The sequence below is a fragment of the Nostoc sp. UHCC 0870 genome (assembly GCF_022063185.1).
In the GTDB taxonomy this organism is placed as follows: domain Bacteria; phylum Cyanobacteriota; class Cyanobacteriia; order Cyanobacteriales; family Nostocaceae; genus Trichormus.
Window position 1 is genome coordinate 4,938,771 of the sequence record NZ_CP091913.1, and the last position, 230,686, is coordinate 5,169,456.

Annotated in this window: 198 protein-coding genes, 1 tRNA gene and 3 pseudogenes (2 of these 202 only partly in view); 100 read left to right on the top strand and 102 right to left on the bottom strand. The window is 41.2% G+C overall.

Annotation, left to right across the window (positions count from 1 at the left end):
* Positions 1–247: the 3' portion of a Txe/YoeB family addiction module toxin gene (locus L6494_RS20850; RefSeq protein WP_237989676.1), read on the top strand. Its footprint begins 20 nt before the window's first position; 247 of the gene's 267 nt are visible here — the last part of the coding sequence; its start codon lies beyond the left edge, outside the window; its stop codon occupies positions 245–247.
* A gap of 184 nt (positions 248–431) precedes the next feature.
* The gene (locus L6494_RS20855) at positions 432–1,046 is read left to right on the top strand and encodes a hypothetical protein (RefSeq protein WP_237989677.1); all 615 of its coding nucleotides are present in this window, start codon (positions 432–434) and stop codon (positions 1,044–1,046) included.
* Positions 1,047–1,379: 333 nt separating this feature from the next.
* Here L6494_RS20855 and L6494_RS20860 read toward each other — a convergent pair whose 3' ends face one another.
* From L6494_RS20860 to L6494_RS20915, 12 genes are all read right to left on the bottom strand, one after another.
* Complete coding sequence (locus L6494_RS20860; RefSeq protein WP_237989678.1) at positions 1,380–1,493, bottom strand: F0F1 ATP synthase subunit gamma; 114 nt, start codon at positions 1,491–1,493, stop codon at positions 1,380–1,382.
* Between the two features lie 8 nt (positions 1,494–1,501).
* On the bottom strand, positions 1,502–1,738 hold the full coding sequence (locus tag L6494_RS20865) for a hypothetical protein (RefSeq protein WP_237989679.1): 237 nt from the start codon (positions 1,736–1,738) through the stop codon (positions 1,502–1,504).
* Entirely contained in the window at positions 1,726–2,118 is a 393-nt protein-coding gene (locus L6494_RS20870; protein ID WP_237989680.1) for a hypothetical protein, read from the bottom strand. Before L6494_RS20870 ends, L6494_RS20865 begins: the two co-directional genes overlap by 13 nt.
* A 41-nt stretch (positions 2,119–2,159) precedes the next feature.
* The gene (locus L6494_RS20875; protein ID WP_190702096.1) at positions 2,160–3,107 is read right to left on the bottom strand and encodes a F0F1 ATP synthase subunit gamma; all 948 of its coding nucleotides are present in this window, start codon (positions 3,105–3,107) and stop codon (positions 2,160–2,162) included.
* Between the two features lie 137 nt (positions 3,108–3,244).
* Complete coding sequence (atpA, locus tag L6494_RS20880; protein ID WP_190702099.1) at positions 3,245–4,765, bottom strand: F0F1 ATP synthase subunit alpha; 1,521 nt, start codon at positions 4,763–4,765, stop codon at positions 3,245–3,247.
* 137 nt (positions 4,766–4,902) lie between these two features.
* A complete protein-coding gene (gene atpH, locus L6494_RS20885) occupies positions 4,903–5,454 on the bottom strand; it encodes an ATP synthase F1 subunit delta (protein WP_237989681.1) in 552 nt (183 codons plus the stop codon).
* Positions 5,454–6,023: a F0F1 ATP synthase subunit B gene (locus tag L6494_RS20890; protein ID WP_237989682.1), complete on the bottom strand. Its 570-nt coding sequence runs from the start codon at positions 6,021–6,023 to the stop codon at positions 5,454–5,456. The genes atpH and L6494_RS20890 overlap by 1 nt, the downstream gene beginning before the upstream one ends.
* A gap of 194 nt (positions 6,024–6,217) precedes the next feature.
* Positions 6,218–6,646 carry a F0F1 ATP synthase subunit B' gene (locus L6494_RS20895; RefSeq protein WP_237989683.1) on the bottom strand — a complete coding sequence of 143 codons (429 nt, stop codon included), beginning with the start codon at positions 6,644–6,646 and terminating at the stop codon, positions 6,218–6,220.
* A gap of 175 nt (positions 6,647–6,821) precedes the next feature.
* On the bottom strand, positions 6,822–7,067 hold the full coding sequence (gene atpE / locus L6494_RS20900) for an ATP synthase F0 subunit C (protein ID WP_015112744.1): 246 nt from the start codon (positions 7,065–7,067) through the stop codon (positions 6,822–6,824).
* Positions 7,068–7,218: 151 nt separating this feature from the next.
* Positions 7,219–7,980 carry a F0F1 ATP synthase subunit A gene (atpB, locus tag L6494_RS20905; protein ID WP_190702112.1) on the bottom strand — a complete coding sequence of 254 codons (762 nt, stop codon included), beginning with the start codon at positions 7,978–7,980 and terminating at the stop codon, positions 7,219–7,221.
* Between the two features lie 60 nt (positions 7,981–8,040).
* Complete coding sequence (locus tag L6494_RS20910; protein ID WP_237989684.1) at positions 8,041–8,526, bottom strand: ATP synthase subunit I; 486 nt, start codon at positions 8,524–8,526, stop codon at positions 8,041–8,043.
* 545 nt (positions 8,527–9,071) lie between these two features.
* Positions 9,072–10,253, bottom strand: a complete 1,182-nt coding sequence (locus L6494_RS20915; RefSeq protein WP_237989685.1) for a class I SAM-dependent methyltransferase — start codon at positions 10,251–10,253, stop codon at positions 9,072–9,074.
* Between the two features lie 232 nt (positions 10,254–10,485).
* On the opposite strand from L6494_RS20915, the gene L6494_RS20920 reads away from it, so the two are divergent.
* Together L6494_RS20920 and L6494_RS20925 are read left to right on the top strand one after the other, a co-directional pair.
* Entirely contained in the window at positions 10,486–10,776 is a 291-nt protein-coding gene (locus tag L6494_RS20920; protein ID WP_237989686.1) for a hypothetical protein, read from the top strand.
* On the top strand, positions 10,773–11,228 hold the full coding sequence (locus tag L6494_RS20925) for an Imm30 family immunity protein (protein ID WP_237989687.1): 456 nt from the start codon (positions 10,773–10,775) through the stop codon (positions 11,226–11,228). Before L6494_RS20920 ends, L6494_RS20925 begins: the two co-directional genes overlap by 4 nt.
* 296 nt (positions 11,229–11,524) lie before the next feature.
* Here the strand turns inward: L6494_RS20925 and L6494_RS20930 are convergent, their stop codons facing one another.
* Entirely contained in the window at positions 11,525–11,968 is a 444-nt protein-coding gene (locus L6494_RS20930) for a type II toxin-antitoxin system VapC family toxin (RefSeq protein ID WP_237989688.1), read from the bottom strand.
* Positions 11,968–12,453, bottom strand: coding sequence for a type II toxin-antitoxin system HicB family antitoxin (locus tag L6494_RS20935; RefSeq protein WP_237989689.1), 486 nt, complete (start codon positions 12,451–12,453; stop codon positions 11,968–11,970). Before L6494_RS20935 ends, L6494_RS20930 begins: the two co-directional genes overlap by 1 nt.
* A gap of 612 nt (positions 12,454–13,065) precedes the next feature.
* On the opposite strand from L6494_RS20935, the pseudogene L6494_RS20940 reads away from it, so the two are divergent.
* The 4 genes and pseudogenes from L6494_RS20940 to L6494_RS20955 all read left to right on the top strand — a co-directional run.
* Positions 13,066–16,311 (top strand): annotated as a pseudogene (locus L6494_RS20940) (phycobilisome rod-core linker polypeptide); the annotation flags it as partial.
* Between the two features lie 421 nt (positions 16,312–16,732).
* The gene (gene apcA / locus L6494_RS20945; RefSeq protein ID WP_237989690.1) at positions 16,733–17,218 is read left to right on the top strand and encodes an allophycocyanin subunit alpha; all 486 of its coding nucleotides are present in this window, start codon (positions 16,733–16,735) and stop codon (positions 17,216–17,218) included.
* A 69-nt stretch (positions 17,219–17,287) separates the two neighbouring features.
* Positions 17,288–17,773 (top strand): allophycocyanin subunit beta, encoded by a 486-nt coding sequence (gene apcB, locus L6494_RS20950; RefSeq protein WP_237989691.1) that lies wholly within the window; start codon positions 17,288–17,290, stop codon positions 17,771–17,773.
* A 233-nt stretch (positions 17,774–18,006) separates the two neighbouring features.
* On the top strand, positions 18,007–18,213 hold the full coding sequence (locus L6494_RS20955; protein WP_190702125.1) for a phycobilisome linker polypeptide: 207 nt from the start codon (positions 18,007–18,009) through the stop codon (positions 18,211–18,213).
* A gap of 92 nt (positions 18,214–18,305) precedes the next feature.
* Here L6494_RS20955 and L6494_RS20960 read toward each other — a convergent pair whose 3' ends face one another.
* Positions 18,306–19,307, bottom strand: coding sequence for a hypothetical protein (locus L6494_RS20960; RefSeq protein ID WP_237989692.1), 1,002 nt, complete (start codon positions 19,305–19,307; stop codon positions 18,306–18,308).
* A gap of 475 nt (positions 19,308–19,782) precedes the next feature.
* Between L6494_RS20960 and L6494_RS20965 the strand changes: the two genes are divergently transcribed.
* The 5 genes from L6494_RS20965 to L6494_RS20985 all read left to right on the top strand — a co-directional run bounded on the left by L6494_RS20965 (position 19,783) and on the right by L6494_RS20985 (position 24,960).
* Positions 19,783–20,553 (top strand): class I SAM-dependent methyltransferase, encoded by a 771-nt coding sequence (locus L6494_RS20965; RefSeq protein ID WP_237989693.1) that lies wholly within the window; start codon positions 19,783–19,785, stop codon positions 20,551–20,553.
* Positions 20,554–20,556: 3 nt separating this feature from the next.
* The gene (locus L6494_RS20970; RefSeq protein WP_237989694.1) at positions 20,557–21,291 is read left to right on the top strand and encodes a TenA family transcriptional regulator; all 735 of its coding nucleotides are present in this window, start codon (positions 20,557–20,559) and stop codon (positions 21,289–21,291) included.
* A 369-nt stretch (positions 21,292–21,660) separates the two neighbouring features.
* A complete protein-coding gene (locus L6494_RS20975) occupies positions 21,661–22,212 on the top strand; it encodes a heme NO-binding domain-containing protein (protein ID WP_237989695.1) in 552 nt (183 codons plus the stop codon).
* 11 nt (positions 22,213–22,223) lie between these two features.
* Positions 22,224–23,675, top strand: coding sequence for a sensor histidine kinase (locus tag L6494_RS20980; RefSeq protein ID WP_237989696.1), 1,452 nt, complete (start codon positions 22,224–22,226; stop codon positions 23,673–23,675).
* Positions 23,676–23,793: 118 nt separating this feature from the next.
* The gene (locus tag L6494_RS20985) at positions 23,794–24,960 is read left to right on the top strand and encodes a glycosyltransferase (protein WP_237989697.1); all 1,167 of its coding nucleotides are present in this window, start codon (positions 23,794–23,796) and stop codon (positions 24,958–24,960) included.
* Here the strand turns inward: L6494_RS20985 and L6494_RS20990 are convergent.
* Positions 24,924–26,120 carry a glycosyltransferase family 4 protein gene (locus L6494_RS20990; protein WP_237989698.1) on the bottom strand — a complete coding sequence of 399 codons (1,197 nt, stop codon included), beginning with the start codon at positions 26,118–26,120 and terminating at the stop codon, positions 24,924–24,926. The two genes, L6494_RS20985 and L6494_RS20990, sit on opposite strands and share 37 nt — an antisense overlap.
* Before the next feature lie 89 nt (positions 26,121–26,209).
* Entirely contained in the window at positions 26,210–27,919 is a 1,710-nt protein-coding gene (locus L6494_RS20995) for an IS66 family transposase (RefSeq protein WP_237988702.1), read from the bottom strand.
* 187 nt (positions 27,920–28,106) lie between these two features.
* On the opposite strand from L6494_RS20995, the gene L6494_RS21000 reads away from it, so the two are divergent.
* From L6494_RS21000 to L6494_RS21010, 3 genes are read left to right on the top strand one after another with little or no spacing between them, the layout of a single operon-like run.
* Positions 28,107–29,009 (top strand): hypothetical protein, encoded by a 903-nt coding sequence (locus tag L6494_RS21000; protein WP_237989699.1) that lies wholly within the window; start codon positions 28,107–28,109, stop codon positions 29,007–29,009.
* Between the two features lie 5 nt (positions 29,010–29,014).
* Positions 29,015–29,689, top strand: coding sequence for a hypothetical protein (locus tag L6494_RS21005; RefSeq protein ID WP_237989700.1), 675 nt, complete (start codon positions 29,015–29,017; stop codon positions 29,687–29,689).
* Positions 29,690–29,695: 6 nt separating this feature from the next.
* Complete coding sequence (locus L6494_RS21010) at positions 29,696–30,310, top strand: FHA domain-containing protein (protein ID WP_237989701.1); 615 nt, start codon at positions 29,696–29,698, stop codon at positions 30,308–30,310.
* A gap of 93 nt (positions 30,311–30,403) precedes the next feature.
* Here L6494_RS21010 and L6494_RS21015 read toward each other — a convergent pair whose 3' ends face one another.
* Positions 30,404–34,591: an amino acid adenylation domain-containing protein gene (locus L6494_RS21015; protein ID WP_237989702.1), complete on the bottom strand. Its 4,188-nt coding sequence runs from the start codon at positions 34,589–34,591 to the stop codon at positions 30,404–30,406.
* A 425-nt stretch (positions 34,592–35,016) separates the two neighbouring features.
* On the opposite strand from L6494_RS21015, the gene L6494_RS21020 reads away from it, so the two are divergent.
* Positions 35,017–36,006: a UDP-N-acetylglucosamine--LPS N-acetylglucosamine transferase gene (locus tag L6494_RS21020; protein WP_237989703.1), complete on the top strand. Its 990-nt coding sequence runs from the start codon at positions 35,017–35,019 to the stop codon at positions 36,004–36,006.
* Positions 36,007–36,017: 11 nt separating this feature from the next.
* Here the strand turns inward: L6494_RS21020 and L6494_RS21025 are convergent, their stop codons facing one another.
* On the bottom strand, positions 36,018–37,250 hold the full coding sequence (locus L6494_RS21025) for an RNA-guided endonuclease InsQ/TnpB family protein (RefSeq protein WP_237989704.1): 1,233 nt from the start codon (positions 37,248–37,250) through the stop codon (positions 36,018–36,020).
* Between the two features lie 376 nt (positions 37,251–37,626).
* Between L6494_RS21025 and L6494_RS21030 the strand changes: the two genes are divergently transcribed.
* The gene (locus tag L6494_RS21030; RefSeq protein WP_237989705.1) at positions 37,627–38,817 is read left to right on the top strand and encodes an FtsW/RodA/SpoVE family cell cycle protein; all 1,191 of its coding nucleotides are present in this window, start codon (positions 37,627–37,629) and stop codon (positions 38,815–38,817) included.
* Positions 38,818–38,924: 107 nt separating this feature from the next.
* Here the strand turns inward: L6494_RS21030 and L6494_RS21035 are convergent, their stop codons facing one another.
* The 5 genes from L6494_RS21035 to L6494_RS21055 all read right to left on the bottom strand — a co-directional run bounded on the left by L6494_RS21035 (position 38,925) and on the right by L6494_RS21055 (position 40,473).
* On the bottom strand, positions 38,925–39,320 hold the full coding sequence (locus L6494_RS21035; RefSeq protein WP_237989706.1) for a type II toxin-antitoxin system VapC family toxin: 396 nt from the start codon (positions 39,318–39,320) through the stop codon (positions 38,925–38,927).
* A complete protein-coding gene (locus L6494_RS21040; protein ID WP_237989707.1) occupies positions 39,317–39,583 on the bottom strand; it encodes a hypothetical protein in 267 nt (88 codons plus the stop codon). The genes L6494_RS21035 and L6494_RS21040 overlap by 4 nt, the downstream gene beginning before the upstream one ends.
* Before the next feature lie 182 nt (positions 39,584–39,765).
* On the bottom strand, positions 39,766–39,918 hold the full coding sequence (locus L6494_RS21045) for a hypothetical protein (RefSeq protein WP_237989708.1): 153 nt from the start codon (positions 39,916–39,918) through the stop codon (positions 39,766–39,768).
* Positions 39,915–40,187 carry a hypothetical protein gene (locus L6494_RS21050; protein WP_237989709.1) on the bottom strand — a complete coding sequence of 91 codons (273 nt, stop codon included), beginning with the start codon at positions 40,185–40,187 and terminating at the stop codon, positions 39,915–39,917. Before L6494_RS21050 ends, L6494_RS21045 begins: the two co-directional genes overlap by 4 nt.
* 73 nt (positions 40,188–40,260) lie before the next feature.
* Positions 40,261–40,473, bottom strand: coding sequence for a hypothetical protein (locus tag L6494_RS21055; protein ID WP_237989710.1), 213 nt, complete (start codon positions 40,471–40,473; stop codon positions 40,261–40,263).
* 42 nt (positions 40,474–40,515) lie between these two features.
* Here L6494_RS21055 and bchI point away from each other — a divergent pair, with 42 nt between their 5' ends.
* Positions 40,516–41,640 carry a magnesium chelatase ATPase subunit I gene (gene bchI, locus L6494_RS21060; RefSeq protein ID WP_237989711.1) on the top strand — a complete coding sequence of 375 codons (1,125 nt, stop codon included), beginning with the start codon at positions 40,516–40,518 and terminating at the stop codon, positions 41,638–41,640.
* 178 nt (positions 41,641–41,818) lie between these two features.
* Positions 41,819–42,115 (top strand): hypothetical protein, encoded by a 297-nt coding sequence (locus L6494_RS21065; RefSeq protein ID WP_237989712.1) that lies wholly within the window; start codon positions 41,819–41,821, stop codon positions 42,113–42,115.
* A 138-nt stretch (positions 42,116–42,253) separates the two neighbouring features.
* Here L6494_RS21065 and L6494_RS21070 read toward each other — a convergent pair whose 3' ends face one another.
* The 3 genes from L6494_RS21070 to vapB all read right to left on the bottom strand — a co-directional run bounded on the left by L6494_RS21070 (position 42,254) and on the right by vapB (position 44,071).
* Positions 42,254–43,345, bottom strand: coding sequence for a nucleotidyltransferase domain-containing protein (locus tag L6494_RS21070; RefSeq protein WP_237989713.1), 1,092 nt, complete (start codon positions 43,343–43,345; stop codon positions 42,254–42,256).
* 97 nt (positions 43,346–43,442) lie between these two features.
* Positions 43,443–43,829 (bottom strand): type II toxin-antitoxin system VapC family toxin, encoded by a 387-nt coding sequence (locus tag L6494_RS21075; protein ID WP_237989714.1) that lies wholly within the window; start codon positions 43,827–43,829, stop codon positions 43,443–43,445.
* A complete protein-coding gene (vapB, locus tag L6494_RS21080) occupies positions 43,826–44,071 on the bottom strand; it encodes a type II toxin-antitoxin system VapB family antitoxin (RefSeq protein WP_237989715.1) in 246 nt (81 codons plus the stop codon). Before vapB ends, L6494_RS21075 begins: the two co-directional genes overlap by 4 nt.
* Before the next feature lie 423 nt (positions 44,072–44,494).
* Here vapB and rplU point away from each other — a divergent pair, with 423 nt between their 5' ends.
* Complete coding sequence (gene rplU / locus L6494_RS21085; RefSeq protein WP_237996190.1) at positions 44,495–44,890, top strand: 50S ribosomal protein L21; 396 nt, start codon at positions 44,495–44,497, stop codon at positions 44,888–44,890.
* Between the two features lie 32 nt (positions 44,891–44,922).
* Complete coding sequence (gene rpmA, locus L6494_RS21090; RefSeq protein ID WP_237989716.1) at positions 44,923–45,207, top strand: 50S ribosomal protein L27; 285 nt, start codon at positions 44,923–44,925, stop codon at positions 45,205–45,207.
* 65 nt (positions 45,208–45,272) lie between these two features.
* Here the strand turns inward: rpmA and L6494_RS21095 are convergent, their stop codons facing one another.
* Positions 45,273–45,716 carry a hypothetical protein gene (locus L6494_RS21095; protein ID WP_237989717.1) on the bottom strand — a complete coding sequence of 148 codons (444 nt, stop codon included), beginning with the start codon at positions 45,714–45,716 and terminating at the stop codon, positions 45,273–45,275.
* Between the two features lie 401 nt (positions 45,717–46,117).
* Here L6494_RS21095 and cruF point away from each other — a divergent pair, with 401 nt between their 5' ends.
* The 3 genes from cruF to L6494_RS21110 all read left to right on the top strand — a co-directional run bounded on the left by cruF (position 46,118) and on the right by L6494_RS21110 (position 49,611).
* Entirely contained in the window at positions 46,118–47,026 is a 909-nt protein-coding gene (gene cruF, locus L6494_RS21100; protein ID WP_237989718.1) for a gamma-carotene 1'-hydroxylase CruF, read from the top strand.
* A 128-nt stretch (positions 47,027–47,154) separates the two neighbouring features.
* Positions 47,155–48,351: a 2'-O-glycosyltransferase CruG gene (gene cruG / locus L6494_RS21105; RefSeq protein WP_237989719.1), complete on the top strand. Its 1,197-nt coding sequence runs from the start codon at positions 47,155–47,157 to the stop codon at positions 48,349–48,351.
* A gap of 387 nt (positions 48,352–48,738) precedes the next feature.
* Positions 48,739–49,611: a peptidoglycan recognition protein family protein gene (locus L6494_RS21110; protein ID WP_237989720.1), complete on the top strand. Its 873-nt coding sequence runs from the start codon at positions 48,739–48,741 to the stop codon at positions 49,609–49,611.
* On the opposite strand, the gene recJ is transcribed toward L6494_RS21110, so the two are convergent.
* The 4 genes from recJ to def all read right to left on the bottom strand — a co-directional run bounded on the left by recJ (position 49,580) and on the right by def (position 54,045).
* Positions 49,580–51,898, bottom strand: coding sequence for a single-stranded-DNA-specific exonuclease RecJ (gene recJ, locus L6494_RS21115; protein ID WP_237989721.1), 2,319 nt, complete (start codon positions 51,896–51,898; stop codon positions 49,580–49,582). The two genes, L6494_RS21110 and recJ, sit on opposite strands and share 32 nt — an antisense overlap.
* Positions 51,899–52,106: 208 nt before the next feature.
* Positions 52,107–52,910, bottom strand: coding sequence for a PD-(D/E)XK nuclease family protein (locus L6494_RS21120; protein ID WP_237989722.1), 804 nt, complete (start codon positions 52,908–52,910; stop codon positions 52,107–52,109).
* 355 nt (positions 52,911–53,265) lie between these two features.
* Positions 53,266–53,469 (bottom strand): hypothetical protein, encoded by a 204-nt coding sequence (locus L6494_RS21125; RefSeq protein WP_015138463.1) that lies wholly within the window; start codon positions 53,467–53,469, stop codon positions 53,266–53,268.
* A gap of 12 nt (positions 53,470–53,481) precedes the next feature.
* Positions 53,482–54,045 (bottom strand): peptide deformylase, encoded by a 564-nt coding sequence (def, locus tag L6494_RS21130; protein WP_237989723.1) that lies wholly within the window; start codon positions 54,043–54,045, stop codon positions 53,482–53,484.
* 205 nt (positions 54,046–54,250) lie between these two features.
* Here def and L6494_RS21135 point away from each other — a divergent pair, with 205 nt between their 5' ends.
* Positions 54,251–55,153: a cell division protein FtsX gene (locus tag L6494_RS21135; protein WP_237989724.1), complete on the top strand. Its 903-nt coding sequence runs from the start codon at positions 54,251–54,253 to the stop codon at positions 55,151–55,153.
* A 16-nt stretch (positions 55,154–55,169) separates the two neighbouring features.
* Here L6494_RS21135 and L6494_RS21140 read toward each other — a convergent pair whose 3' ends face one another.
* Both L6494_RS21140 and L6494_RS21145 read right to left on the bottom strand, forming a co-directional pair.
* Positions 55,170–55,814, bottom strand: a complete 645-nt coding sequence (locus L6494_RS21140) for a Uma2 family endonuclease (protein WP_237989725.1) — start codon at positions 55,812–55,814, stop codon at positions 55,170–55,172.
* Between the two features lie 190 nt (positions 55,815–56,004).
* The gene (locus L6494_RS21145; protein WP_237989726.1) at positions 56,005–57,831 is read right to left on the bottom strand and encodes a bifunctional serine/threonine-protein kinase/formylglycine-generating enzyme family protein; all 1,827 of its coding nucleotides are present in this window, start codon (positions 57,829–57,831) and stop codon (positions 56,005–56,007) included.
* A gap of 221 nt (positions 57,832–58,052) precedes the next feature.
* Between L6494_RS21145 and rnhA the strand changes: the two genes are divergently transcribed.
* From rnhA to L6494_RS21175, 6 genes are all read left to right on the top strand, one after another.
* On the top strand, positions 58,053–58,958 hold the full coding sequence (gene rnhA, locus L6494_RS21150) for a ribonuclease HI (RefSeq protein WP_237989727.1): 906 nt from the start codon (positions 58,053–58,055) through the stop codon (positions 58,956–58,958).
* Positions 58,959–59,538: 580 nt separating this feature from the next.
* Complete coding sequence (locus tag L6494_RS21155; protein WP_237989728.1) at positions 59,539–60,735, top strand: iron-containing alcohol dehydrogenase family protein; 1,197 nt, start codon at positions 59,539–59,541, stop codon at positions 60,733–60,735.
* 125 nt (positions 60,736–60,860) lie between these two features.
* Positions 60,861–62,081, top strand: coding sequence for an aspartate aminotransferase (locus L6494_RS21160; protein ID WP_237989729.1), 1,221 nt, complete (start codon positions 60,861–60,863; stop codon positions 62,079–62,081).
* Positions 62,082–62,176: 95 nt separating this feature from the next.
* Positions 62,177–63,688, top strand: a complete 1,512-nt coding sequence (locus L6494_RS21165; protein WP_237989730.1) for an AAA family ATPase — start codon at positions 62,177–62,179, stop codon at positions 63,686–63,688.
* Between the two features lie 352 nt (positions 63,689–64,040).
* Positions 64,041–64,511 carry an SH3 domain-containing protein gene (locus L6494_RS21170; RefSeq protein ID WP_237996192.1) on the top strand — a complete coding sequence of 157 codons (471 nt, stop codon included), beginning with the start codon at positions 64,041–64,043 and terminating at the stop codon, positions 64,509–64,511.
* Positions 64,512–64,994: 483 nt separating this feature from the next.
* Positions 64,995–66,551, top strand: coding sequence for a peptidoglycan-binding domain-containing protein (locus L6494_RS21175; RefSeq protein WP_237989731.1), 1,557 nt, complete (start codon positions 64,995–64,997; stop codon positions 66,549–66,551).
* 29 nt (positions 66,552–66,580) lie between these two features.
* Here the strand turns inward: L6494_RS21175 and sbcC are convergent, their stop codons facing one another.
* Positions 66,581–69,607: an exonuclease subunit SbcC gene (gene sbcC, locus L6494_RS21180; protein ID WP_237989732.1), complete on the bottom strand. Its 3,027-nt coding sequence runs from the start codon at positions 69,605–69,607 to the stop codon at positions 66,581–66,583.
* A 46-nt stretch (positions 69,608–69,653) separates the two neighbouring features.
* Here sbcC and L6494_RS30890 point away from each other — a divergent pair, with 46 nt between their 5' ends.
* A complete protein-coding gene (locus tag L6494_RS30890) occupies positions 69,654–69,785 on the top strand; it encodes a hypothetical protein (protein ID WP_269139266.1) in 132 nt (43 codons plus the stop codon).
* Here L6494_RS30890 and L6494_RS21185 read toward each other — a convergent pair.
* Entirely contained in the window at positions 69,780–70,640 is an 861-nt protein-coding gene (locus L6494_RS21185) for a 3'(2'),5'-bisphosphate nucleotidase CysQ family protein (RefSeq protein ID WP_237989733.1), read from the bottom strand. The genes L6494_RS30890 and L6494_RS21185 overlap by 6 nt on opposite strands.
* Position 70,641: 1 nt before the next feature.
* Complete coding sequence (locus tag L6494_RS21190) at positions 70,642–71,508, bottom strand: sugar kinase (protein ID WP_237989734.1); 867 nt, start codon at positions 71,506–71,508, stop codon at positions 70,642–70,644.
* 90 nt (positions 71,509–71,598) lie between these two features.
* Here L6494_RS21190 and rsmI point away from each other — a divergent pair, with 90 nt between their 5' ends.
* Positions 71,599–72,456, top strand: coding sequence for a 16S rRNA (cytidine(1402)-2'-O)-methyltransferase (gene rsmI / locus L6494_RS21195; protein ID WP_237989735.1), 858 nt, complete (start codon positions 71,599–71,601; stop codon positions 72,454–72,456).
* Between the two features lie 112 nt (positions 72,457–72,568).
* Positions 72,569–73,258: a Uma2 family endonuclease gene (locus tag L6494_RS21200; RefSeq protein ID WP_237989736.1), complete on the top strand. Its 690-nt coding sequence runs from the start codon at positions 72,569–72,571 to the stop codon at positions 73,256–73,258.
* Positions 73,259–73,272: 14 nt separating this feature from the next.
* Here the strand turns inward: L6494_RS21200 and L6494_RS21205 are convergent, their stop codons facing one another.
* On the bottom strand, positions 73,273–73,473 hold the full coding sequence (locus tag L6494_RS21205; protein WP_237989737.1) for a hypothetical protein: 201 nt from the start codon (positions 73,471–73,473) through the stop codon (positions 73,273–73,275).
* A gap of 479 nt (positions 73,474–73,952) precedes the next feature.
* Here L6494_RS21205 and mnmE point away from each other — a divergent pair, with 479 nt between their 5' ends.
* Together mnmE and L6494_RS21215 are read left to right on the top strand one after the other, a co-directional pair.
* A complete protein-coding gene (mnmE, locus tag L6494_RS21210; protein ID WP_237989738.1) occupies positions 73,953–75,344 on the top strand; it encodes a tRNA uridine-5-carboxymethylaminomethyl(34) synthesis GTPase MnmE in 1,392 nt (463 codons plus the stop codon).
* 16 nt (positions 75,345–75,360) lie between these two features.
* Positions 75,361–76,131: an SDR family NAD(P)-dependent oxidoreductase gene (locus L6494_RS21215; RefSeq protein ID WP_237989739.1), complete on the top strand. Its 771-nt coding sequence runs from the start codon at positions 75,361–75,363 to the stop codon at positions 76,129–76,131.
* An 8-nt stretch (positions 76,132–76,139) separates the two neighbouring features.
* On the opposite strand, the gene L6494_RS21220 is transcribed toward L6494_RS21215, so the two are convergent.
* The 7 genes from L6494_RS21220 to L6494_RS21250 form a co-directional block, all read right to left on the bottom strand.
* Entirely contained in the window at positions 76,140–76,418 is a 279-nt protein-coding gene (locus L6494_RS21220) for a hypothetical protein (RefSeq protein ID WP_237989740.1), read from the bottom strand.
* Between the two features lie 261 nt (positions 76,419–76,679).
* Entirely contained in the window at positions 76,680–77,969 is a 1,290-nt protein-coding gene (locus tag L6494_RS21225) for a Glu/Leu/Phe/Val family dehydrogenase (protein WP_237989741.1), read from the bottom strand.
* 184 nt (positions 77,970–78,153) lie between these two features.
* Entirely contained in the window at positions 78,154–79,653 is a 1,500-nt protein-coding gene (locus L6494_RS21230) for a carotenoid oxygenase family protein (protein ID WP_237989742.1), read from the bottom strand.
* Positions 79,654–79,812: 159 nt separating this feature from the next.
* A complete protein-coding gene (locus L6494_RS21235) occupies positions 79,813–81,207 on the bottom strand; it encodes a folate/biopterin family MFS transporter (protein ID WP_237989743.1) in 1,395 nt (464 codons plus the stop codon).
* Positions 81,208–81,368: 161 nt separating this feature from the next.
* Entirely contained in the window at positions 81,369–82,532 is a 1,164-nt protein-coding gene (locus tag L6494_RS21240; RefSeq protein WP_237989744.1) for a beta-ketoacyl-ACP synthase, read from the bottom strand.
* Between the two features lie 99 nt (positions 82,533–82,631).
* Positions 82,632–83,414 (bottom strand): peptidylprolyl isomerase, encoded by a 783-nt coding sequence (locus tag L6494_RS21245; protein WP_237989745.1) that lies wholly within the window; start codon positions 83,412–83,414, stop codon positions 82,632–82,634.
* 128 nt (positions 83,415–83,542) lie between these two features.
* Positions 83,543–84,112: a photosystem I assembly protein Ycf4 gene (locus L6494_RS21250; protein ID WP_237989746.1), complete on the bottom strand. Its 570-nt coding sequence runs from the start codon at positions 84,110–84,112 to the stop codon at positions 83,543–83,545.
* A gap of 556 nt (positions 84,113–84,668) precedes the next feature.
* On the opposite strand from L6494_RS21250, the gene psbD reads away from it, so the two are divergent.
* The 3 genes from psbD (at position 84,669) to L6494_RS21265 (ending at position 87,530) form a co-directional block, all read left to right on the top strand.
* A complete protein-coding gene (gene psbD / locus L6494_RS21255; protein ID WP_237989747.1) occupies positions 84,669–85,724 on the top strand; it encodes a photosystem II D2 protein (photosystem q(a) protein) in 1,056 nt (351 codons plus the stop codon).
* Entirely contained in the window at positions 85,708–87,096 is a 1,389-nt protein-coding gene (gene psbC, locus L6494_RS21260; protein WP_237989748.1) for a photosystem II reaction center protein CP43, read from the top strand. The genes psbD and psbC overlap by 17 nt, the downstream gene beginning before the upstream one ends.
* A 248-nt stretch (positions 87,097–87,344) precedes the next feature.
* On the top strand, positions 87,345–87,530 hold the full coding sequence (locus tag L6494_RS21265; RefSeq protein WP_237989749.1) for a PCP reductase family protein: 186 nt from the start codon (positions 87,345–87,347) through the stop codon (positions 87,528–87,530).
* A 102-nt stretch (positions 87,531–87,632) separates the two neighbouring features.
* On the opposite strand, the gene L6494_RS21270 is transcribed toward L6494_RS21265, so the two are convergent.
* Both L6494_RS21270 and L6494_RS21275 read right to left on the bottom strand, forming a co-directional pair.
* A complete protein-coding gene (locus L6494_RS21270; protein WP_237989750.1) occupies positions 87,633–88,469 on the bottom strand; it encodes an SWIM zinc finger family protein in 837 nt (278 codons plus the stop codon).
* Between the two features lie 45 nt (positions 88,470–88,514).
* Positions 88,515–91,730: a DEAD/DEAH box helicase gene (locus L6494_RS21275; protein ID WP_237989751.1), complete on the bottom strand. Its 3,216-nt coding sequence runs from the start codon at positions 91,728–91,730 to the stop codon at positions 88,515–88,517.
* A 689-nt stretch (positions 91,731–92,419) separates the two neighbouring features.
* On the opposite strand from L6494_RS21275, the gene L6494_RS21280 reads away from it, so the two are divergent.
* Positions 92,420–94,576 carry a polyribonucleotide nucleotidyltransferase gene (locus tag L6494_RS21280; RefSeq protein WP_237989752.1) on the top strand — a complete coding sequence of 719 codons (2,157 nt, stop codon included), beginning with the start codon at positions 92,420–92,422 and terminating at the stop codon, positions 94,574–94,576.
* Positions 94,577–94,713: 137 nt separating this feature from the next.
* Here L6494_RS21280 and L6494_RS21285 read toward each other — a convergent pair whose 3' ends face one another.
* Positions 94,714–98,535: a HEAT repeat domain-containing protein gene (locus tag L6494_RS21285; RefSeq protein ID WP_237989753.1), complete on the bottom strand. Its 3,822-nt coding sequence runs from the start codon at positions 98,533–98,535 to the stop codon at positions 94,714–94,716.
* Between the two features lie 597 nt (positions 98,536–99,132).
* Positions 99,133–101,277, bottom strand: a complete 2,145-nt coding sequence (locus L6494_RS21290; RefSeq protein ID WP_237989754.1) for an NACHT domain-containing protein — start codon at positions 101,275–101,277, stop codon at positions 99,133–99,135.
* A 369-nt stretch (positions 101,278–101,646) separates the two neighbouring features.
* Between L6494_RS21290 and serA the strand changes: the two genes are divergently transcribed.
* Positions 101,647–103,227, top strand: coding sequence for a phosphoglycerate dehydrogenase (gene serA, locus L6494_RS21295; RefSeq protein ID WP_237989755.1), 1,581 nt, complete (start codon positions 101,647–101,649; stop codon positions 103,225–103,227).
* A 247-nt stretch (positions 103,228–103,474) separates the two neighbouring features.
* Complete coding sequence (gene prmA, locus L6494_RS21300; protein WP_237989756.1) at positions 103,475–104,395, top strand: 50S ribosomal protein L11 methyltransferase; 921 nt, start codon at positions 103,475–103,477, stop codon at positions 104,393–104,395.
* Positions 104,396–104,497: 102 nt separating this feature from the next.
* Here prmA and trxA read toward each other — a convergent pair whose 3' ends face one another.
* Positions 104,498–104,815 carry a thioredoxin gene (trxA, locus tag L6494_RS21305; protein ID WP_237989757.1) on the bottom strand — a complete coding sequence of 106 codons (318 nt, stop codon included), beginning with the start codon at positions 104,813–104,815 and terminating at the stop codon, positions 104,498–104,500.
* Positions 104,816–105,052: 237 nt separating this feature from the next.
* Here trxA and fabG point away from each other — a divergent pair, with 237 nt between their 5' ends.
* A complete protein-coding gene (gene fabG, locus L6494_RS21310) occupies positions 105,053–105,805 on the top strand; it encodes a 3-oxoacyl-[acyl-carrier-protein] reductase (RefSeq protein ID WP_237989758.1) in 753 nt (250 codons plus the stop codon).
* 58 nt (positions 105,806–105,863) lie between these two features.
* On the opposite strand, the gene L6494_RS21315 is transcribed toward fabG, so the two are convergent.
* Entirely contained in the window at positions 105,864–106,943 is a 1,080-nt protein-coding gene (locus L6494_RS21315) for an MraY family glycosyltransferase (protein ID WP_237996194.1), read from the bottom strand.
* A gap of 164 nt (positions 106,944–107,107) precedes the next feature.
* Here L6494_RS21315 and groL point away from each other — a divergent pair, with 164 nt between their 5' ends.
* Positions 107,108–108,781 (top strand): chaperonin GroEL, encoded by a 1,674-nt coding sequence (gene groL, locus L6494_RS21320; protein ID WP_237989759.1) that lies wholly within the window; start codon positions 107,108–107,110, stop codon positions 108,779–108,781.
* Between the two features lie 720 nt (positions 108,782–109,501).
* On the opposite strand, the gene L6494_RS21325 is transcribed toward groL, so the two are convergent.
* The 6 genes from L6494_RS21325 to L6494_RS21350 all read right to left on the bottom strand — a co-directional run bounded on the left by L6494_RS21325 (position 109,502) and on the right by L6494_RS21350 (position 116,011).
* On the bottom strand, positions 109,502–110,425 hold the full coding sequence (locus L6494_RS21325; RefSeq protein ID WP_237988802.1) for a transposase: 924 nt from the start codon (positions 110,423–110,425) through the stop codon (positions 109,502–109,504).
* 216 nt (positions 110,426–110,641) lie between these two features.
* Entirely contained in the window at positions 110,642–111,358 is a 717-nt protein-coding gene (locus tag L6494_RS21330) for a biliverdin-producing heme oxygenase (RefSeq protein WP_237989760.1), read from the bottom strand.
* A gap of 347 nt (positions 111,359–111,705) precedes the next feature.
* On the bottom strand, positions 111,706–112,086 hold the full coding sequence (locus L6494_RS21335; protein ID WP_237989761.1) for a hypothetical protein: 381 nt from the start codon (positions 112,084–112,086) through the stop codon (positions 111,706–111,708).
* A 159-nt stretch (positions 112,087–112,245) separates the two neighbouring features.
* Positions 112,246–113,064: a DUF3598 family protein gene (locus L6494_RS21340; RefSeq protein WP_237989762.1), complete on the bottom strand. Its 819-nt coding sequence runs from the start codon at positions 113,062–113,064 to the stop codon at positions 112,246–112,248.
* Between the two features lie 105 nt (positions 113,065–113,169).
* The gene (locus L6494_RS21345) at positions 113,170–114,195 is read right to left on the bottom strand and encodes an ABC transporter permease (protein ID WP_237989763.1); all 1,026 of its coding nucleotides are present in this window, start codon (positions 114,193–114,195) and stop codon (positions 113,170–113,172) included.
* 163 nt (positions 114,196–114,358) lie between these two features.
* Positions 114,359–116,011 (bottom strand): ABC transporter substrate-binding protein, encoded by a 1,653-nt coding sequence (locus L6494_RS21350; RefSeq protein ID WP_237989764.1) that lies wholly within the window; start codon positions 116,009–116,011, stop codon positions 114,359–114,361.
* A 669-nt stretch (positions 116,012–116,680) separates the two neighbouring features.
* Between L6494_RS21350 and L6494_RS21355 the strand changes: the two genes are divergently transcribed.
* The 5 genes from L6494_RS21355 to L6494_RS21375 all read left to right on the top strand — a co-directional run bounded on the left by L6494_RS21355 (position 116,681) and on the right by L6494_RS21375 (position 121,521).
* A complete protein-coding gene (locus L6494_RS21355; protein WP_237989765.1) occupies positions 116,681–117,004 on the top strand; it encodes a hypothetical protein in 324 nt (107 codons plus the stop codon).
* 422 nt (positions 117,005–117,426) lie between these two features.
* The gene (gene psbB / locus L6494_RS21360) at positions 117,427–118,956 is read left to right on the top strand and encodes a photosystem II chlorophyll-binding protein CP47 (RefSeq protein ID WP_237989766.1); all 1,530 of its coding nucleotides are present in this window, start codon (positions 117,427–117,429) and stop codon (positions 118,954–118,956) included.
* A gap of 105 nt (positions 118,957–119,061) precedes the next feature.
* Positions 119,062–119,166: a photosystem II reaction center protein T gene (locus L6494_RS21365; RefSeq protein WP_237989767.1), complete on the top strand. Its 105-nt coding sequence runs from the start codon at positions 119,062–119,064 to the stop codon at positions 119,164–119,166.
* 424 nt (positions 119,167–119,590) lie between these two features.
* Positions 119,591–120,691, top strand: a complete 1,101-nt coding sequence (locus L6494_RS21370) for a 30S ribosomal protein S1 (protein WP_237989768.1) — start codon at positions 119,591–119,593, stop codon at positions 120,689–120,691.
* A gap of 101 nt (positions 120,692–120,792) precedes the next feature.
* Positions 120,793–121,521 carry an HAD family hydrolase gene (locus tag L6494_RS21375; protein WP_237989769.1) on the top strand — a complete coding sequence of 243 codons (729 nt, stop codon included), beginning with the start codon at positions 120,793–120,795 and terminating at the stop codon, positions 121,519–121,521.
* A 104-nt stretch (positions 121,522–121,625) separates the two neighbouring features.
* On the opposite strand, the gene L6494_RS21380 is transcribed toward L6494_RS21375, so the two are convergent.
* Positions 121,626–122,666: an isochorismatase gene (locus L6494_RS21380; RefSeq protein ID WP_237989770.1), complete on the bottom strand. Its 1,041-nt coding sequence runs from the start codon at positions 122,664–122,666 to the stop codon at positions 121,626–121,628.
* Positions 122,667–123,203: 537 nt separating this feature from the next.
* Here L6494_RS21380 and gmd point away from each other — a divergent pair.
* From gmd to L6494_RS21400, 4 genes are all read left to right on the top strand, one after another.
* Positions 123,204–124,283 carry a GDP-mannose 4,6-dehydratase gene (gmd, locus tag L6494_RS21385; RefSeq protein WP_237989771.1) on the top strand — a complete coding sequence of 360 codons (1,080 nt, stop codon included), beginning with the start codon at positions 123,204–123,206 and terminating at the stop codon, positions 124,281–124,283.
* Positions 124,284–124,307: 24 nt separating this feature from the next.
* Positions 124,308–125,252: a GDP-L-fucose synthase family protein gene (locus L6494_RS21390; RefSeq protein ID WP_237989772.1), complete on the top strand. Its 945-nt coding sequence runs from the start codon at positions 124,308–124,310 to the stop codon at positions 125,250–125,252.
* A 222-nt stretch (positions 125,253–125,474) separates the two neighbouring features.
* Positions 125,475–126,050 (top strand): 5-formyltetrahydrofolate cyclo-ligase, encoded by a 576-nt coding sequence (locus L6494_RS21395; protein WP_237989773.1) that lies wholly within the window; start codon positions 125,475–125,477, stop codon positions 126,048–126,050.
* Between the two features lie 104 nt (positions 126,051–126,154).
* The gene (locus L6494_RS21400; RefSeq protein ID WP_237996196.1) at positions 126,155–126,967 is read left to right on the top strand and encodes a carbohydrate ABC transporter permease; all 813 of its coding nucleotides are present in this window, start codon (positions 126,155–126,157) and stop codon (positions 126,965–126,967) included.
* Between the two features lie 99 nt (positions 126,968–127,066).
* Here the strand turns inward: L6494_RS21400 and L6494_RS21405 are convergent, their stop codons facing one another.
* The gene (locus L6494_RS21405) at positions 127,067–131,176 is read right to left on the bottom strand and encodes a hypothetical protein (protein ID WP_237989774.1); all 4,110 of its coding nucleotides are present in this window, start codon (positions 131,174–131,176) and stop codon (positions 127,067–127,069) included.
* A 626-nt stretch (positions 131,177–131,802) separates the two neighbouring features.
* On the opposite strand from L6494_RS21405, the gene L6494_RS21410 reads away from it, so the two are divergent.
* From L6494_RS21410 to cobT, 3 genes are all read left to right on the top strand, one after another.
* On the top strand, positions 131,803–132,477 hold the full coding sequence (locus L6494_RS21410; RefSeq protein ID WP_237989775.1) for a Crp/Fnr family transcriptional regulator: 675 nt from the start codon (positions 131,803–131,805) through the stop codon (positions 132,475–132,477).
* Positions 132,478–132,490: 13 nt separating this feature from the next.
* Positions 132,491–133,222, top strand: a complete 732-nt coding sequence (locus tag L6494_RS21415; protein ID WP_237989776.1) for a DUF2232 domain-containing protein — start codon at positions 132,491–132,493, stop codon at positions 133,220–133,222.
* 224 nt (positions 133,223–133,446) lie between these two features.
* Positions 133,447–134,655, top strand: coding sequence for a nicotinate mononucleotide-dependent phosphoribosyltransferase CobT (cobT, locus tag L6494_RS21420; RefSeq protein WP_237989777.1), 1,209 nt, complete (start codon positions 133,447–133,449; stop codon positions 134,653–134,655).
* A 226-nt stretch (positions 134,656–134,881) separates the two neighbouring features.
* Here cobT and L6494_RS21425 read toward each other — a convergent pair whose 3' ends face one another.
* Positions 134,882–135,256 carry a hypothetical protein gene (locus L6494_RS21425; protein WP_237989778.1) on the bottom strand — a complete coding sequence of 125 codons (375 nt, stop codon included), beginning with the start codon at positions 135,254–135,256 and terminating at the stop codon, positions 134,882–134,884.
* A 491-nt stretch (positions 135,257–135,747) separates the two neighbouring features.
* On the opposite strand from L6494_RS21425, the gene L6494_RS21430 reads away from it, so the two are divergent.
* Positions 135,748–136,914 carry an extracellular solute-binding protein gene (locus tag L6494_RS21430; RefSeq protein ID WP_237989779.1) on the top strand — a complete coding sequence of 389 codons (1,167 nt, stop codon included), beginning with the start codon at positions 135,748–135,750 and terminating at the stop codon, positions 136,912–136,914.
* An 85-nt stretch (positions 136,915–136,999) separates the two neighbouring features.
* Here L6494_RS21430 and L6494_RS21435 read toward each other — a convergent pair whose 3' ends face one another.
* From L6494_RS21435 to L6494_RS21450, 4 genes are all read right to left on the bottom strand, one after another.
* On the bottom strand, positions 137,000–137,509 hold the full coding sequence (locus tag L6494_RS21435) for a hypothetical protein (protein ID WP_237989780.1): 510 nt from the start codon (positions 137,507–137,509) through the stop codon (positions 137,000–137,002).
* A gap of 367 nt (positions 137,510–137,876) precedes the next feature.
* Positions 137,877–138,224, bottom strand: a complete 348-nt coding sequence (locus tag L6494_RS21440; protein ID WP_237989781.1) for a chromosome segregation ATPase — start codon at positions 138,222–138,224, stop codon at positions 137,877–137,879.
* Positions 138,225–138,706: 482 nt separating this feature from the next.
* A complete protein-coding gene (locus tag L6494_RS21445) occupies positions 138,707–140,482 on the bottom strand; it encodes a WD40 repeat domain-containing protein (RefSeq protein ID WP_237989782.1) in 1,776 nt (591 codons plus the stop codon).
* 399 nt (positions 140,483–140,881) lie between these two features.
* The gene (locus L6494_RS21450; protein WP_237989783.1) at positions 140,882–141,247 is read right to left on the bottom strand and encodes a hypothetical protein; all 366 of its coding nucleotides are present in this window, start codon (positions 141,245–141,247) and stop codon (positions 140,882–140,884) included.
* 139 nt (positions 141,248–141,386) lie between these two features.
* On the opposite strand from L6494_RS21450, the gene L6494_RS21455 reads away from it, so the two are divergent.
* Positions 141,387–142,064: an SDR family oxidoreductase gene (locus tag L6494_RS21455; RefSeq protein WP_237989784.1), complete on the top strand. Its 678-nt coding sequence runs from the start codon at positions 141,387–141,389 to the stop codon at positions 142,062–142,064.
* A 73-nt stretch (positions 142,065–142,137) separates the two neighbouring features.
* Positions 142,138–142,896 carry an ABC transporter ATP-binding protein gene (locus L6494_RS21460; protein ID WP_330911035.1) on the top strand — a complete coding sequence of 253 codons (759 nt, stop codon included), beginning with the start codon at positions 142,138–142,140 and terminating at the stop codon, positions 142,894–142,896.
* Between the two features lie 170 nt (positions 142,897–143,066).
* Here L6494_RS21460 and L6494_RS21465 read toward each other — a convergent pair whose 3' ends face one another.
* Entirely contained in the window at positions 143,067–143,660 is a 594-nt protein-coding gene (locus L6494_RS21465) for a Maf family protein (protein ID WP_237989785.1), read from the bottom strand.
* Positions 143,661–143,734: 74 nt separating this feature from the next.
* The gene (psbP, locus tag L6494_RS21470; protein WP_237989786.1) at positions 143,735–144,280 is read right to left on the bottom strand and encodes a photosystem II reaction center PsbP; all 546 of its coding nucleotides are present in this window, start codon (positions 144,278–144,280) and stop codon (positions 143,735–143,737) included.
* Between the two features lie 122 nt (positions 144,281–144,402).
* Here psbP and L6494_RS21475 point away from each other — a divergent pair, with 122 nt between their 5' ends.
* A complete protein-coding gene (locus L6494_RS21475) occupies positions 144,403–145,023 on the top strand; it encodes a hypothetical protein (RefSeq protein ID WP_237989787.1) in 621 nt (206 codons plus the stop codon).
* On the opposite strand, the gene L6494_RS21480 is transcribed toward L6494_RS21475, so the two are convergent.
* The 16 genes and pseudogenes from L6494_RS21480 to htpG all read right to left on the bottom strand — a co-directional run bounded on the left by L6494_RS21480 (position 145,020) and on the right by htpG (position 167,012).
* Complete coding sequence (locus L6494_RS21480; protein WP_237989788.1) at positions 145,020–146,411, bottom strand: PP2C family protein-serine/threonine phosphatase; 1,392 nt, start codon at positions 146,409–146,411, stop codon at positions 145,020–145,022. The two genes, L6494_RS21475 and L6494_RS21480, sit on opposite strands and share 4 nt — an antisense overlap.
* A 643-nt stretch (positions 146,412–147,054) precedes the next feature.
* Positions 147,055–147,558, bottom strand: a complete 504-nt coding sequence (locus L6494_RS21485; RefSeq protein WP_237989789.1) for a transposase — start codon at positions 147,556–147,558, stop codon at positions 147,055–147,057.
* A gap of 158 nt (positions 147,559–147,716) precedes the next feature.
* Positions 147,717–149,288 (bottom strand): signal recognition particle-docking protein FtsY, encoded by a 1,572-nt coding sequence (gene ftsY / locus L6494_RS21490; RefSeq protein ID WP_237989790.1) that lies wholly within the window; start codon positions 149,286–149,288, stop codon positions 147,717–147,719.
* 260 nt (positions 149,289–149,548) lie between these two features.
* Entirely contained in the window at positions 149,549–150,178 is a 630-nt protein-coding gene (gene nusB / locus L6494_RS21495) for a transcription antitermination factor NusB (RefSeq protein WP_237989791.1), read from the bottom strand.
* Positions 150,179–150,290: 112 nt separating this feature from the next.
* On the bottom strand, positions 150,291–151,064 hold the full coding sequence (locus L6494_RS21500; protein WP_237989792.1) for a DUF502 domain-containing protein: 774 nt from the start codon (positions 151,062–151,064) through the stop codon (positions 150,291–150,293).
* A 713-nt stretch (positions 151,065–151,777) separates the two neighbouring features.
* Positions 151,778–152,673, bottom strand: a pseudogene (locus L6494_RS21505) (glycosyltransferase family 2 protein).
* 126 nt (positions 152,674–152,799) lie between these two features.
* Positions 152,800–153,639, bottom strand: a complete 840-nt coding sequence (hpsJ-B, locus tag L6494_RS21510) for a hormogonium polysaccharide biosynthesis protein HpsJ (protein WP_237989793.1) — start codon at positions 153,637–153,639, stop codon at positions 152,800–152,802.
* 206 nt (positions 153,640–153,845) lie between these two features.
* A complete protein-coding gene (locus tag L6494_RS21515; protein ID WP_237996199.1) occupies positions 153,846–154,508 on the bottom strand; it encodes a TIGR04282 family arsenosugar biosynthesis glycosyltransferase in 663 nt (220 codons plus the stop codon).
* A gap of 32 nt (positions 154,509–154,540) precedes the next feature.
* A complete protein-coding gene (locus L6494_RS21520; RefSeq protein ID WP_237989794.1) occupies positions 154,541–155,185 on the bottom strand; it encodes a pilus assembly FimT family protein in 645 nt (214 codons plus the stop codon).
* A gap of 94 nt (positions 155,186–155,279) precedes the next feature.
* The gene (gene hpsE, locus L6494_RS21525) at positions 155,280–156,233 is read right to left on the bottom strand and encodes a hormogonium polysaccharide biosynthesis glycosyltransferase HpsE (protein ID WP_442946967.1); all 954 of its coding nucleotides are present in this window, start codon (positions 156,231–156,233) and stop codon (positions 155,280–155,282) included.
* Between the two features lie 113 nt (positions 156,234–156,346).
* Complete coding sequence (locus L6494_RS21530) at positions 156,347–157,075, bottom strand: prepilin-type N-terminal cleavage/methylation domain-containing protein (RefSeq protein ID WP_237989796.1); 729 nt, start codon at positions 157,073–157,075, stop codon at positions 156,347–156,349.
* Between the two features lie 120 nt (positions 157,076–157,195).
* The gene (gene hpsC / locus L6494_RS21535; protein WP_237989797.1) at positions 157,196–158,182 is read right to left on the bottom strand and encodes a hormogonium polysaccharide secretion pseudopilin HpsC; all 987 of its coding nucleotides are present in this window, start codon (positions 158,180–158,182) and stop codon (positions 157,196–157,198) included.
* A 55-nt stretch (positions 158,183–158,237) separates the two neighbouring features.
* Complete coding sequence (gene hpsB / locus L6494_RS21540; protein ID WP_237989798.1) at positions 158,238–158,915, bottom strand: hormogonium polysaccharide secretion pseudopilin HpsB; 678 nt, start codon at positions 158,913–158,915, stop codon at positions 158,238–158,240.
* A gap of 130 nt (positions 158,916–159,045) precedes the next feature.
* The gene (hpsA, locus tag L6494_RS21545; protein ID WP_237989799.1) at positions 159,046–163,986 is read right to left on the bottom strand and encodes a hormogonium polysaccharide biosynthesis protein HpsA; all 4,941 of its coding nucleotides are present in this window, start codon (positions 163,984–163,986) and stop codon (positions 159,046–159,048) included.
* A 605-nt stretch (positions 163,987–164,591) separates the two neighbouring features.
* Positions 164,592–164,828 carry a 50S ribosomal protein L28 gene (gene rpmB, locus L6494_RS21550; protein WP_190703272.1) on the bottom strand — a complete coding sequence of 79 codons (237 nt, stop codon included), beginning with the start codon at positions 164,826–164,828 and terminating at the stop codon, positions 164,592–164,594.
* A gap of 216 nt (positions 164,829–165,044) precedes the next feature.
* On the bottom strand, positions 165,045–167,012 hold the full coding sequence (gene htpG, locus L6494_RS21555; RefSeq protein ID WP_237996202.1) for a molecular chaperone HtpG: 1,968 nt from the start codon (positions 167,010–167,012) through the stop codon (positions 165,045–165,047).
* 222 nt (positions 167,013–167,234) lie between these two features.
* Between htpG and L6494_RS21560 the strand changes: the two genes are divergently transcribed.
* A complete protein-coding gene (locus L6494_RS21560; protein ID WP_237989800.1) occupies positions 167,235–168,302 on the top strand; it encodes a glycosyltransferase in 1,068 nt (355 codons plus the stop codon).
* Positions 168,299–169,471: a glycosyltransferase family 4 protein gene (locus L6494_RS21565; protein WP_237989801.1), complete on the top strand. Its 1,173-nt coding sequence runs from the start codon at positions 168,299–168,301 to the stop codon at positions 169,469–169,471. The genes L6494_RS21560 and L6494_RS21565 overlap by 4 nt, the downstream gene beginning before the upstream one ends.
* A 188-nt stretch (positions 169,472–169,659) precedes the next feature.
* Here the strand turns inward: L6494_RS21565 and clpB are convergent, their stop codons facing one another.
* Together clpB and gloA are read right to left on the bottom strand one after the other, a co-directional pair.
* The gene (gene clpB, locus L6494_RS21570) at positions 169,660–172,326 is read right to left on the bottom strand and encodes an ATP-dependent chaperone ClpB (protein ID WP_237989802.1); all 2,667 of its coding nucleotides are present in this window, start codon (positions 172,324–172,326) and stop codon (positions 169,660–169,662) included.
* 358 nt (positions 172,327–172,684) lie between these two features.
* Positions 172,685–173,119, bottom strand: coding sequence for a lactoylglutathione lyase (gene gloA, locus L6494_RS21575; RefSeq protein ID WP_237989803.1), 435 nt, complete (start codon positions 173,117–173,119; stop codon positions 172,685–172,687).
* Positions 173,120–173,520: 401 nt separating this feature from the next.
* Here gloA and eno point away from each other — a divergent pair, with 401 nt between their 5' ends.
* Positions 173,521–174,813, top strand: a complete 1,293-nt coding sequence (gene eno, locus L6494_RS21580; protein WP_237989804.1) for a phosphopyruvate hydratase — start codon at positions 173,521–173,523, stop codon at positions 174,811–174,813.
* Between the two features lie 87 nt (positions 174,814–174,900).
* Here eno and argC read toward each other — a convergent pair whose 3' ends face one another.
* Positions 174,901–175,959 (bottom strand): N-acetyl-gamma-glutamyl-phosphate reductase, encoded by a 1,059-nt coding sequence (gene argC / locus L6494_RS21585; protein ID WP_237989805.1) that lies wholly within the window; start codon positions 175,957–175,959, stop codon positions 174,901–174,903.
* Between the two features lie 438 nt (positions 175,960–176,397).
* Between argC and ribBA the strand changes: the two genes are divergently transcribed.
* Positions 176,398–178,050 carry a bifunctional 3,4-dihydroxy-2-butanone-4-phosphate synthase/GTP cyclohydrolase II gene (ribBA, locus tag L6494_RS21590; protein WP_237989806.1) on the top strand — a complete coding sequence of 551 codons (1,653 nt, stop codon included), beginning with the start codon at positions 176,398–176,400 and terminating at the stop codon, positions 178,048–178,050.
* Between the two features lie 5 nt (positions 178,051–178,055).
* Here the strand turns inward: ribBA and L6494_RS21595 are convergent, their stop codons facing one another.
* From L6494_RS21595 to psaK (L6494_RS21605), 3 genes are all read right to left on the bottom strand, one after another.
* On the bottom strand, positions 178,056–179,252 hold the full coding sequence (locus L6494_RS21595) for a site-2 protease family protein (RefSeq protein WP_237989807.1): 1,197 nt from the start codon (positions 179,250–179,252) through the stop codon (positions 178,056–178,058).
* A gap of 231 nt (positions 179,253–179,483) precedes the next feature.
* On the bottom strand, positions 179,484–179,762 hold the full coding sequence (gene psaK / locus L6494_RS21600; RefSeq protein WP_190709856.1) for a photosystem I reaction center subunit PsaK: 279 nt from the start codon (positions 179,760–179,762) through the stop codon (positions 179,484–179,486).
* A 488-nt stretch (positions 179,763–180,250) separates the two neighbouring features.
* The gene (gene psaK / locus L6494_RS21605) at positions 180,251–180,505 is read right to left on the bottom strand and encodes a photosystem I reaction center subunit PsaK (protein ID WP_237989808.1); all 255 of its coding nucleotides are present in this window, start codon (positions 180,503–180,505) and stop codon (positions 180,251–180,253) included.
* Between the two features lie 152 nt (positions 180,506–180,657).
* Here psaK (L6494_RS21605) and L6494_RS21610 point away from each other — a divergent pair, with 152 nt between their 5' ends.
* Positions 180,658–181,290 (top strand): phosphoribosylanthranilate isomerase, encoded by a 633-nt coding sequence (locus L6494_RS21610; protein ID WP_237989809.1) that lies wholly within the window; start codon positions 180,658–180,660, stop codon positions 181,288–181,290.
* 113 nt (positions 181,291–181,403) lie between these two features.
* On the opposite strand, the gene folE (L6494_RS21615) is transcribed toward L6494_RS21610, so the two are convergent.
* The 5 genes from folE (L6494_RS21615) to L6494_RS21640 form a co-directional block, all read right to left on the bottom strand.
* On the bottom strand, positions 181,404–182,111 hold the full coding sequence (gene folE / locus L6494_RS21615) for a GTP cyclohydrolase I FolE (RefSeq protein WP_237989810.1): 708 nt from the start codon (positions 182,109–182,111) through the stop codon (positions 181,404–181,406).
* 125 nt (positions 182,112–182,236) lie between these two features.
* Complete coding sequence (locus L6494_RS21620) at positions 182,237–182,962, bottom strand: SDR family oxidoreductase (protein ID WP_237989811.1); 726 nt, start codon at positions 182,960–182,962, stop codon at positions 182,237–182,239.
* A 362-nt stretch (positions 182,963–183,324) separates the two neighbouring features.
* Complete coding sequence (locus L6494_RS21625; RefSeq protein ID WP_237989812.1) at positions 183,325–184,305, bottom strand: acetyl-CoA carboxylase carboxyltransferase subunit alpha; 981 nt, start codon at positions 184,303–184,305, stop codon at positions 183,325–183,327.
* 162 nt (positions 184,306–184,467) lie between these two features.
* Positions 184,468–185,487, bottom strand: a complete 1,020-nt coding sequence (locus tag L6494_RS21635) for a long-chain acyl-[acyl-carrier-protein] reductase (protein WP_237989814.1) — start codon at positions 185,485–185,487, stop codon at positions 184,468–184,470.
* A 323-nt stretch (positions 185,488–185,810) separates the two neighbouring features.
* A complete protein-coding gene (locus L6494_RS21640; RefSeq protein WP_237989815.1) occupies positions 185,811–186,506 on the bottom strand; it encodes an aldehyde oxygenase (deformylating) in 696 nt (231 codons plus the stop codon).
* Between the two features lie 288 nt (positions 186,507–186,794).
* Between L6494_RS21640 and L6494_RS21645 the strand changes: the two genes are divergently transcribed.
* Positions 186,795–187,622, top strand: coding sequence for a carbohydrate ABC transporter permease (locus tag L6494_RS21645; RefSeq protein ID WP_237996203.1), 828 nt, complete (start codon positions 186,795–186,797; stop codon positions 187,620–187,622).
* A 49-nt stretch (positions 187,623–187,671) separates the two neighbouring features.
* Here the strand turns inward: L6494_RS21645 and L6494_RS21650 are convergent, their stop codons facing one another.
* Complete coding sequence (locus L6494_RS21650) at positions 187,672–189,267, bottom strand: iron uptake porin (RefSeq protein ID WP_237989816.1); 1,596 nt, start codon at positions 189,265–189,267, stop codon at positions 187,672–187,674.
* 406 nt (positions 189,268–189,673) lie between these two features.
* On the opposite strand from L6494_RS21650, the gene L6494_RS21655 reads away from it, so the two are divergent.
* Entirely contained in the window at positions 189,674–190,687 is a 1,014-nt protein-coding gene (locus L6494_RS21655) for a metal ABC transporter substrate-binding protein (RefSeq protein ID WP_237989817.1), read from the top strand.
* A gap of 103 nt (positions 190,688–190,790) precedes the next feature.
* Complete coding sequence (locus tag L6494_RS21660; RefSeq protein WP_237989818.1) at positions 190,791–191,561, top strand: metal ABC transporter ATP-binding protein; 771 nt, start codon at positions 190,791–190,793, stop codon at positions 191,559–191,561.
* 127 nt (positions 191,562–191,688) lie between these two features.
* Here L6494_RS21660 and L6494_RS21665 read toward each other — a convergent pair whose 3' ends face one another.
* On the bottom strand, positions 191,689–191,994 hold the full coding sequence (locus L6494_RS21665) for an ArsR/SmtB family transcription factor (RefSeq protein WP_330911089.1): 306 nt from the start codon (positions 191,992–191,994) through the stop codon (positions 191,689–191,691).
* A 191-nt stretch (positions 191,995–192,185) separates the two neighbouring features.
* Between L6494_RS21665 and L6494_RS21670 the strand changes: the two genes are divergently transcribed.
* The 5 genes from L6494_RS21670 to L6494_RS21690 all read left to right on the top strand — a co-directional run bounded on the left by L6494_RS21670 (position 192,186) and on the right by L6494_RS21690 (position 196,878).
* Positions 192,186–193,055, top strand: a complete 870-nt coding sequence (locus L6494_RS21670) for a metal ABC transporter permease (protein WP_237989820.1) — start codon at positions 192,186–192,188, stop codon at positions 193,053–193,055.
* A gap of 75 nt (positions 193,056–193,130) precedes the next feature.
* A tRNA-Phe gene (locus tag L6494_RS21675) sits at positions 193,131–193,203 on the top strand.
* Positions 193,204–193,444: 241 nt separating this feature from the next.
* Entirely contained in the window at positions 193,445–193,597 is a 153-nt protein-coding gene (locus L6494_RS21680) for a hypothetical protein (protein ID WP_237989821.1), read from the top strand.
* Positions 193,598–193,706: 109 nt separating this feature from the next.
* Positions 193,707–195,758, top strand: coding sequence for a prolyl oligopeptidase family serine peptidase (locus tag L6494_RS21685; RefSeq protein WP_237989822.1), 2,052 nt, complete (start codon positions 193,707–193,709; stop codon positions 195,756–195,758).
* A 364-nt stretch (positions 195,759–196,122) separates the two neighbouring features.
* Positions 196,123–196,878 carry a TspO/MBR family protein gene (locus L6494_RS21690; protein WP_237989823.1) on the top strand — a complete coding sequence of 252 codons (756 nt, stop codon included), beginning with the start codon at positions 196,123–196,125 and terminating at the stop codon, positions 196,876–196,878.
* Positions 196,879–197,084: 206 nt separating this feature from the next.
* Here L6494_RS21690 and bchM read toward each other — a convergent pair whose 3' ends face one another.
* Positions 197,085–197,774, bottom strand: coding sequence for a magnesium protoporphyrin IX methyltransferase (gene bchM, locus L6494_RS21695; RefSeq protein ID WP_237989824.1), 690 nt, complete (start codon positions 197,772–197,774; stop codon positions 197,085–197,087).
* 355 nt (positions 197,775–198,129) lie between these two features.
* Between bchM and L6494_RS21700 the strand changes: the two genes are divergently transcribed.
* From L6494_RS21700 to L6494_RS21720, 5 genes are all read left to right on the top strand, one after another.
* Positions 198,130–200,211: a cation:proton antiporter gene (locus tag L6494_RS21700; protein ID WP_237989825.1), complete on the top strand. Its 2,082-nt coding sequence runs from the start codon at positions 198,130–198,132 to the stop codon at positions 200,209–200,211.
* Positions 200,212–200,350: 139 nt separating this feature from the next.
* On the top strand, positions 200,351–200,536 hold the full coding sequence (locus L6494_RS21705; RefSeq protein WP_237989826.1) for a hypothetical protein: 186 nt from the start codon (positions 200,351–200,353) through the stop codon (positions 200,534–200,536).
* Positions 200,475–204,053: an N-6 DNA methylase gene (locus tag L6494_RS21710; protein WP_237989827.1), complete on the top strand. Its 3,579-nt coding sequence runs from the start codon at positions 200,475–200,477 to the stop codon at positions 204,051–204,053. The genes L6494_RS21705 and L6494_RS21710 overlap by 62 nt, the downstream gene beginning before the upstream one ends.
* Positions 204,050–204,364 (top strand): nucleotidyltransferase family protein, encoded by a 315-nt coding sequence (locus tag L6494_RS21715; RefSeq protein WP_237989828.1) that lies wholly within the window; start codon positions 204,050–204,052, stop codon positions 204,362–204,364. The genes L6494_RS21710 and L6494_RS21715 overlap by 4 nt, the downstream gene beginning before the upstream one ends.
* On the top strand, positions 204,354–204,680 hold the full coding sequence (locus tag L6494_RS21720; RefSeq protein ID WP_237989829.1) for a HepT-like ribonuclease domain-containing protein: 327 nt from the start codon (positions 204,354–204,356) through the stop codon (positions 204,678–204,680). The genes L6494_RS21715 and L6494_RS21720 overlap by 11 nt, the downstream gene beginning before the upstream one ends.
* Here L6494_RS21720 and L6494_RS21725 read toward each other — a convergent pair.
* A complete protein-coding gene (locus L6494_RS21725) occupies positions 204,672–204,848 on the bottom strand; it encodes a hypothetical protein (RefSeq protein ID WP_237989830.1) in 177 nt (58 codons plus the stop codon). The genes L6494_RS21720 and L6494_RS21725 overlap by 9 nt on opposite strands.
* Between L6494_RS21725 and L6494_RS21730 the strand changes: the two genes are divergently transcribed.
* Complete coding sequence (locus L6494_RS21730) at positions 204,847–205,095, top strand: type II toxin-antitoxin system RelN family antitoxin (RefSeq protein ID WP_237989831.1); 249 nt, start codon at positions 204,847–204,849, stop codon at positions 205,093–205,095. The genes L6494_RS21725 and L6494_RS21730 overlap by 2 nt on opposite strands.
* Positions 205,096–205,126: 31 nt before the next feature.
* Here the strand turns inward: L6494_RS21730 and nagA are convergent, their stop codons facing one another.
* Complete coding sequence (gene nagA / locus L6494_RS21735) at positions 205,127–206,293, bottom strand: N-acetylglucosamine-6-phosphate deacetylase (RefSeq protein ID WP_237989832.1); 1,167 nt, start codon at positions 206,291–206,293, stop codon at positions 205,127–205,129.
* Between the two features lie 336 nt (positions 206,294–206,629).
* Here nagA and purE point away from each other — a divergent pair, with 336 nt between their 5' ends.
* The 8 genes and pseudogenes from purE (at position 206,630) to L6494_RS21775 (ending at position 216,416) form a co-directional block, all read left to right on the top strand.
* Positions 206,630–207,148: a 5-(carboxyamino)imidazole ribonucleotide mutase gene (purE, locus tag L6494_RS21740; RefSeq protein WP_237996205.1), complete on the top strand. Its 519-nt coding sequence runs from the start codon at positions 206,630–206,632 to the stop codon at positions 207,146–207,148.
* A gap of 527 nt (positions 207,149–207,675) precedes the next feature.
* Entirely contained in the window at positions 207,676–209,145 is a 1,470-nt protein-coding gene (locus tag L6494_RS21745) for an ammonium transporter (RefSeq protein ID WP_237989833.1), read from the top strand.
* Positions 209,146–209,542: 397 nt separating this feature from the next.
* Positions 209,543–211,129 carry an ammonium transporter gene (locus tag L6494_RS21750; protein ID WP_237989834.1) on the top strand — a complete coding sequence of 529 codons (1,587 nt, stop codon included), beginning with the start codon at positions 209,543–209,545 and terminating at the stop codon, positions 211,127–211,129.
* Positions 211,130–211,518: 389 nt separating this feature from the next.
* Positions 211,519–211,920, top strand: coding sequence for a photosystem II protein Psb27 (gene psb27, locus L6494_RS21755; protein WP_237996207.1), 402 nt, complete (start codon positions 211,519–211,521; stop codon positions 211,918–211,920).
* A 785-nt stretch (positions 211,921–212,705) separates the two neighbouring features.
* Positions 212,706–214,199: a family 10 glycosylhydrolase gene (locus tag L6494_RS21760; protein ID WP_237989835.1), complete on the top strand. Its 1,494-nt coding sequence runs from the start codon at positions 212,706–212,708 to the stop codon at positions 214,197–214,199.
* Positions 214,200–214,230: 31 nt separating this feature from the next.
* Positions 214,231–214,332: pseudogene (locus tag L6494_RS21765) on the top strand (bacitracin ABC transporter ATP-binding protein); the annotation flags it as partial.
* Between the two features lie 919 nt (positions 214,333–215,251).
* Entirely contained in the window at positions 215,252–215,902 is a 651-nt protein-coding gene (folE, locus tag L6494_RS21770; RefSeq protein WP_237989836.1) for a GTP cyclohydrolase I FolE, read from the top strand.
* A 163-nt stretch (positions 215,903–216,065) separates the two neighbouring features.
* Positions 216,066–216,416 (top strand): hypothetical protein, encoded by a 351-nt coding sequence (locus L6494_RS21775; protein WP_237989837.1) that lies wholly within the window; start codon positions 216,066–216,068, stop codon positions 216,414–216,416.
* Positions 216,417–216,573: 157 nt separating this feature from the next.
* Here the strand turns inward: L6494_RS21775 and L6494_RS21780 are convergent, their stop codons facing one another.
* The 3 genes from L6494_RS21780 to L6494_RS21790 form a co-directional block, all read right to left on the bottom strand.
* Positions 216,574–217,122 (bottom strand): pentapeptide repeat-containing protein, encoded by a 549-nt coding sequence (locus tag L6494_RS21780; protein ID WP_237989838.1) that lies wholly within the window; start codon positions 217,120–217,122, stop codon positions 216,574–216,576.
* A 284-nt stretch (positions 217,123–217,406) separates the two neighbouring features.
* The gene (msrA, locus tag L6494_RS21785; protein ID WP_237989839.1) at positions 217,407–217,865 is read right to left on the bottom strand and encodes a peptide-methionine (S)-S-oxide reductase MsrA; all 459 of its coding nucleotides are present in this window, start codon (positions 217,863–217,865) and stop codon (positions 217,407–217,409) included.
* A gap of 106 nt (positions 217,866–217,971) precedes the next feature.
* Positions 217,972–218,205 (bottom strand): Nif11-like leader peptide family natural product precursor, encoded by a 234-nt coding sequence (locus tag L6494_RS21790; protein WP_237989840.1) that lies wholly within the window; start codon positions 218,203–218,205, stop codon positions 217,972–217,974.
* A 129-nt stretch (positions 218,206–218,334) separates the two neighbouring features.
* Between L6494_RS21790 and L6494_RS30895 the strand changes: the two genes are divergently transcribed.
* The 12 genes from L6494_RS30895 to L6494_RS21845 all read left to right on the top strand — a co-directional run bounded on the left by L6494_RS30895 (position 218,335) and on the right by L6494_RS21845 (position 229,576).
* Positions 218,335–218,460, top strand: coding sequence for a hypothetical protein (locus L6494_RS30895; protein ID WP_269139267.1), 126 nt, complete (start codon positions 218,335–218,337; stop codon positions 218,458–218,460).
* A 108-nt stretch (positions 218,461–218,568) separates the two neighbouring features.
* The gene (locus tag L6494_RS21795) at positions 218,569–219,183 is read left to right on the top strand and encodes a hypothetical protein (RefSeq protein WP_237989841.1); all 615 of its coding nucleotides are present in this window, start codon (positions 218,569–218,571) and stop codon (positions 219,181–219,183) included.
* A 379-nt stretch (positions 219,184–219,562) separates the two neighbouring features.
* Positions 219,563–219,760, top strand: a complete 198-nt coding sequence (locus tag L6494_RS21800; protein WP_237989842.1) for a hypothetical protein — start codon at positions 219,563–219,565, stop codon at positions 219,758–219,760.
* Between the two features lie 50 nt (positions 219,761–219,810).
* The gene (locus tag L6494_RS21805; protein WP_237989843.1) at positions 219,811–220,035 is read left to right on the top strand and encodes a hypothetical protein; all 225 of its coding nucleotides are present in this window, start codon (positions 219,811–219,813) and stop codon (positions 220,033–220,035) included.
* 156 nt (positions 220,036–220,191) lie between these two features.
* Positions 220,192–220,413, top strand: coding sequence for a hypothetical protein (locus L6494_RS21810; RefSeq protein WP_237989844.1), 222 nt, complete (start codon positions 220,192–220,194; stop codon positions 220,411–220,413).
* A gap of 139 nt (positions 220,414–220,552) precedes the next feature.
* Positions 220,553–220,789, top strand: coding sequence for a hypothetical protein (locus L6494_RS21815; protein ID WP_237989845.1), 237 nt, complete (start codon positions 220,553–220,555; stop codon positions 220,787–220,789).
* A 148-nt stretch (positions 220,790–220,937) separates the two neighbouring features.
* The gene (locus L6494_RS21820; protein ID WP_237989846.1) at positions 220,938–223,091 is read left to right on the top strand and encodes a peptidase domain-containing ABC transporter; all 2,154 of its coding nucleotides are present in this window, start codon (positions 220,938–220,940) and stop codon (positions 223,089–223,091) included.
* A 65-nt stretch (positions 223,092–223,156) separates the two neighbouring features.
* On the top strand, positions 223,157–224,560 hold the full coding sequence (locus L6494_RS21825) for an HlyD family secretion protein (protein ID WP_237989847.1): 1,404 nt from the start codon (positions 223,157–223,159) through the stop codon (positions 224,558–224,560).
* Positions 224,561–224,726: 166 nt separating this feature from the next.
* Positions 224,727–225,374, top strand: a complete 648-nt coding sequence (locus L6494_RS21830; protein ID WP_237989848.1) for a hypothetical protein — start codon at positions 224,727–224,729, stop codon at positions 225,372–225,374.
* A gap of 234 nt (positions 225,375–225,608) precedes the next feature.
* Entirely contained in the window at positions 225,609–226,286 is a 678-nt protein-coding gene (locus L6494_RS21835; protein ID WP_237989849.1) for a response regulator, read from the top strand.
* 78 nt (positions 226,287–226,364) lie between these two features.
* Positions 226,365–228,263: a CHASE2 domain-containing protein gene (locus tag L6494_RS21840; RefSeq protein ID WP_237989850.1), complete on the top strand. Its 1,899-nt coding sequence runs from the start codon at positions 226,365–226,367 to the stop codon at positions 228,261–228,263.
* A 566-nt stretch (positions 228,264–228,829) separates the two neighbouring features.
* Positions 228,830–229,576: a DUF928 domain-containing protein gene (locus tag L6494_RS21845; RefSeq protein ID WP_237989851.1), complete on the top strand. Its 747-nt coding sequence runs from the start codon at positions 228,830–228,832 to the stop codon at positions 229,574–229,576.
* A gap of 55 nt (positions 229,577–229,631) precedes the next feature.
* Here the strand turns inward: L6494_RS21845 and L6494_RS21850 are convergent, their stop codons facing one another.
* Positions 229,632–230,686, bottom strand: the 3' portion of a protein-coding gene (locus L6494_RS21850; RefSeq protein ID WP_237989852.1) for a CHAT domain-containing protein. Its footprint extends 415 nt past the window's final position; the window shows 1,055 of its 1,470 coding nt (coding positions 416–1,470); the start codon falls outside the window, past its right edge; it ends in the stop codon at positions 229,632–229,634.

Sequence of the window (230,686 nt, forward strand, 5' to 3'; positions counted from 1 at the left end):
GACGAATGAGGCTTGGAATGATTATTTATATTGGCAAGAGCAAGACAAGAAAACATTAAAACGAATTAACAAGCTGATTGAAGCAACAATCCGACTACCGTTTGAGGGTATCGGTAAGCCAGAAGCACTGAGGGAAAATCTAGCTGGCTTTTGGTCGCGGCGAATTGATCACACGAATCGGTTGGTTTATGCGGTGGATGATGAGTATTTAACGATTATTGCTTGTCGATACCACTATTCTGATTGACAGTAAACCCCGGTAATCCATATGTTTCAATCCCTGATAGGTATTGAATCCTTGCAAACAAGGCGCGATCGCGAAAAGGAACATCCTCTGTAGGGAATTTCACACAATTTGCTCCCCCTGTAAGCACTAGTCCGAATTTTTTACTGCTATTCTGTTTTCACTGGATAAAAAAAATTAGTATTTTATGGATTGGAACAGTTTATCATCAGGTTTAGTAGGCAGCCTTATAGGAGTTATTCTTAGCTCTTTTTTATCTTATTTTAAGACTGTAAGAGAAGCTAGGAACTTACGAATAATGCTTTCTAGAGAAATAGAAGAAAATATGTTTATATTATCTCAAGCTTATGCTAACGCTAAGACTGTATTTATCACGGATTTAGATTTTCCAAATTTCAATTTTTTAATTTGGGATTTAACTTCTATTAACGCACCTTCATTTTTACATAAAAATGAAATAGATCAAGTTAGTGTCTTTTATAGGAAATTAAGAGAAATTTCAGAAATTAAAAAGAACCTGAAGAACGCCGAGCCTCAAGTCAAAGCAGGAATTATTAAATTTTTTGTCGAGGAAGGGTCTAAACTAGGTAAGGGTTTCAATCCTGTAGGAAAGCAAAATCTAAATTTTCTAAATTATTATTTTCTTATTTCTAAAAAAATAGGAAATACATTAGGAGAAGGTAATTATCATTATGTTTACCCTCAAGGTATTTATTTTGATGACAACTACGATAATATGCCTTATATAAAGAGAATGATAAAAAAAACTAAAAAAATAATTTACCAAATATGGTACAAATAAAACAATATTCTTTTCAATTGTAGCTTGCAATTATTTATTTCTATAGCTACGTTTGCACCTATTCTTTTGTGCTGTATTTCACTTACCCTAAGGTTCAAATGTGACCCACTGAGATGCCCTATAGAAGCCTTGTTTTGGCTTTTAAATGCTATTTAATCGAGTCTTGAATGCCTTACCGTCGGTGCATTCCGCTTCTATGTCGTGATAGATCACTTTTCCGACTTCTGAGCAAACCGAAACTAAAATCCCATTACCAAAAACGCAAATAGCTAATTGCTAGTTTTAAACTCACCAGCAATTAGCTATTAATTATAGTTAGCAATTGACTTTTTCCTACCCCAGTGCTTCTGCACCACCAACAACCTCAAGCAGTTCTTGATTAATTGCTGCTTGGCGGACTTTGTTGTAAAACAAGGAAAGATTTACGCATCTGTCCGTCTGATACATTAGAGTTGTTAACCAACTGGTTGCATTGAACTTATTTGCCCTAACTCAACACTCACAGCATCAAAGCGATCGTCTCCTGGATGGTAGGACAAAACTTCTATACCAATTGGCTCGCCACTCACCCCATCTTTGATCAAAATCACCCCGTCTCCAAGCTCAGTAGCAATTTGGTTTTTTCTGGGAACTTGCCAAAATACACTTAATAGCTCTGTTTCTGGTTCGTAAAACACCTTTATTTGAGCCACACTGTTTCGCCCTCCTTAATTGCATCGGTTTGGTAGGCTGTAATTAGGAATCCATCTCCATTTAAGCGTCGCGCCACCGCAACAACCCAACGTTTTTCTTTTCTTGCGCGATAAAATAATAATACTTCTGCATCTCGGCTACTGCGTCGAATTTCGTCCGGTGCAGCAAGAGCTGATTGAATTAGCTGCTCCAACTCCTCTATATCAGGATGCTTGATGATCAATCGTTGCCAATACTCTTCGGATGTTCTCACGGTAAAGCCAAGCGGCGTAGAAATTTCAAACTTCATGGAAATGCTAGCACTACAACGAGTCGTATCAAATTTGTTTGTCGCATATGCCCAAAACCAAAAATAGCTAATTGCTAGTTTTGAATTCACCAGCAATTAGCTATTTATCACAGTTAGCAATTGACTTTTTCCTAAGTTAAGGCTTCTGCACCACCAACAACCTCAAGGAGTTCTTGAGTAATTGCGGCTTGACGGGCTTTGTTGTAAGACAACGATAGGGACTTAATCAATTCACCAGCGTTATCACTGGCGTTGCTCATTGCTGTCATCCGTGCTGCTAGTTCACTAGCGGCAGATTCTTGTAATGCCCGTAAGAGTTGATTACTCAAATATAAAGGCAGCAAGGAATCCAGAATTTGTACTGGGTCTTGCTCAAAAATCATGTCACGGGGTAAGGGACGGACTTGATTAGCCACGCTCTGACGTTCAACTTCAAACTGACCGCCACGGGTTGTCAAGCGGAAAATTTCGTCATCGGCTGCTTCTAAACCTTGGGGGTCAAGAGGTAGCAAAGTTTGAACCACAGGACGAGAACTAACTAAGGACACAAACCGAGTGTAGATTAACTCGATGCGGTCTACCTTTTCGGAAAGGAACAAAGACAGCAACTCGTCAGCAATCTTAGTTGCTTCGTCGGCGGTGGGAATTTGTTCTAAGCCTGTATAGCTAGCGTCAATTGGTTGGTCGCGGCGTTGGAAGTATTGAGTAGCTTTACGTCCAACAATCACAAATGTGTAGTCTACACCTTCTGCCTTTAGTTCCTTGGTGCGGTTTTCGGCACGACGGATGACGTTACTATTGTAGCCGCCACACAGACCGCGATCGCCTGAAATTACCAACAACCCTACTGATTTCACTTCCCGTTTTTTCAGGAGTGGGAGGTTGGCTTCTTCAAAGCGCAAACGGGTTTGTAGTCCATAAAGCACTTGCGCCAGTCTATCAGCGAAGGGGCGAGTGGATAGCACTTGTTCTTGCGCTCTCCGCACTCTCGCCGCCGCTACTAGGCGCATGGCTTCTGTAATTTTTTTGGTGTTCTTGACCGACTGAATGCGATCGCGTATTGATTTAAGATTAGGCATATTCTTTTAAGTTCCGAGTCCTGAGTTCTCAGTCCTGAGTGGCAGAATGTTTTGAATGCCAAGCTTGGTAGGAATTTTCTGATAACTCTCACTTCCTCTCTGTTCTCAGCACTCAACACTCAGCACTCAGCACTGTCTTACGCTGTCGCTTTGAAGGTCTTTTTGTAGTCGTCTAAAGCTGCCTTCAATGCACTTTCTTCATCATCAGCCAGCACTTTTTTGCTTTGTACTGATTGATAGTAAGGGTTAACACCTGACTTCAGGTAGTCTCTAAAGCCCTTGGTGAAGGTGGTGACTTTATCAACAGCAATGTCATCTAAGTAACCGTTGATACCAGCGTACAGAATCGCTACTTGTTCAGCTACGGACAAGGGTTCATTTTGGGACTGTTTAAGTAGTTCCCGTAAACGTTGACCTCTTGCCAACTGGTCTTGGGTAGCTTTATCTAAGTCAGAAGCAAATTGCGCGAAGGCTTGGAGGTCGTCAAACTGTGCCAATTCCAGTTTAATCTTACCAGCTACTTTCTTCATCGCTTTGGTTTGTGCCGCAGAACCTACACGGGATACGGAAATACCGGGGTTCACTGCTGGACGCACACCAGCGTTAAACAAGTCAGAAGACAAGAAAATCTGACCGTCGGTGATGGAAATTACGTTGGTAGGAATGTATGCGGAAACGTCACCAGCTTGGGTTTCGATGATGGGTAGTGCGGTCATGCTACCTTTGCCCAATTCGTCGCTGAGTTTAGCAGCGCGTTCCAACAAGCGGGAGTGAATGTAGAATACGTCTCCGGGGTAAGCTTCCCGTCCGGGTGGACGACGTAGCAGCAAGGACATTTGGCGATAAGCTTGTGCTTGCTTGGATAAATCGTCGTAAATTACCAGGGTGGCTTTGCCTTTGTACATAAAGTACTCAGCAATGGTAGCACCGGTGTAAGGAGCTAGGTATTGTAATGTAGCGGGTTCACTGGCACTAGCTGCAACAACTACGGTGTAGTCCATTGCGCCTTTTTCTTGCAGGGTTTGGACTACGTTAGCAACGGTGGAAGCTTTTTGACCAATGGCGACGTAGACGCAAACTACATCTTCACCTTTTTGGTTAATGATAGTGTCAATAGCGATCGCAGTTTTACCTGTCTGACGGTCGCCAATGATTAATTCCCGTTGACCACGACCGATGGGAATCATGGAGTCGATAGCGGTGATACCGGTTTGCATCGGTTCGTGTACAGAACGACGAGCAATAATACCGGGTGCTGGAGATTCAATCAAACGGTTTTCGCTGGCTTTGATATCGCCTTTACCATCGATGGGACGACCTAAAGCATCGACAACGCGACCAACTAAGGCTTCGCCTACACCGATTTGGGCGATTCTACCAGTAGCGGTGACACTGCTACCTTCTTGAATTGCGCGACCTTCACCCATCAACACCGCACCAACGTTATCTTCTTCCAAGTTTTGGGCGATACCGATAGTGCCGTCTTCAAATTCCAACAATTCCCCCGCCATGGCCTTTTCTAGACCATAAATCCGGGCAATACCGTCACCAACTTGCAGAACAGTTCCTACGTTAGCAACTTTGACTTCTTGGTCGTATTGCTCGATTTGCTGTTGAATAATGTTACTAATTTCGTCGGGTCTAATTGATATGCTCATGGTGTATCTTTTTTTCTTGCAAGACGGCAGAATTTGATAGTAATCAGTAGAGTGGTGAGTAGTGAGTGGTGAGTGCTGAGTCAAGAGTTATGAGTTTTTCTCTCCTGCTCCCTCTATTCCTCTGCTTCTTCCTAGCCCTAGCTACCTAAGCGTAAAGACAGGCGACGTAGTTGACCTCGTAAACTGGAATCAATTACTTGTGATCCGACTTTGATGATCACACCACCAATTAAATCGCTGTCTACTTTTGTCACCAGTTCTACTTGACGAGCTTTAGTTAGAGCGATAACTTTTTGCTCAATTGCCTGTTGCTGTTCTGATGATAGGGGAACAGCAGAAATGACTTCCGCTAACACGGTTTGATTTAACTGCCGCAACAGTGATAGATACTGCTGTAGAATTTCCTCTAAGAAGAAAATGCGTCGTTTGTCTACTAGCAGTAACAAAAAGTTACGTAAGTACGGGTTAGCTTCTGTACCCAAAACTTGCGTGATAACCCCTTTTTTGGTGTCTGGCTTAATAAAGGGATTATCAACGAAATTCTTCAGTTGTTGAGAATCTTGCAACAGGCTGATTAAGATCCGAGCCTCGCTGCCGAAATCTTCTGCGAGATTTTTTGATTTTGCCAGGGACATCAAAGCCTGTGCATAAGGCTGGGCTATTTCAGCTGTTTCTACAGTGCTTTTCATTACCGTCCTCCCACCTGAGCGATGCTACGGTCAATGATGGCTTGTTGAACATCTTCAGCAATCCCAGACCGCAGTTGTGACTCAACTTTTTCTAATGCCAGGGCGGCTACTCGCTGCCGCAGTTCGGTCAACGCCCGCTCTCTTTCGGTGTTTAAATCAGCTGCTGCTGATTGTTGCAAGCGTTCCACGTCTTGCGCTGCCTTTGCCAATAGTGCTTCTTTAGTTGCTTGTGCGCTTTCTTCGGCTGCTTTGCGGATGCGTTCTGCCTCAGTCTGAGCTTGTGTCAACTGTTCTTGCGCTTGGGAAAGAGCAACTTGTGCCTCTTTTAAGCGTTTCTCTGCTTCCTGAATCGCGGTTTCAATGTTGGACTTGCGATCGCTCAGGATATTGCTTAAAACTTTACGTCCAAAGTAGAATAGTATGCCAATCAGAATCGCTAGGTTAATGATATTGGTTTCTAAGATGTCTAGGTTTAGACCGAAACCACCTTCTGCTGCGCCTTCTGCCAACTCAGATTGAGCAGCTTGCGCTTCTGCGGCAAGTAATAAGAAAGTGCCTGTGATACCCATTTACAAGTGCGCTGCTCGCTTGCTAATACATTGTATTTTTCCCAACAGAAATCAAGTTTTTAATTTCCCGAAGGTAAATCAAATTTCTTGTAATTTCCGCAGGAAAAGGTGTGTTTTTTTGACACTTAATAAAGCGATCTGGGAATCTTGCCCAGATACGCTTATGCTTTGACAGGGCTGGCAGTTTTAGCTGATTAAGCTACTGTAGTCCCTAATAATTTTTCGAGAATCTGCCTGCTAAGTCCGTCAACTTGTTGCTCTAAGGAAATCATAGCGGCTTGCTTTTGCTGCTCTATTTCAATTGCAGCTTTTTCTCTTTGCGCTTGAGCTTCCTGTTGTGCTTCGGCAATTTTCTGGGAAGTAATTTTTTTAGCGTCAGCTTGTGCTGCTTCTGCAACTACCATCGATTGCCTACGAGCATCTGCTAATTGCTGCTCATATTCCTGAGCTAAACGTTCAGCTTTCGCCAAACGTTCTTTAGCATCAAGGGTATTCGTTCGGATATAGTTATCACGATCGTCCAGTACCTTGGTCAGTGGCTTATAGAAAATTACATTTAGCAAGGCTGCCAACAGTAGGAACTGCAATGCCATAAAAGGCAAGGTAGCATCGAAATCAAACATTTCTCTCCTCTTGAGGTTGGAGTAGCAGTTTTCATGGCTAGCAATAACATCCAACCTTTGATATTTTAGAGACCCATAGCCAAGAAGGGTCAACTTACATCAAAAACTACCCAAAATTTTACCGTCTGTAGAAACGTGATAATTCACGTCTCTACACCCACAAAACTTTTAGGGTTTAAGCAAAGGGGTTAGCGAATAGCAATACGAGGGCAATAACCAGACCATAAATAGTCAGGGATTCCATGAATGCCAAGGTTAATAGCAGCGTACCGCGAATTTTTCCTTCTGCTTCGGGTTGACGAGCAATACCTTCTACTGCTTGACCAGCAGCGTTACCTTGACCAATACCAGGGCCGATTGCAGCCAAACCAATTGCTAGAGCAGCAGCCAGAACTGAAGCAGCAGAAACTAATGGATCCATGTTGATTTTCCTTGCTTTAAGTACAAAACTAACAAAAGTAGGTTAACTAGTTAAGACGTGTTTTTTCACGCTGCACCGAGTTCTCTGAAAATCGCTTTTGCGACGTTTTGAGCGTGGATGCTCGTTGGAACTGTGCTAACAACTGAGGGCGTTAATGCTCCTCATGCTCTTCTTCGCCGTGTCCTTCCATTGCCTCATGAATGTATGCCCCTGCTAGGGTAGCAAATACTAATGCTTGGATAGCACTGGTAAATAAACCCAAGGCCATTACAGGTAGAGGTATAAATAAAGGAACTAGCAGCACTAAAACCCCTACTACCAATTCATCCGCCAAGATGTTTCCGAAAAGCCGGAAGCTTAGGGATAGGGGCTTAGTAAAATCTTCGAGAATAGCGATCGGCAACAGAATCGGAGTTGGCTCTATATACTTCTTGAAGTAGCCTAAACCCCGTTTGCTGAAACCCGCATAAAAATATGCTAAGGAGGTCAGCAACGCCAATGCTACCGTCGTATTGATGTCGTTGGTGGGGGCTGCCAATTCACCCGATGGTAGCTTGATTAGCTTCCAAGGAATGAGTGCGCCCGACCAGTTCGATACGAAGATAAACAAGAACAATGTACCAATAAATGGTACCCAAGGGCGGTACTCTTTCTCACCGAGTTGGTTTTTAGCCAAATCCCGAATAAATTCTAGGGCGTATTCCATCAAATTTTGGATGCCACTAGGAATTTTTTGGGCGTTGCGAGTAGCGGCTAGTGAAGCTATTACTAAAATGCTAATCACAAACCACGACGTGAGGAAAACTTGCCCATGAATTTTTAGATTACCCAATTGCCAGTAGAAATGTTGACCCACTTCTAATTCGGCTAGGGGAAAAGAATTAAAGGCGTTTAAGACACTAAGCATTTGCATTCTTCAAGCGTTTTCCCCAAGGTGCGAGGATGGGTGTATTCTCTGTTGTGAGCCTGATTTTTAAGAATCAGGATTGAACGCAGTTTGCACCATGTAGACGAGGAGGGTGGCTTTGTAAGTGAGAAATCCCAAAAATATAGGCAAAATATGTAGATCGTGCCATTGAGTTGCTAGTATAATCAACCCAATAACCAGAGCAAAACGATTTTTGCTGAGACTATTTTTCTCACCACCGAGTCGCTCAACGTCTTTAGCTAGCATCTTTAAGTAAACCACACCTGTACACGCCCCTATTAAATAATTCAGGGCAGTGTTTAGGGAATAAAAAATCCACACAGAGATAAATATTATCCCACTCAAGACAAGTGTGATCACCAATAACTTCTGGTAGAGTTGATGAAACTCATCCATAGAAGTATTGACTGGTTCTGTTTCCTCAAAACCAGGTTGAGCATCTTGTGGTGTTGTCGGATTCGGTGCAATTGATTCTTCTGACAAGCTCACGGGACTTGAAACCAGTACAGCTAACTTATGATGACTGCACATTCAGTCAGCTGAATCATATCACGATCCGGTAACAATACTTTAGAAAAAAACAATTAACTTCTTTTGCTGGGGGGATGAATCGGGGTTAGTACAGCTTTACGTCAGATTGTTGTGAATTGAAAACGCAGAGGGGCGCGGAGGTAAGCGCAGAGGGGCGCGGAGGTAAGAAATGCTGTATTTGGAGATTAGGGGTTAAAGAAGAGAGATTTTTTCATGTGGGGTGGAATATTCTTGTGATTGGGGTGAATCAATATCCTCTCATTGAGTTTTTTGGAGTTTCCAGCTAGTGCTTTTTTTGGGGATGAAGTCAGGTTTGAGTAAATTCAGTCAGTGCTGCGGAGTGTTTTGTGGAGAAGCGACTGGTCGCTAAATACTTCGCTACTGCTGAGTTTCAGGAAGTTCTGACTTGTAGGGTTGTTCATCCCCAGTTTATAAGCATCTGCTGGGTACACTTCTACTTTACATGAGATTTAGCTCAAAGGGTTGTGGGCGATCGCCTCTGGTGGGCAAAAGGCGATCGCTATTTAAGCAAGCTGAAGGTATGATTAAGCTGGTGTTAATATCAACAACTGCTGTTGCATTAGGGTTCTCACTCCGTCTAACCCTAGTTGTATTTCTACCAAAATCTCTGCCACGGTGGAATTACCATCACACTTTTGTAGAAACTCAAACTCTGTTTCTGAGAAGTTAATAATTTGATAGTCGTAGTTAAACACGCACTTACTAGGAAATCCGTCAATACAAGGATTTAGTTCGGGAATTGCTGAAAGTAAGGCGTTATCGTTTGACCAGTCGGCTTTGGTAATGGGTGGACGACCGAGGAAAAATTCGTAGTGAGTTACTTCTGGGTCGAGTAATTCTATTAAACGGTAATTTTGGCGTTTACTCAATTCTTCTGCCCGTTCTATTAACTCTGGTGCTTTCCCCAAAAGTCTCTCTAAATTCCAAAAGCTAGGATTTGAGAAGCCAATAAACTCTAATCCCGACGCATCAATGAGTTCAAACAGGGTATCAATGTTGTAGTCAATCTCCTGGGGATGAACATACATATCAGCAAAGCATTCATCCCTTTGGTTTTCCATTGACCAGCGTTCTTTTTCCCGTTTGAGAAGCCGATTGTTTTCTGGGAGAGAAGCAAATATTTTTCGTCCGACGTGTACACCGTCAGGGTAATCGCCTCTTTTCTCATTTTGCAGGAGTGCGATCGCTTTTTGCATTAACCGAATTTCCCAACGTCCCAACTCCCCGTACACAAAAATGTGCATCAAACCACCAGGGGCTAACTTTTTCGCTAAGGCTTGTATCCCACGTATGGGGTCTGGTAAGTGATGTAATACACCAACGCAGTTAATTAAATCAAACTCACCTCGTAACTGTTCAACATCGTACAAACTCAGGTGATGAAATTCTACACGGTCAGCACCAGAACGTTGACAGCGTTCTTTTGCTACCTCTAAAGTCCCAGAACTCAGGTCAATTCCTACCACCTGTGCTTGGGGGTTGAGATGTACCAAATATTCCGTCCCCACACCTGAACCACAACCAGCATCTAAAATGCGGATATCTTGCTTTGGTGGTTTCCGTCCGGTACAAAAACTATAAGCTGCTAACCAATTCCATCGCCAATTGTAGCCAGGGGGTGGTTCATCTAGGATGGGTTCTGGCGGGAAAGGATACGTATCGTAGAGTTTGGCAACAGCATTACTAACAGTTTGGGGGTCGGACATGATGAGGAACAACGCAGCATTTCTGAGTTTAGCGGATAGGGGTAATTAGGACAAAGGTTATTATTCTCAGAAGATAGAAGATTTAAGACTATTACAAAGGAGCAGAAATATTACTCACAATCATTCTCAACTCATCTTGGGGGAAGGAAGTGTAGGGACTTATGGAGACTTGCTCAAAGCTGGACGCAGGGGTGATAACCTCACACCTCATCACATACCCTCAAATGCTTTCATGAAAGCCAAAGTCACAAGTTATACAACCAACAAAAGGATTGCCATGATGATGGAACATTTATCACCAGGAAAAGGAGGCCGTCATCGGCAAACAAACTCTTACGGCAAATCGCCTAATTTGAAATTGTCACCCAGAGAAGTATTAGCGAAAGAGATTCAGGATGTACGTTCTATTTATCTTCGGCAAGGTTTGTACAATAAAGATATCAGGTATAGCTTACAAACATTAATTAGAATGAATAAATTACAATGGAAAGATATTTTTGATAAAGAAAACATAAAATCATGAATCAAAACGATTTACTGACCATCTTAAAAAATAACTGCTTGATGCAAACAGAAGAACAAGTTGTCCAATTTGAAAATGCTTTAGCTGAACTAGCTGAAAATCCTGATGAGCAGTATTTATCTCAATACCATTTAATTTTGAATGATCAATGCGAACACCCAGAAGTTATGTTTGGATTAATCCATTTTCTTGAATCTTTTGAGGTTGAAAAACAAATTAAAGCATTAATTGAGGTTGTCCCTCAATTAATGATTACTGCACCTGAATGGACGAGAATTATTCATGACCGCATTCTCAATGATGAATCAGCCTGTCAACTTTACCAAAATCTTTTGCATTCAATCAACTTAGAAACACCACATTTTATCTATCATTTGTTAGAAGAAAGTGTTATTAATAAAATAGAATCAAAAGAAGAGTTATTAAGTATAAAAAGGGTGTCCTCAATTTAGGTAAGTAGGTGGAGGCTAAAAGAAACAACTGGATTAAGAAATCTAAATTGGTTAAAAACCTTATCTTTAAAATTTACGGCACTTTACATAAGTTTATATAGCTCAGTTTAATTGTGCCTACCTACCTACTTATCTTTTTTCAATCAATATTAAAATATTAGTGTCTCTTCTAGTGATATTCTTTTTAGTTTTATTCATCTTTGATATTAATTTTTAATATAAGCAAGAAATGATACGTAAAAAATAATAGATTAATTATATAAACTAGCTAAAAAATATAGTTATTTCTAATCTGTTCAAGATATAGTCCAATCTTCTAGGATTAACCCAGGGACATTTTCAAAATCTCTCCAGTTGCGGGTGACTACAATTCCATTTACAGATTTGGCGATCGCTGCAATACGTAAATCCTGTGTACCTATTCGTTTAAGCTTCTGAATAACCAAAGATTGATACATTTCGTAAGCACGATTATCAAAAGCCAATAATTGAATATTATTAAAAAAATTTATTTCATCTGCCAAGCCTTTGTAAGCCCATAGCAATTTGCTGTTTACTCTAAAAGCCTCATTATTGCTCTTGTTTATTTCATTCAACCATCCTTTCATTTTTTCCTCTAATGTAATTACAGTTACAGCTAAATTTTCGGGATTTTTTTTGCTTATACGCTTTGTTATGATTCTGTTTCCATTTTGGAGAAGTGATACGTGATCTGTATCTAAAATATACAATTGAGCCACTACAAATTATTCTCCGTATCATTTGTATTAACTGCTTGATTACGCTGCGTTAAATAAAATATTTTCATGATTTCATCTGCATTGTTGACTCCCATTTTTTCAAGCTCTTTATCAATTTCATTAATAAATTTTGCATGAGTTTCCTCCATTTTTGAATCAAGAGCATTCCGTTCTTCTTCTATATAAGCAATTACTTCATCAAAAAGAGGGTTATCCTTGTGCATTCCAGCAAATTTCAACCAAGGATTTTCTACAACTTCAGTTGCTGGAATTTCTACAGTTATAATTTTGGCAGTCTCTAAGCGACTTTGCAAACTTTGAATGAGGGTTTCTATCGCTGCTGTTTCTGTATTTCCTAAAGCTTGGCAATCTGGTAAACCTAGCAATGTTGCTTTAAATGTGCCATCTTCTTGGTTTTCAATTAAGACATCATAAGTTAACTTAGGTGCAGTATTGCTAGGAGAAGTTTTTACAACTAAATTCATGATATTTTAACCTGCAAATTCTTTATTGATTATAACTTTGCAGCAATCTACTTACTTTCTCAGCTTGAGTTCGTAGTGTATCCCTCCGGGGTGAATCCTACGGATACGCTACGCGCCAGCGTCTCGTAGGGAACGCAGGGAGAATTTTCGTCCTCGCAGTAGCACTAAAGTGCTTACTACAAACGTTTTTTTATTTACACGCTCTTACTTAGGCGGTGATTTTTTCATAATAATATTGTTTTTAGCGATCGCTCTGATGGTGTACGACTAGTCAGAATTTGACTTAATTTCTCACTAATCTCCATGAGAGAGCAAAGGCAAATTAGAACATTTTGGGAGATTTCGTTAAAAAAAGTAACAAAAATTAGATGTTGTCTCAGGAGAGAAAGAGTATGTACTTATTGATCTACAGGGATTAAGACGAAAAAATCTACATACTTCTTAATAATTCAACAGTGCAAACGCAAAACGTTCTAATCTAAAAGCTGACTGGGTTAATTTTACTGGCAGTTTTGTAAGCAGTAATCACAACGCATGAAAAGACCTATGTGTCAAGCCTCAAGCAACCCAGACTTAACACATAAATTATTATGATGGGAGTTTTACAAATCAATGAGTGTTAAGGCAAGTGGTGGAAGCTCAGTTGCGCGCCCGCAACTATATCAAACCTTGGCTGTAGCAACCATTTCCCAAGCAGAGCAACAAGACCGCTTTTTGGGTAATGGGGAACTAAAAGAACTAGCAACTTATTTTGCATCTGGTGCAAAGCGGTTAGAAATTGCCCAGACCCTCACAGACAATTCTGAGATTATCGTATCCCGCGCTGCTAACCGGATTTTTGTTGGTGGTTCGCCAATGGCTTTTTTAGAAAAGCCCAGAGAACAAGAACTAGCAATGGCTGGTGCTACTGTTGGTGGTGGAAATGTTGCAGAAGGAATGAAATTAGGGACTGTAACCTACGTGGAAACGCGTGGTGGGTTCTTAGAAAATTTGCGTTCCATATTTAACACATCTCCTAGTGGCCCAACCCCAGCAGGGTTTAGACCAATTAACGTTGCGCGTTACGGCCCCAGCAACATGGCCAAGAGCTTACGGGATTTATCCTGGTTCTTGCGCTATGCTACTTATGCGATCGTCGCTGGCGACCCCAATATCATTGCTGTGAATACCCGTGGTTTGCGGGAAATTATTGAAAATGCTTGTTCTGGGGAAGCGACTTTAGTAGCTTTGCAAGAAATTAGATCAGCATCGCTGTCTTACTTCCGCAAAGATCCTGAAGCCACAGAGATTGTGACTCAGTACATGGATGTGTTGTTGACAGAGTTCAAAGCCGCAACACCTTCTACTAAAGTGCGTCAACGTCCCTCTGGCGACCAACAAGGTTTACAACTACCTCAAATCTACTTCAACGCAGCTGAAAGAAGACCCAAGTTTGTCATGAAGACTGGGTTATCAACTAGCGAAAAAAATGAAGTCATCAAAGCAGCTTATCGGCAAATCTTTGAGCGCGATATTACCCGTGCTTACAGCTTGTCAATCTCTGACTTAGAATCCAAAGTGAAAAACGGCGACATCTCTATGAAAGAGTTTGTCCGCCGCTTGACGAAATCTCCTCTTTACCAAAAACAGTTTTACCAACCTTTTATTAACAGCCGCGTTATTGAACTAGCTTTCCGTCACATTTTGGGACGGGGGCCAAGTAGCCGTGAAGAAGTGCAAAAATACTTCTCGATTATTTCTAACGGCGGTCTATCAGCATTAGTAGATGCTTTGGTAGATTCTCAAGAGTACAGCGACTATTTTGGGGAAGAAACAGTACCTTACCTGCGTGGTCTGGGTCAAGAAGCACAAGAATGTCGTAACTGGGGGCCACAACAAGACCTGTTTAATTACAGTGCGCCTTTCCGCAAAGTACCTCAATTTATCACAACATTTGCGGCTTACGAACAGCCACTACCCGACCAGCATCCTTACGGTTCTGGTAACGACCCCTTGGAAATTCAGTTTGGGGCGATTTTCCCGAAAGAAACCCGCAACCCCAGCACCAGTCCTGCACCTTTTGGTAAGGATACAAGACGGATCTTGATTCACCAAGGCCCTGGGATTAATAACCAACTGAGCAACCCTGGTGCTAGAGGTGTCGCTCCTGGTACTCTGGGCGCGAAGGTGTTCAAGTTAGATCAATTGCCTGGCACAATTGGTAAAAAGGCTGCTAAAGGTGCAAGCGTTAAGTTCTCGGAAAGCTCTACCCAAGCAGTAATTAGAGCTACTTATCTGCAAGTTTTTGGACGCGACCTTTACGAAGGTCAACGGCTAAAAGTGCAAGAAATTAAGCTAGAAAACGGCGAAATTTCTCTACGGGAGTTTGTCCGCGCTTTGGCGAAGTCGGATATATTCCGCAAAATGTACTGGACATCGCTTTATGTTTGTAAAGCCATTGAGTACATTCACCGACGCTTGTTAGGTCGTCCTACCTACGGTCGTCAAGAAATTAACAAATACTTTGATATCGCCTCGAAGAAAGGCTTTTATGCTGTAGTTGATGCCATTCTGGACAGCGTAGAGTATAGTGAAGCCTTTGGAGAAGATACCGTTCCTTACGAACGCTATCTAACTCCTGCTGGTGTATCACAACGTCAATTGCGCGTTGGTAGTATTCGTGAAGATGTGGGTGCAAAAGTTGAAAAACAAGTCACACCACGCTTTGTAGAATTGGGTACAGTTGCGGAAAAACGCCCAGAACCAGATGTAGAAGTTCGCATCAACCAAGGTGTTACTAAGCAACGAGAACAAACTAAGGTCTTCAAACTAGTAGCAAATACTGTTGATAAAGTCGCAGTCAAAACTTTGATTAATGCGGCTTACCGCCAGATTTTTGAACGTGATATTGCACCTTACATTGTTAAAAACGAATTTACTGTTTTAGAAAGCAAGTTGGGTAACGGCGAAATCAGCGTTAAAGAATTTATTGAAGGTTTGGGTTACTCTAACCTCTACTTGAAGGAATTCTACACACCCTACCCCAACACCAAAGTAATTGAGTTGGGAACTAAGCACTTCCTAGGACGCGCACCGCTTGATCAGGCAGAAATCCGCAAGTATAACCAAATTTTGGCTACCCAAGGGATTCGCGCCTTTATTGCGGCGTTGATGAATAGTCAGGAGTATAGTGAGGTGTTTGGTGAAGATACCGTACCTTATCGTCGCTTCCCCACCTTACCTGCTGCGAACTTCCCCAATACTCAAAGACTGTACAACCAACTCACCAAGCAAAACGATGATTTGGTTGTACCTAGCTTTAAGACTGTAAAATCCCGCATTGACTCTGATAAGACACCAATTTTAGCAAAGGCGATCGCAGATTTAGCGGCTGAAGCCAAACGCTCCTTCGTGGAATTGGGTCGTTCCTCTAACGATGGCGGCGGACAATCTGTAGAAGTAGCTCGCCAACCCATTCGCATTCACCGTCTGACTGATGCTACAACCCAAGCACAGGTAGTCATCAACGCTATTTACTCTCAGGTAATGGATGTATATAGCAGTGAAGTTCCTGACTATTTACGTCTTGCTGACTTGGAAAGTAAACTCAGCAACGGTGAGATTTCCGTGCGCGAGTTTGTGCAAGAACTAGCTAGTTCTGATATCTATTGTCAACGTTTCTGTACGCCTTATCCCTCTGCTAAGGTCGTGGAACTTCTGTTCCGCCACCTGTTGGGACGTGCGCCAGCTAGCCAAGACGAAATTAGCCAATATAACAACCTATTGGCTGATGGCGGTTTGCGTGCTGCTGTAGAAGCGATTGTGAATAGCGCAGAATATAGCGGCTACTTTGGTGAAGATGTAGTTCCATACTCACGAGTGTCAGCATAACTATTTCGGTAGTGTGCAAGTTCGCTAGTTGCTCAGGGACTGGGGATTGAGGATTGGGGAGGGGGGAAATTTTTCCCCATACCTCACTCCTAATACCCAGCCCCTAATCTCGTATTGGCTTGTAATAACTGTGGCGATCGCGGCAAATCTGAAAATAAATGTTACAAACTGTTAAGAGTAGCAATAAATGCTCAACAGAATGCCGGAGAATATTTTGCGTAAGGTAGTTGAGTTTTCAAGCTTGTGTAGTTGTATTAACTCAAGCAACCTCGTAATCTAAAGACAGAAGCAGTTACTCATTTAACTGCTGTGTCTGTAGGATGAGAGTAAAAATCTCAGCCCGACCAACTTTAAAGTCGCACCAGTTTAATCAAATTCTGGTTTTATTTCGTACTGGAGGAATCCATTAATGAGTATCGTCACGAAGTCCATCGTGAATGCTGACGCAGAAGCCCGCTACCTCAGCCCTGGCGAACTAAGTCGGATCAAGAGCTTTGTTGCTGGTGGCGCACAACGCCTCCGCATCGCTCAAGTATTGACCGAAAACCGCGAGCGTATCGTTAAGCAAGCTGGCGACCAACTTTTCCAAAAGCGTCCTGATGTTGTTTCCCCTGGTGGTAACGCTTACGGTCAAGAAATGACAGCTACCTGTCTGCGTGACCTAGACTATTACCTCCGCCTCGTTACCTACGGAATCGTTGCTGGTGACGTTACCCCCATCGAAGAAATCGGTATCGTTGGTGTACGTGAAATGTACAAATCCCTCGGTACACCCATCGATGCAGTTGCTGGTGGTGTTGCCGCTATGAAGAGCGTAGCTGCTGGCTTGTTGTCTGCTGAAGACGCTGGCGAAGCTGGTGCTTACTTTGACTACGTTGTTGGTGCAATGCAGTAGTTGGAAACCGTTTCCAAAGCACGAAACTGAAATCTATTGCAATAAGGTTGGAAATAAGGAAATAACAACATGCAAGACGCAATTACCTCTGTAATTAACTCCTCTGACGTTCAAGGTAAGTACCTTGACACCTCAGCTTTAGAAAAACTCAAAGGCTACTTCGCTACTGGCGAACTACGTGTACGTGCTGCTACCACCATCAGCGCAAACGCAGCTGCGATCGTTAAAGAAGCTGTAGCTAAATCTTTGTTGTACTCTGATATCACCCGTCCCGGTGGTAATATGTACACCACCCGCCGCTACGCTGCTTGTATCCGTGACTTGGATTACTACCTACGCTACGCTACCTACGCTATGCTAGCTGGCGATCCTTCCATCTTGGATGAGCGCGTACTCAACGGTTTGAAAGAAACCTACAACTCCTTGGGTGTACCTGTTGGAGCTACCGTTCAAGCTATCCAAGCAATTAAAGAAGTAACTGCTAGCTTGGTTGGTCCTGACGCTGGTAAAGAAATGGGCGTTTACTTCGACTACATCTCCTCTGGCTTGAGCTAAGAGTTAGATTGCACTTAAGTCATTAGGTGCGCTTATATTAAGGTCTGGAAATCAACTGTGAGTGCTAGAACGTCTAGACGCTTATTTAACTAAATATGAGTTATGAGTGTTAGCTGTCTAGTATTGATGTTTGATTTCCAGCCTTTGAAAGATTAATTAGAAATCTGGGTAAAGTTCATCATCCCATTTTTGAAATAAAAAAGTTTTCATAATCACCACAGGAGAATCAAGATATGGCTCGCTTATTTAAAATTACAGCTTGCGTTCCCAGCCAAACCCGGATTCGTACCCAACGCGAACTACAAAACACCTACTTTACTAAGCTTGTTCCTTACGAAAATTGGTTCTCTGAACAACAACGGATTCAAAAAATGGGTGGCAAAATCGTTAAGGTGGAACTTGCCACTGGTAAACAAGGTTCTAATGCGGGTTTGCTGTAATTGCTATAGTTTTAAAATTTATTATAAGAAGAAGTTGTCAAAGAGGTCTAATTAGACCTCTTTATTTTTTCTTGCTGACAAAATCGTGAAAGTTAAAAGTCAAACATCTTTACAAGGCGATATCCTCTAGTATAAAGGGGGACAGGAGATACTAGATTGCGCTTCTCTTTCGCCTGCTCAACAGTTTCATCAAAGACAATCAGAGTTTCCTGACCAACCTTGAGCCAGTCTTCATAAGGTACACTCATATCTTCTTCAACACCACCAACATTGGGTGCAACCATCGCCCGATAAGCTTCATTAAATTGTCTGCGGAAGCGAAAATCAACGGAAATCCTCAACCCTTCAGATTTTCTTCTGACTGTCTGGTGCAAGCCACGAGCATCATTGAAATACATAGTACCATGCTGTAGTTTTGCTTCCTTGTAAGAGACAACCATCGGAATATCTCGACCTTCATCAAAGTCAGACATCACTCGCATCGCCTGTAGTTCCATTTCACGCGGCATTTCACCCGCTTCAATGGTGATATTATCAATGTCGCCAAATAGCGGTAAAACAACCACAGTAGCATCTGCTGGAACACCTGCCCACACGTCGCTATGGCACTTGGAACTAGTAAAAGGTAAACGCAGTTTCTCCGCATCAGTCTGTCCATAAACCATGCGTAGATTTACTGGTAAATCTACGGCATCAATGAGGTCATTAGCTCCCAGACTGTAAAAAGCTTCAGCCACACTCTTTTGAAACAAGTTAAAAGCTAGAGTATGTTCTTTCTTGGGCATTAACAGACCAGTACCAGTGTAGTTTGGTAAGTTTTTCCTAGCTTCCAACAGCCGTTGCAGCATTTCCGCTTCAGAAAGAATGATGGGACTATTTAGACAAGCTGAGATATAAGCTGCGGCCGCAAATTGGATTTGTTGGAATAATTCAGGCTGCAAGGTGTGTTCAAACAGCAGTCGGTAATCTCGCTTTGTTGCCATCTTATCAGCTAGCTCATCAAAGAGGCGATCGCCCATCTGAGAAAATGCGATCGCCTGTTCATATTCTGATTGAGCTTGTAACGACAATTCAGTTAACAGTTCTTGCATCATTATTTTTGCCAAATTAATTTTTTAAGTAAATAACTTATACATTTACAGCTAATTCGTTTTTTTTACGAATCTGCAATTACAAAGTATCAATTTTATGTGTTGTATAACTTCGGCAAATATACCGTTTTTCTAAGGGAATAATCTTGATACAAAAAGAGAATATTTAGCGGAAATTTTAATTCTCCATTAAGATATTTTTTTTAATTATTATTTGTAAAATTCATAATATTAGATGAAGTTAGCTACACAACTAAATAGATAAAACTTCATGAAGCAGCTTTAAATTATAGTTCTTTTTTTTAAAGAAAATAAATATTACAAGCGTCTGATAAATCTGATTTTTAGTTTTTAGATATAGGTTAATCAAAAATCAGTAATATCAACATGAATAATAAAATTACATCATGATAAAACATGAGTAGGTTTAAATCGAAAATTTTTATAAAAATTCTAAGTCAACCAAATATAGTCAAATATGAACATACTAAATAACCAAACCTCTACGAGAGACTTATACAATCAGACATCTGCTAATTGGGTGAGAGAAGAACCTATCTCTCTCTCAGACTTTACAGCCAGGCCTTTTGTACTAAAGCTTTGTGAACCATGTACTCAAATGCAGGTACTAGACCTTGGTTGTGGTGAAGGTTATTGCAGTAGAGAACTATCGCGACGTGGTGCTGCACAAGTTTATGGGATAGACATCTCTGAAGGGATGATTGAAGCAGCACGCTTGCAAGACAAAAAAAACCCCCTAGGGATTAAATACGAAGTCGGGTGTGCTACCAATCTCAAGCAGTTTGGTAATGGTGAAATAGACTTAGTTGTTGCTGTTTTTTTATTTAATTATTTGACAATTGCTCAAACCCAGGAATGTATGAGAGAAATTGCACGTATTCTTCGTCCCAATGGTCGATTTATATTTAGTGTTCCTCATCCATCCTTTCCCTATATGCGAGAAGCAACATATCCCTTCTATTTTCAAGTGGATGGTGCAGGTTACTTCAGCAAGCGAGATCAGCAGTTTCCTGGTCGTATTTGGAAACGAGATGGTTCTTGGCTAAATGTACAATTGATTCACAAGACGCTTGAAGATTATTTTAATTCCCTTAACATTGCAGGCTTTAATAAGATGCCAGTGATGAAAGAATTATGTGTTACTTCCGAGCATATTGCATTAGATAAATCCTTCTTTAGCCCTTTACTTGATCTGCCCCTTCATCTAGCTATACAAGTATCTAAATAAAACATGATGTCAACTTTAATAAAAAACTCCTTCCGCGAAATCACTGTTAATCATTCTCTATGGAAGCATGAGTTCTTAACTCGCTGTCGTACTGACAACTTGTGCCTTCAAGATGTACAGGTACTAGCTGTTCAAATGTACAAATTTTCTAAGGAATTCAACCGCATCTTAGCTAGTATTTTATCTTGTTGTCAAGATGAAGTTGCTCAGTTAGTTATCTTAGAAAACTTATTTGACGAAATGGGACAAGGAGATATAAATCAATCTCACCCAGAATTATTTCGTCGATTTACCCGCGCACTAGGTATTGATGATAAAACTCTAGCGACACTACCACCTGCACCGGAAACTTTGGCTTTAATAGAAACTTACTTGAGAATCCCACATCAGTATGGCTATTTAGCTGCATTGGGTGCAATTTGTTATGCGTCTGAAGGGATTGTTAGTTCTCTGTACACGCAACTATACACGGGAATTGTCGGATCTGCTCCTTTCCCTAAAGAATCGCTCATCTTTTTTGAAGTCCATATTGATGTAGATGATAGTCATGCAGCAAAACTAGCCGCAGTAATTGAACCTCATATCGTTGCCATGAGTGAGGAGGATATCAAGGTCAAGCTAGCTATTGTGGAAGCAATGGATGCTCGTGTTCAATTCTTCAATGGAATTCAGCGTCAAATCTCTAAATACTCTCAATATAATCTCTTTCCTGACTCCTTACTTCTTCTCAATACATAAATATAGATACATAAAAAGGGTGAAAATACTGATGCTAAAAAAGCAATTTGTAGCACTAGAATTTAGTCAGACCTGATACACCGATTAGTACATCAAAAATTATTACAAAGGGTAGTTAAATCAATTCGCAATTCGCAATTCGCAATGGACTAACGTCCCGCTCCGCTAACGCAATTACGTGTTGTAACGGGGATTTAAACTCCGCCACAATACTTGCGGCTTGATAGAAGACGGGGACTTAATCCCCTACACTTTTTTAAGGCTAAAGCTTTGTAATTTTTATTCAACGTGAACTGAAGCGCGAAGACGTTAATAGCTCTATGACAGCGTTAAGTATTAGTTAGCGATCGATTTTCGAGGAGAATTAATATGTATGGATTAGTGAATAAAGCGATTCAAGATATGGTATGCGGTCGCTTTGGTGAAAAGATATGGAAAGAAATTAAGCAGAAAGCTGAGGTAGATGTAGACGTTTTCATTAGTATGGAAGGCTACCCTGATGATCTCACCCACAGGCTAGTAAAAGCTGCTAGTGTGGTTCTCAATTTATCTCCATCAGAGATTATGCAAGCTTTTGGGGAATTCTGGGTGAAATACACATCAGAGGAAGGTTATGGGGAAATGATAGATATGAGTGGGGATAATCTACCTGAGTTTTTAGATAACCTGGATAATCTTCATGCTCGTGTAGGAGTCAGTTTTCCTAAACTAAAACCTCCATCATTTGAATGCACTGATACAGAAGAAGCTTCTCTAAAGCTACACTATCGCTCTACCAGAGAAGGACTAGCTCCTATGATTCTTGGTTTAGTTAAAGGATTAGGGACACGGTTTGATACAGAAGTGGATATTACTCAAACCCAGAGTCGGGATGATGGTGCTGAACATGATGAATTTTTAGTGAAATATAAACCACATTGAGCCATATATGAATGGTTACTCCTCACTTAAGCCTCTCACCAGAACTTTTTGCTCAAGCCTTTCCATTTCACTTTGCTTTTAACCAGAAACACGAAATTTTACAGGCTGGTGATGTTATAGCACGCATCAGTTCTGAACCACTAATTGGTAGTCATATTGGGCAAAATTTCCTGATTAATCGTCCTAACATTCCAGTTGATTTTGAACATATTCAGAAAAAGTCCCGTTCTCTTTTCATTTTAGAGTTTATTCATAATGGAATGATGCTTAAGGGACAAATGATGTATCAACAAGAGGAAGAGATAATATTTTTCTTAGGTTCTCCTTGGATTACTGACACAGCTAGTCTTGCTCCTCTTGAGCTTAAACTAAAAGATTTTGCAATTCACGATCCAATTGCTGATTTTCTCTTTCTATTACAAGCCAAGAATAGCTCTCTAGCTGATACTGAAAAGTTAATGGCAGAACTGACTCAGCAACGCGCACAATTACAGAGTACTCTGGAAATTAAGGACAATTTGACTCAAATTGCTCAAAGGCAATCTCAGGAATTAAAAAAATCTCTCCAAGAGCTACAACAAACTCAAGCCCAATTAATTCAAGCTGAGAAAATGTCTAGTTTAGGGCAGTTAGTTGCTGGGATAGCTCACGAAATTAATAATCCAGTTAATTTTATTTCTGGCAATTTAAAATATGTTAGTGAATATACCAATGACTTGATGCAGCTTGTGAAGCTTTATCAGAAGTTTCATAACAATCCTGATCCAGAAATTCAAGATTATATTGGATTAATTGATTTAGACTTCTTACTTAATGATTTACCTAAAATATTACATTCAATGCAAGTAGGAAGCAAACGTATCACAGAAATTGTCTTATCTCTCAGGAATTTTTCTCGTCTTGATGAAGCAGAGATCAAGAAGGTTGATATTCACGAAGGAATTGATAGTACATTATTAATTTTGCAGAGCAGGCTGAAAGAAAAACCTGAACATCCTAAAATAGAGATCATCAAAAATTATGGTAATTTACCTTTAATAGAGTGTTATCCTGGGCAACTCAATCAAGTATTTATGAATATTATTAGTAATGCAATTGATGCCTTACATATGTGCATAAACGAATGCTCTAGCACAGGAAAGGATGCTAGTTGCCGTCAAATTAAAATTACCACAGAACTCTCAGCAGAAAATTGTGTTGCTATCAGAATTGCGGATAATGGTTTAGGCATCACAGAAGCAGTTCAGGAGCGATTATTTGATCCATTTTTCACCACTAAGCCCGTAGGTAAGGGGACAGGATTGGGTTTATCAATCAGTTATCAGATTATCGTTGAAAAGCACAAGGGAAAGCTAAGTTGTTCATCAGAAGCTGGTAAAGGAACAGAGTTCTCTATTGAAATTCCCTTATTGATGAGTAGCCATATAGTTAATCAAGATAAATCACTGAGTTTTGTCAGATAAGTATTTTAATAATCAAGTTTTATTAGGGAAGCTAAAAGTTAATTTCTCAAAAATGGGTTGAAAAAATGTCTTACACTCAATATTGAGATTACCACTTAAGAAAGTGTTTGTCCCTAATATGAAGAGACTTTTAATAATTACAGAAAGATTTACACCAGATTTGGGAGGCTTGGCTAGTAGTGCTACGCGACTAGTGACAACACTGTGTCAACTGGGTATAGAAGTTGATGTTGTTACCTGGAGTCGTTACTTACAGCCGGGGGAAGTTTTACCACCGGAATCTTTAGAAATTAAGCCTCGTGTTTATCGCATAGGGTTATATCGGCATTGGGATATGACTATGCCGCATACATTAAATTTCTTAGAATGGCTGCATCAAACTCGTGGTTATGATGCTGTATGGGGTCATTATCTTTTTCCTAGTGGTTTTATTGCCACTTGGTTTGCCAGACTTCAGGGAATAGTCAGCACTGTGAGTGCGCGGGGTAATGATGTTGACAGAGAAATGTTTCCACCGGGAGATTTTGCGCGTTTGCAGTGGACGTTGCAAAATACTAATGTAATTACTGCTGTCAGTGCTGATATGGCGAGGAAGATTCAGCTATTGAGTGGGCGTGATGATGTGTTGGTGTTGAAAAATACTGTTGATACAGAAATATTTTCTCCCTGGAATGAGGGGTTTATTGAGGATAATCTGCGGAATAGTTTGGGAATTGCCCCTGATGAAGTCGTACTGGGATTTTGTGGGGAACTGCGGGAAAAGAAAGGGCAGAAGTTTTTATTGAATGCTTTAACTACGGTTCGCCAACAACGTCCAGCTTGTCTACTAATTATTGGTGAAGTTAGGGCTTCTCAAGAATCTGTATTGCAATTGTATGCCAGCCATCAGCCAGAAGATGCCCAACGAGTGATAGTGACGGGACATTTATCTCACCCTGAAAAAGTAGCGGCTTATCTGCGGTTATGTGATGTATATCTTCAGCCTTCACTGTGGGAGGGAATGCCTAATGCACTGTTAGAGGCTATGGCTTGTGGTTGTTGTTGTATTGCTAGTGATGCAGGTGGGATTCCAGAAATTATCTCGCACGGTGAAAACGGGTTTTTACTGTCTCGTTCTCAGTTACACAAGTTGGGTAAGGCTGTGCTGGAATGTTTGGGGATAACCTTAGAGGAAAAAAATCGAGTTAAGCAAACAGCACGCGATCGCATCTTAACTACCCATTCTATCACTCAAGAAAAACAGCAACTTCAAACGGTGATTGACCGCTTAATGCCTAATTCTTGATAGGCTTTCACTAAAGCATTTCCAGCCTGTTGCCAAGTATAGTAATTTTCAATTCGCTGGCGGGCGTTGGCTGCTAGTTGCGTGGCTAATTCTCTCTCATCATGTAACCGTAATGCCCCATCTTTAATCGCCTTAGCTGAACCTGGCTTGACTAATAAAAAATCAACCCCATCTTCTCCTAACTCCCGTACTACGGGCAAATCACTGGCAATTACAGGCGTTCCCGTTGCCATACCTTCTAAAATCTTTAGGGGACAGCAACCTTGAACTAAATTGCGATCGTTGGCGGTGAGAGGAGATAAAATCATATCTGAGTCATGGATTTTTGTCACCAAATCTTTTTGTGATATTGGTTCTAGGATAGTTAATTTATCCCCTACACCTAACTTTGATGCTAGCTGTCTTAAAGCTTTAATTTGATATTCTCTGGCTTGTCCAATTACAGTTAAATAAGCAGGAATATCTCGATTTATTAGCCCTAAAGCCTCAATAGCTAAATTCACACCTTGCCAGGAAGAAAGTGTCCCAAAATATAACATCTGCAAGGGTAGATAATTCACATTTTGCGCTAAACGATAGGTAAAGACATCTAAATTTACACCATTGGGAATTACCCGGATTTTATCTGTTGGGATGTGCCTCTGTTGTTGTAAATATTTAGCTGTGACTGCGCTAGGAGTGACGATTAAATCTGCTGCTGATAAGCAAATTTGCTCTTGAGAATACAACTTATGTAAAAGTTCTTTATCCTCCACTACTCCAGGATATCGATATTTTAACTCTATAGAAGGTAAGCCATTCACTTCAAAGATTAATTTATCGCAATATTGATTTTTGTTAATTGCAATAACCAAACCTTCGTAAATTGAACGAATATGAATAGTATCAAATCTCTTTCCTTGCAACCATACTCTTAATATCCGACGAAAGTATAAAATTCGCTGAATTAAATTCTCACCCAAAGCTGGCAACATTGTTTGCATAATTTGTGGATGAATTTGGACGGAGTTTATCAACTCTGTTGTCGGGGAAACTGTTAATAAATCTATATGATTGAAAGCTGCTGCTAAGGCTACAGAAAAAGCCTCAATATGGATAGCAGCCCCCTTTGGTGCGGGTACAGTATCAAAGGAAATGTAAGCTATTTTTGCTTTATTCATAAATGTTTAATCTCGTTGACACGAAACTTTCCGTTTGCTATACTGGCGACGATTTATATTAGTTTTGTCTAAATATATTTTGTATCCCCTCAATATTCCGGGGTAAGGAGTTCTTCAGTCATCAATGAAAAACCAAAAGGATTGAGAGCAGATTTTTCCTGAATAATAGTTGCTAAAGAAGGAATATTCCCAACCTGAGAAATCCGGTCACGGATATACTCAAAAAAGCTAATTCCCAACTTACGAGTAGTAGCAACAAGAGACATAAAAGTATCCCAAGCCTGAGTACCTTCTAGAGTTTGAGTGGCATAACTAATATTACGCCGTTGCACCATTGTCCTAGCAGCTAACTCCGCCGGATTATTATGCAAAGGTAATTCAGGATGCTCTAAGACTAAAAGCAACTCCGAAATTTTCAGCAGCGTTAATTGTTTTCGCTCATCCAACTGTTGATAACCGGTTTGAGTATCGAAAAGTTTCCAAAACTCAGACCGGAGTTTTTCTGCCATCTGTTGACTGGGTGCATCTTTGTAAGCCAGCAAGTCTCGGTAGTAATCCCAGAAATCATCCAGGAATTTATCAAGAGCTTTTTGGTGACAAGCAACATAAGGGGTCAACTTTTTGTAATGTCGTCCTTCATGCACCCAACACAAAGCGATATTATCAGTCAGTAATTTGAACTGAGGAGCATCATCACAAACGAGAGTTTGCACCACTGGCCAATCAGTTTGTTGATGATAAAAAGCAATCGCTGCTGCTTCTATAATCCGAGTCCGGTGTTGAGAACCTAGTTTGGGTAGATATGTATCAAGTAGAGTATTAAACTCTGCTTCACTCAACACAGTTTCTTGAGGTAATAGTTTAAGAGCATTTTTCCATTTAGTCGGGATTTGGAAAGTCTCCACTAAATTGTCTGTAAGTTGATTGAGAATCAACTCCAGTTCTGTGGCATTTTGCAATACTTTTACTACACTCAATCTGTCTTTTTTGGCAGTGGTCAGGTAGATTGTATAGAAAGGGTTGCAGACTACATTAGTGGTATAGTTCACCCCACCCACCCGCGCACCAGTTTGGTCGAAGTTTTGCCAAGGACTGCTCTCTAGTCCCGACGCATATACTTCATCTTTCTCGCTTTCAAAATCAGTGTGGTTTTTAATCAGTAGGTTCGATAAATATCCGGCTGATATGGATATCCCAATATCTTCTAAAAACTCTAATAATTTGCCTTGGGTCATGTTGCCCCCATAGTATAGGCTCATCACCAAAGCTTTTATTCCCGGACCGAATTCTCCTTCGTAACCGCAAGGCAGTTCTGCTAAATAGGTTTTTCCCACTGAAGGTGAGTAGTATTTCTCTTTACGGAATAATACGTTGTCCGTTCCCAAGGTGATGTCTTGGATGATTACTTCTTGATAGCCTTTAAACTCTGCGTCTGCTGGCAGTTTGTCCTGGGGATATTCCAATATTTGTTCTCTATTTATTTTAACTGTCGCTTTCTTACTGCCTTTGTTGTGCTTTTTTAGAGTCTGTCGTTCTTTTTCTGATGAGTGATTGTTGGCAAATCCTTTCTTGCTGCTTTTGATGTCTGGTTGACCTTTTTCTCCTTTCAGGCGGTTGTTTTCATCTTTTAACTGTTGATTTTCATCTCGTAATTCTTTGACTTCTGCTTGCAATTGCTCTATTAGGTTCAGTAATATTTCTACTGTCCGACGCATTGATTCATCTGCAATTCCTTTTGGCTCGATGGTTTGCAGTATCTCTTCTCCCAATTTTTTACTCGAATCTAGCTTTTGCGTCATGTGTCATATTTTATGATATTGCTTGTCCCTCGCTGACTTTATTTTTTCTACTACCCCTACTTATTGAGCCGATACTATATTTTTACAGAACTCAGTATTTCAAAAAAGTTAATAAAACTCTATAAAAGCTAAAAGCATAGTTGCAAAAAAATTGATGATTAGAATCCGTTGATGGAGTTTAGACAATATGCCTATTGAATTGCAAGAATTTCGTAAGCAGCTAATTTATCAAGAAACAGCACCAATTACAGTTATTGCAACTGATTTAGATGATTTAGCTGCACTTGATAAACTCGCAGAGTTAAAACAAAAGAAATATGGCAGAACAGCACTTTATTATTTTTTGGGTGCATTAACTTTAATTATACTAATTGTAATTATATCTGGATTAAGTACAACAATAGGATTCCTTTCTGTAGTTAATATATTGCTATTTTTGGGCAGTATTGGGTTAATTGGAGGCTGGATTTATGCTTTGTTAATGATGTTTAAATTTAGAAGGTTAAATCTTAGTAACAATCGATATAATTTAAGTAGAAAAATTTTAGAAATGCTATCCAGGGATATGGATAAAACAGCCTTGGTTTCCATAAAATTAGACTTCAATAAAGGCAAAATCAAGGAAAATAAAACAGATACTATCCCACACCCATACAAATCGGGATGGAAAATAGATATTTACCAAAATCAATGGTTGAATATCCAAGGACGTTTTTTAGATAATAGTCAATTTTCACTAACTACTACTGAGCTATTGAAAAAACAATATGGTTGGAAACGTGGTAGTAGTGGCAAGAGTAAGTATAAATCAAAAATTAAGCCTATTGGTTTAGAGGTCAATTTAAGTTTAACCTATCCTCAGCGTCGCTATGGGGCGGTTAAAATTTTGAAAAATGACGTGATTAATGCAATCCAGCTACCCCCATCATCAACTTTAAAAAAATTAAGAGTTACAGATAAAGTTATGTATCTTGGGGTCAGGATTGAACCACAGTTTGCAGAGAGTCAAGATAAAGTTTATCAAACAATTGCATCAATGTTTTTGAGCGTTTATCATGTACTTAATTTAGCTAAAACACTTTCCAAATAAAAGATATGCGAAAAATAGGTTTAAATTTTTTAATTGCTGGCTTTTTACTAACATCTATTTTGAGTTGTAGTAGTAATCAAGCTAATCAGGCGATACCTAGTACACCTAGCACAAGTAATCAACCCACAAAAACTACTGTAACTAAGGTTAATGAACGTACAGAGAAAATCAAGTTTAAAACTGAAGGAGGTTCAGATTTATTTTCTCTCAAACAACTTCCAGATGGAGCAAAATTAGTAGATAAAAATGAACAAGAAATAGCTAGAATTAAAACAGATGAAGCAGGGAGAATTAAAATTAAAAATATTCAAGATAAAGTATTCGGTTATGTAGTAACATCCCCAGGATACTGGACAATAGAGAACCCAGACAAGAAAGCTATATATATTCTTAAACGTAATAGTAGCAGTAACTATCAACTAGAAGATGTTGGCAAAAATCAAATTCATCAAATTACAACTAATAAAACTGGATTAGAAATCACCACACCGGATAAAAAATTAGTTTATCAAGTAAGAATTAAAGATGGTAAAACTTCATTAAGAAATACCTCTGGAAGTACAGTTTTTTCAACCAAATCAAACATATCTCCCATAGCATTTACCTGCTTTGGATTAGATGCACTCACCCGCGAACAACAAGCCGCTTTAGCTTACGCTGTGAATTTAACAGGAGGTTGATCAGCTTTGCAAATTAAATTAACTTGGGTAGATCCCAATACAGGCGATCGCCGCGAACCATTATTACAGATACCAGTGGCAATTGGCAAAGAATTTTCAGCCATGCCACAACAAATTGATGAGCAAAGGGTTTCTAGAGTTACTATTCAAGATGACCTAGTTGCAGGTTATCATGCCTTGATTAATTGGCAAAATCAAGAGTTAATTATTATTGACCAGAATACCAGCAATGGGATGCAAATTAATGGTTTACCGTTAACAACGGGTAGCCTCAGTGATGGCGATCGCATCCAAATCGGCAACTGTGAAATCATCATCAATTATACAGCTACAACTGGCGCGGAGTGCGATCGCATGATCGGTTTCTTATTCAAACGTCGCTGCGGACGTACTGACACTATTGATTGTGCTTACTGTAACCAGTCTTACGAAGAAGACTACGCCTATTACTCTAATTATGGGAACTATCGGTCTAGCTCTTGGGGTAGTGACTATTACTCTAACCGCGATCGCTATTCCTATGACCCGGAAACTGGTAACGTAGACTTTACAGAAGCTGACGCTATGAGTCTAGAAACTGAACGAGATGGCGATTTTGAAAGTAATATGGGAGCGAGTTAGGGGATTTCAACTTTCATTAATATCTGATCGTTTTGGGGTGCGGGTAAGAAGAACATCATGTAAACATTGCTCTCTCCTCCCGCAAGTGTATTACTATGATTTGCTAGTGATTTTACTTTTGGGAAGTCTCCAATCACTTTTCTCAAGTATCCATCGCATCTTCTCAACTTTTGGTGATATTACCTGATTATCACCTTGTGCTTCCTCTAAACAAACCATCAATTTTTCAGCTAGCGTCTGCACACCTGGTTCTCCCAGCATACCTAGGTGTGTACCAGGAATTTCGTGAATTTCTACCCCTTGTCTCGCCATTGCACTCCAGCCTCTACAGGGTTGGAATTGACACCATCTCAAAACTTCTTTGGTAGTAAATAAAGTTACCTTACCAGCGTAGGGTTTGGCTACATAATCCACCATTGTCGCCTGCTTGAGAGCTTCTATTAATGCCATGTTGTAAGGGTTGGCATCTTCAGCAAAGGAATGTTCATTCCACAAGTCAAATTTACTGCTGGGTTTGCCAGTTAACATGGACTGAAACCAATCTATTTTGGCGAGAGCATAGTTCCTTCTATCTACAGATGGCAGTCGCAATAGGGTAAGCCAGTAGACGTACAATGTCCGCAATAGGGAGGGATGATTGATATATAGACTGGGGTTATATGTATCAAACATTGCCAGTAAAGCCACGCGATCGCCTTGAGCAACTAACTGACGAGCCATTTCATAGGCAACAATTCCACCACTAGAGAAACCACCCAACAGATAAGGGCCATGGGGTTGAACAGTGCGAATTTCTTGGATGTAGTGAGAGGCCATGTCCTCAACTCTAGTGTGGGGAGCTTGTTTACCATCAAGTCCTTGTGCTTGCAGTCCATATACAGGTTGCTCTGCACCCAGGTGACGCACTAGAGTTTGGTAGCCAATTACATTACCTCCCAGAGCATGGATTAAGAATAAAGGACGTTTCGCACTGCTACCTGACTGAATTGTTACCAAAGAAGACCAAGAAGTTTTTGTGTTTGATTCGCTGAGAATCCTAGCTAATTGTTCTATGGTTGGTGATTGCAACAAGGTAGCTAGGGGAAGTTTTTGACTAAATTTATTTTCTACTTGTGTAAACAATCTTACTGCAAGTAGGGAATTTCCCCCCAACTCAAAGAAATTATCGCTGATGCCAATTGATTGAATACCTAAAACCTCTGACCAAATTCCCGCTAACTCAATTTCTACAGCATTCCTAGGTGCAACAAAGGCTTTTTCTAGTTCTGGTCTTTGGTCAGGGATAGGCAGAGCGCGGCGGTCTACTTTACCATTAGGAGTTAGTGGGATTTTGGCGATCACAACAAAAGCCGATGGAATCATATACTCTGGCAATTTTTCTTGCAGAAACCGCCGTAATTCATTCATCACAGGTGCAGATTCACCGTTTATCACCACATACGCCACTAAACGCTTATTTCCTGGCTCATCTTCCCTGGCTATAACTACAGTTTCCTCTACATAGTCGTGTTGTGTGAGTACACTTTCAATCTCTCCCAACTCGATGCGGAAACCGCGAATCTTAACTTGATGATCAATCCGACCGAGGAATTCAATATTACCATCACTGAGATAGCGGGCTAAGTCTCCAGTTTTATAAAGCCGTGCTTCTGGATTGCTGCTAAAGGGATTGGGGATGAATTTTTGGGCTGTGAGTTCGGGTTGATTTAAATAGCCAGAGGCTAAACATTCTCCACCAATATACAATTCCCCAGTCACACCAATCGGGCAAGGATTGAGGTAAGCATCGAGAATGTAATATTGAGCATTTTGAATGGGTTTACCATAGGGAATACTCTTCCAATGCGGCTCGACTTTGCCGATGGGATAATAATTAGACCAAACAGTGGCTTCCGTTGCTCCACCCAAACTAATTACCTCAACCCCTGGGAAGGTGGTTTTGAGTAAATCTGGTAGTGTGACTGGTATCCAATCACCACTCATAAATACTAACCGCAGTTGGGGATGACAATTACTTTCTTGAACCTTGTGGAAAAAGCCAGCCAGTTGTTGGAGTGCAGGCGGCGCAGAATCCCAAAATGTAATCGGCTCATGACAGAGAATGTGCAGTAAAGCTTCTGGATCTCGAACATCATCACTAGATACCACCCGAATCGAACCACCTGCGGCTAACAGTCCGAAAATGTCATAAACTGACAAGTCAAAACATAAGGATGTAATAAATAAAACCCTATCCTGAGCATTAACATTAAATGTTTTATTCACCCACTCAATCAGATTGATTACTGGTTGATGACGAACTACAACCCCCTTTGGTGTACCTGTAGAGCCAGAGGTAAAAATCACATAGGCAATATCATTGGAATTAGCAGATGTTGGTAAGTTGGCTGTAGGCAGTAAATCTAGATAAGAACGATGCCAAACAGAGAGTGTAGGGGTATGAGGGTGTAGGGGTGTAGGGGAAAAGATTTCTTGGTGATTCTCTGGTTTTTTGCCTGCTGTACTATATGCAGATTTATCTAAACAGATTAAATGTTCTAGTGCGCTCAGTTCTAACTCATGAATACTAGCTAACAAGTCAGTTTGGGTGACTACACAGTTAATTTGCAGAGAAGACAGCAATAATTGAATGCGTGCTTTAGGGAAACTGGGTTCTAGTGGTACGTATGCGCCTCCAGCTTTCAAAATCCCCAGGACAGCCGGAATCATTTCTAGCGATCGCTCTAAATATACACCAACTAACACCCCTGGCTTGACACCCAGTTGCTTGAGGTGATTGGCTAACTGATTGGCTCTCCAGTTTAACTCTTTGTAGGTGAGTTGTTCCTGTCCACAAACAACGGCTATAGCGTCTGGTGTCTGCTCTACCTGCGCTTCAAACAGTTGATGAATACAAAGTTGTTCTGCAAAATCTGTTTGTGTATGATTCCACTCCATCAACATTTGATGTCTTTCATCTGTCGTTAATAGTGGTAATTCTCCTAAACACTGCCAAGGATGAGTCGCCATACTGGACAATAAAGTCTGAAGATGTCCCAGCATTCGCCCAATTTTGGCATCATCAAACTTGTTTTGGTCATATTTGAGCTTCAATAAAAGTTCTAACTCTGCATAGCCAACCAATGTCAGAGGAAAGTTAGTTTGTTCTTCTTGCTTTATCTCCAGATTTTGCCATCTGTCACCCTGAGAACGTAAAGCCGAATTCAATTCATACTTGTCAAATACCAAAATGCTATCAAATAAGGAAGTTCCGGCGGGAATATCGCTCCATCTTTGAATGTTGACTAGGGGGGTGTGTTCATAGTCTCGCAACACCATCCACTGCGATCGCAATTCTTTCAGCCAAGTCAAAAGCGGTTTTTCCCCTGACACCTTGACTCGAACTGGCAAAGTATTTATCAACAGTCCTACCATCGACTGCGCCCCAGCTACAGAGGAATGACGACAGGCTCTTGTCGCCCCAAACACAACATCGGACTCACCACTATAACGACTTAGCAATAAAGCCCAAGCACCTTGTACTAAAGTATTCAGCGTGAGTTGATGTTGTTCTGCTACAGACTGCAACATCGCCGTAGTTTTTTCTGAGAGTCGGATTGCTTGCTCGCCAAAACCGCTTTGATTGCGAGGGTTTGAGTCTACTAATAAAGGCGTGGGTGCAGTGAAGCCTTTGAGCAAGTCCCGCCAAAAACTTGCAGATTTAGACCAATCCTGTTGCTGTAACCATGCGATGTGGTCTTGATAAGGACGGGGTTGAGGAAGTTGTAAGTCTTTTCCTTCAAGGAAAGCATCATAAAAGGTGAACACTTCCTTGATGATGATGGACATAGAGCGACCATCCAACACAGCATGGTGAAACGTCCAAATAAATTGGTAGACAGATTCTTGCAACTGAAATAATGCTAGACGCATCAATGGCGCGACATTTAAATCAAAGCCCAGCTTGCGATCGCTTTGCAGATAAGCTTGCAATTTAGTCGATTGTTCTTGAGCAGACAAGCCACACCAATCTTGCTGTTCTAGGGGAATTTTTACCCATTGATGAACACATTGCAGAGGTTCTCGTCCGTTTTGCAAATCAAAGCTAGTTCTCAATACTGCGTGTCTTTCTACAACTCTCTGCCATGCTTTTTGAAATGCGAAAATATCTATTTTTTCATCAACTACACAGATCATTTGCTCAATATCTACCCCCGAATTTTGAGCAACTAGACTGTTGAACAGCATTCCTTGCTGTATAGAGGAAAGTTGATATGAATCTTGTACAGTTAATACCTTCATTTTCTTTTGCCAAAATTATGACTAAGTTAATAATTGTTAAAAATTTCATCAGTCCCTAAAAAATGAGATGATGACAAAATTTGATCAAAATTGAAGACAATAAATTCTCTGGTAGTTAGAGTAATTAATAGATGGCTTATACTCAATATATCTATCAATTACTCAATCAAGTTTTCAGGATAAAGTAGACAAAATATAAAAGTCATAAAAATGAAACTTCAATACAGATGAATAGAATTTAGCAGTTAATCTCTCAATATCTATATCAAAATAATCAAGAATAATTTGCATTTTACAAAGAAAATATAAAGCTATAATAGGTCTACGAGATTTCAACTAATAAATGCGATATTTTTGACTATTGATTTGTAACATCAGTGGTAATTTAGGAAACATTAAAAATCAAAACAAAAGAGAATTGACGATTGACTAAAACTTGGTTAATTTATGCCCTTGGTGGCGGTTGGGGACATATAACCCGTGCTTTGTCTTTGGGGAGAATTGCAGCTAACCGAAGAAAAGTAGAAATTATTACAAATAGCCCTTATGCACAGCACATTAGTAATGACGGATGCTTATTACATTGGATTTATGATGATGCGAGTTTTGAAGAAACTTGTCTACAAGTACGGGAAATTTTCTTAAATACTCACTATGATTGCTTAATTGTTGATACCTTTCCCAGAGGTTTGGGGGGTGAGTTGGCTGATATCTTACCCCAGTTACAGACTATACCCCGAATTTTGATTCATCGAGATATTAACCCCCGCTATGTAAAGGTTAAAGATTTACGATCATTTGTAACTAATAATTTTGATGCCGTGATTGTACCAGGGGAAGGAAAGCATTTACCTTTGTCCGATTTACCAGGCGTGATACATACCGCACCGTGGTTAATTCGCAATGCTGAGGAATTACTCGATCAAAAAATTGTGCGATCGCGTATTCTCAAAGTTGATGATGATCGTCAAATTATCCTAGTGTGTGCAGCTGGGCAAGCTTCAGAGTTACCTTTATTTAATCAACTTACCCGACGACTACATGAGGCTTTCCCTGAATGTGCTGTGAGAATTTTATCGCCTCATTGCCCTGAAGACGAACTCAAGACGTTATGGGTATCTCACCATCCAGGGATAGAATGTTTAGCCGCAGCAGATGTAGTTGTAGGCGGTGCGGGGTACAACACAGTTTACGAATGTGCATCTGTGGGTGTACCTTTAGTAGCATTAGCACTACCACGACTGTACGATCGCCAACTCAAAAGAGCTAGCAAAATTAACCAGGTGCAAAACATCCCAGATGCACTCTTCACTGTGAAAAAAATCCTAGACACAGTAAGCAACAGTCAATCTATCCCAACTTACATCAACGGCGCGATCGCCGCAGTGCATCACATAATGAATTTTGAGTTTTGACACTCCCCAGCCTAAAGGCGTGAGGATTCTACATTCACAGACTCGCCGTTAGACGACAGGCCGCGGCCAATCGCCCAAGAGGGCAAATCTCCTGTAGCGTAAGTTCCGGTATGCCCTACCGTACTGAGTCCTAGTCTCAAAATGTTGATTGCTGCGTTGATGTCTCTGTCTTCCACATATCCGCAATGTGAACAAACATGAGTCCTTGTAGACAGAGATTTCTTGACTTTCTCGCCACAGTTAGAGCAATTTTGGCTTGTATTATGGGGAGGAACAGCAACTGTTACTTTCCCATATTTATGACCAAAATATTCTAACCACAGGCGGAAAGTTGACCAACCAGCATCAGAGATTGATTTAGCTAGATGTCGATTACGTACCAACCCTTTGACATTTAAATCTTCATAGGCTACCAAATCGTTAGATTGGATGACGGAGTATGCTAATTTCTTGCAATACTCATTTCGTTGCCTACTTACTCTTAAATGCTTACGAGCATATCTATTTCTAGCTTTGTGGTAATTGTTGGATTGCCTTGCGCGAGCTTTCTTCTTTTCTTTGCTGAACTTTTTAGACTTTTTGCGATTTGCACGGTTTAGCTGTTTTTCTGATTTGCGGTAGAACTGGGGGGATGGTTCTACATTGCCTTTATTGTCAGCAATGAAATACTTTAGCCCCAAGTCAATACCCACTAATTGATGTGAGGGTTGAGTTTCTATCCTGGCATCAACGTCAACTGCAAATTGGGCGTAATAGCCATCCGCACGACGTACTAAACGGACACGCTTAATCTGCTTGATGTCGTAATAGTTAAGGTCGTAAGTTCCCTTTAATTTCAGAGTTCCGATACCTTTCTTATCTGAGAAAGTTATAGACTTACGAGTAAGAGTTAGCTTCCATCCCGTTGATTTGTATTCAACTGAACGGCAGTTTTTCTTAAATTTAGGAAACCCCTTTTTACCTTTGATCTTCTTTTTACAGTTATCGTAAAACCGAGAAATTGCACTCCAAGAACGTTCCGCCGCAGATTGTCTAGCCATTGAGTTAAGTTCATCAGCAAAAGGAAATTCCGCAGCTAATACAGCACAATATTTATTCAAAGCATACTTATCTACCTTTGAATCCTTGTTATCCATCCAATAGCGCAAGCACTTATTTTGAATGAATTGGCTGGTACGAATTGCTTCGTTTATTGCCTGATATTGCTTTTCTTTACCCTTAACCTTAAACTCGTAAACAATCATGGCTTTCTCCTGGCAAAGAAGCTCCGCGTAGCAAGCTACCACGAACGACAAAGTGGTACGACCAATTAACCACACTTTTATGCTACCATAAAAGTATAAAGCCGTCGTAGATGGTTACTGAGCCTGTCGAAGTAACGACGGGGTTTTCAACCCAAATTTTCGATAAGTTATGAGTGTAATTCCTCAGCTTTAATATTTTTTTCGCTTGATTACGCATTCAACCCGAAGAAACCCACCCCGCCAAAGGCATTAGCCCATTGCGTTAGCAAAGCGGGACGTTAGTCCATTGCGAATTGCGAATTGCGAATTGCTTTAAGGGGTGGGGTAAGATGACTGTGGTAATCATCTAATTCCTAACTTTTACCTGTACTGCATCGTGAATCTACGCAGCCTAATTCCAATTTTTGATGATTCCGTCTCCAGCTGGGCATTAGAAGCGCGGTTGTTACGCTGGTTAACATTTACTTGGCTATTTATCGGCTTGATTATCCTATTTTCAGCCTCCTATGTAGTAGCTGATGTGCGTCAAGGCGATGGCTTATTTTACTTTAAACGACAAATTATTTGGGTTTTCGCCGCCCTAATTGGATTCAATATCATTGTGAATCAACCCTTGCAGAAAATTCTCGGCGTATCCCATTGGTTGCTAGGAATATTTTTAGCCTTAATTTTTGTAACTCTCATTCCAGGATTGGGTAAAAAAGCCTTTGATGCAGCCCGTTGGATAGCCATTGGGCCGATTCCCATTCAGCCTTCAGAATTAATCAAACCCTTTTTAGTTCTGCAAAGTGCGCGATTATTCGGTCAATGGGAAAGACTAACTTGGCGGGTGCGTTTAACTTGGCTGGGTATTTTTGGCTTAGTAATTTTAGGAATTCTCGCCCAGCCTAACTTAAGTACAGCCGCACTTTGCGGTATGACTATTTGGATGATTGCTTTAGCTGGTGGCTTACCTTACAAGTATTTAGCCGGAACAGCAATAGGAGGATTCTCGTTAGGGTTACTCAGCATCAGTATTAAAGAATATCAACGCAGGCGGGTAATGTCATTCCTGAATCCTTGGGCGGATGCAACAGGAGACGGCTATCAGTTAGTACAGAGTCTTTTAGCCGTAGGTTCTGGCAAAACTTGGGGTTTAGGGTTTGGGATGTCCCAACAAAAGCGGTTTCATTTACCAATTCAAGACACAGATTTTATTTTTGCTATATTTTCGGAAGAGTTTGGCTTTGTTGGCAGTATTTTACTGTTGCTTATGTTAGCGGGATTTGCCACCCTAGGGTTAATTGTGGCACTGAAGGCGAAAAACCCTATATACCGATTGGTAGCAATTGGTATCACCACTATCATGGTAGGACAATCACTGCTCCATATTGCTGTGGCAACAGGTGCATTACCAACAACAGGCTTACCCCTACCGATGTTTAGCTATGGTGGTAATTCGATGATTGCTAGCTTGATAGGTTCAGCCTTGCTAATTCGGGTAGCCAGGGAAAGCAGCGAAGCCGAGGTAGTACCTTTAAGAAGACCTCAACTTGAAAAGAAGCGTCAACGCCGGCGGATGTTGTAACAGTGAGATCAGCGCGATGGCGTAACCGTCCGCCGGAGGCGATCGCACTTACAAAAAATCATTCATCTATCTACGCAAATCCACGTAGGGTGTGTGAGCGTTCGCATTTACCAAAGTGTTTTGACGTATGGATAGTTGAGGATTTTTTGATCGCAGGTCATGAGTTCTATATTGCGACGGTAGGCGATGGCAACAATAATGCGATCAGCCGGGTCTTTGTGGAAGTCGCCGGGTAATTGAGTGCTGGCGATTGCATCCAAGGGATCGAGTGGTTCTATGATAATTCCGGGTCGAGTTTTGGCAAGTGCGAACCATTCATTGACGGAAAGGGGGAGTGGTAGTTTTCCTGCACTATGTTTGACTGCGATTTCCCAAATAGAAATGGCAGAAACCAAAACAGCGTTTTGATTTTCGCCTATGGTTAATAGGGTACGGTTACGCTCGGAAAGCTGTTCTGGGGTATGAAGCCACCAAAGCCAAACGTGAGTGTCGAGTAAAATCATTTTTCCAAAACATCCCATAATTCAGACATGGGTTCGTCAAAATCTGGAGGGATCGTCATGGAGATGCTACGTAGAGGATGGTGAGGAGTGCGATCGCCTCCGGCGGGCGGTTCGCCATCGCGGGTTAAATTAAGTTCATCGGGGGATGGGGATCGCTGTGATACTGAGGGTACTGTAAGACTTTGAGCCAAAAGTTGGAGAATGCGAATCCTTTCGGCTAAATCGAGGCTGAGGAGTTGTTGCTCTAGTTCTTGAATGCTCATAGCTTCGTACCTCATGACAGCATTGTCTATTTTAGCCGATCTCTCAATCTCTCTCGTAGGGTGCTGTTAGCGACAGCATAACGCACAGGAATCATCACTTGACACTCTCACCACTACAATGCAACGCATTTAGTGGGAGATTCTTGCTTCAATGGGTTTGTCTAGTTTTGAACCATCTCTGACTAACCCATCAGTGAAACTGCTTCTAGAGGAAGGCACAATTCCCCGGTAAATCCTGTATCGATGACAAATTCGATGAGAACAGTTGAACCATTAGGTAGCAAGAAAGTGAGAGCGACCGTTGCGTGTCTATCTGTCACAATTCCAGAAATCACTTGCTAACCCGCTCCATGACACCCCCAAAGGAGACAGCAACGTTATAGCCAATGCGAATCCCAAAGAGTCGGGCGTTTGGATGCTTCTTACTGAGATTCCGAGATGCTTGCAGCCCAGTTTTATCGACTTCATAATCGCCCGTTTCAATGACGATGATAACCATCTTGCCAATATTCTCTTCTGTCTCCACTTTTTGACGAATGCTGCTTTCGTATAGTTGCTTTGCACGTCGTGCAACTTCTTCACGGCTTAGAAGAATCGCTTGCATGGGCTGACTCCTGAGTGCTATGCTGCCTCTTTGGACTTCTCCATAATACCCTACAAATCAGGAGATATATTAGTCATCGGTGATCGCCCGTTTGCTCTGAAGCACTTTCTACCACATCCTTATCTATGCTTTTTGCTTCTTGAGAACCTGATCTGTAAAAGCTAATTTTAGCTCTCCACCACTTATTGTCAGAAGCGTCCAAATAATACATATCTCCTGGTATTTTTGCTGCTTTAATATCATTACCACTTTTAATTATTCTTCCCCGAACCCCCAACTGTGGCACAATAAAGAATTGTAATAAGAAAAATATTGTTAAGGTAATTTAGTGACTCCAACTGCTCAATCCACGGCAAGTGTGCGTCGCGTGGTATTTCCATTTACGGCAATTGTAGGCCAGGAAGAAATGAAACTGGCTCTGCTGTTGAACGTGATTGATCCCAAAATCGGTGGTGTAATGATTATGGGCGATCGCGGCACAGGTAAAACCACAACTATCCGTGCGCTGGCTGACCTCTTACCAGAAATCCCCGTCGTTGTCAATGATCCTTTCAATAGTGACCCCAGCGACCCCGACCTGATGAGCGATGAAGTCCGCCAAAGGACAGGCCAAGGAGTCGAAATTCCTATAGAACTAAAAAAAGTTCAAATGGTAGACTTACCCCTAGGAGCTACAGAAGACCGGGTTTGCGGCACTATTGACATAGAGAAAGCTTTATCTGAAGGTGTGAAAGCCTTTGAACCAGGACTCTTAGCTAAAGCTAACCGGGGTATCCTCTACGTGGATGAGGTCAACTTGCTAGATGACCACCTAGTAGACGTACTCCTCGACTCTGCTGCTAGTGGCTGGAATACTGTAGAACGGGAAGGTATTTCTATTCGCCACCCAGCAAGATTTGTCTTGGTAGGTTCTGGTAATCCAGAAGAAGGTGAACTACGTCCCCAACTACTTGACCGCTTCGGAATGCACGCCGAAATTCATACCGTCAAAGAACCAGCTTTGCGGGTGCAAATCGTAGAACAACGGTCAGAATTTGACCAAAATCCCCCAGTATTTCTAGAGCATCATAAAACTGAGCAAGAAGCACTGCAACAAAAAATTGTCAACGCTCAAAAGCTATTACCAGAAGTCAAACTGGACTATGACTCACGGGTGAAAATTTCTGAAGTTTGTTCAGAATTAGATGTAGACGGCTTGCGGGGTGATATCGTTACCAACCGAGCCGCCAAAGCCTTAGCAGCTTTTGAAGGTCGGACAGAAGTTACAATTGATGATATACGCCGCGTCATTACCTTATGTCTGCGTCACCGTCTGCGGAAAGACCCGCTAGAATCAATAGACTCTGGCTACAAAGTTGAAAAAGCTTTTGCACGTGTCTTTGGTGTAGAACTACCAGAAGATGACACTACCCAAAAAAATGGTACAGGTCAAATGAAGACAGGTGTCCGGTAATCATCCTCAGTGAACAGTGAACAGTGAACAGTGAGTGATAAATGATTTAACATTCCTGACTCAGTGACAAAAAGCTGTAGTAATTACTGTTCACTCACAATTCACAACCGGCTAAACGCCGAGCTACCGCTCTAAGCGCAGCCATGCCCGGAGGGCTTTACAGCACTCATAACTGTTTATGAGATTTTGTCAATTTTGGTTAAACAGCTTCATTTTAGCTAGTCAATACAACCCGCCTCGGTTTGTAGAGTTAGTAATGTTGATGCTAGCGATCGCTATGTTAAGCATTGCGATCATTGTACCAGCCGAACCCTATTTAGTGCTGGGCTTGAGTTTCGTAGTCGGCGCATCTATTTCTATATTAGTGCGAGAAGCGATCGCTCCCTCACCCCAAACCAGACTCACCCAACTCACAGCAATATTATTACTCCTCATCAGCTTCTACGGTTTCGCCGACTTAATCAACACTCTTTAGCTAATCCAAAGTCAAAAGTCCAAAATCCATAGTGATAGTTATTCAACACTCACTAATGACCAATGACCCCACTCCTAAGTCTTCAATTTTGAATTTTGAATTTTGAATTTTGAATTTTGAATTGGAGAGAAGCGACTATTAACCCCACCCTTCCATTTCTACTAATTCCATACACAAATCATTAATTTGTTCTAAATCTGGTTGATGCGGTAAAGCTGATATTGCATAAACAGATTCCATTTGAGCCACTAAATCATCTGCCATTTGCATCACCTGTTCATAAGAATATTCACCTTTGAGAATAGCTTTTAAGTCCTCAACATCACCTGCTATTCTCCTATCTACAATCACTTTTCCTGTTTGCAATATTTCTAACCCACTGCGTAGTAATCTAATGCAGTGCATCCCGTGTTTGAGGTCAAAACCTGACTTTCTTTCCATTTCCGCCCTAGCCGGATTTCTATTTTCTTGCCATGATATATAAGCCTTCCATTCTCTTAAGGCTATTTGATAGTTTTGACTTTTTTGTAATAAGCGAATAAAATCCTTCCGGCTATTGGTTAATTTCTGGGTGTAATCCAAAACTTCATCAGGTAAAGTATATTGTTTTAGCACCCCCTTAAAATCAATATCAGCCGTGAGTAACTTATATAATTCTTCAGCTTCTTCTAAAAATTCAATTCTGCCTCTAATTAAGATATAAAGGTACTCTAAAAAAGCATTTAACTCATCTTTAATCAAAGGTTCTTCATTTTCTATGCCAAAATCAGATGGTAGTGGTTTCTTTTGCGGCGGATGTAATAACCACTTACGATGAGTTTCCATCTTTTTGATTTGAGCAAAAGCATAGCCAGAATAAGTATGTTTGACTTTCCTGCTCAAAAACAATTCTCTATGCTTAATTAAATGCTGACCAACTGATGTTAAAACAGGATAATTAGGCAACCACAGCAATTCTAAAACATTAGGATTAGCCCCAGCTAATAAATGAAGGACTTTCTTTAATTCATAGATAACTGTGTCTTTATTACCATCAATAAAAGGAAAAATACCAGGTTCATCCCAACCAGCATCTTTTTGTTCTATGCGGTCAAATCCCAAATAATATCTTTTAGGTGCAATAAACACACCCCGAAAATCCCAGTCAGAATCAGGACGATTTAACCCATAGCCGTGGCTACCTGCTAAACCAATGAAAATAGTTCTTTTTTCAACTTCTATTCTTTTCATATGCTCAAATTAAATATATCTTAAAAATATGTTTATGTTGGGGTTCACTGCGTTCAACTCAACCTACTATTATGCTTGATTTTATCAGCAATTTATACTACCAAATCCTTTGAACTGGATATGAATCAAATACTGTATCTACACTTAATAAAGGTATTTCCTCAACTATTGACTGAGCTATCAAAATTCTATCAAAAGGGTCACGATGATGATTTTGTAAGCCTTCAAGAGCATAGATGTGATCCAACTCTATTGGCAATATTTTTAGCTTATTTACTTGCAGTTGAGTTTCAATTAAATTAGGTATCGATGATGGTAAATTGAGCTTGCCAATCTGATATTTAATTTGTAATTCCCAAACACTAGCTATACTAATGAACCAAGTATTGTTAGTATCTATTAATAGGCTTCTAACATTCTCAGATAGTTTTTTAGTGTTTCCTACTGACCAAATAAATACGTGAGTGTCTAACAGTAATTTCATACCTCACCTTCACCCATCCAGAATTCGTCCGGTAAAGGGTCATTAAAATCATCACTCATCCAAATCTCACCTTCACTTAAACCCAGTACCCGTTTCTCAGGTATTTCTTGAGTTTCTTCAGGGAGAGCATACTTTTGTGCTAAAAATTCTACAAAATCTAACACCTGCTGTTGCTGTTCCGGTGCTAGGGTTTGCAACTTGGAAATTAATTCTGAGGTGGTATCTACAACTTGAGCAGTCATCTCACCTTCTCCTTGAGAGTCTCTGATTTTATATTAGTGGTTTATGTCAGGCGATCGCGTTCCGCCCAGCGTAGTCAGCCCCACCATAGGCCGCACTTACTAGCCAGTGCTATATAAAGAGAAAATCTGAGTCAGGAGATATCTTGGCTCAGATTTGTTGGTGCTGTTCTGTGTCCCTACTAACTACATCAAGCATTTTAATGATTTCGTAAATTCTGGCTAAAATTTTCCCTAAATTCTCCATTTTGAATTTTTACCAAAAACAGCCAACATTTATCAAAGATAAATTGACTTAGCACTAGCTAATAGAATATGATTTTAGATTGTCTGTCTCATTCCTGCTCGGATCAGGTAGACACCATGCAAACGCTGACAAAATTATTTTCAGTCAGCTACCTGTACGGCAACCTCAAGGACAATTTAATGACCTACGCGATTATTGAAACTGGCGGCAAACAAATTAAAGTTGAGCCAGGTCGTTTTTACGATATTGAACTGCTCGCTGTCGAGCCAGATGAAAAAGTTACAATAGATGCAGTCTTACTAGTACAGCATGACGGCGAAGTCAGCATTGGACAGCCTTTAGTCTCAGGTGCAACAGTGGAAGGTACTGTAATGCGCCATCTGAGAGGCCGCAAAGTCCTGGTTTACAAAATGAAGCCCAAAAAGAAAACCCGTAAAAAACGGGGGCATCGCCAGGAAATTACTAGACTGATGATTGATTCCATTACCATTAACGGTACAGTCTTCACTGCTCCAGCAGAAGTTGCTGCTGAAGTTGTGGAGGAAGTTGCTGTTGAAGTTGTGGCTGCTGAATAATAGTCAAGAATAAGCAATAAAAAAAGGAATTTATGGCTCATAAGAAAGGTACGGGTAGTACGCGTAACGGACGCGATTCTAATGCTCAACGTCTAGGTGTGAAACGGTTTGGTGGACAGGTTGTAATTGCGGGAAATATCCTCGTGCGTCAACGTGGTACTAAGTTTCATCCTGGTAATAATGTTGGTATTGGCAAAGATGATACTTTGTTCGCCTTGGTTGATGGTGTAGTCACCTTTGAAAGAAAGGGTAAATCCCGCAAAAAGGTCAGCGTTTATCCAGCAGTTGCAGCAGAAGCAGTAGCAGTAGCTAGCTAAAATTTACCTTGGGCATTAATGCCCAAGGTAATATTTTCAAGGTTGTAAATTTTGACGCAGAAAGGCTACCACCATAACTGCTGTATAACTACTGTATGTATTATTCCGCCTAAACCAACACCTGCAATTGAAAAAATAGATGTAACCATAAAAGCTTGTCCTTCTTTGAAACCGGCTGATTGAAAGTCAATTCTCGCAAGAATGGCAGAGGAAATAATCAGCAAAGTATCAAGAAATACTCTAAACCAGGCAAGCATCATAAAAAATAAAAATGCTCCCAATATAGTAGCTACGAAGGTCTTAGTATTTGAACCAAGTAAAATACTAGAGTATTTAGCTAAGGTTGAATAAGGAGCAGTTAAAGTGCCTACCAAAAGTAGCAAACTCAGCACAACCACAAGCCAAACAAACCAGGGAGCTTTTGTATCAGATAATGCCCAACCCAAGGTACTATAGCTAAGAAGTAATAGCCCCAAAGCTATCCAGGGAATTCGGTTGAAGATTGACATGGGTTGGTAAATTGTCAAAGTTACTCGGTCTAAATCAGTCCTTGACCCACCGAAGAGTTCCTAATTTGTATCATGGCTTGCTCACATTGAAAGCATTTGTATTAATGATGAGAGCCTTTAGGTAGTTAATCTGAGTCCAAGTCCTAAGCTATTGGGTATAGCCAAATTTATCTCCAGATAAAGCTTAACCGATCAGGATATATTGTGGTACTAATAGCTTAGACTATAAGCTTATCATCCCATTTATTCTAGATACAACCAATAGATTTTCGTTCTCTGGCAAGAAGTTCACCAAATTTTTGCAGAGAATTACGGTAAAAACTAGTTAAATTTTTACGTAAACATTTGTAAACTATTATCAGCAGAGTAGCCAAGTATCACATCTTGTTTAAGGAATGATCATGAAACAGCTTGTTATCGTTGAGCGCGTATGCCTAATTGGTCATATTGTGTCAATGGTTTTTGGATTGGTAGGGATACTACTAGTTGTACCTAATGCCGAAGTCCTTTTTCATCTATCTGAGATAGGACAAACAGCCATGCAGTGGAGTATGGCGGGAGGTGGAGTAGTCTACATGATTTTAGGTGCAGCAGCTGTATTTTTGTATGCCTTACGGACATTAGGTTTAGGTCGTACTTTGGGGTTTATGCTGCCTGCGGTATTAATTTCCTTAACCAGTGAACTTCTAGGAACTAGTACAGGTTTTCCTTTTGGTCACTACAGTTATTTAAGTGGCTTAGGGTATAAAATTGCGGGGTTAGTGCCATTTACTATTCCCTTGTCATGGTTTTATGTGGGCTGTGCTGCCTATCTGTTGGGACGTGCTGGTTTAGCCGTGGACAAAAAGCCTAGTTTGTTACGTCATGCTGGTGCGATCGTTTTGGGTGCTTTGCTGCTAACTTCCTGGGATTTTGTACTTGACCCAGCGATGAGCCAAACTGCTTTACCCTTCTGGTATTGGCAACAACCAGGTGCGTTCTTTGGAATGCCCTATCAAAACTTTGCTGGTTGGATGGGTACAGGTGCGGTATTTATGATTGTGGCTGCATTGTTGTGGAGAAATAACCCCATTCAATTTGAGCGATCGCAGTTAAATTTCCCCCTAGCTATCTATTTAAGCAACTTTGGTTTTGCAACTGTAATGAGTTTAGCTGCTGGCTTTTCTATTCCCGTATTATTGGGTTTAGTCTTAGGTGTAGCCCCAGCCTTGTTGCTATGGTGGAAAGCTACAGCTTCTCCATCCCAAATCGCTGTTGAAGCAGTCACCAATGAAATCTCCGTGGCTAGCGTTAAAGTGGCGTTGAAGTAACCGTGTGAATTAGGTATTGGGGAATAGGGAATAGGATTTGACTTTTTTCTGCCCGATACCCAATGCCCAATTCAAGCGAAAATAAATCTTTGTTATAGTAACGATTCCAATTGCACCATATTTTTACTGTGGACAACGCTTTGATTATAGAAAGCTCCGTATCGCTATTGTTCCTACTTATCCAAGTACCTGCGACAGCGATACTGCTTTCGCGTCTGGTCAAAGGGCCAAGACGCAATCCCCCCATTCAACCCCAACAACCAACACCGGAAATTTTGGGTAGTGTTAGCGTTGTCGTCCCTACACTGAATGAAGCACTGCGAATTAGTCCCTTATTAGCTGGTTTGAGTCAGCAGAGTTACGAAGTTCGAGAAATTATTGTCGTAGATAGTAAATCCCAAGATGGGACTCCCGATTTAGTAAAAGCTGCACAGCAAAAAGACCCCCGTTTTCGGTTAATTAATGATGACCCTCTACCTGCTAATTGGGTGGGTCGTCCTTGGGCATTGCATAATGGATTTTTGTATAGCTCAGAAGATAGTCAATGGTTTTTAGGGATGGATGCTGATACACAACCGCATCCTAGCTTAGTAGCTGGCTTAGTGAAAACAGCAGTAGCACAGGGTTACGACTTAGTTTCTCTCTCGCCTCAGTTTATCCTCAAGTATCCCGGAGAATGTTGGCTGCAACCGGCACTTTTAATGACTTTGCTTTATCGCTTTGACCCGGCGGGAATCACCACAGAGCAACCAGAGAGAGTCATGGCCAATGGACAGTGCTTTTTATGTAGGCGGTCTGTATTGGCTGCTGTAGGTGGTTATAGCAGTGCTAGCAGTTCTTTTTGTGATGATGTGACCTTAGCACGCTACATTGCCGCTCAAGGCTTTAAGGTAGGCTTTTTAGATGGTGCAAAGGTTTTCAAAGTCAGGATGTATGAGGGAGCGTTAGAAACTTGGAAGGAATGGGGGCGAAGTCTCGACCTCAAAGATGCTTCACCTACTGCTCAAGTTTGGGGAGACTTATGGTTGTTGTCGTCAGTTCAGGGTTTACCCCTATTAATTTTATTGGGTTACTTCTTACTTGGGTTACTGCTTCCCCTAGCTGGGACATTGCCTTTACTGTGCCTATTGGGATTGAATTTATTCTTGGTGGTGATTCGCTTTGCCATGTTACTAGCGATCGCACCTTCTTATGATTTTAAAAATGCTCAAGGTGGCTGGCTATTTTGGCTTTCTCCCTTAGCTGATCCCTTAGCAGTGCTGCGAATTTTCTTATCTGCGTTGCGCCAGCCTAAAGAGTGGCGGGGTAGGAAATACGGTGAGTAGTGGTGAGTGCTGAGTTATGAGTGCTGAGTGCTGAGTGCTGTTAGCGGTAGCGCGGCGTTTAGCCGGTGCTGAGTGCTGAGTCATGAGTTTAAATAATTGGGCATCATGTTTTCTGACTTTTCACATTATGTGGAAAGTCATATCAGGTTTTGTGCCACCGGGTTTCAGCAGTATTTGTATGCACAGGATGTAGCAGTTTAACAATTTATAATCTCTCCAAAGCAAGATTATAAAAATAAAAATATCAGTATTTATATAAATATAGAGAGCGCAATTTTTTGCCAAAAATATCTAAAATTTCACAATCTTAAAGTGAGTTTTTTAGTCTATGGTTGACTAAAATTAAAACATTAAGATTATTTTTAGCTGTTTACCCAAATAAAAAAAATGAGGTTTAGAGATTGGGCAACTAGGGTAATATTAATTTCTCTAGTGTTTTTAGCCTTGAGTGTGGCACTGTTGATTGGGGAAGCAAATAAACTAAAAACGAATACAACAACATCAGAGCCGGCAGCGATCGCCTGGAGTCCATACCCCCAAGCCAAATTACAATCTGATCAGATCATACAGGAAAAATCTCAAAATCTGCTCAAATCTCCTAAAAATAATGGTCAGAGTAGATTTAGATATCACACCACAGAGGCTTTTAGCAAATATAAGCCTCGATATTTAGTGGCGGCGGTGCATCCTAGCAATTATGGAGAAAGGTATATTCAAGATGCTAATGGCGTACCTTTAAATAATCAGCCAATTATTGTTATTCACGAAACTAGTAATAGCGCATCCAGCGCGGTAAATTTTTTTCAAACACCCCATGAAGATGAAAATATGCAAGCGAGTTACCACGCCATCATTACATTAGATGGAAGTGTGATTTATCTTGTCCCTCCCCAATATCGAGCTTTTGGTGCAGGTAACTCCGTTTTTGAGGGGTTAGATGGGGCTGAAACCGTCGAGACTAACGCTAATTTACCGCCATCTGTGAATAATTTTGCTTACCATGTGTCCTTAGAAACACCACCAGACGGCCGCGGGAATAATTTCTTAAAATCTCATAGTGGCTATACAGAAGCCCAATATCATTCTTTAGCTTGGTTAATTGCTCAAAGTCAAGTTCCAGGCGATCGCATCACTACCCATAAAGCCGTAGACCGTTCTGGAGAAAGAGTTGACCCTTTAAGTTTTGATTTTGATAAGTTTAGGGGTTTACTCGATACCTATCGTCAGGTTAATCCAGTCTATTCAGCATTGCCACAATAGTAGCCAAAGGCACTTCAGCAAAATACTGCTGCTGAAATTGTTCTTCGCTGATGGCGGCTAAAAACTGTGCAACTGCTACATCACCCTGGGTTTCAGAGACAGTGCTGGGATTCCAACTGACTTGCAAATCACGGTCTTGTCTTGTAACAGTGAATCCCCAATATTTTAAAGCTTTAATTCCCAAAAATAAGGCGCGATCGCTTATTCCCAATTTCTCTAAAATTTGTACACGGGTAACTACTTGATTTGTCCGACTGAGGTATTTAGCAATACCAACTAAAGTCAGCCAAATTTCCTTGGGTGGTTGAGGATTAGGTTTAGACCAAGCGATCGCTAATTGTTGATTATTATATAGACATCGCCGCCACCAAGCGCGTAAATCATCCCAATGAGTAGGGCATTCTTCTAGGATGAGGGATTGGGTACTAGGGACTGGTGAGTGGTGACTGGGGAGGTTGCGCCAATCTAGGATATGTGCGAAGTGTTGGGTGTTGAGTTCTGAATTTTCACTGGGACGGACGGCGATTAATCTGATTTCATAGCGTTTTTTATAGGTGTTGTAGTCTAATTCTGCAATGCAATCACACTTACCTAGAGGTAATTCTTCTTTGTAGTGTCCCCACCAAATCCCAGGAAAGGGATTTTTAGTAGAATCATCATGAATATTAAAATCAGTCTTAATGTACTGTACTTTTTTCCCTTGCCAATCTTGCTGATTACGATGCCAAGCATTCTCAAACCAGCAGTTTTGAATGAATAATTTGGGTACAGGATTGCCCATCCCACAAGGTTCTAGCAGTTTCAGTTCTAAAAATAACTCTTTACCTAAATCGGCTACCGTGACTACTATATCTGCTTTGACTGTGGGAGTGAGGTTAATACCACCCAAAGATTGCCGCAATTGCTGATTAATTGCATCCCTAAATAAAGGGATATTCTCTACTGGTAAACTCAAACCAGCCGCATAGGGATGTCCGCCAAAGCGATGCAATAAATAAGCTTGGTCTTTCACCAACTGGTATAAATCGACGGAGTTTATCGAACGGGCAGAGCCTCTTGCTAGGGGAGTGGGGGTAGAATTTTCAATAGTCCCTTCTGTACTTAACAAAATCGTCGGGCGACCGGTTTCTTGGGCGACTTGTCCGGCGACTAAGCCTAAAACACCCGCCGGCCATTGGGGGTCTTCTAGGACAATCACGCTAGTAGTTGAAAGGTCTAATTGGGTGAGTTTTTGGGTTACTTGGGCTTGTACGTCTTTTTGTAGAGATTTACGTCTAGTATTAGCTAGTTCTGTAACTTCTGCTAATTCGTTGCAGTGTTTTACATCCCGACTGGTGAGTAATTCCACGCAGAAACTAGCATCGCCTTGGATGCGACTAACAGCGTTGATGCGGGGGCCTAAACCAAAGGAAATATCTGTGGGGCGATCGCCATTTTTCTGGCACAATTCCAATAATCTTCCTACTCCTGGTCTACGGCGCATCGCTGGTGGTTGTTGCAAATCAGCTTGCAGTCTTTGAATACCCAACTGTGCTAAATATCGACAATCACCAGTTAACTGGACTAAATCGGCAATTAACCCGACTGCAACTAAATCTAATAAGTTCTCTAATGGGTCTTGGGGAATACTAGGTAATTTTTGATATAGGGCTTCAACTAACTTATAAGCCACCGCCACCCCAGACAGATGAAACAATTGATGATCCTGCGGTAAATAGCGAGGATTAATAATTGCTGTAACTGGTGGACGTTCTGCGGGTAAAGTATGGTGGTCTGTCACTATCACATCTATACCTAATTTTTGGGCATAGATAATTTCATCAATATTTGTACTGCCAGTATCGCAAGTAACTATTAATTTACAACCTTGTTTTGCTAAATTATCTATTCCTGGTTCATTTAAACCGTGGGATTCTTTTAAGCGATTGGGAATGTAATAAGTTAACTGTTGATGTTGAATGAAAAATTGTCCTAAACCATCCCAAAGTACAGATGTAGAAGTGATACCATCCGCGTCAAAGTCTCCCCAAATGGCTATTTTCTCACCTGCATTCCGTGCCTGTTGCAAGCGTGCTATTGCTAGTTGCATTTCTTGCTCAAACTCAAATGGGCTAGCTGGTTGATATATTTTATGGTTAATAAAAGCTGCTAATTGTGATTTATCTTTAATGCCCCGTTGCCAGAATAATTGGGCTGCAAATAATCCACTTGATGCAGGCGTATGCTGTTTTACTAATTGGATAAACCACTCTGGGGGTTGTTCAGGCGTTGTTAAAATCCACTGCATTAAATTCATTCAAAATTAAAATCAAGTTCGTAGTAAGGACTTTAGTCCTTATTTTTGTTTATAGCGGTTCTCGCTTTAGTGAGGTACAAGAACCCCACCCCCAACCCCCTCCCCGCAAGCAAGGAGGGGGCTATGATATACCTCATGTGATTAGGAAACGCTGTATAGCTTATGCTTCTATCTGATAACTGATGATGCCTATTTCCCATTAAATTGATACTTCTTGAATATTAGCGAGATTTGGTAAAGAGTTTTGAGTATTTGCTTCTTCAGTAGTAGGAATACGATCGCACTTCATGGCAAACTGACAATAATCACAGGCTTTGTTCCCTGCCAAAACTTGGGGAAATGGCTGGTTTTGTTGATAAAGTGCTAACCAATTAGTTAATTTATTTAACAACTGATGAAGTTTTTTAGCTGTTTTTTCGTGTTCGCTAGTGCTGTAAGTAAATTTAAGATTTTGCGGTTTACCTTCAGACTGGATAAACCAATAAGTCATGGAAATATTTTCTGGCAAGTAGGTACTAGTTTCTGCTAAGACATACATATATAAGCGTGTTTGCCAATTTTGGGCTAACTTGCGTTTATCTGGTGGTTTGGGATAAGTTTTCCAATCTAAGATTTGGGCTTGTTGGGAATCGCCTATGAGTAAATCATAAATAACTGTCAGCAAATAATCTTGCACTTGCAGGGTGCGGTAATGTTCACTTTCACGGAAAGTTTGCTCATCTGTTGTAGGTTGAATAATCTCTGGTGCTGCATCCGCAAAAGCAGACATCCAACTTTGTAGTTTTGTATCTGTCGCTAAAAGATGATGAATTGGTAAACCCATTTCTCGCTGCTGCATCAGCAAGTGAAAGCGACTACCTAAAGTCTGGCGTTCTTCCTGTTCAGGATCTAAAGGCGAGTTGAGTTGTTCTAAATAAGTGTGCTGGAATTTACGCGGACAAATCTCCAGTAAATTGAGATGTCCTTGAGACAGCCTTAATAGTTGAGTAGGAGTGATCAGCATTCTCCATTAGGGGTGTAGGGGTGTAGGGGTGTAGGGGTGTAGGGGTGTAGGGGTGTAGGGGTGTAGGGGTGTAGGGGTGTAGGGGTGTAGGGGTGTAGGGGTGTAGGGGTGTAGGGGTGTAGGGGTGTAGGGGTGTAGGGGTTTAGGGGTGTAGGGGTGTAGGGGTTTAGGGGTGTAGGGGTTTATGGGAGAAAACTCGCACTCGAAGTCGTAGTGCAGATTGAACTATCTAGTCAAAAACTTTTCCCTTACACCCCCACACCCTTACACCCCTACACCCCTATCCATGAGAAAAGGGGAAAGAATGAGTCTAACTTGTTCACTTCATCCTTTCCCCTTTTTATGTACCTGATGCTTATTTAATGTTAGCCCGTGCATCCCTCACTGCGGCAACAAAAAATAATCCTGTCAGAGGAATACTCAAAGCTAAGATAATTGAAGTGATTTGGACACCTAAATCTGGCTGTCCCGAACTTAATTCAAACACTGAACCAACAGCCGCGATCGCTGTTACACAAGAGCTTCCTAGAAAAAAACCGCTTTTTGGAGTTAAATACACTACTAGACCACCCTACCCTACTGGTTTGACTGCTTGATATGAGAAGCCATTCTTAGATAACTCCTGCGCCAAAGTCAAGGAGTTTTCCACACGATCTACAAACACTACGCCATTGAGGTGATCCATCTCATGCTGAATGCAGCGTCCGAGTAAGTCAGTTGCTTTCAGGGTTTGGGGACGGCCATTTTCATCTTTATAAGCCACTTCCACCACTTCGGGACGCTTTACATCTAGATATACGCCAGGAATGCTTAAACACCCTTCTTGAGCCATAGAAACGTCGCGGCTGACTTGTTTGATGCTGGGGTTAATCAATATCAGTGGTGGATTTTCAGGGTTATCGGGTTCGCAGTCGATCACGATCAGTTGTTTATGAACTCCTACTTGGGGTGCAGCCAAACCTATCCCATCACTGCTGTACATGGTTTGTAGCATTTCGCGGATCAGTTGACGAATTTCATCATCTATTTTGGTGATACGTTTGGCAGGTTGACGCAAGACGCGATCGCCTAGATAGTGAAGTTGCAAAGGTGGGTTTTTTAACTTTTTTTTCTCAACAGCAATTTCAGAAGGCATGACTCTCGATGGCTAGATTGTGAAAATTCCAATTAATTTAATTCTATCAATCTAGTTAGTGGTCAGCTTGACTGGGAGCATCTTAAATGTCTGATTTTTCAACGCAGAGGCTCGCTGAGGTTCACGCAGAGGGGTATGAGGGTTTAATACAAGCTTCGTGTATAAAAGGTAGTGTTGTCCTGCATGAAGCTAATTGGGGTGATCTATGTTTAAATTTCTGACAAAACTTGACTACCTGCTGAAAGAAACTTTCCTGGGGTTGCTGCGCGGCGGTTGGATGAATTGGGCGGCTGTTAGTACGGTGACTGTATTATTATTTTTGTTTGGGTTGAGTTTGCAAACTTCTTGGCAAGTGGAAAAACTCCTCAACCAATTTGGTAGTCAGCTAGAGGTATCAGTTTATCTGGATTCTGGTACACGCGCTCGAAGTATTGAAACACTGGTGGTGCAAATGCCAGATGTGGTAAATGTACAAACTATTACCAAAGAGCAAGCTTGGAATAAGTTAGTCAAGGAACTGGGGATTTCTGATATTGATGGTGCGACGCAACAACTAGGCGAAAATCCTTTAGTTGATGAGATGAAGGTGAAAGCACGTAACCCTGAAGTTGTCCCTAATTTAGCTACGCAACTGGCTAAGTTACAGGGGGTGGAAACGGTGCAATATATCGATGAGGCGGTGAAACGTATTGCTCAGTTGCACCGGGGGTTAAATTGGGTGACTTTGACCATTACAAGTATTTTGACATTAACTGCGATCGCAGTCACCACTACTACCATCCGTCTGATTGTCTTAGCGCGTCGCCAGGAAATTGAAATTATGCAGCTAGTGGGTGCAACGGCGGCGTGGATTTACCTACCATTTATTTTACAAGGAATTGCCTTTGGTTTAGTCGGTGGTGCGATCGCTTGGAGTTTCATTTCTGTCATCCAACAGTTCATCAGTCAGTTACTTACCAATCAACCAGAATTTATTCAATTTATTACTAACGGTTTACAACTAACTCCGGCGCAAATTTTACTTTTACCTTTAATTCTGTTAAGTTTTGGTGCATCTGTCGGATTAATAGGAAGTTTATTTGCTGTCAGACGTTTTGCTAGAAGTTAATTCTTCTAAGTATTTATCAAATATTTTGATAAAATTCATTCCCCGCTTCAACTGATTCTGAAATTAAAACGCACCGCTCTAGCAAAGCAATATCTAAATGTGGTAACACTTCACTTCTAGTTATGGCTTCATAACCATAAGTATCAGTAAAAATGTTGGCTTGTTCATCTTGAGCATCGTCTCGCAGATGGTAAAGCTTAAGTTTGTCAAGCTGCCAAAAGCAAACCTCTGAAACGCCTAAGCGTCGGTAAGTTTCCAGCTTACTTATGCTGCCACTAGTAACAACTACTTCTATCACTAAATCGGGAACTTCCTTTTCTTCTCCTATGCAGTAACATTCGTCTGGTTCTGCGCCTGCTTTTTTGGCTTGATTTTTAAAGGTTGTACTTCCCAAAGGAAAATGTTTAATCTGTTTTTTCCATAAGTAAAGCCATATCAGGGATGCCAACCTGGTTTTTACTGATTCATGTTTTCTTGATGGCGACACAATTTCTAATATTCCATCTAGATAAGTAACATGGTAGTGGGAGTTATCCTCTAGTTTGGCTAATAGTGCCTCATAAAATTCCCAACTTACCCCACTACTGATAAATCTTTCCTCTGGATCATCAACAAGACCCAGCCTTGACTCGTCAATTAGTTCTTTAAGGCTGCTAACCATCGTTCTGGAATTCCTTGTAAGCTATTTCGACTTTGCCAAATGTAATATATATTTTCACTCTTAATCAATGCAAAAAGCAAAGCTTAATTTCTACTCAAATACATTTATTCAAATATTATGTAAACTAGGCTGACCATTCTGTACAGACTTCATTATCTTGCTGCCTATTTTTCTTAAAAATCACACACTATTACTCTAGTACGACACGAAATCCAATAACGGAAGCACAGTAATCAGCTTCTACCCAATCGCGGAATGCACTGCGACAGATTCCTGGTTTTCCGTCCCAAGAACCACCGCGCAACAGACAATTATTATTACCACTAATTAACCAAGCACTGCCATCAGTAGGTGCGCCGTTATAGTTATTATGCCAGTTATCCTGACACCACTCCCAAACATTGCCGTGCATATCGTATAAACCAAAACTGTTGGGTGGAAAACTGCCTACTGGTGTTGTTTCTTGCCGATATTTACCAATAGCTCCAAAAGCATAAGTAAAGTTACCGTTGTAGTTGGCTAAAGCCGTAGAAATTGTTCCACCAAAATGGAATGATGTAGTTGTTCCCGCACGACAGGCATATTCCCATTCAGCCTCACTAGGTAATCGATAGGTGCGTCCTGTCTTCTGGCTCAATTTTTTACAAAATTCTACGGCATCATACCAACTTACTCTTTCTACAGGTCGTTTCTCATCTTTGAAAGTAGAAGGATTATTACCCATAATTGCTTGATACTGCGCTTGGGTAATTTCATATTGACCTATGAAAAAACCAGGAATTGTTACCTGATGCTGTGGTTTCTCATTTAAACTTCCTTCCCCTAGTGGTGATCCTATTAGACATATTCCTCCTGGTATCTGTACCATTTCTAAAGTCAAAAAATTTCCTAGTTTTTCTACAAATAAATTTGCATTATGACTCTTGCGACTCGCTTTTGTACCTCCTGCATCTACCGTAACTATATCAAACTCAATGGTTTGTAGTATTAAACCCTTATTTGTTTGATGTGCTTGTACAGGTAAAAATTGCGGTTGAGATAAAGGTTGAACAGGTGATGATGGCGGTTGAGGAACAGATAAAATTGTTGTTTTAGCTTTAGTATTATTCAAATCTTGTAAAACTTCTGCTGCTGATTGATATCTTTCTCTAGGTAAATGTTTGAGTAACTTATCTAAAATTTGCCCTAAATTATCACTAACACTAATGCCTTTTTCTTGTGAAATATCTCGCCATAACCACTGAGCATTATAGACATCATAAAGACGATCAAATAAATTACCGGAGGCATCTTGTCCAGCTAAACATTGAGTTAACAGCCGCGCACAAGTTGCACCCAACGCATATAAATCACTAGCCGGAGATGCAAAACCTGACATTTGTTCACTCGGTGCATAACCAACGGTAAAAATTCCTGTAGCTTGTCTGGCTAGGCTGGTTTGGGTGACTTGTTTTGCTCCACCAAAGTCAATTAATACTAGTTTGCCATCACTCTGGCGGCGCATGATATTTTCTGGTTTAATATCTCGGTGGATAACATTGCGATCGTGGATAAATTGCAGAATGGGTAATAAATCAGCAAGGACTTGGCGAATATGTTCTTCTGTAAAAGTTTGTTGTCGCAGTTCTGTTAATAAAGTCTGTCCTTGGATAAATTCTTGGACTAAATACAAGCTTGATCCTTGTTCAAAGTAAGCCATAAGCCTGGGAATTTGGGAGTGATTTTCTCCCAGTTCATACAGGCGTTTTGCTTCTTGTTTGAATAATTCTGCTGCTTTGGCGAGTGCAGCCGTTCCTTGGACTTGAGGAAAAAATTGTTTGATGACACAAGGATCATCAAATCTAGTTATGTCTTGGGCTGCGTAAGTTTTGCCAAATCCGCCTTCTCCTAGTAGACTCAAAACACGGTAGCGGTTGACGAGTAGGTTGCTGAAGTTGCTGTGTCCGCAAGTCAGGCAAAATTTGTTACCGTCTGGGTTGAAGGGGTTGGAGCAATTAGGATTTTGGCAGATTTGCATAACTTAGAGTTACAGCAAGTTTATTGTGAATAGTATACTAATTTCCCTGCCAAACTTAAGTGTGTCATGAGGAAATCAGGACTAAAGTCCTTACTACAAACCAATAAGTATATTTTCTAAACCATACTGGAAGATTGATTTTTACTACGTTAACGTATATATTGCTTCCCATCTTTTGCCGCTAAAGTCCTTGTATCCCAATGCGGTTTGATATTTTTACTATGTCTACCCAAACAATCGAAAGCATATACACCGATGGTGCTTGCACCGGTAATCCTGGCCCTGGAGGCTGGGGTGTTGTTGTCTATTTCAGTGATGGCTCAATTCATGAAATGGGTGATGCCGCCAGTCATACTACGAATAATAAGATGGAAATGCAGGCTGCGATCGCCGCTTTACAATTTCTCCAGTCCTCTCGACAAACTGAACCTATCACCCTCTATACCGATAGCGAATACTTGATTAATTGCGTAACTAAATGGGTGAAAGGCTGGAAGCGAAAAGGCTGGAAAAAGGCAGATGGAAAACCAGTTCAAAATCAAGACTTGCTAGAAACTCTCGATGAACTCAATAGCAAACAGGTTAACTGGCATCATGTGCGCGGTCATTCTGGTAACGTAGGTAACGAACGTTGTGATGTAATTGCTCGCAGCTTTGCCACTGGCAAAATCCCATCTCTACAACAATTATCTAATTCTAATGCTTACAAATCTTTACCTAATAACAGTGAAAATATTGTATCAAAAGTACCTAATCATGTTACAACCTCTACAATAGTTAACAAAAAGACACAAGAAATCTCTACTTCCGCATCAAACATAATTGCTATGGAACTACCTACCGCACACGCTGCGGCTACAGTCGAAGAACAGCCACCTGAACAAAGGGTTGAACAACTCCGTAACTTAGTTGAAACTCTACGTATTGCTGACGAAATTGCCGCTAAAGGCTACCTGATTACCAGTTCTGAATTAGCTTACTTGATGGATGTCCATGCTAGTGCTGTCACCAGTCGAGGAGACCAATGGCGATGGCGAAATTGGATAGTCTCAAGGGTACGACGGGAAGGAAATCAAATTCTCTGGGAACTAGAAAGAGGCGATCGCCTGGGAGGTGAAGAAGAGTAATGAGTGCTGAGTAATGAGTAATGAGTGCTGAGTAAGCTAGTCAGCTAGTTAGGAGTGTTGAGTTTTCAAGCAAGAACTGTTCAAGAATCAGAACTCAACACATATTTTTTTGACGTTCTCACCGCCCTAAAAGTGCGGTGATTCTAAAAATCAGTTTTAAAATTTTAAAAAAATACAATATTCTCTCGAATATTATTTTTTTGTATTTTGATATACAATATTTATTAAATTTAGATTAAGATATTATTTACACAAATTTAATAACAGTTTCATTTACGGGCTATGAATACAGCTAAAACTGCTTTATATCCCTTAGATACTCTAATATTTACTTTCACTGAGCATTCTGTCAGTGGTATTGTGAGGAAACCGTCCAATTATTCAAAACTTTGATAGTTCGGAATTTATGGCGCATAGGCAATACCAACGAATTACTCCAACCGTCAAAACAAGGCGTAGTTGGTGTTATTGCTCAGTTGTGTAGGCGATCGCGTTTTGCCCACCGTAGCTAAATCGCATCGGAAATTGCTATAAATTTAATTTTATTAAGAAACATCAAGATTTTGGCAAACTAGAGTATATGCCTAATCAAATATCTACTCAAACCTTGTCTACTCAAACTCCTAGTTTATTCCTCACCCTCGCCATTGCCCCAGCAAAAGTGATGCGTGGGGTGAATGTATTGCCGTCAGCAGCCTTAGAAATTGCCAAACTTGGCTCTCGTCCCTTAATTGTGGCAGGAAATAGCACCCTGGCTATTGTTCAGGAGAGTTTGCAGCCGATTTTAGAACACCAAAATCTGCACGTTACCCCAGTCTCCTATGGTGCTGACTGTTCGGAAGCTAGCTTAAAATCTCTGAGGAAGGCAGCGAAAGAACATAAAGCCGATGTGATTATCGGTGTTGGTGGCGGTAAAGCTTTAGATACAGCTAAATTAGTTGCACATCAGTTGCAGTTACCTGTCGCCACGATTCCCACGTCGGCGGCTACCTGTGCAGCTTGGACGGCTTTATCGAATGTCTATTCTGAGGAAGGGGCATTTCTCTATGATGTGGGTTTGTCTCGCTGTCCCGATTTATTGATACTGGACTACGATTTAGTAAAAACAGCACCACCACATACCTTAGTAGCAGGAATTGGGGATGCGATCGCTAAATGGTACGAAGCTTCAGTTAGTAGTGGGCATTTAGAACAGACTTTAATTATTGCCGCAGTCCAACAGGCGCGAGTTTTGCGGGATATTTTATTACAAAAGTCAGCCGCAGCCTTGGAAAATCCAGGCAGTGAAGTATGGCAAGAAGTTGTTGATGCTACTGTCTTACTAGCTGGTGTCATTGGCGGCTTGGGTGGGGCGCAGTGTCGCACCGTTGCCGCCCATGCAGTCCATAATGGTCTAACTCACATTGCTGGACACAGTAGCATCCACGGCGAAAAAGTCGCCTACGGTATTTTAGTGCAGCTGCGTTTAGAAGAAATGGTACAAGGCAACCAACTGGCAGCCGCTTCTAGACAACAATTGTTGAAATTCTATGCAGAGATTGGACTACCACAAAAATTAGCTGATTTGGGTTTGGGTAATATCACCCTCGGCGAGTTACAAACAGCCGCCGAAATTTCTTTAGCACCCGAATCTGACATTCATCGACTACCATTTAAAGTTGCATTGGAACAATTGATGGCGGCGATGGTTTCTACTACTGCACCAACAGATAATAGAGACTTAGTTAATCGTGTCTCCACCAGGGAAACAAGTGATGAAATAATGACTAATTCGTAATACTCTCTTCTGACAAGCAACAAGCAGAACTACAAATTACTTTGACTGCTGAAAGCTAGTAAAAATAATTTTGAATTTTGAATTTTGAATTTTGAATTCCCCGAAGGGGTTGACGAGGTTGAGGAATGAGTTTGGATTGGATTACCCCAGCAGATCGGATACAGCAACTACCACCTTATGTATTTGCCCGTCTCGATGAGTTAAAAGCTAAGGCTAGAGAACAAGGAATTGATTTAATTGATTTAGGGATGGGCAATCCCGATGGCGCGACACCACAACCAGTGGTAGAAGCAGCTATCAAGGCTTTGCAAGATCCCGCCAATCACGGTTATCCCCCCTTTGAAGGTACGGCCAGTTTTCGCCGTGCTATTACCAATTGGTATAAACGTCGCTATGGTGTGGTATTAGATCCTGATAGTGAAGCATTGCCTCTATTGGGTTCTAAAGAAGGATTAACTCATCTAGCGATCGCATATATTAATCCTGGTGATGTGGTACTAGTGCCTTCCCCCGCCTATCCTGCCCATTTTCGCGGGCCAGTGATTGCTGGCGGTAAAGTCCACAGCTTGATTTTGAAGCCTGAGAATAATTGGTTAATTGATTTAGCCGCCATTCCTGAAGACGTTGCTAGACAAGCTAAGATACTGTATTTTAACTATCCCAGCAACCCCACAGCCGCCACCGCACCCCGCGAATTTTTTGAGGAAATCGTGGCGTTTGCGAGAAAGTATGAAATTCTCTTAGTACATGACTTGTGTTATGCCGAGTTAGCTTTTGATGGTTATCAACCCACTAGCTTACTAGAAATTCCTGGGGCAAAAGATATTGGTGTAGAGTTCCATACCTTATCTAAAACCTATAATATGGCTGGTTGGCGTGTCGGGTTTGTGGTGGGAAATCGCCATGTAATTCAAGGCTTGCGGACACTCAAAACAAACTTAGATTATGGGATTTTTGCCGCCTTACAAACAGCCGCCGAGACAGCCTTACAACTACCTGATATTTACTTACACGAAGTACAACAACGCTACCGCACCCGCCGGGATTTCCTCATTCAAGGGTTAGGACAGTTGGGTTGGGATATCCCCAAAACCAAAGCAACAATGTATTTGTGGGTGAAATGTCCTGTGGGTATGGGTTCAACGGATTTTGCTTTGAACTTGTTGCAGCAGACAGGCGTTGTTGTTACCCCTGGTAATGCCTTTGGCGTTGCTGGTGAAGGGTATGTGCGTATTAGCTTGATTGCAGATTGCGATCGCTTGGGTGAAGCCTTAAATCGCATTCAGCAAGCTGGTATTCGCTATCAAACTGAAGCCGTTATTGCTGGTTCGGAATTAGGAGTGTAAGTATGGCTATACTCCCATAAGGGATACAAAAATCAAAGCAGATAGGAATTGTTGTACATTGCCATCAAGAGCAACTAACAACTAATAACTATAATATGAACTTTCGCGAAGAGTTTAAACTGCTGCTACGCGCTCGCTACCCCTTAATTTATATTCCCACCTATGAAGAGGAACGGGTAGAAGCAGCAATCCGAGAAGAAGCCAACAATCAAGGGAATCGCCCCGTATATACTTGGGATTTTGTCGATGGCTATCAGGGAAACCCCAATGACGAGGGCTTTGGACGGCGTAACCCTCTGCAAGCTTTAGAATTTGTAGAAAAATTACCGGCTTCAGCCCCAGCCGTCTTAATTTTACGAGACTATCATCGGTTTTTAGATGATGTGGCGATCGCTCGTAAACTCCGCAACTTAGCGCGACTTCTCAAGTCTCAACCCAAAAATATTGTTTTATTATCCCCACGGATTGCGATTCCTGATGATTTAACTGAAATTTTAACGGTTGTGGAGTTCCCTTTACCCGCAGCCCCGGAAATTAAAACAGAGATAGAACGCTTACTACAAGCCACGGGTAACTCTCTATCTGGCAAAGTTTTAGATGATTTGGTGCGTTCTTGCCAAGGATTGTCAATGGAGAGGATTCGGCGGGTTTTGGCGAAGGCGATCGCCACCCACGGCGAATTACAACCAGAAGACGTAGATTTAGTTTTGGAGGAAAAACGCCAAACTATCCGCCAAACCCAAATCCTCGACTTTTACCCCGCCACTGAGCAAATTTCTGATATTGGGGGACTAGATAACCTCAAAGATTGGCTATTGCGGCGGGGAGGCTCGTTTACTGAACGGGCGCGTCAGTATGGTTTGCCCCATCCCAGGGGTTTATTATTGGTGGGGATTCAGGGAACAGGGAAATCATTAACAGCTAAAGCGATCGCTCATCACTGGCATTTACCCCTACTCCGGCTAGATGTAGGACGCTTATTTGCTGGTTTAGTCGGTGAATCAGAATCTCGCACTCGCCAAATGATCCAAGTAGCAGAAGCCCTCGCCCCCTGCATTTTGTGGATTGATGAAATTGACAAAGCCTTTTCAGGACTGGGTAGTAAAGGTGATGCAGGAACAACTAGCCGTGTATTTGGTACGTTTATTACCTGGCTAGCGGAAAAAACCTCCCCTGTATTTGTGGTGGCTACCGCTAACGACATCCAAGCCCTACCGCCGGAAATGCTCCGTAAAGGTAGATTTGATGAAATTTTCTTTGTCGGCTTACCCAGTCAAGACGAAAGAAAAGCTATTTTTAATGTGCATTTATCCCGACTGCGCCCCCACAATTTGAAAAATTATGACATCAACCGATTAGCATACGAAACACCCGATTTTTCTGGGGCAGAAATTGAGCAAACTTTAATTGAAGCCATGCACCTTGGATTTAGCCAGAACCGAGATTTTACCACCGATGATGTTTTAGAAGCTGCCAGTCAAATTATCCCCTTAGCCCGCACAGCTGTAGAGCAAATCCAAAAACTGCAAGAATGGGCAGCAGCAGGGAGAGCGCGTTTAGCTTCCAAACAAACGCCCTTAAGCGATACTTTCGGGAAGCTACGGTAATTTCAGGACTTACGCACAGAGGTTATTTGTGAAGAAGGGGTGTAAGGGTATGAGGGTGTAGGGGTGTAAGGGTTTTGAACACCTACACCCCCACACCCCTATACCCCTATACCCTCGCCCACACCCTTGATTCTTCGTATCACTGCGTAAGTCCTAAATTTATCTCCAGATAGTTGGTCAATTCACTTGCAATAGTCCATAATTCAGAGTTAATCATTAACTAATATGGACTATTGATTAATGGGAGATTAGGGACTGGGGATTGGGGAACTCGGGGCCCCCTCTGGGGATAAGGGGTAATGGGGACTGGGGAAAAATTTATTGACTATTGACTATTGAAAAGGATTTAACTATGGTTTCTGGTTTACTAAAGTTTATATTGGGATTTTTATTAGCGATCGCAGTTTTAGTTGGTAGCGGTGTAGCCGTAGCACTCTATTTCATGAATAGAACTGCTATACCCCCTACTAAACCGACTTATGCCAATGATAGCCCTGCTCTCCAAACTTCAAATCCGCAAAAGACTGACTTAAACACTACACCTACTCCTAACGCAATAATGTCTCCTACCCCCTCCGCAACTCCTACAGAATCATCAGAAGCATTACCACCAGGAGCTTATCAAGGACGTGTTACTTGGTCTGAAGGGTTAAGTTTACGTGCTGAACCTAAACAAGATGCCGAGCGCGTTGGCAGTGTGGCGTTTAAACAAAATATTATTGTTTTGGAAGAGAACCAAGATAAAAGCTGGCTAAAAATTCGTATCGAAGGCAGTAAACAGGAAGGTTGGGTAAAAGCCGGTAATATTGAACGGGTTAATTAAATCAGTGAACAGTGAATAGTGAACAGTTATCAAGGCATATGATATGGGATTTAAATCCCCCACCCATCACTACCATTGGTGGGGGATTTGAACTCAGGGATATAAAACCAATTCGCAATTCGCAATGGACTAACGTCCCGCTTCGCTAACGCAATTCGCAATTAAACTAAGCCACCCACAAGGGGTGGGGTTTTTACCTACCTTGCGATACAAGGACTGTTTCGCCCACCAGGGGCGAGGTTTTGAACCTTCACTTTTTGATAAATTAACATTAGTATATAAAATCTGATTAAATAGTATATTATTCTCTATATTTATACTGATTGAAAGTCAGTTACTAAACTAAGTAACTTTTCGGCTAAATCATCCTAGAAGCCATTCTTATAGCGTTTCCTAATGAGGTATATCATAGCTCCCTCCCCTCCTTGCCTGCGGGGAGGGGGTTGGGGTGGGGTTCTTGTACAAAAAAATAGCAATATAACTATGGATACTATTGTTTATTCTTATATAGCATCTATCTACGAGGAATCAGAAAGTATTGAGTTTATTCCTATCCAAATTAACTGGCAATTTTTGCAGTGGCAGAAATTATCTAGTGTTGCGGCGATGCGGCTGTTATCTGTGGCATTAACTACAGGTGTTTTGAGTGTAGCTGGACAGGCTTTGGCTCTGGAAAAAATAGGCAGTAGCGGTACTAACGTTACAAATATCCAAAGGTGTTTAAAGCAATTAGGCTTTTTAAATGCTCCAGCTACAGGCAAATTTGCTACCTTGACTCAAAGAGCTGTAATTGGGTTTCAGCGAGCCAATAAATTAACCCCTGATGGTGTTGTTGGTAGTGGTACACAAACAGCCCTACAAAGAGCTTGTCAGGCTAGAAATGCTAGTGGAGAATTGAAATTTGGGAGTAGAGGAACAGCCGTTTCTCAACTACAAAGAAATCTCAAGCAGCTAGGCTATTTTAACGCACCTAATACCGGCTATTTTGGGACAGAAACTCAGCAAGCTGTCATCCGTTTTCAGCGATCTGCGGGAATTGGGGCTGATGGTGTGGTTGGTTCTAGAACTGCTCAAGCTATCAGAAATGCAACTGGTGTAGGCGGGCGATACCCAGTTCTTTCTGAAGGTAGTAGTGGTCAAGCTGTAACCAGGGTACAACAGCGTTTGCGTCAGTTGGGTTATTTTAATGCTAATCCCACTGGCAATTTTCAACGCATTACTAAGGATGCGGTCATTGCTTTTCAACGTCGTGTAGGGATTTCAGCCACTGGCGTTGTGAATTGGCAAACTTGGAATGCACTAGAGGGTTCTGCTCAAAATCCAGCTAGACCTGGCCTTTCGACTCAACAAGTCAGAGATTTGCAACAACGTCTGCAAGATTTGGGATATTTTAATACTAACCCTACTGGCACAGTGGGGGCGATGACGCGGGAAGCAATTATACAATTTCAGCGAGATAATAGACTGAGTACCGATGGCATTGCTGATGTACAAATCTTAGAAGCAGTACGTCAAGCTTGGAACATTAGATACGCTAATCAGCCTAGTAATCAGCTTAGTCAAGATGTTCTCTTTGTTGGCGATCGCAGCGAAAATGTCAGACTAGTACAACAGCGTTTATTGCAGTTAGGCTTTTTTGCTCGGAGGATAGATGGTTATTTTGATGAATATACTAGGGCATCTGTTGCTAACTTCCAGCAATCCTATCAAATCAATCCCACAGGGAGAGTAGATTGGCAAACTTGGCAAGCACTGAATGTAAATCAAGCACCGAATGTAAATAACGTTCCCATAATGCGGGGGAATGTTTCTAACTTTTCTACTAACCTTCCTAATAATAATCGTTATGTGGTGATAGTACCAATTAACAACCAGAATACTCTCAATCAAGTACGTCGTTATGTACCCAACGCCTACGCTGATAAATCCAATTTAGGGAGTTATGTGAATGCTGGTGCATTTAGCGATCGCCTTTTGGCAGAGCAACGGTCTAAATTGTTACGTTCTAATGGTTTAGATGCTAGAGTACAGTATTTTTAGGAGTGCTTGAGAGTGCTGACTCAGCACTCTCAAGTTAACAGGCGGACTTGTGAGCCTTCTTGTGTCTTATTTACCTCAATTCTGGCTTGGAATGCCTCTTTAAGGTGGGGCATATGGGTAACTGTGAGGATGCAGGCAAAATCGTTGGCGATCGCATTAATGGAGGCAATCAGGCGATCGCATCCTTCTGCATCCTGTGTGCCGAAACCTTCATCGATAATCAATAACTGTAAGGCTGCACCAGCTCTTTGTGCTAATAATTTCGCTAAGGCTAACCGAATTGCAAAGTTAATTCTAAACGCTTCCCCTCCAGAGTAAGTCTCATAGGCGCGTGTACCTCTAGCATCGGCGATTAAAATATCTAAGGTGTCAATTAATTTGGCGTTTTTCTTCGTAGATTTACTACTTTTCCCAGCTTTTTGGGTAATAAATTGTACGTGCAGTTGATTAGCACTCAGCCGTGACAATAGTTGATTTGTCTCTGCTTCTAGCTGAGGTAACACATTCTCAATCATCAAGGCTTGGATGCCATTTTTACCAAATGCCTGGGCTAATTCCTGATACACTCGATATTGTTGCTTAGAAATTTGCAGTTGTTGCTGTTGTTCTTCATACTGGATTTGCATAGTGTCCAGTTGCAAAGCTAACTGCTCTAAACGCCCTAATTGGGTGATACATTCATCAAGTTGTCTTCTGCGGACTGCTATTTGCTGCTCTAAAGCTTGAATCTGTTCAACGGGATTGGCCGATGTGGCTAACTGCTGCTCAATACTGGTAATTTGGGTGACAAGTTGTTGTCTCTCTTGCAACCTGGTATTTCTCGATGTCTCCAAATCTTGTAATCGTCCCTGGAGTTGAGGATACTGCTGCTGGGCTGACAACAACTGTTGATGGCGGAATTGCCAAGATTGGGCTTGACGTAGGGCGGTGCGGATCTGGTTGTGCTGTTCGGAACTGTAAGCAATTTCGCTAATTTGGCTTTCAATCGCCGCGATTTGCTTGGCGCACTCAGAATCAATCTGTTCTTGCTGGATTCTGGTTTCTAACTGGGTAATTTGGGCTTGTAATTCTGGTTTACGGGCTGCTAGTTGGGCTTGGCGTTTGGCAGCATCTTTGATTTGTCCTTGTTTAATTTCTGCCCATCGCCACCTTTCTACTTCGCTACGAGCTAGAGCATGGTCTTGCTCATTGTAATTGAGTTGTTGCAGATATTGTTCTAGCTGCCTGAGTTCAGCTTGTTGTGTGGGCGCATAATCACCCGTTTGCAGCGATCGCTCTAGGTGTTGTTTTTCGGAGGCTAGTTGCTGTAAATGCTGTTCTGCATCGCTGGTAGATTGCAACTGTGCGGCTAATTGTCCTCTTTGCTCCCGTAAGCCGTCATAAGCATTCAATTTCTGGAATATTTCCTTGTATTCTTGCCTCAGTAGTTGAATTTCTCTATCTGAAACCGCCATTTGTTCCCGGAAGACCCACAATTGCCCCTCTGTTTCTTTATACTCATCTTTCGTTTTGTCTACAACGCGATTCCAGTGATGCTCATCTAAGGGACGTTCACACAAGGGACAAATAGCATCGGGAGTGCGGAGCATTTGCAGTTTTTGCTCTAATTCCCCCAATAATCTTTCATATTCCCGATGTTGCGCCTGTAAACGTTCGATAAAATGCCGTCTTTCTTGCCCTTTTTCCTGGACTCGTTGCAAATAAACCCGATCTTTATCCATTTGATCAATCTGCATCGCCACTTCCATCACCGCTTGTTGCAGTTGGGGTTGGCGTTGAGAAGAGCGTTGCAGTTGATTTTCTGTGACTTGTAGCTGTTCTAGTCTGGCTACTAACCCAGCGTGAACCCGATCTAAATGACTTTGTAAGTTTTGTCGCTGCTGCAATAAAGGCGAGACTTGCATTTGCAGTTCATCTAAATGAGTTAGATGGCGACGTGCGGCGGCTAGTTGGGCTAAGGCTGCTTCAATTTCCCCAGATTTAGAGAGGGTTTGTTGAATTTCTTGCTCTTGCTGTTGTAAGGCGGCTAGTTGTCCTTGGACTTGTTGCAGTTGACGTTCTAACTCATGAATTTGTTTAGTGAGTTGTTGCTGCTTTTGTTGACGTAGGACAGTAGCACGGGTATATTCATCAAATTTGATGGCGAAGGCTTCTTCTTGAGATTGGAGATTTTGATAATTGGTGAAGCCATCTTTAATCTCCACTTCTTGGTTGATGAGTGCGGCTAACTGGGTAATTTGACTGTTAATAGATGATTGCTCTTGTTGTAGGCGATCGCAATCTTGAGTTAAATTCTGATATTGTTGCTTGACAAAATTTAGCTGCTGTTCCCAATTAGTGCGTTGGTGTTGGACAACTTGCAAGCTTTGTAATTGAATATTCTCAAAAGCTTGTACTTGTTGTAATTGGTTAATTTCAGCTTCTAATTCTGCCTTTTTAGCTTGAGTTATATGACGTTGCTGTAGTTGAGTTTTAATCGACTCTAAAGAACGCTCTAATTCCTCAGCCCTAGCTTTAAACTGACGGGATGAGTCCTTGGCTCGTTCTTCTAATTCATCATATTGATTCAGCTTTAACAACTCCGCTAAAATCTCTTTGCGTTCACTCGGACGCTTGAGCATGAATTCATCTGCACGTCCTTGACGCAGATAGGCAGAGTTAATAAAAGTATCGTAATCGAGCTTAATGTATTCTAAAATTAAATCCTGTGTTGCCCTTATGCCTTTACCAGTCAAGGCACGAAACCCAGAGGGTGTTTCGATTTGAAATTCTAGCCCCCCAGCCGCGCCTCTAACTCGGCTGCGGATAATCCGATATTTTTGTTGGTTAGTTTGAAAAGTAAAATCAACTCTAACTTCTTTTGCACCAGAATGGATCACATCATCTTCAGCAGCAGCGCGGCTTTCACCCCAAATCGCCCATGTCATTGCTTCGAGAAGGGATGATTTACCTGCTCCATTAGAACCACAAATACAAGCCGTATGCAAACCACGAAAATCTAAAGTTGCATCACGGTAACTAAGAAAATTTTTGAGGATAAGTTGTACTGGGATCATTCAGGCTATATCGCCACATTTACATATTTTTTAGCTAGCAGTACAGATGCACTCTTTGATAGTCTATCTAGGTGTTTATCAGGTTTCTAGTTTAAGTGTCCGCAATTTTACGAAAATTAACAATAGTTATGAGGTGATTTTGCAGGAAAGGCGATCGCAGCGATTCGCTATTCTATAAAGCTAATATTTTTTCTGCTTCTTGACACAATACATGATGATGCTGACTATTACTAGCGAGCAATCCACCCCACTGATTAATGTCGCCAGTATTGTATTTTAATGGATCACCATTGAAATGAGTAAAATTTCCCCCAGCTTCTGTTAAAATCAGTTCTGGTGCTGCCATATCCCAATCTTTGGGCGCAGACTTGCCAGAAAGGGAAATGTAAATGTCTGCTTGTTGTTCGAGAATGGCGGCTATTTTACAACCAACACTACCGACGGCTTTTTGATGGCGTAAAGGCAAGTTTTGCAGTAGATAATCTAAGCGTTGATTGCGGTGAGAGCGACTAACAACTAAAGTTAAATCTTCAATCGGCTTATTATTGTTACTAAATAGTAGTTGTAGGGGAACAGCATCGTTGCGGGTTTCTACAAATGTCCCGCCTCCTTTGGTAGCGTAGTACAGTTTTGCTTTTTCTGGTACTGCAACTACTGCTAAGACTGGTCTATGTCCTTTAACTAAAGCGATGTGAACTGCATAATCCCCAGTCTTATCGATGAAATCACGCGTACCATCTAGAGGATCAATAATCCATACCCAATCAGGTGCAGAGTATGTATCTGTATCTAGTCTGGATTTATAGGTTTCTTCGCTGATGTAAGCAAAATCTTCGTTACCCAAGGCTGCTTGTAGCTTTTGGAGAATGTATTGACTGACTACGACATCAGCGACGGTGACAGGTTCATTTTGTTTATACTGCACGTCCAGATTAGGGTCTGTAGCAGTGCCGTGATAGTAAGATTGTAATATGTCTGCTGCGCCCCAACCGACGGCACGAGCGATCGCTAGTATTTCTTGTAAGTCTTTCATTTTACTGTGTCCTAAAATCCATCCAGCGACGCGTACCAAAATATTTACAAGCTTCAGCCGCAATTTTAGCTGCTTGGTCGAGAGCATCAGTAAAACTGGCTTGTAAAATGTAGTGGCAAAAAGCACCGTGAACAATATCTCCAGCCCCTAGTGTATCAACTGCTGGTATAGAAGGTACAGCTATACTACCAAATTGACCATGACTTGAGTAGGTAATTGGTTGTTCTCCGTGGGTAATGGCGATGTGGGGAATACCGCAGGTGCGGAGATAAGCAAAAACTTCTGCTTGAGAGTGACAGTTGGGAGGGTAAAAGTTAGCCGAACAAACGGCGTAATCTACCAAGGGTAAGACTTGTTCAAATCCTGGTTTCCAACTACCACCATCAATAACTACAGGGATATGATGAGCCTTAGCCATTTTAGCGATCGCATATCCCACCTGCATCTGATGTCCGTCAATCAGGACTATATCTATATTGTGTAAGATATCTGGTGGAATTGAGGTAATACTGGCTGGGTTTTTGACAGCATTGATAGAAATGACCGCCCGTTCCCCGGTGGATTGGGTGACAATAATGGAGGATACAGGCGGTGCTGTATTGATGGTAGGGTCAAGATCAGCGATCGCTACATTATATATAGTTAAATCTCCCCGAATTAACTCTGTCATGGGATGCGAACCCAACACACCCAAAACTGTAGCTTGATTTCCTAGATAACTAAAAGTGACAGCCGCGTTGGTAGCTGGGCCGCCTGCTGCTACAGTGTAATCAGATGCAACTAACTTTTGATTATTTTGCGGGGCAGATTCAGCTAAGTAAATTAAATCTAAAGTGATTAAACCCACAAATAAAGCGTGATTAGTCATTAGTTATTCTCCCCAATCCCCATTACCCCTTATCCCCAGAGGGGGACCCGAGTTCCCCAGTCCCCAGTCCCCAGTCCCCAATCCCCATTAATGCAAACCGATCCCAAACCAGGAACACTATATATAGTTGGCACACCCATTGGTAACTTAGAAGATATTACCTTGCGAGCGGTGCGGATTTTGCAGAATGTGGATTTGATTGCCGCAGAGGATACGCGCCACACGGGGAAATTACTACAACATTTACAAGTTAAAACACCCCAAACAAGTTACCACGAGCATAATAGTAGTAGTCGCATCCCAGAATTAATAGAGCATTTGCAGGGTGGAAAAGCGATCGCTTTAGTTAGTGATGCGGGTATGCCAGGAATTTCTGATCCGGGGTATGAATTGGTGAAGGCTTGCATTGAAGCAAAGATTCCCGTAGTTCCCATTCCTGGCGCGAGTGCAGCGATTACGGCGTTGAGTGCGGCGGGACTACCAACAGATAAGTTTGTGTTTGAGGGGTTTTTACCTGCGAAAAGTCAGCAACGACGAGAACATTTAGAGACTTTACAGACAGAATCTCGCACTATAATTTTCTACGAATCGCCCCACCGTTTACGAGATACTTTACAAGACTTAGCAGATATTTGGGGAAGCGATCGCCAAATTGTGATGGCGCGGGAGTTAACTAAATTGTATGAGGAATTTTGGCGGGGAAGTATTGGCGATGCGATCGCCCACTATCAACAAAAAGAACCCCAAGGTGAATATACTCTAGTATTAGCAGGGAATCCCCCCAGTCAACCCCTACTCACAGAAGCACAACTCAAAGCCGAACTAGAACAATTAATGCGTCAAGGTATATCGCGATCGCAAGCTAGCCGACAATTAAATAAATATACTGCCCTTAACCGTCGTCAAGTTTATCAAATTGCTCTGGCGATTGATCTCAATCCTGAATAAAAAACCTTAACTAAAAGGGAGTTGATAATTCTTTCATTACCAATACCCAGTCCCCAGTCCCCAGTCCCCATCTTTGCTAGGCTAAACTTATAGGAGTAAGAGATTTACTGCCATGTCTGTAGCCAAAGATTTAACAACCCCAGAATATGTTATCTTTCCTCCAGGCGATTTATACAGTGATGAGCCAGAGTTGGAAAGTTATCTACATTTACAGCAACTAATCCTGTTATTAAACACCTTAGAATGGTGGTGGCAAGACCGCAATGATTTTTTTGCTGCTGGTAATCTGACTATTTTTTACAGTCCGAAACAGCTTAAATCTGAACACTTCCGAGGGCCGGATTTCTTCGTGGTGTTAGGAACAGAACGCAAACCCCGTAAAAGTTGGGTTGTCTGGGAAGAAGAAGGTAAGTATCCCAACGTGATTGTAGAACTACTATCAGATTCTACTTCGTCTACTGACAGAGGCTTAAAAAAACAAATCTATCAAGATATATTCCGCACGCCGGAATACTTTTGGTTCGACCCCAATAATTTAGAATTTGCTGGGTTTATTTTAATGGGTGGTAAATATGAGCCAATAGCACCCAATCCCCAAGGTAGGCTATGGAGTCAGCAATTAGAGTTATATTTAGGGGTTGAACAGCAGAATTTACGTTTTTACACTGCTGATGGGGAAATCGTACTCACACCAGAAGAAGTTGCAAGGTTGGAGATGCAGCGCGCTGAACAAGAAAAACAACGCAGCGATCGCTTAGAGGCGAAGCTGCGTGAATTAGGTATAGATCCAAATACTATTTAATACTCAAGAGATGCTTACTGTTCTTCGGGAAATACCCATTTTGGAGGTTCTGTCATTTTTCGCCTGAGACGTTCTTCCGCAATTGCTAGCATTTGGTCTAACGAAGTCTCAGCGATAAATTTTGACGCAGCCTCTCTATACTCAATGTTTGGGCATTTCTCCCCTAAAACACAACCGTTAACGCAGGCTTGAGCGCAGTTAATTTTCTGCTCCACTGTCAATTCCTCTCTGATTTGAAAATAAGGATCGGGGACGAATCAATTTAAAATTCAACAACTTGTGGGGACTGGGGACTGGAGACACTTCTCTGCGAGACGCTCCGCGAACGACAAGTGATACAGTGAGCCTGTCGAACTGCTCAGTGCATCGCTGGGGACTGGGGACTGGGGAGTAGTTAAAAGGGATTTTTATTTCCTTTGTTTGTTATTTCTACTTTCCAGGTAAATTTTACCGTGCTATTTGAGATCAAATTAGTCTAAATATTTACGATTTTAAAAAAAGTCAGGAAGCCCAAAAGTCAATGCCCAATGCCTATAGCGTTTCTTGATCACATGAGGTATATCATAGCCCCCTCCTTGCTTGCGGGGAGGGGGTTGGGGGTGGGGTTCTTGTACCTAGCTAAAGCGATAACCGCTATAATGCCCAATCCCTGCTACGCTCATATATATGCAATTTCTTGCTCAAAAGGTCGCTCATGTCGGAATTGTTGGCTATAACTGGAACTATCGCCGCGATCGCTACTGCTGTTGTCCCCCAACAGGGTAGTGTGGGTATTGTGCGGGTGTCTGGTTTCCACGCCATAGCCATTGCTCAAACTCTGTTTTATGCTCCTGGAAAGCAGGTTTGGGAAAGTCACCGCATTCTCTACGGTTATATTCGCCATCCCCAAACGCAACAGATGGTAGATGAAGCTTTGTTACTAATCATGAAAGCACCCCGTTCTTACACCCGTGAAGATGTGGTGGAATTTCATTGTCATGGCGGGATTATGGCAGTGCAGCAGGTATTGCAGTTGTGTTTGGAAAATGGTGCAAGGCTCGCACAACCTGGAGAATTTACCCTCCGCGCCTTTTTGAATGGGCGATTAGATTTAACTCAAGCCGAAAGTATTGCTGATTTGGTGGGAGCTAAATCACCCCAAGCTGCTCAAACTGCTTTAGCTGGGTTACAGGGAAAATTAGCCCATCCCATCCGTCAGTTACGCGCTAACTGTTTGGATATTTTGGCAGAAATTGAGGCTCGGATTGATTTTGAGGAAGACCTACCCCCGTTGGATCATAAACAAATAATATCAGATATTGATGGCATTGCCACAGAAATCACCAAATTATTGGCAACTAAAGATAAAGGTGAACTGCTGCGTACAGGGTTAAAAGTAGCAATCGTTGGTCGTCCGAATGTGGGCAAATCTAGCTTGTTGAATGCTTGGAGTCAGAGCGATCGCGCCATTGTCACTGACTTACCCGGTACAACCCGCGACGTGGTGGAATCTCAGATAGTAGTGGGGGGAATTCCGGTGCAGGTGCTAGATACAGCAGGCATTCGGGACACAGTAGACCAAGTAGAGAAGATAGGGGTAGAGCGATCGCGTCGTGCTGCCAACACAGCAGATTTAGTCTTATTCACCATCGATGCTGCCACAGGTTGGACAGATGGCGATAGACAAATCTACGAACAAGTACAACACCGTCCGTTGATTCTCGTGATTAATAAAATCGACTTAGTAGAAAAGCAACTCATTCATACTTTAGCATATCCCCAGCATATTAATCACATTGTCCACACAGCAGCAGCCCAAAATCAGGGGATTGATTCCCTAGAAACAGCAATTTTAGAGATAGTTCATACAGGTAAAATTCAAGCTGCTGATATGGATTTAGCCATTAACCAAAGACAAGCTGCTGCACTCACACAAGCTAAAATTGCTTTAACACAAGTACAGGTAACAATTTCCGAAAAATTACCTTTAGATTTTTGGACAATTGATTTAAGAGGTGCAATTCAAGCACTAGGAGAAATAACAGGAGAAGATGTAACTGAATCTGTACTTGATAGGATTTTCAGTAAATTTTGCATTGGTAAATAATATAACTAAAATATATATGTCTTTTATTGATGAACTTAATCATACCAACGTCTTAATCATAGGAGCAAGCCAAGGAATTGGGTTAGGCTTTATAAAAAAATTGCTCCAAGATGGCAGAATCAACAAAATTTATGCCACTTATCGCCAACCAGAATCAGCCTCTGAATTAATAGATTTATCTGAACAATATTCTAGCCGTCTAACTTGTTTGATATTAGATATTACCGATGAGTTACAAATTGCTGAATCTATAAAACAAATACGCACTCAAATAGATAAATTACATTTAGTAATTAACTGTGTAGGATTGCTACATGAAGGTGATTTGCAACCTGAAAAAAGTTTAAGACAAATTAATGCAGACAACTTATTACGTTACTTCCAAGTAAACAGTGTAGGTGCTGTACTATTGGCTAAACATCTTTTACCATTGTTTCGCCATAATGAGTCTGCTGTCTTTGCTACCATATCAGCTAAATTAGCCAGTATAGGTGATAACCAACTTGGTGGATGGTATGGCTATCGCGCCTCTAAAACAGCACTTAATATGTTTATGAAAAATGTGGCGATTGAGTATAGTAGAAGTTGTCCTCACACGATAGTTGTAACTTTACATCCTGGTACAACTGATACACAACTTTCTCGTCCGTTTCAAAAAAATGTAGTTCCCGATAAATTATTCTCAGTTGAACGCACTGTTACCCAATTACTAGCTGTCATTGAACAACTACAAAAAGGTGATAGCGGACAATTTTTCTCTTGGGATGGAAGTAGATTACCTTGGTAGTGTCTCAATTACTTAGAGTTTTTCAAGATACAAGCAAAAGTGAATCTTCCAGTAAACTCATCAAAATAGGAGCTACATTGACCAAATTTGTTACTGAAACTTTGATTTGGTGATGCTTTTCCCAATTCAACGCGGATTTTAGCACCAGCATTATCAATACTAATATTAGTGGGATTATTGTCCGTGTCCTTGGGGGTAGAAATTTTAACACCACCAATTATATTAGCTTCTTCTTCTAAAGTTAGTTCAGCCAATAATTGTCCATTAGACATAATTTGATGTGACATAATTATTTACCTCTTAAAAATATCTTAATGATTTGAATATAAACATTGTTTGTTAGTAATTCATAAATCTCAAGAGAGAAATTAAATTCAGTCTTTTGATACTTGCTATATTCATATTTTTTATACTAAATTCAATGCCGATTTTTGTAGAGTGGGCAATAATTTAGTTATAAGATGTGATGCGTAAAACCCCCGACTTTATTTTGAATTTTGAATTAATTCATCCAGGGGTTGTACACATCACCAAATTCATCTTTTCCCTTAAGGATATAGACCCCTATCATTTAAGGCTTGAGCAACTCTACCCACTCCCAGAGTATAAGCTGCTAACCTTAGAGGAACTTGCCGCACTTTGGACTGTTGAATCACATGATGATATGCTTGCACCATTAAGTGTTCCATTTCCCGATTGACACGTGCTTCATCCCAAAATACGTAAGAAAGACCTTGCACCCATTCCAAGTAACTTACTACCACACCACCAGCATTGGCTAGGATATCTGGTAGGACAGTTACACCCTGCGCCTCTAGAAATTGGTTGGCTTCCAAAGTTATTGGCCCGTTAGCAGCTTCTGCAATGATTTGCGCTTTCACTTGATGGACATTTTCTGCTGTAATCTGGTTTTCTAAGGCGGCGGGAATTAACACATCACAGGGTAAAGTTAGCAACTCTGCATTACTAATAGGTGTTACTTGTGGGAAACCTATTACACTTTTACGATTTTCGGCAGCATAAGCTTTTAATGCGGGAATATCAAGACCATGAGATGAATAAACCCCACCCGTAGCAGTGGAAACAGCAATAATTTTTGCTCCAGCTTGGTAGAGTAATTCAGCTGCTGCGCCTCCCACATTCCCAAAACCTTGGATAACTACTCGCATTCCCTCTAGAGATTTGCCTATATCTGCTAATGCTTCCCGGACGATAATCATTACACCGCGTCCGGTAGCCATTTCTCGCCCTAGTGAACCGCCGATAGATAAAGGCTTACCAGTGACAACTCCGGGTACAGAATGACCCACATTCACTGAATATGTGTCCATCATCCAAGCCATTTCACGGGCGGAAGTTCCCATGTCTGGGGCGGGTATGTCTACTGAGGGGCCAATATCTTTAATTAACTCGCTGGTATAGCGGCGAGTAATCCGCTCTAATTCGCCCACGCTATAATTTTGCGGATCGATCGCAATACCTCCCTTTGCACCACCATAGGGAATACCCAACAGCGCACATTTCCACGTCATCAGCATAGCTAAAGCCGACACTTCCCGCAGTGTGACAGCCGGATGGTATCTAGTTCCGCCTTTGTAGGGGCCTAACACATCAGAATGTTGTACCCGATGTCCTGCTAAGACGCGGATATTACCATTATCTAGCTTTACGGGAATGGAAACTGTCACTACCTTGCGTGGGTGACTAAGAATTTCTAGTACACCTTGATCTAACCTTAATTCTTTCCCGGCTGCTTCTAAATAACTACAAGCTTGGTCAAATGGACAAATATGTGCTGGAGTAGCAGCTTCTAAAGGAATGATAGGGGTTGAAACCATAAGATTTTCTCCTAATCGCGGTTTTTGGCGAACCGGATACATATATGCCTAGCTTATCCCGCGTTTTCAAGAAACATGAGAATTTTGTAGTTATTGTTACAATTTTATTTTAATTTTAGAAAACCACAGATTAAAGGCAAAAATAATTATTGACTTTAACCTATGGTTATAAACACTTAGGGGATCAATTTGCCACAAAAATTTTTGAGGTAAAATTACCGTGCAGGCCATAGGGGATATGATGTTTTAGATGTAGTCGTGCAATCGCATCTTTTGCTAAATCACGAGCATCCAAAATCACCACATCTGAGCGATGATGAGCAGCATCATAAACTAAAGCTAGCAACCAGCCATCATCTTCTGTTTGAGCATTGGGACGCGGGACAAAAATCGGCTCACCTATAAAACCACGCGGCGCAGCACTCCAAAGTTGTCTTTCTCCAGACTCTAAATCAATTTTTAGTAATGCTTGCAGTGGTGCATTACCAGTTTCTGCATGACCTGCACCTATATAAATATATCTGTAGGCGCGTCCTACATGGTCAGGATGTATGCTGGAAAATTCACAACAACGACTCTCAATTAAATTGCGTTCTACTGTCTCATCTTGAAGATTAAGATGAAAACGCCAGATTTGACCAGGAAAACCCGCATCAAAATCAACTTGACGAAAATCGCTGTCTGGTTCTACTTCTGGTAGTGAATCGTAGCAAATAGAGTCAATATAAATTTCATTCCCGACAGCAAAAGCATTAACGTGGTGAAACACAAAACCTGCTTGTGTTTCCAGAATTTTTATCCCTGTATTTTCCCCTTTTGGAAAGCGAGGGATAACTATAATTCGAGTCGGTTGATTTGGCTGGAATTTGATACATTCCCCAGCTGCACGTATACCCAAAGCGAAAGGTATGGGATTAAAAGCGACAGGGTTTTGAAAAAAGATACAGTAATCAGGAGTAATGACAAAATCGTGAATAAAACAAAATCCCGGAACACTATGAGCTTGTTTTCTGAGAACTTTACCTGTTGGGTCTAATTCAAAAATTGTAATTGTAGTAGATAGTCCCGGTTTAATAGAAAAATTAACTAAACAAGGTGCGCCATCATCTTGAATACAATTAGGGTCAATGCGAGGATGTGCGCTAAAAGCTTCGCCCTCTGACAAAACTCCATTAAAGTATTCTTTGCCTAAAGTTTCTAGGGTGTAAGCATCGAGAAGATGGGGTTCACAAGCTTCCCATAGTGCCAAAAGTTTATCACCCCAATAGATAACGTTGGTGTTAGCAATATTCTTGATTTTGAAATTAAAGATATTAGCTAACAAACCCCCTGGCTTTTGAGTACCAAATACACCACGATAGAGAATTTTTCCGGCTTTTTGTTCTGCTAGATAGCCTTCTGTACGCACAAATTTATTACAAAAATGGGCGCGACCATTGACAAAAGTGATGCGGCTAATCATCCCATCCCCATCAAAAGGATGATGAAGACGCTGACCGTTGATATCAAGTAATCCTGGCCCATTTCTAAACAATGTGCCTTGCAGTTCTTGAGGGATTTCTCCTTCTATATCATCAATCCAATAATCAAACTCTTGGGTAAGGGATTCGTATCCTCTCTGCCAATCTTCACGAGTATAGGATTTTTCTAAAATTGCTGTTTCTGGAATTTGAAAACTCTGCATATTATTTGAGTGGTGAGTGCTGAGTGCTAAGTGCTGAGTGGTGAGTGCTGAGTTTTGAGTTTTGAGTTTTGAGTTTTGAGTGGTGAGTGCTGAGTGCTGAGTGGTGAGTGGTGATTTTTGAATATTTTTGCCTACTCAGCACTCGGAACTCAGCACTTTTCATTCAACTGTTTCTGATTCAGGTTCTCGCAGCATTATTTCTGACATCAAGTTGGGTATTAATTCTATTTCTGCTTGTGAATCATCAGCAGGTAGCCAGTTGAGAAAAGGCAATGGTAGTAAGGTGCTGAGATTAGTAATCAGTACCAAGAACCAAAGGGAATCAAAATTGCTTTCGGTGATTCCTAGCCAGTGCATAATAATAGCTCCAAACTCGTAGGAAACCATGCCGGCTAAATTTGATACTGACATCAACAATGCAAATAGGCTGGCTTCTACTCCTGATGGGCAAAGTCTCGCAGCTAAGACTAACACAGGCATATAGGCAATTTGTCCCATAACTGTGAGAACCAAGCTATCACCCAAGCTAAACCAGTGGTCATCTATGCCTAAAGCTCGGTTTGTGTGTGTCACCAGTAGCAGCATTGTCATTCCCAAGGCGGCGGAAATCACTGTACTCCAACCAAAAATTACTCGGAAGGGAACACTTTTTAAGAAGCGTTGAAAAATCCAAACACCAATTAAAGCCGCGAAACTTGTCACCAAACGCACCCGTCCTAAAAATTCTGGTTCAAAGTGGAGTTCGTTGGTGCTGAAGAAGAAAAAGGCTGCATCGGCTGTTGGGGTAGCTTGCCAGATAAAGACAAATGCTGTCGGTAGCCAAATAGTTTTTTGGGTAATGGCTTGCCGTAGCTGTCCTATTTGATGCTTAATGCTGAGAGTGTTGGTTTTATCCTGAGCGTCTTTGCTAACAGGTGATTCAGCAATCAACCAAGCTACACCTGAAACAATCAAAGGGAATGCAGCAGTAATCCAGAATACAGTACGGGTTGTAAAGTGTTCCAGGAGCAATCCACTAAAATATGCTGTGATTAAGCCGCCTAATGCGGAAGCACCCCAACATAATGATTGTAGTGAACCGGCATCGGCTTGAGATTCTACCCTGGCTCTTTCCACAACTAACGAGTCAACGATCACATCACTAACGGCAACGGAGAGAGAACCGAGTGCGATCGCAAATGTAGCTGCCCATCTATCATGAACTATGGTCGCTAAACTTACCCAGGATATAGCACCGAGTATCCCCGATAGCACCAAGTATGGCCGACGACGGTAGCCAAATATAGGTAAACCATCAGACATAAAACCAAATAGGGGCTTGATAATCCAAGGTAGGGCGACAATTCCCAATAGTGCCGATACCTGTACAGGACTCAGTGACAATTCATCTTTAAGGAAAAAACTGACGGCTAAACGCGCTAACCCCAAAATTCCTTGGACAAAGTAAACGGTAAGAATGGCGATTAACTCGGCACTAGGTTCATTACCGAAGAAGATTTTCTCTTTTATTGAGTCCTTGACCTTCTTGGATAAGCCAGGGGAGTGAATCAGCATTTGGTGAATATTTTTTAAGTTTTATCGACTTTTATATCATATCGATTTCTCTGAATATGCGTTTTATTTGGCAATTATTCAAATTCTGAATTTTGCCTACCATCAACACGAATCTCCAAACCGAAACTTTGATTTTCAGCGATCGCATCAACGTGAGTTAATTAAAGTGTAGATTCACCCAATACAACAGCAGCATTCTGTCCACCAAACCCAAAACTCAAACATAATGCTTGCTGAATGTCAGTTTTATATGCAGTCCTGACTATGTTTAAATCAAATTCTGGTTGATTTAATCCTACAGTGGGTGGCAAGATATTATGCTTTATAGCTAACAATGTGAAAGCTACCCCCAATGCTCCCGACGCGCCTAGGGTATGACCCGTAGCCCCTTTAGTTGAACTAATTGCTACTTGATGGGAAAATATCTTTTCTATGACCATACTTTCTATACGGTCATTTAGCTGGGTAGCTGTTCCGTGAGCATGAATGTAATCTATATCATGGGGTTGTAGGTGACTGCGTTTTAAAGCTTGTTTGATAGCTGCGATCGCTCCCCTACCTTCTAAGTCTGGCTGATTGGGATGATATGCGTCTGTCGTTAAGCCAAAACCCAAAACTTGACCATAAATCTTTGCTTGACGCTGCTGGGCTAATTCTTTTGATTCCAAGACAAATATAGCCGCCCCTTCACCCAATACTAAACCTTCACGGTGTAAATCAAAGGGGTAAGCACCAGTTTTAGCTAAAGCACCCATCTGTTGAAACCCTGATATAGTCAAGGGTGTAATTGGTGCTTCTACAGCCCCTGCGATCGCTCTTTGATATTGTCCTGTTTGAATCAAAAATGCTGCCTGAGATATTGCCCAAATTCCCGTAGCACAAGCAGCCATCGGTGCTAAAACCGTTCCAGTTGCACCAATTTGTCTTGCAGCTGCGATCGCGTTCATATGGGGTAAAATCTCTAACCAATCCTCTAATTTTTCTCCTGTATAGAGGGATTGGTTAGGACATTTTGCATACATATTCCTTGCTAAATTTTCCCAGGATGCCTGATGGCTACGACTTGAACCAATCACTACAGCACATTCAGGTAAATGTGTCAATAAACCAGCATCTTTTATTGCCGCATCTACAACCTGCTGGGTCAATATTCTCAATTTGGCGGGTGTTTGACTAATCAAGCCTAGAGGTAGTGGCGCAAGTTCTGGAAAAAGCTGATATAGGCTAATTCCAGACTTCCCAACAATTAATTGTTGCCAACTCTCCTCTAGGCTCGTACCCAAAGCGGAAACTAAACCAATACCAGTAACAACAACTTCAACCATTTTGGAGCAGAGAATCAGAGGAGACAAGGTAGCATTTAGTTTTCATCCTCATTACCCCTTATCCCCAATCCCCAATCCCCAGTCCCCAGTCCCCAGTACCTATTTTAAATTCTCACTGCCTTGAGTGACTTTAGCAGAATCAATGCGATCGCCTTGTTGAATTTTGTTAACTACATCAAAACCGTCGGTAACATAACCGAATACGGCATAGTTACCATCTAAAAAGCCTAAATCTGCTAAAGCAAAATAAAACTGAGAGGAAGCAGAATCTGGTGGCTGCGATCGCGCCATTGCTACCGCACCTTGTTTATGCTGTAACTCTGGTGCTTTCGTTACACGGGCCATTTCCAATGTCTTGCTATAAATTGGGCTAGACTCCCCTTTTGGCTTAATTTCTAAGGGGATACGACGCTCACTATTAGTTTTTGCATCAATGTAGCCGCCTGTTCCCAGTCTATCTACTGGAACTTTTGGATCTTTACTTTGAGGATCGCCACCTTGGACTACAAAAGGTTGAGGTTGGCGTACAACCCGATGAAAAACAGTGCCATCATATACACCCTTCTGCACCAAATCAACAAAGTTGCCAGATGTGATAGGGGCATTTGTACCGTCTACTTCGATGGTAATTGGTGAGCCATTAACTGTCATCACCACCGTAGCTTTACCTTCAAGACGTGGTAAATCTTTCATTCCCGGAATACTCTCACTTATGTTATCTGATACAGATGTTGCTTCAGTAGTAGTTGTCGTGGTGGTTGTCTCGGTCGCTGTTGATGTTGGCGAAGAATTAGAATTAGCCTGCTGTGTAGAACAGCCGCTCAACATCAAAGCACCGACGATCAAAAATGCAACCAAGAATTGTGAAACTTTTAACCGCATTGCTAATTACTGACTCAACCAGTGTATCTTAGCTTCTTTTGGCGAATAGGGAATGGAAAATGGGGACTGGGGATTAGGACTATTGAGTTCACTGAGGTACTAATTCCCCGTCCCCGATCTGTATTTACTTACAATCCTTCCAACGGTACTTCTAAAAAGCGGGCTAACTCTGCGCCTTGGGTTTCTAACTCTGCTAATGACATAGGTTGTCCTACCCGTGTTAGGGGGATATCTCGGCGACCTTTAAGACGGAGATACAAAGCACGGCGAGGATTAAGACCTTCTTTAATATCTATTTGTACAGATTGTACGTCTTGAATGCGGGAATCAATTTCAATCCGGCGATTTTTGCCAGGAAATCCCCAACGAAAGATTTTGAGTGTGCCAGTTTCTCTATTGAAATCATTGTAGCCGCCCCCTAAGTCCCAGAGGATAGACAGCCATAGGTAAGATGCTAAAAGTAAGCCAGCCGAACCATATAACCCCATTACCAATCCTTGGGGGAAAAATACCAATTGAGTTGGATCGGTAACTATGAGAAGATTTACGTTTAAATAACTCGATATCCCTGCCAAGAAAAAGCCTGTAGCTCCCATTGTCACAATAGTTGCCCACCAGTAGTTGCTAAACCTACGAGAACCGAGAACTTTTTGATGCAGAAGGCGATCGCCTTTGTTAACTGTTGTTGATCCAGTCATTGAACTACCTTGGCCTGTAAGTGCTTGCCTTTAATTAAAAGTCTGCCATTTTACCAGGATTTCTTGCAAGTTAAATATTAAGCATTGAGCATCGAATTTTCTCCCTCCGCTTCCCCCATCCCCCATCCCCCATCCCCTATCCCCTGTCACCTGTCCCCTGTCACCTGTCCCCTGTCCCCTGTCCCCTGTCCCCTGTAATAAGATTTCTGAGAAAAGTTGTGTCAAATTGTAAAAATTCTGATATTCATAGTATTTAGTAGGTTCATGTTAAATACTTGATTTCCCTAGGTGGGTTTAGCGAAAACCCCAACAATGTGATAAGTTAAGAAGCATTAAGTTACCACAAGCTAGGTAACTAGCTCATGGTACGTGTAACGACATAACCCTGAGAAATGTCAGCTTGAAGAAGTGGTCAAATCTCAGAAACTCAGCAATTATAAGCTGCTGAGGTTGTCAAAAAAAACGTTATTTCCTCGCGGCAGTCGCTTAAAGGATAAAATTCCCAGAAAGTTCTGCTTAGAAACGTTGCAATTTTAGTAAAAGAGGATTTAGTTAGATGACCATCGCAGTAGGACGCGCCCCCAGTAGAGGGTGGTTTGACGTACTAGACGACTGGTTAAAGCGCGATCGCTTCGTGTTCGTAGGTTGGTCAGGAATATTATTATTTCCCTGCGCCTTCCTAGCACTAGGCGGTTGGCTAACCGGCACAACCTTCGTCACCTCCTGGTACACCCACGGACTAGCCTCATCTTACCTAGAAGGGGCAAACTTCCTGACAGTAGCAGTATCTAGCCCCGCCGACAGCATGGGACACTCCCTATTGTTGTTGTGGGGACCAGAAGCACAAGGCGACTTCACTCGTTGGTGTCAACTAGGTGGATTTTGGCCTTTCGTAGCATTACACGGAGCATTTGGCTTAATCGGCTTCATGCTGCGTCAATTTGAGATTGCGCGTCTAGTAGGCATCCGTCCTTACAACGCCCTAGCATTCTCAGGCCCCATCGCGGTATTCGTCAGCGTCTTCTTGATGTACCCCTTGGGACAATCATCCTGGTTCTTCGCACCCAGTTTTGGTGTAGCAGCAATTTTCCGCTTCTTACTATTCCTCCAAGGTTTCCATAACTGGACACTCAACCCCTTCCACATGATGGGAGTAGCAGGGATATTAGGTGGAGCATTATTGTGTGCCATCCACGGTGCAACCGTAGAAAACACCTTATTTGAAGACGGCGAAGGCTCAAACACCTTCCCCGCATTCAACCCCACCCAAGCGGAAGAAACCTATTCAATGGTGACAGCAAACCGTTTCTGGTCACAGATTTTCGGGATTGCTTTCTCCAACAAACGCTGGTTGCACTTCTTCATGTTGTTTGTGCCAGTAACTGGTCTGTGGATGAGTTCAGTCGGGATTGTGGGTTTAGCCCTCAACCTGCGGGCTTATGACTTCGTATCGCAAGAATTACGCGCTGCGGAAGACCCAGAATTTGAAACCTTCTATACCAAGAACATTTTGTTGAATGAGGGTATCCGCGCTTGGATGGCCCCTCAAGATCAGCCTCACGAAAAATTTGTATTCCCCGAAGAGGTACTACCACGTGGTAACGCTCTCTAATAGAACTGGCGTAATGGGCGGTGGACGTGACCAAGAATCCAGTGGATTTGCTTGGTGGTCTGGAAATGCTCGCTTAATCAACTTATCTGGTAAACTGCTGGGCGCACACGTTGCTCACGCTGGCTTGATTGTATTCTGGGCTGGAGCGATGACTGTGTTTGAAGTCGCTCACTTCGTTCCAGAAAAACCAATGTACGAGCAGGGCTTAATCCTGCTACCCCACATTGCTACCCTCGGTTGGGGTGTGGGTGCTGGTGGTGAAGTTATCGACACCTTCCCCTACTTTGTAGTTGGTGTACTCCACCTGATTTCCTCAGCCGTATTGGGCTTTGGTGGTATTTATCATGCTGTTCGCGGCCCAGAAACCTTAGAAGAGTATTCCTCTTTCTTTGGTTATGACTGGAAAGACAAGAACAAGATGACCAATATCATCGGCTTCCACCTGATCATCTTGGGCTGTGGTGCGTTACTCCTAGTGCTGAAGGCTATGTTCTTCGGCGGTGTATATGACACTTGGGCTCCTGGTGGTGGTGATGTCCGTGTGATTACCAATCCCACCCTCAACCCTGCCGTCATTTTCGGTTATTTAATCGAATCTCCCTTTGGTGGCGCAGGCTGGATTGTCGGCGTAGATAACATGGAAGATGTTATCGGCGGTCACATCTGGATTGCCCTAATTTGTATCTCTGGTGGTATTTGGCACATCTTCACCAAGCCTTTCGGTTGGGCGCGTCGTGCGTTCATCTGGTCTGGTGAAGCTTACCTATCCTACAGCTTGGGCGCATTGTCCTTAATGGGCTTTATCGCTTGTTGTATGGTTTGGTACAACAACACCGTTTACCCTAGCGAATTCTACGGTCCTACTGGTCCTGAAGCTTCTCAAGCTCAAGCTTTAACCTTCTTGATTCGTGACCAACGCTTAGGTGCTAACGTCGGTTCTGCTCAAGGCCCTACAGGTCTAGGTAAATACCTGATGCGCTCTCCTACCGGTGAAATCATCTTTGGTGGTGAAACCATGCGCTTCTGGGATTTCCGTGGCCCTTGGTTAGAGCCTCTACGTGGTCCTAACGGTCTTGACTTAGAAAAAATCAAGAATGATATTCAGCCTTGGCAAGCTCGCCGCGCTGCTGAATACATGACCCACGCTCCTCTAGGTTCGTTGAACTCCGTAGGTGGTGTGGCTACCGAAATTAACTCCTTCAACTACGTATCTCCTCGTGCGTGGTTGTCTACTTCTCACTTCGTCTTAGGTTTCTTCTTCCTCATCGGTCACTTGTGGCACGCTGGTCGCGCCCGCGCTGCTGCTGGTGGTTTTGAAAGAGGTATTGACCGTGAGAATGAACCAGCAATGACAATGACTGAACTTGACTAGGTTCTAAAGTTTTATTTCATCACTGACAATCGAACGCTTTTAAGGCTCTTGTGTAACAGCAAGAGCCTTTTTTTGGTAATATTGGTTTAATTGTGAAGATGTCTAGGAAACTTATAGATATAGCGTTTCCTAATCATATAAGGTATATCATAGCCCCCTCCTTGCGTGCGGGGAGGGGGTTGGGGGTGGGGTTCTTGTACAGAAGCTTTGATGGAAGTAACCAAGGCAAATCAGGGGGTATAAGCGACATGAAGGAATCTAATTTTACTGATGCTTTGCGCTGGACATCGGAAGCTAAAGATAAGTTACAGAATATACCTTTTTTTGTTCGCGCTCAGGCGAAAGCCAGAATTGAAAATTTAGCACGTCAAGCAGAAATAGATGTAGTGACAGCAGATTTAGTTGAGCAAGCTAGAGCAGAGTTTGGACAGTGAAATTGCTGGAATCCATTTCTTATTAAATACTTTAGTCCTTATTCGTTTGCCAAGTGTCTCGCAGAAAGGACTAAATTCCCTTACTACAAACCCTTAATTATATCAGCTTCCTCCCACATTCATCGCTGCTAACATCGCCTTTTGACTAACTTCTTTATACAGAGTCTCCAAATATTTCATTACTACATCGCTGGAAGTTAAATTAATAGAACTCTCCTCTGTTTTGGCTAGCGGAATAGCCCCTAATACATCTAATACTGTCTCATTACTTGATGGTGTAATTACTACCAAAGAAGAATCTAGTGGCTCGTTATATTGCCAGAAATCATCAATTTTGACATTATATTGATTGTGATTAATTGTTTGTTGATGATCTGGTTTTGCAGTTGCTTCAGGCTCTAATTTTGCACCACGTAGTTGACGTAAGTCGCTAATGATTTGTTCTTTAGTCCGTCCCCGCAATTGAAATAAAACAAAGGGGTCTTCGCTGAATCTGTCGCCTAGTTGATAGTAGATTGCACCAACGTGTTTACAAGGGTTGGCTTTATCAGGACAGGAACATTTACTGTGAACGTCACCTAGGGTAAAGGGAAATAAAGATAGTCCATTAGCTGTGAAGACTTCTTCAATATTTTGGGGCATTTCTCCTGCTAATAATTTGGCAGCAAAAACCGCTTTTTTAGACATGGTTTCAATGATATAGCCCCACTCTTCATCACTAAAATGATTCAGAGATAGCGAAACTTTATAAGGTTGTTCTTCACTACCTTGGACTCTAGCTAAAACTTTTGCTCCTTTAAATTCAATGCTTAAAACATTACCTTGACGAGAATAATTTCTTGCCCGTTCTAAACGTTTTTTAAAGCGATAGGAATCGAGTAAATCGAGCCATCTTTGTGACCACCATTCGCGGCTGGCTTGTAAAGTATCAGTAGTCATAATTAGGGATTGGGGATTGAATGAGTTTACTCTTCATTTCTCTTATTATTCTGCATCATCTTCGATGACTGCATTACGGTCTAATATTAGTAGGTTGCGGAGTTGGTCGGTATCTAATTCAGTTAACCATTGTTCACCTGCACCAACTACTTGTTCTGCTAGTTGTTTTTTGCTTTCAATCATGTCATGAATTTTTTCTTCTAATGTGCCGGTGCAGACAAATTTATGTACTTGCACGTTACGGGTTTGACCAATGCGAAATACTCGGTCTGTGGCTTGATTTTCTACGGCTGGATTCCACCATCTATCAAAGTGGAAGACATGATTAGCTCTGGTTAAATTTAACCCTACACCACCGGCTTTGAGCGATAAAATCATAATTGGTGGCCCTTGGGGGTCGTGTTGGAAACGGTCGATCATTTCTTCGCGTTGCTTTTTGGTGGTACTACCATATAAAAAGAATATTTCGCGTCCGAGTTGCTTTTCTAGGTAGGGTTTGAGTAATTTACCCCATTCGGCAAATTGGGTGAAGATTAAGGCGCGATCGCCTTCTGCTAAAGCTATTTCTAACATCTCTTCCAGCCGTTGTAGTTTGGCTGAATTATGTTGTGCTAAGTTGGCTTCTTTTAAATACTGGGCTGGATGATTACAGATTTGTTTGAGTTTAACTAATAAACCTAAAATCATCCCTCGACGTTGCAATCCTTCAGCAGAATCAATCTCTGCTAAAGATGCTTCTACTACTTGTTGATAAAGTGCGGCTTGTTCCGTTGTTAAGCCACAAAATACCGTCATTTCTTGTTTTTCTGGTAAGTCTTGAATAATATCACGGTCAGTTTTGAGACGACGCAAAATAAAGGGTTGCACCAAAGAACGTAATTGATTTAATGAAGCAGCATCTCCATATTTTTCAATCGGCATAGCAAATCTACGCTGAAAAAATTGCCGATTGCCTAAATAACCAGGATTGAGAAAATCTAAAATAGACCACAACTCTTGAAGTCTATTTTCTACTGGTGTCCCCGTTAAAGCTATGCGAAATGTTGCTTCTAATTGTCTGATAGCTTGTGACTGTTTAGCTTCAGAATTTTTCACATTTTGGGCTTCATCTAGAACAATTATCTGCCAATCCACACCCTGTAATGATTTAATATCCCGGTGAATTAGTGAATAACTAGTAATAACTAAATCATGTTTTTTTACGGCTTCCTGAAATGTCTTACCTTTAGGACGTTTATCACCGTGATATTCTAAAACTTTGAGTGTGGGGGCGAATTTTTTAACCTCCCGTTCCCAGTTACCTAAAACAGAAGTAGGGCAAACTAATAAAGTTGGTTTTTCTAAGACATCTTCTTCTTTCAGGTGTAGTAGGAAGGCGATGAACTGCACGGTTTTACCGAGGCCCATGTCGTCGGCGAGACACGCGCCTAAACCCCAACGTTCTAGAAAAGCTAGCCAAGCTGCGCCTCTTTCTTGATAAGGCCGCAACTGTCCGCGAAAGTTTTTTGGTATAGGTAAAGGTGCAACTGCTTGATTATTCGTCAACGCCCCAATTAATTCTTCTAACGCCCCAGAGGCTTCAAAGCTAACTACTGGTAATTTCTCAATCACCTGGGTATCTCCTGTACTCAGGCGTAAAGCATCTTCTAAAGACAACGCCATTTGGTCTTTGCGAGATACAAAAAAGGTTTGGGCTGTCTTAATATCTTGGGGACGCAATTCCACCCATTCGCCGTTAATTTCTACCAAGGGGCTATTTAAAGCCACCAAGCGATCAAATTCTGCTTTAGAAATAGTCTGACCACCAATAGCTAATTGCCATTGAAAATTTAGTAAACTCTGTAATCCTAAACGCCCTTGTTTTTTCTTGGAAGTTTCGGCAGAAATTTTTAACCCCAAGCGGTTCGCCCAGCCTTCACGATTTGCCAAACTAGGAGGTAAAATCACACCTAAACCGCTATCTTCAAACCGCCAAGCTACGGATTTAATAAATTCATAGGCTTGCATAGGAGTAAGTGGGCAAGATTGGGGACATTCAGCATCTAAACTAGGTGCAAGCAATGGATACAATCGAGAAGCTAAACCCAAACCCCGCAATAATGTTTCTTGCGGTTGGTCAATGGTGCGATTTTGATAAACTAATTGCTCAACTGGATGATGCCAAATCGTCGCTGCATCTACTAAAAATTCTGGATGATCAGCCGCTTGCAAAAAATATGCTAATGTCCAATCAGTTTCTTCAGTGTCAGGCGATCGCAACTGAAAACAAGTACGAAATTGATTTTTGCTGGCTAATTGATATTGTAGCGGCATCGTCCACGCTTTCAGTGCCGCTTCTAGCCTCTCTCCACCAATCACATCTGCATTCACTACATTGGATGCACCAATTAAAGCCTGCAACCACTGACGCACCGCCAATGGTAAGGATGCCATGACCCTAGGTTCAACTAGAGTCTGAGTCCCCACCATCTCCCGTACTTGGGCATCTATGACACTATTAAGAAACGCCAAAATTAATTCTTGCGGCTGACTAGGAAAATCAACGTACATTGGTGACTGACTAAATTCTTCCCCAGTCCCTAATCCCCCATAAGTCCCACAAATCAAGGGCATCTTTGCTGCAAACTTTTCTAAGCGAGTTCCATCTATGGCACTATCTAGAAGGACTTGCCATTTCGCGTCAAAATTCTCATGAGCTTGTCCTTCGATAACTGGTAAAAACTTAGATCGTGAGATTAAATCTAAACTCCAACGGGCAACCTGTGACCAAAAACGTAAATCTCCGCCTAAAAATGTATCTTCCCCATTGACAATATTTAAGGGTAAAGAAGTGAGAAATTTAATAGCTGCTATGGGGTTCAGACAAAAACCTTCGATTCGCCAAGGCTGCAAGTATTTTTGAGAGTCCGTCTCAGATGGCAAAGCAGCAGAATGTAAAGGAGACATCAAAGCTGTCTCTTCTTTAGTTAGTTCTAAAATATAAGTTGGTAGATTAACTTTTTGAGAATGAATCGGTAAATTTATCTTTTTAGAACTTGTGGCTTTAGTAGATGGCTTTTTCTCTGGCTGAGTGATGAAGTCTGCAATCTTCATGTTTTCAGCAGACAGCCACTCACCTAACTCAACTGCTGTCATTGCCAAGGGATTTAGTGCTAATTCACTCAAGTTCACATTAACGCGCGGCGATCGCCAAGTTTCACCCCAAATAAATAAACAGTTTTCCTGCCCTTTTAATAACCAACTACCGTGTAAAATTGCCATTTGTTAACTACTCAGACTTTAACCAAACTAAAATTATTAAGTATTGCTTGTTTAATGAGAACTATATTTATTTTGATATCTTTATTGTCATAAAATTAAAATATTATGAGGTATATCATAGCCCCCTCCTCGCTAGCGGGGAGGGGGTTGGGGGTGGGGTTCTTGTTTCCCCACTAAAGCGAGAACCACTATAACTTTATAAAAATACATAATAATATTGATATATCAATTAAAATTTTTCATACTAAAAATATTGATTTAGCTATTTTTTAGATGGTAGCGTTATTTTCGCCACTCTGTATTAAGAACTAGGAAAGATAGTACAATCAGGCAAAAGCCAAAAGTCTAAACCACCCATTCCAAATCAATGAAACGCTTACGCTGTATTCATTTTGAATTTTGTTAGCGCAGCGTTAGCGAGTCATCGAGCGTCATTTTGAATTTTGAATTCCGCCTTGCGGTACTAGTACCCAGTCACCAATACCCAATACCCAATCCCTTGATATCATTGTAAGCACTCCACAAGCAGCAAAACTAGCAGATGTACAGATGGTAGATGCGCTGAGTGTGTATCGCACTTGGCGTTGAGGAACTTGTTGCTCTTTGTATGTAACAGAAGTCAGCCATAGGGCATAAATGTTAGGATTGCCACAGTGAGAGAATCAAGAAAGAGAAGGAAAAAAAGCTGAATGGCAGAATTTGAGAAGTCAATATCCTTCGATGGAAGGGATATTCGACTGAAAGTAGGCCTACTAGCACCGCAAGCTGGTGGGTCTGTGTTGATAGAATCAGGGGATACAGTTGTTTTGGTGACAGCTACGCGATCAGCAGCCAGAGAGGGCATTGATTTCCTTCCCCTGACAGTAGATTACGAAGAAAGACTATACGCAGCTGGGAGAATACCCGGTGGGATCATGCGCCGGGAAGGTCGTCCACCAGAAAAAGCTACTCTTACCAGCCGTTTGATTGACCGTCCCTTGCGTCCTTTGTTCCCTTCATGGTTGCGGGATGACTTGCAAGTTGTGGCATTTACAATGTCAATGGATGAGCTAGTACCACCGGACGTATTGGCGGTGACAGGTGCTTCGATCGCAACTTTGATTGCCCAAATCCCCTTTAATGGGCCAATGGCAGCAGTACGGGTAGGCTTAGTAGGTGATGACTTTATCATCAACCCCACCTATGCAGAAATCGAAGCTGGAGACTTGGATTTGATTGTAGCTGGTTCACCACATGGCATAATCATGGTGGAAGCAGGTGCTAATCAATTGCCAGAGCGAGATATTATTGAAGCGATTGATTTTGGCTATGAAGCTGTGCGCGATTTAATTAAAGCGCAGCAAGATTTAGTAGCAGAAATGGGTTTGGTAATTGTCCAAGAAGAAAAACCAGAGGTAGACCAAACTCTGGCAAATTATATCCGCGATCGCGCTAGCGACGAAATTAAGAAAATTCTGGCTCAATTTAATTTGACTAAACCCCAACGAGATACTGCGTTGGATGCCGTTAAAGATAATATTGCCACAGCGATCGCTGCACTCTCAGAAGACGACCCCATTCGCCTGGCTGCTACTGCCAATAGCAAAGCCTTGGGTAACACTTTTAAAGACATTACTAAGCATTTCATGCGCCGTCAAATCGTCGAAGATAACGTGCGTGTTGATGGACGCAAACTCGATGAAGTCCGTCCCGTGTCTTGTCAAGTGGATGTTTTACCCAAGCGCGTCCACGGTAGCGGGCTATTTAACCGGGGACTAACCCAGGTATTATCTGCTTGTACCCTCGGTACTCCCGGAGATGCCCAAAACCTCAACGACGACCTGCAAACAGACCAATCCAAACGCTACCTACATCATTACAATTTCCCCCCCTTCTCAGTGGGAGAAACCAAACCTTTACGCGCCCCAGGTAGACGAGAAATCGGTCACGGTGCATTGGCAGAAAGAGCCATTTTACCCGTACTACCACCGAAAGAACAATTCCCCTACGTGATTCGTATCGTGTCAGAGGTGTTATCTTCTAACGGTTCTACCTCAATGGGTTCTGTGTGCGGTTCTACCCTAGCCTTAATGGATGCTGGTGTACCCATTCTCAAACCCGTCAGTGGTGCGGCTATGGGTTTGATCAAAGAAGGGGATGAAGTCCGAGTCCTGACAGACATTCAAGGCATTGAAGACTTCTTGGGAGACATGGACTTTAAAGTCGCCGGCACAGATACCGGGATTACCGCCTTGCAAATGGATATGAAAATATCTGGTTTGCCTATGGAAGTAATTGCCCAAGCCATCAACCAAGCCAAAGCAGCCAGATTGCACATTCTCGATAAAATGTTGCAAGCCATTGACCAACCCCGCGCTGAAACTTCAGCTTATGCACCGCGTCTATTGACGATTAAGATTGATCCAGACATGATCGGTCTAGTCATTGGCCCTGGTGGTAAAACAATCAAGGGTATCACTGAAGAAACTGGTGCGAAAATTGACATCGAAGATGATGGCACAGTCACTATTTCTGCGGTAGATGAAAATAAGGCCAAGAGGGCGCGTAATATCGTTCAAGGCATGACCCGCAAGTTGAATGAAGGCGATGTTTATGCTGGACGCGTGACGCGGATTATACCAATTGGGGCTTTTGTGGAATTTCTCCCCGGTAAGGAAGGAATGATCCATATTTCCCAACTAGCTGATTATCGTGTAGGCAAGGTTGAAGATGAAGTAGCTGTGGGTGATGAAGTCATTGTCAAAGTGCGCGAAATTGACAATAAGGGACGGATTAACCTTACACGCTTGGGTATCCACCCAGATCAAGCAGCTGCGGCAAGGGAAGCTGCGGCGGTGAATCGTTAAATCGATTGGGATTTTAGATTTTATCTAAAATCCGCGATGCCTTTTACGTAGGCATCGCCGTAAATTTTTTATTTTACCGTTAATATTTTCGTAGATAAATCATCGTCAGGGTTGAGTTTTTCTCACAAGTCTGTAAGTTATGTTTCCAGCAACTTTTTCTGAGCATAATCCCGCACTTTCTTATCTGGGTCATTCTTGGCTCGGTCGTGCAACAGTGGTAAAGTCTGGGGATGCTGGGGGAATTGCTTAAGAATTATCTCTAGTGCAACACGTCGAGGATTAGTGTACCATGTGTTTTTCTGCTCAAAGGGGTCATTAAAAGCACAGTTGTAATAGGTTTCAAAAAGTTCAGGCTGAGATTTGTACGCCTTGGCTATTTCTTGCACTGCTGTCCGTCGCACAATATAACTTTTATCCGCAGTGGCGAGGTTGTGGAGAAAGGTTTTGGTTTGGGGGTCATCCTTGTACGCCTTGGCTATTTCTTGCACTGCTGTCTGTCGCACACTCGGAATTTCATCCTCAGTGGCGCGGTTGTGGAGAAAGGTTTTGGTTTGGGGGTCATCCTTGTACGCCTTGGCTATTTCTTCCACTGCTGTCTGTCGCACATCCCAACGTTCATCCTCAGTGGCGCGGTTGTGGAGAAAGGTTTTGGTTTGGGGGTCATCCTTGTACGCCTTGGCTATTTCTTCCACTGCTGTCTGTCGCACATCCCAACGTTCATCCTCAGTGGCGAGGTTGTGGAGAAAGGTTTTGGTTTGGGGGTCATCCTTGTACGCCTTGGCTATTTCTTCCACTGCTGTCTGTCGCACATCCCAACGTTCATCCTCAGTGGCGCGGTTGTGGAGAAAGGTTTTGGTTTGGGGGTTATCCTTGTACGCCTTGGCTATTTCTTGCACTGCTGTCTGTCGCACACTCGGACTTTTATCCTCAGTGGCGCGGTTGTGGAGACAGGTTTTGGTTTGGGGGTCATCCTTGTACGCCTTGGCTATTTCTTCCACTGCTGTCTGTCGCACATCTGAATCTTTATCCTCAGTGGCGCGGTTGTGGAGAAAGGTTTTGGTTTGGGGGTCATCCTTGTACGCCTTGGCTATTTCTTCCACTGCTGTCTGTCGCACATCTGAATCTTTATCCTCAGTGGCGCGGTTGTGGAGACAGGTTTTGGTTTGGGGGTCATCCTTGTACGCCTTGGCTATTTCTTGCACTGCTGTCTGTCGCACATCTGAATCTTCATCCTCAGTGGCGCGGTTGTGGAGAAAGGTTTTGGTTTGGGGGTCATCCTTGTACGCCTTGGCTATTTCTTGCACTGCTGTCCGTCGCACATCTGAATCTTTATCCTTCGTGGCGCGGTTGTGGAGAAAGGTTTTGGTTTGGGGGTCATCCTTGTACGCCTTGGCTATTTCTTGCACTGCTGTCCGTCGCACATCTAAATCTTTATCCTCAGTGGCGAGGTTGTGGAGAAAGGTTTTGGTTTGGGGGTCATCCTTGTACGCCTTGGCTATTTCTTGCACTGCTGTCTGTCGCACATCTAAATCTTTATCCTCAGTGGCGAGGTTGTGGAGAAAGGTTTTGGTTTGGGGGTCATCCTTGTACGCCTTGGCTATTTCTTGCACTGCTGTCTGTCGCACATCCCAACGTTCATCCTCAGTGGCGCGGTTTTGGAGAAAGGTTTTGATGTCGGCTGAATCTTGCCAAGTTGTCGCAATTGCTGTAATTGCTTGAGTCCGAATTTTTTTAACTAGCTTTTCTTCTTCACCATCAGAGAAAATGTCTGATTCGTAATAGTACCAGAGATCATATTTAGTTAATTCTTTTAATTTATTCAGTAATTTATCGGCAGTGAACGCAATTACTGCGCGATTTCTGACTTCTAAGAGACAATTAGCCGCTAAAAATATATTAATAAATTGTTCCTCTTCACCATCCTGCTTTATTAAACTATCAATAATTTCACCCACAAATTTAGGATGAATCATCCCAGCAATCAGCCGTAAAACTTCATGCCAAGTTTCATCTTGCCAATGTTTACCAAAAACTTCCGTGATTAATTCCTCTAGGGAAATAGTCCGCTCATTCTCAAACCCCCAGACAAATTTCCAAGCACAAAAATATTCTAAAAAAGTCCGATGCACAAAGGCATAATAATCTGCACCCAAAAAACATAAAATAAAGTTGCGTTCCCGTAATTCCTGAATCATCGATAGTGCTATTTGCTCTGGATGCTGAATCCCGATACTACGCAAATAATTACTTAAAATTTCCTCTAAATCACTAGCATTAATCAAATTACCTGCTAAACCTTGTTGAGTGGTTTGCATACTATAGGCAACTTGACGCAACATAGCTTGTTTATCTTTATAATCAATAGTGCTTGTTTCTAGGGAGAGTAAAAGTTTTTCTAAATCCCATTGCTGTAACAAAACTCGTGAAGCTTGATTATATAATTCGGCTCTATCTCTCGGTAATTCTTGATTACGATTAAGAATAGCCATCATCGTCAATAATAAGGGATTACCCGCCAGTTGGCGAATTGGCTGAAAATCTTGAATTGCTTTTTCTAAACGTGCTTGTTTTCTTTGCTTTTCAAAAAGGTCACTAAAAGCCAAATTATGCCATAAGCTAATAAACTCATAGATTTGTTCTAGCTCTAAATCTTGCAGCATAAAATGCCGAAAACTAGCATCGCGTAATCTGTTTGGTTGATAACCAATCACGCGAGAAGTAACTATAACTCTGACTAAAGGATAATCTTGGGTAAAGTTAATAATATCTGTAATTGCTGCTTCTCGTTTACTCGGTTCAAATACTTCATCTAAACCATCAAACATCACATAAGCATCACCATTTCGCAGCACTGCATCAAGTTGAGAGTGATTGAGAGCAGAATTTAAGCCACTGTTTTTGCGAAAGAACTCCAAAAAATCTTGACATTGCTCATTTTCTTGATATCGCACATAAGTACGCAATTCCACCAGTAAAGGAATTGGTAATAAAGGAAAATTCTCAATGGGTTTTTCTGCCCATTGCAGAGTTAAATATTGTAATAAACTAGATTTACCAGAACCAGGATCACCTAAAATTACTATATATTTATAAGTCTGTGAGTCGTTAATTATTTCTAATACGGAACAACTTACCTGTTGAGTATAATTTTTTTGATATTGTTCTAAAACTTCCGAGTTAATATCAAAATCTTCTTCCAATTGACCGAGTTTTTTCAGGCGTTGTAGATGTTCTTTTGGTAGCTCATAAATCTTAGGAGCAGCTTCATTCACCTCTCGGACATTTTGAGCCACAAAGATATTCCATAACTTCAGATTGTAACTATAACCTGAAGTATCAAAAGAATCCAACCTTAAATGAGCATAGTTTTTTTGAATTTCTGCACGATAACGTAACAAATCAAAGTTAGATAAAGTATCAGCAAATGCTTTATTAGTCTGCTGAATTTCTAAAAGATTTTGTCTATCTAAAATTGCAGATAATTCCGGTGATTCTCCCAGAATGACATTAATCTTTCTGGTATAACGTTTAATCAGGGAACGCCAGTTAAAATCATCAGGTAGAGGTGGTAAATTTAATTCCATCCACATAGATGACAACGCCTCAGCATCAGGTAAAATATCTGCTATTAATGCCTTACCTAATTCAGCCTGTACCCTTGATTGAGTTAAAAAAATCTTTAAAGGTTGAGTGTATTGCTTAATGTCTGCTTCCGACAAATCTGCATCTTCTAATTGTAACTGCACCTGAGATAAAAATTCTTTTAAAGCTTGACCAAACAAAACTTCTAAAGTTTCTTGCTGATTAATTCCCAAGCTAGATACAATACCCCGCAAAGGTATAGAAAAAAAATCTTTAATACTTGCTACTGAAGTTTGCTGCGCCAGTTGTTCCAGCACAGTTTTAAAAGCTAACCCAAACGCATTTTTAACTCCCCAAGCAACTAGGCGTTCTAGCATGAAGCTCGACTCCTGATTTCTAACTCTATTTTACGCACTGTAAATGTAGGTTGGGTTGACAAAAGGAAACCCAACACCGAGGACGGTGTACACACAAGTCGAATTACCCCCCTTAATCCCCCCTTGGAAAGGGGGGAAACAAGAAAATCTAGTTCCCTCCCCTTGGAACTACGGTGTACACACAAGTCTTAAAATCCCAGTCAAAACTTGCTTTATAGCCCTTCAATGTCATTCTGAGTGGAGCGGAGCGGAAGGAAGAATCTCGGACTTGCACCGTAGTCTCTAGATGTTTCATTGCGCTGTCGCTACATTCAACATGACAGTTGAGAATTTTCTCAAGGTTCTGAAATGTATGCGGGTAGCATTTGTGTATACACCGTAGCCTTGGAAAGGGGAGGGTTAGGGAGGGGTAATTCAAGTGCTGGTAGTGATTCGATAACTTGTGTGTACACCGTAGTGCAAGGAAAGGGGTGTTTTGCGCCCCCTTCCCTACAAGGGAAGGGGGTTGGGGAGTTAGGTTTTAGATATAGGTTAAAGTTTCAACATCCATGTTGGGTTTCGCTTTGCTCAACCCAACCTACTAGAGTGAGTTAAAACTTAATTATCTATCCATGTAGCTTGAATAACTGCATTTAGTTTCTCGCAAATTTTATCGGAAATATTTTGCTGATTTTTCACCAAGTTTTTAAGTGTATTTAAAAGTTGATCATCTATTGTTTTTATCGGATAACGGGATCTAGCATTTCGCAGACAGTCAGCCGCTATAATTAAATTTTCAAATCCATTTGCTTCTCCATCTTGTGTCATTAAGCACTCTATTAATTTACCCGTATGTTCTTCCACAAGAATACCAGCAATTAAAATAATTACCTCACGCCAAGCTTCATCTTTCCAGTGAGCAACTATGATATCTTGTTGAATTTCCGGTAAAGTCAAACTTTGTTCAGTTTGGAACGCATAAATAAAATGGTAAGCACAAAAGTATTCTAAAAAAGTTCGGTGGACAAAACCATAATTATCGCCACCAAAAAAACATAAAATAAAGCTGCGACTAGTTAATTCTTCTCGCAATGATATGGCATTTTCCCGTGCTTTCTCAAATCCTTTACTATTTAAATACTGACTAATAATTTCTTCTATTGCATTTGCATCAATAAATAAATTATGAGGATTTACATGGCGATTTCCTTGGATTCTACACGCAATGTGTCGCAGTATTTGTTTTTTGTGAAAATAATCTAATTTAATATTTCCTTTATCAACAGGTGGCACAGGTTTTTCTTGATCCCATCTTTGTAGCAGCAATTTTGCGGAATTGTCATAAAGAGTGGCTCTATCTCGTGGTAAATCTTCATGACGATTAAGAATAGCCATCATTGTGAGTAATAGAGGATTACCTACTAATTCTTTAAAGGGAGCAAAATTAATACAAGCTAGCAAGCGATCGCGTTTTCTATTACCATCATCTTTATCTTTAAAAGTTAAATTGTGCCACTGTTCGATAAATCCCTTAATTTGCTCACTATCTAAGTCTTGCAGCCTGAAGTGACGGAAGTTTGCCTGGGTGAATTGTTGATTATCATACCCAACTATGCGAGACGTAATCAAAATTCTGGATTGAGGATAGGTGTTTTTAAAATTGATGATATCAGTAGTAATTTGCTTTCTGCGTCCTTGGTCAAGTACCTCATCTAAGCCATCAAATATCACAATAGAATTGTGAGATGTTAACCATGTATCTAATTCACGCCGATCCAGATTACCACCTTTGACACCATCTCCTCTATGTAAGTAACCCAAAAATTTTTCACCATCTAGATTATCTAGATTAGCACTATAGTTTCCTAATTCAATTAATAACGGTAATTCTTGAGTTACTAAATCTCTAGCTTTAAGTGTTGCCCACTTTAATGCTGTGTATTGGCTTAAAGTCGATTTTCCAGAACCAGGATTGCCTAAAATTAAAGTATATTTATAATCTTGCGGTTTATTGACAATATCTAATACAGAAATAGAATTAATTGCTGCTTCTGTTTGTTCAAGATTTTGCGGTACAAATATATCCCATAAATTTACATCATAGTTATAGGCACTAGTATCTAAACTATTCATTTTTAGTTTTTGATAGGCATCCAATAAACCCTGACGATAACGAGTAAAATCAAAATTAGGTGCAATGGGAGCAAGACCTTCTACCGTGTCTTTAATATCACTTAAAAGTGTTGAATTTAATATTTCTCTTAAATTATCAGAATTTTTTACTATAGTTTTAACTTTTCTAGTATATTGACTGCTCAATTGTTGCCAATTAAACTTTTCCGGCAGTTCTTTGAGATTGAGATTACGCCAAGTATCTGCAAATATTTTAACTTCAATATACTGCTGATTTCCTAAAGCTTCTTGAAACGGTATACCTAATTGTTGGAGAATATTTTTGTCATCAATAAATTTCTCAATATAAATTTCATAATTTTTAATTTCATTATCTGTAATATCAAAGTCACCTAATTGTATTTCTACCAGGTTTAAAAACTCTTTTAAAGCCTGACCAAACGCAATTCTCAAAGATAGTTCTTGAGCCAAATCTAGGTTGCTTTTAAGAAAAACACCAAAAAATTCTTTAATATAGTCCCCTAAAGAGTCTTTTATAGCGTCCTTAGCTAAAATTGCCAGTTTTTCTAAAATCGGCTTAAAAACCAAGCTAGCACCACTAAGACCCCAAAGAAAGAAAAAGTCTGGCATACAAGTTATATTTATTAAGTAAATTTGGCTAAATTTGAGTATAAAATGCCTGCTGGATAGAATAATCTAAGTTTTATATTGTTTTAAACTCTCTTAGCAAAGTTAATTCAGAGCAAAATTACTCAGTCACAAGTTTAAATGCGATCGCTCCCGTATATACTTGCAAGAAATACCGTGTATAAAGTAAAAATAGTACACTGATGGTTGTAATGAAGCGATCGCCTACAAAAAGCACACACACCATCTTGATCTGAAAGTACCTGATAATCTGTTATTAAAACAAATATTTTTTGCTGAATGGCCACGAATAAAGACTAAACTAAAAAGTCTTGTGCAGCAAAACTCTTAACTCATATCAATGATTTAATCATGTCTAAGGTTCTCGTCTCCGATCCTATTGACCAAGCTGGTATTGATATTCTCTCGCAAGTTGCTACTGTTGATGTCAATACAGGTCTCAAACCAGCAGAACTAATAGAAATTATTGGTGAGTACGACGCGTTGATGATTCGTTCGGGAACGCGGGTGACTCAAGAAATTATCGAAGCAGGTACTCAGCTAAAAATCATCGGTCGCGCCGGTGTTGGTGTAGATAATGTAGATGTGCCTGCTGCTACCCGCAAAGGCATTGTTGTAGTTAATTCCCCTGAAGGTAATACCATTGCGGCGGCAGAACACGCCCTAGCGATGATGTTGTCTTTAGCTCGCCACATCCCTGATGCAAATGCTTCTGTAAAAAGCGGTGTGTGGGATCGCAAAACTTTTGTGGGATCTGAAGTATACAAGAAGACTATCGGTATCGTCGGCTTAGGTAAAATTGGCTCTCATGTGGCGGCTGTTGCCAAAGCGATGGGAATGAAACTACTAGCTTACGATCCTTTCATTTCTACAGAACGGGCAGAACAAATTGGCTGTCAGTTGGTAGATTTAGATTTGTTGATTCAGCAAGCAGACTACATCACCCTGCACATTCCCAAAACCCCAGAAACAACCCACCTGATTAATGCCGAAACCCTGGCAAAAATGAAGCCCACAGCCCGGATTATCAACTGCGCTCGTGGTGGGATCATTGATGAAGCTGCCTTAGCCGCAGCCATTCAAGCCGGGACAATTGCCGGTGCAGCCTTGGATGTGTTCGAGTCTGAACCATTGGGTGAATCAGAATTGCGATCGCTTGGTAAAGAGATTATCCTTACTCCCCACTTAGGCGCATCCACAGCAGAAGCGCAAGTGAATGTAGCCATAGACGTAGCTGAACAAATCCGCGACGTACTTCTAGGACTACCCGCCCGTTCCGCCGTTAACATTCCCGGACTCGGCCCCGATGTCTTGGAAGAACTCAAACCCTATATGGAGTTAGCAGAAACCCTAGGCAAATTGGTAGGACAGTTAGCAGGGGGACGAGTAGAGTTACTCACCGTCCGTCTCCAAGGGGAACTCGCAACTAACAAGAGCCAGCCTCTAGTAATTGCCGCCCTCAAAGGCTTACTTTACCAAGCCCTCAGAGAACGGGTAAACTACGTCAACGCCAACATCGAAGCCAAAGAAAGGGGTATTAGAGTCATCGAAACCCGCGACGCTTCAGCCCGTGACTACGCCGGCTCATTACGTTTAGAAGCCACAGGTACTTTAGGTACTCATTCTGTAACTGGTGCATTGTTAGGTGACAAAGAAATTCACCTGACTGATGTTGACGGTTTCCCCATTAACGTCCCACCTAGCAAATATATGGTGTTTACCCTGCACCGCGATATGCCAGGAATCATTGGCAAACTAGGTTCTCTATTAGGGAGCTTTAATGTCAATATTGCCAGTATGCAGGTAGGTCGTAAAATCGTGCGTGGTGATGCAGTCATGGCTCTCAGCATTGATGATCCCTTACCAGAGGGAATTTTAGCTGAGATTACCAAAGTACCTGGTATCCGGGATGCGTATACAGTAACTTTATAAAGTGCTGAGTTATGAGTGCTGAGTGCTGAGTAGGGAGTGCTGAGTACAGATGTGATTAATCTCGTCTGTAATCAGTTAAAAGTAAAGTTAGGAGTAAAAAGTTAGCAATCAAAAAAAATAACTCATAACTCACCACTCATAACTCATAACTCATAACTCATTACTCATTACTCAGCACTCAGCACTCAGCACTCAGCACTCAGCACTCAGCACTCAGCACTCACCACTCATTACTCAGCACTGAAAAATGGCAAACACTTGGTGGGAATTACAGATTTCATGTGAACCAGCGTTGGAAGACTCTGTTTGCTGGCGATTAGAAGATTTTGGCTGTCGGGGAACAGCTAGTGAAAAGACAGGATCTGACTTTGTAGTCAAGGGTTACTTACCAATATTTCAAGCAGAGCTACTAGATTTAGCTGCATTGGGGCTGTGGTTGCGCCAAGATGCCCTGTGTGTAGGATTATCTAGACCTACCCTGAATTGGCAACTAATTGATGAAGAAGACTGGGCAACTAGTTGGAAACAATACTGGCATCCTCAAGAAATAGGCGATCGCTTTCTCATCAATCCCGCATGGCTACCATTACCGGAAAACTCAGACAGATTAGTTATTCGTCTTGACCCTGGTGTAGCTTTTGGTACAGGCAATCACGCCACCACCCAATTGTGTTTAGAATCCCTAGAGATGCGTTTAAGTTCAGTTCCCCAGTCTTTTATGGGGACAAATGCTAAACAAGAGCCTGTAATAATTGCGGATATTGGTTGTGGTTCTGGTATCCTTTCCGTTGGGGCAGTGCTATTAGGAGCAGAGAAAGCCTATGCGGTGGATACAGACCCCTTAGCAGTGCAATCTACCTTCAGTAATCGCGCACTCAATGACGTTAGCCCAGAACGCATAATACCAGCAGAGGGTAGCGTAGACATTTTGAAAAAACTAATTGAACGGCCGGTAGACGGAATAGTCTGCAATATTTTGGCTGATGTAATTATTCAGTTAGTACCAGAAATCACTGAAATATCTAAACCTAGCACTTGGGCTATTTTCAGTGGAATTTTAATAGAACAATCAAACTCTGTTGCTGAAGCCTTAGAAAAACATGGTTGGGTCGTCGCTACCATGTGGAAACGCAAAGAGTGGTGTTGTTTAAATGTGCGACGTTCTTGAATTTAAATGAAGCGTGGAAAATTGTCATAGCTGATGAATTTAGCTGAAGAACCCAATAATGTTTAGAGACGTAAAAATTAACGCCTCTAAACTTAACATTAGTTAAAGTAAACCTTGCAGACGTTGAACTAACTGCGGGGTTTGCAATACACCCTCAATGCGATCAACTGGTTGACCTTGCTTAAACAACACTAGTGTTGGTAGAGCATAAATTTCATATTGGCTGGCTAATTCTGTGTATCTTTCAGTGTCAATTTTCACAATACGCAAACGGTCTTTTAGTTGATTATTTACTTGCTCTAAAATCGGCCCCATCATTTGACAAGGGCCACACCATTCAGCGTAAAAATCTACTAAAACAGGTACATCAGAACTAGACAGCATCTCTTCAAAGCTGTCGAATTGTTTTTTAGTAGCCATGCGACACACACCAATTTTTTATTGATTGAATTCAATCTTAATGTCTGCTTTCCAGAAACGGTGTAACATTATTTTGTTTTTATTGTTGCCAAATAAATTGGGGACTGGTGATTGGGGACTGGGTAAAGAGATTTGGGCTATCAGATGCTTTTTTGAATTTTGAATTACTGATCAGTTGTAGGTACAAATCACCATAAGATCATTAGCGCGGTAATTGAAAATTTTGAGGAATAGTTAATGGCTGTCTTAAGTGAAAATTTAAAAGGGCAAGTAGCAGTTATTACGGGTGCTTCAAGAGGAATTGGCCGGGCGATCGCAATAGAGTTAGCCACCTATGGAGCAACTGTAGTAGTTAACTATGCTAGTTCTAGTGATGCTGCCGACAAGGTAGTAGCAGAAATTACATCTGCTGGGGGTGAAGCGATCGCTCTGCAAGCTGATGTTTCCCAAGCAGATCAAGTAGATGCCCTCATCAATGCTGTCATGGACAAGTTTAAGCGCATTGATATTTTAGTCAATAATGCCGGTATTACCCGCGATACCCTACTTTTGCGGATGAAGCCAGAAGATTGGCAAGCTGTAATTGACCTAAATTTAACTGGTGTATTTTTATGTACCCGTGCCGTTAGTAAAATCATGCTCAAGCAGCGTTCTGGGAGAATTATTAGTATTACCTCCGTAGCTGGACAAATGGGTAATCCAGGACAGGCTAACTACAGTGCGGCTAAAGCAGGTGTGATTGGCTTTACTAAAAGCGTTGCGAAAGAACTCTCTTCTCGTGGGATTACCGTTAACGCCGTTGCTCCCGGTTTTATTACTACCGACATGACAAGCGACCTCAAATCTGATGAAATTCTCAAATACATCCCCCTAGGTCGCTACGGTCAACCAGAAGAAATTGCCGGAATGGTGCGCTTCCTTGCAGCCGACCCCGCAGCTGCCTACATTACAGGACAGGTGTTTAACGTTGATGGTGGGATGGTGATGTAATTCGTAATTCGTAATTCGTAATTCGTAATTCGTAATTACAAATTTAATTACGAATTACTCAGTTAGTACGGATTCTTTGCCAGACGGTAAAAGCAAGCAGGAGGACGATGCTGCTGCTAGTGGTAATCATTACAGCCAAGCTCATACCTTGGATTCTCATTGCTAGCAAGTTGCACAATAAGGTGATTAACCACAGAGTAAATGCAGCTCGACGTTGGGAGAATCCCCAAGCGAGTAATCTGTGATGTAGGTGGTCTTTACCGGGGGTACTGAGGGGATTTTTGCCTGCTAATAACCGACGGATAAATACTTGCGTTGTGTCTAACACTGGCAACAACAGGAATAAAATTGAGGGGCCAAGGGCATATATTGTATTACGCTGTAAGTTACCTAAAATACTGGTTGCTGCCAATACATAACCAAAAAAGTATGCCCCAGCATCGCCCATAATGATCCTTGACGGGTGGAAGTTATGGCGCAAAAAGCCTAAAGCTGCACCACCCAAAGCCGCTAAAACTAAGGTGGATGCTGCACGATTGGGAAATTGGGCGCAAACCCCTAGTAAGCTCATGGCAGTGATAAAACTGATTCCTCCTGCCAAACCATCCATACCATCCATCAAGTTGACAGCGTTGGTAATACCGACAATCCACAGCACTGTCAACAACATTGAAAAAATAGAGTCAATTGGCGTACCTAGAGGAACATCAACGCTAATACCATTGGCAAAAAGTAATAATGCCGTGATAATTTGCGCCCACAAGCGCACAGAGGGGGGTAATCCGAACTGATCGTCAATAAAGCCGACCAAGACTAGAATTGAACCTCCCAGTAAAATAGTCAATACCTGAGCTAATACATTTTGTAGTTCAATGGGTCGTAAAAGGATAGCTAATACCAATGCGGCAATTACTCCCGCATAAATAGCTAAACCTCCTGCATTTGGCAATGGTTCTCGGTTGAGTCTTCGCGCATTTGGTTGGTCAGCCCAACCCACCCGCAAAGCAAATTTACGTACTGTGGGAATTAAACGCCAAGTTACCAACCAGGCCAATATAAACGTAAACACTACTGCCAACCAGCCGGTGCCGCTAGGGTTAGCAATGCCAATAGACCTAAGGGAGTTATCGAAGTTCAGATTCATCTCCCGATTTAACCATCACTGCCAGTATCCTACATGAGCATCAAGTGTATATTAATCAATTTTTTTGATTTTCAGATGTGATCTCAAAGGGTTGGGTACTTAGCACTCTGAACCAGTGAGTGCTAAATTGTCTAATGGAAACGCTAGAGAAAGGGAACATGGCAAAAATTATTTCATTTAATGAAGAATCACGTCGGGCTTTGGAACGGGGTGTTAATGCCCTGGCTGATGCTGTAAAAATCACTTTGGGGCCAAAAGGTCGCAACGTGCTTTTAGAAAAAAAATTTGGTATACCCCAAATTGTTAATGATGGTATCACTGTTGCGAAAGAAATTGAATTAGAAGATCCTTTAGAAAATACTGGAGCTAGGCTAATTCAAGAGGTAGCGGCTAAAACTAAAGATGTAGCTGGAGATGGTACAACCACCGCTACAGTTTTGGTACAAGCCTTGATTAAAGAAGGTTTGAAGAACGTCGCCGCCGGTAGCAACCCAGTTAGCTTGAAGCGGGGGTTAGACAAAACTACTGAAGCCCTGGTAGCAGAAATTGCCAGAGTAGCCAAGCCAGTAGAAGGTAGTGCGATCGCTCAAGTGGCAACTGTCTCGTCTGGTAACGACGAAGAAGTCGGCAAAATGATCGCCGAAGCAATGGCAATAGTCACCAAAGATGGTGTAATCACCGTTGAAGAATCTAAATCTCTCATCACTGAACTAGAAGTAGTGGAAGGGATGCAGATTGATAGAGGTTACATTTCCCCCTACTTCGTCACCAATAACGAACGGATGATAGTAGAGTACGAAAATGTGCGTATTCTCATCACCGATAAGAAAATCAGCAGCATCCAAGAATTAGTCCCAGTGTTGGAAAAAGTTGCCCGCTTGGGTCAACCCTTGCTGATCATTGCTGAAGATATAGAGGGAGATGCTTTAGCAACTTTGGTAGTTAACAAAGCGCGGGGTGTATTGGCTGTAGCTGCAATTAAAGCACCTGGATTTGGTGAACGCCGCAAAGCCATGTTGCAAGACATTGCTATCCTCACCGATGGACAGATGATTTCTGAAGAAATCGGTCTCAACTTAGATACCGCTACTTTGGAAATGCTGGGAACTGCCCGCAAAATCACCATCGATAAAGAAAACACCACCATTGTTGCTGGTAGTTCTGCCAAACCAGAAATACAAACGCGGATTGCTCAAATTCGCAAGCAGTTAGAAGAAACTGATTCCGAATACGATCAAGAAAAGCTCCAAGAACGCATCGCCAAGCTAGCTGGCGGCGTGGCAGTGATTAAAGTGGGTGCAGCTACAGAAACCGAACTCAAAGACCGCAAGCTGCGTATTGAGGACGCACTCAACGCTACTAAAGCGGCTGTAGAAGAAGGTATCGTTCCCGGTGGTGGTACAACCTTGATTCACTTGTCTACCAAGGTTGACGAAATCAAGAACAGCCTTGTAGGAGAAGAAAAAATTGGGGCTGATATTATCAAACGCGCCTTAGAAGCACCCTTATGTCAAATTGCTGACAATGCTGGTGCAGAAGGTGCGGTGATTGTCTCCAAAGTCAGAGACAGCGCATTTAACATGGGTTATAACGCTGCAACTGGGGAATTTGAAGACTTAATTGCAGCTGGTATTATTGACCCTGCGAAAGTAGTACGTTCAGCTTTACAAAACGCCGCTTCTATTGCTGGGATGGTTTTAACCACCGAAGCAATCATTGCGGAAAAACCAGAGAAGAAAGCTGCTATGCCTCCTGATGCCGGCATGGGCGGCATGGGCGGTATGGGCGGCATGGGCGGCATGGGTGGCATGGGCGGCATGGGTATGTTCTAGGGAACAGGGAACAGGTGACAGGGAACAGGGTGTTTATAAGGTGTAGGTTGAAAACCCCGGAGAGAGAGCAACGTAGTTGCAATTTTCGTGCTTTAGACCGGGGATGAAAACCACTCTGGCAGGGTTTACCCTGGCGTGATGCAATATGGTAAAATTGAGAACGTGGAGGGGTAATCAACCACATTAAAAACCCTACACTGCTTAACAGCAATCTGTACCTCGACAATTGAAGATATGGGTTCTATTCCATAGTTCTAGTTTCTTGCCCAGGAATAGGTAAAATCTTCATGGGAACTAGACGATACAGAATTAAAGCCTCGACTACGCTCGGCTTTAACCCTGAGCGCAGCCGAAGGGTTCAACTCAAAACAAATTCTTGGAGCAATCCAACTACGGTAGGGCATACCGAAAGTTAACGCTTGGGGAGAGAACCACCTCTGGGTTAGATACCGCAAGGGGTCTAATCTAAGTGGACTCGTAGAACCAAGAATCTCCGTGTCTTTAGACCGGAGAGTGTCAATACTCTGTCACCTGTCACCTATCACCTGTCACCTATCCCAAAACTTTAGACATCTCCGAAAACAGTCAAAGCCTTTGTTTGGCTAGGCTGTAGCCACTAAATGCAATCATCTTAAATTAGCTATTCTGTACGATGAAATAAGACTTTGAGATATTTGCTGTTGATAATTAGGCAAAAATATCTAGTTATATGCGATAATTTTAACCTGATGATATAGCTGATATTTCTAATGGTAATATTAGCCCTCGAATCCGTAACCTTACTAGCCCACAAATCGTCAAAATTACTTGCTTATATTTGCGGGTATTTAACCTAAATCTCTCTTGGACAACTCGAAAGATTTTGACTGACCGTATTCGATGTTCAACAAAGATTCGTTTAGATGAAAATATTTTGTTCTGTTCTTTCTGTTCAGTTGTTAGTTCTTGATTTCTTGGTTTCTTAATTGGAGTTGTAATTAAATCTTCTCCAAGATATGCCTTATCTCCTTTAAATCTTTGTTTGGCATCAAACTCTGAACGATATTCTCGGAACAAAGTTATATCGCTTTTTGGACCAGGTTCACCTGCCACAACATCAACGATATCACTAGCATCAGGTAAAATAATCATTTGAGTTTTAAATGTATGATTACTCTTCTTACCTGAAAAATATTTCTTTTGTTCATCATTGTCTCTAGGTCTTTCTCTGACTTGTTCATAGCTATCTACTATTAATTCATATTCTGTGAGCATTTCTTTTACTACTTCATAGTCAGAAGCGTTTTTTTTTACTTGTTCAAGCAAACTTGATGGCAGTAATTCTCGCAAGTTAGGCAACCAATAGTTAAACGTATCGTTGGCTGTAGACTCACTTACTTCAAACTGAATACCTAGAAGTTGAAAGGTTGTCAGATGTCGGAGATACACTAAAGTTAAAATGATTTGTTCAGAAATAGATAATTTTGGTTTCCGACCTCCTCCACCAGCAATAATTCTCACTTTCTTAGATTCCAGTAAAGCTTTTTTTTCATGATATAATCTTTCCCCATTTATGATTAATTGTTGTAACTGTTCATATTCCAGACCTATTAACCTTTGGGTTTGTTTAGGATTCTCTTCAATGTAATTCAGTATATTGCTCATGCTTCTGTGTCAAAATAACGCTTTAATGTTCTTTTATCACAGAATAATACTATTTTGGAGATGTCTATTAGGGGCAACTTCCCCACGATCGCCTGCTGAAAGCAGATGAACCTAGGGAAGCTGCCCCTAAATTTTACTTAAACTTACTTTACAAAAATTTACCTTTACCAACTCTCCAAAATTCAGCTGTGCTTAATTTTGAACTTTGAATTGGTTTTACTCAGCAGTCGCCAGTTCAGTGTTGCCGCGTGTGCGTTTGCGAGTCAAGGTGTTGAACAACATCACGCCAATTGCTTTGATTAAGTTACCCTCTAATTCTTGGAACATCTTCATGTTCATACCGAAAGCGGCGTTCGCTTCATCGACAATGCGATCGCCTGCGGCATCATCTAGAGGTAGTTCATCCAAAGTTTGACGATATTGAGTTTTAAATGCCTTCTCGTCGCTAATTTCTGCAAACTCATAGAAGGCTGTGCCTTCGCCATCACCAAGGTTCATCGCTGTCACAGCAATGTTTTTCAGAATTTGCCCCCCAGACAAGTCACCCAAGTAACGGGTGTAAGAATGGGCAATTAATAATTCTGGTTCAGTGGCGGAGATTTCCCGAATGCGTTTTACATAAGCTTCCCCGGCTGGAGATAACTGGATTTGTTCGCGCCAGTTACTACCATAGTAATAATTCAGGTCTTGCTCTAAAGTATGCTTACGGTTCAGTTGGGGAAAGTTAATTTTAGAAATTATCGGATGCTGGCGGTGCTTTTCCATCTCCTCTTCCATCGCCGAGTAGATGTAATAAAAGTTAGCCACTAACTTCCGGTAAGAGCTTTTTTCTACCACTCCTTTTAAAAAGCACTTGACAAAACCCACATTTTCTGCCATTGTGTGAGCTTTTTTTGTACCAACACGCAGTTTGTTTGCTAAATTGCTGCTCATATTTATTAAATTTCTCAACTTTAAAGGGACAACTGCCGGAGTTGCGAATTACAAACGGCTAAAAAATGCCATTAAAAAGTTAGATTAGAACTATTTGATGAGAATTTATATTAAAATTTTTTAAGCAATAAAAATATTGTAGTGAGTGCTGTTAGCGGTAGTGCGGCATTTAGCCGTTGCTAAGTTGCACCAAATAAATGATGTAGAGACGTTGTATGCAACGTCTCTAAAGTCCAGAATAAAGCGTATCTTTAGTCCTCATAGCAAGAAATTAGCTCAAAATCAAAAACCCAGGCTTCATGAGACTGGGTTTCTAAAATCATATATTTTAAAATTTATAGCTGATGTTAGACATCACCGCAATAATTTGTACCAATCAATCGATTATTTTTGTAGACTAAAACTTTGCCATAACCTTGATCTTGAACAGCAGCATAAAGAAAATTGGCATTTCTAAATCTGTAAACTACCTCGCCATTTTGATTACGTCTAACTGTTCCACCATTGAGCAAAAGATTGGGACGGTTGAGGGTAGTGGGAATATTGTATGCTGCATAACGTAATCCGCCATTATTGAGGCGAGAAACTTCAACATATACATTTTTAGCACTACAGCTAAATACTCTTGTATTAGCTAGTGCAGAGGTAGAAAATCCGAGGGTAGCAGTTAATATTGAAATTGTTCCTGTAGCTGTAGCTAAGATAGCTGAAATAGTTTTTGTGTTCATATGAGTAATTCCTAAAAGCTTGTATGCTTTAGATACAAAATCAGATTTTCACTTTTCGGATTTTCAGAAAAAAAACTAAAGCCATCTGATTTGACTCAGAACCCCGCCTTCTTCATAAAGAAGCGGTTTTATTGACTTTCATTCAATAATTGAGGATGGCTATTTAGTTTTTACTCGCTGTTCCGTAACTAAAGTTAAGCTTACCCATTCACCCTTATCGTTATAGCAGCGAACCATGCGCTGACGTAAATTGGACTGAATTAACCAACCCACTTCCAAAATTAACCCTTGGTGTACCTGCATTTTGAGGGGAGAAGTTGCAGAAGCACCATTAGGTAATAGTAAAACTTGTACCTGTTTTTGTGGATCTTGGTCAAAGAGGATGATAGAACCTTTAATAGTCCCTGTTGAGGTAATTGTATAATTACCAAAACTCAGGCTTTGAATTAATCGCCCATAATCGTCAAGTTGCAACTTGAGATTTGTAGAGACAGTATTAGGGGAACTCCCATCAGGATATATTGTGGTAGCCTCACCTTGCCACTCCCCCAATAAGTCATCTATTTGCAAGGGTGGATTTTCTACTGGTTCACTACCAGCTAAATGTTCACGAATGAGAACAAGTTTATCTAGTTGACTATCTTTATCGAATAACTGAACTAGACGTAAGCGACGATTTTCATAGATTAATCCTAATTCTGCGCCAAACTCACCGAATGGTGCAAGCTGAAGTGTACCTTGGGAAAATGCTCCATTAGGGAAAAATAGTGTACTTTGGGACAAGGAACTGTATTCTAAAACTAAATCTGCTTGTCCTTGACGACGAACAACCTGATTAATAGTTTGGTTATTGTTCACACCTTCTAAGGAAACTACACTTTTGATATCTTCTAAAAGTTCCCCTTGGGGTGAGACGCGAGTAAATGAACCTTGCCATTCACCGAGATTTTTTAATAAATATTCCCATTGAGAGTTCATATAGGACTCATACCCAAACTATGTTAAGTCATGTAAAAATGTATGATTCAGTTCGTAGTAAGGACTTTAGTCCTGCTTTGTTCGCGGAGCGAACACTACAAACCTTTAATAACGAATTCGTGGGTCAACATAAGCGTTGAGAATATCAATCAAAATACTTGCCCCTACAACGATCGCACCAAAAAATACTAATACACCCTGCACTGTGGGATAATCGCGATCGGAAATGGCTTGATATAGCCTATTTGCCAACCCCGGCCAAGAAAATGTCACCTCAGTTAAAATTGCTCCCCCCAGTAACGAAGCAAAGGTTAAACCCAAAACAGTAATCACTGGAATCAAAGCATTTTTCAAAGCATGGGACACTAAAATTTTGTTTTCAGAAATACCTCTAGCCCTAGCAGCTTCTACATAATCAGCGCGGAGAGTTTGTTTTAAGTTTACGCGGACAATTCTTTCAAAAATACCACTCAGCAAAATTCCTAACGTGAGACTAGGAAGAGCTAAATGGTGTAAAGCCGCGAAAAACTGGCTAAAGTTACCCGCTAATAAGCTATCAATGGTATATAACCCAGTAATTGGCGATGGCGCAGGAAGATTAGGCGGAAAACGATTGGAATTGGGAAACCAACCCAATTGAACAGAAAAAATCAACTGTAACAGCATACCTGCCCAAAACATCGGTAGAGCATAGGTGATAATGCCAAATAACCGTCCCCCAATATCAAAACCTGTTCCAGGACGAGAGGCTGACAGTGTACCAACTAGAATACCGACAATGAGAGCCACCGTCATACTAGATATTGCTAACTCTACAGTTGCAGGAAAATGTTGTCCGATAATATTCCAAACCTGCTGTCCCCTGCTTGTCAAAGATGTACCTAAATCAAACTGGAGCAAATGACCTAAGTAATTAAGATACTGTAGCCACAAAGGTAAATCTAAACCTAATTGTCGTCTTAATTCTTCCTTAGCAGCTTCCGGCGCACGTCCACCCAGAATCGCATCTGCTGGATCTCCTGGTGTAGCTCGTAGTAATAAAAATACAATGGTAATGATAGTTAATAGCTGCAATGGTGCTAACAGCAACCGAGAAACAATGTAATATTGTAGAGCTTTTGATCGAGACATATTATCAATTCAAAATTCAAAATGACGCTCGTGGACTCGCTAACGCTGCGCTAACAAAATTCAAAATGAAAGAAATCAATTATGGAAAATAGGTAATTCATAATTACGAATTACGTTAGCGTAGCGGGGCGTAGCCCATTACGAATTACGAATTACCTAATAACTATTTTTTGATGGTTCTATAAATCAAATTCTGAGTAGGATCTAGATTGACATTAGTTACACCTTTTTGAGCAAATACATAATCTTTGTTTTGCCATAAAGGAATGTAAGGTACATCATTAACTACTTGGTCTTGGATTTGGGCAAAAATTTTCTGCCGTGCTTCTGGATTTTGTTCTTTACGTTGCTCATCAATCAATGTATTCAGAGTTTCGCTATAGTAAAACGAACCCTGAGTTTGACTACCACCATCTTCACAGCCTTTAGCCTCTGAACCTTTTTGACAAGCTAAAAATGGCTGTACGTAGTTATCTGGATCTAGAAAGTCTGGATACCAATCAAGCAAAGCGGCGGGATATAAACCTTTAGAAATGTCTTTAAAAAAAGTTGCCCCTTCTACTGTGTTGACTTCTAGTTGTACTATGCCATCCATTTTGGTATCAGCCAGAGATTTTAGTGTTTGTGCAGCCAAACTGCGAGTTGGGGAACTAGAAGGATACCAAACTGGAATTTTGACAGGATTTTCTTTTGAGTAGCCAGCAGCCGTTAACAATTGTTTGGCTTTTTCAAAGTTACCATCGCCATATTTATCTTTAAACAATGGCTGGGAAACATTGAATGTAGTAGGAATCATGCTGTAAAGCGGATCAGCTTGACCGTATAAAACCCGCTCATTTAATAGTGGACGGTCAATTATAGCAGCGATCGCCTGTCTAACTTCTGGTTTATCTAGTGGTTTCTGATTGCGATTCAAAACCATATAACTAACTACGCTACCCTGAGCCGTAATCGCTTGCCAATCTCCTTTTTTAGCACCAGCCTCTAAGCTGCGAATTTGATCTGGTTGTAATGATAAATAAGCGACATCTACAGCACCTGTACGGAAGGCGTTAAACAAGTTAACAGGACTGGTCTGGATTTGAACGTTAATCCCTTGATTTCCTGGCTTTTCGCCCCAATACTTATCAAATACATCCAGTCGCAGTGAATCTGTTCCATACTGCGCCATTTTATAAGGGCCAGTCCCCACAAAAATATCTGGTTTAAATTTCCCCGCACCAATTTCATAAGCACTTGGCGAAACCGCACATACCCCAGAAAACGCCAGTAGGGAAGGAAAGGCTGCAAAAGGTTTTTTCAGCTTCAGTGTCAACTCATTATCCCCTGTGGCGGTTACAGAGTCTACTGTATCTGATAGCAAGAAAGAAGGTTTACCCTTATTTTCAATAAATCGCTTGATACTAAACTCCATCGCTTTGGCGTTAAAGGGTGTGCCATCATGAAACACAACTCCTTGACGCAGAGGAATAGTATAAGTTAGACCATCAGCACTGACTGTTGGTAAAGCTGTCGCCAGTTGTGGCTTAATTTCCGTATTCCCTGGTTCGTAAGTATAGAGGCGATCGCTCATATTAAATACTAAACCCAAGGAGGCTAACTCATAGGCATCGGCTGGATCTAAGGTTCTTGGCTTGGCTGTTGTACCTATCGTAATCCGACCATCCCCAGCCGTTGTATTACCCGCAGTAGTAGAGGTATTATTTGCCTGTTGAGAGGGTGTACAGGCGATCGCTAAAAGTAAGCATAAACAAAACAAAGATAGAAATTTCGTCACCCGTCCCCATCTTCGCCCTAATATTGAAAACTCAGTCATAGCATTTCAGATGTGTCAAATTAGCCAGTAATCATACTATATGTGTGGCAATAGTCACCAACTTTTTACCTGGAACAGCACAAGAATTAAAGTGCAGCTAAGTACCAGTTGTCTAATATAGCAATCCTAAAGGATTCATGAGAGCCAAAAAACTGAGGTGGGGAATGAAGTCAGTTTTTATCTGCGGTTAATTTTGTCTTCTTTTACTTCACGAATGAGTGAATCATTATATACCGTTTCCTAATCACATAAGGTATATCATAGCCCCCTCCTTGCCTGCGGGGAGGGGGTTGGGGGTGGGGTTCTTTTACCTCACGAATGCGTGAATCATTATACGTAAAAAAAATTAAATATTAATTAAAATTCTCATTAATTCAGATTGACAAGTTAATTAGGTTTGTTAAGGTGCTGTAGTAACTACAATAGTAAACATTTCTGCTTTACTATCGTCGTTATATTGATACAGCCATCACTGACAAATTTTCATCAAATCTACCCCAAGAATAAATCTGATAAATATCTCAATTTTTTCTTGTGTAATTTTTCTATCAAGGGATAAATAACTAATGATGGCTTGACCAGCAAATTTCATGTTTATACATCATCAACCAAGATGATTGGCAGTTGATAAACAGTAAATTATCAAGTCGAAATAGTGAGATTAAAATCGTGAAGTATTTCTTTCTTTCTGAGGGATGGACAGTTGGCAGAGTTTGGGCATCTGATGGACTATGGCAAATAACAGCATGGCGAAGACCACCAGATATTCAACGATTGAATATTTGTTTAGTAGAAAATCTCGAATTGATGTGGCTTTATCGCATTGAAGAGGCTGTATTAACCGTAGAAGTCAAGCCAAACGCATCAGAATTTGTTAGTGAAACTATCGGTCAAGTAGTGCTAAAGCGGTTGATGACGGCTGAACAAGTCATTGACCGCCTAGGTACTGCTGAAGCCAGATGTCAATTGCAAAATATCCAATCAGTAGTTTAGTGAGGGAGTAGGGAGACAAGGGATATTTTTACCCCAGTCCCCAGTCCCCAGTCCCCAATACCCAAATGTAAATATTTGTAAACATCTGCCAGATATGTTTTAACGCCGATTCCTGGCGAGATGAATCTCACAGCCCAGAAGATCGCATCTATTTACACGCTTGCAAACAGTGCCATCAATAGTTACACTTTTTAAAACATTCTCATTTTTACTTAGCGATCGCTACCCTGCGGAATAATTTTTCCGAAGTGTGTCAGTGTTGCTAAAAAAGTCACTCTCTGGCTTAAAATGCTCAGATATGGCAGTGTTCAAGCTCTGGCAATAAAAAAATTCAGAGAAGTCCAAGGTTAGGCTTCTAACCTTAGAATCTTAAGTAAGAAAATTGTTTTGTAAACACAACTCATCGAGGAGGAGCGTAGTCGATGGGACTACCCTGGTACCGAGTACATACAGTCGTTCTGAATGATCCAGGGCGGCTAATTTCCGTACACTTGATGCACACAGCTTTGGTGGCAGGCTGGGCTGGTTCAATGGCATTGTACGAACTAGCCACTTATGACCCCAGCGATCCTGTTCTCAACCCGATGTGGCGACAAGGGATGTTCGTGCTACCCTTCATGTCACGTCTAGGCGTTACCGACTCTTGGGGCGGTTGGAGTGTCACTGGTGCTTCAGCAGTTGATCCTGGTTTCTGGTCATTTGAAGGCGTTGCCGCAGCACATATTGTCCTTTCTGGTCTATTGTTCCTAGCTGCCGTATGGCACTGGGTTTTCTGGGATTTGGAACTTTTCAGAGATCCCCGCACTGGCGAACCTGCCCTTGACTTGCCAAAAATGTTTGGCATTCACCTGTTCTTATCTGGTTTACTCTGTTTCGGTTTTGGTGCTTTCCACTTAACAGGACTATTTGGCCCTGGTATGTGGATTTCTGATGCCTATGGGATCACTGGTAGCGTCCAGCCCGTAGCACCAGAATGGGGGCCAGCCGGGTTCAACCCCTTTAACCCCGGTGGTGTAGTAGCTCACCACATCGCAGCCGGTGTAGTTGGTATTATTGCTGGTTTATTCCACCTCACTGTTAGACCACCCGAAAGGCTCTACAAAGCCCTGCGGATGGGTAATATTGAAACCGTACTGTCCAGCAGTATCGCAGCAGTATTCTTCGCGGCTTTCGTCGTTGCTGGTACTATGTGGTACGGTAACGCCACCACCCCAATCGAACTATTTGGCCCCACCCGTTATCAATGGGATCAAGGCTACTTCCATCAGGAAATTGACCGTCGCGTACAAAGCAGCCTAGCTGAAGGTGCAAGCCTCTCAGAAGCTTGGTCACAAATTCCTGAAAAACTGGCTTTCTACGATTATGTCGGTAATAGCCCAGCTAAAGGTGGTCTATTCCGTACAGGGCCAATGGTGAAAGGTGATGGTATTGCCCAATCTTGGCAAGGTCACGCAGTATTCACAGATGCGGCAGGACGCGAATTAAATGTCCGTCGTCTGCCCAACTTCTTTGAAACCTTCCCCGTAATCTTGACCGATGCTGATGGTGTTGTCCGCGCTGACATTCCATTCCGTCGGGCAGAATCAAAATATAGCTTTGAGCAAACAGGTGTAACTGTTAGCTTCTACGGTGGCGATCTCAACGGCAAGACCTTTACAGATCCTGCCGATGTGAAGAAATATGCTCGTAAAGCTCAAGGCGGCGAAATCTTTGAATTTGACCGCGAAACCTTGAACTCTGACGGTGTATTCCGTACATCTCCCAGAGGTTGGTTTACCTTTGGACACGCTGTATTTGCTCTGTTGTTCTTCTTCGGTCACCTCTGGCACGGTTCTCGGACAATCTACCGAGACGTATTTGCTGGTGTAGAAGCGGATCTAGAAGAGCAAGTCGAATGGGGTCTATTCCAGAAAGTGGGTGACAAATCAACCCGCCGGAAGGAAGCCCTCTAAATTCAGTCCTGAGTTATGAGTAATGAGTAACGAGTTAATTTTTGACTCAAAACTCATTACTCAACACTTATTACTCAACACTCAGCACTTTAAGGAGCTTTTGACATGGAAAGCGTTGCATACATTTTAATTTTGACCCTGGCACTTGGTGTTCTCTTCTTTGCGATCGCATTCCGCGAACCACCCCGCATCGAGAAAAAAGAAGATTAAGTAGGTAGTTAATCCCAAATTTGTAAAGTTACATAAAACTTTAGTCCGTTGATTCTACAAGGAACAACGGATATTTTTTGCGGTTGCTTTTTGAGCAATGTAGCGAAAAGATGGAAAAAGGTAGTATCGTTGTAAACGTAGGGAAAATTATCTAGTTAATACTGGATTGTCAAGTATTTCCAATACATAACTAAAAATTTCCCTGTAGCGAAAGGGACATCACCCTTAAAAGCAGAAATTTGTTAATAAAAATTTCACAGATAGATATGATATAATTCTCTATCTGGGAGTTGATATGTGTTAACACTAGCTTTTCTACGCTAGGATTGGAAGATATAGTTGTACATTGCCGTTAAGGCAGTTGCATGGATTATCGCTATTATGGCATAACCTTTACGGAGACTAGAACCAGGAACAAATCAGCATGGTCAATCAGAACTTAACCGCTACAGAAATTGGATTTACTCACGAAGATTTTGCAGCCCTCCTTGATAAGTACGATTATCATTTTAGCCCCGGAGATGTCGTACCAGGGACAGTTTTTAGTATAGAACCGCGTGGCGCTCTGATTGACATTGGTGCTAAAACAGCAGCATATATACCTATACAAGAAATGTCTATAAACCGGGTCGATGCCCCGGAAGAAGTATTACAATCCAACGAAACCAGAGAATTTTTCATCCTCACCGATGAAAATGAAGATGGACAGCTAACCCTTTCCATCCGCCGGATTGAATATATGCGTGCTTGGGAGCGCGTAAGACAGCTACAAGCAGAAGACGCTACCGTGCGTTCAGGTGTGTTTGCTACCAACCGTGGGGGAGCATTGGTGAGAATTGAGGGATTACGTGGTTTTATCCCCGGTTCTCACATCAGTACCCGCAAGCCTAAAGAAGACTTGGTAGGTGAAGAACTACCTTTAAAATTCCTAGAAGTAGACGAAGAACGTAACCGCCTAGTTCTATCTCATCGTCGGGCGTTAGTTGAACGGAAGATGAACCGCCTAGAAGTGGGCGAAGTAGTAATTGGTACAGTGCGCGGCATCAAACCTTACGGTGCATTTATCGATATTGGCGGTGTCAGTGGTTTGTTACACATCTCCGAAATTTCTCACGAGCATATCGATACACCCCACAGTGTATTCAATGTCAATGATGAAGTGAAAGTGATGATCATTGATTTGGATGCAGAAAGAGGCAGAATTTCACTATCTACCAAACAGTTAGAACCAGAACCCGGTGACATGATTAAAAACCGTGATTTGGTTTATGACAAAGCAGAAGAAATGGCTGCTAAGTATAGAGAACAGATGCTTGCTAAACAACAAGGCATTACTATACCAACAGAAACTGTAGAAAGTGCGGATGAAATTGAGGAAGAAATTCCACCAGCAACTGAAGATGTAGCTGAAGTTGAAGCAGTTGCTGAAGTTGAAGCAGTTGCTGAAGTTGAAGCAGTCGCTGAAACTGAAGCAGTCGCTGAACTTGAAGTTGCAGAAGAAATTCCAGCAGCTATTGAAGAGTAATAAATTACTTTAATTAAAAGGATCATAGCATTTATGCAAGAGGGGACATCCCTCTTTTTTTATTGATTGTTTAGGAATAATTTTTGGGGGAGATAAATATTTTGGTAACTATTGAATGTCAGAAAATCAAGTTTGATAATGTGCAAGCGATTTTTTTTGATAAAAATGGTACATTAGAGGACTCAGAAATACATTTGCGATCGCTCGGACAAAAAGCAGCCCGGTTAATAGATGCTCAAATCCCTGGTATTGGCGAACCATTGTTAATGGCCTTTGGAATTAACAGCGATACCCTCGATCATGCTGGCTTAATTGCAGTAGCCAGCCGTCGAGAAACAGAAATCGCCGCCGCCGCTTATATCGCCGAAACTGGGAGAAGCTGGTTTGAATCTTTAAAAATAGCTCGTAAATCTTTAGATGAAGCCGAAAAATACGTTAATCAAACTCCCGCGCCTATATTTCCAGGGACTCTGGAGGTTTTGCAGTCCCTTTCCACAGCAGGAATCAAACTGGGTATCCTTTCCGCAGCCACAACAGCAGAAGTCAGAGACTTTGTAGCACGATACCAATTGAGTGATTATATCCAAGCACAAATCGGCGTAGATGATGGACTGAGTAAACCAGATCCAGCACTGTTTATACAAGCTTGCCAAGTCTTAGGAGTACAACCAGAGAATACATTAATGGTGGGTGATTCTGTTGGTGATATGCAAATGGCTCGTAATGCTAAAGCCGCAGGTTGTATTGGTATTACTTGGGTAGGCAAATCAGATAATGTTAAAGGTGCAGATGTGGTGATTAACAAACTTGATGAAATTCAAATTTTTTGAACCTCATGAGTCATAGCCGTTCATGGGGAAGCGGGGTAGGGTTTAATAACTGTTGGAAGAATAACTAATTATCCGAAGCAGGTATAACATATCATTCAGGATTCCTATAGCCAATTGCAGATAGATTCCGTGGATCTGACAATCTTCATTCCTGCTGCCGAAAATCTAGTAAATGCTGCATCTGCTTGCTCTGTATAGTTTACAATTCCCGGCACTACAACAGGCGAAGTACAATCTTCTAGCAGATATATTTTTTGAGCAAGGGTAGCATCTATCTGTTGAATTTCTGTTAATAAATCATCAATTGTCCAAGCTACACAGTGACTTTTAGCTTGACCGCCGATAATCACTGCATCAAATGCTAAAAGTTGCTGCATTAAGCGCGTGTTTTTGTTAGCTAGGGGACTTTGATCAAAAGTTTGCAATACTTCTGGACGTAAAACAGAATAGTTTTCTGTTAACGGATTGTCACCTTTAATTTCAAATTGCGTTTGACTTTGCCGTGCAATACAGTGGAAGAATATTGCTTCTTCCACCGCAGAAACTAAAGCATGACCAATGCCACCTAACATAGAATGATAAGGCCAAACTGTCAAAGGATATTTACCATCTTGACTCAGTTGCTTAACGTAATGGTAGGCGTGTTTTGTCAATAATTCATAGTTGCTGTTAATACTATTAGCAATATCTGGATTTACTTGCCAAATACCGTTTTCAATATCTGCGGGAGTAATACTAGTCGCTGCTGGTGTCGGATGTGCGCCTGTCTGATTTACCCAAAAAATAGGATGGAAAATTTGCATGGCTGTATGGGTATCTAGGGTAGGAATAATTTTTGTAATTACACCTAAATTCTTATAAATAAACTCACACAGTCGTCGATTATCATCTACTGCTCCTGTTCCTGATTTACCTCCAACAAATAATTCAAATTCAGGTATACAAAAAGTATTCTGCACATCAATCAATAATAAACAAATGCACGTTTTATCAGCAGATGCAGGTTTGATGCTGTTTTGTTCTGCCCATAATTCTGCTTCATCTGCGCGTTTTTGGTATGGTACTCGCCAAACTTCCCCTACTTTCTCAGGGTTGAAGTGAGTGGGTAATTCAGTTGTTGTTTGATTGTTGATAATTATTGCCATATAATTAATAGCGTGTAAAAAAGAACTAATAACCCAGTATCTTGGAAAAAGTGGGATTCTAAGAGGATGTTTGAAAAGTCCCCTTTTATGTCATCCTGACGAAGGAAGCATCCCAGTATAACGGTGAAAACGCGGATTCTTCCTTCCGTAAAGCTCCACTCAGAATGACAAATGATACCTGACAAAACTTTTCAAACAACCTCTAAAACTTCCTCTTGATTCCTGACGTTCTGATACTATAGGTACTCCGTTGATCAATATTTTCGTGTTAAGTTTATTTATTCTTCATAAACTTTCGTAATGTATGAATTTTTCGCAAAGATAAATCTTTATTAAAGCTCTACATATCTTTATCAAAGAGACTTAAGACTAGATTTATTAATAAAATTTACTTTTTTGCCAGTATATTTATTTACGATACAATCCTCCTATCCTTAAAACTCGTAGGTTTCCCATTAGGCAATTTGGCAATTAGCTGCTAGGTTGTGTAAATTGGACTACATATATTTAATAAGGGACAAAAGGAATAAAGACAGCATGACGCAAAACAAACGCGCCTTAATTACTGGTATTACTGGTCAAGATGGTTCATACCTGAGTGAATTTTTATTAGAGCAAGGTTACGAAGTGCATGGTATAATTCGCCGGACTTCTACCTTTAATACTGACCGTATTGACCATATTTACGAAGATCCTCATAAAGAAGGCGTGCGGTTATTTCTGCATTACGGTGATTTGACCGATGGTACAACTCTGCGACGGATTCTAGAAGAAGTCCAGCCTACAGAAATTTACAACTTGGGCGCACAATCCCATGTGCGGGTGAGCTTTGATTCTCCAGAATATACGGTAGATGCAGTAGGCATGGGAACACTGCGATTGCTGGAAGCCATCCGCGATTATCAACGCCGGACTGGGATTGAGGTACGTTTTTATCAAGCAGGTTCTTCAGAAATGTATGGTTTGGTACAAGCCGTACCCCAAAGCGAAACTACACCTTTTTACCCCCGTAGTCCCTACGCCTGTGCAAAAGTTTACGCCCACTGGCAAACGGTGAATTACCGTGAATCTTATAAAATGTTTGCTTGCAATGGGATTTTGTTTAACCACGAATCACCAAGACGAGGCGAAACTTTCGTTACTCGTAAAATTACCAGAGCAGTGGCTCTCATCGTCGCTGGCAAGCAGAAAAGAATCTACATGGGTAATCTGGATGCCAAAAGAGATTGGGGCTATGCGAAGGATTATGTGCGGGCAATGTGGTTGATGTTGCAAAAAGACCAACCAGATGACTATGTGATTGCCACAGGTGAAACCCATTCAGTCCGGGAATTTCTCCAATTAGCTTTCAGTCATGTAAATCTTGATTGGCAAGATTACGTAGAATTTGACGATCGCTATCTCCGCCCAGCAGAAGTAGATTTATTAATCGGCGACCCCACCAAAGCGCAGCAAAAATTGGGTTGGAAGCCTTCAGTTACTTTTGAAGAGTTAGTTTCACTGATGGTAGAAGCCGATTTGCAAGCATTAGGTCAAACCTCACCCAATGGTAATGGTTCACTCCTGCCCCAAGACCTTGCTACCATTCGTCAAGAACTGGGTGCTATGCACTTCTAATGAACTCTTGCCAAGGATAAAAATATGACCTCCTTAGAGCTACAAAATAAACGAATTCTCGTCACTGGTGGGGCAGGGTTTTTAGGCCGTCAGGTAATAGATCAGCTGTGCAAAGCTGGGGCTGACTTGGCCAAGATTACTGTCCCGCGATCGCGGGAATTAGATTTACGTATCCTAGAAAACTGCCAACGCGCAGTAGACCAGCAAGATATCATCATTCACTTAGCGGCTCATGTCGGTGGTATCGGTCTCAACCGCGAAAAACCAGCAGAGTTATTCTACGACAACTTGATCATGGGGACTCAACTCATCCATGCTGCCTATCAAGGAGGCGTAGAAAAATTCGTTTGTGTGGGTACAATCTGCGCCTACCCAAAATTTACCCCAGTACCATTTAAAGAAGATGACCTGTGGAATGGTTATCCAGAAGAAACGAATGCTCCCTATGGGGTAGCTAAAAAAGCACTTTTAGTACAACTGCAATCTTATCGTCAGCAGTACAACTTTAATGGTATTTACTTACTACCAGTAAATTTATACGGGCCTGAAGATAATTTTGATCCGAGAAGTTCCCATGTCATCCCCGCCTTAATTCACAAAGTTTATGAAGCCCAAGTTCGGGGAGACAAACAACTTCCAGTTTGGGGTGATGGTAGTCCTACCCGTGAGTTTCTGTATTCAGAAGATGCCGCACGAGGCATTGTTATGGGTACACAATTGTACAATGACTCCGAACCAGTTAACTTGGGGACGGGTTATGAAATCTCCATCCGCGATTTAGTCACCTTAATTTGCGAACTGATGGAATTTGACGGGGAAATAATTTGGGAAACAGATCAGCCAAACGGTCAACCCCGTCGTTGTTTGGATACTGAACGGGCGAAACAAGCTTTTAATTTCACGGCTCAAGTAGATTTCCGGCAGGGATTAAAGAATACTATTGATTGGTATCGGCAAAATGCCGCTTAGGGAATAGGGAATACGATTCGTTAAGTACAAATTTAGAACCCCGACTTCTCTAAGAAGTCGGGGTTCTGTAACCCTAAACTACTACTGTGTCAATTTAGTTTCAACAGTTCGTAGTAAGGACTTTAGTCCTTTTCCAAATGAGGACTAAAGTCCTTACTACAAACTTGCTCATCTATCAATTGAAACTTGACGCACTACTACGTACTTAGATTATAAATCGACATGGACAAAGTTGATCATCAACTAAATAAGGGAAAATTACGCCGGACTTTGTTAAAAACTCGGCAGTCGATGTCTGTTAGAGAATGGCGAGAAAAAAGCGATCGCATCTGTAAACTATTACAAGCTTCTACTCTCTTCACCGAAGCCAAAACCATACTTGCTTATTTCAGCTTTCGCCAAGAACCTGACCTTAGTCCCCTATTTGCAGATAATCAATATCGCTGGGGATTTCCGCGCTGCATCAGTCAATCGCTACACTGGCATAGTTGGCAATCTGGGGAATCGTTACAGATTAATTCCTACGGTATTCAAGAACCCCATCCTGAAACACCAACTATCCATCCTGAAGACGTAGATTTAATTCTCGTTCCTAGTGTTGCTTGCGATCGCCGGGGATATCGTCTAGGTTATGGTGGTGGTTATTACGATCGCTTGCTCAGTTCGACCGAATGGGCAAACAAGCCAACAGTAGGAATTGTCTTTGAATCTGCTTATTTAATCCAACTACCTATTCAACCTTGGGATCAACCTTTAGTTGCTGTGGCTACTGAAACAGAATTTTATATTAATTCGTAATGGACTAACGTCCCGCTACGCTAACGTGATGGGCTTTGCCCTGCTACATTAAATTTGGATTGGAGGAAAGCGACGTGATTAATTTGCGATTGAAAAATACTAGAATGCCACCTGTGATGATGTACTTTTTATTAGGTGCGATCGCAATCATCACACTCTTTCCTCTACTGTGGCTGATCAGCACTGCTTTAAAATCACCCACAGAAAATATTTTTCAATCGCCACCGCAGTTATTACCCAGTCAACCTACCTTAGAAAACTTCTCTAAGGTGTGGCAATCTTTACCTTTTGGGCAGTACATCTATAACAGTACATTGGTAGCAGTGCTGACTGTAGCTTTCAATCTGCTGTTTTGCTCCCTAGCTGCTTATCCTTTAGCACGGCTATCATTTCCGGGGAGGAATGGCATTTTTATTGCGATCGTTTCTACGATTATGATTCCTTTCCAAATCGTGATGATACCCTTATATATTTTGACAGTGCAGTTAGGGTTGAGAAATACTTATTTGGGAATGATTTTCCCCAGCTTGGCTTCTGCTTTTGGTATTTTCCTACTTAGACAAGCTTTTATGGGAGTTCCCAAAGAGATAGAAGAAGCCGCGCGGATGGATGGCAGTTCAGAATTAGGCTTGTGGTGGCATATTATGTTACCAGCAGTTAGACCAGCCCTAGTAACTCTCGCTATTTTCGTCTTTATCGGTTCGTGGAGTGACTTTCTTTGGCCTTTGATAGTCATTCAAGATGAAAACTTATACACCCTACCCTTGGGAGTAGCCAAATTAGCAGGGACATTTTCTCTAGACTGGCGTTTAGTAGCTGCTGGATCAGTAATTGCGATCGCACCTGTTTTGTTAGTATTCCTAGTTTTACAGCGTTATATCGTCGCTACAGATACAGGGAGTGGAGTTAAGGGGTAACAATTCGTAATTCGTAATGGGCTAACGCCCCGCTCCGCTAACGTAATTCGTAATTAAGACTGGTAAAAATTCTACCTTGCCCCCTACACCCCTACACCCCTACACCCCTACACCCCTAAAATTAATCGTATAAGGTTCATCCAAGGACTGCTGAGTGCTGGCTTTCATTGCATTTAGATAACGGTGGAAAATTTGCAGTTGTGAGAAATTGGGACGATAAGTAAGATTACCTTGTTTTTCAAACAGGGGTGTAGAGGCGATCGCCTGATAATCTGAATTAGATTGAGAGTTTTGGGTCAGCCAAGTAGATTCGGGGGAAACAGGAATCAAACCTGGAGGTAATTCCCCTTCTAAGAAGGCTAAAAGTCTTTGCTGACAAGTGCTGGTATTGATACCGCGAGCCTCAAATAAGTGCAGAACTTCCCCAAATGCCAGAGTTCTGTCTGGTAATAATCGCAGTAATTCTGTAAACAAGAAATAATCTGTATATTGGTGACGAGATTCTTCTAAAACTTGGGGATGTAGGGGTAGTACAGCTAAACCATAGGCGACACGACTACAGTTAGGAATGCCATTTTCACCTAGGTACGCATCTTGAATCATCTTGGCGTTGGGGAGTTTCTGCCGCAACCATCGATTGACAACGCCTAAATTCGCCACTCCACCACTTAAAATTGCTTGGTTAATTGCTTCAGTGGGAATACCACGCGCTACTAATAACTTATTGAGTTCCCGGTTGAGGCGACGGACAAAGGGGACAAATACTTGAGTTTCTAAATCTCGACGCTGTAAAATCCAGCGTTGATCAGCTAATTCAAAGCTAAAAGACTCTTGGCGTTGCAAAATTAGCTTTAAAGCTAGGGCTGCATCTAGTACCGCCTGTCCCAGTAGGGAACTTTCGAGACGCTGCTGTAAGAGAATCCGCGCCTTGATGTCTGGTTCTCCCACACGCGGTAATTCTAAATCATCTAAACCCAGACTTTCCCACTGCGCTTCGTCCAAATCTGGAAAAGCTGATTGCCATTGCCAAGGGTGACTATGAATTTTTTGGTTATCTTCTGGGTTTTCCCCACGAGATTGGCGGTATTTGGGCGGTAATAATAACTGACAGATAATGTCTTGCTCAATCCCTTTGCTGGCATAGGCAAAACCGTGGAGCATGAAATGATTGTGGGTGAGTTGTTCTAACCTATCTGGCACATCGACCAATCCCATTTCTGTGGCAGTTGCGCCAATATTAATCACAAGGGTATTACCGACGATCGCATAATCGCTGGTTTGAGCCGGGGTTAAACCTTCGTGGGTGCTAAATTTTACTGTTTCACCATTAGCACCATTAAGAATACTTAGTAAGCTAGCGATCGCTTCTTCGACAAAAAATACTTGCTGGGGATGTTGAACTAATCTACTTGTCAGTAAAGCTTCCCGCAGATTAAAGCGATATTGTTCAGACCAACTAGAGGGGGAGTTACAAATCACACCAGCAATTTGATCAATAATGCTGTGGAAGGTACTTTCATCTAAGCCTACGGCTGTGGCAATTAAACCTTGAGTTGTGCTATCGCGGTCTGCTTTCAGGGTTAAAAGTAACTTGGAGAGCGATCGCACTATCCAAATTAAAGGCCCAGCCGAAAATTCGTTAAATTGCAATACAGGTTGCCATTTTTGCTCTTCATTTTTATAGGGAATTGCTACCTGTAAATATGGTTTTAACTGCGCTGAATAAAGATGATTTTTCAGATGAGATGCGCGCTCATCGCTGCTGTCAGCCTGTCTAGGAGGTAAAGAAGTGTTAGGCAAATAAACTTCTGCGGGTAAACGGAAGGATTGCTGGAAGTTATTAGTTCCCGGTTGCTGTTCTGCTGACCAACAAATCGGATAGACAACACCAGTAGAGCGATTTAATAAAGTGGCAGAAATCCCAGTAGTCCCCAAATCAATGCCTAAATACCAAACTGAGTCTAAAGCATCATCTGCAATTTCGGTATTGTCGATGGGATTATCAGGAATGATCACAGAACTGTCGTAAGTGGTCGTTGGGACTTCCTGTTCTTTTTCAGTGGGGCTAAAGTCTAAGGCGGTTTCTGTTTGGGGGGTGGAGATAGGGTTAGCTGGGGAAACATCTAAAGGGGAGGAGTCCACAGTCAATGTATTTTCTGCTACTTCTTGATCTAATTGTTCGCGATCGCGTAGCCCATCGCTGACCCAAAACTCCGCACTTTCCAACCCCATTAATGGTGATTGTGGTGTCTGTGAGTTTGGTTCATCAAGCTTGGCTAAATCTTGGTGTAATTTCAGCCATTGCTCTTCGTTCAGAGCAATTTCAGGGAGATTAGCTAACTCAGTGACTTCTGGTGAAAGTAAATTTTCTTGGGGTGAAGCCGGAATAAATTGTTCTGGTGAATGTTCCGGTTGTTTGTGAGTTAATCTTGGTGGCTTTTGTTCAACTGTCGGCACAATTAAGGCTGCCTCATCCTCTACCGCAGAAGCTACGGCTAACTGTTCTAGAATTACAGGTTCTGGTGTCGAGACAGTGGGCGGCGGGGCAGTTTCCTCTAATTTCCAGCTTCTAGCCAGTTCTTCAATATCTACATCTGCAAATAAATCTGTTAAAGATGTGATTGTATCTTCATGAGTTGGTTGTATTGCTGGCAAGTCTACTGCATCTACAAAACTAATAGTTGGAGTTGGTTCTGCAAATAATAATAAGTCTGTGGACTCAATAGGCGGATCTGGGATGTCCAGGGGGTTAGTATCATTAAAAAAATCGGTATCTGATTCGTCAAACCAAGCTTCTGGCATCATTGCCGCCGTATCGACCTCGGCTAAAATATTTTGAGGCGCGATTACAGTATCAGCAGCATCTAACCCTGGTAACTCTTCAGTTACTGTCTCTGAATTTAATTCCAGAAGGGCATTAATAAAATAATTGTCATTACCAAACAAACTGGCGTAGATCAGATCAACTTCATCATCGGTTGATTCCCCACTATCCTCAGACAAAATATCTGGAGTAGTCAAATTCTCAGCAGATATAGACTCATCAACACCAAGCTGCAAAAGCATTTCATCTAATTCATCAGTCATTAAGGCCTCAAATTCGGCCGTTTCCAAGAGATGATCATCTTCGGTGGAGAGAACGCCATTGCTCATCGTTACATCTAAGTCTGCTGCGAAGATGCGAGATTCTTCGTTGGTGTTGTCTGTAAATAAAAGCTCCGATTCTACAGATAGGCTAGTGTCAGTTGACGGCGATAAGTCTGGAATAACTGGACTAACGCTTGATAGTGTAGCCGCAAGGGTTTGATTTTCTAACTTAGGGGTAGGTACTGAAGAATTAGATAAATTTTGTTGTATATGTTGCGTCAAATTATCCAGCAGACTAACGAGCAATTGTTCCCCTTGCAAACCCTTGCTGTGCATTCTTACCAGTGATTGAGATAAAGATTCATGATAAGTATTTACATTACGCTGCAAAGAGTCAAATACAACATTTACAGTACCATCCAAAGACAACAAACGTTGATCTAATTCTTGAGCTAGCTGTGTTAACCGCTCTGTTTTTTCTGAAGATTCCCAGAAGGGTTGACTACTAGCATCTGTAGCTTCTAGATTGCTGTGATGATTATTATTAACATCACTAGAATAATTTACTCTTGCCTCAGCCATTTTAGGCATTAACGCTGGTGCTAGGCGACTCATCAGAACTTGTAAAAATTCGGTAATGATTTGCTCTTGGTTTGCCAGTTGTTGACTTAAAGAGTAATTATGTAGTCGCCTTTGCTCTAGCTGTCTAATTTCCTGTGCCAAAACTGTCCGTTCTTGCAACAAGGCTGTAATTTCTCCTTGCAATGGCTGTATACAGGCGGACAATTCATTTTTGATTTGTTCGGTGAGGGAATGAGTTAATTCTTGAGTTGATTCTTGATGAGTTGAGATTTGTGGTGATGTCGCCTGATTCTGACCCTGGTCAATGAACTTCTCCAACAACGACGATTTTTGGGACTGTCCCCCAGACAAGTTTTGTTGAGAGTGTTCTAATTTCTCAGGCTCTTGTAGCTGAATTAAAAAATTGCGGGTTCTTTCTAAAACCTCTTTCGGCTCTTGCGCCTGACTAGACAGAAGCCTAGACAGGCGCGTACTATTGCTGTTCAGTAAGTTGTCAATATCTGCAATTAGTTTTTGAATTTCATCGTTGCGGAAAGTCACTTTAAATTACCTTAGCTAAAATTTTAGGTCAACCGATGGTAGAAATTAATTTACAATTACTCAAGTGCAAAATATAACTCAGTGTAATTGTTTGATAGATAACTGCAAGTTGTAGGGTTATGTAAATTTGCCGCAGGCCATGGCCATTTAGCAACATATGTTTGAGCAAGTAGTAATCCTAGAACACAAAAATATTCTCAGATTGCTAGTATCAGGTAGTTCTCAAGGCGATGTTATCCCCTTGATGACTTCAATAGTATAAAAACATAAAAAAATTCAAATCGCCAAGCCAGATTACTCATTACCTTTCATCTGCCAACAGCAAAAAATTTAAAATTAGCAAAAATTAGCAACTTTGAGTATCATAATTGTTGCCTAGTTATATTTTTGAGTAGTGCTGTTAGCAATGCAGGCGGCCTTTTTCCAAGATTACTCCTCAAGACGAAAACAGTGTGTAAGAAAGTACAGACTGTATAATAGTAGGTCACAATTGTTTAAAAAACCGCTCTAAAGCCCCTGCTTGTGTAACATAACTTAGTGTTCTTTTACAATTAAATGTATTATGAACGCTTAGGTAAAACTTAGCGTTATTGCTCATTTTATATAACCGCCTTAATAATGTCGTAATGGAAGACAATCCGTGGATAAACTCAGCTCCCTTTTTTCAAGGTTTACCAGAAACCTCAGTGGAGATAGCCCTTAACCATCTTGTGACACGCACACACCCAGCCAATCAAGTGATTTTATTAGAAAATGACTGGGGTGGTTCTGTGTATTTTATAGTAGATGGCTGGGTCAAAATTCGTACTTACAATCTAGAAGGGAAAGAAGTAACACTAAATATTCTTGGTAAAGGGGAATTATTTGGGGAAATGGCGGCATTAGATGAAGTACCCCGTTCTACAGATGTCATCACCCTAACCCCTACAATAATTGGCAGTATGCCATCTCAGGATTTTGTTAAGTTAATCTATGGAGAACCTTTAGCAGGAGTCCGCTTATCACAACTAATGGCTCGGCGTTTACGACAAGTAAATCGACGACTGCGGTTGCGAGAATCTGATAGTCTGTCACGGGTAGCAGACACATTATTATTTTTGGCAGAAGGGCAAGGAAAACGAGGTGAAACAGGAACAGAAATTCCCAATTTACCACACAGAGAATTGAGTAGTTTGAGTGGGTTAGCGCGGGAGACAGTCACCAGAGTATTGACAAGATTAGAAAAAAAAGGCTTGATTAAGCGAGATCAAGACAGCATTTGTATCCCAGATTTGTCAGCCTTAGAGAAAATGATAGTTTAACAAATTTTTCCAGATGAGTATTTTAGATTCTCTGCCAAATGACCCTGAAGAAAATCCATCCCCTGAGTCTCAATCTTCACCACATCAAAGGTCAGATCAGCCACTACAGTTAAAACAACCGCAATTAAAGGTTGATGCACCCTTAAGAATGGTAGAAACAGCATTTTTAGCCAGTGCTGCTAGCTTGATTTGGTTCATCAATTTTTACTTTCCCTTAGGGCCAGTGTTGCGGATATTCTTCCCTGTCCCGATCGCTTTAGTTTACCTGCGTTGGGGCAAACGAGCAGCATGGATGGCGGCTGTCACCTCTGGTTTACTCCTATCAGTATTGATGGGGCCAGTCCGCAGTCTATTATTTGTTATGCCCTTTGCATTTATGGGTGTACTACTTGGGGCTACATGGCATCGTCGTGTACCTTGGCTAGTATCTATCACCTTGGGGACGCTATTAGGTACTTTAGGCGTATTTTTTCGCCTGTGGTTGCTATCTATATTGTCGGGAGAAGACCTATGGATTTATATAATCAACCAAGTCACAGAACTGACAGAGTGGCTATTCCTAAAGTTGGGATTATTAGCTAGTCCCAATGTATTTTTCATTCAGATAGGGGCAGTAGCCTTGATTGTTATTAATAACTTTATCTACCTATTTGTAGTACATTTGGCCGCATCGTTGTTATTAGATCGACTAGGCAATCCCATCCCCCGTCCACCACATTGGGTGCAAGTTTTGATGGATTATTGAAGGTGACAGGGGACAGGGGACAGGTGACAGGGTACAGGGGAAAAGAAAGCAGGGGGAGCAGGGGAAGCAGGGGGAGAAAAATACAATGCCCACTCACAACTCAGCACTTACTACTCAGCACTCACCACTCACCACTCACCACTCACCACTCAACACTCAGCACCGGCTAAACGCCGCGCTACCGCTAACACCACTCACCACTCACAACTCAGCACTCAAATTGTATGATTCGCATCTATACCGAAAAAGAACAGGGTGAAGCATGGCTGAGGCAATATCGCGGTCATATTCCTCTGTTTGCTTGTGTTTTAGGTTTTACGGAAACTGGGTTGATTCCAGGAATTTCGGCAGCTGGTTGCACTCCAGAGGATCGGAAATATACTGCCTGTGCTGATGCTGAGTTTTTATATTACGGCGCAAAACACAAACCCCAATATGCTTTACCTCCACTGACGGCGGGAGCATCGCCTGTGCTGATTTCTCGCGCTGTGGTGGAGTCACTGAATATACCCGTTTATTTATTTAATGCTGGATTACCTCAAATCCCATCTATGCCAGTCATTGATTTGGGTGGTTGTCCAGCTAGATGTTTAAGTACAGGTACAGCAATAGAGTTAACAACTGTACATAACTTATTTAAGCAAGGAATGCTTTGGGGCGATCGCCTGGCGGATAAGACTCAAAAGGGATATCAGGGATATCTAATTTTAAGTGAATGTGTTGTTGGTGGGACTACAACAGCTTTAGCGATTTTAACGGGCTTGGGTATAAACGCAGTAGGCAAAGTTAATAGTAGTCACCCTATTTGTAACCACGAACAAAAGTGGCAAGTGGTGCAACAAGGGTTGGAGAGGATGAAAAGCAGAGGCGAATCTCAATCTCTACCTTATCTTGTACCGATTGATCCTCTAGAACTAGTTGCGGCGGTTGGTGATCCGATGCAGGTAGTAGTGGCTGGGATGGCGATCGCCGCTAGTCGTCGTTGTGGTGTAATGTTGGCTGGTGGGACGCAAATGCTAGCGGTTTATGCTCTCATTAGTGCGATCGCTCAGGCTTATAATTTATCTTGGCAACCAGCCGCAGTAGTTGTAGGTACAACCCGATGGGTAGCGGAAGATCCTACGGGTGATACAGTTAACCTCGCTCTGAGTTTAGGCAAAAATAGCAAATATCCTGATAGCCAATCTCCTCCCTTACTAGCTACCAGTTTGAGTTTTGCTAATTCTTCTTACCCCCAACTCCAAGCCTATGAACGGGGATTTGTTAAGGAAGGTGTAGGTGCTGGCGCAGCTTGTATAGCCGCCAATCTCACTCAAAATTGGCAGCAAGATCAACTTTTAGCTGCGATAGAAACCCAAATTGAACAAATAAATTCCTTTAGTGCATCCAGGTATAAACCCATACCGAATGCTGAGTCAACCCCCAACTCATAACCTGACTTTTCACGGGATGCTGGAAAACCCCTCTCTAAAATTATCCCCTACAACCGTAGAGACGTTTTATGCAACGTCTCTACATATTCCCCCTTCCTTACTAGGAAAGGTGGTTAGGGGGTTAGGTTTCGCGTTAGCTTTTCCACATAACGTGAAAAGTCAGACTCATAACTCATCACTCATAACCGGCTAAACGCCGCGCTACCGCTAACAGCACTCAGCACTATTAATGAATTCTCTCTCTAAGTAATTGTTCTTCCAAAGCTGCAATACGATTGTATGCGGCGGTTAATTGTGCGGTTAGTCTCTGTATTTGAATTTCTGGTGATAAATTTCTTTCTCCACTTTGGCGATTCATTTCTAAATAAACGCCGTCTATTAATACATCCTTGTGTTCTAGTTCCGAATTCAATCGGATCTGTCCTTTGAACTGGGAGTAAGTAGGATCGCTACTTTCCTGGACATTCTCCTTTGCTTCTGTTCTTGCTAAAGAGCATTCTGAAACAGCTTGAGCAACTTTTAAGTCGAGCTGCTCAATAAACTGGTAGAGGGCATCCAGTTTATTGCTTACAGTCAGAATTTGTTCTTGTAATAGCTCCATTTAATACCCTCGTCTGCACATTTTCTATATGTTATTCAATTTACTGGCAATGTTAAAAATACTTATGAATTATTTAATTATTCAAATCTTTCTGAGAAATATGACACATAGTTAATTATGTTTATACATGATTCAACATTTTCTATGGCTATCGCTCATTAGATATTGAGATTAATTAACCTTTAGCAATTATTTTTGGCAAATTTCTCAAGTTACTGGCTTTTTGACTTGCTTCAAAATTGACAAAAATATAGCCTAAAGGCATAAATTATTGCTCATTGACCTTTATGATTGATTTGTAGGTTTCTTAACATGAAGTTGTAGAAATCAACACTCTAATCATAAGGAAACGTTGACAATGTTAAGCTATTAGCTTGGAAAAAGAGTGGGCATTGGAGATTAGTCACTGTCATCTTTTACTCACACCCATGTTGAAAAACGAGGATGTTTGTGTTAGTTAATCAATAATATATTCTTATATATTTCTATATATGTATCATCTTAAATCTATTAATCGCCGGTCTTTTCTCGCCAGCATGGGTGGGCTAGCAGTTTCACAACTGTTAATTGGGTGTGCTAACAACAAGCAAATAAAACTCAACGTCCAATTATTAAAAGGTTCTATTCCTCCTCAATTAGTTGATAAATTTCGCAAGAATTTGCAACAAAAGGTACAACTTAAGTTTGCGCCAATTTCAAATATCCAAGATGCTTTTAAGCAATTGCAAACTTGGCAGCAGAAACCAAAAAGCAATGAAGATGCAGGATGGAGTCGCTTCATCCCATTTAGACAATCCCCAACGCCTACGTTAGCTAACTTGGTGACATTGGGAGATTATTGGCTGCAAACAGCAATTGAACAGCAATTAATTCAACCAATAGAACCAACACAGTTAAAGAATTGGCCTGGTTTAGATTCTAGATGGCAACAATTAGTGACACGCAACGACAAAGGTTTTCCAGATCCTCAAGGAAAAGTTTGGGCTGCGCCTTACCGTTGGGGTAGTACAGTCATTGTGTATAACCGAGAGAAGTTTAAAGCATTGGGATGGACACCACAGGATTGGAGTGATTTGTGGCGGGAAGAATTGCGATCGCATTTTTCTTTACTCAACGAACCTAGAGAAGTAATTGGGTTAGTCCTCAAGAAGCTAGGAAAATCATACAACACCGAAAATCTAGACGCAATTCCACAATTAGAAGCAGAACTCAAAACCTTAAACCAACAGGTAAAATTCTACAGTTCTAATACCTACCTAGAACCTTTAATTATGGGCGATACTTGGTTGGCTGTTGGTTGGTCAAGTGATGTAGTACCAATTTTAAGTCGTTATCCAAAACTGAGCATGGTTATTCCCCTTTCTGGGACAGCTATGTGGTCAGATTTATGGGTAAGTCCCAAGGGTGCAGCTAAGGACGATTTATCATCACAATGGATTGATTTTTGTTGGCAGCCAAAGAGTGCCAAGCAAATTTCTTTACAAACTAAAAGTAATTCTCCAATTGCTACAGATATTAACACTGCTGATATTCAGCCATCATTTACGAGTTTGTTACTAAATAGTCGTGAAGTTTTCGACAAAAGCGAATTTCTACTTCCTTTTTCACCAGAAACTAACAAACAATACGAAACTTTATTTACCAAAATCAAAGCATAACCATTTTGTGATTAAACTAGGTGAGTTTTTTTAAACCTCTATATCCCTCTGCGTAAACCTCTGCGCGCCTCTGCGTTTCAAAGGTCTAGCGGTTTGAACCTAACTTATACTGAACATTCATCTGGATATTACAAGGAGTAGGATTAGTCTGGAAATTGCAGGTATAGGTTGCTAATAGATCCCCTTGATAATTAAAAACCCGCAAATTATATTTGTCTTTTCTAGCTGTGCTACCCAAGCGATTAACAAACTCATAACGTTCTAGATAATCTAACAAACTCCAAATTTGTTGATTAACTACTAGGTCTACTCGACTAGATTCGGCTTGAGTAGTTGGATATGCTATCCAGTTATCTAACAACTTGTTCTCAGAGATTTCTTTTGCTAACCATAAACTAGGAGTAGTTAATCCTGTTAATTTAATGGTGTTGGCTGTAACTACACCACCTTTGGGATTATTCAGTAACTCTAGATTTAGAGGTGCATCTGAATATTTGGGGATTGATGAAGTTTCAGCTATTGAGGGTGTAGTTAATAACAGAAAAATAGGGCTGAAAGTTATAGCTATTAATGATAGTAGTTTGTGTCTAAGCATAACTAAATTCACTGCTAGGCGAGTAAAACAGTTAAACAAGATCCCTGTGCTTATAATATATTAACGTATTCACCTATACAATAAAACTACCAAAGGTTCAGTATTTGTGGGTGAGAAACGCTTGTAGCAGTTTTTGAGGGTGTAATCCAATGAAGTGCTGAGTTGGACTACACGACCAGTTGCGATGATCTGCGACTACTGTAGGCGTTGGCGTTCCGTCCACCGTACTAGGTCAGGGAACACCAAGAAATAAATTATCCGCAATTGATGGTTGGGTAGGGTGCGTCAGTATGAATAATTTCTGAGTATAGTTAGGTTCTATAGCACTGACGCACCCTACAGTTGGATATTTTGTCAAAGCACATTATTAGTTTCCTATCATTCGGCTAACTTGTGCCAAGGGTAATGGTTTGCGTTGAAGACTTTGAAAATGATCAATTTTTTGCAGTTGAGAATTTGCAGTATTAAAGTTGCTTAAATTCAGCAAAACAATATCTTCATAAACTTTATCTTGCGGAATTTTTATCTCTAAAATTAATTCTTGTAAATTATTTTGAGTAATGGCAAGATTTAGATATTTCAAAAACGATTCTCTTTTTTTAGAACGGACGCTGAGTAAATACCAATTACCATTAATAGGTGCTGGTAATGATGGTTCTATAGGTTGTACTGGGGGCATATTTTGCGGCGGTGCTGGAGGTGATGTATCTGGCAATCTTAAAATTTCTCAGAGAGTTTTAGTTTAGCAAATAAAGAATAGGAACTATATATTGACAAAATTGCCTAAATATGTTAAATTTCATCGAAAAATTTAGAGAGTAAGAAGGAGAGCAGGGTGGTTTCATACAACCAGAGAAAAAAATAAACCTAGCTTTCAAAGCCTCTCCCCCCGTGGGGGAGAGGTTTGGAGAGGGGTAAAAATCTCGGCTACAAAACGAAAAATCAAAACTTATAGATTTTTCTTTTTTCGTATGAAACCACCCTGCTCCCCGCACGCAAGGAGAGGGGGCTATGATGTACCTCATGTGATTAGGAAACGCTATACCACCCATTGCAGAACAAAAACGGATTGTAGAGAAGTGCGTAGGCGTAGCCAGGCGTAGCCAGTCGCAGACATCGCCTGATGTCCCTCTGCAATACCCTAGAAGCCGAACTAAAACAAGGGCAAGACAGCAGCGAGAAACGTTGCGAATTGGTTTAACTCCTTTGCCAAATTTTAATGGTTTTATCCAAACTCCCACTCACCAACATATCGCCGGAACTGGTAAAAGTCAGCGCGGTGACAATATCAGTGTGACCTGTAAAGGTAGCCAATAACTCGCCAGAGTCAAAATGCCATAACTTGATAGTTTGGTCAGCACTACTGCTAGCAATAATTTGTTCATCAGGACTAAGCGCGATCGCATACACTTTATCTGTATGTCCCTTAAGAGTGCGAATTAATTTACCACTCTCCAGATGCCAAATTTTAATGGTCTGATCCCAACTACCACTTACCAGCCATTGACTATCTGCACTGATTGTCAAAGCACGGACAATGTGACCGTGACCCGTGAGGGTATGTAGGGGTTCTTTGTCTTTGAGATTCTTCGTATTCCAGGGTTCTGAGGTGTGCCAGACTTTGATTTTACGATAGCTACCAGTTACTAAAGTTTGACCGTCACGGCTTAACGCCAAGGAATGAGCAGCCGTATCATCTAAAGACAGGATGGCTTTTACCTGACGACTCATCAAATCCCAAAAGAAGATTTTTCTGTCATCCCCACCAGTGGCTAACATTTGTCCATCGGGAGTGAAAGCAACGCAGCGCACCACGCCATGATGTTTGTGCAGAATATCTATTAAATCTAATGCGCCTGTATGCCAAATTTTAATTGACGAATCTGCGCCACCACTCACCAACATCTGTCCGTCTGCACTAAAAGCTAGGGAACTAATTTCATCTATTAGTCCAGAAAATACCCAAGGATATTCTGACAAAGTATCGATTAAATCACCCTTGCTTAAATCCCATAACTTCGTCTCTCCATGACTACCACTAGCTAATATTGGTGTAATTATGCCGTTGTCATACTTAGAATTAAAAGCTAAACAATTAATTCCTTTAGTATGTCCTTTTAACGTCTGCCAACATTCCCAATCACCAATAATTTCTTTTTTAGGATGGTCTGATGATAGAGTCTGAATTGTTTCAGGGATGGTTCTTTCAACAACTATTGGCAAGATATCTTTTTTAATATCTTTTTTAAGAGTTAATGATTCTAAATACCAACTTAAACCCCCGGAATACAACAAGTTACTAGGAGCAACATACATTTTGGGTTCTGTTAATCCGATTTGATGGGTGGGTAAAAAGCCAGCAATCACAGCTTGTTTTTCACAACCCAACTTACCAGTAGATGGATAAAATAGACACAGAAAAATTAATACTTGGTGATGTCTTAAATCATCTTGAGTGACTGACCACCTGATTTTATCTTTCTTAATGCCATTAAAACTTTCGCCATCAGCAACATAAACTTGTACACTCAATTTAGGGTTATCTGCTAGCAAGTAAGTAAACTTACTTTCACCCCGCAAGTTACCTTCATCGTCTAGCACCATATTCTGCACGGTGTCTTGGGGAATTTTCTTCAGTAGCTTCCCTAGACGCGTGCTGATGATGCGATCGACTATTTGCTCACGCAAAATATAATCTTCCGCTTGCTGCTGGAAATATGTGGGAAAAGGGATAGTCCAATCAGGGGGTTCGGGATATTCAGGGGGTATGGGAGGCGGATTTTTCGCCAGGATTTTGGCTTGTTGGCGAGAAAATTCGATAATTTTTGCCAAAGGCTCTCCACAAAATGCCATCACTTCGCTGTGACACCCTCTAACTTGACTTTCTAACAAAGATAGATCGTAAGTTTTGGGTTTTTTCACACGTTGAAGGAAGTCAGCCTGTTGAGCTTTGAGTAAGCTAATCCAATCCATCTGCATTCCTGCGGCACAATGTTGCATACTTAAGGTAAGCTATACCAATGCAATGACTCAAGTTTATAACTTCTAGTTAATTAAAAATTCCGTAATCCTCGCAGTCTAATAGAACACAATCAAAGGTAGAATTTGCAGAGAGTATCCACCATAAAGGATGAAGACCCTTGATTGAGAACGGGACTGAAGTATTGAGAATTTAAATGATGTCCGTCAATTCTAACTAACCTTAACAATAAGATACTGTTGCCCTAGAAACAGTTATATTTTTAAAGACGAGTATTCGTTGAGATGCTTAGAAAGCCTCAACTCAACAAGATGATTTAAAAGTAAGCTAATGTTACAAAATCAGCTAGATATACTTGTAATTTGTCATCTAAAGATACATTTTCACCAATTTTAAGTTTTATTTTCCGGCGTAGAAGATTCATTCCTTAAGATATAAGCATCGTTTGATTCTAATTGTTTAATTTTTTTGTGCAAATCAAATTCTTCACTACTGACTATTGTTTCTAAATCGGCAATTCTTTGCTCTAATATCTCTATCGGTTCACCTGATAAGGATTTGGATGGTGATTTTTTATCATCAGAACGCCAGACAGCAACTGTACTAGCAACTGCACCCCCAATAGCTGCTAACGGGAGGATGGGGCCACTTCGAGTCACAGCCGAGAGTGGAATACAAATTACGAACATCCCAACGGTCATTCCCCAAATTTTAGAGGTAGCAGTAACCCTGACATCTTCCTGTGGTTGTTGAGCCATAAATTTTGCCTAGAGGATTTACTTAACTAGATTCGCACGATCGCCGATAAAAATACCTCCCACGTTAGGGTTAAATATAATTACGCCTTCACGTCTGATACAATCCTTTGAGCGTAATTGATTTTTATTCAAAATTCCTATGACAAGTACATCTCACATTTTCCTTGTAGGAGCTAGTCGCGGTGTTGGTAAAGAAATTGCCAATTACTTGAGTAAACAGAATATTCAAGTCACCGCACTGCTCAGAAACGAAACATCCCGTGCTGAACTAGAAGCAATGGGAGTTGAGGTAGTTTTAGGAGATGCTTTAAATATAGATGACCTAGAACGTGCCATCATCACAGACAAACCGATTCACGCTGTTATCAGTACGCTAGGCGGTTTACCTACAGACCAAGAAAAACCAGATTATTTAGGAAATAAGAATATCATTGATGCCGCAGTGAAAGCTGGTGTACAGAAGTTTGTTCTGGTAACTTCCATTGGGACTGGTAACAGTGTCGGTGCTTTGTCTCCCCAAGCTTTAAACGCACTGCAAACAGTCTTAGTAGAAAAGGACAAAGCCGAACAACATTTAATTGCTAGTGGATTGACTTACACGATTATCCGTCCTGGTGGGCTAAAATCAGAGCCAGCCACAGGTAACGCTGTGTTAACGGAAGACACAAGCATTGTTGGGAGTATCCATCGCGCAGATGTAGCAGAGTTAGTTTGTCGTTGTTTAAATGCTGAGAGTGCGAATAATAAAGTCCTGTCAGCAATAGATAAGAATATGCTCTTTACACAAACAGAATTTGTTGAGTTTAAACTAGATTAGTGGGGGACTGGGGATTGGGGACTGGGGACTGGGGACTGGGGACTGGGGACTAATAACTAATAACTATTTATCTATGCCAAATACTATTTCAATTACTGATTCACTAGTTCCTAATCCTGTACCGAAATCAACAATCATTCGGTTAGAAAGCATCTTTAAAATCTACGGTAGGGGAGAAACTGAAGTTAAAGCCCTCAATGATGTAAATCTTGTCATCAATGAGGGTGAATACTGTTCCATTATGGGGCCTTCAGGTTCAGGTAAATCTACAGCTATGAATATTATTGGCTGTCTAGATCGTCCCACTACAGGACATTACTATTTAGATAACGTCGATGTGGCGCAAATGAATGACGCAGACTTGGCGCATATCCGTAATAAAAAACTGGGGTTTGTCTTTCAACAATTCCATCTATTACCCCAACTCAGCGCATTAGAAAACGTGATGCTGCCAATGATATATGCTGGTGTTAATCCTAGCGAAAGACGCGATCGCGCCGCCGAAGCACTCACCAAAGTCGGTTTAGCCAATCGCATCAACAACAAACCCACTCAACTATCAGGCGGACAACAACAAAGAGTAGCGATCGCCCGTGCGATTGTCAACCGTCCCGTTGTCCTGCTAGCTGATGAACCTACCGGCGCACTCGATTCACACACCACCCAAGAAGTATTAGATATTTTTACCGAACTTAATACTAGTGGTATCACGGTAGTTATGGTGACACACGAACCAGAAGTTGCTCGTCAAACCCGGCGTATTGTCTGGTTTCGGGACGGTCAAGTTGTAAATTCCCACCTCACACCTGAAGAATTAATTCGTAATTCGTAATGGGCTGCGCCCCGCTACGCTAACGTAATTCGTAATACTCGCAAAGCGAGAAGCAAGCTACGTAATTCGTACTCAGACGGAATTAATTGCACAAATTTTTTCCTGTCACCTGTCACCTGTCACCTGTCACCTATCTACGCCAATGAAATTGAATTCCCTACTTCACAGAATTATTGCCAATAGTCTGTAACTTCGTAACCTAGTTCTTCTAGCATTTGCCGGAGTAGGGGTAAACTAAGTCCGATAACGTTGCTGTGACAACCTTCTATTTTTTCTACAAATAGACTACCAAAACCTTCTAGAGCGAATGCACCAGCACACTTGAGGGGTTCACCTGTAGCTACATAGGCTTGAATAGCGCGATCGCTAATTTGAGCAAAATATACTCTTGTCACCTGACATTTAACTATAGTGCGGTTTTGGTCAACATCAATTAACACATGACCTGTGTATAAATCGCCAAAGCTACCCCGCATTAATTGCCAACGTGCGATCGCTTCATCTGCATCTGCTGGTTTACCGTGAATCTTACCATTGATTGCTAATACTGAATCGCAACCCATAATCAATCCTGATGCAAACTGCGGTACTACAGTTTCCGCCTTGCTTTGAGCCAGAATTTGAACTAACTGTCCAGGTTCAGTGATTTGAACTTGTGACTCATCAAAATCACTAGGACGGACTATTGGTTCAATACCAACAGTTTGCAGCAAGCGTCTTCGCGCCGGGGAAGCAGAAGCTAGTACGAATTGGGGAATTTTCATCAGATTTTTGGGTAAGAGTCAACACTCATTAGTTACTCTACCTTGTCTCCAATGCCCAATTCCCCATTCCCCATTTAATACACAGAAAAAGAATTGACTACATCTTTCATCATGTTTTTAACTCTTTGCCAACGTCTTTCAGGAATAGAGGCATTAAAGGTAAAAAGTTTACCACGGCTCACAGCAACACTAGTCACGTTGTGCCGTTTTTGCTGATCGGGAAGTGTTACCAAATACTCAAGAATATAATATATTTTCCCATCAGATTCTTGTTCTAGGGCGTTAACCAATTCAGCCGAACGTCCAGAGTCAGCAGGTGCTAAAGCTGACTTACCCAACTTGTATCCTACTTCCGTTGGTGTTCCTAATTCTTTTAATGTTTTGTTCTCTGGCACAGGACTAATAATCACAGAGACATTTTCTGATATCTCAATTAAATCGTGAAACACAACATCAGGTCCATCGGCAACTTTTACCTGCAACCAGCCATTAGGGTATAAAAATTCATAGCCATCAGTTGTGTCTACAAAGCTTTTGAATCCGGCAGCAGAGGCAATATTAGGATTACTTAAGCTGAAACTTAATACCAATAGCAAAATAAATACAAGTCTTTTCCACATTTTTACAGTTTCCTTTCGGCTGGAAGCAACACAAGCAAGCATAATTTCTCATTTTCATTGTCCCATCAACTGTGTCGCTTCGCATTATTTCGCAAATTTTGTAGTTGAGGATCACTAACTATATGCTTACCACTAACGAATTACGCTGGTTTCATCCTGGTACGCTTCCATCAGATATTCTGGTTTGGTTTCAGCAAAATTGTTTGATTGATCAATTGCAACCACCAGAAGTAAGAGAAGATATTTATCTATATGTGCCAGGATCTAATTTTTTGGGAATCAAACTCCGACAAGGTAGGCTGGAAGTCAAATGGCGCAAGGCAGAACTAGGTATAGTTGATTTTAGTAAATTAGTATCAGGAAAAGTCGAAACATGGGCTAAATGCTCCTGTAGCGATTCCACCGGGGAAATTTTTCAACCTGCAACAGTTTTAGGAAATGCTGCTTGGATAAGTGTGCGGAAAGTTCGCTATTTACAGCTTTATCGAATTTTGCCAGATTTTTCAGTAATACCACTTACTAATCATGAAAATATCAATAACGGCTGTAGTGTGGAAATTACGCAATTACTAGTTCAAGATTCTCCTTGGTGGAGTCTGGCTTTTGAAGCTAATGGTGATGATGTGCGACTAATGGCAAATCTTCAAGCAACAGCTAATTGGGTATTCAATACTTACCAAAGTGCAGCATTACAGGCTGCTAATTCCTACGCTTATCCTCACTGGTTGGGACTTAATAACTAATAAATCTGCAACACAACTAGCGTCATATCATCAGTGTTTTGTCCATCGTGGCCAATAAATTGCTGTACCTGATCAAACAGGTAATCAACAATTTCCTGTGGACTGTTACAGAACCTACAAGCTGTATGGAAGGCAGCAACAAAATTTTCTTCGTCGAAGCGATCGCCACTAGCCGCCGCCGCATCAGTCAAACCATCTGTATAATAAATAACTGTATCCCCAGGTTCTAACTGTACCTGGGCATCTTCATATTGGCTATTCGCATCCAAGCCAATTAACATTCCCAAGGTATCCAAACGGCTAATACTTTTCGTCGCTGCGTGCCACCACAACGGAGGGTTATGTGCCGCATTACTATAAGACAAAACGCGATTGTGCGGATTATATTCCGAGTAAAACAGCGTTATAAAGCGGTGAGAATTTTCCAAATCTGCATACATGACTCGATTCAAGTTTTGCAGCACTCCCCCTGGAGAATTACCATGCAAAACCTCTCCTCGCAGCATTCCCCGCATCATTGTCATAATTAGACCAGCCGGGACACCTTTCCCCATGACATCCCCAATTACCAAACCCCAACGTCCTGCATTCTGACTACTGTTAATAATGTGGGGATAAATTTGACTGTGATTCGTGGGAATAAAATCATAGTAGTCTCCACCTACACGATTAGCAGGTTTACAGCGTGCTGCCAAGACAGCACCAGGAATCGCAGGACATTGACGGGGTAGAAGTCGCCTTTGAATCTCCGCACCAATTTCTAATTCTTGGTCTAGGCGTTCTTTTTTTCTCAGTTCTACTGCTAGTTCATCATTTTCAATCGCTACCGCCGTTTGATCTGCTACTAGCCGCACTAACTTTTGTCTGGTTTCTGTCCAGCTATATTCCGGGTCGCGGCTGAGTACATATAACCATCCCCGTTCTGTGTGCTTGACCAAAATTGCTGTGCCGAAAATCTGCACATCCGGCCCCAAGTGGCGGTGCATCTGCGCGTCCAAAATCCCTGTAGCTGTGGCGAGGGGTGCGCTATTGGCTGCTAGTGAAACTTGACTACTAGCTGTTTCTAAAGCTTTGCGGATGTTTTTGCGTTGGCGACTATCTTGCCAATGTAACTGCTCTAACCTAATTTGACCATTGGGCTTATAAAGAAACAGCGCACTACCATCAGCATCTGTAACTCTTGTCGCCATTAATGGAATCAGTTCCAAAAACTGATTCAAATTATTAAAGCTTCTGAGGGCAAATCCCAAAGAACTCAGCAAATCTTGAATTTTATTCTGTTCCCGGTGCAACCTTGCCACGAGTTCTTTGAGTGCTACAACTGGTGTGACATCGGTTGTTGTAGCACTATTATTGTTGTCAGTAGGTTGAGATGGCACTTGAGACACAGTTACAGTTAATATTGCACTGGAAAAATAGACATTAGATTACTTATACAATTTTTGCCTTGACATTGCTAAACCATATTGGGTCAAGATTTGTCACGTTAGCAAGAGTAAAAAGACGTAAGACATAACTCGATACAAGTATTGCATTGGGTTATAAAACTTATATCTCAAGAGAGGAATGTTAATAAATGCAGTTTTAGGCAAAAATTGCTCCGTAAAAATCAGCAATTATCCTTCTCTATGGGAAAAAAGTTTACCCTTACACATCACAATTAGCAAATCATACATCTTTAGATATAGAAATTCCGAACTATTCAGACGTTTTTTGATGAATTCAAAAAAGAACTATAAATGTTGATAACACATAAATGCAAAAAAGCACATCATGCCATACCTAACTCGCATTTCTCACAAACAGTAGGGGCTGGTTCACAGATATGCTCTAATCATTCACTAATATTTCACTCAACCCACCCCTACAGACTCTGGACTGAGGTGGCAATAATTGGTAATAAATCCGGGCTAAGTGCAGTATTAGTGGGAAATTTTAGCTTGAACTAGAAAAATGGGGCATTGGGCATTGGGGTAGATTGACATCCTCCCACCGCTAACCCTTGCGGGTGTAGCGGGGGATTCCTAAGACTCACGACTTAGGTTTCTGTTTCTTCCCATTACTGGTTTTTCGCAACTGCCCTTTAGACTTATGCCTATCAGGTCTTATGTTCGCTCCACAGACTGTAACGGTGTGTCCCACCGCCAAAATATTTCGACTGGCGTTGATATCCCTGTCGTGGTGTGTTCCGCAGTTGGGACAGTCCCACTCTCTGATATTCAACGGCAGTTTATCAACAATATGTCCGCAGTTGCCACAGCGTTTAGAACTGGGAAACCATCGGTCAATTTTTACCAAGTTTCGACCATACCACTTGGCTTTGTATTCCAGTTGCCTCACCAACTCGCCCCATGCAGCATCACTGATAGCACGGGCAAGTTTGGGATTCTTGACCATATTCTTAACTGCCAAATCCTCAACCACTATCGTTTGGTTTTCACGAATCAGTCGAGCTGTCAGTTTGTGGGTATAGTCTTTTCTGGAATCAGAGATTTTAGCTCGTCGCTCACCCCGTTGTCTGTCGTTGCTACGCAACAACTCGACTCAGGGGTGAAGCTTCTCGCTTCCATTCCTCTCACCGCCAAACTGCGTTGTGGCGGGAGTCTCCTGGGGGTGTTAGATGATTCTGCCTTCTGCCTCCTGCCGTTATTTTTGACTTTTGAATTTTGAATTTTGAATTCCGCTACGCGGTGCTAGCCACTCAATAGGGCTTCGACAAATTCATAACTAGAGAAAGGACGTAGGTCTTCCATTCCTTCGCCTGCACCAATAAAACGGATGGGTAAGCCTAGCTGTTGAACTACTGCGAGGGCTACGCCTCCCTTAGCCGTTCCATCGAGTTTAGTTAAGACTACGCCACTGAGTTGAGCGGCTTGGGAGAAGACTTCAGCTTGTCGCAATCCATTTTGACCTAAAGTAGCATCTAAAACCAAAAGTGATTCTATTTTGGCATTAGGGGCTTTTTTGTCGATAATTCGCCGGATTTTACTGAGTTCATCCATTAAATTTTTCTTATTTTGCAGTCTACCGGCGGTGTCCACCAAAAGTAATTCGGTTTCTCTGGCTTGAGCAGCTGCGATCGCATCAAATACCACGGCTGCCGGGTCAGTATTTTTACCAGGGTTGGCAATTACTTCTACACCACTTCTAGCACCCCAAACTTTTACCTGTTCTACCGCCGCCGCCCGGAAAGTATCGGCTGCGCCAATTAAGCATCGATAGCCAGATTTTTGGGCTAGGTGAGAAATTTTACCGATGGTGGTGGTTTTGCCTGCACCATTCACCCCAGTGATTAACCAAATATTTAGGGTATCCTTTTCGGGGGCAAAGCTGGCTGTATGGGTGGTCTTGAGGGGTGCTTCTAGCATATCCCGCAAGATTTGTTTTAAGTAGGCGATCGCTTCTTCTGGTGGTGTAACTTCTGAGAGCAGTTTTTTCTGGAGCGCACTGATAATATAATCAGTTGCCTCTACACCTACATCCGCTTGTAGCAGTAACGCCTCAATTTCTGTGACAGCCGCTTGGTTGAGTGGCCCTTGCCCAACAATTGCCTTCAGTTGGTTAAGGATATTTCGACGGGTTTTATCTAATCCTTCCCGCAGCTTTTTCAGCCAGGTAATTTCTTCAATAGAAATATCTTCCGGCCGCCTACCTTGTGATGCTAATACTTCAGCTGACCAAACAAATCCGTCATCAAAATCTAATCCAGGAATTGCTTCTACCGCTTCCGTTGTAGTCTCTACTGGTTGCACTACTTCGGGTTCAGGTACTTCAATCGCGCTGGCAATGAGTCGTTCCTGCTTGGCTGCTTGTTCTGCTGCTGCCCTTTCTAAAAAGGATAAAGTTGCAGGTTTTGCCGTTTCTTGGGTAATTTCTGGCTCTGTTAAAGTTTCGACAACAGTTGCAGTTTCTTCTACTATTTCTGGTGTATTAACAATTATTTCTGGAGACTCTTCAGTAGCTACTTCTGCTTCTGGGGTAGTTTCTGTAACTTCAGTTATAGCAGTTGTAGTTGCTTCAACTTCAGGCGTTTCCTCTGGTGTGGAAACATCTGTTAAGTCTGGTTGAGGCTGTTGTTTCTCTTGGATATTTTTATAAGCAGCTTTAGCAAACGCCAACAAGTCGGCCGTTGAGTCTGGCGCAGCGTCTGCTGTTGTTGGTGACGTTGCGGCTGACTCTGGTTGGGGTTCTTGTATCGGAGGTGTTTCTGCTGGTTGTGTATTCGGGGAATTTTTATCTTGACGATTGAACCAATTAAAAACCATTGCAGCTAGCGGTGTTAGTTGTTCTGTGAGGTAGGAGCTATGCGTTTATGAGTTAGAAGCTATGAGTTTAATTTAACTTGTTACTCTGATGTGGTGTGAAAACCTCCGGGTTATCCTCACCTGTTCGTCCTCCTCACTACCCACTCACAACTTACCACTCATGATGGTTCTTTTCGTGAACGTCTATGACTTTTGACTTTTTACTTCCCTCGTTCGCGTAGCGTCCCGTAGGGAAGCGACTTGACTTCCGCCCTGTGGGACTATGCAGGTTGTTTTTGCTCTGTGACTCGGCGCAGAACACCGTTAATAAACCTATGGCCTTCATCGCCACTGTAGCGTTTTGCTAGCTCTACAGCTTCATTAATGGCTACTCTATCTGGGAGATTGAAGAAGAGCATTTCTGACACAGCAATTCGCAGAATATCCCGATCAATTTGGGCTAAACGGGTAACTTGCCAATCTACTAAAGCCAAGGAAATTTGTTCATCAATGATAATGCGATGTTCGTTGATGATTTGGACAAGTTTGATGGCATATTTACCGACTTCCCGATCCTGATTGGCTAGCTGAATTAATTCAGGAAACTCTAGGGCTGCGCCTAACTGATTAATGGCCGTTTGGGTACATTCGATCGCCTCTTTGAGCATAGTTCTGGCAGTATTCAAGTCAGAGGCGCGAGTTTCACTAGTTAAAAGGCGATCGTGACTGCGTTGTAGCTCCCCAGTGGCGTTGTCTAAGCTATCTTGTACTTCTGCTCTAAGGGTACGGACTGTTGCTAACACCAGCTTGGGTAGGTGTTCTTCAGTCAATTTTTTGGGATTAACTGGTAACTGGCTCAGGCTTAAAAGTGCCAGTTCACGGGCTATTTGTTGAGGTTTACGGTCTTGCATAAAAATTTAACTGTTTCAGTAGTAATGTAATTTCAGAGTTACAAATCTATCAATTTTTATTGAGCCAAACAACCATATTATTCTGTTTGGCTACAAATTTACCGGATTATTTTTATGTTTCTTCGATCGGGATGATGGGATGCTGGATGTCAGTAGTTGACTTTTCTAGTTTTTGTTCTTTGGCGATCGCTAGAGGGGATAAGGGTGTATTGGGGGTGACAATCCCTCCAGAGACTATTACTTTAAAGGCATCTTCCACCGAAATAGACAGGTTGACTACATCATCTTCTGGAACTACGGCATACCATCCTGTGGTCGGGTTGGGGGTGCTGGGGATGAAAATACTTAACATGGGGCGAGACATTTGGGCTTGAATTTCATTCCCGATCGCACCTGTGACAAAAGCGATCGCCCATATTCCTTTGCGGGGATACTCTACTAAAATAACCCGCCGAAATTTGTTGTTAGAGTCTTTAAGGAGAGTTTCCAAAAGCTGTTTCAGCGTTTTGTATACCTGACCAGCTAAGGGAATCGCCTGTAATAATCGCTCACCAAAATCTAGCAACCACCGCCCAGCAATATTGCGAGCCATCAACCCAATCAACAGAATACTGAGTAATGGTACAGCTAGCCCTACCGCTAAATTCAGGAAATTTACTAGAATCGGGTGTAACCCATCAAAGGGATTTAGTTGTTTAGGAACTTGAGTAAGAAAGTTGATTACCCAATTAGCAATGGTAATCGTTAGCCAGATAGTCGTTGCTAGTGGAATCACTACCAACAACCCAGCAATTAAGTCATTCTTCAAGTCCTGTTTTAGACGGTCAATTCCCAAGCCCCTATTCTCCTTCTTTAGAATAGTGGAAGTTTCTTTATTCGTATTCATGCCATTAGATTTGTCCAATGATTAAGACATAACTTGTGATATTTTTTACCGCAAGTTACTATCTTCAACGACAAGTAGTTGAGTTGTTACCATGACAATACGCCCTATTGACGAGGAAACTAGTTATTTTCCTGCAAAAGTGCAAATACGCACATCCCAACTAAGGTCAAACCAATTCGCAATTCGCAATTCGCAATTCGCAATTGCAATCAGTGGGGTCTTGTAGCTTGCTTGCCGTAGGCTACCCACCACTGATTGATTGTTCGCCCTTGGCGTTCCCGTTCGCGTTAGCGTCTCCGAAGGAGAAGGGTAGACCGCTAAATTTTCAATTTAGGGGGGGCTTGAAACCCACATAATTACCAATTACCAATTACCAATTACCAATTTGGTCAAAGCCAGTTGGTATTTGAGTTTGTTACTTTTCTTTGTACGAGTTGTAAACGATTGTTGCAAATATCGGAGATATTAATTATCCTATCGCGCTTATTTAAAAGCTGCTAATGTTGAAAAATCAGCGAAGAGCAGTAATTAGCGTAGTTTATTATCTTGATTTGCAACCAAGGGGGGATGATTTTTCTGAGAATGGTATTTAAAAATTTTAACGTATCATCACTGCTAAATAAACTCAGCCTAAATTAAGTGACTAACACAGGACATGGGACATCACCTGTCACCTGTCACCTGTCACCTGTCACCTGTCACCTGTCACCTATTCACTGAGGCGTTTCTGAAACTGTGTAGCTTACTTCTAATTGGCTGTGTTTATCTTCAGCCAAGGGTGCTGCTAGGCTAGGTGTGGGGATGTGTTTCATCTCCCAAGCTTTCAGCAAAATTAGGTATTCATAAAAAGCCTGTAATGTACACCAAGCCAAACCAGCGCGTCCGTCTAAGCAGCCACCCAGAAAAAAGTACATATACAAAAAGCGCAGTAAAGGTCTAGCAGGTAGACGCAAAGACAAATCTTTTAACGCCCGTCGTTTTTCAATTTCTGACTTACCAAAAAACAAATCTCGCCAGTCTACCTTTCCTTTTTCTAATTGATACAATGTTTCTCTAGCTTCATCAGTAGAATAACGGTTGTGTTTTTCAATCCAACGGCTTAAACCCTTGCTACAAGTGTAGTGAGGATAGGTTTCCTTTATGAAACTGGTTGCACCATCGCACACTTCCCGTTCAGTATGACCATAGTCTGTAAACCAAACTTTCCCATGACGGAAAAGACGCATTTGATAGCGGGGGTATTGAGTGCTACGGCGAATCCATTGATTGAGGAAAATCACACGTTCAGCAACGTAGTAGCCAATGTAGTCTGGGTTTAGCTTTGCTTGTTCACATTCAGCAAAGAGTTCTGGTGTCATTCGTTCATCGGCTTCGAGAATATACACCCATTCGTGTTTGGGGGGATAGACTCTAGCATCCAAGTACGTTGTTGTCCGTGACTCTCAAAGGCGTGTTGGACAACGCGCACAGGATAACGACTGGCGATTTCTACGGTGCGATCGCTACTGCATGAGTCTACAACAATAATGTCATCGGAGAGCATCGCCGATTCAATACAGGCGGCAATATCTAATTCTTCGTTATAAGTCAGTATGTAAATTGAGAACATTGTCTAAAAGTATAGTAATTTTGCTAGATGCTAAGTATCTTTTTATTATCAGATTAATAGTAGTTAAAGACAGTATAAACTATCAAAAATTGTTTAATATTTTATACTGCCCCAGTCAATCTTAAATTAACGTGCTGGAACTTTACCTTTAGGTTTACCACCTTGAAAAGCACCCATACCTCTTAACCCAGTCCAACCAATGATGATGTAACCAATAGCCAGGAGTAAGCTGCTAATACCAATTCTTATTCCTGATTTCCAAGCGTTGTCTTTAGCTTGTTTGGAAGCATCTTCCTTGCGTTGGCGAATTTGGGCTACTCTTTGATTAGCTAGTCCTTGAGGATCTGTTTGCTGGGCAATAAACTGATCAAGTTCTTTGGGATTGGCTTTAAATCTCTTGAGCAGTTCTTTTTGCGCGGCTGGAATTTGGGGACTCTTGAGTGCTTCTTGATATTTTTGCTCGTCTTGGAGTAATTCCGTAAACTGAGCTTTTGCTTGGGCGCGTAATTGTTCTAACTGAGCTTTACCTTGCTCATTGTTTAATTGCGCTTGGAATTGGCTTAACTGATTTTTTAGTTGGTTTTCTGCCTGTTCAGCATCTTGGCTAATTTGATTTACTGTTTGAGTGCTAGCTTGTCGCACATTGTTCAGGTGCAAGGGAAAAATCAGCAAGAATATTAACCCTAAGATGCTAGACAGTATTAAAACAGGAAATCTGAAGTCAAAACCTTTGGGGCCATCACTAGATTCCTGCATCCAATAACCCGTAAATAATGCTCCCACACCAACCAAGGGTACGATACCTCGATCAACTAGTGCGGTTGCAAGGTTGATTTGCCAGATTCTATTCGTGGGTTGGAAAGGTAGCAACAGAATCAAAAAGTCAAGCAAAAAGGACACAATTAAAATTATTCCCACCACTTTTAGGGTGAGAGCGGTATTTGCAGAAGTAAAACGATTAACCATAGTTGTGCAAACTCTTACTCAAGTCAGAAATGATGATCCTATTTAAAGTTACTGGAATATTGTTCCCATAATGCTGTTTGTCATGTGAATCTGCCTGCACATATTAAGATGGAGTAGATATATTTTTGTTGCCAACTACACTACAGTAACATTTGTTATCTGGGGTGTCTTATCAAAAAAGGCGTGTTTTAATATACAAGGGTAATCTATTGTGCATTGCTTTTATCAATGTTAGCGTCGTCTGTAGCTAAGATTCGTTCCCAAATCAGTAAATCCTCTGGACGATCAATATCAGACAATGCAGGTAAGCAAACATACGAGATATTAAGTTTTTTAGCGACATCTACAGTTTGTTGGAAAACTTGAGCCGTTCCCCAATTGATGTTAATAAATAATTCCGGGATGAACCGACGCAAGCCAATCAAGTAGTAGCCCCCGTCAAGTGCTGGGCCTAACACTAAGTCAAAAGTTTGCAGTTGTGCAGAAGCTTGAGCCAGAATTTGAGAGTTAGCGTCAGGGCAATCTGTACCTATGATAATTACTTGTGCGGCATTTTTCTGGAAAGACTCGACGAGCGATCGCGCCATGCGATCGCCTAAATCCCCTTCGCCTTGACACTGGTATAATAAGCTATCTCCTAACCACTCTTGCATCAGTTGCAAATTACCACCAGCAAATCGCACTTCTATAGATATACTGTTTTGTAATGCTTGCGCCTGAGATAATGTGTACTCAGTCATCTGTCGTTGCAAGTCAGCAGCACCAAGACTACCCAAAGCTGGAATCATTCGGGTTTTCGTCTTCCCCGGTTCTGGATAGCGCGTAAAAATAATGAGGTGCTGTTTGGCAGTTTTAATTGGTTTCAGAATAAAATTCCTAGTTTGAATTGACTAAAAATATATTAATAGCAATACTTACCATTCGTGTTAGCTTTAGCATTTTCTCTGCCCATTCTTAGTGCGCCTATAATCGTAGAAACATAGATACAACGCTTAACTTTACCATTCTTTTGACTATAGAAAGTTAATTGTCCTAGGGTTCTCAGTGATGTCTTAGTACATTCATCCTCAATCTTGTAAACTGGACATCCTTGGTAGTTAAATAACACCCGCCATGCTTGCTGTGAAGATTGTTTTGGGAAAGTAGTTTCGTTTTTCCCTTTGTTGTTTTTTTCTTGATCAATTTGAATATTTGGATGCAAACTTTGCCATAGTTGATCATTATTTTTAAAAGCATCAGGAATAAATTGATCGGCATCTGCTGCATGAATACTCCATTGTATAATCCCATTGTTTTCACGCAAGCTTAATTGGCTGGTTATTTTTTCTTTGGTAGCTTGGCTTTGGGCTTGACGCATAGCCCAAAAAACTTTTTCTTGAGCATCGTTAAGGCGGCGAGTTTCTACAAAAGCTTGCCAACTAGGTAGTGCTAGTGCAGCTAATACACCGAAGGCAAGAACAACTACTAAAATCTCTATTAGTGTAAAGCCCAGGCTAGAACTATGTGTACAACAATTTCTCGTATTGCTGAAAAGCCAAAAACGCACTGAATATTTGTCCAAAAAGTATGCACCCAAAATTAAGTAAGTAATAAATAGAAAATCTAACGTTTGTAGTCAGGGCTTTAGCCCTACAATATTTTTATTTTTTTAAATACCCATTTTTCCAAAGATAAAAGGGGCTAATTAAACTACTTATAAATAATTGCATTTCACAAGCAGCAACTAAATCTGTAGTTATCTTTAATCTATATTTAAGTAAATGTAATGATATTTTTCTGATATCGTTGAGCATATAAAGCAATAAAGCTAATGGTTTAATCCAAGGTTTAATCATTAGCATTCTAGTAACATAACGGCTTAGTCCAATACCTCTAAAAAACGGAATTAAATACTCTTTGTTTAACCGTGAACTCGGTATTTTATGAAATAGTTCCATTTCTGGATTATACCAAACTTCCCAACCAGATTTTTGAATATAAGATAACATTTCTAGGTCTTCACTGGTGAGCATACTACCAGTAACTCTACCTGTTAAAATTGGATTATTTGGGACGCTATCTAGCCACGCTTGCCGACGCACAACCAAACCAGCAGAAGGAGGAAGTAATTTTTTGGCTGGTTCATACTTTAAAGGTAAATCACCACGTTCTGTAATTGCTAAAAATGCAGCAACACGTTCAAAGTTTTCTGGCGGTTCTACTTCCCAATCAGGATGTATCTGACTACCATAAGCACCCGCTTGGGGATATTTTTTCGCAAAATTATAAGCAGATAGCACCCAATTTAATTGAGGATAGTTATCATCATCTAGAAAACCAATTAATTCACTTTTGGCTTCTTTAATCGCACGTTTTCTAGCGTATGCTGCACCCTGTTGAGGTTCAAAAAAATATTTTAAAGAAAAAGGGTATGACCAATTTTCTTGATAATTTTGAATAAGTTTTGCTGTGTCATCGGTGCTATTATTATCTATAACAATAATTTCCCAAGACAAGTTTTCAGTATGAATTTGATCGCGGAGAAGTTCCAGAAGTTTCGGTAAACGCTTTGCCCCGTTGTAAGTTGGGATAGCTACAGTAAAATCAATACACATAATCATCTATAACAACAAAAGCTAACTAGATACATCAATTTTCAATTGTGTTAACCTGTATAGCATTCCGTTGATTCACTGAAATTTAGGTTAAAATTTCCATGAATATATTTTTAGCTGCATTCAGCATCTCTAGCAGTTTTTGTTGTACCTAAGATTGTTTTTATAATTACACATCTCTTAACATTACTTTCTTGAGTGGGATTCCCAGGTTTAGCCACAGCGACAGAAACAATTAACCCTTTAGTGCCTAGTTTGCTAGTTTGCACAGATGTGATACTATCACTCTTTGTCTTTACTAACAGATCCAATGCACCAGTATGGTCAAAAGTAATTGTTTGTGGCTTGCTAGTGGCAGTGAATGTAGGATTAGAAGCGTAAGTTACCGAACTGCTGCTAGTGTTTTCACTGGTAATATTTGTACCAATGACAATTTGCCCTGGGCTAATGTCTAAATTTTCGCCTAAAGGTCGCCAGATGTTAGAGTCACTAGGGAGAATATAGCCTTGGGGATGAGGATAAATAGCAACTTGTGGAATGTTATTATCAGTTTTAAAACTAACACTGTAGCGGCGTTTTTGTTTTGTAGCTTCATTTTGAGCATCTCGGATAGCAGACAAAACAACATCATTAGCTTTACTAGCTCTTTGTCTATTTACAAACGCTATCCAATTAGGTGCTGCGATCGCTGCTAAAACACCAATCATTACTATTACTGCCAACATCTCCACTAAACTAAATCCAGCACTACTGTGAGTAGTATGTAAATATATTTTTTGTTGTGCTTTCAATTTATTTCCAATTGGTTTATTTATCGCATTTTCTAAAAATAGGCTATACATAAAAGGTTGGTTTTTATTAATGAAATTAAACAACTAAGCAGATAAATGGTAATCAATCATTAATCGATATTTATTAACTGCATATTATCTAATTTTGGGATTAAAAATATGCAGTTAAATTTATTTAGTAAACAAGTATCCTATTCCTTGCACTCTTATACTTGACTGGGGAAAATAAGATTTGATACTATCCTGATTGTCATCAAAATCGAAATTATTACTCTGAATACGAGCTAGGGCATTACCACGCAAATAAACTTCTGCTACAGTTTTAGCTGAATCTACGCAGACATAAAAACCGCGTGTTTTAACGTTATCTGTAGCAACATCATCTCCACTACCAGAAAATTTTGGTACTAACTCACCATTTGCACAAGTTGGTGTAGGGTTATTCGTAGTACCTGTAGTAGTTTGATCAATGTAATCAACCAAAGGTAAAACCTGTTGCTCATAAGTTTCATCAGTCTTCTTCGTCCATTTATTCATCTTGGCTTCAAGATTTCCTTCATTATCCAGACTAAACATCTGAAAGCCTGTGTCTCTAGTATTGTTTTTTTCTGTATCAGTTAATCCATACCCATTACTAATTTGAAATCTACCAATTCTAGCTGCTTTAGACCAAGTAGTATTATCATCTTTAATCACATAATAGGCAACTAAAGAGTAGACAAAAGTATCATCTTTTTCAGATGTAGTTGTTTTAGTTCCATCTGGGTTATCTGTAGTTGTTGTTTTAGCAACTAATCCCTGGGGAATATATTGTCGTTTCCAAAATACGAGTACAGGAAAATATTTATCTTTTTTATCATAATGAGGTAGTTCATCTCTAATTTCTTTGATGCCCTTAGCGTTGTAAATATATACCGACTGCTGCAAATCTCGTCCAATATAATCCAGTGCTGCTTTGATATCTTGCTCAGTAGTGGCTTTAGCTTGTTCTTTACGATCATTGTCCATAATGTTGATCATAAATCCCAATAAAGGCGTAATTACAAGAAAGGCGAGAAGAAGACCTACTAGTAATTCAATAAGAGTAAAGCCACCTGTTTTTTGTTTTACTTTAGAATATTTTAGCTGATGACTTAAAAGCCATTTAAGCTGTTTCATAATGTTATATTTCCTCCTAGAAATAGCAGATATTTAGCAATGAATATGAGTATTGCTATTTACAACTAGAAGCTGTATTGCCAGTATCTTCAAGCCGATCGCAGAAATCACTAAATTTTGTATTTTCGTTGGATATTTCTGTTGTCATTTCCACTAATGGCGTTTTGCGATCGCCTACTCCCCCTGTGAAGGTTGCTTGTTTATTAGGTGCTGTCTTCAGATTACCCCCATCACTGGCAAAACCATCTGCTCTATAAACCCGCAAGCCCAACTGATAGCCATTATCAGCAGTGCTACTAGAAACTTTATTGTATCGAAAAGCTTGAATCACGAAGTCTACACTGCTGCTATTAGTACAACCACCACCGTCAACATCCACACAGTACAAACTATTAGCAGGTGTAGGGACAGAACAATAAGGATAGGAAGAATCAGTAGTGCTACACGTCAAGCTTCCGATAGTAGGAGCAGGGTAAGTAGTTATGGTGTAACTGCCTCCTGTAACTGCTGGAGGTGTAATGATACCTGTTTGAATACCGTCAAGATAGCTTTTAGCAGCATCGCTTGCCCTCTCAATCCGCTTTGCTTGTACTCGCGTGGCGACTGATATGACGATCACAGGTGCGATCGCAGCTAGTAAAATGGCAGCAACCAGAATAGCCACTAATGACTCAATAATGGTAAAACCAGACTCATTGGATGGGGATGTTTGCCGCAGTTTGTAGTAAATCATATTTATTTTAATTAGATTAAACTGGCGGGATTTCTGAAATAGATATAGTTTTTGTGTGAGTTATTTTCGAGTATTTGACTCTAATTCGTAGTTAATGTTTTAGCACTAACTACGAATCTATAAGATGAAATCAAGGACAACCAGTAAGAGGACGTTGATCTGGGCTAATAGCGTATTTTTGCTCACTACCATATGAGGCACTGGGAGCGGTTTCATAGCCGCCAGATACGCTACTCACTTGAGCAGCACATAGCAAAGTTTTCACCCAAGTATCATCTCGACCCACTTCTCTATAAAACTCATTAGGATCGTTTGTAGAAGGTGCAGTAAAGCGTTGAGAGAACAAGTCTGGTAGCTGAGTTAGCAAAGCTACGTCATAACCCCAACTACGACTAGGAGCAGCATAGAAAGGTGTACGACCAAGGTTTCCAGTGGCGGATTGATAACGTTGCGGATACGCAAAAATAGTTCCTGTCCCTGCTGGATCAGCAATTACAGGTTGCCAGGGTGCGGTTGCATAATTGCTACGTTTAAACTGAATGAAAGAACCAAGAGCTTTGTGTTTGAGGTTGGTACTACCCAAATCCCAAGTTTCTAAGTAACGGACAAAGTTTTCTAAACCACCATTATATTCCCCTGTATTCCCAGTGCTGGAGGGGCGTTCTGGAGCATTACCTTGAGCAAACACCAAATTTGTTTCCGTTTCTACTGCACGTTGCATCCAGTGTGATGACATCGCATCTCCAGTGCTATTTAGGCTTGTTGTTGAAGTGTTGGTGGGATACTGAAGTTGTAATACGGGGACTAAAAGCGGCTGTTCTGCGGTTCTTGTGCCAGTTAAGGTATTTTCAATGTTTAAAGGATACTTAGGATCGTAGTAGATGGTTGGAGGGCTTGTAGATTCGTCTTTTGTTCTAAACCATAGAGTATTGCTTTGTGTGCGAGGTCGCTTAGTAGCATCTGAGGAACTATATTTCTCGTAGTCAACACTGTTAATTTTTAAAGGGTCTAAAAAAGGATAGTAGCGGACTTGCAAAGGACTACTCGCAGTACCGCTACCGTAGAGACCCAGGGGGACTGGAGCATAATTATCATCAAGCACTAATTTGTCGTCTACTGGAGACGATGGAACATTTTTTAAAGCCGTACTATCCTGTTTGGTAACTGTAAGGCTATTACCGTATCTCAAAAATGCCACACGTCTTGGATAACGTTGAAGTGCTGCATCACTAGAATCCGTTGCTGCCGATGTTGCTGTAGTGCCTGCCCATAGACTAGCTCTATTGAATGTATAGGTAGAGCTAGCAAATTGGGAATTAGGATATGTAGCGGTAGAATTAGCCGCCTTAAAAGCAGTTAGTTCTATTTGGTAATCAGCTAAAGCTTTAAGTAGCTGATTGGCCTTAATTTGGTTTTCAGAGTAACTAACGCCGTTGTAAGTGTTAGTATCACCAAAACTTCCATTCCCATTGAAGTCATAGCCAACAACCCAATCACCGGGTTTGCAAGCTGTGACCGTTAGCTTTGGGCAAATTTCCATGACGTATTCAGAAAATGTTATCCGACGCTGAATAGGAGTAACAAAGTTATTTAAGTAAGAACTTCTGATTAAAGGATTAGTATTACCAGTGCTTCTGTATTGACTATCCGTAATGTTGCGACTAGTGACAAAGTTGTTATCCCAGAAACCATTTAATCTAGCAGCAACAGTTGCAGTGATGTTGCTTTCATTTATATCTACATTTGTGTCTGTTATAGCACCATCGTTGTTGATATCAAACTTAACAAATGTTTCATTCAGTTGAACGTTGTCAGTAGCGTCGTTATCATTATTCAAGTCATAACCGAGGGCATAATTACCGTAATTGTCTCTCAATCCATAATCACCATCTTCACGGAAACCCAAGCGGAAATTATCAGACAATACCGTAATAGCATCTGCAATTACTGTTGCCGATCGCCAAGTTTCTCCAGTGCTACAGCTTGTAAACTGACCCTGACGACAAGCAAAATTAGGATCTAACGTTTTGCGTTTATAGAAGTCATTACCCCAAGTGTTTGATTCTGTAAACTCTTCTTTGGTGTGCTTGTTAAAATCCCCTTTGATGTAAACTGGCAAATTAGATGCTACAATCAGACCCTTTTCTTCTGCCTTATAGGTGGCATTACGACTTAAATCACTGCCATTAATCAGCATAATTCCATTGGGGCGGCGAGTGGGGTCTAGCTTAAAGTCAGTAGCACTTACATCTGGGCTAGTAGCATCACTTTGGTCTGCTAGTGCATCATCACGAGTAGCATAAATAATTCCACTGTTTGGGAGTAGGAATTCTCCACCAGTCTTAGATGTTCTCCGCAATAAATCTAAATCCAAAACTGTGGCACGAATTTCTAAAGGCTGACGAAATCCTAACTCCACATCATATTTTCTTGAGCCTGTGACTTGATCAACAGCCTTAATCTGCCTAGCATCCAGAAAAGCAGTTTCCATAATAGCACCGTGAGGAATGGCAGTATCCGTAGGGCTACTAATAGTGCCATCCAAAATTTTCAAAGCACACATGGCAGAATCAACGGCCGATTGTTCTGAAAGGGTAAGATTCTTACTAGCGTCAATTTTTTCTAAAGCATTCTTAATTGGTTCATTTACCAAGCGACCACTGGGATATTTCAATGCAGCTTGGTAGTCTAATACATCTCTATATCCAGTAATTGCAAGAGATGAAGCTGAATAGACAACGCCATTATTAGAACTACCTCCATTGCCAGTTGTAATGTTGGATAGTCCTGTTAAAGCTCTGCCAGGATCAGCAAAAGCAGCAAAATCCGGTAGACCTACTAAATTCTTAGCTGTAGTTTCGCTAGTAGGGTCATAGTAGCTACTAACACAGGCTATGGGTGTTTGGTAATCGCTAGGTTTTGTAGGATCGTAGAAGCCATCTTTATAGTGATAAACTGCCGTAGCCCGCATTTGCAGATATGGTGTCTTATCATCGGGCAAGCCCTGATCTTTGTTAGTAACACCCATTGCCATTGAATCTGCCCAGACTGTCTTGATTGTGTTAGTAAATGTTTTTGCAGTTTTATCGTAGTCATTAGGTAAGTAAATTCCTGCGCCTGTGATGACGCGCAAACCTCCAACTACATCTAGAGTTCCATTTGGTTTTTGTGCTGCTGACTTTTCCCAGAAGTCATCCCGATTTGTAATGCCTAAATCGTCTAATTGATAAGCTTGGGAAAATCGCTTGCGAGGCTTTTTATTTGCTGTTGTTGAGTCATCCCATTCCCTACCGGAAATCAGTTGTCCTTCCTCTGGTGAACTTAAAAAAGCATTTTTGGTTGTGTCGTACCAAAATTGTGGCATATTGTTGCCAACTAAAATGCGATCGCCCAAACGGGACTCTTTTCCAGCTTTTGATTGTGTAACTGGTTCTGTGGCAGGTAGATAAATTCTAGTTGTACCGTTTTCGTTAATAGCTATCCCGGTATAGTCAGTAGCAGTTTTACCATCAGAAGGAGCGAAAGGAAACACCCATAAATCTACAGGTCTTAGAGAATCACCATCTCCTTGAAGCGGACTGTTGGTTAGATAATCGTAATCTACACTATTAAATTTGTAGACGAGTCCATCATTTCCAAAGCCAATTTCATTCAAGGGAACGCGACGTGTCCGTTTTCTGAAGTAAATCTTTAGCTGTTCTTTGCGGACATCAACCAAATTTAAACTAGCATCAGCAGCCAAACTTCTATTAATTGCTTCTTGAACTTCTTTTGGCAAATTCAGGGGAGTAGAAGCTGTTAAACCTGCTTCTGTTGCTGCTACTAAACGATCAATTCGTTTAGCGTATGCCTCATCGTTGTAAGCCCCTGTATTACCGTGTGTAGCTGTAGGTACAGTTTTGTTTGTGTTACTAATATTGTCACTAGTAGGAGAGGTAATAGTATCGACATTATAAGCTTTGTCAAACAAATCTACTCTGACATTGCTACCACCGCTAGTTTCATTAACCCGGCTATTAATGACATTACCTGCTACCACAATCTTGCTGTTATCTTCTGTGTAGTAACAAGATTTAGGACTACTGACTAGGTAAAATCTAATGTTAGAACCTCTGGTCATAAAATTACCATTGGTAAAGATACGTCCATTCAGATCAAAAGCCGCACCGGGAGTTATTTCTAAGTCATCTTCATAGATAACTGCATTATTAGCTAGAGGTATTCGTTCTCGGTCTTGCTGATACTCTAAAGCAACAAAACCTTTATTACCAGAGAACACCTCATACTTATTACTATCAAGTCCCGTTCCTAACTCTGTAATAGGTATAGTAGCAGTATAAACAAAAATACTTCTTTTAAGTTTGCTTCCAACCTTATACCAACCTTGGCTACCAACTAAATTAGCACTAGTTGCAATATCACTCTGACATCGCTGACTAGTAGCTCCTTCGTCCATTGGTTGGGTTCTGGCTTCTAGGGGGCTTCTAGCTCTAGTAGCAGTAGGAGTCTTAAAGTAAATACCATAGATCGTGTAACTATCAAACTTACCATCATTGTCAGTATCTACAGGATATTTCCAAGCTGTCTTGAGAGTTTCTTCATCTTCTTGAATACCACTAGTACCGTTAAAATCGCTGACAATTTTTAACTGTATTTCATCACCAAATGTAAACTCATTGATATTGTCGCTAATGACTTGATACAAAGATACATCTGAGGGTGTGGCTCGTGGTAATCTAGGGTCTAGAAATAACTGTTCTACTTTAGCCTTAGCTCGATCAAGAGCGGGTGTTGCTGCTCTAAGAACAGTCTCATTTACCCTGACATTACTAGCATTTTTAGAACGCTCAAAAGACCGAAATAAAATAGCTGTGGTGAGTAAGACTACTACCAGAGATACCATCACTACTGTCGGCAAAACGAAACCAGCATTTTCAGTCCGCCGTTTTTTATTGACAAACAAATTCCGCAGCAGCCAAATAATTGGCTTGTTAATTGCAGATAAAAACTTCTTAAGAAGGCGTTGTAAAAGCTTTTTTTTTCCTTTGAATAGCTGGCGTTTTGGCGACATAGCTACTTTCCTGTGAAGTGTTTTACAAAAAATTAGAAAATGCTTTTGGTATTAGCAATCATGCCTATTGAGTAAATTAATATATCTGGCATGATTAGAGGCTAGATTCATTTAACAAATCACCCTGTGTTAGCAACACTAAACTTAGTAGCAACACAAAATATTACTATTTATTCAAGTTATATCATTGAAGAAGTTGACCATCTTATTCGGAAAATACTGATTTTCATGAGTTCTTGTAATTTGTAGCTACCCAAGTAAAATAACACCGTGAATTCACATAAATGTGGCAGAACTTTATTTTATTGAGTTATGATTTTGTAAATATATTGTGAATAGATTGCACTTATATTACCCATTCAGTAAAGAAAACATATCAGTTCAAAAGCAATTTATTAAGGTATCTTTAAAATTCACAACTTACCCGTAATGCAATATAGGTCAGCACAAATTGAAAACCCCGCTTTTTTGAGAAAAGCGGGGTTTTAATGTCTCAGGAATGATTTAGTATTGTTATACTGATTTTTTCAGCATTTAACTACCAATTTCTTAATAAATAGCCACTTGTGAGGAACATTAGACCTCACAATTTTGGCAACCTGGTATTAGTAATGATTCAGGTTAAGACCAGCTTCTTTGGCCATTGCTTCTATTCCTAGCTTATCTAGGGTTTTGATAGCTTTGGTAGATAGCTTTAGTTTGACCCAACGGTTTCCACCTGGCCACCAAACGCGCTTGCTTTGCAGATTAACTTGCTGAAGGCGTTTGGTGCGGCGGTGAGAGTGAGAAACTGCAAAGGCGTTATTTGCTTTTTTACCGGTCAGTTCACAACGGCGAGACATAATTACTTATCTCCAGATTTGGAATTGCTGTACAACCTTTCTATTTTAGAAGCTCTAATGCAAATATTGGGGTTAGGGTTATCTTTTTCAGGGAGATTTATAATAAATCCTGTAGAGACGTTGTATACAACGTCTCTACTTTAGTTTTGACGGTTCGTAGTAAGGACTTTAGTCCTTAGCAAAATCAGGACTAAAGTCCTTACTACAAACGGATGATTATTTGCTAGCTTGTTCTGTTAGCTTGGTAAGTACCTCATTTGACCTCTCAACAAAGGATTTCATCCCTTCAGCGTCAAATCCTTTTTGAGACATCAACGCCAAATCATAAACGTGTTGGCAAATTAAGTTTACCAATGGATTTGTTATTGATTGTCCATCACCTTGAATGATAGTACCTTGATTGAGGCTGGTGAGGTTTTGGATCAGGGGATGGGCAGTGTTTACCAGTAAGATATGATCTTCGGGGAACTCTGCATTCTGCTGCTGCATCATGGCGTTCATTTCCCGCAGGCGACGCAGAATTTCTGGTAACAGAACCATTGCAGGTGGTGTACCTTGGGGATCATCTGATTTTAACGCCTCGGTGCGGATGTTGACTTTGGGTTTATTGAGGGCGTTCTCAAATAACTCCTTAACAACCTCACTCTTAGTTTTATTGGTTGTGGGGTCAACAATTTCTCCGGCTTTGTCTTGATCAAGCAGGGTATTATCTAAGTCAGAGTCTACCCGTGTAAATTTGACATCCTGATATTCCCGTTCTAGGAAATTAATAAAGTGGGTGTCGATGAAGGAGTCTAGAAACAGGACTTCCAAGCCTTGGTTTTTGTGCAGTTCTATATAAGTAGATTGGCTAGCTTCATCGGTGCTGTATAAGACGCGGTTTTCGTGGCGTTTTTTGTTGCGTTCTAAGTAGTCTTTCAGGGTGGTGTAGGGACTGCTAGATGTAGCAGGTTTGACATCTTGCCAAGCGTCGCCTTCTTCTGTTTGCACTTCAACGGCTGGGGTTTCAGTAGTTGATTCCCCAAATTTGGCTGTGCTGCGGAAAACAATGATGTCTTCGACTTGTTTTTTAAATTTCTCGTCGTTGAGAACACCAAACTTCACAAAAGTACCCAGGTCTTTCCATGCACTAATGTATTGTTCTCGGTCTTCCCGGTATAGTTCTTTGAGTCTGTCGCCTACTTTCTTAGCTATATAATCGCCGATTTTGCGGACAGTGCGATCGCCTTGCAAGGCACTGCGAGATACATTTAAGGGAATATCACTGCTATCAATCACACCCCGCATGGGTACGAGGAATTGGGGAATGATTTCTTCGCAGTTATCGCTGACAAAAACTTGGTTACAAAATAATTTGATCTGTCCTTTTGCTACATCTACATCAGGACGCATTTTGGGGAAGTACAGAATCCCGTTGATGATAAAGGGATAGTCAGTATTTAAATGTACCCACAGTAGCGGTTCTTCCTGGAAAGGATACAAATAACGGTAAAATTCCAAGTAATCTTCTTTTGTCAGGTTACTGGGAGACTCCCGCCAAGGTGCTTTTTGTCTGTTTAAAACTTCACCATCCATTTTGATGGGAACTGGCATGAAGTCACAGTAAGTCTTGACCAGATTTTGAACCCGTGCTGCTTCTAAATATTCTTCTTCATCGGGTAACAGAGTCAGAATGATGGTAGTACCGCGAGTTGTGCGGGGTGATTCATCCAGGGTGAATTGTGGTGAACCATCACAAGACCAATGAACTGCTTGCGCGCCTTCTTTGTAGGAGAGGGTATCAATTTCTACTTTCTGCGCCACCATGAAGGAGGAATAGAAACCCAAACCGAAGTGACCGATAATCGGCTGGTCTGCTTTCCCTTGATATTTGTGAATAAATTCTTCCGCACTGGAAAAAGCCACCTGGTTAATGTACTTTTTCACTTCATCGGCGGTCATACCAATACCGTTATCGGTAATGGAAAGGGTTTTTTTGTCTTTATCGATCGCAATTTGAATTTCTGGTTCACCGACTTCTCCCGCATATTCACCAGCACGGGAGACCATATTTAGCTTTTGAATTGCGTCTACAGCGTTAGATACCAGTTCCCGCAAGAAAATCTGATGGTCTGAATAAAGAGATTTCTTGATGATCGGGAAAATATTCTCAGTATGAATACTGATAGTGCCTTGTTCTAGCATCATCTTCGTTTTATAAAATTTGCCTACTGTGAATTTTAAGGGCATAATAGTGGCGATCGTTTGCCCTATCAAGGTTTGTTTACCCCATAATTACTGGTCGGATTTCACTACTAGCTGGTATTAGCTAGAAAAAATTTATCGCAAAGCCGACAGTTTGCGAAGCGTCTCGTAGAGAAAAGAGCGCACAATCAATAATCATTGATTTAGTATAGGTAATTTTTGATGAAAATTATTGCCTGGCCAGCATTTAAAACCAAGTATAAAAACCCTTATAACTGGCTGTTGTATTCACATATGGTTGAGCATGGTGTGACAGTTGAGGAATTTACTGTAAGAAAGTTGCTATGCCAAAGATATGACATCTTCCATCTGCATTGGCCAATTGAAACTATATTGCGTCACCCTAACTTAATTGTGGCTCTTTTGCGAGCAATTACAATGTTGTTGGCTATAAGTTGGGCTAAGGTTAGGGGGACAAAAATTATTTGGACTATTCACGATAATTCTCCTCATTCTCTATTACATCCTCAACTAGCTAATTGGTTTCAGTCTAATTTTATTAACCAGGTGGATGGATGTATTAGTCATAGTCAAGTGGCTAAACAATTAGCAGAAAAAAATATTCCTAGCTTACAGAATATTTCTCATATAGTCATTCTTCATGGTCATTATAGACAGGTTTACCCTAATAAAATTAGCCGTGAAGCAGCTAGATCAAGTTTAGATATTCCCTCTGATTGTAATTTACTACTATTCCTGGGATATATCGACTACTACAAAAATATTCCTCATTTAGTAAAGGTGTTTCAAGATTTAGACCCCACAGATTGGATATTGCTGATAGCAGGTAAAGTTGAAGTTCCTGAACTAAGTAATCATATATTAACTTTAAAAGCCAATAGTTCCAGGATAAAATTACATTTCTCTTTTGTCCCAGATGAACAGTTGCAGATATATTTTAAGGCTGCTGATTTAGTAGTTTTACCTTTTCAAGAGATTTTGAATTCAGGTAGTGCTTTGTTAGCGTTATCTTTTGATGCTCCTATATTAGTACCTCATAAGGGATCAATGGCAGAACTACAAGAAGTTGTTGGGGTAGAGTGGGTGAAGATGTACCCTAGAGAATTGACTCCAGAAATTTTGGCTACAGGGTTAGATTGGGCTATTCAAGAAAAGCGATCGCTACAACCTAATTTAGATAATTTAGAATGGTCAGATTTAGCCAAAAAAACTATTCAATACTTTGAAGAAATTTGTAATATCAAAAATCAGATCAAGGGAAATTTATGAAAGTTGCTTATGTTACTACTTATGATGTCCAAAATCCTGCTAGTTGGTCAAAATATAATGGCGGAAACTATGGGGCTAGTAATTCTATTGCCAAGACATTAACCAATCAAGATATTTTGATTAATTATCTAGGGCCTCTACAGAAAAGAAAATCTTGGTTAACTAGAAGTAAATGGCTATATTATCACCACTTATTTAAAAAAGATTATTATAGTTGGGCTGAACCAATTGTCTGTCAGAATTATGCCCATCAGGTAGCTGAAAAATTAGCTCATTTAAATATTGATATTGTTATTTCTCCTGAAGGAGCAATACCCATTGCTTATCTAGAATGTAAACAGCCTATAGTGCTGTGGATAGATACAACTTTAACAGAATTAATAAATTTTTTTCCTCACATGAATAATCTTTGTCAGGAGACTAAAAGTAATATTTACAAAATGGAAAAAGCTGCATTGGAAAAATGCAAATTACTTATAGTTACCTCGAAATGGGCAGTTGAAACGGTAGTTAAAACATATGGAATAGATAAATCCAAAATTCATGTGATTCCTAGAGGTGCAAATATAGAAATAAAACCAGCCAGAACATTTGCAGATATTACAGAATTAGTTAAATCAAGGGGAGAAAAAATATGTAAATTAATTTACTCTGGGGTTGATTGGCAACGCAAGGGTGGTGATATTGCTCTAGCAGTAGCTAAACAATTAAATAAAATGGGTTTAGAGACAGAGTTGACAATTATAGGCTGTCAACCTAGTTTTGAAGAACCATTACCAAGTTTTGTTAAACCATTGGGATATATTAGCAAAAATCAACCCGATGGTTTAGCTCGGATGTGTAAGTTGATTGGTGATTCTCACTTTCTGATTTTACCTACTAAAGCAGATACTAATCCCCATGTTTTAGTAGAAGCAAATGCTTTTGGTGTTCCTTGTTTAACAACGAATATAGCAGGGATACCAACTGTAATTAGGGATGATATCAATGGGAAAACTTTTGCAGTCGATGCAGCAATAGAAGAATATTGTCATTATATAGTTAAATATTTGACTCATTACCACGAATATGAACAATTAGCTATGTCGTCATTTAATGAGTATTTATATCGTCTTAACTGGGAAGTTGCTGGTCGTACAGCGAAACAGTTGATTTTAGAGCTACTCTAAAAAGGAATTTGATAGGCTGTCTGTTTTGTATTCTTGAAGAGAGGTTTAAACCAATTCGCAATTCGCAATTCGCAATTCGCAATTCGCAATGGGCTACGCCCCGCTACGCTAACGCAATTACGTGTTGTAACGGGGATTTAAACCCCTACATTTTGTTAAAGTCCTCTCTTCGAGAATTGACAAGAATACTACAACTCTTTTGATTCCAACATCTTTACAGTAGATGATGAAACTGTCACCTTAACTGGTGCTTTGTTGCTAAAAGTTAGACCATCTTCACCCTTATCAATGTAAATTGTATCTCCAGCGATAAAGGTATTTTCCAATAACTTGGTAGCAATGGGGTTTTCAATTTCTCGCTGAATCGATCGCTTCAGGGGACGTGCGCCGTAAACTGGGTCATAACCCTTCTCTACTAATAAACTACAAGCGGCTGGGGAGATTTCAAAGGAGATTTTTTGTTCTCGCAGCAGATTTTCCACGCGCTTGAGTTGAATACGGATGATGTACTGCATTTCCTCACGGCTGAGGGTGTGGAAGAGAATTGTATCATCAACGCGGTTGAGAAATTCGGGGCGGAAGTGCGATCGCAAAGCTTCCATTACCCGCGTCCGCATTGTCTCATACTTGGAGTCATCACCAGACACATCTAATATGTGTTCGCTACCAATGTTACTGGTCATTACAATAACTGTGTTGCGAAAATCTACTGTTCTTCCTTGGGAATCAGTAATCCTACCGTCATCCAACACCTGGAGCAAAATATTAAACACATCGGGGTGTGCCTTCTCTACTTCATCCAATAGCACCACCGAATAAGGATGACGGCGAACAGATTCCGAAAGTTGACCACCTTCTTCGTAGCCTACGTAACCTGGAGGCGCACCAACTAACCGGGAGACTGAGTGTTTTTCCATATACTCAGACATATCTAGGCGCACCAAAGCATCATCTGAGTCAAAGAGAAACTGGGCTAAAGCGCGGGCGAGTTCGGTTTTACCGACACCAGTCGGCCCCATGAACAAGAATGAACCGATGGGGCGGTTGGGGTCTTTCATCCCCGCACGGGCGCGACGAATGGCGGCGGAAACGGCTTCCACTGCTTCCTGTTGACCGATGACGCGTTGATGTAAGTGGCTTTCTAGTTGCAGTAATTTTTGCCGTTCTGATTCCAGCAGACGATTGACCGGGATACCTGTCCACTTGGCGACGATTTCGGCGATGTCGGCTTCGGTGACTTGTTCGCGCAGGAGAGTAGAACCTTGGCTTTGTAATTCTAACAGCTTCGCTTCTTTCTCCTCGCGATCGCGCTGTACTCCCTCCAATTTGCCATACTTCAATTGAGCAGCTTTATTCAAATCATAGGCGCGTTCGGCTTGCTCGATTTGCACTCTTAAAGCGTCTTCTTCTTTCTTTAAAGCACTGATGGCTTCTAAAACCTGCTTTTCACCTTGCCATTGATTAGTTAAATTCTGCTGCTTTCCTGTTAAATTAGCAATTTCTAACTCAATTCGTTCCAAAAGCTCCCTAGTTTGGGCTGGGACTTTCTCTTCCCCAGCTAGAGATAGCTTTTCCATTTCTAGCTGCATCAAGCGGCGGTCAATGGTTTCTAGTTCTGATGGTTTGGAGGTAATCTCCATTTTTAATTGCGCTGCGGCTTCATCCACCAAATCAATAGCTTTATCTGGTAAGAAGCGGTCAGCAATGTAACGTGCTGATAAAGTCGCCGCCGCCACCAATGCCGAGTCTGAGATTTTCACGTTGTGGTGGACTTCGTAGCGTTCCTTCAACCCCCGCAGAATGGAGATAGTATTTTCCACACTGGGCTGATCAACATATACCTGCTGAAAACGGCGTTCTAGGGCTGCATCTTTCTCAATAAACTTGCGGTATTCATCAAGGGTAGTCGCCCCAATACACCGCAGTTCTCCCCGCGCCAGCATGGGTTTGAGCAAATTACCTGCATCCATCGCCCCGGCTTGATTAGAACCAGTACCGACAACAGTATGCAATTCATCAATAAATAAAACAATTTGACCGTTAGATTCCGTAACTTCCCGGAGAACAGCTTTGAGACGGTCTTCAAATTCACCCCGATATTTAGCCCCAGCAATCAAACTACCAATATCTAAAGAGATGAGTTGACGGTTTTTCAGAGATTCCGGGACATCACCATTGATGATACGCTGTGCCAGAGCTTCTGCGATCGCAGTCTTACCCACCCCTGGTTCACCAATTAACACAGGGTTATTCTTACTCCGGCGAGACAACACCTGAATCACCCGGCGTATTTCATCATCGCGCCCAATTACCGGGTCGAGTTTTCCAGATTTTGCCTGTTCTGTTAAATCTCTACCAAATTTTTGCAGAGCTTCATAGCGAGACTCTGGATTTTGATCTGTCACTTTTTGACTACCGCGCACTGCTTTAATACTCGCTTCTATTTTGCTATTGTCTGCATTAAAACCTTTGAGTACACGCTTACCAACACGTTCATCATCGGCAAAGGCTAACAGAATATGTTCTACAGAGATAAACCCATCTTTCATCCCCGTTCTAATTTCTTCAGCCTTATCTAGCAGAGTGTCTAAGCTGCGTCCCAGATAAAGCTGATCACTTTTACCTACTTTAGTTTGACGTTGAGTAAAAGCTTCTAATTGTTGCTGCAAACGAACTGGATCTATTTCCGCACGAGCTAAAATCTTAATCGCTAAACTAGTTGGTTCTTCTAATAGGGCAATAATTAAATGTTCAACATCTAATTGCTGTTGTTGATATCCACGAACTATATCCTGAGATTTAACAATGGCTTCCCAGGCTTTATCAGTAAATTTATTAGGATCTGTAGGCTGCATCTTTAAGATTTTGAATGTGAAACTTTCAGCGTTTGTAGTTTTAAGGTAAAAATTGCGTGATCAGGAAAGAAGAGTCTAGAGGTTAGTATTGTTACGCAGGACTTTTTCCAATTTCTACTCCCTAATCAGTAGTTCAAATATTTTCAGCGTGTATCCGCGTATTTATTTTGTGGTAGTCAGGGATATAGCAACTAAGTTATGGTTTTACCGACTACCTATTCCCTAATTTAAAACGAAAACACCGAGATGAGGTGAGTTTAGATAATAGTGTTCGGGAAAATATTTAGTTTGACAGAGGGATGGGGGATAAGGGGATAAGGGAGAATTACTTCTGAGTCCCCAGTCCCCAATCTGTAAATTACTGAGTTACAAGTTGTTCTGTTGATTCCTGTTTCACTGTTGAGCCTTGAGTACCTAGTTGAATTAGTTCTATTTTGTATCCGTCTGGATCTTCCACAAAAGCAATCACTGTAGAACCGTGTTTCATTGGCCCCGGTTCTCTCACTACTTTACCGCCAAGATTTTTAATCGCTTCACAAGTTCCATAGATATCATCTACCCCAAGGGCAATATGACCGTAAGCATTGCCTAATTCGTACTTGTCTACGCCCCAGTTGTAGGTTAGTTCTATGACTGCTGTGTCACTTTCGTCGCCATAACCAATAAACGCCAGAGTAAATTCCCCACTGGGATAATCTTTCCGCCGCAGTAACTTCATCCCCAAGACATCACAGTAGAATTTCAAAGACTCTTCAAGATTGCCGACCCGTAACATTGTATGTAGTAAGCGCATATAGACCTTTTCTGTGAGTGTGTTCACCTGCCAACATTTTACAGAGTGATTGGGGACTGGGGACTGGGGATTGGGGATTGGGAATACAAGGGAGAGCGTAACTCATATTCCAAGACCTTTCTTAATTTTGAATTTTGTTAGCGCAGCGTAAAGCCTTCGGCATAGCTTCGCTTAGAGCGAGTCCACGAGCGTCATTTTGAATTTTGAATTCGGAGCGCAGCGACTTGACTATTGACCAGTAAATAATCCAAAATCCAAAGTCCGTCTATTCAACATCGATTTACCTCATCTTTGGAAATCTTCATTTAATCTCAGCCGATAGTTCGCCTCAGAGCATATGCTAGCGATTGGGTTGAGCTAATAGATTTTGTGTGATCAACGGTAAGAAGGAGCAAAAACTAATGAGTAGTAACATTGTAGATACTTCTATTGAGGCAATTGTCGCCCGCGAAATTCTTGACTCACGGGGTAGACCAACAATAGAAGCAGAAGTACATTTGCTAAGTGGTGCTATTGGACTAGCACAAGTTCCTAGTGGTGCTTCTACAGGCACATTTGAAGCCCATGAACTACGAGATAAGGATAAAAGCCGTTACGGCGGTAAAGGGGTACTCAAGGCAGTACACAACGTCAATGAGATACTTTCCCCGGAGTTAATTGGCTTGGATGCCCTCGACCAAGAACTGATAGACCGGACAATGATTGCTCAGGATGGTTCGGCGAATAAATCTAACCTGGGAGCAAATGCGATTTTGGCAGTTTCCCTGGCGACTGCAAAAGCTGGGGCGGAATCTTTGGGGATTCCTCTTTACCGCTATTTGGGTAATCCTTTGGCGAATTTGCTACCTGTGCCTTTGATGAACGTCATTAATGGTGGGGCGCACGCTTCTAATAACGTAGACTTTCAAGAGTTTATGATTGTCCCCATCGGTGCATCTTCGTTCCGGGAAGCGTTGCGTTGGGGTGCGGAGGTGTTTGCTACCCTCAGCGAAGTGCTGCATGATAAGGGTTTACTGACTGGTGTCGGTGATGAAGGTGGTTTTGCGCCTAACCTAGAATCTAATCAAGTAGCTTTGGAATTGCTGGTGGCTGCTATTGAGAAGGCTGGTTACAAGCCAGGGGAACAAGTGGCTTTAGCCTTGGATGTGGCTGCTAGTGAGTTTTACAAGAATGGGCAGTATGTCTATGATGGTAAGCCTCACGCACCTACAGAGTTTATTGATTATTTAGCGCAGTTGGTTGACCAATACCCGATCGTCTCCATTGAAGATGGTTTACATGAGGAAGATTGGCAGAGTTGGCAATTACTCACCCAAAAGATTGGTTCAAAGGTGCAATTGGTTGGGGATGACTTGTTTGTAACTAACGCCACTCGGTTACAAAAAGGTATTCAAGAAAAAGCCGGTAACTCCATTTTGATTAAACTCAACCAAATTGGTTCTCTAACTGAGACTTTGGAAACAATTGACTTGGCAACTCGGAACGGTTTCCGGTCAGTAATTAGCCATCGTTCTGGTGAAACCGAAGACACCACAATTGCTGATTTAGCCGTCGCCACCCGTGCAGGACAAATCAAAACTGGTTCTCTGTGTCGTAGTGAACGGGTAGCTAAATACAACCGTTTACTCCGTATTGAAGATGAATTAGGCGATCGCGCAGTTTATGCTGGTGCTGTAGGTTTAGGGCCAAAGTGAGTCCTGAGTAATGAGTAATGAGTAATGAGTAATGAGTAATTTTTCAACTCAGCACTCAGCACTCAGCACTCATACACTCAGCACTGACTAAGGATAAAACCCCAACTTGGGCAACCCCAATGTCTCGTCCCAACCCATCATGATGTTGAGACACTGAATTGCTTGACCCGCCTGTCCTTTGATTAAGTTGTCTATAGCTGACATCACAATCACTCGGCCAGTTCGCGGGTCAACTTCTAGACCCATATAACAAATATTGCTGCCGCTTGCCCATTTGGTATGAGGATATATCCCAGTTTCACAAATTTTTACCCAAGGGGAATTACGGTAAAAAGCTGTATAAATTGTAGTTAAATCATCTCCTACAAGACCAGGATCGCGGAGTGAGGCGTAGACTGTTGCTAAAATTCCCCGCACCATCGGCACAAGATGGGGGGTAAACTGTACCGTGACTTCATGTCCTGCCAGTTCACTACAAATTTGCTCGATTTCTGGAGTATGGCGGTGACGGGCAACGCTATAAGCAGCTAGGGAATTATCGGCTTCCGCTAATAATAAGTGAGTTTTGGCTTGTCTACCGCCACTTGATGCACCAGATTTAGCATCAATAATTGCGGTTTCGGGGACAATTAAGCCTTGTTTGAAGAGTGGTATAAGTGCTAACAGACTGGCTGTAGGATAAGCCCCAGGACAGCCGACTAGTTGAGCATCAGCAATGCGATCGCGGTAAAGTTCGGGTAATCCATACACTGCATTAGCTGCTGTAGTCTGGTCGCTTCTGTTATTGCCATACCAACTGGTATAGGTTGCCAAATTTCTAAATCTATAATCTGCACTCAGATCCAGTACCTTACATCCTGTTTCTAGTAATGTAGGTGTAATTTGGCAAGCTAGACCATTCGGCAATGAAAGAAATATTACCTCACAACGTCTGGCAATGATTTCTGGGTCTATTGCCTCAATTGGCAATTTCACTGCATTAACCAGATGGGGATAAACAGATGTAAAAGGCTTACCTGTACTGTTCTCTTCACCTAAATAAACTAGTTCGACTTCTGGATGCTCCATTAGTAACCGTACTAGTTGCACTCCGCCATAGCCTGACGCGCCAACAATCCCAACGGGTACGCGTCTAAAATTACCCATGATCTCAAATCCTCATCCGCTTTTGGTTAATCTGTCGTTATCTATCAACTACTAGCTACCAGAGGCGAAACTGACAAAACGCCACAGAACACCAGCACTAAAGCCCAATTTTAATGGTATTGATGACTTGTGATAGTAGGGGACAGGTGACAGGTGACAGGTGACAGGAAATTAGCCCTATTCCCTACTCCCTTTTTCAAGACAGTAGAAAATTCCTGATGTCAACGAAACATTGCTAGTCTATATCTCTGTTTCACAAAAGAGCTACAATCTACAATAAGAAATTATTAAAAAAAATTACGATTACTAATTAACTCCCTGTGCAATTTAATCTTAAACCTCACCCCTGATTTCTTCCCTACCATAACTCTAGGAGAAGTAAGCTAGACTTCTACACCCACACTACACTCCCTACTACCTATTCCCAACTCCCTTTTTATGTTTGATTCTATTGATGCTGCCTTGACAGACCTCAAGGCTGGTCGTGCCATTGTCGTGGTAGATGACGAAAATCGAGAAAATGAAGGCGATTTGATTTGTGCGGCGCAATTTGCTACGCCTGACATGATCAATTTTATGGCAGTGGAAGCTAGAGGGTTGATCTGTTTGGCAATGACAGGCGATCGCCTGGATGAACTAGATTTACCATTGATGGTGACGAACATCACAGATCCTAACCAAACGGCTTTCACTGTTAGCATTGATGCAAGTCCCCATTTAGGCGTATCTACTGGGATTTCAGCCGATGACCGCGCCCGCACTATTCAGATAACTCTCAACCCAGCTACAAAACCTTCAGATTTACGCCGTCCTGGGCATATTTTCCCGTTACGGGCTAGAACTGGTGGTGTCCTCAAACGCGCCGGACACACGGAAGCGGCTGTGGATTTATCTCGATTAGCAGGACTATATCCAGCCGGGGTAATTTGTGAAATTCAAAACCCTAATGGTTCAATGGCGCGGTTACACCAGTTAATTGAGTATGCAAAACACCACAATCTGAAAATTATTAGTATTGCCGATTTAATTAGTTATCGCCTCAAACACGATCGCCTGGTATATCGGGAAGTGGTAACTAGGCTACCTAGTCAATTCGGTCAGTTTGACATTTACGCCTATCGCCACACCCTAGATAATACAGAACACGTTGCCATTGTTAAAGGCGACCCCGCTAACTTTCGAGATGAGGCGGTGATGGTGCGGATGCACTCAGAATGTCTCACCGGTGATGCTTTGGGTTCTTTGCGCTGCGATTGTCGGATGCAGTTACAAGCCGCACTGAAAATGATTGAAACTGCGGGTCAAGGTGTGGTGGTTTACCTCCGCCAAGAAGGACGGGGTATTGGCTTGATTAATAAGCTCAAAGCCTACTCCTTGCAAGATATGGGACTGGATACCGTCGAAGCCAACGAGCGTTTAGGATTCCCCGCCGACCTGCGGGACTACGGGATGGGGGCGCAAATGCTCATGGATTTGGGGATAAAAAAGATTCGCCTAATTACTAATAATCCTCGGAAGATTGCGGGGGTTAAAGGTTATGGGTTGGAAGTGGTCGATCGCGTGCCATTGTTAATTGAAAGTAATGACTACAATTCCTATTACCTAGCAACTAAAGCCAAGAAGCTGGGTCATATGCTGTTACAGACCTATTTAGTCACAGTGGCAATTCATTGGCAAGATGACCCGCAATTGGTGACAAAACGCTACGAACGCCTAGAGAAACTGCGCCATTTAGCTAAAGACTATGATTTATTGTTACAGGAAGAAGCTCGTCCATTAGCGATCGCTTTGTTTGATGAGCCATCGTTAACAGTACACTTAGGTTTTGACCAAGCAAAAGTAGCAGATTGTGATTGGTATCAGCAAGCTGGTCATCCATACCTGGCGGCTATTTTGCCGATTCTGGATAACTTAGCGACTTTACCTTATGTCCAGAAACTAGAATTTTTGATTTCTTCCGGTAGTGACCCCTTGAGTAACTTGCAAGTCCAGCTAGACCGACAGATAATTTCCAATGAGGAATTACCATCTGTGGTAGGCGATCGTTTAGAGACTCAGCAAATTTATAGTTTTACAAGAAAGCATGATTGACACTCTTAACTTACAGTAGACTTAGCAATTCCCCCTAACTGCAACCCCGGCGGATAACTACCGTCTTCCTTAATGCGCTTAATTTCCGCATCAGTAATCTGTAAGCCTAACTTTTGTGCCAAAGTCTGTACAATATCTCCCCGGTCAATTACCCCACCCACAGCACCCGCAGGGGTGAGGACAGTCACACGCGCTAAGTTCTCATTTTCTAGCTTGTTGATTACCTCAGCCATAGAAGTTGACTCAGTAACCGTGGGTATTTCGGTCAGAGGATGGACAATACTATGCAGAGTTTCGGTTTCCCATTGGCTTCTCTCTACCAAGCGCAAATCCTCAATGGCGACCATTCCCCGGTAACGTCCATCAGAAGCAGCAAAATAAACCTCTGGTGCTGTGGCTTCCAATAAATACGCATCAGCAAAGGAACGTAAAGTTTGGTCAGCATCAATAACCCGAAAGTTCCGAGTCATCGCCTCGGCGGCTGTTATTTTCAGTAAGGTTTCTTGTAATGTGGTCATGCGGTCGTAGGTGTTGGCGTTACGCACAGCAAACCAACCTAACAACGCAATCCATAAACCGGTGACTAACTCTCTAGTCAAGAAATCTACAACAAATCCCAAGGCGATCGCACTATAACCTAAAATTTGTCCCGCTCTAGCTGCCCAATGTACAGCTTGGAAGCGGTTTCCGGTAATTTGCCACAGTGCAGCTTTTAATACTTGACCACCATCTAAAGGCAAACCAGGTATCAAGTTAAACAAGGCAACAACCAAGTTAATTCTCGCCAAATCACCCACCATCATACTGATTGGGCTAGTATCAGGCACAACATTACCTCCTAATCGGAGGAGAAAAAACAACCCAATACTCACCAAAGGCCCCGCAATGGCTACCTGAAAGGCTTTACCCGGCGTTTTAGATTCCTCTTCAATCGCCGCAATCCCACCAAACATAAATAGGGTAATAGAATTAACTTTAATGCCTTGCGATCGCGCTGCTAAACTATGACCTAATTCGTGCATTAACACGGAAGCAAACAGCAGCAACGCCATGATAATTCCCGCAGTCCAGGCTGTGACAGTTCCCAATTCTTGGTAAGCTACACCAAAATTCAGAGTAGCTAACCCCAAAATTACAAACCACAGAGGGTCTAAAAATAAGGGAATGCCAAATAAAGACCCGATTTTCCAATTTGTTTGCATTACTTTAATATATAAATTTGTTATGTGTTGTTGGCAGACACAACCAAATAAGCGATCGCTGCTTGATCCGCCCTAGATTCTAGAATAGACAATCAAACTGACTTAAGCGTTTAAAAAATAAAAAAATATAAATTTATCCCGAAATAGCGAATGGGGTTTAATTCCCCGACTTCAACTGTCTTTAAGTAATGAGTAATGGGATTTATTCATTACTCATTACTCATTACTGACTTAAATCACACCGATATTAGTCAATCCCAAAACAGCCGCAACACCAATGATATGACCAAAGCTCATGGCTGCCAAGAATGTAGCAACACTAGGATTATTAAACAAAGATGGGAAAGGTAAAGGCATTTTGGGGCCAACATGGGGATAGCGAATTGACCACCCAGCAATTAAAAGCACTAATAAACAACTACCAATAATAATCGGTGTTCCAGTCCAGTTCCAGGTTGTACCAGTGTTAGGAACAGTAACTTGCACTGCTAACAGTGTTAATGGAAACATAGTTCTTTCTCCTGCATGAGTAGAATTTCTTGAAGTTATTAGGACTTACGCAGTGATACGAAGAATCAAGGGTTTGGGCGAGGGTATAGGGGTATAGGGGTGTGGGGGTGTAGGTGTTCAAAACCCTTACACCCCTACACCCTCATACCCTTACACCCCTTCTTCACAAATAACCTCTGTGCGTAAGTCCTGGTTATGAGTTAATAGCCCAGTTAATACTCCACTAACAGAAGTTAGATAAACCTCCCTCAATAGAAAGGTTCAACAATATCTCTTCAGTCGAGTTTGTTACTCAAAAATAGGCTGCACTCATGTCTCAAGTCTCAAGTCTCATGGCTGGAGAAAGAACAGAAGTTAGTATTGCAAGTTTTGGACTTGGTGAGATGTATATCATAGCCCCCTCCTTGCTTGCGGGGAGGGGGTTGGGGGTGGGGTTGTTGTACCTCACTAAAGCGAGAACCGCTATAACGTATTACTGGTATCCAAACCTATAGACGACCAATGTTAGTCAATCCTAAGACAATACCAATACCGATAACATGACCAAAAGCCATAGCACCAACAAATGCGGGGATACTTAAGGGTAGTCCAGGAAATTTGGGGCCGACTTGGGGCTTTTGAATTCTGAGGGTGAGCAAAACAACTATTACACTGCTAACACTAATGATAATTCCTACAGTGGGATTCCATTCAGGGGTGACTGGTACAGATGCAGCAGCTGCTAATAAGGTAGATGTAATCAAGGTTGTGTCTCCTATGAAAAGTTATACTCAGCACTTAGCACTAAGTTTGGTCAAAGTTAATCTAGACCTAGAAAATTATAGAGTTAGTTAGGACACAACCGAAATTCATCAACCAAAATTCGGTTTTTAAGTTTGCTGTATTTAAAATTTCTATGCGTATAAAAATCTGCGGTATCACTCAACCACAACAGTCAATAGCGATCGCCTCTTTGGGTGCAACTGCGCTAGGATTTATTTGTATAAATACTTCGCCTCGCTATGTCACCACAACGCAAATTCAAGCTGCGGTGGCACACTTACCAAAAACTATTGACAAAATTGGCGTTTTCGCTAATGCCAGTATTGCCGAAATTAGTCAGATTGTTTCCAGTTCTGAGTTAACTGGTGTACAGTTACATGGTGACGAATCCCCTGAATTTTGCTTTCACCTACGTCAAGCTTTACCCCAAGTAGAAATTATTAAAGCTCTCAGAATCCGCAATATAGAGCATTTGCAGGAAGCGATTATTTACACCCCATACATAGATACTTTATTACTTGATGCCTATCACCCTCAGCAGTTGGGTGGCACAGGTCAAACTTTAGACTGGCAGATGTTACAACAATTTCGCCCCAGTTGTCCTTGGTTACTGGCTGGTGGACTTAGCCCAGATAACATTCTAGAAGCATTGAGTCAGCTTCAACCAGACGGTATTGATTTATCTAGCGGTGTAGAAATTAAACCCGGCGATAAAGACTTAGATAAGGTAGCATTACTGTTTCAGAAATTGGGGAGTAGGGAGTAGGGATTGGGGATTGGGGACTGGGGACTTGGGATTGGGGAATTCCTAATCCAAAATCATCAAGCCCAAATCCACGTCTTGAATTACCCAATTCCCTATTCCCTATTTCCCATTCCCTAAAAGAATGCTGGTTGATGACGAATCAAGTTAAAGAATTCTTCACGGGTTTTTTGTTCCTCTTGGAATACACCAACCATTGCACTAGTAACTGTCCAAGAACCGGGTTTCTGCACACCCCGCATCACCATGCACATATGACTAGCTTCCATGACTACTGCTACTCCCTGCGGTTCTAAGATGGTTTGGACTGCTTCAGCGATTTGGCGAGTTAACCTTTCTTGAACTTGCAAACGACGAGAATACATCTCGACAATACGGGCTAACTTACTCAATCCCACAACCTTTTGGTTAGGGATGTAAGCCACGTGCGCTCTACCCATAAAAGGCAACATATGATGTTCGCAGAGGCTGAAAAAGTTAATATCCCGGACTAATACCATCTCGTTATGCCCTTCATCAAAGACTGCTCCGTTGATGAGTTCTTCTAAAGATTGGTTGTAGCCACTAGTCAGAAATCGCATCGCTTCTGCTACGCGCTTGGGTGTTTTCAGCAAGCCTTCCCGTTCGGGGTCTTCGCCAACGCCTACTAATATTGCTCTCACCGCATCCTTCATTTGCTCCATATCTTCCTCAGAAGGTGGATGCAACTCTGGTGTTCGCCCATCGTGGGTATTGCGGTCTGGTCTGGTGTTGATGGCTTCTGCTAAGTCAGGAATTAGTGGCGATTGAGAACGATTAGAACCGTTGGAACTAGCAATAGTCATGATGTGAATACTTGGTTATGGTTTAATGGTGAGTGATGAAATCAGTGATCAGCGATCAGTTAACTGTTATCAATGACAGACTGATAACTGTTAACTGATAACTGTTAACTGTTAACTGTTAACTGTTAAAGTGCGCCACCACTGGGCATGAGAATTAATTCTTCAATGACTGCCTGTGGTGGTAATAAAGCTGTATGGAGGATTGATTGAGCCACAATTTCTGGGGTGAGCATTTGGGAACGGTCAAAGTCAGCATCAACGGTTTCTGTATCCCACAGTGGGGTGTTCACAGAACCAGGGCAAATAGTAGTAACACGAATACCATAGGCGCGTTCTTCTTGTGCGAGAGTTTGAGAAAGAGCTAGTAAGCCAGCTTTACTCACACAATACGCACCCCAATTAGGAAAGGCTTGTTTGGCAGCAATGGAGGCTACATTGATGATTGTCCCTGTGTGTCTAACTCTCATTCCTGGCAAAATTCCTTGAATACACTGAAATACGCTGGTCAGGTTCAAGTCGATCACTTGTTGCCAGTCTGCAAGAGGGGTGTCACTTAAGGTCGCTGTGTACCCTATCCCCGCATTGTTGACCAAAATATCTATATCTCCGAAATCCAGGGCGATCGCTTGCATTTTTGCTTCTACTTGCGATACTTCCGCTAGGTCAACAGCATAGACTTTTGCTGTTGCTCCAGTCTGTTGTGTTGCTGCTGCTACAGCCTCCAACTTATCGAGAGAACGGCTCACTAAAGCCACATCTATGCCCACTTTTGTAAAAGCTAATGCTGTTGCTTTCCCAATTCCACTACTCGCCCCTGTAATTAGAGCGCGTCGTTTCTGCTCAAAACTCATGCTGTCTCCCAAATTTTTTGGCAGTTTTGCAAGCCCTTGCCACTCAATTATGAAAATATTTCGGAATAAATAGATTAATTTAATCTTAAATTCCGATAATTTTCCTTGAAAAATGCTACTATTGTTTGTTATTATTAGTGTCCTAATTAAGCGTTTCCCCGCAAAGGACGACAAATAATAACCTGTAAACTCAGGTCATGTAATTAAAGCTAATTAATGAATACTGTCCAATCTACTCCCAGAGAGTTGATTTGTCAGATATACATACAAATGCCTATGGCTAATAAGATTGTTAAAAATCGTTAAGAGCCACAGGCATTATAGCACTGCTACGGTGTCATTGAGTCATTTTCTAACGCTTGTTAATGAGCAACTTCCGTAAAAACGCCAATTTTGCGGAATTTTTCATAGCGTAGTTGTCGTCTTTCTGGGGATGTTAAACGATTTAGCTCTTCCAAATTATCTAGTAATGCTTGTTTAAGGGTAGTAGCAGCTTGAAGAGGCTCGGTGTGTGCGCCACCAATGGGTTCAGTCAAAATTTGGTCAATGATACCCAAATTTTTCAGGTCGTGGGAGACAATTTTCAAGGCTACGGCGGCCTGAGGAGCTTTGCTAGCATCTTTCCACAAAATCGCCGCGCAGGCTTCGGGGGTAGCTACGGTGTAGACGGCGTGTTCAAACATTAATAGGCGATCGCCTACACCAATACCTAAAGCTCCACCAGAGCCACCTTCACCGATGACTGTACAGATAATGGGGACATCCAGAGAGAACATTTCCCGCAGATTGTAGGCGATCGCTTCCCCTGCGCCTTGGCGTTCTGCTACCACCGTGGGTAAAGCTCCCGGCGTATCGATAAAGGTCAAAATTGGCATACTAAACTTATTGGCGTGTTCCATTAAGCGCATCGCCTTGCGATAACCGCCAGGGGTTGCCATGCCAAAATTGCGGGCGATATTATCTTTAGTGTCGCGTCCTTTTTGATGACCCAACATCACCACAGGTTGCCCACCCAAACGAGCCACACCGCCAATTAGAGCCGGATCATCACCACCAGAGCGATCGCCATGCAACTCCATCCATTCATCAGTAATAGCTTGAATGTAATCTAAGGTACTGGGGCGACGGGGATGACGAGCGACTTGCAAGCGTTGGGCTGGAGATAGGGTACTAAAAATCTCCTCCCGCAGTTGGGTAGCGCGTGCTTCTAGTTTGCGAATTTCACCAGAAACATCAACACCATTTTCCTCTGCAAGTTGCCGAATTTGGTCAATCCGGTTTGCTAGTTCAGCTAACGGTTTTTCAAAATCCAACAGTAGCGGTTTGCGCTCGGTAGTAGCCATAGTTAGGGATTGGGTATTAGGGATTGGGTATCGGGGACTGGGTATTGGGGACTGGGGATTGGGCATTGGGTATTGGGGATTGGGGATTGGACATTGGGAATCATCTTTTCTTCTATTCCCCCAGTCCCTAGTCCCTAGTCCCCAGTCCCTAGCCCCTAGTCATTAAACCAGCAGTGGTCTAAACCCATGTTTGACTGAAGCTCGACCAATCTGCTCCATTTTGTCTACGGTAATCTGATTGCGCCCCCAAGAAAAGTTCGTGTACAACTTCTCAAATTCCAGCAGCATTGATTCAGCAAAACAAGCAAATAACTGGCGTGCTGGTACTTCCATATTGACTATTTTCATAATCTTCCAGTCAATATCTAAAGAATGTTCAACGATGCCACCATTCAAAACATACACGCCAGGATGCTGAATTTTCGTTCCTAAATTTTTGGGATAGCCACCATCAATTAACAGACAAGGTTGCTTCAAAGTTTTGGGGTCAATTTCCACCCCTTTAGGCATACTAGCCACCCAAACGACAATATCAGCTTGGGGTAAGGCTTCATCCAAAACCATGATTTTTCCCCGTCCCAATTCGGCTTGCAATTCCTGGAGACGTTCTTGGTTACGCGCTATCAGTAACAATTCCTTAACATCAGTTTTAGCATCCAGCCACCGAGTCACTGCACTGCCAATATCACCTGTAGCCCCACATATCGCTACTGTGGCTTGGGAAAGGTCAATTCCTATTTGTTGGGATGCCGCTTCTACCTGGCGGCAAATAATGTAGGCTGTGTGAGTATTGCCTGTAGTGAAGCGTTCAAACTCTAGCTTGATATTACGGACTTGGCTAAACTGCTCCAAGTTAAAATTTTCAAAAATAATTGAAGAGAAACCGCCCAAAGCAGTAATATCAATACCATGCTTTTGAGCATGAGCCATTGCATTCAGTATTTTCCGTGTTGCTGCTTTTATCCGGCGGTTTGCCAGCATCTCCGGTAAAAAGCAAGACTCTACATACTGCCCTTCAATTGTCTCACCAGTAATACTAGTAACTTTAATGTGATCGACAATCTGGGGTGGTGCGCTACACCAAAAATCTAGCCCTTGATCGGCGTATTCCGGGTATCCCAATTCTTGAGCTACCGCCTGAGCGTGTTCTAAACTTGTCAGATGTCCAATTAGACCAAACATGTAGTGATATATTAGGCGCGTGCCTTGTCAAAAGCGTGGATTCGGTGGGTAAGAGATACCTAACTCTTAAAAATACTATACAAAGTGCTGATTTGTGAGTGCTGAGTAATGAGTGCTGAGTAATGAGTAATGAGTAATGAGTTTTTATGTAGAAAGTCCTTTTAAATAGGGGTTTAGTTGACTTAGTAGAGAAAAGGCTTTCTTGACAGACTTTTTGTGTTGCACTCAGCACCGACTAAACGCCGCGCTACCGCTAACAGCACGGGCTAACGCCCCGCTCCGCTAACACCACTCAGCACTCAGCACTCACCACTCAGCACTCATTAAACAGATGCGAGTCCGTAGGCTGATAAGCGCATGATATCTCTGGTAGTGAAGCCTATATTGCTTAGGGCTTCTCCATACTGAATCATAAAATCTTCCACTAGGGCATCTTTTTCCATAGCGAGAGTTGCAGCATCTACTTCTACTTGGTTTAGCATTTTCCAAACTATGGGCAGGTTTTGGCGATTGGCTGCTTCTAATTCTGCCTTCGATTCAGTAAAATGTTCTTGTAGCCAAACTTCGCCAAACTTGAGGTGACTATATTCATCTTTGACGACTCCTTCGGTGATTTTGCGAGCGAAATCATCGGCTACGGGGATATAGATGTTGTATGCTGCGATCGCAAAACATTCAATGATCAAAGATTGAATTAACAAGCAAGTAACCACTTTACCTTCTGCGGCTGCTACTTGGAAATTGCCATGCAACCCGGCAAAAAATTCTTTAGCGAATTGCATATCTGCCTCTACTTGCAGATTCTTTCCACAAGCTTCAAAGCCTTTTTTGTGGCGATTTTCCATTTTGGAGAGGCGAATCAGATCATCTTTGTGTTCTGGTAGGAGTTCAGCTAGTGTGATGTAATTCTCATAAGCTTCTTGTTCACCTTCAATCACGATCGCATTAATGCGACTATAGGCATCTTTATATTTCTCGCTCTTGAAATCAAGTTCTAAATCGGTTGCAACCTGCTGCATAGTATGTTCACTCCTGTAAACTGAATCATTTAATACCAGAATTTAATCTACCCTATAAATTTCGGGCAATCTTCACTGTTGTTTAATTTTACTTAACAAATCACTATGTTATAGATTAGCTTTTGTAGGGTGTGATAGTTATATCAATTTAACCAATTCAATAGGTCGTGGCTAGTATTACCTAAATTTGGTGCAGTTATTAGTTGAAAATGAGAATTGGGCATTGGGCTAAAATCTCCTCTACACCCTTACACCCCTACACCCATACACCCCTACACCCCTAAACTCATGTCTAAACCAAACTGGAGTCTGAAATTTGCCAATTTTTTGAGCCTAGGAGGACTAATACTAGGTGCGGTGATTGTCCTATCACCACTATTTGTGGTTTTTCTCACATCTTTTGCACCTCCAGGAGCAAACATAGAACTTTTGCCCAAAAATAATTGGTCTTTCGCTAATTACCGCGATGCGTGGCAACGAGGTCAGTTTTTATTGGCATTTGCTAATTCTACCTTGGTAGCGATCGCAGTGACGGCATTTCAAATTGTAACTTCGGCGTTGGCGGGTTATGCGTTGGCCAGGTTGAAGTTTCGCGGTAGACAAGCATTATTGCTAGTCGTCTTAGCCACTTTAGTCATTCCCTTTCAGTTATTGGTGATTCCTATCTTTTTGGTTTTGAAGTGGGGACACCTGATAAATACCTATGGGGCATTAATTTTACCAACTGCGGTCAACGGTTTTGGCATTTTTCTCTTACGTCAATATTTCCAGACAATTCCCGTAGAGTTAGAAGAAGCTGCAACTATCGACGGGGCGAATAGACTACAAGTTCTGTGGCAAGTCATGTTACCTTTAGCACGTCCGGCCTTAGTGACGCTGTTTCTATTTACATTTATCGGTGAATGGAATGATTTATTTAAGCCACTGGTATTTACAACGCGACCAGAATTAAGAACGGTGCAGCTAGCATTGGCTGAATTTCAGGAACAGTTCACCAATAATTGGCCTTTGATGATGGCGGCTGTGACCATTGCCACTGTTCCGGTGATGTTGCTGTTTCTAATTGGTCAGCGTCAGTTTATCAGAGGTATTGCTACAACAGGAATTAAAAATTAAAAAAAGACGCAAAGAACAGCTTTGCGTCTTTTTAGGGAAATTTGAAAAATTAGAAACTAAATGTGGTTCTCAGCGCACCAATCACCACGCTATCGTTGTTATCGTTATGGTCTGGTGCTGTTAGCCAGATAACACCGGGTGTGATGGTGATATTATCGCTGACTTTGTATTGATAGAATGCTTCAAGATGGAAGGAAGTATCACTATCTTCAGGTAATGCCGCGATATTGGAACTTGTCACTCTAGGTTCCATACCAGCGATGATACCGCCTAAATTACCTTTCTTGCCAAGGTCAGGGAAGGCTAGAGTCACAGCATAGTTCCAAATGTCAACATCGCCACGCTGGCCTGTCAAGGTGCGACTATTGGTATAGCCAGCCCAACCGCCCAAAATTATGTTATCAGTGATTCCGAGGGATGCTTGGACACCATAGGAGTTGCTAGAAAATGCGTCACCCAAGGTCTGGAAAGTCGCAGCATTACTACCTGTGGTTAGTGGCTGTCTGTAGGAATTAATGTATGTTAAGCCTACAGTGATGCGATCGCTTGGTTTGACTGTTAGCTGTGCCAATGCACCATAAGCACCATCAAACAAACCATTCTTGGGTGCTGGGTCATTAGCTGTACCACTCAAATACCCTAGACTCAGAGCCAATCTATCACTAAATTGATGGGTGATACCCAAACCAGTCCCACCTATCTGACCGTAAATTGGGTTACGTGTACCAAAAGTTGATAAAGCACCAAAAGCCCCATCACCATCAAAAGGATTCACTGTGCTGGTGAGGTCATCTGCTGCACCTCCGACTGCAATCAGCTTCACTTGAGTATTCTTGGTGGCGGGGAATCCGTACCATAATGTACCTATGTTAGCGTTTGAACTGGGGTCAGCACTAGCAAAAAATAGGTTGCCCTCTGGAGTATTAATATTAGGGTTGGTAATATTATTAGCTTCAATTCTGGTAAATAGAGTATCTTTGCCAGTGAAGCTAGTGACAAGTTCAAGACGCGCTCTGTATGCCAGAGTGGTATTCTTGTCTGTAATGTCCGTATTATTAACGCGATCGCCTGACAATACATCACTCACTACAGCGACAACTTGTCCTTGCAGTTTGGTTGTGGTGGAGAACTGATTGGCTTCTAATTCAGATGTACGTGCTTCTAATGCGTCTACTCGTCCTCTGAGTGTCGCTAGTTCTGCGGAAAAATCTTCTTGCAGTTTTTGCAGGGTAGCTAAATCTTCTTTGGTGACTAAATCACCGGTGGCGGTCGCAATTAATTCGTTAACTCGGTCAAGACAAGCGTTTACACCTGCGGCGAACTCATACCGTGTCATGGCGCGATTGCCACGATATGTCCCATTAGGATAACCTGCAATACAACCATAACGTTCTACCAATGATTGCAATGCTTGGAACGCCCAGTCTGTTGGTTGTACGTCTGATAATTGAGACACAGAGGTAACTTGTGACATTACCTGGTCTTGAGAAGAGTTATCAGCTTTAACAACTGGTGTTGTGGTGCTTGATGATTCATTAATTTCTGCTGGGGTAGATATTTCCCCTGCGAATGCAGCAGTAGCAGAACATAGCACCATGCTGCAAAGGACTGGACTAGCTAGTAAATACTTCCACATTTTCGGCATTTTGTCCTCACACTTAAATATTCTTAATAATTACTTGATAACACCAATACCAAGCATTGACGATCGCAGAGCTACTGAAAACGGATTGACAAGATATTAGCAGTACTTAGCAAATTTTGTAACAGTAAAAATCAAGAATTCATAAATTTCTTAATTTAAGTAGGAGTTATGTAAAGGTTAAGCTTCGTGTTTAACTTCTACTTAGATGTACTAGGACATAACATTGTCGTGATTACTTACGCAGATTCATGTTATCCTAAAAATGAGAATGAGAATTATTATTATAATTCAATTCTCAAAATCCATACTTAAATTGCGATGGGCTGCGCCCCGCCGTAGGCGATAAGCGAAGCTTAAGCCTTTGGCTATCGCAGCAGCGTCAGCATGGTTGCGGAGGGGAAATACTATGAGAAAAGAGAGTATAACAAGAAAAGGCATCCTGTCCTTTATCACCTTGCTAATGTTGTCAGTTACAGTTGGTTGTAACTCATCCAACCAGATTGAAGAGACATCTGCTCAACAGTCACCACAGGCGAAGGAAGCTGCGTCTACGCCTGTAGCGCAGTCACCAAAAATCAAGGTTGTCACAACATTTTTACCGATGTATTTATTTACAAAGGCTGTAGCTGGAGATGCAGCAGAGGTAGGTATATTAATATCTCCAGGGACGGAAGTACATGATTACCAAGCAACACCAGATAATGTCAAAGCGATCGCTACAGCAGATGTTTTAGTCAAAAATGGGTTGGGATTAGAGGTATTTCTGGAAAATACCATCAAAAATGCCCAAAATTCTCAATTGAAGCAAATTGATGCTAGTGCGGGAATTAAACCCTTGAATGAAATCTCACCCGTGGTGAAAGCCACAAAAGGTAAAAAAGGCCACGACCATAACCATGCTCATGATCATGCTGAGGGTAATCCTCACGTTTGGTTAGATCCAGTGTTGGTAAAACAGCAGGTAACAAATATTCGCGATGGCTTAATTGCAGCTGACCCAGGGAATAAAGCTACCTATGAGGCTAATGCTAGTGCTTACATTCAACAATTAGCAAATCTAAATACGGAATTTCAGCAGAGATTACAAAAAACTCCTAACTGCACCTTTGTCACCTTTCATGATGCTTATCCCTACCTAGCTCAACGTTATAACCTCAAACAAGTAGCAGTAGTGCAAATTCCTGAAGATCAACTTTCTCCAGTAGATATACAAAATACTATCAAAGCGGTGAAAAGTTACAACGTAAAAGCTTTATTTAGTGAACCAGGAGTAGACAACAAATTACTTACTAGTCTTTCCCAAGACCTGAAGTTAACCTTGGGTTCATTAAATCCTTTAGAAACTGGCGAAAAAAACCCGCAGTATTATTTCCAAGCGATGAAAGCTAACTTACAAACCATAGAAACAGCCTGTAAGTAGGGGCGGGTTTACCAGAATCATCGTGAATATATTGAGGATATCTGTGAACCCGCTCCTACTAAAATCTAAAATATTTTGTAATTTGAATTCGGAGTGAAGCGACGTGACATCCCCTGTTCTCAAAGTTGAGGGATTAACTGTATATCAAGGTAATTATTTAGCGGTAAGGGATGTTTCCTTTGAGTTAATACCGGGAACTGACACAGCTATAGTTGGGCCAAATGGTGCGGGTAAAAGTACATTAGTCAAAGCAGTGTTAGATTTGATTCCCCGCAGTGCTGGAAAGATTGAAATTTTTGGTCTTTCTATAACTAGATTAGGGCATTTACGCCATCTTTTAGGCTATATGCCGCAAAATTTTGTCTTTGATCGCAGCTTTCCTATTTCGGTCAAAGAGTTAGTAGGTTTAGGATGGGTAGCCACAGGTAGAAATAACTATTCATTTTTCTCTAAACTACGAAGTGAACCCAGGGAAAAATCTGTAGCAGTAGCCGAAGCTTTAAGGAGAACAGATGCTTATCACTTGCAGAATCAAGCTATTGGGACACTGAGTGGTGGTCAATTAAAGCGAGTTTTGCTAGCTTACTGTTTAGTTATCCCTAGGAAACTATTGGTACTCGATGAAGCCTTTGCTGGAATTGATATGCAAGGTGCAGCAGATTTTTATGCGTTGCTGAATGAATTGAAGCAAGAGGAAAATTGGACGGTTTTGCAAGTTTCCCATGATATTGATATGGTAAACCGCCATTGCGATCGCGTCCTTTGTCTTAACCAAACCGTTGTCTGTACCGGACAACCAGAAATTGCTCTCTCACCCCAAAATCTCTTAGCTACCTACGGCCCAGGTTTTAGCCGCTACCAACATCACCATTAAATCAATTCGTAATTCGTAATTCGTAATTCGTAATGGGCTAACGCCCCGCTCCGCCCTAAGCGCAGCTATGCCGCAGGCTTTACGTAATTACGTGTTGTAACGGGGATTTAAACCCCTTGATTACGAATTATTCATCCTTTTCATCTAAATGTTCAGCTACAGCGTGATAAAGATGAAAGATATGATTGTCATGAAGACTATAAAATACATTGCGTCCTTGTTTACGATACGTCACTAAACGCATGGCTCGTAAGTTGCGTAGCTGATGAGAAACAGCCGATTCACTCATTTCTAACAAAGTAGCTAAATCACTCACACAAAGCTCTTTATTGGATAAAAACGAGAGAATTCTGAGGCGATTAGCATCTCCCAAAAAACTAAAAAAATCTGCCATACGTTGAGCTTTTTCTATTGCGAGTAACTCATGTGGCATAGATGGGACAACGTTACTATCTATCAGAGAGTATTTGGTATTTGATTGCAGCATTTGGATTGTAGAATCTATTTTTTTATTAAAAAAGTATTTAAATTTATATTTATATATTACAATTTTTCGCCCGATTATGTAAACACAAACAAATATATACTTTATTTATAACTTTAAAAGTTGTAATAAATAATATTGTGTATCTAATTTATAATTACAATCTCGACTGGTTAGCTGTAGCCAGTAGCAGTGATTTGATCGATTTGTTGCAATTCCCATTTATGCAGCGTGCGATCGCAGGTGCTATTCTCATGGGCATACTTGGGGGTTTGCTCGGCAGTTTTGTTACCTTGCGCCAGTTATCATTTTTTAGCCATGCTGTTGGTCATGCAGCATTGGTAGGTGTGGTATTGGGTGTGCTACTACAGATTAACCCCACTTGGATGCTGCTACCTTTTACCCTAGTGTTTGGGGTGATTGTTCTTTACTTGATTGATCAGACCGATTTAGCTAGTGATAGCGTACTCAGTATAGTGCTTTCGGGAGCATTAGCGATCGGCGTGATTTTGACGAATCTCATTCAAGGTTATCGCGGTAACTTAATGAGCGTGTTATTTGGCGATATTTTGGCGATTGATGCTACAGACTTGATTTTAACAATGCTGGTACTGGTAGCTAGCAGCATATTTTTACTATCAACCCTACCACAGCAAATTTTGTTGACGCTAAATTTAGATGTGGCAAAAGTTCAAGGTGTCCCCGTCCAATTGTACCGCTATGGGTTTGTGGTGTTGCTGGCACTGGCTGTAGCTGTCGCAATTAAAGCTGTAGGTGTTTTATTGGTGAACGCCTTTTTAGTGATTCCTGCTTCTACAGCTAAATTAATGAGTCACCACTTCAGCAACTTTCTCGTCTTATCAACAATAGTTGGTGCTACTAGTAGCCTAGTGGGGATTATTGTTTCCGGTGCTTTTAACTTAGCCTCCGGCCCTAGTATCGTGCTGGTTCAGTTTCTTTTGTTTGTGGCTGTGTTCACGTGGGTAAAATTGCGCTGGAAATCAGCATAATTTTTTTTCTGCAACCTCTTGTCACATCATTTTAAGTTTGCTAAGATGATTAATCGTGGCTCAAAAAAAGCCTAAGCCGGGATAGCTCAGTTGGTAGAGCAGAGGACTGAAAATCCTCGTGTCACGAGTTCAAGTCTCGTTCCTGGCATACATCACAACTAACAAGAGTACTGACATAACGCCTTAACTGCCTTAAAACTTGCATAAAGGCAAAAGCCCTCTGTGCTATGGACATTTACGCGTACTGCTTTAAGCTTATAGCTGCAAGAACTCCTTTTACGTTAATTCTTTACACCCATAATCTAGTCAGTTTATGTGTCATAAAATATGTCATGTTTTTCGCAAGGGGTGTATAGGCGGAATCCAGTCGAATTGAGTGGACTTTCGCGATGAGCCTTGTCACAGCAGCCATACTAGGATTATGTGGTTTATTTGCGATCGCATGGCTAAAATCGAGGTTAGGTCTGATGAATGATTATGAGATTGAATTTGCGATCGCTCTCATCCCCTCTTCCTATAAAATTATTCTTGCCCTAATTTAAATAATTATCAGCCCAAAGATAGAAGTTTTCCTTTTGAGAATATCAACGAACATTTTTCATTTGATAATAAACTATTAGTTGATGCTGATAAAATTTATTCTGAATTACTATGATTTACCCCCATACCCATAAGAATGATCAAGTTGATAATTATCACGGTACTTTAGTTGCAGATCCTTACCGTTGGTTAGAAGACCCTGACTCAGAAGAAACAAAAGCTTGGGTTGAGGCACAAAATCAAATTACTTTCACTTACCTGGAAGAAATTCCTGCCAGAGAGAAAATCAAACAGCGTCTCACTAAACTTTGGGACTATGAAAAATATGGTATTCCCTTTAAAGAGGGAGATAATTATTTCTATTTCAAAAATAATGGACTGCAAAATCAAAGTGTTCTTTATACTTTAAAATCCCTCGATGGTGAACGAAGAGTTTTGCTAGACCCCAATAAATTATCTGAAGACGGGACTGTTGCTCTTTCAGGAGTTGCTGTTAGTGATAATGGTAAATTATTAGCTTATGGTTTATCTACTTCTGGTTCTGATTGGAAAGAATGGCAAGTGCGAGATGTAGAAACTGGTGAAGATTTACCAGATCATATCAAGTGGGTGAAATTTTCTGGTGTGTCTTGGACACAGGATAACCAAGGATTTTTCTACAGTCGTTATGATGAACCCAATGAAAAAACGAAACTAGAAGACGTTAACTATTATCAAAAGCTTTATTATCACCGTTTGGGTACACCTCAAACTGAAGATAGCCTAATTTATCATCGTCCTGATCAACAAGAGTGGGGGTTTCGTGGTTATGTAACGGAAGATGGTAAATATTTGATTATTTCTGTTTGGTTGGGAACTGATTCCCGAAATTTAGTTTTTTACAAAGATTTAGCTAAAAATAATGCAGAAGTTGTTGAACTAATTAATCAATTTGAAGCCGATTATAGTTTTATTGATCATGATGATAGTGTGTTCTATTTTCTCACTGATTTAGAAGCACTAAGGGGTAGAGTAATTGCGATTGATATTAAAAACCCTGCAAAGGAATTATGGCGAGAAATTATTCCTGAAAATGAGGCAACTTTAGAAGGGGTAAATATATTGAATAATCAGTTTGTGGCTGATTATTTAAAAGATGCTCACTCCCAAATTAAATTTTTTGACCTCAATGGTACATTTATTCGTGAGGTAGAATTACCTGGACTTGGTTCAGTTGGTGGGTTTGGTGGTAAGCGATATGATACAGAAACTTTTTATAGCTTCACCAGTTTCACAACACCAGGAACTATTTACCGCTATGACATGGTAACGGGAAAAAGTGAGATTTTTAAACAGCCAATTATAGATTTTAATCATGATGATTATGAAACCAAACAAGTTTTTTACGAGAGTAAAGACGGTACACAAGTATCGATGTTTATTACCCACAAAAAAGGGATGCAATTAGATGGGAATAATCCCACATATCTCTATGCTTATGGTGGTTTTAGGGCTTCACTCACTCCCAGTTTTTCTGTGAATATGTTGGTATGGATGGAGATGGGGGGTGTTTATGCGATGCCAAATCTGCGTGGTGGTGGAGAATATGGTGAAGAATGGCATCAAGCGGGGATGAAGGAGAAAAAGCAGAATGTTTTTGATGATTTTATTGCGGCGGCTGAGTGGCTGATTGATCATAATTACACAAAAACTGCAAAACTAGCGATCGCAGGTGGTAGCAATGGCGGTTTATTGGTCGGTGCTTGTATGACTCAGCGTCCTGAATTATTCGGTGCAGCTTTACCAGCCGTTGGTGTAATGGATATGTTGCGGTTTCATAAATTTACCATCGGCTGGGCTTGGACTGCTGAATATGGTTCGCCAGATCATCCCGAAGATTTCCCAACGCTTTACGCCTATTCACCTCTGCACAATCTCAAGCCAGGTACAGCCTACCCAGCTACCTTAATTACTACAGCAGATCATGATGATCGCGTTGTTCCTGCTCATAGTTTCAAATTTGCGGCAACTTTGCAAGCAGCTCATGTTGGGGATGCACCGACGCTGATTAGAATTGAGACGAAAGCGGGACACGGTGCAGGTAAACCTACAGCGAAAATCATTGAAGAAGCAGCAGATAAGTGGGCTTTTTTATTCAAGAATTTGGATGTTGATGGTAACTAAAGCCCAGGCAATTAGAAATCGCGCGCCACTTGCTACAAGTCGGGAAACCCGCCCAAAGCAGTGGCTTGGCTACACAGACAAAACCTGCCGACCCAGGTTTAAAAAGCTTAATTTTCCGTTAGTCTTCATCTAATAATATTAATTATTACGCTTAGTTTTCCTACAAATATGTATTTTTATTTATGCCATGAAAACAATTATTTTTACCATTAGATTATCATATAGCGTTTCCTAATCACATGAGGTATATCATAGCCCCCTCCCCGCTAGCGGGGAGGGGGTTGGGGGTGGGGTTCTTTAAAGCGAGAACCGCTATATAATGACCTATTATGACTAACTAAAAACTACGCACAAGCTCTTAATTATGAGTCAATCCAATAATAGTGGAATACTTGAAAATTTTGTCAATACAGTGATGGGGGTAAAAACTCTTAATCAAAAACAGTTTCCAGATACATCAATAGCTACTACACAAGAACTAGATGTCAGAGCAGTTTTAGTTTATAAAATAGGGACTATCCTGCAAATAGTAGTCATGATTCTTGTGTTGCTGGGAATGGAAAAATTAGTTTTATCGATTGATAATAATTCTTCTTTGCCCAGTTGGTTTAGCACTTTATTGACTGGATTATTTTTTGCTCTATTAAGTATCCGTTCAAGAATTTTTTCTCTTTTAGATAATACCCGTTCTCGTCAAACTTATGACCAGATAATCAGACCAAAATGGGCCCCTCCACCTTTAGCATTTCCCATAGTTTGGATGATAATTGCCGTTTTGCGGGTAATTTCTTCTATATTGGTTTGGCAGCAAATGAATCACCAGTTTTTAGTGCTACCTTTAATTTTGTTTGTAGTACATCTGGCTTTAGGGGATACTTGGAATACAATTTTTACTGTAGAACGGAGATTAGGTGCAGCTGTTCCTGTAGTGATTTTAGGTCCTTGGTTATCTGCTGTAGTGGTGACAACAATTTATTGGCAAACTAATCCTATAGCGGGAATGATTTTATCATTTTCTTGTGTCTGGCTAACTGTAGCGGCTGTATTGGTATTGAGAATTTGGCAATTAAATGGATCTGAGCCATTGTATCCTGTAAAACTAACACCTGTGGAGAAATAAATACTCCCAATTAACCTTGACATAATAGCAAAGAGAAATATCAATTGACTTATAAAAAACGGTAGAAAAATTAACAATCTACCGTTTTTTAAACAATAGGACCAAGAAAAAAGATGCTTTCTCTTTAAATCTTCACTGTCACTTCTGTTTCTGTAAATATCAACCTCCCGCTAGATTCAGATACTCCTCATCTAGCGGTGAGGAGTTTATTGTTGACGTGTAGCTTCTAAAATCCGAGAAAAGTAAAAGCTAGTCTTAGTAAATGCCTTCCTTTGGATAGCAAAGCCATTACTTTCTAAAATTTTGATGACATTAGCTTCACGATGCAGATAGGCGCGGGTGGTTTTACTTGGCCCAGGAAAGAAACTGCCAATTTTTTTGAGTAAGGTCAAAGCACAGGTTTTAGGTGCAAAACTCAGAATGATTCTAGACTGAGCCAAAGAACAGAGGTGAGAAATCATCTCATCAGCTTTATCTTGGGGGTAGTGGATTAGGACATCTAAGCAAATAACAGTGTGATAATTGCCACTTAAAGATTCCAAATCCTGTACAGCAAAGGTAGGATTTTCGGTATTTTCCAAGGCTTCTAAGGCTCTTTGCTTGCCTTCTTCTACCATTTTCTCAGAAATATCGCTGGCATAAACCTTAGCACCTGCTGTAGCTAGAGGAATGCTCAGACTACCAACACCACAGCCAGCATCACAGATTGATAACTCTGCTAAATTGCCATCATTTTTCAGCCACTCAATGACACTATCCACAGTTTGCTGGTGGCCGTTGCGGATGTCTAGCTGGACTTTGTTGACTTCACCATCGCCATAAATCCGTCTCCATCGGTCAAACCCTGTGGAATTGAAATACTCACGAACAATGGTTTTATCGTCGGCTGCGTTCATAAACTTCGATTTTTAAGGGTTCTCAATCCTTAAAATTATCATTGATAGTCAACATCAAGAACACTCTTCCAGATTTTTCTCAAATTATCTCTATTGAATTAGCCTCTATACTGATTGATGAGTAAAAATACTTGATAACATCTACATCTAACTACTTCTGATACTAATTCTTACTTAGGTTACTAATCAGTTATTTAGTCTATCAATTAAATTAAAAGTGAATAAGTTTTGCTATTATAAGCCTATTCATTTTTTCAGGCTTTATAAATTTATGTAAGTATTGTAGCTGATAAATTTTGGCAAAAAATCGTTTTTTAGACATATTTTAACCTCCAGACAATAATTATAATTAGATATGAGTGCAAATTTACTAACTGATACTCCTATTATTGCGTTTACAATACTGCTGACAGTAATCTTTACTGTACCGCCGATATTTGAACGATTAAGATTACCTGGATTAGTAGGGTTACTATTAGCTGGTGTCATTTTGGGACAAAGTGGATTAAAGCTTCTAGATCCAGATTCCGACACCATCACACTACTTTCGGATATCGGCAAAGTTTATTTAATGTTTGTGGCAGGGTTAGAGATTGATATTGAGCAATTTAGAAAAACTAAAAATCGCTCAATTGGATTTGGGATTTTAACATTTTTAGTGCCAATGATTGCTGGCATTATGGTAGGTAGATTATTTGATTTTAGCTGGAATGCTTCTGTATTAATTGGTTCTTTATTAGCTTCTCATACCCTCTTGGCATATCCAATTGTAAGTCGCCTGGGTGTAGTGATGAATGAAGCTGTTACCGTCACAATTGGGGCTACGATTTTCACTGATACAGGTGCATTGCTAGTGCTAGCAATTTGTGTGGGAATTCATAACGGAGAATTCACAACACTTAGTTTATTAACTTTGTTAGGTGGGCTAGCAATTTACTCAATTATCGTTCTGTTTGGTTTTGACTGGTTAGGTAAAGAGTTTTTTCGTCGCTCTGGAGATGAACAGAGTAATCAGTTTTTGTTCATTTTACTAGCATTATTTCTAGCATCTGTGGGAGCGCAGATTATCGGAGTAGAGAAAATTGTTGGTGCGTTTTTAGCAGGTTTAGCTGTAAATGATGTTTTGGGACGTAGCCCTGTTAAAGAAAAAGTTGAGTTTATGGGTAGTGTGTTATTTATCCCTTGTTTTTTTGTAGATATGGGATTATTAATTAATATTCCTGCCTTTATCAAAACTCTTTCTTCCTTTTGGCTGACTTTATTTATTGTTTTGGCGTTAATTGGCAGCAAATTTTTAGCAGCATTATTCGCTAAATTGATTTACCGCTACAACACTGCGGAATTGCTAACAATGTGGTCGCTTTCGTTACCCCAGGTAGCGGCTACATTAGCAGCAACATTAGTGGCTTATCAAACTGTGAATGGTGCGAATGAAAGGTTAATTGATGAAGGTGTCTTAAATAGTGTCATTGTTTTGATGTTGGTGACAGCAATTTTGGGGCCAATAATTACAGCTAGATTTGCCGCTTCCTTACAACTTCCCCAAGCAGAATTAGACACAGATAGCCTAGCAATTTGGTGGGGAAATGCTGACGAACAACTAGTTGAAGAAAATCACTATCCTTTTACGGTATTAGTACCAATCTATAACCCACAAACCCAGCGATATCTGATAGAAATGGCAGCATTACTGGCGCGTCATGAATCAGGGCGGATCATGCCATTGGCGATCGCTCAAGCTCATGTACATATGGATGATCCACAGTTAGGAATAGCACTGGAAAAGAGTCAGCAAAGATTGAAATTAGCTAAAGATATTAGTCAAGAGTTCGATGTGCAAGTGCTAACTGCTATTCGGATTGATGATGATGTGGCTTTAGGCATTAGCCGCACTAGTCGGGAACAAAACGCTAGTTTAGTGCTGATGGGTTGGTCTCGGACAACCGGTTTACGCGCCCGCTTATTTGGTAATGTGATTGATAGTGTTTTCTGGTCATCTCATTGTCCAGTAGCGGTAGCACGGTTGTTAAATAGCCCAGGTACAATCCACAGAATTTTAGTCCCAGTAGGGGACTTAATGCCGCAAACTGTGGGTGCTTTACGATTTGCTCAAATCCTGGCTGATAGTAATCAAGGTGAGGTAGTGCTATTACACGTATGCGCCATGAATACACCAGCACCTCTGATAGAGCAGTTTACATCGCAATTGTCTGATATTGTTGCTAACAGTCAGGTGCAAGTGAATATAGAGATTAAAACAATTAGAGATGATGACGTTGCTAAAGCAATTATCCGAGAAGCCTCAGCTTTTGATTTAGCGGTGTTGCGTGCTGTTCGTTATCGGACAACAGGCGGATTTGCTGTTAGTGAAGTGACGACTCAAGTAATTAACGAATTGACCTGCTCAATTGTATTATTGGGAGCATCTCATTCATGATTGCATTAATTAAAGTTCGTAGTAAGGGCATAAAGCCATTTTGATTACGCTATTTCAAACTTAACCTGCTATTGCGATCGCAAACTCTTGTCTCTGCTCATGCAGTCATTGAAAAAGGGCTGAGAAAAGTCCAGTTTGGATGTCTTTAGGTATAGAAGAAGCGATCGCCATTAAACAATTAAAAAAAATTTATCAGGCAGTGACTACAATGACGCTAAACTCTTATGACGAAGCAGCCCTTAGAGTCAACTTGATAGCCCCTGATGAAATTAGCCGATATCCTCAAAGACTCAAATTACAAGCTGTCGCAGTTTACGATAGCTGAAATTGAGCAGTTAGAGCAGACAATTACCCTCAAGACAACCAAAAACGGTGAGGTTGCTTATACGCTTTGTTTGGTGCGCCAAAAGGCGATTAAGCTAACACCAGAGGAGGCAATTCGTCAACTATATTTACGAGTTTTACGCGATCGCTTACACTATCCCCTCAGTCGTATTCAGGTTGAGTATGGGGTGAACTTTGGGCGAGAAGTGAAACGGGCAGACATCGTGGTGATGGACAAAGACCGTCCTAACACAGTCTACATACTTGTAGAGCTAAAAAAGCCAAAACTCAAGGATGGCAAAGACCAGCTGCGCTCTTATTGTAACGCCACCGGTTCGCCGATCGCAGTCTGGACGAATGGCGATCAAATTTCCTACTACCAGCGCAAAGACCCCAATTATTTTGAAGATATTCCGGGGCTACCCAATGCTAATCAAACCCTAGCAGATATTCTCCAGATAAAGTTCACCCTGGAAGACCTGATCGCTAATGACAAGTTGGTGAAGGAGAATAAATCTCTCAAGACCTTGATCGAAGAAATGGAAGATGAGGTGTTAGCCAATGCTGGCGTAGATGTATTTGAGGAACTGTTTAAGCTGATTTTCACCAAGCTCTATGATGAGTGGTATTCTGGGCAAGGCAACAGGCGATCGACCCGTTCTTTAGAATTTCGCAATACGGGACAGACAGAAGCCGCACTGAAAACTAAGATTCAGGATCTATTCGACAAAGCCAAGAAAAAGTGGGAAGGGGTGTTTAGTGAAGATGCCAAAATTAGCCTCACGCCATCTCACCTGTCGGTTTGTGTGTCGTCGTTAGAAAATGTCAAGCTGTTTAACTCCAACCTGGATGTAATCGATGAAGCCTTTGAGTATTTGATCAACCAGAGCAGCAAGGGCGAAAAGGGACAGTTTTTTACACCGCGCTATGTAATTGATCTGTGCGTAAAGATGCTCAACCCCCAAGAGGATGAGTACATGATTGATACGGCTGCGGGGTCATCGGGGTTTCCGGTGCATACGATTTTTCATGTGTGGCGGCAGATTTTGGCAGATGAGGGATTGCAAGCGAGTCATTTGTTTTCCCTGGAAGATAAGCCACCCCGGTGCAAAGAGTATGTGGAAGACAAGGTTTTTGCCATCGACTTTGATGAAAAGGCGGTGCGGGTAGCACGGACGCTAAACCTGATTGCAGGTGATGGACAGACGAATGTATTGCACCTAAACACCCTGGATTATGAACTCTGGGATGAAGTCACCGAGCAAGAAGATTGGGATAACATTTACCATGAAGGGTTCAGGCGACTGAAAAAGCTGCGACCGAAAGGTAGCAAGGACTATCGAGAGTTTCAGTTTGATGTGCTAATGGCGAATCCGCCCTTTGCAGGGGACATCAAAGAACCGCGCATGATTGCCCGCTATGACTTGGCGAAAAAGCCGGATGGCAAGTGGCAAAGTAAGGTAGGGCGCGACATTTTGTTTATTGAGCGCAACTTGGATTTTTTGAAACCAGGGGGCAGAATGGCGATCGTGCTTCCCCAGGGACGGTTCAACAACTCATCTGATAAGAACATTCGAGATTTTATTGCGGAACGCTGCCGAATTTTGGCGGTAGTCGGACTACACGGCAACACCTTTAAGCCGCACACAGGCACAAAAACTTCAGTGCTGTTTTTACAGAAATGGAACGACGACCCCAAAGCTGGCGCACTTTGCCCCCGAAAGGATGACTACAACATTTTTTTTGCCACCATGCGAAAGTCGGGGAAGGATAACTCTGGAGACAAGATTTGGCGGAAGATTTCATCGTCTACAGCTTCACCAAGCGATGAGGAAATCAGCGATTTGATGCCGCCTTCTCCGGTGCAACGAGTTGTTGGGGTAGAGAGCGATTTTTTACAAGATGAACACGGTCATTTAGTGGTGGATCATGACCTGTATAACCACGAGGGACTGACGGAAGACGGTATCGCGGAAGCATTTGTTGAGTTTGCCAAAAAGGAGAACTTCAGTTTTTTTGAACTCAGCCCATCTGTTACACAGTTTGATGCTGTGAGGTATCAGCAGTTGATGGATGGGCTTGAAGCGGTTGAATTGAGTTTGAATGAAGCTTTGAAAGAAAATATTTCTTTTAGAGTAGATAGTGATTTTTTTAAAAAACAATATTTACAAGAATATTTTCAAAGAAATAAATTTGATAATATTGTTCTTGGTGATATTGCATTTATTACCGATGGTCAGCATGGCTATCATGAAGTAGATCAAACATCAAACATTGCTCACATAACAGCTAAAAATACGAAAAACTGGTTTACAGATAAAATTGGTGCAGATGGATTAGCTCAATGGGTTGATGATAAAAATAAACGCTCTTCTCTTCAAGAACATGATATTCTTCTTGCTAATCGTGGAACAGTAGGATGTTGTTCTATTGTTAAAAGGGATATTTTGCCAGCAAATATAGATCAAGATATTGCCAGAATAGCACTTATTCCAAATTCCCTAATTATTCCTGAATATCTCTTAACCTACCTAAATTCAAATATCGGCTATGACTGGGTTATTAGAAATTCTTCCGGTATGGTTCAGCAAGGATTACCTTTAAATAAGGTCAGATTAATACCCATACCTCTTTTAAATAGAGAATTTCAACTAAGAATAAAATCATTAATTAACCTATCTTGGGAAACAAAAGAGGTTTCTAAGGAAATGTATCAACAAGCTGAAGATTTGCTGTTGTCAGAGCTTGGCTTGAATGACTGGCAACCCAAGGAAGAAACCATTGCCGTCAAGAGTTTTGCTGAGTCGTTCCTGTCCTCTGGTCGCTTAGATGCTGAATATTATCAACCAAAATATGATCAAGCAGAAGAAGCTATTAAAAATTGTGGTTTTCCATCTCAAAACTTAGGTTCATTGATAGAACCAATTCAAAACGGTTTTGACTATCGGGAGTATACAGAAGAAGGTACGCCTTATATTCGCGTTGGCGATGTCAAAAACGGACAGATTAATTTTGAAAGTGCCGTAAAAATTCCAATTACGATGGCTGATGTTGATAAGCCTGTGGGTTTACAAATAGGAGATATTCTTTTTACCCGTAAAGGTAGTTTTGGTAATTCCGCAGTTGTTACAGAACTAGAAGTTAATGGGATTATTAGCAGTGAAATTATGCTTGTACGTTTAACATCAGTTTCTAGACAAAAAGTTTTACCAGAGTATGTAAGTTTATTTTTGAATTCAAAATTTGGTTACTTACAGGTTGAGCGTCGAGTGCATGGTGTGGCTTACTACAGTATTTCTCAACCAGATTTAGCCAATTTGTTAATTCCGATTTTACCAAAACCTCAACAGCAAAAGATTGTTGAAAAGATAAATTCATCATTTTTATTAAAACTAAAATCCAAACAACTGCTAGAAATTGCTAAAACAGGAGTAGAACGGGCAATAGAGACTGATGAAGCGACAGCCACAACTTGGATAAATCGGCAACTTGAAGCCTTGGAGGTAGAACTGTCATGACGATTACTGCAATAGATATACCAATGGATCAGATTCGTGAGTTTTGTCACAAGTGGCAAGTTACCGAATTTGCCTTGTTTGGCTCTGTTTTACGCGATGATTTTCGCCCCGAAAGCGATATTGATGTGTTGATCGCCTTTTCTCCAACTGCGAAACGGGGGTTAACCGAAACTCTGCAAATGCGCGATGAACTGCAAGCTATTTTTAACCGACCTGTAGATTTGATTGTAAAAGCTGCGATCAAGCGCAGTGAAAACTGGCTCAGACGTAAAAATATTTTGGAATCTGCACAAGTCATTTATGCCGCGTGACCAAGAATTTGTGATCGACATCGCTAATGCCATTAGGCGCAGCTTACGCTATGCAAATGGAGTTAGCAAATCAGAACTAGAAACTAATGACGAGAAATTGTCTGCAATCCTCTACCAAATTACAATTATTGGCGAAGCCACCAAAAGGCTTTCCCAGTCGTTCCGTCAGCAACATCAAGAAATTCCCTGGCGACAAATGGCAGCAATGCGAGATGTGATAGTCCATGAGTACGATCAGCTTGATTTTGATGTGATATGGGATGTTGTTGAAAACAAATTGCCAGAACTTTTGAACTTGATTGATTCTTTACTTTAAAGGTGTTTTGTAGGCAAAGTGCAAAAAACTGCTACAAATTTCTAAAACAGGAATAAAACGGGCAATTGAGACTGATGAAGCGACAGCCACAACTTGGATAAACCAGCAACTTGAAGCATTAGGCATCACCCTAAACTGCCACCACTTAAACCATCTGGGAGTAATCATGAAAGCACTTAAAGTTATGGCAACAATCAATGAGGAGGGACAACTAACTTTAGATCATCCGCTTTTAACTGATAAAAATAGCCGAGTAGAAGTAATTGTGCTAATCCCTGAAGAAGAAGTTCTGGAAGATCAATCTCAAGCAGAAGTCTTAGCAGATTTCCGGCAAGCTTGGCGCGAAGCCATGACTGGGCAAACTATCCCGGTGGCTCAACTGTGGGAAGGTCTTGAAGCTATTGGCATTAATTGATCAAATTTCGCTTTACGGAGCTACTAGTTTCTTAGCCAGAAAAATTCCCTAATCGCTTCCAATTAAGTTCTTTTGTCGTCTCATCCCAATGCCAACGTAATAAGTTAGCTTTTTGATTAGAGGAAATTCCTGGTAGACCGATCGCCTGTCTAGGTGCATCCGTAGCTAAAGCGATCGCAGTTTCTACGTCACAAACACCCCAGTTCACCAAGTTCTGTACTCCCACCAATAAGGGTAGAGTTGTCCCCGATAATGTTCCATCTGCTAGCCGTGCAGTGCCGTTTTTTACTTCTATTTCCCGACTATCCCAAGGATAAACCCCATCAGGTAGTCCTAAAGGTGAAAGGGCATCGCTAACTAAAAATAGTCCCTGACTGGCACGGAGGAGAATTTGCAACATGGTGGGTGTAATGTGTTGTCCATCAGCAATAAAACCACACATTACCCCAGGATGGGTAATGGCTGCGCCTAATAAACCTGGTTCGCGGTGGTGTAGGGGTGGCATCGCATTAAAGGCATGAGTCACCATTGTTGCACCCAGTTCAAAGGCGTGTTTTGCTTGTGTCTCTGTGGCTTGAGAATGTCCTAAACTGACGGTGATACCTAAAGAACGTAAATAAGGGATGACTTCCCCAGTAGGATCTAACTCTGGTGCTAAAGTGATGACTTTGACAACATGAGCATAATCACCCAAAACCCGCTTTACCTGATCAATAGTTAAGGGTAATAAATACTCTGCCGGATGTGCGCCACGCTTTTGATAATTTAAAAATGGCCCTTCTAGATGGACTCCCAGAATCTGAGAACCTGTTTTGGGAGTCGAGATAAAATCTGCAATCACAGCTAGCGATCGCTGTATGTTCTCTACTGAAGTTGTCACCAGTGTCGGTAAATATCCATCTACCCCCACATCCCATAAAAATTTGCTAATTTTCTCTAATACGTAAGAGTTTTCAACAGATAAATCAGGAAAAGCTAAACCTAAAGCACCGTTAATCTGTAAATCAACACCGCCCAAAGAAATCCAATCCCCAGCCACATCTAATATTTGCAATGACGGTGGCGAAACCCGTTTAAATACTGTCTCTATTGGCAGGATTTGCTCAATTATGCCCTCTTGATTAACTGAAAGCATCTGCAAATCTTGGTAGCCAGGAACTCTAGCATTGATAATGTCTACAAGGTGGGAATTGGGCATGGAGAATTAGGCATTGGGCATGATTCATTGGTATTAACTCATGTACCGACTATTTAATCAAGTGAAGTAATAGCGATATATCGAGACACAGAGATGGGGATAAGGAAAAAAGGCGGATAATACTTCTTGTCTCTTAATTTTTTACTCACAACTCAGCACTTAGGGATTTCCAAGAAATAAATTATCCAAGATAAACTAACCACAGAGACGCAGAGAACACAGAGAGAGGAGAAATAGAGAGAATTTTTGCGTCAGCTTTAGGATATTTTTTTATTTGGAAGTCCCTCAGCACTCAATATGAGATGATAATTGCACCCTCAGATTGCTGTATTAGCTATGTCTCCTGTTGTTGGCATTATTATGGGCAGTGATTCCGATTTGCCCACTATGAAAGATGCGATCGCTGTTTGTGATGAGTTTGGCATTGAGAACGAGGTAGCGATCGTTTCTGCCCATCGGACTCCAGAAAGGATGGTGCAATATGCCCAACAAGCGCACCAAAGAGGAATTAAAGTCATCATTGCTGGAGCTGGTGGTGCTGCTCATCTTCCTGGCATGGTAGCATCTTTAACACCATTACCTGTGATTGGTGTTCCCATCGCTACCCGCAATTTACAAGGTGTGGATTCTTTGTATTCTATTGTTCAGATGCCAGCAGGCATTCCCGTTGCTACAGTGGCGATAGGTAACGCTAAAAATGCCGGACTCTTAGCCGTGCAAATTTTGGCTACTCACCAGCCAGAACTACTAGAAAAAGTCCAAAAGTACCGTCAAAGTTTATCTAATATGGTCATGGGCAAGCAAGCAAAACTAGAAGAACTAGGATATACCCAATATTTAGAACAAGAATTTTAAAAGGCATTGGCCATCAAATCCCCAGTCCCCAGTCCCCAGTCCCCAGTCCCCAGTTATTTAATTTTGAATTTTGAATTTTGAATTGATTTGTCCCCAATCCCCAGACATTTTACTTAAAATTTTGTATATAAAATTAATAAATTTATTAGTAATTATATGTAAATATCAGCAACTACTGATTATATAAAGGTTTCACATGATTTAATTGCCTATTCACTAACTAAATTCTACGCATACGAAATAATAAATGTATTAAAAAATACAGAATTAATGTCTTAAGTAAAACATCATAAATCAAATTTAGTCATGGATTAACCAAAGTATGTTGTAAAATTTAACCTTATTTATGTGAATTACACTGTCTGTCCACGCTCTGTTTAGTTGAATGAGCAGAGTGGTAAACAAAAGAGAATAAACTTGGCTTTAAGTAAAACTTGATCGCCAGATTTTCTGATCAAAAGTGATTGATTTTGGTCAGTCTGCTACCATGATCAATCATCGCTGTTCAAGCAGGAAAAAATGAGCTAATGAATAAGCGTATTCGACCTTGGCAACGCATGATGGTGCTGGCGATCGGTTCGGTGGTATTGGCAATTTTTGCCCCTACAGTTGTACAAGCAGCAGATCCTCCCAATTTGCAGTCTTTATCAGAAACTACGATCAAACTGCAAATTTCGATTGACACTATATGGGTACTAATCACTGGGTTTTTAGTATTCTTTATGCAAGCTGGCTTTGCAATGTTAGAAGCCGGTTTTTCCCAGCAAAAAGGTGTAGTTAACGCTTTATTGGAAAATTTTGTTGATGCGGCTGTCACTATCTTAGCGTGGTGGGCAATAGGTTTTGGGATTGCTTTTGGTACAAGTGCTGGAGGTTTGTTAGGAACAGACACATTTTTTTTGAGCCAGCTACCTAATAGTGATGGGATCTATCCAATGGGTGCGCCTGGTTCTATGGCTGCTATTAATACCTACACCTTGTTTTTTTTCCAGTTTGCTTTTGCAGCAACCGCCAGTACAATCACTACGGGTTCTCTGCTCGGTAGAACTGACTTTATTGGTGACTTAATTTACAGTGCCGTGATGGGAGCATTCAGTTATCCAATTATTGTCCATTGGGCTTGGAATGTTGACGGATGGTTATCTAAACTCAGTTATCACGACTTTGCAGGTAGTTCTATTGTGCATTCTGTAGGCGGTTGGACTGCGCTGGTTGGAGCTTATTTGCTGGGGCCTCGCCCTGGTCGTACACCTTGGGGAACGCCACCACCAGCCCATAATTTAAGCTTGGTGACATTGGGAACGATGATTCTCTGGTTTGGTTGGTATGGGTTTAACCCTGGTTCAACTCTCGGTGCTGGGAACACAGGATTGATTGGTTTGGTGACAGTCAATACCACATTATCGGCTGGAGCAGCAGCACTAGCGGCAATGATTTTTCAGTATATCCGCACTAGTAAGTGGAATTTAGAGTATTGTCTGAATGGTTCTTTAGGCGGATTAGTAGCAATTACAGCTGCTTGTGCTTATGTAGTACCTTGGGCTGCTGTGCTGATTGGATTAACGGCTGGCATTTTGGTAGTGCTGGGGATTGATCTAATTGAATCACTGAAAATTGATGACCCAGTAGCCGCTTTTTCCATACATGGAATTAACGGCATGATGGGTACTCTTTCTGTCGGTTTTTTGGGACAAGCGGAACTGACCCTGAACAAAAAAGCAGGCTTACTGTTAGGGGGTGGAATTGAATTATTAGGTATACAACTTCTAGGTGTCGTAGCGATCGCAGTTTTTACAGTTGGCTTAAGCTTTGTAATGTTCGCTGGTCTTAAAGCCATCGGACGCTTGCGTGTTCATCCCGAAGGCGATCGCCTAGGTATTGATGTTTATGAGCATGGTGCATCGGTGTGGCCTGATGTCTATGCAGTTGACAAGTTAGTAGAAGAGAAAAAATATCATCCCAAAAGTTCAGACGTTACGACCTTTGAGAATGAATGAACCAGTTAAGCTGATCAATTGACAAAAGTTAACAAATAGTAGTAATGTGTGCCACAAATTACTGATTAATTTCTCTGCTCATTTTTGATGGAGATTGTATTGACAAAATAACCGTTATCGCTATGTCAAAATATTTTTTCCTGATTAAAGATTAAATGAAGAATACTTGACTGTTGTAGAAATTACATCATAATTTCTTAAGGATATCTACAAATAATATTTACAGAGGTGTCATTAATTTCTTAAACTCCTAAATAATTATTTGAGTTTTTGGTTTACCAAATCAGTGGTCTCAAAGAAAAACATCAAAATCACTGGCTGGCAATACCGATGCTAGTTTTTCTGCTTAACCTGTTTCTTGCAATCAAGGATCGTTCGGAGGACGTTGTTTCAACCCATGTACAAGCATAAATCGAAAATAAAAAATAGGCGATTTTCCGCAAGAAATTCCGCTAAAAGCTCGCAACATAACTCAACAATCAAGTTATTTAATTTCATTAAGCGGCTATCACCCAGTTGGCAAGCTTGCTTACCTTTGGCTTGTTTGATTGTTTTGGGATGGGGTTATGTCGCAGTTGCCCAAACCCCAGACGCTGGCCCGACAACAGCAGAATTGAAAATTGCTCTGGACACACTTTGGGTAGCGATCGCAGCGTTTTTAGTATTCTTCATGAATGCTGGTTTCGGGATGTTAGAAACTGGCTTTTGTCGCCAGAAAAACGCTGTTAACGTCCTTGCCAAAAACCTAATTGTGTTTGCACTAGCCACCATAGCTTTTTGGGTAATTGGTTTTGGGTTAATGTTTGGCGATGGCAACGATTTTATTGGGTTAAATGGGTTTTTCTTAACAGGAGAAGATAATAGTCCTGTTACCGGAGATGCTTATAAAGGTGTCTTCAGTGCTTTAAATTGGGCTGGTGTCCCCTTAGCTGCCAAATTTTTATTCCAGTTGGCATTTGCGGGAACAGCCGCGACAATTGTGTCTGGTGCAGTTGCCGAAAGAATTAAGTTTCTTGACTTCTTAATTTTCAGCATCTTACTTGTAGGTATCGCCTACCCCATTACCGGACACTGGGTTTGGGGTGGTGGTTGGTTATACAAACAAGGGTTCTGGGACTTTGCTGGTTCTACGGTAGTTCACTCAGTTGGTGGTTGGGCAGCTTTAATGGGAGCAGCCTTTCTTGGCCCCCGTATCGGTAAATATCAAGATGGAAAAGTTGTGGCTTTACCTGGTCACAACATGAGTATTGCCACTCTAGGATGTTTGATTCTGTGGTTAGGCTGGTTTGGTTTTAACCCCGGTTCTGTAATGGCTGCTGACCCCAATGCTATTACTCATATTGCTTTAACAACCAACATGGCTGCGGCTGCTGGCGGAATTGCAGCTACAGCAACAGCGTGGTTTTACTTAGGTAAGCCTGACCTGTCGATGATTATCAACGGTATTCTGGCTGGTTTGGTAGCGATTACAGCCCCTTGTGCTTATGTCAGCATTCCCGGTGCAGTAATTATTGGTTTGATTGCTGGCGTGATTGTAGTTTTCTCTGTCACATTATTTGACAAAATTGGTATTGATGACCCAGTAGGTGCTACCTCAGTTCACCTTGTTTGTGGTGTTTTTGGCACTCTTGCAGTTGGTCTATGGTCTGTTGGACCTGGTGTCTATTCCTGGTATGGTGAGGGTGCTGGGCCAATCAAAGGCTTATTTGTTGGTGGTGGCGTAGAACAGTTAGGTATCCAGTTTCTAGGTGTGATTGCAGTCGGTGGTATGACTGTGCTTCTCAGCAGCATCTTTTGGCTAGCACTGAAATATACCTTGGGTATTCGAGTCACCAGAACAGAAGAACTGGAAGGTTTAGATATCCATGAACACGGTATGGAAGCCTACAGTGGATTCCTCAAAGAAAATAGTCCCAGTGGATTTGGAGAAGCTGGCAACTCTGGCGGCTACTCATCAGGGGAAGATTATTCCAATAAAATTTAATTGCAATTTACAAGTTTGTAGTAAATGATCGGTAGGGTGTGTTATGCCGTAAGCTAAAGCACCTTGACTTGTTGACTGTGCGTTGCACTGTGCGACAACACACCCTACATTAAACAATTCGTAATGGACTAACGTCCCGCTCCGCTAACGTAACGATGCTCCCGCCCCGCTCCGCTAATGTAATTCGTAATTATTAAAATTTATTAACATAAAAAAATAATTCTTTACCACTCAGCACTCAGCACTCATTACTCATTACTCATTACTCAGCACTCATTACTCAGCACTCATTACTCATTACTCAGCACTCATTACTCATTACTCACTTGATCCCCAAGATACCAATCCAAGATAGGATGGACGTTGATTTACGTATCGTTTTACATAATATGCTTATGAATCGCTATTGGTCGCGTCTGCTTGCCCTCGTCTTGGTTGTTGCCATTGGCTTAGTAGGCTGTGGTAGTCCAGATAGTTTAACAGGAGATTACCGCCAAGATACCTTGGCGGTGGTCAATACCTTAAAACAAGCCTTAGAAGTATCCCCAGATTCGCCAGAAAGAGCAGCAATTCAAGCGGAAGCTAGGCTAAAAATTAATGATTTTTCTGCTCGCTACCAACGGGTTAACTCTGTTGTCGGGCTGAGTTCCTTTACAACTATGCGAACAGCCCTCAACTCCTTGGCTGGACACTACAGTTCTTACCCTAACAGACCAGTACCAGAAAAGCTAAAAACTCGTTTAGAGCAAGAATTCCAGCAGGTAGAATCAGCACTCCGACGAGGTGCTTAACTACTACTATTCTCTATTCTTATAGTCAAGAGTCAGAAATATAGAGGCTCTTGACTATAGCCATTGATTTTCCCAATCCTCAGTCTCTGCTTTTGACACTCTCCGACCTAAAGGTAAGGAGATTCTTAAGACCTCACAGCCTTAATATTCTGTTTGTACAGATTCCCAGGCTCACCACGTTTGCCCAGTAGGGCGTAGTGATATCTCCTCAAGGTTTTTCGGGCGTAGACTTTCCCCCAGTCCGGGGGTAGGTTTTTAAATCTTTTACTGATTAGAGTATTTTACCATGTTCATCAACAAAATTGACTTAAGCCTAAAGGCAATAAAGAAGCTTTCATCCCGTGCCTGTTCGCGCAGCGTCTCCCCTTGGGAGAAGTACGAAGTTCGGACACCTGCGTGTCCTGCTTCTCACGGGTTTTCAGCATTCCCCTTATAACATCCCTTAAAGCGTAGCCTCTCCGTGAGGATAAAAAATAAATATCCCGTTAGTAAGATGTTGTTGTTTAAGCTACTCGGATAACTTTACAGAATAAAACATTAGACCTCTTGCATAAATGCTTAAGCTGTCATGTTGAGCGAAGCGAAACATCTCAAGGCTTATACATTTCATTCAGAATGACACATCTCATTTTCGGACTTTTGCAAGAGGTCTCTTGTGATATCGCCAACATAGGATTGAGGATTAAAGCTTCAAAACCCTTGATTGTAAGATATAACATTTGATACAGGTTCACCCTAATATTTGCAATAGGGTGGATGATTGGTTTTTTCTGTTTTGATCCAGTATGTTTAACCGTCCCTTGCAGCGTGTGAGAGTGAAATTACTTTGGCAATACTTATTTACTGCTATTTTTAGCAGCAGTCTGTTGATTCCCTACTTGACGATTCAACCAGCACAAGCACAAGTTACAGAATATTGTCGGATATCATCAGCCGCTACCAAAACAAAAGAAAATTTACGCTTATTAGCCCTCAAAGGTAATAAAGATGCCCAGAGACGCTATCAGCAATTGATCCAAAAACACGCCAAAGAAGTACAGCAGTGTCGTAACCGTACTTGGCCAAAAATTCAAGCTGTTTGGATACGTTTATATCCTTGCGATTTAAAGCCAGGGGCTATAGATCAGATTATGGATCGGATAGTCAATGATGGCTACAACCAAGTTTATGTAGAAGCATTCTATGATGGGCGCGTCTTGTTACCAGCCGCAGCTAACCCCACAGTTTGGCCTTCAGTGATTCGCAATCCTGGTGCAGAAAAAGTTGACTTACTCGCCACAGCAATTAAACAAGGAAAGCAACGCGGGTTAAAAGTTTATGCTTGGTTATATACCAAGAATTTTGGCTATAGTTATGCACTGAGAAGAGACAGAGAAGCTGCGATCGCACGCAATGGTAAGGGTCAAACTAGTTTATATGTTGTCAATGATAGTAATCAAGTATTTATCGACCCCTACAACGAACAAGCCAAACGCGATTACTACCGCCTAGTACAAGAAATTTTACGTCGTCGCCCAGATGGTCTGTTGTTTGACTATATCCGTTATCCTCGTCAAGCAGGTAGTGATTCCATCGCCACCAAAGTTGCAGATTTATGGTTATTTACTAAAGCTACCCAAGAGGCTTTGTTTCGCCGCGCCCAAAATAACCAAGGACTAGAGTTAATTCGGCGTTTCTTAGGTAAAGGATATGTCACCGCAGGAGATATTAGCGAAGTTGATCAACTTTATCCCCAAGAAAATGAACCGATGTGGCAAGGACGTGTTGTAGCAGCAAAAGAAAAATCACTTTTGTCCCCTAGCGAGAGACAACCACTAATACAAACAGAATTATGGTTGTTGGCTGTAGCCCATGCCATGCAAGGTATTATAGATTTTGTCACTTTAGCTAGCAACCCAGCGAAACAACTAGGTATTCCCTCTGGGGTGGTATTTTTTCCAGAAGGTAACCAAACAGTAGGACAAGGATATGATTCTCGCTTGCAACCTTGGGATCAGTTTCCTAGTTCCTTAGAGTGGCATCCCATGTCTTACGCAACTTGCGGTAACGTTAGCTGTATTGTAGAGCAAGTACAACGAGTTATCAGTCTAGCCAAGCCAGGTACACAAATCATTCCGGCTTTAGCTGGTAAATGGGGAGGCTCAGTCAGTAATCGTCCCTCATTAGAAGCACAAATGCAAGCATTAAAACAATTTGCACCTAAGCTAAAAGGGGTGAGTCATTTTGCCTATTCTTGGCAATATCCAGAAAATGATAGCGATCGCAAATTCTGCCGTTAGATACTGAGCAATCAGCTACCCTGGGTGGTTACGCGATCGCGCCCTGATCATGGAAGATCCACAATATTACAAGCTGCGTAACTACGCCTTAGATTTCCTCTTCAACCGTTTCGCCCATGATGATGTCGGTTAACAGCGTTCCCAGATGACAAAGGTTAGAACTTAGTTTCTACCATCTCTCAGGGTGCAAAATATTGCACCCTTTTTTTGTAATGAAGTAAAACCCCAGAACTGGGAATTTCTGGGGTTGTTAACCTGACCACCTCTACTTTTATAGTTTAAAAAACATGGTAAATTTCACATCTCATCAGACTTAAATCTGTAAATTATGTCAGAAATAAAATTAGAAGTATTCCTTTTGATGTGATAGCTAAAAACCTAGTAGTTATATCCACTTTATAGGGATTCACCCTTGAAAAAGCCTTATTATATATGTGTTTTTCGGATTAGTCATATTTAGTATTCACCGCCAATCTTTAAATCGTAAATTATTATTATTAGACAGACAAAATAGCTATAAATATTTGAAATAAAGATATAACTCAATGGTTTAGGTCTAATTCATGATATCAAGCTACTTGTTTTATTACTCTTCTTCATCAAAAATAAAAGCATCATGATAAATACATGATTGTAGCCCATTAAAGTGACAGAAAACCTCACAAATGTCTGCCTAAGCAGGCATTTTTTATTGAAGAAACCAGCGATGAAACTTTGCATCTTATGTTTCGATTAAAAACAGGATTGAATTTTCTTGAAAAGCAGACTTCAGATAAATCAGTATAAAATGAGCCTCCTTCTATATCAATTTATCTATCTAAACCATAGTTTTTTTACACTATCTTTCACTCAAAGTCTGAGCTAAACTTTTTGTCGCGTTAGTTATCATAAGGCTTAGAGACTTCTATCAAGATGATCTGTTAGCAATTACCAAATCCAAAGACCTCATCTACCGTGGGATGGCAACTGGATTACTCAACACACAATTTCAAGAAAATTTGATATAGTTAAGAAGCATTAAGATATATTACAATTTTTCACAGAATTCACAAATGACTCTATCGATTCGTCCCGATCTCACTTCTGCCGATCAGGTACTGTTGTCTTTAGCACCTAAAGAACAGCAAAATGTCACAGAAGCAGAAATGATGCAGGCTGTGCGAACTTTGTTGATTGGATTAGGAGAAGATCCAGACCGTGAAGGACTAAAAGATACTCCAAAAAGGGTGATGAAAGCCCTACAGTTTCTGACAAAGGGATATGATGAATCTTTGGATGATCTGTTAAATGGAGCAGTATTTACAGAAGATGCCAGTGAAATGGTATTAGTCCGGGATATCGATATTTTCAGTTCCTGCGAGCATCATATCTTACCAATCATTGGTCGCGCCCATGTCGCTTATATTCCTAATGGCAAAGTTATAGGATTATCCAAAATTGCCCGTATTTGTGAAATGTATGCACGACGCTTACAAGTGCAGGAACGTCTCACCATGCAAATTGCTGATGCTTTGCTAGATTTACTCAAACCTCAAGGAGTAGCTGTAGTCATAGAAGCCACTCATATGTGTATGGTAATGCGCGGCGTGCAGAAGCCTGGCTCTTGGACTGTTACCAGTGCGATGCGCGGCGTTTTTGCCGAAGACGCTAGAACCCGTGAAGAATTTATGAATTTAATTCGACACAATGTCAATTTTCATTAAATGAAGTAGGGGTGTAGGGGTGTAAAAAAAGTAGCGGAAATTTTACCCCCCAATACACAATGCCCAATTTTCCTTTGTTACTATGTCCTGATAGACATTTACTTTCTGTGTAAAATTTAATCGGAGTATTCTGGACTATCAGGATTATTTTCCAAGGAAACCCATGAACAAATTTCTACTTAGCGTACTTTCTAGCCCTGTTCTGATTGCTTCTATGTTGTCTATGACAGTTATGGTCAATCAAGCACAAGCTATTGAGCCAGAAGCTAAAAACACAGATCGGTTATCGTGTATTAGAAATAAACATAAAGTAGGTTTAGTATGTGCTAGGGCTTCGGTTTTAGCCCAAATTCCTAAATATCAGCCGGAAGTTGAGTTTTCTAGAGAGGATGCTCCTATGCTAGAGTTCAACGACGAAGAAAGTGATGTAGCCGTTGATTTATTTAATTGCGACTGTCCTGCTTGTATTAATTCTTTGCGTCAAATGCGGGGTGTAACGCCCTTGGTGTACTAACTCATTAATAAAATCTGCAATATATTGCATTTGTATTGGCATGGACAACAAAAGACAGTCGCAAGTTAGAGGTTAACTTTATTATGGCGACTGTCTGCTTTTTTCAGGGTCACAAAACCTGCTATTGCACTTGTTACTTACCTACGTTTCTGATTTGTCAGTGACAGCCAGCCCAAGTTACCCATCTGTGAGATAGCCCTATACGCATCACTGTTCCGGTAATTTCTCGTTCAGAAATAATTACGTCAACCATATTTGCGCTACTCAGTTCCGCTTCTATGATATTGCTACCCATCAGATTAGCTTGCTTGAAATTAGCACCAGTGAAATTAGCTCCGCTCATTTCTGCTTCATAGAGGTTTGCACCTAATAAGTTGGCTAGCATTAAATTAGCACCGCGCAAATCAGCACGAGTTAGGTTACTATCTTTGAGGTTAGCCTTCATTAAATCTGCGCCAATGAGGTTAACCTCAGTTAAGTTTGCACCACTCAAGCTAGCACCACTCAAATCAGCATCAGTCAAATTAGCTCGACTAAAATTACAGCCATTCAAATTGGCGTGACTGAGGTTAGCACCACTTAAATCAGCCTCTGTAAAATTTACTCCGCTCAAATCAGTGGCGTAAAGATTGACCTGATGCAGATTTGCTTGCTCAAATTTTCTTTCTCCTGCTGTATATAAATCCAGGAGCTTATTAGCATCCATCTGTTTTCACCTCCCATTACTTGTTGGTAGGTCTGCCTAAGTTGTGAGTTAACACTCCCCCAACCACACCAAAGACAATTTGCAGATTGATCAAAGACCTAATTTTTAATAAAAACTAGTAATTTGATTGTCATATATTTTTTAGCGTTATGAACAATTACTTCACGGAAATATACCGAATAGATATGTGCAGAGTTACTACGCGTTAGTCATTAAGACATCCAAGCTTTAGAGATTTGGCTACTGGCTGGAAGCGTATGCAGAAAAAGTCACAGATATAAAATTCAGGATCTTCCTTTTTTTTCAAAATACTGTTGATGCTCTGGGGTTGCTAAGTAGTATTCACCAGCAGGTTTAATCTCTGTCACAATATCGCGTTCAAACCTACCCGATATCTGAAGCTTTGCCTTTGAGTGCTTCGCTAGTTCTTCCTGTTGGGTATTGTGAAAAAATATCACAGACCTGTACTGTTCTCCTTTGTCTGGCCCTTGGCGGTTTAGGGTTGTCGGGTCATGGATATCCCAAAATACGGTTAATAAGTCCTCATAACTAACAAGTTGAGGGTCATATTCTACCTGTGCTACCTCAGCATGACCAGTTATCCTCGATAACACATCAAGATAAGACGGATTAATAAAATGCCCTCCCATATAGCCAACGGAGGTTGATGTTACTCCTTTTACCTTATAAAACGCCGCCTCCACACCCCAAAAACAGCCAGCCCCAAATGTTGCTTTTTCCATTGCTGTGATGTACTCCAAGGTTTTGATAATTAAGTTACGTGAACTCAATCTAATAGGGATAGGGGTGTATTAGATTAAGTCCTGAACCTTTAATTGAGTTGAGAAATTATCTAGGATGAATGTGTCGTCTAGTCCCCCAACCTGGATTGACAATAGCGGCTAACTCTTCGTCTGATAGTTGGCTGATTTCAGCCTCTAGTTCCTCAATGGTGAAGTCATAGCCACACTCTCTAGCAATTTTTATGAAGGCTTCTGGATTATCTGTTGCTTTGAGTCTTGCTTGTAATGCTTGATCTTCTTTAACAGCTTCCAATAATTGGGTAGCGTTTTGCTGTGTCATGATATTCTCTTTCCTGTTTTAAATATTCAGATTCAAAGGTAGAGCCAAAATATTTGAGATGTAGTCAGGTTTTTAGCCGCATCCATACTTTAGATTGCTCTAATTTTAGATTGCACTATTATTATTCATTTGTCTTGTACCATTAGAAAGAAAAGCGATCGCCTACGGTGGGTTGCAACCCATCGCACCAGCGACAATTCAGGCGATCGCTTTTTGTTTTTAGGCGTAAAATTAGGTGATGTCTGCAATAGATGACCGCAACACATTATATAGTCAGTGTAGGTTTTGTGTAAAAAAAACAATATAATAATATTAAATATCTCCAGTTTAACTGTTAAAAAATAAAGAAAAAATTAAACTATCATGACATCTACCAATACACATGATTTTGTGAGAATTTTAACTCAAGTTGCTGCTGCATATCGAGGGCAAAAAAATCAACGTCCTACAACTGAGGAAGTAGTGAATGCGTTATTAGCAGCAGAAACAATCGCCAAAAAACAACGGCTGAATTATAATTTTGAGTCTCTAGTGGGTCAATGGCGTTTATGTTTTGCCACTGGGACAAAGAAAGCCAGAGAGAGCGGGGGGATTGTTTTAGGTAAGGGTTGGTATGTACCAAAACTGGCTACTATTTATATTTCCTTTAAGGCGACTCCAGAGGAAGATTTAAATAGTGGCGAAATTGGTAATCAGGTGCAATTAGGGTCAATATCATTGCAACTTACAGGGCCAGCAAAGTATTTAGGCAAGAAAAATATACTGGCTTTTGACTTTACCCAAATGTTCCTCAGTTTATTTGGTCGTACCATTTATCAGCAAAATATTCGCTCTGGTAAAGGTGAATCTGAAGATTTTTACAACCAACCCATAGCTAAACTACCCTTTTTTGCCTTCTTTTTAGTTAACGCAGATTTGATTGCAGCGCGGGGACGTGGGGGAGGTTTAGCACTTTGGATTCGGGAAGATATTTCCTAGACAGCACTTCTCTATTTTTTTATCTGATGAAAGTATATATTTTACAGATTGACTCAAGATGAGGCGATCGCACTGATTGTATTGTAATGATACCAACTAGAGTTAGGACAGATGTCGCTCAGGTGTTTTCTGGAGCAATACCTGACTATTTCTGGGAAAGGATTTTGCTAGCTAGTATGTATTTTTCGGAAATGGTCGTGGCGTAATTATGTAATGTACTTTACCGAATTTGGCAGACAAATTTGCAGAAACTCTACATGACGAGACTTGGTATTTTCCCGTAGATTCTTAATTAAGCAAGGAGTTGAAGGGAAACAAAAGTAACCATTAACTCTGAGCGAACATTCATTGCAACAATTTTGATCTTAGGAGAAAATTCATGCAAGTTCTAGAAAACAACGCCTTATTTACCGAAATTTCTGCTGAACAATCCGCCGTTGTTAGTGGTGGAGTGAATAATTTTAGATTTAACCTAGATGCTTACCTGTTCATCTTAGGTGCTGGTGTTGTATTTGGTGTACCTACACTTACCGAACAAGAGACCAACTTTGCTTTCCAACAAGCAATCAGTTTGTAAAGCGATCGCACGCTGAACTACTGACAAGCAAATCTTTGCAAAACCTAATTTTGACCATTATTACTCAGGAAAAAATCATGCAAGTTCTAGAAAACAACGCCTTATTTACCGAAATTTCTGCTGAACAATCCGCCGTTGTTAGTGGTGGAGTGAATAATTTTAGATTTAACCTAGATGCTTACCTGTTCATCTTAGGTGCTGGTGTTGTATTTGGTGTCCCTACACTCACCGCAGAAGAGACCAACTTTGCTTTCCAACAAGCAATCAGTTTGTAATGACTTGATCTAAAGTATTGTCCTGAAAATTGATCAGATATATCGGTTTTCAGGCTTACCTAATCATGCTTCAGGAATGGCTGAGTGTGAATGATTACAGAAAATACTGGAACATTTCAAAATGTTCCAGTATTGGAATCAATCTGAAGGTAAAAAATGAGCATTAATGACAAAGTTCCACTTTTTACAGAGCTAATTAACGAAGAATCTGCGGTTATTAGTGGTGGTGCGTTGCCTATATTTATTTACGACGGCACAACCGCTAGGATTTTAAACGTAGATGGGCAAGGTCAGGAAGTAATTCTCACTCTTACTTCTCCTACCATTAGCCCCTTACCTCAACCGAACAACGACTTAACTAACCAATTAAGTTTGTAAGTTGTTTGTAAGTGGGAATTTATGGGCGATCGCCAATTACAAGTTCAGATTGAGTAATAAACAGTTTACTCATTGTCTATTTCATGCTCTTGGGTTGTCAGGTTGCTCATTGTTATAAATAGTTGAATGCAAGCGAGCGATGGAAGAAAATAACACACTTTTTCAAGCAATTACCCCTGAAGAATCTGCTGTCGTCAGTGGAGGTTTCTTACAAGTAAGTTTTGATCTGGATACTTACTTGTACATTTTGGGGGCTGGTGTTGTATTTGGCAACCCTGGACTTACTCCTGACGAAATTCAGTTTGCTTGGGAGTCAGCCTTTGTATTTGAATATGCACCACCCTCTCGCAGAGGAAGACGCAGTAACAGGCGTTGAAATTATTACATTTGCAAGTATATCTGCTATGAGGCAGGCTGAATTAGCCTGTCTTGTTCAAAATTGCTATTTCTGCAATTTGGATCATCACCTAATGGGTATTTTTTGAAAAATTTTTGGCTCAACTCAAGATAAGCATTTTTGCTGTATGAAATACCAATATGTTGCACAACACAGCGAAGAAGATTGCGGTGCTGCTTGTATCGCCTCAATTGCTAAACACTATGGGCGGACTCTTACTCTTAGTCATGTGCGTGAGGTTGTAGGTACTGGACAATTAGGTACAAGCTTGTTGGGGCTAAAACGAGGTGCAGAAACACTTGGTTTTAATGCTCGTCCAGTCAAAACTTCACCAGAAGTCTTAAAGCGGATGAATGAAGCACCTCTACCAGCAATTATTCACTGGCAAGGGCAGCATTGGGTAGTTTTATATGGTAAAAAAGGCAAAAAATGTATAGTTGCTGATCCGGCTGTAGGTTTGCGTTATCTGTCTCCACAAGATTTAGCAGAAGGGTGGACAGATTGGTTAATGCTGTTAATAGAACCTGATCCGATACGGTTTCAGCAGCAAGAGGGGGATCAAGTTGGTGGTTTTTGGCGTTTTTTTAAGCGAATTTGGACTTTTAGGAGGATTTTAGCTCAGGCTTTACCCCTAAATATCTTGTTGGGATTGCTATCTTTAGCTTCTCCCTTTTTGCTACAAATTCTTACTGATGATGTACTGGTGCGGGGTGATACTAAACTATTAACTACGATGGCGATCGCTGTGGTAGTGATGAATGTAGTTTCTAGTAGTTTATCTTGGGTACAATCTAACTTAATTGCTCACTTTGCCCAACGTCTACAATTAGGGCTTGTTTTAGAATTTGGTCGGCAAATATTACAATTACCACTTTCTTATTATGAGGCTAGACGTAGTGGCGAAATTGTCAGCCGTCTACGAGATATTAACCAGATTAATCAGTTAGTATCTCAAGTTGTTGTAACTTTACCAAGTAAATTATTTATTGCTATTATTTCCTTTAGTCTCATGGCTTTTTATAGCTGGAAATTAACGGTATTAGCTCTATTTATTTCGATGGTAATGACATTATCTACAGTGATATTCCAGCCAATTTTACAACAGAAAACTCGTGAGGTTTTAGTTAGCGAAGCTGAATCACAAGGGGTTTTAGTCGAAACATTTAAAGGCGCACTCACGCTGAAAACAACCACAGCTTCACCACAATTTTGGGAGGAATTACAAGGCAGATTTGGGAAAATTTCTACTTCCACACTCAGCACCATTCAAATTGGCATTATTAACGGTACATTTTCTAGCTTTGTTTCTGCTATAGGTAGTATTGCTTTGCTATGGTATGGGGGAAATTTGGTAATTAATCCCCAAGAAAATTTGAGTATTGGGCAATTACTAGCCTTTAATTCCATGAATGGTAATTTCGTGGGTTTAATTGGGACTGTGATCACTTTTGTAGATGAATTTACACGAGCAAAAACTGCTACTCAACGCCTCACAGAAGTAATAGATGCGACACCAGAAAATCAAGGAGATGGTAAAAAAGCATTTGCCAAAATCCCTGATGATGCTGATATTGTTTGTAGTCATGTCAATTTTCATTATCCTGGTCGAGTGGAGTTATTAGAAGACTTTTCACTAACTATTCCAGGTGGTAAAGTTGTCGCTATTATTGGTAAATCTGGTTGTGGTAAAAGCACTTTAGCTAAAATATTAGCTTGCCTATATCCTCTACAATCAGGTAATATCCGCATAGGACTTTATAATATAGAAGACCTTGCTCTTGATTGTCTACGTCAACAGATAGTTTTAGTCCCTCAAGATGCCCATTTTTGGAGTCGTTCTATTGTTGAAAACTTCCGATTAGGTGCGCCTCATATTACATTTGAGCAGATTGTTAGGGCTTGTAAAATTGCTGATGCTGATGACTTTATCAGTAAATTACCTGATAAATATCAAACCATTTTGGGTGAGTTTGGAGCAAATATTTCTGGCGGACAAAGGCAAAGATTAGCCATAGCAAGAGCCATCGTGACAGATCCACCAGTGTTAATTTTGGATGAATCAACTGCTGGACTTGATCCAGTCAGTGAAACACAAGTTTTAGAGCGATTATTTAAACATCGTCGGGGTAAAACTACTATTTTAATTAGCCACCGTCCCCAAGTAATTAATCGGGCTGACTGGGTTATGTTGCTAGATCAAGGTAAATTAAAAGTTGAAGGTTCTTTGGAGAATTTACGCTCTATATCTGGAGAACATTTAGACTTTTTGAATACTTATTGAATACTTAAGTTGGGGATTGGGTATTTGAAGGTTAATAAAGGAGCAAATAAATAGTATTAAAAACTATGCTTTACACACATAACCAAAAGCTTCTACCACCTGTTCAAAGTGCAGACTTTCTTCCTCCTGTTAGTCGTTGGACATCTTTAGCCGGAATTTTCCTCATCGCTAGTGTTGGTACTGCAATTAGTTTATCTTCATGGATAAAATACAATGTGACAGTAAAAGCAACGGCTGCGGTCCGTCCAACAGGGGAAATTCGCCTGGTACAACCGAAAGTTGAAGGTACAGTTAAAAGTATTCTGGTGAAAGAAAATCAGCTTGTCCAACGGGGTGATGCGATCGCTCACTTGGAAGATGAACAATTGCAAATTAAAAGAAGTCAACTGCAAGGTAACATTCAGCAGGGTAAGTTACAACTTATTCAAATGGATGCTCAACTGAAAACTCTAGATAGCCAAATTCTTGCAGAGACGACAATAGCCCAGCGATCAATTTTATCTGCAAAGGCAGATTTAGCACGCAATCAAAGGGAATATCAGGAGAAGCAAATTACTACTAGCAGCGAATTACTCGCAGCTCAAGCTAACTTAGAAAAAGCCCAAGCTGATTTGCAAAAAGCCCAAGCTGATTTAAGTTTTGCCGAAGTAGACCGCGATCGCTATAAACAATTAACAGAAATTGGTGCTATTGGTGGGCGTGAATTTGAACAGAAAAAACTTGTGGTTGAGCAAACTAAAGCCATTCTGGAAGCTACAAAAAAATCCGTTGATATAGCCAAAGCTAAAGTTAAATCAGCTAAAGTGGCTGTTAATCCGACAGATGCTACAGTAGCGATCGCACAAGAACGCATTGCTCAAGAAACTGCTAGGGGTGAAGCTACTACTGCTACACTCAAAAAAGAAAAACAAGCCTTACTTCAGAGGCGGGTAGAAATTCAAAATCAAATCGGACAATCTCAAAAAGAGTTGCAACAGATAGCCACTCAATTACAAGATACTGTTTTACGCGCTAGCAGTGATGGGATTATTCTGAAGCTGAATTTACGCAACCCCGGTCAAGTTTTACGTGCTAGTGAAGCTGTAGCAGAAATTGCTCCTAATCATGCTCCTCTGATTATTAAAGCAGTTATTCCCACCCAAGAAATTAAAAATGTCTCCGTTGGTCAAACAGCACAAATGCGAATTGATGCCTGTCCCTATCCTGATTATGGCACTCTTAATGGAGTGGTCAAGGCTGTTTCTCCAGATGCGATTAAACCTAATAATACAAATGCCTCCACGTCAGGTTCAACAACTGCTGCTGCTAGCTATTTTGAAGTGACTATTCAACCCGATAGTCTCACCTTTGGAAATGGCCGTCAGTGTCATCTCCAAGCTGGGATGGAGGCTAAAGCAGACATTATTTCTAAACAGGAGACAGCACTGCAATTTATCTTGAGAAAAGCTAGATTAATTACTGATTTGTAAGCTATTATTAATCTTTCTTTGATTTTTGTTCGCGCAGCGTGGCGTAGATATACTTACTTATTTAGGTAGGGAATGGAGAGTAAGACATATTTCACCAAGATAATTATCAATAATTCTCTACGCGTAGGTTTTTTTGAATTTCTAATGCAGCGACGTGACCATGATTATGTTTGTTAACACCTATCATAGAATGCAGCAATCATTGCAATGGTGGTCGTTTAGACAATCTATGAAATTATCTATGGAGGCTGATAAAATTCGAGAAGAATTATTACAAGAATTATTTACAGTCCGTCGTAATTTAGAATTATCAGCAATCGAAAACCAAGAATTATCCATTGAAAAAACTCAAGATTATTTAAAACAAATTAACCATTTACATTGCTCTCTATCACAGTTGAGCGATCGCCTATTTCCATCCTATCTTCAAGATAACTTTCCTCTGGCTATTGCATCTCTATTAGAAAGGTGGATTTTCTCCCATCCCTATCTCGATTTTCATATTAGTATGCCTTTTAGTTGGAGATATGAATCTGCTGAATATAGTCTGATAGTTTTAAATGCGTTAGAAGAATTATTTGTCATAACTTTGCCAGAGTTGTTGACTCCAACTTCAATTAATATAAGTTTGCAGCAAAAACATACTTTAGCTCAGTTAGTTGTCAAAATTACGCATCCAGATATATCTATGTTATTGCCTTATTCGAGTTTGATAGAATTAGATTATCTTTGTAAAACTTTTAGAATTTTAACATCGGGGAAATTATTTTATCGTAGAAATAAGTGTGCTGTTGCTTACTACTTTTATTGGTAAAAATAATCTCTATTCTCAACAATTCCTCACTTCTTGGGTTAGTTCTATGATATACTTCCTGTGATGAGGATTTTATCTAACAAATCTGCTATTTTTTGCCTTAATTTGGTAAATAAACAATACATAATTATGCTTGCTTGGTTAATAATAACAGACGATTTAGTATAATAATCACAAATGTAAATTCATGTAAAACCATTGCATAACAAGCATTCAAAAGGTGGCAATTTGGTTATGAAACAAATTTTGACAGAGAATGAATTGCTGAAGATTCTAGTAATTGATGATCACGAATCCGTCTTATCTGGAACTGTCAATGTACTGCGAAAACATTTCCCTGATGCTGACTTTATCACTGCAATCAATGCTAAAAATGCGCTGAATCAACTTGCGATTTCACAGCCGGATATTGTGGTTATGGATCTTTCTATTCCCGAACAACCTGAAACAACAGCCAGACCCGATATAGGTGTGCAACTTCTGCGGACTTTAATGAAAAATTACCCCAATCTAAATATTGTAGTTCAAAGTGCTAATGTGAGAACTCTAGTAAGAATTAGACCTGATATTGATAGCCATAAAGGAGGTTTCACCGTTGCTGATAAAAGTCTTTCTACTCAGGAAATGTTGACTAGAGTTGATTGGGCATTACAAGGATTAACTCATACAAAAGATATTAAAGGTATTCATTCAGGATTGGAAGTTAAACCAGAGTGGCTCAGGATGTTAACGTTAGCATTTGGGGAAGGATTACAGGATAAGACGATTGCTGAACGTATGTGCATATCTGCAAGGATGGTGCGCCATTACTGGAGTAAACTGCAAGACGCTTTAGATGTTTATCCTGAAGAGGGGAAAAATATCCGTATTCAAACTGAAATGAGAGCTAGAGAAGAAGGATTAATTGATTAGTTATGTCGTAATATTTAAACAATATATCCCTGACTTATTCAAGAATCTGGGGGTCTGGAGTATCACAAATCAACACTTATGCAGCCTGGACTTTGGAGAAGGATCAAAGCAGAAATTAGCATTTGGCGTGTAGGTGCATTACCAGGTATTGCAATGATGGGACTGGTGATTGTGGCTCGTCTGACTGGTGCATTGCAATCCTTAGAGTGGCTAGCTTTTGATCATTTTCTCCGTTTACGGCCTCAAGAACCTATCGATGAAAGAATTTTGCTGGTGGGGATTAATGAAGATGATGCGCGTATTCGGAAAGAGCATTCCCTAAATTCTGTAATTTCAGACCGTAACTTAGCCCAACTACTATTGAAATTACAGGCTTATCAGCCGAGAGTAATTGGTCTGGATATTTATAGAGATTTACCTGTTAATCCTGGCCATGATGAATTAGTTGCAGCTTATCAAAGCGTCAAAAATCTCATTGCTATTGAAAAAGTCTTACCTGATCAAGTTGCACCACCCCCTACATTGTCACCTGCACAACTTGGTTTTGCTGATCAAATTCTGGATAGTGATGGCAAATTAAGGCGTAGCTTGTTGTCCACACCAACATCTCAAGGGTACAAGTTTTCTTTGTCTTTGCGTTTGGCAGAAATTTATTTAGCACAAGAACGGATTGCTTTGGGTAATGGTATTCGCGATCGCGCTACGATGATGTTTGGCAATACAGAGTTACCCCGCTTTTTACCCAACTCTGGGGGATATGTGCGAACAGATGCAGGTGGAGTTCAGGTACTGCTCAATTTTCGTAGTGGCCGAAGCAGATTTAGAATGATATCTCTATATGATATCAAAAATGGTAAATTCAATCCCGACTGGATACGCGATCGCATCGTTATTATTGGCATAACTTCCCCCAGTCGTAAAGACTTTATCACAACTTCAGCCATTGAATCTATCAAACCTGCTACTGGCCGAGTTTATGGATTAGAAATTCAAGCACACGCTGTGAGTCAAATTATTAGTGCAGTGCTTGACTCTAGACCACTCTTAAAAACTTGGCAAGATGGATGGGAATATCTCTGGATTATAGCTTGGGGTCTTTTAGGAATTGCTAGTGCTAGACTGACTAAATCTTCTTTCAGCAATTTTTTTGTTGTGGTTTTAGGGAGCATTAGCCTCGTATTTGTTAGTTATTTACTGCTAACTTGGGGTTGGTGGCTACCAGTTATCCCCGCACTTCTAGTATTAGTTTTAAACGGGATACAACTCACAGCCTTATATCAAAATGATCACGTGTTACGGTTAGGAATTAAAGCCCGTCAAGCCATAATTGAACGCACATTTGAAACCATTCACAATGGCCCATTGCAAAATCTGGCTAAAGCCTTGAAACTAGTGAGAGACAAAGATAAGCCAGTTAACGAATTGTTGTCAGAAATAGAACAAGAACTAGAAAAATTGAATCGAGAATTAAGGGGAATTTATGAATTTTTGCAGCGAGAACCACCCACTCAAAATACTAGTCTTTACCTAGGAAACAATCTTGTGTTAAATTTGCAAGACCCTCTGCATGAAATTCTCTATCAAGTTTACACATATACCTTAGAGCGAGAGTTTCCTTGTTTCAAAAGCATCAGAATTAAAATTCGTAACTTTGAACCTATAGACGAGCGACATTTGACTATTGAACAAAAACAAAGTCTGTGCCGATTTCTAGAAGAAGCCTTGTGTAATGTTGGTAAACACGCCACAGGAGTAACTTGTCTGGAAGTAACTTTCTCCTCGTCGGAAGGTTGGTACACTCTCAGCATTGTTGATGATGGTTTGGGTATCACTTCATCTACAGAAGGTCGTGGTACTCAACAGTTTAGAAACTTAGCCAGACAATTCAAAGGCAAATTTCGGCGCGTATCTCTTTCTCCTAGAGGTACTCTTTGCGAGTTCTCTTGGCCAATGTCAAAGGTTTGGTTGTGGAAGTGAGGGAGTAGTGGTTCGACTGCGCTCACCAACCAGGGAGTAGGGAAGTAGGGAGAAACACTAATGAATAATACCTCTTTAGAAAGATGCAATAAAATGCTTTCATTGATATTCTCCCTGCGGCAGAAACTTGGTGTTCAAAAGTTGTTATAAACACACAAAGTCTGATAAGATTAAAAGTAAAGGTTTTATACCTTTAGGTATACACGTAATCGTTGTTAGTAATTAGTGTAATCTGTTAGTATTTTGTAGCACAATAGCCGAAAAAAATGTAAAGGTTATTTTTTTGTATAGCAAACCTAAAGGAATTTAGATTCGGCAATTAAACCGTCTCAGAACATTCATATTATTGGGTAAAAATGCGCGGTTAACTTATGCGTTTTTGCTTTTTTTTTGCTGAGGTTAAGTTGAGGTTAAGCTTTTTTTAATGATTTAATTTCTGCAATTTTGAATAAGGGGAGATGATCATGAGGACATCTTTATTTAACAAAAATAGTTGTGAGAAAATGCGGAAATCAAAATCTTCATTGTGTAGTTTAGTTAGTATCTTTAATAGTGAAATACACCCAATGACGACTGACAACAAAAAATCCTGGCATAAACTTTGGCATACCAGGGTTTTAACAAGTTGTATTTTGAGTGGGATTCTAGGTGTAACTCAGACTGCACTCGCTGGGTATAAACCACCCAAAGATCAAAAACCTCCAAGCGGGTATTCAGACTCATCAGGTGTACGAGGAAGGTGTCGTACTATCAGTGAACAATCGCTCAGACTACTAGCTCCTGTCACCCATGTAGGACAAACTACTTCAACTCACCCGACGTTTGCTTGGGTTGCATCTGATAACGAGCCTATACCCATAGAATTTAGCCTCTACGAATTCGATAGCAACCTCAAACCCAAAAAACTCGATAGTTATACACAGACTTTCCCCAGTTCATCAAGTCTCATGAAGCGATCGCTATCCAAAGACTTACCAGGTTTGACCGTAGGTAAAAGGTATCTCTGGCAGGTGCAAATTTTGTGTAACCCTAACCGTCCTTCTCGTCATCCCATTGCTAGAGCAGAAATAAAAGTTGTACCAGCACCTCTAACTCTTGTAAATAACTTGGCTACTACTGATGATCCATCCCTCAAAGCCAATTTATATGGAAGATATGGTATGTGGTATGACGCTATCAAAGAGGCTCTTCCATTTACTACCAAAGAGGGAATCGGTCAAACTTTAACTGATTTAGTAGCGAGTCTTGCCCAATTAGAGAATCCTGTAGAAACAGACAAGTTATTAAATATCGCTTTGATCAACAAAGAGTAGGGAATTGGAGATAGGGCATGAGTTACTCACCTGTAACCTGTAACCTGTAACCTTCCTAAAGCCAATTTCCCACAAGTATAAATGCTGCCCAGTAAGCGGGGTGAGAAGATACTCCATCACTTGCAATTAGCGATCGCTGTGCTATGCGTAGAGCCTCTGCTTTACTCACACCAGAATGATACCAGGCTTCGTAAAATTTAGTCACTAGTTTCACAGTAGAAGCATCGTTAATCGACCATAGGGAAGCTAAGGCAGTTTTTACACCAGCTTGTACTGCCACTCCAGCCAAACCTAGGGCAGCACGATCATTACCAATGGCGGTTTCACAAGCAGTTAGCACTAGTAAATCTATATATTTATAGTAGTTATAAATACTACGTAAAATGCGGTCTAACTCAGAGATAGTCAGCTTTTGATTGTCACCTGTGACGAGGAAAGTATCATTGGGAAGCTCACCAAACTGACCATGTGTAGCAATGTGAATAATGGGGTAAAAATTTTGGCTGAGTTCTGATTGCAGGCGATCGCGTGTAAAATCTTCATCTAGCAACTGCTTGCTACCTGGAATCTGCATCTTAACTTGATTAATTTCTGCGCGGACGTTTTTTAAAGCGTGAAATCTGCGCCCATCAATGATGGCATCTTTAGTTAAGCCAACAGCTAATGCTCGCGCTTTTTTCTGCCTTGATGTTTGCAGATTGGTCACATTTAGACTAGGAGTAGTGGCGATCGCATATTTTTCAACCAAAAATTTTTCGCCATCATGCAGTGCAGCCATTGGTACACTGCGAAGAATTCCATCTTGGATGAAAACGAGAGTTTTAATTTGCAATGACTCTAGATCATTAATAAAAGGTCGAATGATCCAGTTATACAGCTTTTGTGCTTGCTGGGGATTGTAAGTAATGTTTGCATAGTTTTCTAAACTTATGCGAAATTGGTTGACTTCTTCTCGGAAAGCTTGGCTATTCACGTTAATCCACTGCAATTTTAATCTTTGGTTATCCCTAGGAAAACTCACTATAATTGCAGTCCGTTCCTCTAAAATGATGGAGTGAAAAATTGCTGTGTTGGTTTTTGATAAACTTAAATCAGTTCTCTGGCTATTTG

Bases quoted from the DNA above. Each gene is read 5' to 3' on its own strand.
- L6494_RS20935 (WP_237989689.1), bottom strand. From the start codon at position 12,453: ATGAATTTAGTTGTAAAAACTTCTCCTAGCAATACTGCACCTAAGTTA.
- L6494_RS21005 (WP_237989700.1), top strand. From the start codon at position 29,015: ATGCGAAAAATAGGTTTAAATTTTTTAATTGCTGGCTTTTTACTAACA.
- L6494_RS21830 (WP_237989848.1), top strand. From the start codon at position 224,727: ATGTTTGTTAACACCTATCATAGAATGCAGCAATCATTGCAATGGTGG.
- L6494_RS21410 (WP_237989775.1), top strand. From the start codon at position 131,803: ATGGAAGACAATCCGTGGATAAACTCAGCTCCCTTTTTTCAAGGTTTA.
- psbB (WP_237989766.1), top strand. From the start codon at position 117,427: ATGGGACTACCCTGGTACCGAGTACATACAGTCGTTCTGAATGATCCA.
- L6494_RS21220 (WP_237989740.1), bottom strand. From the start codon at position 76,418: ATGTCACATCAAATTATGTCTAATGGACAATTATTGGCTGAACTAACT.
- L6494_RS21175 (WP_237989731.1), top strand. From the start codon at position 64,995: ATGGATACTATTGTTTATTCTTATATAGCATCTATCTACGAGGAATCA.
- L6494_RS21135 (WP_237989724.1), top strand. From the start codon at position 54,251: ATGTTTAAATTTCTGACAAAACTTGACTACCTGCTGAAAGAAACTTTC.
- L6494_RS21285 (WP_237989753.1), bottom strand. From the start codon at position 98,535: ATGCTAGAACGCCTAGTTGCTTGGGGAGTTAAAAATGCGTTTGGGTTA.
- L6494_RS21640 (WP_237989815.1), bottom strand. From the start codon at position 186,506: ATGCAGCAGGTTGCAACCGATTTAGAACTTGATTTCAAGAGCGAGAAA.
- L6494_RS21025 (WP_237989704.1), bottom strand. From the start codon at position 37,250: ATGATTGTTTACGAGTTTAAGGTTAAGGGTAAAGAAAAGCAATATCAG.
- L6494_RS21070 (WP_237989713.1), bottom strand. From the start codon at position 43,345: ATGAAAAGAATAGAAGTTGAAAAAAGAACTATTTTCATTGGTTTAGCA.
- rsmI (WP_237989735.1), top strand. From the start codon at position 71,599: ATGCAAACCGATCCCAAACCAGGAACACTATATATAGTTGGCACACCC.
- L6494_RS21560 (WP_237989800.1), top strand. From the start codon at position 167,235: ATGAAAATTATTGCCTGGCCAGCATTTAAAACCAAGTATAAAAACCCT.
- L6494_RS21280 (WP_237989752.1), top strand. From the start codon at position 92,420: ATGGCAGAATTTGAGAAGTCAATATCCTTCGATGGAAGGGATATTCGA.
- L6494_RS21335 (WP_237989761.1), bottom strand. From the start codon at position 112,086: ATGAACACAAAAACTATTTCAGCTATCTTAGCTACAGCTACAGGAACA.
- L6494_RS21050 (WP_237989709.1), bottom strand. From the start codon at position 40,187: ATGCAAGCGATTCTTCTAAGCCGTGAAGAAGTTGCACGACGTGCAAAG.
- cobT (WP_237989777.1), top strand. From the start codon at position 133,447: ATGATTCGCATCTATACCGAAAAAGAACAGGGTGAAGCATGGCTGAGG.
- msrA (WP_237989839.1), bottom strand. From the start codon at position 217,865: ATGGAAAAAGCAACATTTGGGGCTGGCTGTTTTTGGGGTGTGGAGGCG.
- cruF (WP_237989718.1), top strand. From the start codon at position 46,118: ATGAAACAGCTTGTTATCGTTGAGCGCGTATGCCTAATTGGTCATATT.
- prmA (WP_237989756.1), top strand. From the start codon at position 103,475: ATGGCAAACACTTGGTGGGAATTACAGATTTCATGTGAACCAGCGTTG.
- apcA (WP_237989690.1), top strand. From the start codon at position 16,733: ATGAGTATCGTCACGAAGTCCATCGTGAATGCTGACGCAGAAGCCCGC.
- L6494_RS21160 (WP_237989729.1), top strand. From the start codon at position 60,861: ATGAGTTTGGATTGGATTACCCCAGCAGATCGGATACAGCAACTACCA.
- L6494_RS21465 (WP_237989785.1), bottom strand. From the start codon at position 143,660: ATGAAAATTCCCCAATTCGTACTAGCTTCTGCTTCCCCGGCGCGAAGA.
- psb27 (WP_237996207.1), top strand. From the start codon at position 211,519: ATGCTTATGAATCGCTATTGGTCGCGTCTGCTTGCCCTCGTCTTGGTT.
- folE (WP_237989810.1), bottom strand. From the start codon at position 182,111: ATGACTATTGCTAGTTCCAACGGTTCTAATCGTTCTCAATCGCCACTA.
- L6494_RS20990 (WP_237989698.1), bottom strand. From the start codon at position 26,120: ATGAATAAAGCAAAAATAGCTTACATTTCCTTTGATACTGTACCCGCA.
- L6494_RS21625 (WP_237989812.1), bottom strand. From the start codon at position 184,305: ATGGCTACTACCGAGCGCAAACCGCTACTGTTGGATTTTGAAAAACCG.
- L6494_RS21450 (WP_237989783.1), bottom strand. From the start codon at position 141,247: ATGGCTCAACAACCACAGGAAGATGTCAGGGTTACTGCTACCTCTAAA.
- L6494_RS21390 (WP_237989772.1), top strand. From the start codon at position 124,308: ATGACCTCCTTAGAGCTACAAAATAAACGAATTCTCGTCACTGGTGGG.
- L6494_RS20970 (WP_237989694.1), top strand. From the start codon at position 20,557: ATGATGTCAACTTTAATAAAAAACTCCTTCCGCGAAATCACTGTTAAT.
- L6494_RS21380 (WP_237989770.1), bottom strand. From the start codon at position 122,666: ATGGCAATAATTATCAACAATCAAACAACAACTGAATTACCCACTCAC.
- L6494_RS21705 (WP_237989826.1), top strand. From the start codon at position 200,351: ATGTCTTTAGGTATAGAAGAAGCGATCGCCATTAAACAATTAAAAAAA.
- hpsJ-B (WP_237989793.1), bottom strand. From the start codon at position 153,639: ATGGTTAATCGTTTTACTTCTGCAAATACCGCTCTCACCCTAAAAGTG.
- L6494_RS21460 (WP_330911035.1), top strand. From the start codon at position 142,138: ATGCCAAATACTATTTCAATTACTGATTCACTAGTTCCTAATCCTGTA.
- L6494_RS21710 (WP_237989827.1), top strand. From the start codon at position 200,475: ATGAAATTAGCCGATATCCTCAAAGACTCAAATTACAAGCTGTCGCAG.
- L6494_RS20915 (WP_237989685.1), bottom strand. From the start codon at position 10,253: ATGTCCGACCCCCAAACTGTTAGTAATGCTGTTGCCAAACTCTACGAT.
- bchM (WP_237989824.1), bottom strand. From the start codon at position 197,774: ATGAACGCAGCCGACGATAAAACCATTGTTCGTGAGTATTTCAATTCC.
- L6494_RS21240 (WP_237989744.1), bottom strand. From the start codon at position 82,532: ATGGTTGAAGTTGTTGTTACTGGTATTGGTTTAGTTTCCGCTTTGGGT.
- psbD (WP_237989747.1), top strand. From the start codon at position 84,669: ATGACCATCGCAGTAGGACGCGCCCCCAGTAGAGGGTGGTTTGACGTA.
- L6494_RS21330 (WP_237989760.1), bottom strand. From the start codon at position 111,358: ATGAGCAGCAATTTAGCAAACAAACTGCGTGTTGGTACAAAAAAAGCT.
- L6494_RS21145 (WP_237989726.1), bottom strand. From the start codon at position 57,831: ATGCAAATCTGCCAAAATCCTAATTGCTCCAACCCCTTCAACCCAGAC.
- L6494_RS21820 (WP_237989846.1), top strand. From the start codon at position 220,938: ATGAAATACCAATATGTTGCACAACACAGCGAAGAAGATTGCGGTGCT.
- L6494_RS21190 (WP_237989734.1), bottom strand. From the start codon at position 71,508: ATGACTAATCACGCTTTATTTGTGGGTTTAATCACTTTAGATTTAATT.
- L6494_RS21415 (WP_237989776.1), top strand. From the start codon at position 132,491: ATGAGTATTTTAGATTCTCTGCCAAATGACCCTGAAGAAAATCCATCC.
- L6494_RS21035 (WP_237989706.1), bottom strand. From the start codon at position 39,320: ATGATTTTACTCGACACTCACGTTTGGCTTTGGTGGCTTCATACCCCA.
- trxA (WP_237989757.1), bottom strand. From the start codon at position 104,815: ATGGCTACTAAAAAACAATTCGACAGCTTTGAAGAGATGCTGTCTAGT.
- L6494_RS21445 (WP_237989782.1), bottom strand. From the start codon at position 140,482: ATGGATTGGATTAGCTTACTCAAAGCTCAACAGGCTGACTTCCTTCAA.
- atpE (WP_015112744.1), bottom strand. From the start codon at position 7,067: ATGGATCCATTAGTTTCTGCTGCTTCAGTTCTGGCTGCTGCTCTAGCA.
- gloA (WP_237989803.1), bottom strand. From the start codon at position 173,119: ATGCGCTTACTACATACAATGTTACGGGTCGGCAATCTTGAAGAGTCT.
- L6494_RS21140 (WP_237989725.1), bottom strand. From the start codon at position 55,814: ATGGTTAGCAGCCTTAAAGAACTAATTGACGAGTCAAGGCTGGGTCTT.
- psaK (WP_190709856.1), bottom strand. From the start codon at position 179,762: ATGTTTCCATTAACACTGTTAGCAGTGCAAGTTACTGTTCCTAACACT.
- hpsB (WP_237989798.1), bottom strand. From the start codon at position 158,915: ATGATTTACTACAAACTGCGGCAAACATCCCCATCCAATGAGTCTGGT.
- L6494_RS20855 (WP_237989677.1), top strand. From the start codon at position 432: ATGGATTGGAACAGTTTATCATCAGGTTTAGTAGGCAGCCTTATAGGA.
- recJ (WP_237989721.1), bottom strand. From the start codon at position 51,898: ATGCAGTGGATTTTAACAACGCCTGAACAACCCCCAGAGTGGTTTATC.
- nagA (WP_237989832.1), bottom strand. From the start codon at position 206,293: ATGCCCAATTCCCACCTTGTAGACATTATCAATGCTAGAGTTCCTGGC.
- L6494_RS21815 (WP_237989845.1), top strand. From the start codon at position 220,553: ATGGAAGAAAATAACACACTTTTTCAAGCAATTACCCCTGAAGAATCT.
- L6494_RS21715 (WP_237989828.1), top strand. From the start codon at position 204,050: ATGACGATTACTGCAATAGATATACCAATGGATCAGATTCGTGAGTTT.
- rnhA (WP_237989727.1), top strand. From the start codon at position 58,053: ATGTCTACCCAAACAATCGAAAGCATATACACCGATGGTGCTTGCACC.
- L6494_RS21810 (WP_237989844.1), top strand. From the start codon at position 220,192: ATGAGCATTAATGACAAAGTTCCACTTTTTACAGAGCTAATTAACGAA.
- L6494_RS21795 (WP_237989841.1), top strand. From the start codon at position 218,569: ATGACATCTACCAATACACATGATTTTGTGAGAATTTTAACTCAAGTT.
- L6494_RS21400 (WP_237996196.1), top strand. From the start codon at position 126,155: ATGCCACCTGTGATGATGTACTTTTTATTAGGTGCGATCGCAATCATC.
- L6494_RS21370 (WP_237989768.1), top strand. From the start codon at position 119,591: ATGGTCAATCAGAACTTAACCGCTACAGAAATTGGATTTACTCACGAA.
- L6494_RS21645 (WP_237996203.1), top strand. From the start codon at position 186,795: ATGTCTAAACCAAACTGGAGTCTGAAATTTGCCAATTTTTTGAGCCTA.
- L6494_RS20975 (WP_237989695.1), top strand. From the start codon at position 21,661: ATGTATGGATTAGTGAATAAAGCGATTCAAGATATGGTATGCGGTCGC.
- L6494_RS21290 (WP_237989754.1), bottom strand. From the start codon at position 101,277: ATGCCAGACTTTTTCTTTCTTTGGGGTCTTAGTGGTGCTAGCTTGGTT.
- L6494_RS21680 (WP_237989821.1), top strand. From the start codon at position 193,445: ATGAGCCTTGTCACAGCAGCCATACTAGGATTATGTGGTTTATTTGCG.
- L6494_RS21270 (WP_237989750.1), bottom strand. From the start codon at position 88,469: ATGACTACTGATACTTTACAAGCCAGCCGCGAATGGTGGTCACAAAGA.
- L6494_RS21500 (WP_237989792.1), bottom strand. From the start codon at position 151,064: ATGAATACGAATAAAGAAACTTCCACTATTCTAAAGAAGGAGAATAGG.
- L6494_RS21170 (WP_237996192.1), top strand. From the start codon at position 64,041: ATGGTTTCTGGTTTACTAAAGTTTATATTGGGATTTTTATTAGCGATC.
- L6494_RS21040 (WP_237989707.1), bottom strand. From the start codon at position 39,583: ATGAGCATTCAAGAACTAGAGCAACAACTCCTCAGCCTCGATTTAGCC.
- L6494_RS21530 (WP_237989796.1), bottom strand. From the start codon at position 157,075: ATGTATAGCCTATTTTTAGAAAATGCGATAAATAAACCAATTGGAAAT.
- ftsY (WP_237989790.1), bottom strand. From the start codon at position 149,288: ATGGTTTTTAATTGGTTCAATCGTCAAGATAAAAATTCCCCGAATACA.
- L6494_RS21015 (WP_237989702.1), bottom strand. From the start codon at position 34,591: ATGAAGGTATTAACTGTACAAGATTCATATCAACTTTCCTCTATACAG.
- clpB (WP_237989802.1), bottom strand. From the start codon at position 172,326: ATGCAGCCTACAGATCCTAATAAATTTACTGATAAAGCCTGGGAAGCC.
- rplU (WP_237996190.1), top strand. From the start codon at position 44,495: ATGACCTACGCGATTATTGAAACTGGCGGCAAACAAATTAAAGTTGAG.
- L6494_RS20955 (WP_190702125.1), top strand. From the start codon at position 18,007: ATGGCTCGCTTATTTAAAATTACAGCTTGCGTTCCCAGCCAAACCCGG.
- L6494_RS21155 (WP_237989728.1), top strand. From the start codon at position 59,539: ATGCCTAATCAAATATCTACTCAAACCTTGTCTACTCAAACTCCTAGT.
- L6494_RS21435 (WP_237989780.1), bottom strand. From the start codon at position 137,509: ATGCTTAGACACAAACTACTATCATTAATAGCTATAACTTTCAGCCCT.
- L6494_RS21665 (WP_330911089.1), bottom strand. From the start codon at position 191,994: ATGCCACATGAGTTACTCGCAATAGAAAAAGCTCAACGTATGGCAGAT.
- fabG (WP_237989758.1), top strand. From the start codon at position 105,053: ATGGCTGTCTTAAGTGAAAATTTAAAAGGGCAAGTAGCAGTTATTACG.
- L6494_RS21185 (WP_237989733.1), bottom strand. From the start codon at position 70,640: ATGAAAGACTTACAAGAAATACTAGCGATCGCTCGTGCCGTCGGTTGG.
- L6494_RS21685 (WP_237989822.1), top strand. From the start codon at position 193,707: ATGATTTACCCCCATACCCATAAGAATGATCAAGTTGATAATTATCAC.
- purE (WP_237996205.1), top strand. From the start codon at position 206,630: ATGTCTCCTGTTGTTGGCATTATTATGGGCAGTGATTCCGATTTGCCC.
- L6494_RS20860 (WP_237989678.1), bottom strand. From the start codon at position 1,493: ATGTATCAGACGGACAGATGCGTAAATCTTTCCTTGTTTTACAACAAA.
- L6494_RS21700 (WP_237989825.1), top strand. From the start codon at position 198,130: ATGAGTGCAAATTTACTAACTGATACTCCTATTATTGCGTTTACAATA.
- L6494_RS21225 (WP_237989741.1), bottom strand. From the start codon at position 77,969: ATGGTTTCAACCCCTATCATTCCTTTAGAAGCTGCTACTCCAGCACAT.
- L6494_RS21165 (WP_237989730.1), top strand. From the start codon at position 62,177: ATGAACTTTCGCGAAGAGTTTAAACTGCTGCTACGCGCTCGCTACCCC.
- L6494_RS21840 (WP_237989850.1), top strand. From the start codon at position 226,365: ATGCAGCCTGGACTTTGGAGAAGGATCAAAGCAGAAATTAGCATTTGG.
- L6494_RS21120 (WP_237989722.1), bottom strand. From the start codon at position 52,910: ATGCTGATCACTCCTACTCAACTATTAAGGCTGTCTCAAGGACATCTC.
- L6494_RS21395 (WP_237989773.1), top strand. From the start codon at position 125,475: ATGGACAAAGTTGATCATCAACTAAATAAGGGAAAATTACGCCGGACT.
- L6494_RS21350 (WP_237989764.1), bottom strand. From the start codon at position 116,011: ATGACTGAGTTTTCAATATTAGGGCGAAGATGGGGACGGGTGACGAAA.
- L6494_RS21635 (WP_237989814.1), bottom strand. From the start codon at position 185,487: ATGTTTGGTCTAATTGGACATCTGACAAGTTTAGAACACGCTCAGGCG.
- L6494_RS21215 (WP_237989739.1), top strand. From the start codon at position 75,361: ATGTCTTTTATTGATGAACTTAATCATACCAACGTCTTAATCATAGGA.
- L6494_RS21325 (WP_237988802.1), bottom strand. From the start codon at position 110,425: ATGAGCAATATACTGAATTACATTGAAGAGAATCCTAAACAAACCCAA.
- L6494_RS21245 (WP_237989745.1), bottom strand. From the start codon at position 83,414: ATGCGGTTAAAAGTTTCACAATTCTTGGTTGCATTTTTGATCGTCGGT.
- L6494_RS21265 (WP_237989749.1), top strand. From the start codon at position 87,345: ATGAAGGAATCTAATTTTACTGATGCTTTGCGCTGGACATCGGAAGCT.
- def (WP_237989723.1), bottom strand. From the start codon at position 54,045: ATGCCTTCTGAAATTGCTGTTGAGAAAAAAAAGTTAAAAAACCCACCT.
- L6494_RS21835 (WP_237989849.1), top strand. From the start codon at position 225,609: ATGAAACAAATTTTGACAGAGAATGAATTGCTGAAGATTCTAGTAATT.
- L6494_RS21275 (WP_237989751.1), bottom strand. From the start codon at position 91,730: ATGGCAATTTTACACGGTAGTTGGTTATTAAAAGGGCAGGAAAACTGT.
- L6494_RS20965 (WP_237989693.1), top strand. From the start codon at position 19,783: ATGAACATACTAAATAACCAAACCTCTACGAGAGACTTATACAATCAG.
- L6494_RS21720 (WP_237989829.1), top strand. From the start codon at position 204,354: ATGCCGCGTGACCAAGAATTTGTGATCGACATCGCTAATGCCATTAGG.
- L6494_RS21565 (WP_237989801.1), top strand. From the start codon at position 168,299: ATGAAAGTTGCTTATGTTACTACTTATGATGTCCAAAATCCTGCTAGT.
- L6494_RS21365 (WP_237989767.1), top strand. From the start codon at position 119,062: ATGGAAAGCGTTGCATACATTTTAATTTTGACCCTGGCACTTGGTGTT.
- sbcC (WP_237989732.1), bottom strand. From the start codon at position 69,607: ATGATCCCAGTACAACTTATCCTCAAAAATTTTCTTAGTTACCGTGAT.
- L6494_RS20875 (WP_190702096.1), bottom strand. From the start codon at position 3,107: ATGCCTAATCTTAAATCAATACGCGATCGCATTCAGTCGGTCAAGAAC.
- rpmB (WP_190703272.1), bottom strand. From the start codon at position 164,828: ATGTCTCGCCGTTGTGAACTGACCGGTAAAAAAGCAAATAACGCCTTT.
- L6494_RS20980 (WP_237989696.1), top strand. From the start codon at position 22,224: ATGGTTACTCCTCACTTAAGCCTCTCACCAGAACTTTTTGCTCAAGCC.
- L6494_RS21075 (WP_237989714.1), bottom strand. From the start codon at position 43,829: ATGAAATTACTGTTAGACACTCACGTATTTATTTGGTCAGTAGGAAAC.
- L6494_RS21200 (WP_237989736.1), top strand. From the start codon at position 72,569: ATGTCTGTAGCCAAAGATTTAACAACCCCAGAATATGTTATCTTTCCT.
- atpB (WP_190702112.1), bottom strand. From the start codon at position 7,980: ATGCAAATGCTTAGTGTCTTAAACGCCTTTAATTCTTTTCCCCTAGCC.
- L6494_RS20910 (WP_237989684.1), bottom strand. From the start codon at position 8,526: ATGTGCAGTCATCATAAGTTAGCTGTACTGGTTTCAAGTCCCGTGAGC.
- L6494_RS21690 (WP_237989823.1), top strand. From the start codon at position 196,123: ATGAGTCAATCCAATAATAGTGGAATACTTGAAAATTTTGTCAATACA.
- gmd (WP_237989771.1), top strand. From the start codon at position 123,204: ATGACGCAAAACAAACGCGCCTTAATTACTGGTATTACTGGTCAAGAT.
- atpH (WP_237989681.1), bottom strand. From the start codon at position 5,454: ATGAAAAGCACTGTAGAAACAGCTGAAATAGCCCAGCCTTATGCACAG.
- nusB (WP_237989791.1), bottom strand. From the start codon at position 150,178: ATGCAAGACCGTAAACCTCAACAAATAGCCCGTGAACTGGCACTTTTA.
- L6494_RS20895 (WP_237989683.1), bottom strand. From the start codon at position 6,646: ATGTTTGATTTCGATGCTACCTTGCCTTTTATGGCATTGCAGTTCCTA.
- L6494_RS21725 (WP_237989830.1), bottom strand. From the start codon at position 204,848: ATGATTACTCCCAGATGGTTTAAGTGGTGGCAGTTTAGGGTGATGCCT.
- hpsA (WP_237989799.1), bottom strand. From the start codon at position 163,986: ATGTCGCCAAAACGCCAGCTATTCAAAGGAAAAAAAAAGCTTTTACAA.
- L6494_RS21110 (WP_237989720.1), top strand. From the start codon at position 48,739: ATGAGGTTTAGAGATTGGGCAACTAGGGTAATATTAATTTCTCTAGTG.
- L6494_RS21825 (WP_237989847.1), top strand. From the start codon at position 223,157: ATGCTTTACACACATAACCAAAAGCTTCTACCACCTGTTCAAAGTGCA.
- L6494_RS21620 (WP_237989811.1), bottom strand. From the start codon at position 182,962: ATGAGTTTTGAGCAGAAACGACGCGCTCTAATTACAGGGGCGAGTAGT.
- L6494_RS21475 (WP_237989787.1), top strand. From the start codon at position 144,403: ATGCTTACCACTAACGAATTACGCTGGTTTCATCCTGGTACGCTTCCA.
- L6494_RS21750 (WP_237989834.1), top strand. From the start codon at position 209,543: ATGTACAAGCATAAATCGAAAATAAAAAATAGGCGATTTTCCGCAAGA.
- L6494_RS20890 (WP_237989682.1), bottom strand. From the start codon at position 6,023: ATGGGTATCACAGGCACTTTCTTATTACTTGCCGCAGAAGCGCAAGCT.
- mnmE (WP_237989738.1), top strand. From the start codon at position 73,953: ATGTCGGAATTGTTGGCTATAACTGGAACTATCGCCGCGATCGCTACT.
- L6494_RS21455 (WP_237989784.1), top strand. From the start codon at position 141,387: ATGACAAGTACATCTCACATTTTCCTTGTAGGAGCTAGTCGCGGTGTT.
- L6494_RS21250 (WP_237989746.1), bottom strand. From the start codon at position 84,112: ATGACTGGATCAACAACAGTTAACAAAGGCGATCGCCTTCTGCATCAA.
- atpA (WP_190702099.1), bottom strand. From the start codon at position 4,765: ATGAGCATATCAATTAGACCCGACGAAATTAGTAACATTATTCAACAG.
- L6494_RS21095 (WP_237989717.1), bottom strand. From the start codon at position 45,716: ATGTCAATCTTCAACCGAATTCCCTGGATAGCTTTGGGGCTATTACTT.
- L6494_RS21595 (WP_237989807.1), bottom strand. From the start codon at position 179,252: ATGCAAACAAATTGGAAAATCGGGTCTTTATTTGGCATTCCCTTATTT.
- apcB (WP_237989691.1), top strand. From the start codon at position 17,288: ATGCAAGACGCAATTACCTCTGTAATTAACTCCTCTGACGTTCAAGGT.
- L6494_RS21800 (WP_237989842.1), top strand. From the start codon at position 219,563: ATGCAAGTTCTAGAAAACAACGCCTTATTTACCGAAATTTCTGCTGAA.
- ribBA (WP_237989806.1), top strand. From the start codon at position 176,398: ATGTTTGATTCTATTGATGCTGCCTTGACAGACCTCAAGGCTGGTCGT.
- eno (WP_237989804.1), top strand. From the start codon at position 173,521: ATGAGTAGTAACATTGTAGATACTTCTATTGAGGCAATTGTCGCCCGC.
- vapB (WP_237989715.1), bottom strand. From the start codon at position 44,071: ATGACTGCTCAAGTTGTAGATACCACCTCAGAATTAATTTCCAAGTTG.
- L6494_RS20985 (WP_237989697.1), top strand. From the start codon at position 23,794: ATGAAGAGACTTTTAATAATTACAGAAAGATTTACACCAGATTTGGGA.
- L6494_RS21430 (WP_237989779.1), top strand. From the start codon at position 135,748: ATGTATCATCTTAAATCTATTAATCGCCGGTCTTTTCTCGCCAGCATG.
- L6494_RS21000 (WP_237989699.1), top strand. From the start codon at position 28,107: ATGCCTATTGAATTGCAAGAATTTCGTAAGCAGCTAATTTATCAAGAA.
- L6494_RS21345 (WP_237989763.1), bottom strand. From the start codon at position 114,195: ATGTCTCGATCAAAAGCTCTACAATATTACATTGTTTCTCGGTTGCTG.
- L6494_RS30890 (WP_269139266.1), top strand. From the start codon at position 69,654: ATGCACTCTTTGATAGTCTATCTAGGTGTTTATCAGGTTTCTAGTTTA.
- psbP (WP_237989786.1), bottom strand. From the start codon at position 144,280: ATGTGGAAAAGACTTGTATTTATTTTGCTATTGGTATTAAGTTTCAGC.
- htpG (WP_237996202.1), bottom strand. From the start codon at position 167,012: ATGCTAGAACAAGGCACTATCAGTATTCATACTGAGAATATTTTCCCG.
- serA (WP_237989755.1), top strand. From the start codon at position 101,647: ATGTCTAAGGTTCTCGTCTCCGATCCTATTGACCAAGCTGGTATTGAT.
- L6494_RS21790 (WP_237989840.1), bottom strand. From the start codon at position 218,205: ATGACACAGCAAAACGCTACCCAATTATTGGAAGCTGTTAAAGAAGAT.
- L6494_RS21610 (WP_237989809.1), top strand. From the start codon at position 180,658: ATGCGTATAAAAATCTGCGGTATCACTCAACCACAACAGTCAATAGCG.
- L6494_RS21730 (WP_237989831.1), top strand. From the start codon at position 204,847: ATGAAAGCACTTAAAGTTATGGCAACAATCAATGAGGAGGGACAACTA.
- L6494_RS21780 (WP_237989838.1), bottom strand. From the start codon at position 217,122: ATGGATGCTAATAAGCTCCTGGATTTATATACAGCAGGAGAAAGAAAA.
- argC (WP_237989805.1), bottom strand. From the start codon at position 175,959: ATGGGTAATTTTAGACGCGTACCCGTTGGGATTGTTGGCGCGTCAGGC.
- L6494_RS20960 (WP_237989692.1), bottom strand. From the start codon at position 19,307: ATGATGCAAGAACTGTTAACTGAATTGTCGTTACAAGCTCAATCAGAA.
- L6494_RS21650 (WP_237989816.1), bottom strand. From the start codon at position 189,267: ATGCCGAAAATGTGGAAGTATTTACTAGCTAGTCCAGTCCTTTGCAGC.
- L6494_RS21845 (WP_237989851.1), top strand. From the start codon at position 228,830: ATGACGACTGACAACAAAAAATCCTGGCATAAACTTTGGCATACCAGG.
- L6494_RS21065 (WP_237989712.1), top strand. From the start codon at position 41,819: ATGAGATTTTGTCAATTTTGGTTAAACAGCTTCATTTTAGCTAGTCAA.
- hpsC (WP_237989797.1), bottom strand. From the start codon at position 158,182: ATGAAACAGCTTAAATGGCTTTTAAGTCATCAGCTAAAATATTCTAAA.
- L6494_RS21340 (WP_237989762.1), bottom strand. From the start codon at position 113,064: ATGAACTCTCAATGGGAATATTTATTAAAAAATCTCGGTGAATGGCAA.
- L6494_RS21745 (WP_237989833.1), top strand. From the start codon at position 207,676: ATGAATAAGCGTATTCGACCTTGGCAACGCATGATGGTGCTGGCGATC.
- L6494_RS21655 (WP_237989817.1), top strand. From the start codon at position 189,674: ATGAGAAAAGAGAGTATAACAAGAAAAGGCATCCTGTCCTTTATCACC.
- hpsE (WP_442946967.1), bottom strand. From the start codon at position 156,233: ATGTGTATTGATTTTACTGTAGCTATCCCAACTTACAACGGGGCAAAG.
- L6494_RS21235 (WP_237989743.1), bottom strand. From the start codon at position 81,207: ATGCTGATTCACTCCCCTGGCTTATCCAAGAAGGTCAAGGACTCAATA.
- L6494_RS20925 (WP_237989687.1), top strand. From the start codon at position 10,773: ATGAATCAAAACGATTTACTGACCATCTTAAAAAATAACTGCTTGATG.
- L6494_RS20920 (WP_237989686.1), top strand. From the start codon at position 10,486: ATGAAAGCCAAAGTCACAAGTTATACAACCAACAAAAGGATTGCCATG.
- rpmA (WP_237989716.1), top strand. From the start codon at position 44,923: ATGGCTCATAAGAAAGGTACGGGTAGTACGCGTAACGGACGCGATTCT.
- groL (WP_237989759.1), top strand. From the start codon at position 107,108: ATGGCAAAAATTATTTCATTTAATGAAGAATCACGTCGGGCTTTGGAA.
- folE (WP_237989836.1), top strand. From the start codon at position 215,252: ATGACTCTATCGATTCGTCCCGATCTCACTTCTGCCGATCAGGTACTG.
- L6494_RS21425 (WP_237989778.1), bottom strand. From the start codon at position 135,256: ATGGAGCTATTACAAGAACAAATTCTGACTGTAAGCAATAAACTGGAT.
- L6494_RS20995 (WP_237988702.1), bottom strand. From the start codon at position 27,919: ATGACGCAAAAGCTAGATTCGAGTAAAAAATTGGGAGAAGAGATACTG.
- L6494_RS21775 (WP_237989837.1), top strand. From the start codon at position 216,066: ATGAACAAATTTCTACTTAGCGTACTTTCTAGCCCTGTTCTGATTGCT.
- L6494_RS21760 (WP_237989835.1), top strand. From the start codon at position 212,706: ATGTTTAACCGTCCCTTGCAGCGTGTGAGAGTGAAATTACTTTGGCAA.
- L6494_RS21230 (WP_237989742.1), bottom strand. From the start codon at position 79,653: ATGCAGAGTTTTCAAATTCCAGAAACAGCAATTTTAGAAAAATCCTAT.